This is a genomic window from Dactylosporangium sp. NPDC000244, assembly GCF_040300725.1.
Classification (GTDB): domain Bacteria; phylum Actinomycetota; class Actinomycetes; order Mycobacteriales; family Micromonosporaceae; genus Dactylosporangium.
Map to the genome: position 1 here is coordinate 57672 of NZ_JBEPEH010000014.1, position 206115 is coordinate 263786.

At 74.0% G+C, this 206115-nt stretch carries 174 protein-coding genes and 2 pseudogenes (1 of these 176 cut by a window edge); 68 read left to right on the forward strand and 108 right to left on the reverse strand.

What is annotated here, in order from left to right; genetic code table 11:
- The 4 genes in view from ABT369_RS20975 to ABT369_RS20990 are tightly spaced (at most 22 nt apart) and all read left to right on the forward strand, a layout consistent with a single transcriptional unit that may run on beyond the window.
- Window positions 1-275: the 3' end of an AMP-binding protein gene (locus ABT369_RS20975; protein ID WP_350614112.1), read on the forward strand. Its footprint begins 1474 nt before the window's first position; the window shows 275 of its 1749 coding nt (coding positions 1475-1749); its start codon lies beyond the left edge, outside the window; its stop codon occupies window positions 273-275.
- Window positions 272-1612 carry a condensation domain-containing protein gene (locus ABT369_RS20980; RefSeq protein ID WP_350614113.1) on the forward strand — a complete coding sequence of 447 codons (1341 nt, stop codon included), beginning with the start codon at window positions 272-274 and terminating at the stop codon, window positions 1610-1612. The genes ABT369_RS20975 and ABT369_RS20980 overlap by 4 nt, the downstream gene beginning before the upstream one ends.
- 22 nt (window positions 1613-1634) lie before the next feature.
- The gene (locus tag ABT369_RS20985; protein ID WP_350614114.1) at window positions 1635-2966 is read left to right on the forward strand and encodes a condensation domain-containing protein; all 1332 of its coding nucleotides are present in this window, start codon (window positions 1635-1637) and stop codon (window positions 2964-2966) included.
- The gene (locus tag ABT369_RS20990) at window positions 2960-4375 is read left to right on the forward strand and encodes an MFS transporter (protein ID WP_350614116.1); all 1416 of its coding nucleotides are present in this window, start codon (window positions 2960-2962) and stop codon (window positions 4373-4375) included. Before ABT369_RS20985 ends, ABT369_RS20990 begins: the two co-directional genes overlap by 7 nt.
- Window positions 4376-4639: 264 nt before the next feature.
- Here ABT369_RS20990 and ABT369_RS20995 read toward each other — a convergent pair.
- The 6 genes and pseudogenes from ABT369_RS20995 to ABT369_RS21020 form a co-directional block, all read right to left on the reverse strand.
- A pseudogene (locus ABT369_RS20995) lies at window positions 4640-6073 on the reverse strand (CocE/NonD family hydrolase); the annotation flags it as partial.
- A gap of 9 nt (window positions 6074-6082) precedes the next feature.
- On the reverse strand, window positions 6083-7084 hold the full coding sequence (locus ABT369_RS21000) for a LacI family DNA-binding transcriptional regulator (RefSeq protein WP_350614117.1): 1002 nt from the start codon (window positions 7082-7084) through the stop codon (window positions 6083-6085).
- Window positions 7077-7931, reverse strand: coding sequence for an ATP-binding cassette domain-containing protein (locus ABT369_RS21005; protein ID WP_350614118.1), 855 nt, complete (start codon window positions 7929-7931; stop codon window positions 7077-7079). Before ABT369_RS21005 ends, ABT369_RS21000 begins: the two co-directional genes overlap by 8 nt.
- Window positions 7928-9868 carry a dipeptide/oligopeptide/nickel ABC transporter permease/ATP-binding protein gene (locus ABT369_RS21010; RefSeq protein ID WP_350614119.1) on the reverse strand — a complete coding sequence of 647 codons (1941 nt, stop codon included), beginning with the start codon at window positions 9866-9868 and terminating at the stop codon, window positions 7928-7930. Before ABT369_RS21010 ends, ABT369_RS21005 begins: the two co-directional genes overlap by 4 nt.
- Window positions 9865-10815: an ABC transporter permease gene (locus tag ABT369_RS21015; RefSeq protein WP_350614120.1), complete on the reverse strand. Its 951-nt coding sequence runs from the start codon at window positions 10813-10815 to the stop codon at window positions 9865-9867. The genes ABT369_RS21010 and ABT369_RS21015 overlap by 4 nt, the downstream gene beginning before the upstream one ends.
- A gap of 24 nt (window positions 10816-10839) precedes the next feature.
- Window positions 10840-12387: an ABC transporter substrate-binding protein gene (locus tag ABT369_RS21020; protein WP_350614121.1), complete on the reverse strand. Its 1548-nt coding sequence runs from the start codon at window positions 12385-12387 to the stop codon at window positions 10840-10842.
- A 165-nt stretch (window positions 12388-12552) separates the two neighbouring features.
- Between ABT369_RS21020 and ABT369_RS21025 the strand changes: the two genes are divergently transcribed.
- The 3 genes from ABT369_RS21025 (at window position 12553) to ABT369_RS21035 (ending at window position 15853) form a co-directional block, all read left to right on the forward strand.
- Window positions 12553-14505, forward strand: a complete 1953-nt coding sequence (locus ABT369_RS21025) for a CocE/NonD family hydrolase (protein ID WP_350614122.1) — start codon at window positions 12553-12555, stop codon at window positions 14503-14505.
- A gap of 36 nt (window positions 14506-14541) precedes the next feature.
- On the forward strand, window positions 14542-15519 hold the full coding sequence (locus ABT369_RS21030; RefSeq protein ID WP_350614123.1) for an AraC family transcriptional regulator: 978 nt from the start codon (window positions 14542-14544) through the stop codon (window positions 15517-15519).
- 142 nt (window positions 15520-15661) lie between these two features.
- A complete protein-coding gene (locus ABT369_RS21035) occupies window positions 15662-15853 on the forward strand; it encodes a CsbD family protein (protein WP_350614125.1) in 192 nt (63 codons plus the stop codon).
- Between the two features lie 68 nt (window positions 15854-15921).
- Here the strand turns inward: ABT369_RS21035 and ABT369_RS21040 are convergent, their stop codons facing one another.
- From ABT369_RS21040 to ABT369_RS21095, 12 genes are all read right to left on the reverse strand, one after another.
- Window positions 15922-16719 carry a hypothetical protein gene (locus ABT369_RS21040; RefSeq protein WP_350614126.1) on the reverse strand — a complete coding sequence of 266 codons (798 nt, stop codon included), beginning with the start codon at window positions 16717-16719 and terminating at the stop codon, window positions 15922-15924.
- A 105-nt stretch (window positions 16720-16824) separates the two neighbouring features.
- Window positions 16825-17781, reverse strand: a complete 957-nt coding sequence (locus ABT369_RS21045; protein ID WP_502891802.1) for a formylglycine-generating enzyme family protein — start codon at window positions 17779-17781, stop codon at window positions 16825-16827.
- Window positions 17778-19250 (reverse strand): sulfatase family protein, encoded by a 1473-nt coding sequence (locus tag ABT369_RS21050; protein ID WP_350614128.1) that lies wholly within the window; start codon window positions 19248-19250, stop codon window positions 17778-17780. Before ABT369_RS21050 ends, ABT369_RS21045 begins: the two co-directional genes overlap by 4 nt.
- Complete coding sequence (locus tag ABT369_RS21055; RefSeq protein ID WP_350614129.1) at window positions 19247-20857, reverse strand: glycoside hydrolase family protein; 1611 nt, start codon at window positions 20855-20857, stop codon at window positions 19247-19249. The genes ABT369_RS21050 and ABT369_RS21055 overlap by 4 nt, the downstream gene beginning before the upstream one ends.
- Before the next feature lie 19 nt (window positions 20858-20876).
- Window positions 20877-22271: a sulfatase family protein gene (locus ABT369_RS21060; RefSeq protein ID WP_350614131.1), complete on the reverse strand. Its 1395-nt coding sequence runs from the start codon at window positions 22269-22271 to the stop codon at window positions 20877-20879.
- The gene (locus ABT369_RS21065) at window positions 22268-23155 is read right to left on the reverse strand and encodes a carbohydrate ABC transporter permease (protein WP_350614132.1); all 888 of its coding nucleotides are present in this window, start codon (window positions 23153-23155) and stop codon (window positions 22268-22270) included. Before ABT369_RS21065 ends, ABT369_RS21060 begins: the two co-directional genes overlap by 4 nt.
- The gene (locus ABT369_RS21070) at window positions 23152-24060 is read right to left on the reverse strand and encodes a carbohydrate ABC transporter permease (protein ID WP_350614133.1); all 909 of its coding nucleotides are present in this window, start codon (window positions 24058-24060) and stop codon (window positions 23152-23154) included. Before ABT369_RS21070 ends, ABT369_RS21065 begins: the two co-directional genes overlap by 4 nt.
- Entirely contained in the window at window positions 24057-25454 is a 1398-nt protein-coding gene (locus ABT369_RS21075) for an ABC transporter substrate-binding protein (RefSeq protein WP_350614135.1), read from the reverse strand. The genes ABT369_RS21070 and ABT369_RS21075 overlap by 4 nt, the downstream gene beginning before the upstream one ends.
- Window positions 25451-27451 (reverse strand): ADP-ribosylglycohydrolase family protein, encoded by a 2001-nt coding sequence (locus ABT369_RS21080; protein WP_350614137.1) that lies wholly within the window; start codon window positions 27449-27451, stop codon window positions 25451-25453. The genes ABT369_RS21075 and ABT369_RS21080 overlap by 4 nt, the downstream gene beginning before the upstream one ends.
- The gene (gene rbsD, locus ABT369_RS21085) at window positions 27451-27840 is read right to left on the reverse strand and encodes a D-ribose pyranase (RefSeq protein ID WP_350614139.1); all 390 of its coding nucleotides are present in this window, start codon (window positions 27838-27840) and stop codon (window positions 27451-27453) included. The genes ABT369_RS21080 and rbsD overlap by 1 nt, the downstream gene beginning before the upstream one ends.
- Complete coding sequence (locus tag ABT369_RS21090) at window positions 27840-28781, reverse strand: ribokinase (RefSeq protein WP_350614141.1); 942 nt, start codon at window positions 28779-28781, stop codon at window positions 27840-27842. The genes rbsD and ABT369_RS21090 overlap by 1 nt, the downstream gene beginning before the upstream one ends.
- A complete protein-coding gene (locus ABT369_RS21095) occupies window positions 28778-29863 on the reverse strand; it encodes a LacI family DNA-binding transcriptional regulator (protein WP_350614143.1) in 1086 nt (361 codons plus the stop codon). Before ABT369_RS21095 ends, ABT369_RS21090 begins: the two co-directional genes overlap by 4 nt.
- 261 nt (window positions 29864-30124) lie before the next feature.
- On the opposite strand from ABT369_RS21095, the gene ABT369_RS21100 reads away from it, so the two are divergent.
- Window positions 30125-30928 (forward strand): SDR family NAD(P)-dependent oxidoreductase, encoded by an 804-nt coding sequence (locus ABT369_RS21100; RefSeq protein ID WP_350614145.1) that lies wholly within the window; start codon window positions 30125-30127, stop codon window positions 30926-30928.
- Here ABT369_RS21100 and ABT369_RS21105 read toward each other — a convergent pair.
- From ABT369_RS21105 to ABT369_RS21130, 6 genes are all read right to left on the reverse strand, one after another.
- Window positions 30873-33824 carry an ATP-binding protein gene (locus ABT369_RS21105; RefSeq protein ID WP_350614147.1) on the reverse strand — a complete coding sequence of 984 codons (2952 nt, stop codon included), beginning with the start codon at window positions 33822-33824 and terminating at the stop codon, window positions 30873-30875. The two genes, ABT369_RS21100 and ABT369_RS21105, sit on opposite strands and share 56 nt — an antisense overlap.
- A 126-nt stretch (window positions 33825-33950) precedes the next feature.
- Window positions 33951-35159 carry a hypothetical protein gene (locus tag ABT369_RS21110; protein WP_350614148.1) on the reverse strand — a complete coding sequence of 403 codons (1209 nt, stop codon included), beginning with the start codon at window positions 35157-35159 and terminating at the stop codon, window positions 33951-33953.
- Complete coding sequence (locus ABT369_RS21115) at window positions 35156-35842, reverse strand: DUF998 domain-containing protein (protein ID WP_350614150.1); 687 nt, start codon at window positions 35840-35842, stop codon at window positions 35156-35158. Before ABT369_RS21115 ends, ABT369_RS21110 begins: the two co-directional genes overlap by 4 nt.
- Before the next feature lie 63 nt (window positions 35843-35905).
- Complete coding sequence (locus tag ABT369_RS21120; RefSeq protein ID WP_350614151.1) at window positions 35906-36145, reverse strand: DUF6289 family protein; 240 nt, start codon at window positions 36143-36145, stop codon at window positions 35906-35908.
- A gap of 73 nt (window positions 36146-36218) precedes the next feature.
- Window positions 36219-37445, reverse strand: a complete 1227-nt coding sequence (locus ABT369_RS21125; protein ID WP_350614152.1) for an ATP-grasp domain-containing protein — start codon at window positions 37443-37445, stop codon at window positions 36219-36221.
- Window positions 37442-38401 (reverse strand): glycosyltransferase family 2 protein, encoded by a 960-nt coding sequence (locus ABT369_RS21130; RefSeq protein WP_350614153.1) that lies wholly within the window; start codon window positions 38399-38401, stop codon window positions 37442-37444. The genes ABT369_RS21125 and ABT369_RS21130 overlap by 4 nt, the downstream gene beginning before the upstream one ends.
- Before the next feature lie 164 nt (window positions 38402-38565).
- On the opposite strand from ABT369_RS21130, the gene ABT369_RS21135 reads away from it, so the two are divergent.
- Together ABT369_RS21135 and ABT369_RS21140 are read left to right on the forward strand one after the other, a co-directional pair.
- Window positions 38566-40335, forward strand: a complete 1770-nt coding sequence (locus ABT369_RS21135; protein WP_350614154.1) for a carbamoyltransferase family protein — start codon at window positions 38566-38568, stop codon at window positions 40333-40335.
- On the forward strand, window positions 40332-41000 hold the full coding sequence (locus ABT369_RS21140; protein ID WP_350614156.1) for a hypothetical protein: 669 nt from the start codon (window positions 40332-40334) through the stop codon (window positions 40998-41000). Before ABT369_RS21135 ends, ABT369_RS21140 begins: the two co-directional genes overlap by 4 nt.
- Here the strand turns inward: ABT369_RS21140 and ABT369_RS21145 are convergent.
- Together ABT369_RS21145 and ABT369_RS21150 are read right to left on the reverse strand one after the other, a co-directional pair.
- Window positions 40963-42075 (reverse strand): UDP-galactopyranose mutase, encoded by a 1113-nt coding sequence (locus ABT369_RS21145; RefSeq protein WP_350614158.1) that lies wholly within the window; start codon window positions 42073-42075, stop codon window positions 40963-40965. The genes ABT369_RS21140 and ABT369_RS21145 overlap by 38 nt on opposite strands.
- A gap of 3 nt (window positions 42076-42078) precedes the next feature.
- On the reverse strand, window positions 42079-42579 hold the full coding sequence (locus tag ABT369_RS21150; protein ID WP_350614160.1) for a hypothetical protein: 501 nt from the start codon (window positions 42577-42579) through the stop codon (window positions 42079-42081).
- A 41-nt stretch (window positions 42580-42620) separates the two neighbouring features.
- On the opposite strand from ABT369_RS21150, the gene ABT369_RS21155 reads away from it, so the two are divergent.
- On the forward strand, window positions 42621-43640 hold the full coding sequence (locus tag ABT369_RS21155; protein WP_350614161.1) for a hypothetical protein: 1020 nt from the start codon (window positions 42621-42623) through the stop codon (window positions 43638-43640).
- Here the strand turns inward: ABT369_RS21155 and ABT369_RS21160 are convergent, their stop codons facing one another.
- Window positions 43641-44657, reverse strand: a complete 1017-nt coding sequence (locus ABT369_RS21160) for a hypothetical protein (protein WP_350614162.1) — start codon at window positions 44655-44657, stop codon at window positions 43641-43643. It abuts the gene before it with no gap.
- Between the two features lie 16 nt (window positions 44658-44673).
- Between ABT369_RS21160 and ABT369_RS21165 the strand changes: the two genes are divergently transcribed.
- The gene (locus ABT369_RS21165; protein WP_350614164.1) at window positions 44674-45858 is read left to right on the forward strand and encodes a hypothetical protein; all 1185 of its coding nucleotides are present in this window, start codon (window positions 44674-44676) and stop codon (window positions 45856-45858) included.
- 49 nt (window positions 45859-45907) lie between these two features.
- On the opposite strand, the gene ABT369_RS21170 is transcribed toward ABT369_RS21165, so the two are convergent.
- Complete coding sequence (locus ABT369_RS21170) at window positions 45908-47239, reverse strand: FAD-dependent oxidoreductase (protein ID WP_350614165.1); 1332 nt, start codon at window positions 47237-47239, stop codon at window positions 45908-45910.
- 184 nt (window positions 47240-47423) lie between these two features.
- Between ABT369_RS21170 and ABT369_RS21175 the strand changes: the two genes are divergently transcribed.
- From ABT369_RS21175 to ABT369_RS21185, 3 genes are read left to right on the forward strand one after another with little or no spacing between them, the layout of a single operon-like run.
- Window positions 47424-47897, forward strand: a complete 474-nt coding sequence (locus ABT369_RS21175) for a carboxymuconolactone decarboxylase family protein (protein ID WP_350614166.1) — start codon at window positions 47424-47426, stop codon at window positions 47895-47897.
- A gap of 30 nt (window positions 47898-47927) precedes the next feature.
- Window positions 47928-48731 (forward strand): IclR family transcriptional regulator, encoded by an 804-nt coding sequence (locus tag ABT369_RS21180; RefSeq protein ID WP_350614167.1) that lies wholly within the window; start codon window positions 47928-47930, stop codon window positions 48729-48731.
- Entirely contained in the window at window positions 48728-49537 is an 810-nt protein-coding gene (locus ABT369_RS21185) for an IclR family transcriptional regulator (RefSeq protein ID WP_350614169.1), read from the forward strand. Before ABT369_RS21180 ends, ABT369_RS21185 begins: the two co-directional genes overlap by 4 nt.
- A 23-nt stretch (window positions 49538-49560) precedes the next feature.
- Here the strand turns inward: ABT369_RS21185 and ABT369_RS21190 are convergent, their stop codons facing one another.
- The 14 genes from ABT369_RS21190 to ABT369_RS21255 form a co-directional block, all read right to left on the reverse strand.
- Window positions 49561-50343 carry an SDR family NAD(P)-dependent oxidoreductase gene (locus ABT369_RS21190; protein ID WP_350614171.1) on the reverse strand — a complete coding sequence of 261 codons (783 nt, stop codon included), beginning with the start codon at window positions 50341-50343 and terminating at the stop codon, window positions 49561-49563.
- A 12-nt stretch (window positions 50344-50355) separates the two neighbouring features.
- Complete coding sequence (locus tag ABT369_RS21195) at window positions 50356-51720, reverse strand: Rid family hydrolase (RefSeq protein WP_350614172.1); 1365 nt, start codon at window positions 51718-51720, stop codon at window positions 50356-50358.
- Window positions 51721-51745: 25 nt separating this feature from the next.
- Complete coding sequence (locus ABT369_RS21200; RefSeq protein WP_350614173.1) at window positions 51746-53158, reverse strand: amidohydrolase family protein; 1413 nt, start codon at window positions 53156-53158, stop codon at window positions 51746-51748.
- The gene (locus ABT369_RS21205; protein WP_350614174.1) at window positions 53158-53931 is read right to left on the reverse strand and encodes a VOC family protein; all 774 of its coding nucleotides are present in this window, start codon (window positions 53929-53931) and stop codon (window positions 53158-53160) included. The genes ABT369_RS21200 and ABT369_RS21205 overlap by 1 nt, the downstream gene beginning before the upstream one ends.
- On the reverse strand, window positions 53928-54593 hold the full coding sequence (locus ABT369_RS21210) for an alpha/beta hydrolase (protein ID WP_350614176.1): 666 nt from the start codon (window positions 54591-54593) through the stop codon (window positions 53928-53930). The genes ABT369_RS21205 and ABT369_RS21210 overlap by 4 nt, the downstream gene beginning before the upstream one ends.
- A gap of 2 nt (window positions 54594-54595) precedes the next feature.
- Window positions 54596-56188, reverse strand: a complete 1593-nt coding sequence (locus ABT369_RS21215; RefSeq protein ID WP_350614177.1) for an ABC transporter substrate-binding protein — start codon at window positions 56186-56188, stop codon at window positions 54596-54598.
- On the reverse strand, window positions 56188-57579 hold the full coding sequence (locus ABT369_RS21220; protein WP_350614179.1) for a class I adenylate-forming enzyme family protein: 1392 nt from the start codon (window positions 57577-57579) through the stop codon (window positions 56188-56190). Before ABT369_RS21220 ends, ABT369_RS21215 begins: the two co-directional genes overlap by 1 nt.
- Entirely contained in the window at window positions 57579-58928 is a 1350-nt protein-coding gene (locus ABT369_RS21225; RefSeq protein WP_350614181.1) for an amidohydrolase family protein, read from the reverse strand. The genes ABT369_RS21220 and ABT369_RS21225 overlap by 1 nt, the downstream gene beginning before the upstream one ends.
- 187 nt (window positions 58929-59115) lie before the next feature.
- A complete protein-coding gene (locus tag ABT369_RS21230) occupies window positions 59116-60090 on the reverse strand; it encodes an ABC transporter ATP-binding protein (RefSeq protein WP_350614182.1) in 975 nt (324 codons plus the stop codon).
- Window positions 60087-61046 (reverse strand): ABC transporter ATP-binding protein, encoded by a 960-nt coding sequence (locus ABT369_RS21235; protein ID WP_350614183.1) that lies wholly within the window; start codon window positions 61044-61046, stop codon window positions 60087-60089. The genes ABT369_RS21230 and ABT369_RS21235 overlap by 4 nt, the downstream gene beginning before the upstream one ends.
- Window positions 61043-61948 (reverse strand): ABC transporter permease, encoded by a 906-nt coding sequence (locus ABT369_RS21240; protein ID WP_350614184.1) that lies wholly within the window; start codon window positions 61946-61948, stop codon window positions 61043-61045. The genes ABT369_RS21235 and ABT369_RS21240 overlap by 4 nt, the downstream gene beginning before the upstream one ends.
- A gap of 17 nt (window positions 61949-61965) precedes the next feature.
- Window positions 61966-62886 carry an ABC transporter permease gene (locus tag ABT369_RS21245; protein WP_350614185.1) on the reverse strand — a complete coding sequence of 307 codons (921 nt, stop codon included), beginning with the start codon at window positions 62884-62886 and terminating at the stop codon, window positions 61966-61968.
- Window positions 62883-63170 (reverse strand): hypothetical protein, encoded by a 288-nt coding sequence (locus tag ABT369_RS21250; RefSeq protein WP_350614186.1) that lies wholly within the window; start codon window positions 63168-63170, stop codon window positions 62883-62885. The genes ABT369_RS21245 and ABT369_RS21250 overlap by 4 nt, the downstream gene beginning before the upstream one ends.
- A 2-nt stretch (window positions 63171-63172) precedes the next feature.
- Window positions 63173-64228: a class I SAM-dependent methyltransferase gene (locus ABT369_RS21255; RefSeq protein ID WP_350614188.1), complete on the reverse strand. Its 1056-nt coding sequence runs from the start codon at window positions 64226-64228 to the stop codon at window positions 63173-63175.
- A gap of 201 nt (window positions 64229-64429) precedes the next feature.
- Between ABT369_RS21255 and ABT369_RS21260 the strand changes: the two genes are divergently transcribed.
- On the forward strand, window positions 64430-65650 hold the full coding sequence (locus tag ABT369_RS21260) for an MFS transporter (protein WP_350614189.1): 1221 nt from the start codon (window positions 64430-64432) through the stop codon (window positions 65648-65650).
- 88 nt (window positions 65651-65738) lie between these two features.
- Window positions 65739-68156, forward strand: a complete 2418-nt coding sequence (locus ABT369_RS21265) for a transglycosylase domain-containing protein (RefSeq protein WP_350614191.1) — start codon at window positions 65739-65741, stop codon at window positions 68154-68156.
- A gap of 17 nt (window positions 68157-68173) precedes the next feature.
- Here ABT369_RS21265 and ABT369_RS21270 read toward each other — a convergent pair whose 3' ends face one another.
- On the reverse strand, window positions 68174-69229 hold the full coding sequence (locus tag ABT369_RS21270) for a DUF3616 domain-containing protein (protein WP_350614193.1): 1056 nt from the start codon (window positions 69227-69229) through the stop codon (window positions 68174-68176).
- 254 nt (window positions 69230-69483) lie between these two features.
- Between ABT369_RS21270 and ABT369_RS21275 the strand changes: the two genes are divergently transcribed.
- A complete protein-coding gene (locus ABT369_RS21275) occupies window positions 69484-71184 on the forward strand; it encodes a S8 family serine peptidase (protein WP_350614194.1) in 1701 nt (566 codons plus the stop codon).
- Here the strand turns inward: ABT369_RS21275 and ABT369_RS21280 are convergent.
- The 3 genes from ABT369_RS21280 to ABT369_RS21290 form a co-directional block, all read right to left on the reverse strand.
- On the reverse strand, window positions 71153-72025 hold the full coding sequence (locus tag ABT369_RS21280) for an ion transporter (protein WP_350614196.1): 873 nt from the start codon (window positions 72023-72025) through the stop codon (window positions 71153-71155). The genes ABT369_RS21275 and ABT369_RS21280 overlap by 32 nt on opposite strands.
- 11 nt (window positions 72026-72036) lie before the next feature.
- Window positions 72037-72963, reverse strand: a complete 927-nt coding sequence (locus ABT369_RS21285) for a cytochrome P450 family protein (protein ID WP_350614197.1) — start codon at window positions 72961-72963, stop codon at window positions 72037-72039.
- A gap of 107 nt (window positions 72964-73070) precedes the next feature.
- Entirely contained in the window at window positions 73071-77186 is a 4116-nt protein-coding gene (locus ABT369_RS21290) for a fibronectin type III domain-containing protein (protein ID WP_350614198.1), read from the reverse strand.
- Between the two features lie 80 nt (window positions 77187-77266).
- Between ABT369_RS21290 and ABT369_RS21295 the strand changes: the two genes are divergently transcribed.
- Genes ABT369_RS21295 through ABT369_RS21315 form a run of 5 tightly spaced genes read left to right on the forward strand, consistent with a single transcriptional unit; the run spans window position 77267 to window position 79649 of the window.
- Complete coding sequence (locus ABT369_RS21295) at window positions 77267-77617, forward strand: DUF6916 family protein (protein WP_350614199.1); 351 nt, start codon at window positions 77267-77269, stop codon at window positions 77615-77617.
- Complete coding sequence (locus ABT369_RS21300; protein ID WP_350614200.1) at window positions 77614-78090, forward strand: GNAT family N-acetyltransferase; 477 nt, start codon at window positions 77614-77616, stop codon at window positions 78088-78090. Before ABT369_RS21295 ends, ABT369_RS21300 begins: the two co-directional genes overlap by 4 nt.
- On the forward strand, window positions 78087-78605 hold the full coding sequence (locus tag ABT369_RS21305) for a phage tail protein (RefSeq protein WP_350614201.1): 519 nt from the start codon (window positions 78087-78089) through the stop codon (window positions 78603-78605). Before ABT369_RS21300 ends, ABT369_RS21305 begins: the two co-directional genes overlap by 4 nt.
- Before the next feature lie 9 nt (window positions 78606-78614).
- Window positions 78615-79106 carry a phage tail protein gene (locus tag ABT369_RS21310; protein WP_350614203.1) on the forward strand — a complete coding sequence of 164 codons (492 nt, stop codon included), beginning with the start codon at window positions 78615-78617 and terminating at the stop codon, window positions 79104-79106.
- A gap of 12 nt (window positions 79107-79118) precedes the next feature.
- On the forward strand, window positions 79119-79649 hold the full coding sequence (locus tag ABT369_RS21315) for a phage tail protein (protein WP_350614204.1): 531 nt from the start codon (window positions 79119-79121) through the stop codon (window positions 79647-79649).
- Window positions 79650-79662: 13 nt separating this feature from the next.
- Here the strand turns inward: ABT369_RS21315 and ABT369_RS21320 are convergent, their stop codons facing one another.
- From ABT369_RS21320 to ABT369_RS21355, 8 genes are read right to left on the reverse strand one after another with little or no spacing between them, the layout of a single operon-like run.
- Window positions 79663-80346, reverse strand: coding sequence for a GOLPH3/VPS74 family protein (locus ABT369_RS21320; protein WP_350614205.1), 684 nt, complete (start codon window positions 80344-80346; stop codon window positions 79663-79665).
- Window positions 80347-80378: 32 nt separating this feature from the next.
- Window positions 80379-81656 carry a sensor histidine kinase gene (locus ABT369_RS21325; protein WP_350614207.1) on the reverse strand — a complete coding sequence of 426 codons (1278 nt, stop codon included), beginning with the start codon at window positions 81654-81656 and terminating at the stop codon, window positions 80379-80381.
- Window positions 81653-82315: a response regulator transcription factor gene (locus tag ABT369_RS21330; RefSeq protein WP_350614208.1), complete on the reverse strand. Its 663-nt coding sequence runs from the start codon at window positions 82313-82315 to the stop codon at window positions 81653-81655. The genes ABT369_RS21325 and ABT369_RS21330 overlap by 4 nt, the downstream gene beginning before the upstream one ends.
- A gap of 27 nt (window positions 82316-82342) precedes the next feature.
- Window positions 82343-83614, reverse strand: a complete 1272-nt coding sequence (locus ABT369_RS21335) for a cation:proton antiporter (RefSeq protein WP_350614209.1) — start codon at window positions 83612-83614, stop codon at window positions 82343-82345.
- A complete protein-coding gene (locus tag ABT369_RS21340) occupies window positions 83611-84942 on the reverse strand; it encodes a cytochrome P450 (RefSeq protein ID WP_350614210.1) in 1332 nt (443 codons plus the stop codon). The genes ABT369_RS21335 and ABT369_RS21340 overlap by 4 nt, the downstream gene beginning before the upstream one ends.
- Window positions 84939-85964 (reverse strand): alpha-hydroxy acid oxidase, encoded by a 1026-nt coding sequence (locus tag ABT369_RS21345; protein ID WP_350614212.1) that lies wholly within the window; start codon window positions 85962-85964, stop codon window positions 84939-84941. The genes ABT369_RS21340 and ABT369_RS21345 overlap by 4 nt, the downstream gene beginning before the upstream one ends.
- On the reverse strand, window positions 85954-87489 hold the full coding sequence (locus tag ABT369_RS21350) for an NAD(P)-binding domain-containing protein (protein WP_350614213.1): 1536 nt from the start codon (window positions 87487-87489) through the stop codon (window positions 85954-85956). The genes ABT369_RS21345 and ABT369_RS21350 overlap by 11 nt, the downstream gene beginning before the upstream one ends.
- Window positions 87490-87494: 5 nt before the next feature.
- A complete protein-coding gene (locus ABT369_RS21355; RefSeq protein WP_350614214.1) occupies window positions 87495-88973 on the reverse strand; it encodes an aromatic amino acid ammonia-lyase in 1479 nt (492 codons plus the stop codon).
- A gap of 63 nt (window positions 88974-89036) precedes the next feature.
- Here ABT369_RS21355 and ABT369_RS21360 point away from each other — a divergent pair, with 63 nt between their 5' ends.
- The 3 genes from ABT369_RS21360 to ABT369_RS21370 all read left to right on the forward strand — a co-directional run bounded on the left by ABT369_RS21360 (window position 89037) and on the right by ABT369_RS21370 (window position 92265).
- The gene (locus tag ABT369_RS21360; RefSeq protein WP_350614216.1) at window positions 89037-90563 is read left to right on the forward strand and encodes an NAD(P)-binding domain-containing protein; all 1527 of its coding nucleotides are present in this window, start codon (window positions 89037-89039) and stop codon (window positions 90561-90563) included.
- Entirely contained in the window at window positions 90556-91929 is a 1374-nt protein-coding gene (locus tag ABT369_RS21365; protein WP_350614218.1) for a class I adenylate-forming enzyme family protein, read from the forward strand. Before ABT369_RS21360 ends, ABT369_RS21365 begins: the two co-directional genes overlap by 8 nt.
- Window positions 91930-92058: 129 nt before the next feature.
- Complete coding sequence (locus tag ABT369_RS21370) at window positions 92059-92265, forward strand: DUF7489 domain-containing protein (protein WP_350614220.1); 207 nt, start codon at window positions 92059-92061, stop codon at window positions 92263-92265.
- Between the two features lie 61 nt (window positions 92266-92326).
- Here ABT369_RS21370 and ABT369_RS21375 read toward each other — a convergent pair whose 3' ends face one another.
- Complete coding sequence (locus ABT369_RS21375; protein ID WP_350614222.1) at window positions 92327-93841, reverse strand: condensation domain-containing protein; 1515 nt, start codon at window positions 93839-93841, stop codon at window positions 92327-92329.
- Between the two features lie 175 nt (window positions 93842-94016).
- Between ABT369_RS21375 and ABT369_RS21380 the strand changes: the two genes are divergently transcribed.
- From ABT369_RS21380 to ABT369_RS21395, 4 genes are all read left to right on the forward strand, one after another.
- Window positions 94017-94724: a hypothetical protein gene (locus ABT369_RS21380; RefSeq protein WP_350614224.1), complete on the forward strand. Its 708-nt coding sequence runs from the start codon at window positions 94017-94019 to the stop codon at window positions 94722-94724.
- Between the two features lie 37 nt (window positions 94725-94761).
- Window positions 94762-95559 (forward strand): AIM24 family protein, encoded by a 798-nt coding sequence (locus ABT369_RS21385; RefSeq protein ID WP_350614226.1) that lies wholly within the window; start codon window positions 94762-94764, stop codon window positions 95557-95559.
- Window positions 95560-95566: 7 nt separating this feature from the next.
- The gene (locus ABT369_RS21390) at window positions 95567-96463 is read left to right on the forward strand and encodes an AIM24 family protein (RefSeq protein ID WP_350614228.1); all 897 of its coding nucleotides are present in this window, start codon (window positions 95567-95569) and stop codon (window positions 96461-96463) included.
- A gap of 75 nt (window positions 96464-96538) precedes the next feature.
- Entirely contained in the window at window positions 96539-97570 is a 1032-nt protein-coding gene (locus tag ABT369_RS21395; RefSeq protein WP_350614230.1) for an arabinan endo-1,5-alpha-L-arabinosidase, read from the forward strand.
- 25 nt (window positions 97571-97595) lie between these two features.
- Here the strand turns inward: ABT369_RS21395 and ABT369_RS21400 are convergent, their stop codons facing one another.
- Window positions 97596-98132 carry a GtrA family protein gene (locus ABT369_RS21400; RefSeq protein ID WP_350614231.1) on the reverse strand — a complete coding sequence of 179 codons (537 nt, stop codon included), beginning with the start codon at window positions 98130-98132 and terminating at the stop codon, window positions 97596-97598.
- A gap of 194 nt (window positions 98133-98326) precedes the next feature.
- Between ABT369_RS21400 and ABT369_RS21405 the strand changes: the two genes are divergently transcribed.
- Window positions 98327-98584 (forward strand): acyl-CoA-binding protein, encoded by a 258-nt coding sequence (locus tag ABT369_RS21405; protein ID WP_350614232.1) that lies wholly within the window; start codon window positions 98327-98329, stop codon window positions 98582-98584.
- Window positions 98585-98594: 10 nt separating this feature from the next.
- Here the strand turns inward: ABT369_RS21405 and ABT369_RS21410 are convergent, their stop codons facing one another.
- From ABT369_RS21410 to ABT369_RS21420, 3 genes are all read right to left on the reverse strand, one after another.
- On the reverse strand, window positions 98595-100202 hold the full coding sequence (locus ABT369_RS21410; RefSeq protein ID WP_350614234.1) for a thiamine pyrophosphate-binding protein: 1608 nt from the start codon (window positions 100200-100202) through the stop codon (window positions 98595-98597).
- Window position 100203: 1 nt separating this feature from the next.
- Entirely contained in the window at window positions 100204-100965 is a 762-nt protein-coding gene (locus tag ABT369_RS21415; RefSeq protein WP_350614235.1) for a cyclase family protein, read from the reverse strand.
- A gap of 296 nt (window positions 100966-101261) precedes the next feature.
- Window positions 101262-101963 carry a TioE family transcriptional regulator gene (locus ABT369_RS21420; RefSeq protein ID WP_350614236.1) on the reverse strand — a complete coding sequence of 234 codons (702 nt, stop codon included), beginning with the start codon at window positions 101961-101963 and terminating at the stop codon, window positions 101262-101264.
- A 65-nt stretch (window positions 101964-102028) separates the two neighbouring features.
- On the opposite strand from ABT369_RS21420, the gene ABT369_RS21425 reads away from it, so the two are divergent.
- From ABT369_RS21425 to ABT369_RS21450, 6 genes are all read left to right on the forward strand, one after another.
- On the forward strand, window positions 102029-102868 hold the full coding sequence (locus ABT369_RS21425; RefSeq protein ID WP_350614237.1) for an alpha/beta fold hydrolase: 840 nt from the start codon (window positions 102029-102031) through the stop codon (window positions 102866-102868).
- Window positions 102869-102877: 9 nt separating this feature from the next.
- Window positions 102878-105892: an FtsX-like permease family protein gene (locus ABT369_RS21430; RefSeq protein WP_350614238.1), complete on the forward strand. Its 3015-nt coding sequence runs from the start codon at window positions 102878-102880 to the stop codon at window positions 105890-105892.
- Window positions 105889-108852, forward strand: a complete 2964-nt coding sequence (locus tag ABT369_RS21435; protein ID WP_350614240.1) for a hypothetical protein — start codon at window positions 105889-105891, stop codon at window positions 108850-108852. The genes ABT369_RS21430 and ABT369_RS21435 overlap by 4 nt, the downstream gene beginning before the upstream one ends.
- Before the next feature lie 41 nt (window positions 108853-108893).
- On the forward strand, window positions 108894-109694 hold the full coding sequence (locus ABT369_RS21440; protein ID WP_350614241.1) for a S1 family peptidase: 801 nt from the start codon (window positions 108894-108896) through the stop codon (window positions 109692-109694).
- 55 nt (window positions 109695-109749) lie between these two features.
- On the forward strand, window positions 109750-111348 hold the full coding sequence (locus ABT369_RS21445) for a mucoidy inhibitor MuiA family protein (protein ID WP_350614242.1): 1599 nt from the start codon (window positions 109750-109752) through the stop codon (window positions 111346-111348).
- Between the two features lie 82 nt (window positions 111349-111430).
- Complete coding sequence (locus tag ABT369_RS21450) at window positions 111431-111979, forward strand: snapalysin family zinc-dependent metalloprotease (RefSeq protein ID WP_350614244.1); 549 nt, start codon at window positions 111431-111433, stop codon at window positions 111977-111979.
- Here the strand turns inward: ABT369_RS21450 and ABT369_RS21455 are convergent.
- The 5 genes from ABT369_RS21455 to ABT369_RS21475 are packed head-to-tail and all read right to left on the reverse strand — an operon-like array spanning window position 111967 to window position 119786.
- On the reverse strand, window positions 111967-114306 hold the full coding sequence (locus ABT369_RS21455; protein ID WP_350614245.1) for a glycosyl hydrolase family 95 catalytic domain-containing protein: 2340 nt from the start codon (window positions 114304-114306) through the stop codon (window positions 111967-111969). The genes ABT369_RS21450 and ABT369_RS21455 overlap by 13 nt on opposite strands.
- On the reverse strand, window positions 114303-116183 hold the full coding sequence (locus tag ABT369_RS21460) for a beta-galactosidase (protein WP_350614246.1): 1881 nt from the start codon (window positions 116181-116183) through the stop codon (window positions 114303-114305). The genes ABT369_RS21455 and ABT369_RS21460 overlap by 4 nt, the downstream gene beginning before the upstream one ends.
- Before the next feature lie 4 nt (window positions 116184-116187).
- Window positions 116188-117120: a carbohydrate ABC transporter permease gene (locus ABT369_RS21465; protein WP_350614247.1), complete on the reverse strand. Its 933-nt coding sequence runs from the start codon at window positions 117118-117120 to the stop codon at window positions 116188-116190.
- Window positions 117110-118096 carry an ABC transporter permease gene (locus tag ABT369_RS21470; RefSeq protein WP_350614249.1) on the reverse strand — a complete coding sequence of 329 codons (987 nt, stop codon included), beginning with the start codon at window positions 118094-118096 and terminating at the stop codon, window positions 117110-117112. The genes ABT369_RS21465 and ABT369_RS21470 overlap by 11 nt, the downstream gene beginning before the upstream one ends.
- Window positions 118097-118109: 13 nt before the next feature.
- Window positions 118110-119786 carry a type 2 periplasmic-binding domain-containing protein gene (locus tag ABT369_RS21475; protein ID WP_350614251.1) on the reverse strand — a complete coding sequence of 559 codons (1677 nt, stop codon included), beginning with the start codon at window positions 119784-119786 and terminating at the stop codon, window positions 118110-118112.
- A 294-nt stretch (window positions 119787-120080) separates the two neighbouring features.
- Between ABT369_RS21475 and ABT369_RS21480 the strand changes: the two genes are divergently transcribed.
- Window positions 120081-122405 carry a beta-glucosidase family protein gene (locus ABT369_RS21480; RefSeq protein WP_350614253.1) on the forward strand — a complete coding sequence of 775 codons (2325 nt, stop codon included), beginning with the start codon at window positions 120081-120083 and terminating at the stop codon, window positions 122403-122405.
- 7 nt (window positions 122406-122412) lie between these two features.
- Here ABT369_RS21480 and ABT369_RS21485 read toward each other — a convergent pair whose 3' ends face one another.
- Entirely contained in the window at window positions 122413-123357 is a 945-nt protein-coding gene (locus ABT369_RS21485) for a hypothetical protein (RefSeq protein WP_350614254.1), read from the reverse strand.
- A gap of 73 nt (window positions 123358-123430) precedes the next feature.
- Here ABT369_RS21485 and ABT369_RS21490 point away from each other — a divergent pair, with 73 nt between their 5' ends.
- Complete coding sequence (locus tag ABT369_RS21490; RefSeq protein WP_350614256.1) at window positions 123431-125212, forward strand: Hsp70 family protein; 1782 nt, start codon at window positions 123431-123433, stop codon at window positions 125210-125212.
- 297 nt (window positions 125213-125509) lie between these two features.
- Here ABT369_RS21490 and ABT369_RS21495 read toward each other — a convergent pair whose 3' ends face one another.
- The 3 genes from ABT369_RS21495 to ABT369_RS21505 form a co-directional block, all read right to left on the reverse strand.
- The gene (locus ABT369_RS21495; protein WP_350614257.1) at window positions 125510-126013 is read right to left on the reverse strand and encodes an NUDIX hydrolase; all 504 of its coding nucleotides are present in this window, start codon (window positions 126011-126013) and stop codon (window positions 125510-125512) included.
- A gap of 397 nt (window positions 126014-126410) precedes the next feature.
- Entirely contained in the window at window positions 126411-129203 is a 2793-nt protein-coding gene (locus ABT369_RS21500; RefSeq protein WP_350614259.1) for an AfsR/SARP family transcriptional regulator, read from the reverse strand.
- Between the two features lie 3 nt (window positions 129204-129206).
- Window positions 129207-129371: a hypothetical protein gene (locus tag ABT369_RS21505; protein WP_350614260.1), complete on the reverse strand. Its 165-nt coding sequence runs from the start codon at window positions 129369-129371 to the stop codon at window positions 129207-129209.
- Window positions 129372-129437: 66 nt separating this feature from the next.
- On the opposite strand from ABT369_RS21505, the gene ABT369_RS21510 reads away from it, so the two are divergent.
- From ABT369_RS21510 to ABT369_RS21520, 3 genes are all read left to right on the forward strand, one after another.
- Window positions 129438-129962 carry an AfsR/SARP family transcriptional regulator gene (locus ABT369_RS21510; RefSeq protein ID WP_350614261.1) on the forward strand — a complete coding sequence of 175 codons (525 nt, stop codon included), beginning with the start codon at window positions 129438-129440 and terminating at the stop codon, window positions 129960-129962.
- 180 nt (window positions 129963-130142) lie between these two features.
- A complete protein-coding gene (locus ABT369_RS21515; RefSeq protein WP_350614262.1) occupies window positions 130143-131549 on the forward strand; it encodes a cellulase family glycosylhydrolase in 1407 nt (468 codons plus the stop codon).
- 141 nt (window positions 131550-131690) lie between these two features.
- The gene (locus ABT369_RS21520; RefSeq protein ID WP_350614264.1) at window positions 131691-133208 is read left to right on the forward strand and encodes a family 43 glycosylhydrolase; all 1518 of its coding nucleotides are present in this window, start codon (window positions 131691-131693) and stop codon (window positions 133206-133208) included.
- A gap of 72 nt (window positions 133209-133280) precedes the next feature.
- Here the strand turns inward: ABT369_RS21520 and ABT369_RS21525 are convergent, their stop codons facing one another.
- Window positions 133281-133775, reverse strand: a complete 495-nt coding sequence (locus ABT369_RS21525) for a TlpA family protein disulfide reductase (RefSeq protein ID WP_350614265.1) — start codon at window positions 133773-133775, stop codon at window positions 133281-133283.
- A 94-nt stretch (window positions 133776-133869) separates the two neighbouring features.
- On the opposite strand from ABT369_RS21525, the gene ABT369_RS21530 reads away from it, so the two are divergent.
- A complete protein-coding gene (locus tag ABT369_RS21530) occupies window positions 133870-134583 on the forward strand; it encodes a GntR family transcriptional regulator (protein WP_350614267.1) in 714 nt (237 codons plus the stop codon).
- On the opposite strand, the gene ABT369_RS21535 is transcribed toward ABT369_RS21530, so the two are convergent.
- From ABT369_RS21535 to ABT369_RS21545, 3 genes are read right to left on the reverse strand one after another with little or no spacing between them, the layout of a single operon-like run.
- Window positions 134532-135314 carry an aspartate/glutamate racemase family protein gene (locus ABT369_RS21535; RefSeq protein WP_350614268.1) on the reverse strand — a complete coding sequence of 261 codons (783 nt, stop codon included), beginning with the start codon at window positions 135312-135314 and terminating at the stop codon, window positions 134532-134534. The two genes, ABT369_RS21530 and ABT369_RS21535, sit on opposite strands and share 52 nt — an antisense overlap.
- 2 nt (window positions 135315-135316) lie before the next feature.
- The gene (locus ABT369_RS21540; RefSeq protein ID WP_350614270.1) at window positions 135317-136813 is read right to left on the reverse strand and encodes an NCS1 family nucleobase:cation symporter-1; all 1497 of its coding nucleotides are present in this window, start codon (window positions 136811-136813) and stop codon (window positions 135317-135319) included.
- 53 nt (window positions 136814-136866) lie between these two features.
- Window positions 136867-137505: a TetR/AcrR family transcriptional regulator gene (locus tag ABT369_RS21545; protein WP_350614272.1), complete on the reverse strand. Its 639-nt coding sequence runs from the start codon at window positions 137503-137505 to the stop codon at window positions 136867-136869.
- Between the two features lie 122 nt (window positions 137506-137627).
- On the opposite strand from ABT369_RS21545, the gene ABT369_RS21550 reads away from it, so the two are divergent.
- Window positions 137628-138332, forward strand: coding sequence for a Crp/Fnr family transcriptional regulator (locus tag ABT369_RS21550; RefSeq protein ID WP_350614274.1), 705 nt, complete (start codon window positions 137628-137630; stop codon window positions 138330-138332).
- A 7-nt stretch (window positions 138333-138339) separates the two neighbouring features.
- Here the strand turns inward: ABT369_RS21550 and ABT369_RS21555 are convergent, their stop codons facing one another.
- Both ABT369_RS21555 and ABT369_RS21560 read right to left on the reverse strand, forming a co-directional pair.
- Window positions 138340-139530 carry an outer membrane protein assembly factor BamB family protein gene (locus ABT369_RS21555; protein WP_350614276.1) on the reverse strand — a complete coding sequence of 397 codons (1191 nt, stop codon included), beginning with the start codon at window positions 139528-139530 and terminating at the stop codon, window positions 138340-138342.
- A 236-nt stretch (window positions 139531-139766) separates the two neighbouring features.
- Window positions 139767-140444 (reverse strand): Crp/Fnr family transcriptional regulator, encoded by a 678-nt coding sequence (locus ABT369_RS21560; RefSeq protein ID WP_350614277.1) that lies wholly within the window; start codon window positions 140442-140444, stop codon window positions 139767-139769.
- A gap of 99 nt (window positions 140445-140543) precedes the next feature.
- Between ABT369_RS21560 and ABT369_RS21565 the strand changes: the two genes are divergently transcribed.
- Window positions 140544-140870 (forward strand): putative quinol monooxygenase, encoded by a 327-nt coding sequence (locus ABT369_RS21565; RefSeq protein ID WP_350614278.1) that lies wholly within the window; start codon window positions 140544-140546, stop codon window positions 140868-140870.
- A 7-nt stretch (window positions 140871-140877) separates the two neighbouring features.
- Here ABT369_RS21565 and ABT369_RS21570 read toward each other — a convergent pair whose 3' ends face one another.
- The gene (locus tag ABT369_RS21570) at window positions 140878-142617 is read right to left on the reverse strand and encodes an Hsp70 family protein (RefSeq protein ID WP_350614280.1); all 1740 of its coding nucleotides are present in this window, start codon (window positions 142615-142617) and stop codon (window positions 140878-140880) included.
- A gap of 201 nt (window positions 142618-142818) precedes the next feature.
- On the opposite strand from ABT369_RS21570, the gene ABT369_RS21575 reads away from it, so the two are divergent.
- Genes ABT369_RS21575 through ABT369_RS21595 form a run of 5 tightly spaced genes read left to right on the forward strand, consistent with a single transcriptional unit; the run spans window position 142819 to window position 149387 of the window.
- On the forward strand, window positions 142819-143649 hold the full coding sequence (locus ABT369_RS21575) for a hypothetical protein (protein ID WP_350614282.1): 831 nt from the start codon (window positions 142819-142821) through the stop codon (window positions 143647-143649).
- Window positions 143646-145016, forward strand: a complete 1371-nt coding sequence (locus ABT369_RS21580; protein WP_350614284.1) for a hypothetical protein — start codon at window positions 143646-143648, stop codon at window positions 145014-145016. The genes ABT369_RS21575 and ABT369_RS21580 overlap by 4 nt, the downstream gene beginning before the upstream one ends.
- The gene (locus ABT369_RS21585; RefSeq protein ID WP_350614285.1) at window positions 145016-145315 is read left to right on the forward strand and encodes a hypothetical protein; all 300 of its coding nucleotides are present in this window, start codon (window positions 145016-145018) and stop codon (window positions 145313-145315) included. Before ABT369_RS21580 ends, ABT369_RS21585 begins: the two co-directional genes overlap by 1 nt.
- A complete protein-coding gene (locus ABT369_RS21590; RefSeq protein ID WP_350614286.1) occupies window positions 145312-147201 on the forward strand; it encodes a hypothetical protein in 1890 nt (629 codons plus the stop codon). The genes ABT369_RS21585 and ABT369_RS21590 overlap by 4 nt, the downstream gene beginning before the upstream one ends.
- Window positions 147198-149387: a hypothetical protein gene (locus tag ABT369_RS21595; RefSeq protein WP_350614288.1), complete on the forward strand. Its 2190-nt coding sequence runs from the start codon at window positions 147198-147200 to the stop codon at window positions 149385-149387. Before ABT369_RS21590 ends, ABT369_RS21595 begins: the two co-directional genes overlap by 4 nt.
- 64 nt (window positions 149388-149451) lie before the next feature.
- Here ABT369_RS21595 and ABT369_RS21600 read toward each other — a convergent pair whose 3' ends face one another.
- From ABT369_RS21600 to ABT369_RS21615, 4 genes are all read right to left on the reverse strand, one after another.
- Complete coding sequence (locus tag ABT369_RS21600) at window positions 149452-150804, reverse strand: DUF4407 domain-containing protein (protein ID WP_350614290.1); 1353 nt, start codon at window positions 150802-150804, stop codon at window positions 149452-149454.
- A gap of 290 nt (window positions 150805-151094) precedes the next feature.
- A complete protein-coding gene (locus tag ABT369_RS21605) occupies window positions 151095-155843 on the reverse strand; it encodes a carbohydrate-binding protein (RefSeq protein WP_350614292.1) in 4749 nt (1582 codons plus the stop codon).
- Window positions 155840-156472, reverse strand: a complete 633-nt coding sequence (locus ABT369_RS21610; RefSeq protein WP_350614293.1) for a hypothetical protein — start codon at window positions 156470-156472, stop codon at window positions 155840-155842. The genes ABT369_RS21605 and ABT369_RS21610 overlap by 4 nt, the downstream gene beginning before the upstream one ends.
- 122 nt (window positions 156473-156594) lie before the next feature.
- Window positions 156595-157449: a PIG-L deacetylase family protein gene (locus ABT369_RS21615; protein ID WP_350614294.1), complete on the reverse strand. Its 855-nt coding sequence runs from the start codon at window positions 157447-157449 to the stop codon at window positions 156595-156597.
- 79 nt (window positions 157450-157528) lie between these two features.
- Between ABT369_RS21615 and ABT369_RS21620 the strand changes: the two genes are divergently transcribed.
- Both ABT369_RS21620 and ABT369_RS21625 read left to right on the forward strand, forming a co-directional pair.
- Window positions 157529-158785 carry a hypothetical protein gene (locus ABT369_RS21620; protein WP_350614297.1) on the forward strand — a complete coding sequence of 419 codons (1257 nt, stop codon included), beginning with the start codon at window positions 157529-157531 and terminating at the stop codon, window positions 158783-158785.
- A 28-nt stretch (window positions 158786-158813) separates the two neighbouring features.
- A complete protein-coding gene (locus ABT369_RS21625; protein WP_350614299.1) occupies window positions 158814-159302 on the forward strand; it encodes a DUF3995 domain-containing protein in 489 nt (162 codons plus the stop codon).
- Here ABT369_RS21625 and ABT369_RS21630 read toward each other — a convergent pair.
- The 3 genes from ABT369_RS21630 to ABT369_RS21640 are packed head-to-tail and all read right to left on the reverse strand — an operon-like array spanning window position 159299 to window position 162779.
- Window positions 159299-160375: an alanine racemase gene (locus ABT369_RS21630; protein ID WP_350614301.1), complete on the reverse strand. Its 1077-nt coding sequence runs from the start codon at window positions 160373-160375 to the stop codon at window positions 159299-159301. The two genes, ABT369_RS21625 and ABT369_RS21630, sit on opposite strands and share 4 nt — an antisense overlap.
- The gene (locus ABT369_RS21635; RefSeq protein ID WP_350614303.1) at window positions 160372-161208 is read right to left on the reverse strand and encodes an amidohydrolase family protein; all 837 of its coding nucleotides are present in this window, start codon (window positions 161206-161208) and stop codon (window positions 160372-160374) included. The genes ABT369_RS21630 and ABT369_RS21635 overlap by 4 nt, the downstream gene beginning before the upstream one ends.
- Complete coding sequence (locus ABT369_RS21640) at window positions 161205-162779, reverse strand: N-acyl-D-amino-acid deacylase family protein (RefSeq protein ID WP_350614304.1); 1575 nt, start codon at window positions 162777-162779, stop codon at window positions 161205-161207. Before ABT369_RS21640 ends, ABT369_RS21635 begins: the two co-directional genes overlap by 4 nt.
- A gap of 6 nt (window positions 162780-162785) precedes the next feature.
- Between ABT369_RS21640 and ABT369_RS21645 the strand changes: the two genes are divergently transcribed.
- Window positions 162786-163166, forward strand: a complete 381-nt coding sequence (locus ABT369_RS21645; RefSeq protein WP_350614306.1) for a RidA family protein — start codon at window positions 162786-162788, stop codon at window positions 163164-163166.
- Here the strand turns inward: ABT369_RS21645 and ABT369_RS21650 are convergent.
- The 9 genes from ABT369_RS21650 to ABT369_RS21690 all read right to left on the reverse strand — a co-directional run bounded on the left by ABT369_RS21650 (window position 163163) and on the right by ABT369_RS21690 (window position 172282).
- The gene (locus ABT369_RS21650; RefSeq protein WP_350614308.1) at window positions 163163-164026 is read right to left on the reverse strand and encodes an IclR family transcriptional regulator; all 864 of its coding nucleotides are present in this window, start codon (window positions 164024-164026) and stop codon (window positions 163163-163165) included. The two genes, ABT369_RS21645 and ABT369_RS21650, sit on opposite strands and share 4 nt — an antisense overlap.
- A gap of 19 nt (window positions 164027-164045) precedes the next feature.
- The gene (locus tag ABT369_RS21655) at window positions 164046-165035 is read right to left on the reverse strand and encodes an ABC transporter ATP-binding protein (protein WP_350614310.1); all 990 of its coding nucleotides are present in this window, start codon (window positions 165033-165035) and stop codon (window positions 164046-164048) included.
- Window positions 165032-166009, reverse strand: a complete 978-nt coding sequence (locus tag ABT369_RS21660) for an ABC transporter ATP-binding protein (protein ID WP_350614312.1) — start codon at window positions 166007-166009, stop codon at window positions 165032-165034. The genes ABT369_RS21655 and ABT369_RS21660 overlap by 4 nt, the downstream gene beginning before the upstream one ends.
- Window positions 166006-166878, reverse strand: coding sequence for an oligopeptide ABC transporter permease (gene opp4C, locus ABT369_RS21665; RefSeq protein ID WP_350614314.1), 873 nt, complete (start codon window positions 166876-166878; stop codon window positions 166006-166008). The genes ABT369_RS21660 and opp4C overlap by 4 nt, the downstream gene beginning before the upstream one ends.
- A complete protein-coding gene (locus ABT369_RS21670; protein ID WP_350614316.1) occupies window positions 166875-167834 on the reverse strand; it encodes an ABC transporter permease in 960 nt (319 codons plus the stop codon). The genes opp4C and ABT369_RS21670 overlap by 4 nt, the downstream gene beginning before the upstream one ends.
- A 68-nt stretch (window positions 167835-167902) precedes the next feature.
- Complete coding sequence (locus tag ABT369_RS21675; RefSeq protein ID WP_350614317.1) at window positions 167903-169498, reverse strand: ABC transporter substrate-binding protein; 1596 nt, start codon at window positions 169496-169498, stop codon at window positions 167903-167905.
- Window positions 169499-169549: 51 nt separating this feature from the next.
- Window positions 169550-170395: a fumarylacetoacetate hydrolase family protein gene (locus ABT369_RS21680; RefSeq protein ID WP_350614319.1), complete on the reverse strand. Its 846-nt coding sequence runs from the start codon at window positions 170393-170395 to the stop codon at window positions 169550-169552.
- Window positions 170382-171284 carry a Gfo/Idh/MocA family protein gene (locus ABT369_RS21685; protein ID WP_350614321.1) on the reverse strand — a complete coding sequence of 301 codons (903 nt, stop codon included), beginning with the start codon at window positions 171282-171284 and terminating at the stop codon, window positions 170382-170384. Before ABT369_RS21685 ends, ABT369_RS21680 begins: the two co-directional genes overlap by 14 nt.
- Window positions 171281-172282: a Gfo/Idh/MocA family protein gene (locus tag ABT369_RS21690; RefSeq protein ID WP_350614322.1), complete on the reverse strand. Its 1002-nt coding sequence runs from the start codon at window positions 172280-172282 to the stop codon at window positions 171281-171283. Before ABT369_RS21690 ends, ABT369_RS21685 begins: the two co-directional genes overlap by 4 nt.
- Window positions 172283-172497: 215 nt before the next feature.
- Here ABT369_RS21690 and ABT369_RS21695 point away from each other — a divergent pair, with 215 nt between their 5' ends.
- Genes ABT369_RS21695 through ABT369_RS21705 form a run of 3 tightly spaced genes read left to right on the forward strand, consistent with a single transcriptional unit; the run spans window position 172498 to window position 175654 of the window.
- On the forward strand, window positions 172498-173742 hold the full coding sequence (locus ABT369_RS21695; protein ID WP_350614324.1) for an aspartate aminotransferase family protein: 1245 nt from the start codon (window positions 172498-172500) through the stop codon (window positions 173740-173742).
- Window positions 173742-175043 carry a histidinol dehydrogenase gene (gene hisD / locus ABT369_RS21700; protein ID WP_350614326.1) on the forward strand — a complete coding sequence of 434 codons (1302 nt, stop codon included), beginning with the start codon at window positions 173742-173744 and terminating at the stop codon, window positions 175041-175043. Before ABT369_RS21695 ends, hisD begins: the two co-directional genes overlap by 1 nt.
- Window positions 175040-175654 carry an SGNH/GDSL hydrolase family protein gene (locus ABT369_RS21705; RefSeq protein ID WP_350614328.1) on the forward strand — a complete coding sequence of 205 codons (615 nt, stop codon included), beginning with the start codon at window positions 175040-175042 and terminating at the stop codon, window positions 175652-175654. The genes hisD and ABT369_RS21705 overlap by 4 nt, the downstream gene beginning before the upstream one ends.
- On the opposite strand, the gene ABT369_RS21710 is transcribed toward ABT369_RS21705, so the two are convergent.
- Together ABT369_RS21710 and ABT369_RS21715 are read right to left on the reverse strand one after the other, a co-directional pair.
- A complete protein-coding gene (locus tag ABT369_RS21710) occupies window positions 175638-176645 on the reverse strand; it encodes a zinc-dependent alcohol dehydrogenase (protein WP_350614329.1) in 1008 nt (335 codons plus the stop codon). The two genes, ABT369_RS21705 and ABT369_RS21710, sit on opposite strands and share 17 nt — an antisense overlap.
- Window positions 176633-177508 carry an SMP-30/gluconolactonase/LRE family protein gene (locus ABT369_RS21715; RefSeq protein WP_350614331.1) on the reverse strand — a complete coding sequence of 292 codons (876 nt, stop codon included), beginning with the start codon at window positions 177506-177508 and terminating at the stop codon, window positions 176633-176635. Before ABT369_RS21715 ends, ABT369_RS21710 begins: the two co-directional genes overlap by 13 nt.
- Window positions 177509-177530: 22 nt before the next feature.
- Here ABT369_RS21715 and ABT369_RS21720 point away from each other — a divergent pair, with 22 nt between their 5' ends.
- On the forward strand, window positions 177531-179237 hold the full coding sequence (locus ABT369_RS21720; protein ID WP_350614333.1) for an IlvD/Edd family dehydratase: 1707 nt from the start codon (window positions 177531-177533) through the stop codon (window positions 179235-179237).
- Between the two features lie 25 nt (window positions 179238-179262).
- On the opposite strand, the gene ABT369_RS21725 is transcribed toward ABT369_RS21720, so the two are convergent.
- Entirely contained in the window at window positions 179263-180516 is a 1254-nt protein-coding gene (locus ABT369_RS21725) for an ammonium transporter (RefSeq protein WP_350614334.1), read from the reverse strand.
- Between the two features lie 198 nt (window positions 180517-180714).
- Here ABT369_RS21725 and asnB point away from each other — a divergent pair, with 198 nt between their 5' ends.
- Window positions 180715-182580 (forward strand): asparagine synthase (glutamine-hydrolyzing), encoded by a 1866-nt coding sequence (asnB, locus tag ABT369_RS21730; protein WP_350614335.1) that lies wholly within the window; start codon window positions 180715-180717, stop codon window positions 182578-182580.
- Window positions 182581-182593: 13 nt separating this feature from the next.
- Here the strand turns inward: asnB and def are convergent, their stop codons facing one another.
- A complete protein-coding gene (def, locus tag ABT369_RS21735; protein WP_350614336.1) occupies window positions 182594-183142 on the reverse strand; it encodes a peptide deformylase in 549 nt (182 codons plus the stop codon).
- A 47-nt stretch (window positions 183143-183189) separates the two neighbouring features.
- Here def and ABT369_RS21740 point away from each other — a divergent pair, with 47 nt between their 5' ends.
- Window positions 183190-183660, forward strand: coding sequence for a winged helix-turn-helix domain-containing protein (locus ABT369_RS21740; RefSeq protein ID WP_350614337.1), 471 nt, complete (start codon window positions 183190-183192; stop codon window positions 183658-183660).
- Between the two features lie 2 nt (window positions 183661-183662).
- On the opposite strand, the gene ABT369_RS21745 is transcribed toward ABT369_RS21740, so the two are convergent.
- The 8 genes from ABT369_RS21745 to ABT369_RS21780 all read right to left on the reverse strand — a co-directional run bounded on the left by ABT369_RS21745 (window position 183663) and on the right by ABT369_RS21780 (window position 193660).
- A complete protein-coding gene (locus tag ABT369_RS21745) occupies window positions 183663-185075 on the reverse strand; it encodes an RICIN domain-containing protein (RefSeq protein ID WP_350614338.1) in 1413 nt (470 codons plus the stop codon).
- 125 nt (window positions 185076-185200) lie between these two features.
- Entirely contained in the window at window positions 185201-186397 is a 1197-nt protein-coding gene (locus ABT369_RS21750; RefSeq protein ID WP_350614375.1) for an MFS transporter, read from the reverse strand.
- A gap of 40 nt (window positions 186398-186437) precedes the next feature.
- Window positions 186438-187085, reverse strand: a complete 648-nt coding sequence (locus ABT369_RS21755) for a DUF4232 domain-containing protein (protein WP_350614340.1) — start codon at window positions 187083-187085, stop codon at window positions 186438-186440.
- A gap of 108 nt (window positions 187086-187193) precedes the next feature.
- Window positions 187194-188126: a dihydrodipicolinate synthase family protein gene (locus tag ABT369_RS21760; RefSeq protein WP_350614341.1), complete on the reverse strand. Its 933-nt coding sequence runs from the start codon at window positions 188124-188126 to the stop codon at window positions 187194-187196.
- On the reverse strand, window positions 188123-189154 hold the full coding sequence (locus ABT369_RS21765; protein ID WP_350614343.1) for an ABC transporter ATP-binding protein: 1032 nt from the start codon (window positions 189152-189154) through the stop codon (window positions 188123-188125). Before ABT369_RS21765 ends, ABT369_RS21760 begins: the two co-directional genes overlap by 4 nt.
- A complete protein-coding gene (locus tag ABT369_RS21770) occupies window positions 189151-191091 on the reverse strand; it encodes a dipeptide/oligopeptide/nickel ABC transporter permease/ATP-binding protein (RefSeq protein WP_350614344.1) in 1941 nt (646 codons plus the stop codon). The genes ABT369_RS21765 and ABT369_RS21770 overlap by 4 nt, the downstream gene beginning before the upstream one ends.
- Window positions 191091-192032 carry an ABC transporter permease gene (locus ABT369_RS21775; RefSeq protein WP_350614346.1) on the reverse strand — a complete coding sequence of 314 codons (942 nt, stop codon included), beginning with the start codon at window positions 192030-192032 and terminating at the stop codon, window positions 191091-191093. The genes ABT369_RS21770 and ABT369_RS21775 overlap by 1 nt, the downstream gene beginning before the upstream one ends.
- A gap of 8 nt (window positions 192033-192040) precedes the next feature.
- Complete coding sequence (locus ABT369_RS21780) at window positions 192041-193660, reverse strand: ABC transporter substrate-binding protein (protein ID WP_350614348.1); 1620 nt, start codon at window positions 193658-193660, stop codon at window positions 192041-192043.
- A gap of 144 nt (window positions 193661-193804) precedes the next feature.
- Here ABT369_RS21780 and ABT369_RS21785 point away from each other — a divergent pair, with 144 nt between their 5' ends.
- A complete protein-coding gene (locus ABT369_RS21785; RefSeq protein WP_350614350.1) occupies window positions 193805-194542 on the forward strand; it encodes a FadR/GntR family transcriptional regulator in 738 nt (245 codons plus the stop codon).
- Here the strand turns inward: ABT369_RS21785 and ABT369_RS21790 are convergent.
- A complete protein-coding gene (locus ABT369_RS21790; protein ID WP_350614352.1) occupies window positions 194527-195723 on the reverse strand; it encodes a sialidase family protein in 1197 nt (398 codons plus the stop codon). The genes ABT369_RS21785 and ABT369_RS21790 overlap by 16 nt on opposite strands.
- Before the next feature lie 175 nt (window positions 195724-195898).
- Here ABT369_RS21790 and ABT369_RS21795 point away from each other — a divergent pair, with 175 nt between their 5' ends.
- Window positions 195899-196555 carry a FadR/GntR family transcriptional regulator gene (locus ABT369_RS21795; RefSeq protein WP_350614354.1) on the forward strand — a complete coding sequence of 219 codons (657 nt, stop codon included), beginning with the start codon at window positions 195899-195901 and terminating at the stop codon, window positions 196553-196555.
- Here ABT369_RS21795 and ABT369_RS21800 read toward each other — a convergent pair.
- The 3 genes from ABT369_RS21800 to ABT369_RS21810 all read right to left on the reverse strand — a co-directional run bounded on the left by ABT369_RS21800 (window position 196552) and on the right by ABT369_RS21810 (window position 199069).
- The gene (locus tag ABT369_RS21800) at window positions 196552-197385 is read right to left on the reverse strand and encodes a pentapeptide repeat-containing protein (RefSeq protein ID WP_350614356.1); all 834 of its coding nucleotides are present in this window, start codon (window positions 197383-197385) and stop codon (window positions 196552-196554) included. The genes ABT369_RS21795 and ABT369_RS21800 overlap by 4 nt on opposite strands.
- Window positions 197386-197423: 38 nt before the next feature.
- Window positions 197424-198581, reverse strand: a complete 1158-nt coding sequence (locus tag ABT369_RS21805) for a glycoside hydrolase family 27 protein (RefSeq protein ID WP_350614358.1) — start codon at window positions 198579-198581, stop codon at window positions 197424-197426.
- A gap of 116 nt (window positions 198582-198697) precedes the next feature.
- Entirely contained in the window at window positions 198698-199069 is a 372-nt protein-coding gene (locus tag ABT369_RS21810; RefSeq protein ID WP_350614360.1) for a hypothetical protein, read from the reverse strand.
- A 257-nt stretch (window positions 199070-199326) separates the two neighbouring features.
- On the opposite strand from ABT369_RS21810, the gene ABT369_RS21815 reads away from it, so the two are divergent.
- Window positions 199327-200010 carry a TetR/AcrR family transcriptional regulator gene (locus ABT369_RS21815; RefSeq protein WP_350614362.1) on the forward strand — a complete coding sequence of 228 codons (684 nt, stop codon included), beginning with the start codon at window positions 199327-199329 and terminating at the stop codon, window positions 200008-200010.
- Between the two features lie 102 nt (window positions 200011-200112).
- Window positions 200113-201255 (forward strand): FAD-dependent oxidoreductase, encoded by a 1143-nt coding sequence (locus ABT369_RS21820; RefSeq protein ID WP_350614364.1) that lies wholly within the window; start codon window positions 200113-200115, stop codon window positions 201253-201255.
- Between the two features lie 151 nt (window positions 201256-201406).
- Here the strand turns inward: ABT369_RS21820 and ABT369_RS21825 are convergent, their stop codons facing one another.
- Window positions 201407-202327, reverse strand: a complete 921-nt coding sequence (locus ABT369_RS21825; RefSeq protein ID WP_350614365.1) for a DUF6807 domain-containing protein — start codon at window positions 202325-202327, stop codon at window positions 201407-201409.
- 121 nt (window positions 202328-202448) lie between these two features.
- Between ABT369_RS21825 and ABT369_RS21830 the strand changes: the two genes are divergently transcribed.
- The 5 genes and pseudogenes from ABT369_RS21830 to ABT369_RS21850 form a co-directional block, all read left to right on the forward strand.
- The gene (locus tag ABT369_RS21830; protein ID WP_350614366.1) at window positions 202449-203489 is read left to right on the forward strand and encodes a LacI family DNA-binding transcriptional regulator; all 1041 of its coding nucleotides are present in this window, start codon (window positions 202449-202451) and stop codon (window positions 203487-203489) included.
- 112 nt (window positions 203490-203601) lie between these two features.
- Window positions 203602-204228 carry a TetR/AcrR family transcriptional regulator gene (locus ABT369_RS21835; RefSeq protein WP_350614368.1) on the forward strand — a complete coding sequence of 209 codons (627 nt, stop codon included), beginning with the start codon at window positions 203602-203604 and terminating at the stop codon, window positions 204226-204228.
- 116 nt (window positions 204229-204344) lie between these two features.
- A complete protein-coding gene (locus tag ABT369_RS21840; protein WP_350614370.1) occupies window positions 204345-205034 on the forward strand; it encodes a nucleotidyltransferase domain-containing protein in 690 nt (229 codons plus the stop codon).
- A 36-nt stretch (window positions 205035-205070) separates the two neighbouring features.
- Window positions 205071-205661 (forward strand): TetR/AcrR family transcriptional regulator, encoded by a 591-nt coding sequence (locus tag ABT369_RS21845; protein WP_350614372.1) that lies wholly within the window; start codon window positions 205071-205073, stop codon window positions 205659-205661.
- A gap of 106 nt (window positions 205662-205767) precedes the next feature.
- Window positions 205768-206115: pseudogene (locus ABT369_RS21850) on the forward strand (hypothetical protein); the annotation flags it as partial.

Here is a 206115-nt window from a genome sequence, read left to right on the forward strand (position 1 = left end):
CCTACGAGCCGCCGAGCACGCCGACGGAGGTCCGCGCGGCCGAGCTGTGGTCGGTGGCGCTGGACGTCGGTCCGGTCTCCGCGGGCGACGACTTCCTGCAGCTCGGCGGCGCGTCGCTGGCGGCCATGGAGGTGGTCAGCGAGCTGTCGGAGGAGTTCGGGCGGCGGGTCACGGTCCGCGACCTGCTCGACAGCACGAGCCTGCGGGAGTTCGCCGCACGCGTCGACGCCGCCGCCCCGGCCGACGGCGACGAGCTGAGCGGGGTGCCCGCGTGAGCGCGGCGACGACCGGCGCGGTCGCCGGGCCGCCCGCGCCGGCTTCGGCGGTGAGTGCGCCGCTGTCGTACAGCCAGGAGTCCTTCCTGACCGCCGGCGAGTCCGCGGTGAACGTGCCGGCCGTCGTGGAGCTGCCCGGGCCGGCCCCGGCCGAGCGCGTGCGCTGGCTGCTCGACGAGCTGGCGGCGCGCCACGGCGCCCTGCGCACCGTGCTGACCCGCGGGGCCGGTTCCGGCTCGCCGGTCGAGCAGCGGGTCGCGGACGCGGCCCGGCTGGAGCTGACCCGCGAACGCCACGACGGCCGCGCGGGCGAGCTGCTGCCCGGCTGGCTGCTGGCCGGCTCGCAGCGGCCGTTCCGGCTCCTGGACGCTCCCCTGGCCCGCGCCGAGCTGCACGCGGCGGACGACCGGCACGTGCTGGTGCTGTGGCTGCACCATGCCATCAGCGACCTGAGCACGAGTCAGGTGCTCGCCGACGAGGCGGCCCGGCTGTGGCGGGGCGAGCGACTGCCCCGGCCGGTGACCCACATGGCCGACTACGCCCGGCAGGAGCGCGGCGTGCGGCCGACCGCGGCGCAGTGGCGCTACTGGGAGGCGGCCCTGGCCGGGTGCGACGACACGTTCGGCCTGCCGTACCCGGCCGGCCCGCACGCCGGCCACCTCGTCGAGCGCCCGGCGCTGCCCGTGCTGCCGGCCGACGTGGTCGCCGCGCTGCAGCGGCTCGCCGCGGGCGGGCGCACGACGATGACCGCGGTGCTCGCGGCGGCGGCCGTCGCCGCGCACCACGAGTCGGCGCGGGCCGAGCGGGTCGTGATCGGGCTGACCGTCGGCAACCGCGACCAGCCGCACCTGCGCCCGGTGGTCGGGTGCCTCGCCGACCAGCTGCCGCTGGTGGTCGGACTCGGGGGCGGCCCGACCTTCCGCGGCCTGGTCGGCCGGGTCCGGGAGGCGCTGCTGGACGCCTACGAGCACCGGCTGCCGCTGGGGTGCCTGGCCCCGCTGCTGCCGCGGCGGCAGGCACCGGTGTTCGCGGTGAACCTCAACTTCCTGCCGCCGGCCGCGCGGCCGGCCGGGGCCGCACCCGCGGCGCCCGGCGACGAACGGGCCGTGCCCTACGGCATGGTCAAGACCCGGCCCGACGGGTGGTGGCTGGGCGACGCGACCGTCGCCTACCGGCCGCGCATCGACGGCGGCCGGCTCACCGGCGAGGTGGAGGGCGACGGCGAGTTGCACGGCCCCGCGCGGGTGCGCCGGCTCGCCGAGCGGTTCAGCGGCGTGCTGCGGCGGGCCGCCCGGGAGCCGGACCTCGGCCTGGCCGCGCTCGTGGCCGGCTTGTGAGCACCGAAGGGAGATCCCGGTCATGACCCGGACACTGGCCGAACCGGCCCACCGTCCTGCCAGCTACTACCAGCGGGACTGGGTGCGCGCGTGCGCGGCGGGCCGCTCGTACTACAGCCTGCCGATCGCCTGGGACGTCGAGGGCCCGCTCGACGCCGAGGCGGTGCGCGTCACGCTCGCCGGCCTCACCGACCGGCACGCCGCGCTGCGCACCGGGTTCCGGATCCGACCCGGCGGCCCCGATCCCGACGTGGACCAGATCGTCATGCCGTCGCTCGAGGCCGACCTCACGGTGCTCGACCTCGCGGGCGCGGCCGATCCGGGCGCGAGCGCGGACGCGCACATCGTCGCGGAGTCGCAGCGGCCCCGGGTGCTGGACCGCCCGCCGCTGTGGCACGCCTCGCTGCTGCGGCTCGGCCCGGACCGCTTCGTGCTGGCGCTGTTCGTGCACCACCTCATCTTCGACGGCTGGTCGCACGGCGTCCTGCACGACGAGCTGGTCCGCTCCTGCCGGGCGGTGCTGCAGGGCCGGGCGGCGCGCCTGCCCCGCCTGGCCCTGCACCTGGGCGACCACACGGCGGCCGAGCGGGCGGCGCGCGACGCCGGCCACGAGCGGTGGTGGGGCGAGCGCCTGCGCGACCTGCCGGCGCTGGCCCCGCTGCCGCCCGTCGGCGGCCGGTTCATCTGCGCACCGATCGCGCCGCTGCCCGCCCCGGCCGCCGAGGCGCTGCGCCGCGCCGCGGCCGAGCACGGCGGGGGTCTCAGCACCGCGCTGCTGGCGACGCTGCTGCTGGCCCGCCGCGCGCACGCCGGCGACGACCAGGTCGTCGGCGTCACCCGCGCGGGCCGCGACCGGCCGGGCGCCCAGCGGGTCGTCGGCCCGCTGCTCGACCATCTCCCGGTGCGGGTCGACGTGTCGCGCTCCAGGGACTTCCCGGGGCTCGTCGCCGACGTGGCCCGCGCGTACCGGGAGGCGCTCGCCCACCAGCTGCCGCTCGGCCGGATCCGTGAGGTGGTCCCCGACGACCTGACCGCACGCCGGCAGCGCCTCTTCGACACGCGGTACAACTACCTGCCGGCGGCCGCGCCCCTGGCCGCGACGCTGAGCGCGCCGGACGGCCGGACGGTGCGCATCGCCGCCCGCCCGATCGACCCGCTGCGGTTGTCCCCCCGGCACACCGAGGACCACCCCGAGGTGCTGCCGCTGTCGTACAACCTGCGCCGCGACCCCGACGGGGCCCTCGGCGGCGACGTCTGCGGGCACGACGGGCTGTACCCGCCCGAGCGGCTGGCCGCGGTCGCCGGGGAGTTCGCGGCCGTCCTCGCCGAGGCCGCGGCGGCGCTGCGATGGTGACGGCACCGGCCCGGGCGGCGACGGCGGCGGCGCTGCCCGGCCGGCGGCGGGCCACCGTGCTCATCGCGTGCGTGGCGAACTTCGTCGTGCTCGCCGACGCGACGATCGTCAACGTCGCGCTGCCGGCCATGCGGCACGACCTGCGCATCGCCCCGGCGCAGCTGCCGTGGGTGGTCGACAGCTACACGCTGGTGTTCGGCGCCTGCCTGCTCCTCGGCGGGCTGGCCGCGGACCGGGCCGGGCCCCGGCTGCCGTTCGTCGCCGGCATGGCCGTCTTCACCGCGGGCTGCGTGCTGTGCGGCCTGGCGGGCGACGCCGGGGCGCTGTTCGCCGGCCGGGCGGTGCAGGGCGCCGGCGGGGCGCTGTTCAGCCCGGCCGCGCTCGCGCTGGCCATGGCGGCGGCCGGGACCGCGGCCGAGCGCGTGCGGGTGCTGGCGCTGTGGGGCGCGCTCGGCGCCGCCGCCGTGGCCGCCGGTCCGGTGCTCGGCGGGCTCGTCACCGCGTCCCTCGGCTGGGCCGCGCTGTTCTGGCTCCCGGGCCTGCTGTGCGGGGCGGCCGCGCTCGCCGCGCTGCGGCTGCCGGCGGGCGGCGGGGACGCGCACCCGGGACCGGCCGGCGGCGACCGGGCACCGGACCGCGCGGCGTTCCCGGCCCGGCGGGTGGCGGCCGCCTGCGCCGCGACGGCGCTGTCCTGCGGGGCGCTGGTGGGGGTGAGCTACGCCGCCACCCTGTGGCTGCAGGAGGTGCTGGGCTTCGGCGTGGTCACCGCCGGGCTGTTGCTGCTGCCGCTGAGCCTGGGCATCGTGGCCGGCTCGGCCGCCGCGCCCGCGCTGCTGCGGCGGTGCGCGCCGTGGCGGCTCGCGGTGGCCGGGTCGGTGGTCACGGCCGCGGGCATCGCGGCGCTGATCCCGATGACCGCGCGGTCGCCGGTGGCATGGCCGGTCGCGGCGCTCGCGCTGCTGGCGTTCGGCTTCGGCGCGCAGTCCGTGCCGGTGACGCTCGCCGCCACGGCCGTACCGCGCCGCGCCGGGCTCGCCACGGCCGGCTACCAGACAGCAGGCCAGCTCGGGGGCGGCGTGGGCCTCGCCGCGCTGGCCGCGCTCGCGGTCGCCGCCGGCGGGGCCGCGCCCGCCGGGGCCGGCACGATCCCTGGCTACCGGGCCCTGTTCGCCGGGGCCGCGCTGGCGGCCGTCGCCGCGGCGCTGCTCGGCGCCGGGATGCGGGAGTCGGCGGCGCCGCGCTCAGAAGTCCCAGCGGCGCCGGAGGATCTCGGCCCCGTCGACGGTGACGCGGGCCGTGGCGGTGCCGGCCTCGCGGGTCAGCCGCAGCCGGACCTCCGTGCGGACCCGCTCGCCGGTGGGCAGTACGACCGTCGTGTCGGCCGCGCCCTCGACCCGGGTCGCCGCTGAGGCGTCCCGATCGGCGGCGGCGCGGACCCGATTGGCCGCGTCCACCCGCACGCCCCCGCGCGGCAGCAGCGCGCTGGTCTCGTCGCCCAGCACGACCGTGACCCGCTCCTGGGCCGGTTCCCGGACGATCTGCCACTGCGGCCGGTGCGACAGCCACGGCGACCCGGCGCCCCGGCGCGCCGGGTCCGGGGCCGGCACCGTCGCCGGCTTGCCGGCCCCGGCGGGCGCCACGGGGATCGTGAGGCCGGCCCGGCCGACCCGCAGCGTCCCCCCGCCGGCGACCGGCCACAGCCGCGGGAAGGCGCTCTCGCTCACCGCCACGCGCAGCGCGTGGCCGGCCGGCAGCTCGTGACAGGCCGGGTCCAGGACGATCCGCACCGCCGAGCGCTCGGCCGGGACGTCGGCCAGGATCCCGCCGGTGATGAGCACCGAGCGGCCGGCCGGGTCCACGTCGGTCAGCTTGACCACGACCCGGCGCGCCGACGACCAGGTCAGGTCGAGCGTCACGACCGGCCGGCCGAGCAGCAGCAGCGGCTCGCGGACCGGCTCTGCGGTGACGGTGGCCGCGCGGGTGTCGTCGTCGTGCTGGTCGAGGGCCCGTTCGGCGCCGGCCGCGGGGATGCCCCACACGCCGCTGAGCGCGCCCACGGTGGCGTCGGGCGGGGCGCTCACGCCGTCGCCGGCCCGCAGCGGGATCGCCTCGGACGCCACGTCGCCCGGCGGCCAGGCGTCGAAGTCGTGCCAGCCGGCCTCGGCGCCGGGCAGGTGCAGTGTCACGGGCGGCTCCGAGTCGACGCCGTTCGCCTCGCCGGCCAGCCACCGCCGCCACCAGCGCAGCGCCAGCGCACACGTGTCCGCGGGGTGCTCCGGCGCGTCGTCGGGGATCGTGTGCGACCACGGCCCGACGAGGAGCTTGCGCGGGCCACCGAGCCGCTCGAAGGCGCGCAGCGAGCCGTCGCAGAACATGTCCCGCCATCCCGCCACGCACAGCACCGGCACGGTGATCGCCGCGGCGTCGACCACCCGCTCGCGCCACCGCGGGTCGCCGGCCGGGTGCCGGTACAGGTCGGCGAGGTAGGGCGGCGCGTCCTCGGCGCGCCGCCGCCAGCGCCGCTGCTCGTCGGCCGCGTGGAAGTCGCCGACCGGCGGCAGGACCTGGTTGTGCAGGGTGGCCAGGCCCCACATCGCCAGGGCGGTACAGCAGCCGGGTGCGCCCCCGGGGTGCACGAAGTCGCGCTCCGGGTCGAGCATGCCCAGCACGGACACCACCGCCCGCAGCGCCGGCGGCCGGCGGGCGGCCGTGCGCAGCGCGAGCAGGGCGCCGTAGGAGAAGCCCCACATGCCGACCGCGCCGGTGGACCACGGCTGCCCGGCGGCCCAGCGCACGAGGTCGACGCCGTCGTCGGCCTCGGCCGGGTCGAACGGCGGCCGGGCGAGGCCGTCGGAGGAGCCGAGCCCGAGCGGGTCGGCGAGCACGCAGGCGATGCCGGCCGCGGCGAACTCGTGCAGCACCGCCCGGACCCCGAGGCCGCCGAGCGCGTCCTTGCGGTACGGCAGCAGGCAGACCACCACCGGGGCCGGACCGGCGCCGCGGGGCAGGAACAGGTCCGCGGACAGCGTCACGCCCGGGGTCGCCGTGGGCACCCGGGCGTCGTGGCGGACCTCGACGTCGTACCGTTCGCCGTTCGCGGGTCCCATCGGCCCTCCTCAGCTGGAGTCGCGCACGACCAGGCGAAGGCCGAGCGTGATGTGCTGCACCGACGCCGACGGGTCCGCGATGCGCTCGGCGAGCAGCCGGGCACCGATCCGCCCGGACTCCTCGAACGGCTGGCTGACGGTCGTCAGGCCGGCCGCCTCGGCGACGCTGCCGTCGTCGAAGCCCGCCACGGCGAGGTCCTCGGGCACCCGCAGCCCCTGCCGGCGGGCCTCCAGCACCAGGCCCGCCGCGAGCAGGTCGTGGTGGGCGAAGACCGCGGTCGGCGCCGGGCGCAGGGCGAGCACCTCGCCCAGGGCCCGGCGGCTGCTCACGATGTCGTTGCCGGTCAGCACCGTCGGCACCGCGGCCGCGTCGATCCCGGCGCCGGCCAGCACGCCCAGGAACCCGCGGTTGCGCCGCTGCCCCTGGGAGAGGAACGCCTGGGACTCCTGCGGCTCCTGCAGGAAGGCGAACGACGTGTGGCCGCGCTGCAGCAGGTGGCGGGCCAGCATGGCGCCGCCCTCCTCGTCGTCGATGTTGACGGTGCTGAACTCCGGCCGGGCGCTGTCCACCAGGACCGTCGGCAGCCCCCGGGTGCCCAGGTGCTCGGCGAGCTCGTCGTCCAGCGGCAGGCCCATGATGAGCAGCCCGTCGAGGCGCCCGGTCACCGGCAGCGTGCGCAGCAGCGGCGACACGCTCGCCGCGGCCGACTCGTGGTCGTAGACCACGACGTCGCGGCTCGCGCCGTCGGACTCGGCCAGCACGCCCATGAGCCGGCGGCGGAACGAGTCGTAGGAGGTGAACGGGGCGAGCACGCCGATCCGCCCGACGCCGCGCCGGGCCTGGGACACCGCGACGCCCTTGGGCACGAACTGCAGCTCCTCGATCGCGCGCAGGACGCGCTCGCGCGTCTTGGCGTTCACCCGGCTCGGCCGGTTGATCGTCTGCGAGACCGTGGAGATGCTCACCTTGGCGTGGGCGGCCACGTCGTAGATGGTGACGGCGTCAGACACGGCTGGGCTCACCCGGCTCCCAGCCCTGGGGTCGGGCCAGGTGGCCGGCCGCCGCGCGGCGCCGTCGCTGCTCGACCGGGTCGGGCACGGGCGCCGCGGCGAGCAGCGCCCGCGTGTAGGGGTGCTGCGGCTGTTGCGTCACGCGCGCCGCCGGGCCGGTTTCCATCACCCGGCCACGGTAGAGCACGACCACCCGGTCGGCGGCGTGCCGGATCAGCGCCAGGTCGTGCGTGATGAACAGGTAGCCGATCCCGGACTCGCGCTGCAGGCCGCGCAGCAGGTTGAGCACCTGCGCCTGGACGGACAGGTCCAGGGCGCTGGTGGGCTCGTCGCACACGATGAGGCGCGGGCCGGCGACGAGCGCCCGCGCGACGGCGATGCGCTGGCGCTGGCCGCCGGAGAACTCGTCCGGGTAGCGCTCGGCGGCGTCCGCCGGCAGCCCGACCCGGCCCAGGACCTCGGCGACGCGCTCGCCGGCGCCCGCCGCGCCGCCGTGCGCGAGCAGCGGCTCGACCAGCGTCTGGCGGATGGTGCGGGACGGGTTGAGCGAGCCGTACGGGTCCTGGAAGATCGGCTGGATGGAGCGGGTCAGCTCGCGCCGGCGGCGCCGCCCGGCCGCCGTGATGTCCTCGCCGTCGAAGCGGACGCTGCCCCCGGTCGCGGGGACCAGTCCCAGCACCACGTTGCCGATCGTCGACTTGCCCGAGCCGCTCTCCCCGACCAGCGCGACCGTCTCGCCGGGCGCGACCGTCAGGCTCACGTCGCGCACCGCGTCCGGCGGCCGGCGCCGGCCCCGGCCGTAGTTCACGGTCAGCCCCCGCAGCTCCAGCAGCGCCTCGCCGTTCACAGCGCCGCCACCTCCTCCGCGCGGATGCAGCGGGTCACGCGGTCGCCGGACCCGCCCGTCAGCGGGATGGTCCCCGCGGCGCACTCGTCGGCCGCGAACCGGCACCGGGGGCGGAACCGGCAGCCCGGCGACCATCGCCCGGGCGACGGGACGGTCCCGGCGATGGTCGGCAGGTCCTGCCCGGCCACCGCGAGGTGCGGGTTGGCCTCGAGCAGGGCGCGCGTGTACGGGTGACGCGGATCGGCGTAGAGGTCCTCGACGCCGGCCTGCTCGACGACCTCGCCCGCGTAGACCACGACCGCGCGGTCGCAGATGTCGGCCAGCACGCCCCAGTCGTGCGTGACCAGGATGACGGCCATGCCGAGGCGGCGGCGCAGGTCGCGCAGCAGGTCGAGGATCTCGGCCTGGACGGTGACGTCCAGCGCGGTGGTGGGCTCGTCGGCGACGAGCAGCTCGGGCTTCCCGGCGAGCGCGAGGGCGATGGCGACCCGTTGCGCCATCCCGCCGGACAGCTCGTGCGGGTAGCGGCGCGCGACCCGCTCGGGGTCGGTGAGCCGGACGGTGCGCAGCAGCTCGACCGCCTCGCGGGCGGCCTGTCGCCGGCTCATCGGGGTGTGCCGGCGGATCACCTCGGCGACCTGGCCGCCGACGCGGAACGCGGGGTCCAGGCCGCTTCCCGGCTCCTGCGACACCAGCGCGATGCGCCGGCCCCGGACGCGGCCGAACCCGCGCTCGTCGAGCCGGGTCAGGTCGAGGACCGGCCCGGCGCCGGGGCGGAAGCGGGCGGCGCCCGCGGTCACCGCGCCGCCGGCCGGCAGCAGGCCGAGCAGGCTGCGCGCGATCATCGTCTTGCCCGAGCCGGACTCGCCGATGACGCCGACGCACTCCCCCGCCGCGACCGAGAAGCTCACGTCGCGCACGACCGTGACCGGGCCGCCGGGTGCGGAGAACTCGATCGTGAGCCCGTCCACCGACAGCAGCGGCGCCGGGCTCTCCGCCGGCTCCTCCGGGGCGGCCGGCGCGGTGTGCGGCCGCGCCGGGCGCGGCCGGGCCACCGGCTCGCGGTGCTCGGCGGTGACGTCGCGGACCGCGTCGCCGAAGACGCCGAGGGCCAGGACGGTCAGGGTGAGCATCGCGCCGGTGGGGACGGCCAGCCACAGGTCCTCGCCGGTGACCTGGGCCGCCTGCGCGATCATGTTGCCCCAGCTCGGGCCCTCGGTCTCGGGGGCACTGAGGCCGAGGAACGACAGCGCGCCCTGGACCAGCACGGCGGTCGCGGCGAACAGCGAGACCTGCACGAGGATCGGGCCGGCGAGGCGGGGCAGGACGTGGCGGACCATGATGCGCGCCTCGCCCAGGCCGGACAGGCGCGCGGCCCGCACGTACAGCTCCCGCTTGACGCTCATGGTGACCCCGCGGGCGACGCGCAGCAGCATCGGCGCCGAGATCACGCCCAGCACGACCATGGTGGCGGCCGTGTTGCCCGGGAAGACCGCGAGCACCATCAGCAGCATGACGATGCCCGGCAGCGCGAGCAGCAGGTCGGCCAGCCACGAGATCGCGCGGTCGGCCCAGCCGCCGAGATGCCCGGCCGTGACGCCGAGGGTCACGCCGAGCACGACGAACACCGCGACCGCCTCGACCACGCTGACGAGCGTGACCTGGGCGCCGTAGAGCAGCCGGCTGAGCACGTCGCGGCCCAGCCGGTCGGTGCCGAGCCAGTGCGCCGCGCCCGGCCCGGCCAGCGCCGCGGCCAGGTCCTGCCGCTCGGGGTCGGCCGGGGCCACCCACCGCACGCACACCGTGGCGGCGGTCAGGGCGAGCAGGAACGCCCCGGCGGCCAGCCCCGGGCCGGAGCGCCACAGCCGGCGCCAGCGCGAGCGCCGGGCGGGGCGCACGGACGGGGGCGCGTCGGTCGCGATCAGGGAGATGCTCATGCGGCACGCACCTTCGGGTCGAGCCAGCGGTACGCCAGGTCCACCAGCAGGTTCACGATGATCACGACGACGGTGAAGCAGAACGCCACCCCGGTGATGACCGGCAGGTTGTGGCCGCCGGTCGCGGTGACCGCCTGCTGGCCGAGGCCCGGCACGGAGAAGATGCCCTCGATGAGGACCGCGCCGCTGAGGAGGTTGACGAACAGCAGCCCCAGCATCGTGACCACCGGGATGGCGGCGTTGCGCAGCGCGTGCTTGTAGAGGATCGAGCGCAGCGGCAGGCCCCGGGCCCGCAGCATCGTGACGAACTCCTGGGACAGCACCGCCGCCATCGAGTCGCGGGTCTGCTTGGCGACGAAGGCGATCGACCCCGCCGAGAGCGTGAGCACCGGCAGCGCGATCGCGCGCAGCCAGCCCGCCGGGTCACGCCCCGGGTCGACGTAGCCGCCGGAGGGCAGCCAGGCCAGGCGCACGGCGAACAGCTCGACGACGAGCAGCGCCAGCCAGAAGCTCGGCACCGCGAGACCGGCCAGCGACACCGCGTCCAGCAGCCGGCCGGCCGGGCCGCGGCGCCGCGCCCCGGCGACGCCGAGCCAGGTGCCGGCGACGGCCGAGACGAGCACCGTGCCGACGATCACGGACAGGCTTGGCAGGAGCCGGTCGCCGACGATCTCGGCGACCGGCTGCCCGCTGAACAGGTCCCGGCCCAGGCTGCCGTGGAACAGCTCGCCGAGCCAGTGCCAGTACCGCACGTACAGCGGCTCGTCGATGCCGAGCAGCTCGCGGGTGCGGGCGTACTGCTCGGGGGTGTAGCTGCCCGACTGGCTGCTGAGGATGGACGTCGCCGCGTCCCCCGGCGCGAGCGACACGAGCACGAAGGACAGGGCGGTGACCACGAACAGCAGCGCCACCGACGAGGCGAGCCAGCGCAGCACGGCGCGGAGCATGGCGGGCCGACCTTTCTGCGCCGGCTAGGCCGCCGGCACGATCTCGTAGAGCGACAGCAGCGGCTCCTTCGGCGAGGTCGCGATCCCGCCGACCGTGTTGCGGGCGTAGTACGGCAGCCCGGTCATGACCACCGGCACGAACCACGCCTGGGTGGTCAGGTACGCCACGACGCCGCGGTCCGCCGCGGTCTTGGGGTCGCCGGTGCTGCTCGCCGCCTCGTCGTAGCGCGACTGCAGGGCCGGGTCGGCGTACTTCAGCGGATTGAACGCCGCGGAGGGCAGGAACAGCGACGGCCCCTCCATCCAGATCGGGATCTGGCCGAAGGCGGTCATGAACGCGGGGAACTTCCCGCCGAACGCGTCCGCCGCGTACTGGTTGGCGTTGGCGTAGTCGGTGATGCGCAGGTCGACCCCGATCTGCTTCCACTGCTGCGCCAGCGCCTGGGCCACCAGGTGCAGCTGCTGGTACTCGGGGGTGACGACGGCCAGCGTGAAGCCGCCGCCGTAGCCGGCCTCGGCGAGCAGGGCCTTGGCCTTGTCGAGCTGGTAGGGGTAGGCGGCGGCGAGGCTGTCGTCGTATCCGTAGCCGCCGGGGACGGTGACCTGGTGCGCGGGCTCCCCGACGCCGCCGAACAGCGCCTTGGCGATCGCGGCCCGGTCGGTGGCGAAGTTCAGCGCCTGCCGCACGCGCACGTCGCCGAGCGGCTTGGCGAGCGTCCCGCCGCGGTCGGCCAGCACCACGCCGTTCCACAGGAACAGCGAGGAGGCGACGGTGAGCCCGGCCTGCTTGGCGGCGGCGACGGTGGACGGGTCGCCGACGGCGACGTCGGCCTGGCCGGTCTTGAGCGCGTTGAGCACAGCCTGCGGGGTCGTGATGACCCGGATCACCACCTTGCGCCAGCGCACCGCCGGGGCGTTGTAGTAGTGCGGGTTCGGCACGTAGGTGTAGTGGTCACCGGCGACGGTCTGCTGGGGGTCGAGCATGTACGGCCCCGCGCCGACGGTCGTGGTGCCCAGCGCGCCCGGGTCGGCCAGCCCGCCGCTGCCGATGACCCCGCCGATGATGAAGTCCTGCGTGAGCATGACCGGGAAGTCGGGGTTCGGCGCCGGCGAGGTGATGGTGACCGTCGCGGGGTCGGTCGCGGTGAAGGTGCAGCCGGCCAGCAGCGGCGCCATCTGCCCGGCGGAGCTGACCACGTACTTGAGGTGGTCGACGACGTTCTGGGCGCTCAGCGGCGAGCCGTCGGAGAAGGTGACGCCGGGGCGCAGCTTGAGCACGAAGGTCTTGTTGCCCGTCCCCTCGTACGACCACGACTCGGCGAGGCCGGGCGTGAGCGTGCCGTCGGACTTGCGCACGATGAGCGGCTCGTAGGCCAGGTTCTCCAGCCAGCTGTTGTTCTGCGCGGTCTTCGCCGGGTCCAGGGTCTGCGGCGGCGAGGCGGTGACCACGGTCAGCGTGTTGCCGACGGTCTGGTTCGCCTCCGGTGTGGAGCCACAGCCGGAGACCGATAACGCGGCGATGAGCGACAGGGCGGGTATGGCCCGGTCGATGACTCTGCGGCACGTCCGCACGACTCCTCCTACGGGTAGCTGCGGGTTCGCGGGGCCTGTGAGTGGGGTGTTACACCGACGCAATGCCTAGGTAACAACGGCCGTCGATCAAGTGTCAAGACCTTTCTGCGAAGCACTTCGCATCGCTATGGTGGAGCTCCGGTCCCGCGAGCCTCGGAGGACGACGTGTTCCTTGATCGCGACGGCGCCACCTTCCGCACCCGGGTCCACCGCGACATCCGGATCCCCACCGCCGATCCCGCGGTGACGCTCTCGGGCGACCTCTACCGCCCGGTGACCGGCGAGGCCGTGCCCGGTCTGGTCACCGTGCAGCCCTACCGCAAGGACTTCCTCGCCGGCTCCTCCTACGCCGGACCGGCCCGGTGGTTCGCCGAGCGGGGCTACGCGAGCCTCGTCGTCGACCATCGCGGCACCGGCGCCTCCGACGGCCGGCGCCGGGCCGAGTTCGACCGCGGCGAGGGCGACGACGCGCTCGCGGCCATCGACTGGATCGCGGCCCAGCCCTGGTGCACCGGCGCGGTCGGGGCCTGGGGCGTGTCGTACGCGGCGAACACCACCCTGCGCGTGGCCAGCCTGCGCCCCGCGCACCTGCGGGCGGCCGTCGCCATCGCGCACGGCCTCGACGCCGCGCGCGACAGCATCCACCCCGACGGCGCCCGCGGCGACCTGCACGCCCTGGCCAACCGCGGCAGCGCCATGCTGCTGCAACAGCTGCTGCCGCCGCTGGCCGGCTACGCCGCCGCCGACGCGCAGCACCGCTGGCGGACCCGGCTGCGCACGCAGCGGCCGATGGTCCTGGACTACGCCCGGTCCCCGGCCGACGACCCGGTCTGGGCCGAGCGGGCGATCGACGGGAGCCGCATCGTGGTGCCGGTGCTGTGCGCCGGCGGCTGGCGCGACAGCTTCACCCACGCGGTCATCGACGCCTACGAGCGCATCCGCGGCCCGAAGCGGCTGGTCATGGGGCCGTGGGGTCATGTCATGCCGCAGGACTCGGCCCACCACCCGGTCGCCTTCCTCGAGCTCATGGCGCAGTGGTGGGACCACTGGCTGCGCGGCGTGCCCAACGACGTCATGGCGGCCCCGCCGGTCGTGCTGCACCTGGACGGCCCGCGGCCGCGCTGGCGCGGCTACGCCCAGTGGCCCCCGCCCGGACGCGGCACCGTGCTCGCCGCCGACGGCGACGCGCTCGTGCCGGCGACGCCGGACGCCCCGCGCCGGCCGCCCGGCCCGCACGTGCCGGACCCGAGCGTCGGCACGCTGCGCGGCCTCGCCGGCATGGGGCTGGGCGAGGCGTGCCCGCCGCAGGACCAGCACGACGACGACCTGCGCTCGCTCTGCGCGACCGGCGCCCCGATCGAAGCCGACCTGCTGCTGGCCGGGCGCCCGGAGGTGCTCGTCCGGTTCGCCCCGGACGAGCACGGCCGGATCGTGCCGCCGCCCCGGCTCGTCGGCCGCCTCTGCGGCGTCGACCCGAGCGGCCGCTCGACGCTGATCACCGCCGGCACCCTGCGGCCGGGCACCGCCGAGGCGGAGCAGACGATCCCGCTGCGCCCGGTGCACCACCGGGTGCCGGCCGGCACCCGGCTGCGCATCGCGCTCGGCACCGCCGACTTCCCGCGGCTCACGCCGCTGTGCGGCGAGGACGCCGTGCGCGTCGCCGGGCTGCGGCTGGTCCTGCCGGTCGGCGACGAGCACGCCGGCACGGACGTGGAGCTTCCGCCGGCGGACGCGACCGGCCGCCCCGCCGCCGCGGCGCCGAGCTGGCGGGTCGAGCGCGATCACACCCGCGGGGCGGCGACGGTGAGCGTCACGAGCGAGGTGCCGCACACGGTCAGCGCGGACGGGCACGTCTACCGCCTCACCAGCCGCCTGCGGGCGCACCTGCCGGGCGGCGCGCCGCAGGCCGTGGTGACCAGCGGCACCCAGACGGCGGAGGTGTGGCTGGAGACCGGCGAGCGGGTCTTCGCCAGCGCGTCGGTGCGGTGCACGCAGGACGCGCTGCGGGCCCACGGCGTCGTGCGCATCGGCGCGCTCACGCTCTTCGAGGCGACCTGGACGGCGGAGCTGACCCGCGAGGCGCGAAGGCCTTGTTCGTCAGCCGTAACCGTCAGGTAACCATGGGTATCGGTCCGCGTGCCACGCTCGGAGCCGATGTCCGAGTTGCCTCTGGACCGGCACGTCGTCGCCCGCGGCACCGACCGCGACGACGTGAACGACCAGTTCGCCCGCGAGCTGCCGGACCACCGCCTCGAAGACGGCCCCGGGGGCCTGCGGCTCGACGCCCGGCTGCACGCCGTGCGGCTGCCGCACGTCGTCGCGCTGTACCTGTCGTACGGCTGCGAGGTCCGCTGCTCCTATGACAGCACCGCCACGTCGGTGTGGATCCAGCTGCCGGTCTCGGGCAGCCTGCGGGTGCGGGTCAGCGGCACCGACCTGCTGTGCACCACCGCCCAGGCATCGGTGACCTCCGGGTCCGGGCGGGTGGCGATGGCGTGGAGCCGCGACTGCGCGGCGCTGGCCTTCCACATCCAGCGGCGCGCGCTGGAGGACGAGCTGGAGTCGCTCATCGACGGCCCGGTCGGCCCGCCGCTGCGCTTCGAGCCGGTGATGGACCTGGCCGGCGAGCGCGTGCGGTCCTGGTTCGCGATCGCCACGGCGTTCACCCGGGAGCTCAACGCCGGCGGCCTGCTCGAGCACCCCCGGCTGGTGCTGCACACCGAGCGGCTGCTGCTGCGCGGGCTGCTGCTGTCCCAGCCGCACAGCCACTCGGCGCTGCTGCGCGACGATCTGCCGGAGTCCACGCCGTGGCACGTGCGCACCGCCGTGCGGCTGCTGGAGGACCGGCCCGAACGCGACTTCAGCGCCGCCTCGCTGGCCCGGGACGTCGGGGTCAGCCCGCGCGCGCTGCAGGACGGCTTCCGCCAGCACCTCAACGCCTCCCCCATGCAGTATCTGCGCACCGCGCGGCTCAACCGGGTGCGCGCCGACCTGCTGGCCACCACGCCGGCGACCGCGACCGTCGCCGACGTCGCGCACCGCTGGGGGTTCACGCATCTCGGCCGGTTCGCGCAGTACTACCGCGCCCGCTACGGCGAGTCCCCGTCGGACACGCTGCGCGCCGCCGGCTGAACGCGCCACCCTGGCCGGTGGGTCTTCGGCGGGTGCGACGGCGCCGCCGCGGGTGTTTCGGGGCCGCCGGTGCGGGCATTCGGGTGAGCAACGGCGCCGGTGCGATCCGCATCGGCGTGAGCGACCGAGACGGGAGGGCTCGATGAGCTTCCAGGACAAGGTCCAGCACAAGGCCGAAGAGGCCAAGGGCGCCGCCAAGGACAAGGTCGGCGACATGACCGACGACGAGCGTCTGCAGGCTGAGGGCCGGTCCGAGCAGAGCTCCGCGAACGTGAAGCAGGCCGGGGACAAGGTCAAGGACGCGGCCGCGAAGGCCAAGGACGCCCTGAGCTGACCCGGCGCCAGCCGCGACAGGCGTTCGCGGGCAGCGCGGCGAGAAGCGGCCGCGCTGCCCGCGGGCGGTCAGCTCGGCACCGGTACCCGGACCTTGATGCAGTGCACCGGCGGGTTCAGGCCCCGCTGCGACCAGGTGCAGCCGTTGCCCCACGCCGTGCCGGTGACGTGGGTCTCCGGCAGGTTGTCGATGAGGTCGTAGTCCGAGCAGTGCGACAGGCTCGACGCCGGGGTGGCGGCGAGGATCGCGCCCGAGCCGCAGGCCGGCTCCAGCAGCGTCAGCCACGACCGGATCAGGCGCTGCCCCGCCGGGGTGTCGTCCCACCCGAAGTAGTCGAGGTGCACGCCGCCGATGGTGATCCAGGCGCCCCAGTCCTCGCCGTCGTAGCCGTCGTAGTACTTCCACCGGGCGCCGTTGCCCTCGGTGCGGATGAAGGCGTCCGTGTACGACGACGGCACGTCGATGACGTTGCAGTTGGTCTTGCTGTCGTGGGCGGTCGAGTCGCGGCACAGCACCGCGGTGACCGCCCCGGTCGAGGCCGGCAGCCCGCTGACCTGCACGGTGGTGCCGCTGCCGCACGACCAGTGCTCGGTCGTGGCCGCGGCGGTCCACTTCACGTAGGCGCACTTGCCGTCGGCGGCGGTGTCGGTGACGTTGAGGACGAAGGCGCGCGTGCCGACGGCGTCCCAGCCGTTGGCGACCAGCCGGGCGCCCGGCACGTCGAGCTTGACCTGGATGCTGGTGCCGCCGGTGTACTCCCACGAGCCGGACCAGCCGGCCCCGGAGACCGCGGCGAACGCGGGCTGGGGAACGATCACGGCCACCGCCACGACGGCGGCGGCGATGAGCACTCGAGTCGATCTCATAGCCGCCGAGTGTGCACAGCCGCACACGCGCGGTCGCGTGACTGTCGCCGTTGCGACGACCCGGGCCGCGACCGCGTGCGGCCGCGGCCCGGGTCAGGCGCCCGGTCAGGCGGCGCAGCGGAAGCCCACGTGGCCGGTGGCGCTGTCGGGGGTGGACGAGGTGCGGGCGGCCACCCGGTAGCGGTTGCAGTACGACTCGTGGCACAGGTACGAGCCGCCACGCATCACGCGGGCCGTGCCGTCGGGCGGGCCCGCCGGGTCGAGCCGGGTCGCGTCGGAGGGCTCGGCGTGCCAGGCCGGGCTGAACCAGTCGGCGCACCACTCCCAGACGTTGCCCGACGTGTTGAACAGGCCGAAGCCGTTCGGGCGGTAGGCGTCCACGGGCGCGGTGTCCAGGTAGCCGTCGGCCGCCGTGTTGCGGCGCGGGAACTCGCCCTGCCACGTGTTGCAGCGGTGCGTCCCGCGCGGCGTGAACTCGTCGCCCCACGGGAACCGGGCCTGCTCCAGTCCCCCGCGGGCCGCCTTCTCCCACTCGGCCTCGGTGGGCAGGCGCTTGCCGGCCCAGGCCGCGTAGCAGGCGGCGTCGGTCCACGACACGTGCACGACCGGGTGGTTGCGCCGCTCGCCGATGCCCGAGCCCGGGCCGGCCGGGTGGCGCCAGTCCGCCCCCTCGACCGGCAGCCACCACTGCGGCACCGCAGCCGACCGGCCGGCCAGCACCCGCTGCGCCGCCTCGCCCCGCACCAGCAGGTGGAACACGAAGCTCCAGCCGAAGCGCTCGGCCTCGGTCACGTAGCCGGTCGCCTTGACGAACCGGGCGAACTGCGCGTTGGTGACCGCCGCCGGGTCGATGTGGAACGCCGACACGCGCACCTCACGCACCGGGCCCTCCCCGTCGTCGGGGAACGCGTCCGGGTCGTCGCCGCCCATGAGGAACGGGCCCTCCGGGATCGCCACCATGCCCTTGAGCACCTCGGCGCGGGTGCGTTGCGGCACGGCGAACGGAATTTCGAGGGGTACGTCCGGAGCCCGGTCGTCGGCGGGCGGGTTGCAGCAGCTCACGCGGACAAACCTACGTCGAACGGCAACCCGCTTCCCGGGTCGCGGCAGATCTCGCGCAGCCGTGCGTAGAGCGCGGCGACGACGGCCGGGTGCTGGTCCCACAGGTTCGTGGTCTCGCGCGGGTCCTCGGCCACGTCGTAGAGCTGGCCCCGCGGGTGCGCGGCGTCCCACGGCGGGGCGGCGTGCGCCTTGCCGGTGCCGGTGGCGAACAGGTCGCTGATCGAGGGCTCGGAGAAGCCGCCGCCGGAGCCGGCCGAGAAGATCGCCTTCCACCGCCCGGCCCGCAGCGCGAACCGGCCGCCGAGGCTGTGGTGGACGATCGGGCGCTCGGGGTCGCCCGGCTCCGCGCCGGTGAGCACGGGCAGGATGTCGCGGCCGTCCTCGCACGCCACGGACCGCCCGGCGGCCGCGGCCGCGGTCGGCAGGACGTCGGTCAGGCAGATCGGGGCGTCCACGACCGAGCCCGCCGGGATGCGGCCGGGCCAGCGGGCGATGAACGGCTCCCGGTGCCCGCCGTCCCAGAGGTCGCCCTTCTGCCCGCGCCAGTCGCCGTTGGGCGCGTGCCGCGCGGGGTCGCCGTCGTCGGTGAAGTACGTGACGGCGCCGTTGTCGCTCGTGACGATGAACAGGGTGTCGTCGAGCCGGCCGGTGCGCTCCAGGGCGGCGCGCAGCTCGCCGACGGCCCAGTCGACCAGGCACACGCCGTCGGCGCGGTCGCCGAGGCCGGAGCGGCCGGCGATGAAGTCCGGCGGCACGTTGGGCCGGTGCGGGGCGCTGGGCGCGAGGTAGCACAGGAACGGGCCGGTCTGCTCCTCGACGAAGGCGACCGCCGCGCGGGTGAAGGCGACGTCGGCGTCCTGCTCCCGGAAGCCGTCGGCCTGCAGGCCGGGGCGCTGCTCGGTGAGGTACACCTCCTTCTCCTTCGACGGCACGCCGACCGTGCGGTCCTGGTCGATGAACGCGTAGGGCGGCATGTCGAGCGAGCCGGCGATGCCGAAGAAGCGGTCGAAGCCCAACGACGTGGGGCCCCCGGTGACCGGTGCGGTGTAGTCGATGTCCCGGCCGAAGTCGGTCTCGAGGTCGTCGTGCAGCGGTGCGCCGGGGGTGAACGCCGAGCGGACCGAGCCGTCGGTGTGCCGCCAGCCGAGGCCCAGATGCCACTTGCCGAAGGCGCCGCAGGTGTACCCCGCGTCGCCCAGCACGCTCGCCAGGGTGGGACGGTCGGGCTCGATGATGGCCGGCCCGTGCCCCATGAGCACGAAGTTCTTCAGCGGCCCGCGCCAGGCGTAGCGGCCGGTCATGAGCGCGTACCGGCTGGGGGTGCACACCGCCGAGGCGGAGTGGCAGTCGGTGGCGCGCACCCCCTCGGCGGCGAGCCGGTCGACGTTCGGGGTGGGGATCGCCGAGCCGTAGCAGCCCAGGTCCCCCCAGCCCATGTCGTCGGCCAGCACGACCACGACGTTGGTCATGTCCAGCAGCTCCCGTCGGTGCTCTTGACGATGCGGACCGCGTTGGTGGTGGCCGGGTCGACGGTGAACCGGCTCGCGTCGGCCTGGCAGGCGCCGTCGGTGAAGACGTTGACGAAGTTCACGTTGCGCGCCTTGTGGGTGCTGTCGATGCCCTGCACGATGCTCGGGTACTGGTAGTTCGTCTGGGCGTGGATGTTGCGGAAGATGAGCTGGTCGAGCTCGCCGTAGCCCAGCGCCGGGTCGTACCACTTGTTGTTGTCGACCGCGAGGTAGAACAGCCGCCAGTTGGCGTTCTCGACCCGGATGTTCTCGAACAGGTAGCGGCTCGGCGTCCCCGGCCCGGCGTGCAGGGCGCGGAAGATGCCGGACTTCTGGATCTGGTAGTGCTCGGCGTGGATGACGTCGTTGTCGTACACGTGGAAGTTGGTGGGGCTGTTCGCCAGGTTCCAGCTGATCATGAACGGTGCGCCGTTCTCCAGCTGCCAGACGGTGTTGTTGCGGGTCACCTGATCGCCCCAGAACAGCTTGATCGAGTCGTCGTTGGACTTGACGAAGTTGTTCTCCACGAGGGACTTGTTGCCGGCGACCATGCCGTCGGTGCTGTACCACCACGACATCGTCTTGACGTTCTCGATGGTGGTGTACTGCGCGAGCGCCCGGACGTTGAACCGGGGCGCGTTGACGAACGTGACGCCCTCGACGAGCAGGTTCTGCGAGGACTGGTCGGCGATGTCGATCATGCCGGGCTGGTTCTTGTTGAGCTCCTGGTCGCCGAGGTCCATGAACTTGCCGTCGAACACGCCGCGGCCCTTGATGGTGACGTTGCTGACCGGCCCGTTGGCGATGAACGCGCCCTTCACCCAGGCGCCGCCGGCGAGGTAGATCGTCGTGTTCGACGTGATGACGTTGCCGGAGCCGATGGTGTGCACGCCGGGGCCGAAGTAGAGCACGTTCGGGTCGCCGGTCGCGGGCGGCACGTCGTTCTCCGGCGGGTTGGCGAAGACCAGCATCGGGTGCAGGATCGGGTTGTGGATGTTCGGGGCGAACTCCACCGAGACGTTCTTCGGGTTGGACATGGTGAACGTGCACGTGTTGCCGGCGAACGAGGTGGCGATCGCCGCGGACTGGGGCCGGACCTGGCAGCCGGTCAGGCCGCTCTGCCCCACCGCGGTCACCCGCACCGTGACGGAGCCGGCGAAGGAGAAGCTCGTCCAGGAGGTGTCGGCCTCGCGGTTGGTGTCGGTCTTCGCGGCCGTCGTCTTGTAGACGAACGACGACTGGTTGTCGACGGTGGCGGTGTACCAGTTCGACGCGGCGACGCCGGCCGGTCCCGGGTAGAGGCTCAGCGCCGGCCCGGCGCCGGGGGTGATGTCGCCGTAGGGCAGGGTGGCGCGGTGCGCGGCCACGTCGTTCAGCGTCGCCGCGGTCGAGCTCGCGATGCTGCTCGCGATCGAGTCGACGGTGCTGATGGAGCCGTTGATGTTCGTGACGGTGCCGCCGAAGTCGTACTGCTTGCCGGTGTAGGGCGCGCCGTTGGCGGAGGCGGGGTCGGCGGCCAGCGCCACCAGGACGACGACGGCGAGGCCCGCGATGAAGGACTTTCGCATTGCAGCTCCCGAATCTGGCTCAGCCGAAGCGCAGCTGGTGCTCGGCGGTGGGATCCCAGGTGTTGAGCCCCGGCTGCCCGAACGCGGGCGCCAGGACGTAGTGGTCGAACGTCGACGCCAGCCGCTCGCGCAGCAGCGCGTGGTGGCGGGCCACCTCGCCGGCGGCGGCGGGGTCGTCGACGAGGTTGGTCAGCTCGTAGGGGTCGGCCTCGAGGTCGAAGAACTGCCAGGGCGTGCCGCCATGGGCGTCGCCGAGGACGGTGTACTTGTAGCGGCGGGTCCGCAGCCCCCGCCAGGTCTCGGCGTGGAACGGGATGTTCGGGCGCATCTCGGCGACGAACTCCAGCAGCACGCCGTCGCGGTCGAGCCGGTCGGCCTCGCCGCGGGCCAGGGGCGTGAGGTCCCGGCCGGGCTTCGGGTCGCGCGGGGTGATCCCGGCCAGCCCCAGCAGCGTCGGGAAGAGATCCTCGGTGCACGTCGGCTCGTCGAGCACCCGGCCCCCGCCGCCGACGTTGCCGATGATGAGCGGGGTGCCGATCGACTCCTCCCAGGGCCGCTGCTTGGCCAGCTCCCCGTGGCAGCCGAGCAGCTCGCCGTGGTCGGCGGTGAGCGCGATGACGGTGTCGTCGAGCCTCCCGGCCGCCCGCAGCGCCGCCACGAGCCGGCCGATGTTGTCGTCGAGGTTCTCGATCATCGCGTAGTAGACCCGCAGATCGGCCAGCAGGCCCTCGCCGTGCGGGCCGCGCTTCTTGTACTGCTTGTCCGGCTCGACGTTCTCCCGCAGGACGATGTCGCGGTCGCGCCAGCGCTCGAGGTACTCCGGCGGCGCGGTGAACAGCGGGTGCGGCGGCTCGACGGAGAGCACCGCGGCGAAGGGCCGGTCCCGCGGCGCCGTGGCGTATTCGGTGGCCATCGCGAAGAGGTCGTCGGTCTGGTAGCCGGGCAGCTTGCGCATGGTCGGGTCGTCGTGGGTGCAGTACCAGGTGTCGTACGGGTCGTTGGCGATGTCGAAGCCGGCGAAGTGCCCGAAGCGGCCCTGGAACGGGCGCGGGACCGGGATCCGGGACGCCTTGACGACGGTGTGCCCGGGGTAGTGGCCGAAGTTGCCGTACAGGTGCCACTTGCCGAACATCGCGGTGTCGTAGCCGTGGTCGTTGAACTCGTCGGCGAGGGTGCGCTCGGCCGGCGACATGCGCCACTCGATCGACGGGATGAAGCGGGTGTGGGCGTACTCCCCCGTCATCAGCGTGAAGCGGAACGGCACGCACACCGGGTAGGTCGACGACGCCTGGGTGAAGCGGGCACCGGACTCGGCGAGGGCGTCGATGTTGGGCGTGGAGACGTTGGGGTCGCCGTAGCAGCCGAGCGCCTGGCGGCGCAGCTGGTCGGCGATGACGAGGATGACGTTGGTCATTTGAGGCCGCCGGAGGTGAGGCCAGCGACGAATCGGCGCTGGAGCGTGATGAACAGCAGGAGCACCGGGACGAGCATGAACAGCGCGGCCGCGCTGGTGAGGCCCCAGTCGGTGGAGTTCTGGTCCTGGAAGGACAGGAAGCTGGTCGAGATCGGCCGCTTCGACGGGTCGTGCACGAACGTGATGGCCCAGAAGAACTCGTTCCAGGCCCACAGCCCGACGACGAGCGCCACGGTCATGAAGCCGGGCCAGGCCAGCGGCAGCATCACCTTGCGGGCGATCTGCACCTCGGAGGCGCCGTCGAGCCGGGCCGCCTCGACGAACTCCTTGGGCACCTTGACGAGGAACGAGCGCAGCATCAGGGTCGCGAACGGCGCGTCGGTCGCCCAGTAGATGACCATCAGGCCGAACAGGCTGTCGGTGAGGCGCAGGTCGGCCCAGAGCGAGAACAGCGGGACGACGAACAGCTGCACCGGCATGGTGCTGCCCAGGAACAGGTAGGCCAGCACCCCGCCGCCGCCGGGCACCTCGAGGTGGCTCAGCGCGTAGGCGCCCAGCCCGGCGATGACGCAGGTGCCGAGCATCGCCCCGAGCACCAGGATCGCGCTGTTGCGCATGGTGGTGCTGAAGTCGCCCTGCGACCAGGCGGTGGCGAAGTTGTCGAAGGTGATCGAGGTCGGCGGGGCCAGCGGGCTGGAACCGATCTCGGCGTTGTTCTTGAACGCGTTGAACACCATGATCACGAACGGGCCGACGGCGAACAGCGCCAGCACGGTGAGCACGAGGTAGGCCACCGGGTGGCGGCCGCCGCCCGAGGGCCGTTTGCGCGTGGCCTCGGCGGTCGGCGTGGACAGCTGCTGCGGTGGCGCGACGGTGGCCGTCACTCCTCCCACCCCTTCCGGCGCAGCCAGGCGTAGGCGGCCAGGACGAGGCCGGTGACCGCGGTCATCGACAGCCCGAGCGCGGCGGCGTACCCGGCCGAGTACTGGTTGAACGCCTGGTCGTACATGAGCGTGGAGACCACGTCGGAGGAGTTGGCCGGCCCGCCGTGGGTCATGATGAAGATGTAGTCGAACGCCTTGAGCGACCAGATGACCGTCATCAGCACGATGAACACGAGCGTCGGGCGGATGCCGGGCAGGGTCACCGACTTGAACTGCTGCCAGCGCCCGGCGCCGTCGAGCTTCGCCGCCTCGTAGAGCTGCACGTCGACGTTCTGCATCGCGGCGAAGAAGATGACCGCGAGGAAGCCCCACCAGTGCCAGTCGACGACGAAGTTGACCGCGTAGAGCGACGTCGCCGGGTCGCCGAGCCAGGCCTGGTCGAAGCCGAGCTGGGCGGCGATGCCGCTGTTGGGCGACAGCAGCATCTTCCAGATCGCCGCGTTGATGACGGAGGCGGTGACGTACGGGATGAAGAACAGCGTGCGGAACACCATCCGGAAGCGGCGCACCTGGTTGATGAGGTGCGCGCCGAGCATGCCCAGCGCCATCGGCACGCTGAGGAACAGCACGAACCAGATCGCGTTGTGCAGCAGGGCCTCGTGCACCGCCGGGTCGGTGAACGCCCGGGTGTAGTTGTCGAAGCCGATGAGGTTGGCCGAGCCGATGCCGGTCCAGTCGGTGAACGAGTAGTACACGGTGGCGATCGACGGTCCGAGCACGACGAGCACGTTGAGCACGAGCAGCGGGGCCAGGAACGCCCAGCCCACCAGCGCCCGCCGCCACACCGCCCGGCGCCGGGTCGGGCCCGGTGTGGCGGCGGGTGGTGTGGCGGTCAGCGTGGTCACTGCGACGTCCGCGGCATCAGCTGCGGGATGTTGCCCTGCTGCCGCTCCGCGGTGAAGGTCGTGGCCAGCTGCTTGCAGTACTCGGCCGCGGTGATCTTGCCGGTGAGCACCTGCTCCAGGCCCTCGTAGACGAAGACGTCGGACTTCGGCGGCCACCAGGTCCAGGTGACGTACCCGTAGTTGCCGCTGCCGACCGCCTTGTCGACCTCGGTGAGCACGCGGGCCGCGCGCGGGTCGGTCTTCTGCGGGATCTCGTCGGCCTTGAAGGCGATCGGGATGTTGTACGTGGCGGGCACGTCGGACATGCGCTGCAGGGCGGCGGTGCGGTCGCCGTAGTACCAGTTGAGGAACGCCGCCGCGGCGTCCTGGTTCTTGCTGGCCTGGTTGATGGCGAACGAGCCGCCGATGCCGATCGCGTAGCTGTCCGCCTTCGCGGTCGCCGACAGCGGCGGCATCGCCATCCAGTCCCACTCGTTGGTGTTGTTGCCGGCCTTGCCGAAGAACGCGCCGATGTTGCTCATGTACCACTCGCCCTGCGGGATGGTGGCGACCGTGCCCTTGCCCAGGCCGGCGCCCACCTCGGCGGCCGGCACCGAGAAGTACTTGCTGGCGCCGCCGCCGATCCAGCCCTTGTCGAAGTAGGACTTGAGCAGGCTGACCGTGTCGACGAAGACCGGGTCGGAGAACTGGGTCTTGCCGGTCAGGGCCTGGTAGACCGCGTCGCCGCCGGCGAAGTTGTTCCAGAACAAGGTCATCAGCCACTCGCCGGCCGCGGTCCAGTCGGTGTTGGACGAGCCGAACGGGATGATGCCCTGCCCCATCGCGTCGGCCGCGAACGCCTCGAGGTCGGCGCGGTTCTTCGGCTGGGTCCAGCCCTTCTGGGTGAAGAGGGTCTTGTTGAAGTACAGCAGCATGGTGTCGACCCGCATCGGCAGCGCGTAGAGCTTGCCGTCGGTGGTGAAGGCCTGCACCGCCCAGCCGGCGAGCTTGTCGTTCCAGCCCCACTGCTTGGCGTACGGGGTCAGGTCGGCCAGCAGGTGCGCCTTGCTCCAGGCGATCGTCTGGGTGGCGCTCGGGCCGCGCACGATGTCCGGGCCGGAGCGGGCCTGTAGCGCCGTCTGCACCTGCTGGCGCAGGTCCTGGCCCTTGTAGTAGGTCGTCTTGACGGTGATGTCGGGGTTGGCGGCGTGGAAGGCGCCGATCACCTTCTCGTCGAAGTACTTCTGGTTGGCGTCACCGGTGATGTCGATCCACAGGGAGACCTCGCCCTTGCCGCTGCCCTTGCCGGCGTCCGCGCCGCCCCCGCACGCGGACAGCAGGCTCGGGGCGGCGAGGCCGGCGCCGGCCAGACCGGCGGCGGACAGGAAACGGCGGCGGCTCAACGAAGTGGTCATGACGAAACCTCATTCGGGGGTGTAGGGGTGATCTCGACCCGTTGAGTGGCGGTGCGGCCCTCGGTGACCCGCAGGGCCACCCCTCCCGCGGGGAGCGAGCCGTCCTCGAGGTCGAACAGGGTGTCGCCGTCGACGCCGGCGCGGATGCGGGTGCCGGTGACGGTCAGGGTGAGGTGGTAGGTGGTGCCGTAGGTCCACGGGAACGGGCGCTCGGCGAGCACCGTGTCGCCGCACACCAGCCGGGCGGTGTCCGGCCCGGCCAGCTCGAGCGCGTAGAAGCGGCGCAGGCCCTGGACCCGGGCGGCGAGTCCGGCGGCGGCGGCCAGGTGCGGGGTGACGTCGGCGGTCACCGTGTAGTCGCGCCACTCGAGGGCCCCGGTGACGAGCATGCCGGTGCCGGTGTTCTGCACGATCCGGAACGGCTCCGGCCAGCGGGCGTCGAACCGGTCCAGCGCCGGCACCCAGGCCCGCCGCCACATGGTGCCGCCGTCGTCCGGCCGGGTCAGGGTGACGCCCGGCGCGCCGCTCCAGTCGAGGTCCCGCAGCGTCGCCGGGCCCTCGGTGCACAGCCCAACCGCGACGACCGGCCGGCCGCCGAGGTCCGGCACCGTCCACTCGGCCCGTCCGTCCACGAAGGACGGACCCTCGATCGTGCGTACCTCGTCGGCGCCGGTGTAGTACGACAGCACGAGCCGGGCCGGGCCGTCGCCGTGCGCGACGATTGTCTGTCCACTGTAGAGCGATGGGCTGGCGACGAGCGCATAGATCGGCATGTCGCGCGCCTCGGGCGGGATGAACGTCGGGGTGAGCACGGTCGCCGCGCCGGCGATGGCCAGCCCGTCGCCGTGGTTGACGACACCCGTGCGGCCGTCCTCGGCCCGGAAGCCGTGCACGGAGCCCGGCAGCGCGAAGCCGAACCGCGGCCCGGGGGGCGCCGGTGGTTCCCCGGCCCGGGCCCGGCCCAGGTCGGCCAGGGCGAGGGCCTCGCGGGCGGCGTCGGTGACGCAGCCGCCGCCGTCGGCCGCGGGCAGGTACATGCGGTCGGCGACCGGGCCGCGCCAGTCCTGCCGGGACAGCCCGGCCAGCCCGCCGAACACGCCGCAGATCGCCCCGACGTTGCCGGCGTTGGAGTCGGTGTCCCAGCCGGACGTGCAGACGACGGTCATCGCCCGGTCGAAGTCGCCGCCGCTGTGGGCCAGCGCGGCCACGACGATCGCGTGGTTGGGCACGACGTGGCAGTTGCCGCCGTAGCGGTGGTAGCCGTACTCGTCGTCGATGCGCTTGCGGGTGGCCTTCCAGTCCCCGTCGCGGGCCCAGCCGCGCACGTCGCGGTGGATCTGGGCGATCAGGCAGTCCGGCGGCACCAGCGCGATCGCGGTGTCCAGCAGCGCGTCCATGTCCGTGGCGGTGAACGCCCCGGCGACGAGCGCGGCGACCACCCGGGCCGCGTGGATCGCCTCGCCGTCGTGGCTCACCCGGGCCGCCCGCTCGGCCAGGTCCGCGGCCCCGGCGGGGTCGCCCGGACAGGTCAGGGCGAAGCCCTCGACGAAGATCTGCGCGCCGACCTGCTCGGCGACGACCAGCCCGTTGCGCGCGATCGAGCCGCTCTCCGGCGGCCGGATGCCGGCCCGCATGCGCAGGTAGGCGGTGTGCTCGGTGGAGTTGCCGAGGCCGCCCCACCACAGCACCGACGTGTCGGGCACGATCTGGTCGAGCCAGGTGTCGCCGACGTCGGCGCTGCTCGGGTCGGGCCCGGCGGCGCGCAGGGCCCGCGGGAAGACGAACGTGCCGCTGATGTCGTCGTCGGTGACCAGGAACAGGTGGTGCTTGAGGGCGACGTCGGCGCGGTCGTTGACGTAGTAGGTGATGTCGCCGAGCTCGGCCTGGATCTTGTCGAAGGTCCAGCCCTCGTACGGGCGCCCGAGGTAGACCGCGATGATCTTCCCCAGCACTCCGGCGTAGACGCGCTCGGCGTAGTCGGCAGGCAGAACGGTCATCAGAACGGCACCCCCGCGCGAAGGACGATGTTGGCGTACGGCGTGTCCTCGCCCGTGCGCACGACGGCGCGGGCGTGGGCGGTGCGGGCCTTGAGCTCCTCGTGACCGACGAGCTCCAGCGGCACGTCACCGAGGCCCTCCCGCACGGCGGCGGCGAGCTTCTCGTCGGTGAGCTCCTCGGCCATCGTGGCCGCCTCGACCACCAACTCCCCGAGGACCGGGCGCAGGACCGTGAGGAAGCCGGGCTCGCCGCGGCTGACGACCAGGTCGATGATCTCGACGCCGGCCGGCACCGGGAGCCCGGGGTCGGCCACGACGAGCAGGTCCCCGTGGCCCATCGCCGCGACGACGGCGAGCAGGCGCGGGTGCCAGAGTCCGGTACGGCGCATCAGGACCACCCCCCGGCCAGCGCCTCGACGGCCGCCCGGCCCGGCAGCGCGGCCTGGGCCCCGAGCCGGCCGGTGGCGAGGGCGCCCGCGGCCGCGCCGGTGCGCACCGCGTCGGTCAGGCCGCCGCCGCCCGCGAGCCGGGCCGCGAGCCCGCCGCAGAACGCGTCGCCGGCGCCGGTCGTGTCGACCACGTCGGCCGGGAACGCGGGCTGGTGCCAGTCGCCGGCGTCGTCGGCGGCGACGGCGCCGTCCGCGCCGAGCGTGATGACGCAGGCGTCGGGCCCCTGCTTGCGCAGCGCGGCGGCGACCGCGAGCCAGCCGGCCGGCTCGGCGGGGACCGGGCCGGCGGCCATCGCCACCGCCTCGGTCTCGTTGACCACGAGCACGTCCACGCGGCCGAGCAGGTCGGCCAGGTCCGGATCGTCGCCCTCCGGCGACGGCGCCGCGTTGAGCACGACCCGCGCCCCGGCCGCGCGGGCCGCTTCGGCCGCCGCGAGGCAGGTCGTCACCGGGATCTCCAGCTGCAGCAGCACCACGTCGCCCGGCTCGACCACCGCCGGCAGCTCCGCGAGGCCGGCGGCGGAGAAGCGGAAGTTGGCGCCGGAGGACACGACGATGGTGTTCTCGCCGTCGGCGGCGACGACGATCTGCGCGACGCCGGTGGTCGCGCCGTCCATCGTGGACAGATGGGCCAGCCCGACGCCCTCGGCGCCGAGCGCGGCGCGCAGCTGCGCCCCGAACGCGTCGGCGCCGACCGCGCCGAACAGCAGCGTCAGCACGCCCAGCCGGGCCGCGGCGACCGCCTGGTTGGCCCCCTTGCCCCCGGGCAGCAGCGCAGACTCGCTCGCCCGCCCCAGGATCGTCTCGCCGGGCTCCGGCAGCCGGTCCACCCGCGAGATGACGTCGACGTTGACGCTGCCGACGACGATGACCTTGTTCACCGCGCCCCTCCTTCCTGTTCCGGTGCCTGCTCGTGTGCCTGCTCGTGCTCGTCGGCGGCCTCGCCGCCCGGCGGGTCGGGGCACCCGCAGGAGCCCCGGGCCAGCAGCGTCACCGGCAGCACGGTCAGCTCCCCGGCGTCCGCGTCCCGCTCGGCGTCCATGGCGTCGAGCAGCCGGTCGACCACGACCCGCCCCATCCGCGCGAACGGCTGCGCCATCGTGGTGAGCGCCGGGGTCGTGTAGGCGGCCGCGGCGATGCCGTCGAAGGAGGCCACGGCCACGTCCTGCGGGCAGCGGATGCCCAGCTCCTGCAGGGCCCGCAGGACCCCGATGGCCTGCTCGTCGCTGGCCACGAACACGGCGTCGAAGGCCTGGCCCGCGAGCAGCTCCCGGGCGCCGAGGTAGCCGGCCCGGCGACCGAACGCGCCGTGCCAGACCGACATCTCGCTGGGCCGCACGCCGGCCTCGGCGAGCGCGTCGCGCCAGCCGTTGACCCGCTCGTTGGCCGGGACCACGTCCTGCGGCCCGGAGATGCAGGCGATGGCCCGGCGCCCGTGCTGGAGGAGGTGCTCGACGGCCTTGCGGGCGCCGGCCCGGTTGTCGGCGAGCACGGCCGGGGCCGCGGCGCCCGGGATGCGGCGGTCCAGGGTCACGAACGGCACGCCCGAGCGCAGCAGCTCGGGCAGGCACCCGGCCGGCCCGTGGGCCGGGACCAGGAACAGCCCGTCGACCTGCCGGGCCAGGAAGGTGCGCACGTAGGTGGTCTGGCGGTCGTCGTCCTCGGCCGCGTTGCCCAGCAGCAGCGTGTAGTTCTCGCGGAACGCGGCCTCCTCGATCGCGTGCGCGAGCTGCGCGAAGAAGGGGTTGGAGGTGTCGGGCACGACGAGCCCGAGCGTCATGGTGCGGTTGGTGCGCAGCGAGCGCGCGATCCCGTTGGGGCGGTAGCCGAGCTGCTCGATCGCGGCGAGCACCCGGGCCCTCGTCTCCGGCGAGACGCCCCGCGGCCCGCCGTTGAGCACGTAGCTCACGACGGCCGGCGAGGTACCGGCGAGTTTGGCGACATCAGCACGACGCGTGACCACGCATCCTCCAAGCAACCCGTGTTGCAGTTGATGTGATTGCGAGCATGTGACGAGCACGTTTACACGAGCAACACGTGTTGATTGGCCGTTACCCGATCGTGATCAATACCGTACGGTGCGCGCCAGCCCGGTCACACGACGTGACGGGGGTCACAGCAGCGGCGCCCCGGCGCCCCGTCGGCCGCGGCGATCTCCAACGAAGTTCCAGCCGATTCCCAACCCCGCGGCCATCGTGGGTCGGCACACGACGAAAGGGACTTCATGCGCACCATTTTTGTCACCGGCTCGGTCGACGGCATCGGCCTGCGAACCGCGGCCCAGCTCGTCGCCGAGGGTCATCGCGTGGTTCTGCACGCCCGCGACGAGGACCGCGCGGCGGTCGCCAAGGCGGCGCTGCCGGAGGCGGCCGGGATCGCGGTGGGCGACCTGAGCTCGCTCGAGGAGACCAAGGCGCTCGCCGGGTCGCTGGCCGCGTTCGGACGCTTCGACACCATCGTGCACAACGCCGGGATCGCCCGGCTGGACAGCCCGCAGCGGGAGCTGACCGGCGACGGGCTGGAGTCGACCTTCCAGGTCAACGTGCTCGCGCCGTACCTGCTGACGGCGCTGCTCGCCCAGCCGGAGCGGCTGCTGTTCGTGTCCTCGGCGATGGCCGCGGACGGCGTCGTCGACCTCGACGACCTGCAGGGCGAGCGGCGGCCGTGGAACGGGACCGAGGTGTACTCCACCTCCAAGCTGCTGGACCTGATGCTCGCCGTCGCCGTCGCCCGCCGCTGGCCCGGGACGCTGAGCAACGCGGTCGACCCCGGGTGGGTGCGGACCAAGATGGGCGGCGACGCGGCGCCGACGAGCCCGGACGACGCCGCGCGGGCCCAGGTGCGCCTGGCCGCCGGCACCGACCCCGACGTCCTGGTCAGCGGGCACTACTTCAGCGAGCGCGAGTGGCAGCCGTCCGCGGCCGTCCTGGACCCGGCGCTGCTGGAGAGCCTGCTCGCCCGCTGCGCCGACCTCACCGGTGTCCCACTGCCCGAGGCGTCCGTCCCGCCCGCGCATCCGGCACCGTGACCCCGGGCGAGATCACCCCGGCACCGAGCGCGCGCGGCTGATCCCCGAACGAGGAGTCTCCGAACGAGGAATCACCGAACGGGGGATCCGACCGGAGCCAGGCCATCGTCTGCTCCACCGAGCGATCGCGCCCGCGTGCCTCGGCCGCCGCGAACCGGCCCGGCGGGCTGCCCGGCGGAATCTCCGCGAGGTAGCCCGCCAGCTCGGCGTCCATCGCCTCGGCCTGGTATCCCGCGCGATCGCCCAGCGACCGTACCGTCGCGCGCAGCTCCACCGCGTCCTCGGCCCGGCCCGCGCGGGCCATGAGGTGCGCGTACATCGCCACGCTCACGAGCCACCCGGTCGTGTCCGCGCTGCGGTGGGCCTCCTCGAGCATCCGCCGGACCAGCACCGCGGCCGGGACGGGCCGGTCCAGCGACAGCTCGATCTTGCTCATCAGCCACAGCACGGACACCGTCGCCCAGCCGTGGCCGCACCGGTCGGCCTCGTGCAGGGCGGCGGCCAGCGTCGCCTTCGCCAGCGACGCGGGGCCGCACCGGCGCTGCGCCTCGCCGAGGCACATGAGCGCCTCCGCGGCCGTGGCCCGGTGCCCGACCGACCGGGCGAGGGCCAGGGCCTCGCCCGCGTGCCGCATCGCCACCGCCACGGTGCCGCCGCCGGCCTCGAAGTACGCGATCGTCGCGAGGACCTGCGCCCGGACCCCCAGGTCCTCGGTGGCGCCACCGTGCCGGGCGGCCATCGCCAGCGCCTCCGCGACCTGGTCGAGCGCCCCGCTGACGTAGCGCAGCAGCGCGAGGCCCATGGCCGCGCGGGCGAGCGGCGCGTGCCCGTGCAGCCGCGGATCGGCCCGGCGCAGCGCGAGCTCCAGATAGTGCCGGCCGTCGCCGGCGCGGCCCTGCCGGTACCAGAACCAGTAGAGCCCGCCGCCGATGCGCAGCACGGCCGCCGTGTCCCCGGCCGCGCTCGCCCTTCGCAGCGCCGCCCGCACGTTGTCGCTCTCGATGTGCAGCCGCCGCATCCACCGGGCGCTGCCGGGCCCGCGCAGCTCGTCGCCGGCGACGTCCGCCAGCTCGCCGACCCAGGCGGTGTGCCGGCTCCCCAGCACCTCACGGCGGCCGGCGGGCGTGCGGCGCAGCGCGTACTGCCGGATCGTCTCCAGCATCACGTAGCGCCGGTCGTCGCCGTCGACCACGGTCGCCACGGTCACCAGGGACTTCTCCACCAGGCTGGTCAGGTCGGCCAGGGTGTCGCCGCGCCCGGTGACCGCCCTGGCCGCGGACAACCCGAAGCCGCCCTCGAACACCGCCAGGGCCTGCAGCGACTCCCGCTCGGCGCCGTTGAGCAGGTCGTACCACGAGTCCATCAGGCCCAGCAGCGTGGTGTGCCGCGAGCTGGTGCGCTCCCCGGCCAGCAGCGCGAACCGGTCGTCGAGCCGCTCGAGGATCTGCCGCGGGGACAGGACGCGGCACTGCGCGGCGGCGAACTCGATGGCCAGCGGCATGCCGTCGAGGGCCGCGCAGAGGCGGGCGATCACCCGCCGCTCGTCCGGGCCCGGCGACCAGCCGCTCAGCACGGCGGCGGCCCGCGCGACGAACAGCGTGACCGCCTCGCCGTCGACGCCGCCGGACAGCGGCGGCACCTCGAACAGGTGCTCCCCGTCGACGCGCAGCGACTGGCGGCCGGTGGTCAGCACGCGCACGTTCGGGCACGCGCTGAGCAGCGCGGAGACGAGCGCACCGACCGCGTCGGCCAGGTGCTCGCAGTTGTCCAGGACGATCAGCATCGTGCGCGTGCGCAGCGCCGCGATCAGGGTGTCGAGGCCACCCGTGCCAGTGATGCGCAGCGCCGCGCAGAGCCGCCCGGCGAGCGCCGCGGGCTCGTGCAGGCCAGCCAGCTCGACGAACCACGGGCCGTCGGCGTCGCGGCGCGCGCCGGCCACCGCCAGCGCGAGCCTCGTCTTGCCCATGCCTCCCGCGCCGGTGAGAGTGACCAGGCGGTGCCGGCTCAGCATCTCGGACACCACCTGCCGTTCGCGGGCCCGCCCCACCAGCGCCGAGATCGAGTGCGGCAGGTTGCCCGGGCCCCCGGCGGCCTCGGCGCGCGGCGCCGGCGTGAGCGCCTGGTCCAGGATGTCGTGGTGCAGCCCGGCCAGCTCCGGCCCGGGCTCCACGCCGAGCTCGTCCATCAGGCGGTTCCGCGCCTCCCGCAGCGCCGCCAGTGCGTCCCCCTGCCGGCCCGCCCGGTACAGCGCCCGCGCCAGCAACGCCCAGCCCCGCTCCCGCAGCGGGTGCTCGGCCAGGAACGCCCGCAGCTGCGCGGCGGCCGTCTCGTGCGCGCCCGACTCGATCAGCGCGGCCAGGCGGTGTTCCGCGGCCCCGGTCCGCAGCTCCTGGAGCCGCTGCGACTCCGCGAGGGCGAACACGTGGTCGGCGCAGTCCGCGTACGCCGGCCCCCGCCAGAGGGCCAGCGCCTCGTCGAACCGGGCCAGCGCCGAGCGGGCGTCGCCGCCGGCCAGCAGGTCCCGGCCCCGGGTCACCGCCGCGGCGAACCGGTCGGCGTCGAGCGCGGCCAGCCCCAGCCGCAGCGCGTAGCCGGCCCCGTCGCGGACCAGCACCCGTCCGGGCTGCCGGGGCCGGCGGCCGGGCTCGAGGGCCCGGCGCAGGACGGACAGGTAGCCCTGCGCGGTGATCCGCGCGCTCGGCGGCGGTTCGTGCGGCCAGAGGCAGTCGACCAGCGCGTCGATCGACACGAACCGGCCGCCGGCGATGATCAGGCGGCACAGCAGCGTCCGCGGCGCCGGGCCGCCCGCGGCGACGGCCCGGCCGTCGTGGCGCACGACGGTCGGGCCGAGCACACCGAGCGTCAGGTCCGCCCGGGCATCGGGTGCAGCGGCCATGGTCACCTCACGTGCGGGTCTGGATCTTTCCGAGCCCGCCAGCGTCCCCGATGCACCGTTCGCCTGTCAGCCGCATGTATGACAGCTGCGGGCCCGGAAACGCCGGTGACCGCCCCGCGGCGCCGGTCAGCGCCACTCGACGAAGATCGCGCGGGCGCCCAAGGCGGACAGCTCGCCGGTGCGGTCCACCCGCTGCGGCGTCGCGCCCGGCCCGGTCGCGGTGATCCAGTACTCGCGCTCGGTCCCGGCCGCGCTGAGCAGCACGACCTGCCCGCCGTCCGGCGAGATCACCATGCCGGTGTTGCTCCGGTTGCCGGCGGGGAGGATGGGTTGCCTCGGCGTGCCGCCCGGGGCGTCGACGGCGACCGCCGCCAGGTTGTCGTCCAGGCCGACCGGGCACAGCAGCGTGTTGCCGTCGAGCCAGCCCACGGCGCCCGCGCAACCGTTGTCCGCGGCCTTCGGGGTGGCGGCGGTGAGCGCCGCGGTGCCGGCCGGCACCGCGAAGACGTCGTCGTCGTTGTTGTCCGCGGGCGCCCAGCCGCTGTAGCGCCGACCGTCGGGTGAGACCACGACGTTGTACGCGACCAGGGCGCGCACCGGCTCGCCGACCAGGAACAGCGGGAGGTCGGGCACCCCGCCGGCGCTGCGTTGCGTCAGCCGGTGGTCCCCGCCCGCCGACCGGCTGCCGACCTTCCACGCGCCGTCCGCGCGGTAGGTGAACCACACGTCCGCCCCGTCCGGGCTGAGGACCGCGCGCTGTTCGCGAGGCGTGGAGCCGAAGCCGGCGTCCGTCGCGGTGAGGTCGGTGAGCCGCCCGCCGCGCTCGACGTAACCGGCGTGCGCCGCGCCGCTGCCGCCGTCGCGGATGACCACGGCCATCTTCGTGAAGTTCCGGTCGAACAGGGACCGGATCAGCCGCACGGCCGCCGCGCCGCCCTCGCCGTCGCGCGTGCTGCGGCCCAGCGGTCCCCGCGGGTCGGGCGTGCACAGCGCGACCAGGCCCGAGCGGACCTTCGGGGCGGCGCCGGCCTGCTGCTCGGTGGCCAGGACACCGGCCGGGACCGGGAACTGCGCCGTCGACTCGTGCCGCCAGGTCTTCGGATCCCAGCCGTCCACCGACACCAGCCAGCCGTCGTTCGCGCCGGGCGAGCAGACCGCCGTGACCAGCAGGTCGCGGTCGCGGAACGCCGTCCCCGGCCCGTCGCCCGCCGCGGGTCCGCCGGCGTCCGATGAGCCACAGGCCGCCGGGGCGCCCGCCAGCAGCGCTGCGCTCAGGACCGCGAGGAGTCTCCTGGAGATGGGCATCCGGATCGCGTCCTCCATCTCGGAACTCATGCCGGCCGATGGAGCGCGGCGAGCAGCGATGCCCAGGCCAGGGCGAGCCCGATCGCGAGTGCGAACGCGACGTTGGCGGGGCGCGATCCCTGCAGGGTGAGCAGCAGGCTCCAGGTGACGAGGAAGGCCGCGCCGGTCACGCCGCCGCAGGCCGCAAGGGCGCTCCGGCCGGCCGCGGCGAACCGCCGGGCGAAGACGAAGCAGGCGGCGGCGAGCGCGAGAAAGGCGACCCCGGCGACGAGCAGGTGCGCGGCCGCGTGCCAGCTCATCGTGGCCGGCACGCCCCGCGCCGTGCCCGGCGGGAAGCCGTCGGCGGGATCGGCCCGCAACGCGGCGGCGCCGAGCATCCCGGCACCGAAGACGGCGATCAACCGGGGTCCCCACGTGCCGCCCGGGCCCGCCGCCCGCCCGAGGACCCGGTGCAGCCCGGCCGCACCCGCCACGAACAGCAGGCCGCTGACCGCGAAGTTCGCGATCTGGATCCATCCCTGGTCGCCGTTGCTCAGCATGCTCGCCGGGTGCCGGCTGATGTCGAACCCGTCCCTGGTGAGCGCCTGCAGGACGACCACGACGATGTAGAGCGGCCCGGCGAGCATGCCGCAGGTCAGGAGTGCCTTGGTTGATCCGGCGGTCGATCCGGCGGCCGCCACGGCCGCTCCGCCGGCGTTGTCGAACGTGCGCATGCCGGGACTATGTCAGCCTCGGCTTAATTAAGTCAAGGCTTATACATGCTCCGGCACCGCCGGTCAGCAGGGCGTGAAGAACACCTGCTGGATGCCCGAGGTCACCCCCCAGCTGCCCGCGGGCTGGCCGCAGCCGGTCCACGACTGCCCGATGACCTGGGTCTTCGCCGAGTCGGCGTAGTAGGCGAAGACGATGAGCAGGTCCCCGCCGGGTGGCGGCACCGGGATCGCGCTCGCGGGGGCCTGGGCGCCGGCGATGACGGCGCCGGTGACCACCAGGGCGAGCAGGGTACGGCGGAGCATGTCCTCTTCCCTTCGACGATGGGCTGTGCATCGGCTCGGCCGCGCGGACGGCGGGACCGTCCGCCCGGCGCGTTCAGGCGTCCGGCTCGATGTCGAAGCGCAGGGCCGACTCGGCGGCGGACAGGGACTCGGCCACGGCGGCGCGGCCGGGGCCGGAGGCGAGCAGGTAGCCCAGCTTGGCCCCGGCCCGGGTGTAGGGCACCACGGTGTCGCCCAGCGCCGCGGCCACGACCACGTCGGCGATCCCGGGCACCGCGCGCGCGGCCTCGATCCCGTCGACGCCGACGAGCTTGCCCTCCACCGGCGCGCCGAGCACCCGGAACGCGGCGTGACCGCGCGGCTCGGCGGACACCTCGACGCGCTCGCCGAGCGCCATGCGCACGTACACCTCGGTCGCGTCGACGCCGTAGGCGAGGCCGAGCAGCTCCGCGACGCCGTTGCCGCCGGTGCGCGCGCCCCACTCCCCCACCACGAGGCGGTCGTCGGGGGTGAGCAGCAGGTCGGCGTTGAGGGCGCCCCAGCGGTAGCCGAGCGCGGCGCACAGCTGGTCGAGCACCGGGCGGGCGCGCCCAGACAGGTCCTCAGCCAGGTCTCCGGCCAGATCCCCTGCGTGGTCGCCGCCCGGCATCCAGTGCTCGGTGGTGACGAAGTACGGCGGGTCGGTGAGCCGCCGCTCGGTGACCCCGGTCGCGGCGATCCGGCCGTCGACGACCACGGCCTCGGCGGTGAAGTGCCGGCCGGTCAGGAACTCCTCGACAATGACGACGTCGCGGCGGGAGAACGCGGCGGCCGCGGCGAGCGCGGGGCCGAGGCCGGCGGGCTCGGCGACGCGGGTGATGCCGCGGCTGCCGCTGGAGTCGGTGGGCTTCACCATCAGCGGCCACGGCACCGCGGCGTCGCGCAGGCCCTGGCGCGCCTGCCGGTGCCGGCCCTGCCACCAGCGCGGGCCGGGCAGGCCCAGGCCGTCGCAGACGGAGCGGAAGTAGCCCTTGTCGACCGAGGCGCGCACCGCCTCCTCCGACAGCCCGCACGGCAGGCCCAGCCGGGTGGCCAGGGCGTACTGCGACGGCAGGTTCACGTCGCTGGCCGGGGACACGACGCCGTCGACGCGCCGGCCGCGCAGGGCGGCCACGATCGCGGGGACGGCGAGGGTGCTCACGTTGAGCAGCTCGTCGGCGGCGGCGGCGCCGGGAGCGTCGGCCCGCGCGTCGGCGCAGATGGTGTGCACGCCGAGCGTCCGGGCCAGGCGGAGGGTGCCGAGCGCGCCGTCGGCGCCGCCCAGCACGAGCAGCGTCGTCATGAGGCGGCCGCCAGCCGGGCCGGGCGCTGGGCCGGGCCGGGCTCGAGCAGGTCGGCCGGGGCGATCGGGATGTTCGCCTCGCGCACCAGGAACAGCGGCGTGCGGGGCTGGCCGCGGCCGATGTGCACCAGGTAGCGACCCATCACGGCCAGGGCGGCGAGGGCGATGCCGGCGGCGAGGCAGAGCAGCACCGAGGCGGAGACGCCGGCGAGGGTCGCCGCGAGGCCGGCGAAGGCGAGCAGGGCGGCGAGCAGGCAGGCGGTGACCGCGGCGGCCATGGTCCGGTCGGAGTACGACACGAACAGCTCCACCGAGTGGCGGGCGAGGCCGCGCCAGCGGACCTTGGGCTCGCCCCGCAGCCGGGGCCGGTGCGCGGTCGGCACCGTCGTCCACGCGGCGGTCAGCCGGGGCACGGTGGCCAGGAAGTAGGGGGTGCCCAGGCGCAGGTCGACGATCCGGCGCGCGAGCGAGGCCCGCACGAGCCGGAACGTGGTGGCCCCGGCGGGCAGCTCGATGCCGAGCAGCCGGCGGGCGATGAGGTCGTGGACCTTCGAGGAGACGCGGCGCGACCAGCGGTCCTTGCGGTCCACCCGGATGCCGAAGACGGCGTCGTAGCCGGTGCGCGCGGTCTCGATGAGCCGGCGGCCCTCGGCCGGGGGGAATTGCAGATCGGCGTCGAGATGCAGGATCCAGTCGTTGCGGGCGTAGCGGTATCCGGCCGAGAACGCCGGTTCCACCCCGAAGTTGCGAGTAAAGGATAAATAGGACACGCGGCGATCCCGGGCGGCCAGGGATCGTATTCGATCCAGCGTCTCGTCGGTGCTCCCGTCGTCCACGAAGAGGATTTCGAGGTCATCGAATCCGGCCAATTCGGTCACGATCTCCTCGTAGACCGGGCCGATGTTCTCCTCCTCGTCAAGGCAGGGAACGACGACCGTCAGCGTAAATGGATGCACCTGTAGGCCTTCCATCGTCACGGGGGTTGCACCGATCGCAGCGATGACTGCTGTCAATATCAATACCATCGTCGGACTTCCGATCCAAACGATCGTTTGAAACGATTACGATCAATGATCAAGGCGTCCACCGACGACGGGACTCTTCAATGTATGTACTCGGGTTGAGCCAACATCACGACTCGGCCGCCGCTCTGCTGCTGAACGGACAGATCGTCGCGTTCAGCGAAGAGGAGCGATTCACCCGGATCAAGCACGACGGGGCGTTCCCGGCGGAGGCGGTCAAATGGTGCCTCGCCCACGCGGGCATCACCCTCGGCGAGGTCGACCACGTGGCGTACTTCTGGCAGGCCCCGCGCGAGGTCCTGCACGCCGGCACCCACTTCCTGCGGCACCTGCCGGCGACCCTGGCGGTGTTCCGCAACGACGGCGGCGACTACGCGGACCGGGCCCAGAGCATGCGCTCGACGCTGTCGGGCGGCGGTGCCCAGACGCACTCGGACGACTATCACGTCGGCGGGGCGCTGTTACTACACCTGCGCCGGTCCATGACGCTCGGGCGCATCCTGCGCGAGGCGGTGGGGTACAGCGGCAGAACGCACTTCAAGGTGCATCTCGTGGACCACCATCACGCCCACGCCGCCAGCGCGCTGCACCTGTCGCCGTGGACCGACGCGGCCCTGATCACCTGGGACGGCATCGGCAGCGACGGCACCTCCACGTTCCTCGGCGTCGCCGAGGGGGACCGGATCGTCGACGTGCGCCGGGTCAAGTTCCCCCACTCGCTGGGCGCGATGTACGCGTGCGTCACCGGCTGGCTCGGCTTCCACCCGGCCAAGGACGAGGGCAAGATCATGGGGCTGGCCGCCTACGGCAAGCCGACCTTCGTCGAGGACTTCCGCGAGCTGATCCGGCTCGAGGACGAGGGCCGCTACGCGCTGGACCTCAGCTGGTTCCGCCACCACGCGACCGGCAAGCACCGGGTCTCGCAGAAGTTCGTCGACCGCTTCGGGCAGCCGCGGCCGAAGACCCGCGACGCGGTGCCGCAGCACTACGCCGACATCGCCTACGCGCTGCAGAACACGCTGGAGGAGGCCGGGCTGCACGTGGCCCGCTGGCTGCAGGCGCACACCGGCCGCACCCGCCTGTGCACCGCGGGCGGGGTCGCGCTCAACAGCGTCATGAACGGCAAGATCCTGCTGGAGACCCCGTTCGAGGAGTTCTTCGCCCAGCCCGCCTCGGCCGACGACGGCTCCGCGCTCGGCGCCGCGATGATCGTCAGCAGCGAGCGGGGCGCGCCCCGGCACCGGGGCAACTACATCTTCCTCGGGCCCGAGTACACCGAGGCCGAAATGGAGAAGGCGCTCACCGAGGCCGGGCTGCCCTACACCCGCCCGGAGCGCATCACCCGCACGACCGCCGAGGCGGTCGCGGCGAGCAAGATCGTCGGCTGGTACCAGGGCCGCATCGAGGCGGGCCCGCGGGCGCTGGGCAACCGCTCGATCGTCGCGGACCCGCGCGGCTTCGACACCAAGGACCGGCTCAACGAGAAGGTGAAGCACCGCGAGCCGTTCCGCCCGTTCGCGCCGTCCTGCCTGGCCGAGCACGCGGGCGAGTACTTCGCCAGCGGCTACCCGAGCCCGGTGATGCTGCTGGTCTTCGACGTGCTCGAGCACCAACGCACGGTGGTGCCGGCGATCACCCACGAGGACGGGACCGCGCGCGTGCAGACGGTCTCGCGCGAGGACAACGCGCTGTACCACGAGATGATCACCGAGTTCCACGGGCTGACCGGCGTACCGATGGTGGTCAACACCTCGTTCAACGACAATGAGGAGCCGATCGTCTGCACCCCGGCCGACGCGGTCCGCTGCTACCTCAAGACCGGCATGGACGCCCTCGCGCTCGGCCCCTTCTGGACGGAGAAGTCGTGATCCGACGCTGGGGCTGGCTACTGGCGGGCGTCGCCGGCGGCGCGCTGACCCTGCTGCTCATGGTGGTGATGCCACCGGACCGGACCATCGACAACCCCGCGGAGTTCGTGCTGCGCCTCGCCCCGGTCGTGTTCGCGGTGCTCGCCATCGGCGGGTTCCCGCAGCGGCCGGGGATCGGGCTGGCCCTGCTCGCCATGATCGTGGTCGGCTACATGGGCGTGGTCGACACGCTCTACACGCTGCGGGTGCTCGGGCTGGCCGACGCGACCGACCAGTCGGCGGCGTTCCCGTCGTTCTACCAGATGGCGATCTTCGTCAACGCGTTCACGATCCTCGCGGTGCTGTTCGGCTACCGGCTCGGCGGCGCGCCGTCGGGCCGGGTGCTGCGGCTGGGCTTCGCGGCCACGCTGGTGCTCGTCTCCGGGCTCAACGACATCACGTTCTTCTACCTCTACGACTGGCCGGAGGGGCGCCCCGAGCGCTTCACGTGGGCCTCGCACATCACGGTCTTCACCGGCTCGCCGGCCTCGCCCGCGGGTGCGATCGCCTTCTGCGCCGTGCACCTGGTGCTGGCCGGGCTCGTCCTCGCCCTGCCGTGGCTGCGCACCCGGCTGCACCCCCGGCTGCCTAGTCGACCAGAGTCAGCAGCTTCCGCGCCACGTTGATGCCCTGGCGCATCGCCTGGTCCATGTCGATGTACGTGTAGGTGGCCAGCCGGCCGGCGAGGACCCGCGGCGGGCCGGGAAGCTGGGCGAGCAGCTTCTCGTACTTGCGGTGCAGGTCCCGGTTGGTCCCCTGCACGTCGTCGACCGGGTAGTGGCGGGCCGGGGCGTTGGGGTACTCGTAGCTGACCATCGTCCCCGGCTCCCGCTGCCCGCTCATCCACTTCGTCTCGATCGCGCGGGTGTGCGGGTGCTGCAGGCCGGGCGTGTTGAGCACCCCGGCCGGCAGCACGTGCTCGGCGTCGGGGAACCAGCGGTGCACGAAGCGGACCCCGCGCCAGGCCAGCGGGCCCAGCGCGTCGGCGAAGAACTCGTCGAGGGCGCAGGTGAGCACGACCGCGGCGGCCCCGGCGCACAGCTCGTCCCAGTCGGCGACGGTGACCGGCGTGCCCAGCGTCACCGGCACGCCGCGCAGCAGCCCGTCGACGAGCCGCCGGTAGCCGCCCTCGGGCCAGCCCTGGTGCGGGTCGCGGAACAGGTCGAGGTGGCCGTCCTCGCGCAGCTCGATGCGGCGGGGCGCCCAGACCGCGGCGAGCTCGCTGGGGTCGCAGCCCCACTGCTTGCGGGTGTACCCCTCGATGTACTCGCGGTACAGCGTCTCGCCCATGAGCTCGATGCACCACGCCTCGAGGTTGTCCCCGCCCGGGTGCTCGGGGCGCGCGGCCAGCTCCCGCTCGATCACCGGCCACTGCGGCAGCTCGCGCAGCTCGGACAGCTGCGGCGGCCAGCTCATGATGCGGCCGAAGACCTCGGTGCGCACGCGGTGGCGGTACGGCCGCATCGGCACCAGCGTGTTGACCAGCCGCCACACCTCCTCGTCGGCGGTGTGGAAGATGTGCGCCCCGGTGGGCTCGTAGAGGATGCCGGCCGCCGACGCGGTGCGCAGCTGCCCGCCCCAGTCCGGGTCGGCCTCGATGACCTCGACCGCCCGGCCGGCCCGGCGCAGCTCGTGGGCGACGGTCGCCCCGGCGAGGCCGGCCCCGACGATGCGCACGGGGCGCGTGGCTGTGATCGACACTGATCAGCCTCCAGACCAGACCTCGGCGTCGGCCAGGAACGCGTTCGCCGAGGTGGCCGCGACCTCGGTGCCGCCCAGGCGCAGGCGGCCGCTCTCGCACGGGATGTAGACGTTGGTGAGCCGCAGCCCGTTGCCCGGGAACGCCTCGACGCCGATCGCGCGCGGCTGCCCCGCCCCGGTGATCTCCAGCTCGACGTCGCCCGCGCCCGCGCGCAGCCCGGCGGCGTGGTCGAGCTCGAGACGGACCGGCGCCACGGTCACCGCCGGCTCGGGCCACGGCAGCCCGGCGACCTCCGGGAAGTGCCGCACGAACGCCTCGGCGAGCCAGCGGCCCAGGTCCGGGGACTCGGTCGCGATCCGGACCTCGCCGTCGTGCCACACCACGAGCGCCGTCCCCGCGCCCCGCACCGACCAGTCGACCCGCCACGCGGAGGCGAACGCGACGGTCCGCTCGCCCTCGTGGAGCGTGAGACCGGGGTTCGCCCCGAACAACAGCACCGACACGCCACGAGCATACAAGCCATCGATGCCCATAAGCTGTTGTCATGCAGGGGAACCTTGCCGTGCAGTTCGCCGACCCGGCCGCCGCCGACCCTCCGGCGGGCTGGGCCGAGCTGGTCCGCGACGCCCCGCTGCACCCGGTGTGGGACTGGTCGCTGGTGCGGGCCGTGGCCGCCGCGCGCCACGGGGCGACGGTCGCGGCGGTGGTGCGCGACGGGGACCGGACGGCCGCGCTCGTGCACGCCCGGCTCATCGGGCCGGGCGGGACGCTGGCCGACGTGGAGTGCCCGGGCTCGATGTCCCTGCCCGGCGTGGCGCTGCCCGGCGATCTCCCGCCCGGCCTCGCGCCCGGCCCGCACGAGCTGCTCGGCGCGGTGACGGCGGCGTTCGAGGCGGCGCTGGGGCGGCACCGGCGGCGGATACGCGCGGTGTCCTACCGGCAGGTCTACCCCGGCGCGCTGCCGGTGCTGGCGCGCGGCGTGGGGCTGGTGCGCCGCGGCGACGACGTGGCCGTGCTGCGCAACCGGTTCGGCAGCTACGAGGAGTACCTCGCGACGCTGCCCAGCAAGCGCCGGCGCGACCAGGGCCGGCTGGTGCGCCAGACCGACGGGGACCCCGGCGTGACCGTCCACTTCGGACCGGCGCCGGAGCGCTTCGACGCCGCCGCGTTCCACGCGCTCGCGGAGCAGACCGACCGGCGCAACCATCGCCGCCGGTTCCCGCCGCGGCGGCGCTGGTCGCTGGAGTTCCACGCCGCGCAGGCCGCGGTGCCGGGAGCGCGGCTGCTGCGCTACACCGCCGCGGACGGGCGGCTCGTGGGGGCCACCATCACCTTCGACCACCCGTCGGCGCCGCTGGCCGGGCCGTGGGCGGCGCTGGACCCGCACGAGGGCGGCCGGTCGGGGATCTGGTACGAGCACTTCGCCCGCTCGCTGCGCTGGGCCATCGAGTCGGGGCGCGGCGGGTACATCGCCGGCAAGGGGCTCATGGCGCAGAAGGCCGAGCTCGGCTTCGAGGCGGTGCCCCAGTTCACCGTGCTGCGCCGGCTCGCCGGGGCCGGGTGATCAACGCGGCCTGCGCAGGACGAGCCACTGGGGGACGATGTCGTAGCCCAGCTCGGCCTTGAGCTCCACCAGCCCCTTGCCGCCGATGACCCCGGCCCGCCCGGACTCGATGGCCCAGCGCAGGATGCGCGCGTGCTGGTCGAACCACAGGCCCCGCGGCCCGCCCTCGTGCGGGTCCAGAGCGCCCCAGGGACCCGCCAGCGGTACCGATGGATGATCGAAATTGATCCCCAGCCCGACGAGCTCCCCCGCGCGCTCGTAGCGGGCCGCCAGCACCCCCGGCACCGTGGCCATGGCCACCCGCAGCGGATGCGGCAGCCGCCGCGGCCGGGGCCACCGCCGGGTCTCGTGGCGGCCGCTGGTGGTGTCGGCGAGCGCGTTGAAGCGGTCGAGGTCGACGGGGCCGGTGAGCGGGCCGAACGAGGACTCCAGCCCGGGCTCGCGGGCCACGAGCTTGACCTGGCGGCGCTGGCTGGCCCGGCGCGACTGGCTCAGCCCGGCGAGGTAGCGCTCGTAGTCCTCGAAGGTGTTCGTGAACATGGTGACCGGCAGGCCGCGCCCCACCAGGCTCAGGCGCCCGGCCACGACGGGCAGCTCGCCGGCGAAGACCGAGCGGTACGCGACCGCGCGCACCCGCCGGTGCTCCTTGCGCAGCGCCGCCTCGAACGCGGCGAGGGCCGCGGCCAGCAGCGGCCCGTCGTCGGCCGCGCCGCCCGCCGGGTCGAGGACGCCGGGCAGGCCGCCGCGCAGCACCAGGCCGGGCATCGAGGACGAGCCCGGGCAGCCCACGTCGGCCAGCGTGCGGCCCGGGCCGGTCAGCCGGGCGTACACCAGGCCGGCCGTCTCGCCCCCGTCGCGCAGCAGCGCGGCCACGGCGGCGCCCCGGCGCGGGCCGGCGGCGGCGTGCACGACGGACCAGCGCCAGACCGGGTGCGCGGCGCCCTTGTCGACGAAGTCGTCCCAGCCGGGCGGTGGCTCGGCCTGGGCGGCATCGGCGAACTCCACTTCGAGTTCCATGCCCTTAAATATAGGGATGCGTGCGGGAACGGTGGCGCTCCTCGTGGCGGGGCGCGGCACGGCGCGGATCGCGCAGTGGGCGGCGGGCGTCGTGCTGCTGGCCGCCTGGGGCCCGGTCGCCTTCGCCGCCTACGCCGCCGCGACCGGGGTGATGAGCTGGCTCTTCGCCCTCTCGGGGGGCACCGAGCGGGCCGCGCTCGTGCTCGTCGGCGCCCCCGGGGGCCGGCGGCTGGAGCCGCTGTTCGTGTGGTTCGCGCTGGGCCCCTTCGCGGCCGCGCTGCTGGGCTGGTCGGCCCTGGCGCTGCTGGTCCCGGGCCACGCCGCGGTCACCTACGCCGCCGCGGCCGCGCTCTACACCGGTACCGGGACCGCCACCGTCCTCGTCGGGCTGTGGCGGCTGCGCGGCGCGGCGCACGCCGACGCCGCCGCGTTCGCCACGATCGGGGCCGGCTACGGCGTCGCGGTCGCCCTGGCGCTGCTGGCCGGGGCCGGCGTCGGGGTCATCCTCGGCGTCCTCACCGCGACCGCCGGGCTCGTCACCGCCGTGCTGCTCGCCGCGCTGTGGCGCACGGTGCCGGCGCGCCCGGCGGTGCCCCGGGCCGAGGCGCTCGCGGTGCTGCGGGCGGTGGGCCTGCTCGCGGCCGGCGAGGCGGTCGCGCTGGCCGGGGTCCCGGTGTTGTACGCCGAGCAGGCCGGACGCGTCCCGGCCCCGCAGATCAGCGCCTTCTACGTCGCGATGCTCGTCTCGGGCGCGGCCGGGGTGCTGTGGGGCTACCTGCTGCGGCTGTGGCAGCCGCGGCTCTCGGCCTGGCTGGACGCGCACCCGGGGCCGGCCGCCGCGCTGGTGCGCCGCGTGGCCCTCGGCGCCGCGCTGGCCGGGGCGGGCGTGACCGCGGCCGGCACCGCGGCGCTCGTCGCGTGGGGGCCGAGCGGGCCGCTGCTCGTCGCGGCCGTCGCCGCGGAGATCGCCGTCTACACCGCGGTCACCTGGGCCGGGTTCGTGGTCGAGAGCGGCGACGACCGCGCCCGGGCCCGCTCCACGCTCAGCGGCGTGGTGGCGCTCGCGGTGACCGGCGTGGCCGGCTGGTGGCTCGTCGCGGCCGGCGGGGCCACGGGGGCGGTGCTGGCGCTGGTCGCCGGGCTCGCCGTGCGCGGGCCGCTGCTGCGGGCCGGCGAGCGCTCGGCCCGGGCCGGCCGGTGACCGCCCCGACTTCGTCGGCAGGACGGCCACCGGAGTTCAGCCGGGCCCGTCAGGCCCCCGCGGTCGCGTGCCGGCCGGCCAGGTAGCCCAGCCCGAGCGCGCCGAGCAGGCCGTTGCCGGCCATGTAGCCGTCCGCGCCGGTGCCGCTGATGCCGGCCGCGGCGCCCCCGGCGGCGTAGAGGCCGGGGACGGGCACGCCGCCGCGCAGCACCCGGGCGTCGCCGTCGACGAGCAGGCCGCCCTGGGTGTGGAAGAGCGCGCCGGTGACCCGGACGAGGAAGTAGGGCGGGGAGATCGGCGGCTGCTCCCAGTGGGTGCGGCCGAACCGGTCGCCGGGGCCGGCCTCGGCCAGGGTCCGGGCGAGCGTCTCCGGCGCGCAGCCGATGACGGCGGCCGGGTCGTCGCTCCAGCGCACGCCGCCGGCGGCGTCGAGGTCGCGGTAGTCCTGGAACGGCAGGCAGGCCTCGTGGACCCGGCGGTCGCCGAGCATCCAGCCGATGGCGCCGGGCTGGGCCAGGACGCTGCGGGCGTACTCGGAGTAGCCGACGGTCTCGTCGCCGAAGCGCTCGCCGTGCGCGTTGACCATGATGCCGCCGTGCATGACGGCGGCCCAGGTCAGCAGGGTCGCGTGCGGCATCGCCCAGGAGCCGTGGCCCTGGTAGGCGTCGAGGTAGCCGGTGTCGAGGCCGAGCTCGCCGGCCAGCCGCAGCGCGTCGCCGCGGCAGCCCTCGCCGCCGGCGTAGACCCCGGCGGCGATCTCCGGGATGTACTGCTTGACGAGCTCGGCGTCGGCGCCGAAGCCGCCGGTGGCGAGCACGACCGCCCGCGCGGTGACGGTCTCGGTGGCGCCGCCGGGCCGGGTGAGCACGGCCGTCCACACACCGTCCTGTGTGGACAGCTCGGCCAGCCGGGCGGGGGCGACGATGTCGAGGCCGTCCAGGCCCGCGGCCGCGCGCAGCAGCCCGTCGAGCAGGTCGCGGCCGGCCCGGTTCGCGACGGTGTGGCAGCGGTACCGCGAGAAGCCCGGGTACTTGAAGTCGGTGACGAGCTCGAGCGGAATCCCGCACTCGCCGTCGAGCCACTCGACGAGCCCCGGCCCCACCCCGACGAGCGCCCGCGCGATGGTCTCGTCGGCGCGGCCCTTGGTCTTGCGGGCGATGTCGTGCAGGAACGTCCCGGCGTCGTCGGCGACCCCGGCGGCGGCCTGCCAGCGGGTGCCCGCGGCCGGGATCATCGCGGTGCTCATCGAGGTGTTGTTGCCGCGGGCGAAGTGCTCGAAGGCCTCGGCCACGACCACCGAGGCGCCGCGCTGGGCGGCGGCGAGGGCGGCGCTGAGGCCCGCTCCCCCGGCCCCGGCGACTAGGACGTCGACGTCGGTCATGTGCGCGCCTCCCGGGGGATGTTCCGATTTCGGGAACGGTGTTCCTGCAAGAACTCTAGGGGCGGGACGCGGCCCGGTCAATGCCTCTCACACCGTTCTTGACCTGCCAGAATCAGCGGCGGTACCGTTCTGCGGAACGAAATACCGATTATCGGTACGGGCTGGCGTGGCGGAGGTTCGGCGGTTGGAGTTCACACGGGTGGCGCGCACCGACCCGGACCCCGCGGTCCAGGACGCCTACGCCAAGGCCGAGGACCTCTTCGGGCACGTCAGCGACCTCTTCGCGATCCTCGGCAACGCCCCGGCCCTGCTGTCGGGCTGGATCGACCTGGTGCGCGCCCTGCGTGAGGGCCTCACCGTGTCGCCGGCCCTCTCCGAGCTCGTCATCATCCGCGTCGCCGAGCTGGTCGGCTCGCCCTACGTGGACACCGCCCACCGCCGCCTGGCCGCCGGCCTGGAGCCGCCGCCGGCACGGCTCGCCGCCGCGGCCCGCCGCCTCGCCGAGGACGTCGCCCGCGACGGGCACGCCGACGAGGAGGCGCTGCGGGTGCTGCGCGCGGAGCTCGGCGAGCGGCAGCTGACCGAGCTGCTGGTGGTGGCCGCGTTCTACTGCGGCGTCGCCCGGCTGGCCAATACCCTCGGACCCCGGAACCGATGAGCCCGCGGCCCGTAGGATCGGCGGTGCACGATGCTTGACTTCCGCGTGGATGAGGAGCCGGCCCGCATGCCGAAGATCGCCGAGCCGCGCGCCTCGGCCAGCACGGTCGACCGCGCGCTGGACGTGCTGCTGCTGTTCAGCAGCGTGCGCGCCACCACGCTCGGGGTCAGCGAGATCGCCCAGGAGCTGGGCATGTCGAAGCCGGCGGTGCACCGCGTGCTCACCAGCCTGCGCAGCCGCAACCTCGTCGAGCTCGACGAGGAGTCCCGCCGGTACTCGCTCGGGCTGCTGGCGGTCAGCATGGGCCTGCGCTACCAACGCGGCCTGGTCGCCGCCGACGCCGCCATCCCGGCGCTGCGCCCGCTCAGCGACGAGTGCCAGGAGACCACCACGCTGTCGGTGCGCTCCGGCGACCGGCGCTACTACGTCGAGCAGGTCACCCCGGACCGCCCGGTCGTGATGATGGTGCAGCTGGCCGTGCCGTTCCCGCTGCACGCGGGCGCGTCGTCGAAGGCGATCCTGGCGTTCCTGCCGGAGGCGCAGCGGGAGCGGTACCTCACCGGCCGCCTCGACCCGGTCACCCCGCAGACCCGCACCGACCCGCGGAGCCTGCGCCGCGAGCTGGAGCAGATCCGGGCGCAGGGCTACGCGCGCTCGTCCTCGGAGCGCCAGACCGGCGCGGCCGCCGTCGCCGCGCCCATCCGCAAGGGCGGCGAGGTCGTCGCCGCGATGAGCGTCTGCGGCCCCGAGGCGCGCTTCGACGCCGACGCGCACGCCGAGCGCCTGCTGGCCGCGGTCGCGCGCATCACCGCCGAGCTGGACGCGGCCGCATGAGCACGAGCGCCAACGGCATCGACCCGGCGGAGGCCCCGGCCGGCGACCTCGGCGGCACCGCGGCGACCGTCGAGCGCGCCCTCGACGTGCTGATCTGCTTCGTGCGCAGCGACGCGCCGGACCTCGGGGTGACCGAGCTGGCGGAGAAGCTGTCGCTGTCCAAGGCGGCCGTGCACCGGCTGCTGACCTCGCTGCGCGGCCGCGGCATGGTGGAGATCGACGAGGTGACGCACCGCTACCGGCTCGGCCCGACGGTGCTGACGCTGAGCCAGTCCTACCTGTCGCGGCTGGACGTGACCGCGCTCGCCGCGCCGGAGCTGCCATGGCTGTGCCGCGCCACGAACGAGACCGTGACGCTGTCCCGGCGCGCCGGGCTCACCCGCTACTACGTCGAGCAGGTGCTGCCCGACCGCGACGTGGTGCGCATGGTGAGCGTCGGCGTGCCGTTCCCGCTGCACATCGGGGCGAGCTCGAAGGCGTTCCTGGCCCACCTGACGGCGGCCGACGCCGAGACGGTCCTCGCGGGGCCGCTGGACGGACCCAGCGGCCGGCCGCCGCTGGACCCGGACGCGTTGCGCGCCGAGCTGGACCAGGTCCGCACACGCGGCTGGTCGCACTCGCAGAGCGAGCGCGACCTGGGCACGGCGTCGGTGGCCGCCCCGATCCTGGACTACCGGGGCGAGCCGCGCGCGGTGATGAGCGTGTGCGGCCCGGCGGACCGCTTCCGGCCGGAGGCGTGCGCCGCGGCCCTGCTCGAGGTGACGACCCGCCTCTCGCGCAAGATGGGCCACGGCGTCATCGCCTGAGGACGGAGCCCTCCGGCCGGCCGCTAGGGCAGCGTCCAGCCGCCGTCGACGAAGAGCGTCTGCCCGGTGATCATCTGGTTCTTCGGGCTGAGCAGGAACGCGAAGGGCAGCACCAGCTCCTCCGGCTCCAGCAGCCGGCCGGCCGGGATGCGGGCCACGATGCCCGCGCTGTTCTCCGGCACGCCGAGGTAGTCGCGGTTCTGGTCGGTCAGCGTCGCGGTCGGGCCGACCGCGTTGACCCGCACCCCGCGCGGCGCCCACTCCGCGCCCAGCGACCGGGCCAGCATCGACACCGCCGACTTGCTGGCCGAGTACGCCGCCCACTGCTCGAACGCCGAGGCCGAGAACGTCGAGCTGGTGAGCACGACGGACCCGCCCTCGGGCAGGCGCTCGGCGGCCAGCCGGGTGGTGAGGAAGACCCCGACGACGTTGACGTCGAGGGTCTTGCGGAAGTCCTCGGCGCTGAACGCGATCGACGGCTGCACGAAGGCGATGCCGGCGTTGGCGACGGCGCCGAGCAGCCGGCCGGTGACCGAGACCGCGGTGTCGAACGCGGCGGCCATCGCGGCCTCGTCGGTCACCTCGGCCTCGACCGGGTGGATGGACAGGCCCTCGGCCCCGGCCAGCGCGTCCAGTCGCTCCTTGTCGCGACCGACGGCCACGACGTGCATGCCCAGGCGGGCCAGGCCGGTGGCCAGCGCCGCGCCGATGCCGCGGGTGGCCCCGGTGACCAGGACGGTCTCGCCCGCGAGGCCGAGCGCGGCGCCGAGGGCCGGCGACTGCGCCGGATCCAGCGTGTTGATCATCTTGACACTCCCTTATGGACAGTGGACGACGAGGTCGACGGCGACGTCGCAGCCGGGCACCTCGTGCGACGACGGCGGGGCCTCGAAGAAGCCGGCCGCCGGCAGGCCGGACGAGAAGGCACCGGTCCACGCGCCGGCGAACGCCCCGAGGTCGGCCATGTCGGTGAGGTACACGTCGGCCTTGACGGTGTTCTCGATGCTGGTGCCGGCCGCCTCGCAGATGCGCTGGACGTTGTCCTGGATGCGGGCGACCTGGTCGGCGATGTGCCGGCGGGTGTGCGGGGCGCCGGCCTTCCAGCGCAGCGTGTCCGCCGACGGGCCGGTCGCCGTGCGGCCCAGCTGGGTCGAGAGGAACAGCAACGGGCCGGAGCGGATCGCCTGGGCCTCGTGGCCGAGCGGGGCGAGCGCGCCGGGGGCGTGCACGACCTCGCGCTCGCCGCCGTGCTCGGGCCGGGCGACGATGACGAAGATCTCGACGTTGCCGCCGTTGACGCCGCCGATGCCGGTGACCGGGACGATCGCCCGCGCGGGCGGGTGCTCGGGCCACTGCTTGGCGAAGACCTCGTCGACGGCGGGCATGTTGCGGATGCCGTGCGGGGTCAGGTACGTGACGACCTTGACGACGTTGTCCCACCGGGCGCCGCTGGCCTCCATGGTGATGCGGACCTGCCGCAGGGTCTCCTCGACCTCGGCGGCGACCTGGTTGCCGTACCAGATGTGGTGCGGCACCCGGGCGTTCGGGTGCAGGCCCGTCTCGAAGTCGGTGGCGATGAACCCGGCGCTGAACACCCACGGGCCGGACTCGACGCCGACGGAGTAGCCGCCGAGCGGGCTGTGCACGTCGTGGGCGTAGGCGCGCTTGGTGATCCCGCTGCCGGCGCGCAGCGCGACGAGCTGGACCTCGATCAGCTCCTCCGCGCTGACCAGCCGGTCCATCGGCATGAGGCAGCTGGCGGGGCGGTCGGCGAGCAGGAACTCGTCGCGGCTCTGGATGTAGGCGTGGGCCTGGTAGCGCCACTTCTCCCAGAACAGCTCGTAGGGGTCGCGCAGCGGCTCGTGGCGCTCGGTGAGCCCGTGATAGGTCGGGTGCCACTGGTTGATGGACACGCCCAGGTCCAGGCCCGAACCGGCCGCCTCCAGGGTCGTGGACAGCCGCCGGTACACCTCCCGCACCTGCAGTTTCACCGGATGCCCGCTGCTGTTGGGCAGCCCGGGCTCGACCCGGGCGGCCGGGGCGAGCGTGCCGGTGGTCCAGTCCACCGCCGACAGCGACGCGGTGAAGACGAACGGCCCGGCGGTGACGGCCGTGCTGCTGGGGTACCACTCCGGGAACTCGACGCCCGGCACCTCGACGACCTGACGGCCAGTGTCACTCATCTCGCACTCTCCTCACGAACTCGCGTCATGTCCAAAGCCCGCGGACGAACCGGCCGCAGCCGGTCTCCTCGAGCAGGTCCCGCTGCACCTTCGCGGCGTTCGCCACGGCCGTGCGGCGGTCGGCGCCGACCGGCTCGCCGTCGCGCAGCACGGTGCGGCCCCGCACCAGCACGCGGTGCATCGCCTCGGGCGACGGGCCGCCGGACCACACGAGGTTGGCCAGCAGCGCGGCGGGCGGCGACAGGGTGGTCTCGGCGGACAGGTCCACCACCAGGACGTCGGCGTCCTTGCCGGTCTCCAGCGAGCCGATCCGCTCGGCCATGCCCAGCGCGCGGGCGCCGCCGATGGTGGCCAGCTCGATCGCCCGCTCGGGGCTGCCGAAGAGCAGCTCGGCCCCGAAGACGCCCGGCCGGCGGACGCTGTCGCTGACCCGCTGGGCCATCAGGTAGCCGCGCATGCCCATCCACAGGTTCTGCCCGTAGGCCACGACGGGGCCGTCCAGGCCGAGCGAGGTGGTGACCCCGGCCTCGTCGTAGCGCCGCGAGTCGAACGTGACCATGCCGAGGATGAGCTCCATGTCCGGCACCAGCGACACCGACGCCCCGGCCGCGGCCAGCCGCTCGGCCTCGCCGTCGACCAGGCCCTGCGCGTGGATGGCGATCACGTGCGGGGCGAGCATGCCCTCGCTGTCGAGCCACTCGATCGAGCCGCCGCTCCAGCCGCGCCGCTCGGCGAGGTACCGCTTGTCCATGTAGGACGGTGCGTGGATGTCGAACTGCTCGCCGTGCGCGACGGTCCAGTCGTAGAGGGCGTGCAGGTCCTCCGGCGTGCAGTAGGTGATGCCGATGGAGCCGGCGGTGACGGAGACGGTGTCGCCGTTCCACTCGGCGGCGATCCGCTCCGTCTCGGCCAGGCCGGTCTCGACGTCCTCGCGCAGGTCCTCCGGCACGGTGGCCGGCTCGTTGATGGTCAGCCGGGCGGCGCGCACCCGGATTCCGGCCTCGGTGACCGCGCGCAGCACGCCGTCCATCGAGCGCTTGTGCCGGTGCGTGAAGTGGTCGTCGGCCGTGGTGGTGACGCCGCTGCGCAGCAGGTCGAGCACCGGCGGCAGGGCGGAGGCGTAGGAGCGCTCCTCGTCGCAGGCGCCGGTCATCGGGTAGTAGAAGCCGTGCAGCCGCTCCTCGAACGTGGTCCCCTCGGCCATCCCGCGGATGCAGCCCTGCACCAGGTGCGTGTGCGTGTTCACCAGGCCGGGCAGCACGAGGAAGCCGGGCCCGCCGAGGGTCTCGGCGGCGGTCCACGGCGCGGGGCCGGCGCCGACGTCGGCGATCCGGCCGTCGACGACGGCCACGTAGCCGTCGTCGATGACGCGCCGGTCGGGGTCGACCGTGACGATCCGGCCGAGGATGAGCGTGTCGCAGGTCCGGGGCGCGTCCATCAGGACTCCCCCTCGAACAGCCAGGCGTGGCCCTCGGGGTCGAGGAAGGCCCGGTAGCCGTCCGGGCCGTCGGCGAGCGTGCCGCCCGCGGCGGCCACCGCGTCCGGGTCGACGCCGCTCAGCAGGCCGAGCACCGCCTCGGCGGCCAGGTCGCGGGCCGGGTCCTGGGTGCGGCCCCGGAACGCGATCTGCAGGGTGACGATCTCGTCGACCGCCATCATGTAGCCGAAGCCCTCGGTGCCGCGCCGCTCCCGCCAGCCCAGGGCCGCGTAGAAGTCGCGGGCGGCCACGATGTCGGCGGCCTGGAAGATGACCCAGCCGATGCCGGTCACGGCCGGGGCCGGGCCGTCCAGCCGCGCGAGGGCGGCCAGGTCCTCCTCCCGGACGCTGTCGTCCATGCGCTGCTGCAGGCCGATCGGCTGGCCGGCCGGGTCGTGGAAGTACCCGAGCAGCGCGTGGCCCTTCATGTCGTACTCGAACGGCCGGTTGATCCAGGCCACCCCGGCGTCGTCGAGGCGCTTGACGGCCGCGTCGATGTCCCAGGTGCGCAGGATCGGGATGACGCCCTGGCGCTCCCAGCGGTCCTGGTACACGGGCAGGTCGGCGTCGCCGGGGGCGAGCAGCAGCGCGGTGTCCCAGCCGGTGTCCACGGCGACCCAGCCGGGGCGGGGGCCGTCGGTGATCTCGGCGTCGAGGTGCCGGCGGTAGAACTCGGCGTCGGCCGCGGGGTCGGCGACCCGCAGGACGGCCGCGGTGAGTGCGGGTGGTGTCAACGTTCCTCCAGGAGCAGGTGGGTCAGGGCCGCCGGCGCGTCGAGCATCGCGTCGTGCCCGGCGTCCAGGTCGAGCAGCGGCCAGCCGGCGGCCCGGACCCGGTCGAGATAGGGCCGGGGCGCCGGGTTGGCGGTGCACCGGATGTAGGTGACGGGCGCGGTGCTGGCGCCGCGCAGGCGCAGGGGCTGGGTGAGGCAGGCGAAGGGCTGGGGCCGCAGCCGCCGCTCGGCCCAGGCGCGGACCCGCGGATCGCGGATGCCGAGCCGCGGGGCGCCGGGGACCGGCAGCACCAGTACGCCGTCGCGCGCGACCGCGCGGGCCGCGAACTCGGCCCCGCGCGGGTGGACGTCCAGCGCCGACTCGCCGTCGAGCGCGACCGGCGCGTCCAGCAGCACCAGCCGGGCGACCGCGGCCCGGTCGGCCGCGCCGGTGGCGACGATGCCGCCGTAGCTGTGCCCGACGAGGGTCACCGGGGCGGCCGCGGCCCGCACGGCCGCGACCACCTCGGCGATGTGCCCGTCCAGATCCGCCTCGGGGTCCGCCTCGCCGGCCAGGGTCGGGGCGTGCACGGCGTGCCCGGCGGCGGTGAGGGCCGCCGCGACGGGCTGCCAGCACCAGCCGCCGTGGAACGCGCCGTGCACGAGCACGTACGTCCGGGGCATGCTCAGGCGGTCAGGTAGAGCTTGTCGAGGTACTGGTCGGTCTCCACCTCGGACTTGATCATCCCGGCGAGCTTCTTCGAGCCGGCGTCGATCCAGACGTCCTGGGTGAGGAACAGGAACGGCGCGTCGTCGTGCATGATCTGCGCCAGCTGCTTGGACAGCGCGCCGCGCTTGGCGTCGTCGAGCTCGGTGAGCGCCTGCTTGTAGAGCGCGTCGAACTCGGGGTTGCTGTAGTGCCGCGTGGCCGACGAGCCGATGAACCAGGCGAACGCGCCCAGCGGCTCGAGGTAGGGCCGGGTGAACAGGCCGTAGTGGAAGATGTCGGCGCGGGCCTTGCGGGCGTAGAACATGTCGGTCTGCAGGGTGGTGTCGGTCATCGCGGTGTACTGCACCTTGACGCCGACCTTGCCGAGCTGGTTCTGCACGTACTCGCCGATGAGCCGCCGCACGCTGCCCGGGCTCGCGAACGCGCTGGCCATGGTGATGGTGAAGCGGGTGCCGTCGGGCCCCTTCGGGTATCCGGCCGCGTCGAGCAGGCTCTCCGCCTTGGCCGCGTCGTACGGGTAGTCCTGCAGCGACTCGTCGTACCCGACCGCGCCCGGCGTGGCCAGTTGCCCGTTGCCGCCCTCGGTCTGGCCCTGCAGCACGTTCTTGATGAGCGTCTGCTTGTCGATGGCGTAGTTGAGCGCCTGGCGCACCTCCTTCTTGCCCATCGGGCCGCTCTTCGGGTTGCCGGAGTAGTCGATGGTGTCGAGGAACGCGCCGAGGTTGTTGCCGCCGGTGTACGTGACGACGTTGCCCCCGCCGCTCTTGATCGCCGCGAGCTGGGCCAGCGGCACCAGGTTGATGTACTGCACCTGCCCGGACGTGAACGCCGCGACCTGGGAGGCGGCGTCGGTCATCGACCGGATCGTCACCTTGGTGAGCGTGCCCTTGCGCCAGCCGTCGTCGAACTTCGTGAGCACCCACTGGGTCGTGTCGTGGCTGGCGAGCTTGTACGGCCCGGTGCCGATCGGCTTGTCGGCGAACGCGGCCGCCCGGGTCTTCTCGTCGGCGCCGAGGCCGGTGAAGTACTGCTCCGGCAGGATCGCGACGCGGGCGAGCTTCTTGAGGAACAGCGCGTCGGCCGACTTCATGGTGACCGTGACGGTGGACGCGTCGCCGGCCGTCACGTCGGCCATCGAGGTCATCAGCGACGCGGTGGCCAGGGTGCTGGTGGCCGCGCGCTTGAGGCTGAAGACCACGTCGGCCGACGTCATCGCGGCGCCGTTGTGGAACTTGGCGTCGGTGCGCAGGGTGATCTTCAGGCTGGTCGGGCTGACCTGCTCCCACGCGGTGGCGAGCATCGGCAGGATGGTCGCCTTGCCGGGGTCGAGGTCGAACAGCGCGTCGAAGATGTCGTAGCGGCGGGGGTTGCCGCCGAGCACGGCCATCGGGTCGAGGCTGGTGGGCAGGTTGCTGATGCCCATCGTCAGCTCCTGCACGGCCGCCTTCTCGCCGCTGCCGCCGGCCGGGTCGTCGCCGGTGCCGCAGGCCGCGAGGGTGGCCAGGGAGGCCAGGCCGAACAGGAAGCCGCGCCGGGAAACGTCTGCCATCAGAGGGTCCTTTCGGGGGTGGTGTGCAGCTGGGCGGCCGCCACGCGGTCGGTCTTGCCGGCCGGGGTCCGCGGAAGTCGTTCGACGTACCGGATCTGGTATGGGCAGGGCAGGACGGCGTCCAGCAGTTCGGCCGGTGAGGCGGCCGTCGTGCCGGGCGAGGGTTCGATGAGGACGGTCATGGCCGGGGTCAGCACCGCGTCGGCGACGCCGGGCAGCCCCCGCAGCCGCTCCTCGACGGTGACCGGCAGGATGGTCCGCCCGGCAACCTCGATGGCGTCGGCGGCCCGGCCGAAGACCTGCAGCGCGCCGTCCTCGGCCCAGGCGCCGACGTCGCCGGTGTCGAACCAGGACCCCTGCGCGCGGGCGGCGTGCAGGATTGGCGCCGCCGGGTCGGCGGCGAGCTCGTGGAGGTAGCCGGGCGCGACGGACTCGCCCCGCACCTCGATGCCGCCGCTCGCCGTGACCCGCACGTCGAGCGTCGGGGTGGGCGCGCCGACCCGGAACGGCTCGCCGAAGCGCGGCTGCCCGGAGCGGTCGACGGCGATGGAGCCGGCCTCGGAGGTGCCGTAGTTGAGCACCACCCCGGCGTGCGGGGCCAGGGCCCCGGCGAGCTCGTGCAGGAACCGCTGCTGCATGAGCTGTCCGGTGGCGACCGCGGTGCGCAGCCCGCGCCGCACGAGGGTCTCCGCGGCGCCTGCGGCGAGGACCGCCCGCCACTGGGGCGCCTGCAGCGGCAGGATGGTGACCCCGCCGGCGCCGATCTCGTCCAGGGCCTCGACGCTGAACGCGTCCATGAGCAGCAGGGTGCCGCCGAAGAGGAACATGGACCGGGCCGCGCCGGAGAGCACCGAGAGGTTGAACGGGCTGGCGACCACCCACCGGTCGGCCTCGCCGCAGCGGTAGGACCAGGAGCGGTGCCAGGCGTCGGCGACGTCGCAGCCGACGGTGCGCACGACCGCCTTCGGCACGCCGGTGCTGCCGGCCGTGAACTGGATGGCGCTGACGACGTCGGCGCCGCGCCCGCGGGCCCAGTCGGTGCCGTCCTCGGGCGCGGCCGCGAGGTCGGCGAACGTACCGTCGGCGATCACCTCGGTGATGCCCAGGGCGTCGGTGATCTCGGGCAGCCGCGGCTTGAGCGACAGGCTCAGCATCGCCGGTTGCAGGCCGGCGGCCTGCGCGGCCAGGTAGAGCTCCGCGCCGATCGTGCCGGAGTAGGTGGCGATCCCGACCCGCTCGCCGGGCCGGCGGCCGCGCGCCCGGAAGCCGGCCACGAGCGCGCTGACCCGGTCGGCCAGGGTGCGGTAGTCCGTGGTCCGTCCATCGTGGACGATCGCGGGGCGGTCGCCGCGGTGCCGGGCGTGGCGGGCGACGGCGTCGAGGAGGTCCATCACGACCACCGCTGCCACACGGCGGCGCAGGCGTCCTCGGCGGCCGCGCGGGCCGCGGCCCAGTCGACGCCGACGAGCTGCCGGTCGCGGACCCGGATCTCGCCGCCGACCATGACGAGGTCGACGTCGTGGCCGCTCGCGTAGTGCACGACCGAGGCGAGCGGGTCGAAGACCGGGGCGCTCTCGGGCGCGGCCAGCTCGACGGCGACCAGGTCGGCGGCGGCGCCGTCGGTGAGGTCGGCGCGCAGGCCCAGGGCGGGCGCCGGGCCGGTCACGGCCGCGTCGAGCATGGTCGCCGCGTCGGGCCAGTCGGTGCGCCCGACGGCGATCTTGGCCAGCATCGCGGCCATCCGCACCTCGGTGACGAGGTCGGTGGTGAACGCGTCGGTGCCGATCGCCATGCGCACCCCGGCCTCGGCGAAGCGGCCGAACGGCGGCAGGATCGCCTCCCGGACCTTGCGCACGGCGCAGTGCGCGACGACGGCGCCGGAGGCGGCCAGCCGGGGCAGGTCGGCGTCGGGCAGGTAGGTGCCGTGGGCGCAGATGAGCCGCTCGCCGAGCAGCCCGGCCTCGTCCAGCAGCTCGACCGGGGTGCGGTCGAACTTGCGGCGCACCTCGGCGAGCTCGCCCTCGGACTGGCACAGGTGGGTGGTGACCGGGCAGTCCAGCTCGGCGGCGAGCTTCGCCAGCCCGGCGAGCACCGCCGGCTCGACCGTGTGCGCGCTGGCCGGGCCGAGCAGCAGCCGGATGCGGCCGCCGGCGCGCCCGTCGTGCGCCGCGTGCAGGGCGCGGAAGGCGTCGAGCTCGGCGAGCTGCTCCCGCTCGGGGCTGAGGTCCTCGCGGCGCTGCCGGTCGCCGTCGAGCGTGCCGAGGCGGTGCGCGACGTTCATCGGCAGGGCGGGCCCGGCCCAGGTGCGCACGCCCACGTCCTCGGCGGCGTCGAGGTACCCCTCGATGTCGACCGACGAGGTGGAGACCACGGTCGTGGTGCCGGTGCGCAGCATGCCCAGCAGATCCCAGCGGACGATCGCGCGCAGCCCCTCGCGCAGCTCCGGCTGGTAGGCGAGCTGCCAGAGCCGGGTGAGCGGCACGTAGTACGGCGTGCCGGGGGCGAGCTTCAGGTCCTCGGCGATGCCGCGCGCGACCGGGCCGGCGCCGGCGTGCGTGTGCGCGTTGACCAGGCCGGGCAGCACCAGGTGACGGGGCAGTTCGACGCGCTCGGCGTCGATGCCGGCGTCGGTGGCGGCGGGCAGCGAGGTGACCGTGCCGCCGTCGACCAGCAGCGAGGTCCCGGTCTCGACCCGGCCGCCGCCGCGGTAGACCCAGCGGGGCCGAAGGAGCGTCCGCATGACACGCACCCCTGTTCCTTCTTCCGGAATAGCATTCCAATTCCGGAAGCATGGCAGTCGAACAGGGCATTTACAAGAGGCCGTGAATGCATTTTCGCACACACTCTGAGCTGCCCGGACATGCAAATATTGCGGACGGTTTCGAGAACCGCCCGCAATATTTGGAAACGCATTGGAAACGAAATTCTTAGGGCAATTTCAGGGAGCCCGGATAATGGCACGCGACGAGCTGGCCCGGCGCGGTCTCGACGACGGGCGGCTCGGCCGTGCGGCAGTCGTCGCGGGCCACCGGGCAGCGGGCGGCGAACCGGCAGCCGCGGCCGTCCCAGGCGTCGGCGGCCTCGCCGGCCAGCAGGATGGGCTCGCGCCGGCGCTCCCGCTCGGGGTCGGCGACGGGCACGGCGCTCAGCAGCGCCGTGGTGTAGGGGTGCCGCGGGCCGGTGAACGCGGTGCCGGTGTCCGCGGTCTCGACGATCCGGCCGCGGTACATCACCGCGACCCGGTTGCACAGGTACTCCACGATCCCGAGGTCGTGCGTGATGAACACGTAGGTCAGCGCGAACTCCTCGCGCAGCTCCTTGAGCAGGTTGACGATCTGGGCCTGCACCGAGACGTCCAGCGCCGACAGCGGCTCGTCGAGCACGAGCACCCGCGGGCGCAGCACCAGGGCGCGGGCGATGCCGACGCGCTGGCGCTGGCCGCCGGAGAGCTCGTTGGGGTACCGGTCGGCCAGCTCCGCCCGCAGCCCGCACGCGTCCATGAGCGCCAGCACCCGCCCGGCCCGCTCGCGCCGGTTGCCCATCCGGTGGTTGAGCAGCGGCTCCTCCAGGCTCTGGCCGATCGTGCGGCGCGGGTTGAGCGCCGAGTACGGGTCCTGGAAGACGAACTGGACGTGCCGGCGGAACGCCCGCCGCTCCCGCCCGCGCAGCGCGAGGGCGTTGCGGCCGGCGACGGTGACCTCGCCGGCGGTGGCCAGCTCGAGCTGGGCCAGCACCCGGCCCAGCGTCGACTTGCCGCTGCCGGACTCGCCGACCACGCCGAGCACGTCGCCCTCGAAGACGTCCAGGTCGACGCCGTCGACGGCGCGGGTCCCGCCGTAGTGCCGGGACACGGCCCGGGCGGTCGTGATCGGTCCCGTGATCGGCTCGGTGACCGCGGTCATGACGCCTCCTGCGCGCGCAGGCAGCGCCAGGAGCGCTCCCCCGCGCTCGACAGCGGCGGGTCCTCCTCGTGGCAGCGCGCCACGGCGACCGGGCAGCGCGGGTGGAACGCGCACCCCGCCGGCATCGCGCGCAGGTCCGGCGGGAGCCCGGGGATCGAGGTGAGCGGGCGGGAGCCGTGCCCGCGCCGGGGCACCGCGCCGAGCAGCGCCCGGGTGTAGGGGTGGCGCGGGTCGGCGAACAGCTCGGCGGTCGGGCCGGACTCGACGATCCGGCCGCCGTACATGACGACGGTGCGCTCGCACAGCCCGGCCACCACGCCGAGGTTGTGGGTGATCATCATGACCGCCATGCCGTGCCGGCGGTTGAGGTCCTTGACGAGCGCGAGGATCTGCGCCTCGATGGTGACGTCGAGGCCGGTGGTGGGCTCGTCGGCGATGAGCAGCGCGGGCCGGTTGGCCAGCGCCATGGCGATCATCGCGCGCTGGCGCATCCCGCCGGACAGCTCGTGCGGGAACTGCCGGGCGCGCCCGGCCGGGTCGACGATGCCGACCTCGCCGAGCAGCCGTACCGCCTCGGCGTGCGCCTCGGCCCGCCCGACCGGCCGGTGCTCGCGGATCGCCTCGACGATCTGGTCGCCGACGCGGTGGTACGGGTTCAGCGCCGTCATCGGGTCCTGGAAGATCATGCCGATCCGGCCGCCCCGCACCGCGCGCAGGCGCCGCTCGGGCAGCCCGGTCAGGTCGGTGCCCTCGAAGAGCACCTGCCCGCCGGTGATGCGCACGGGATGGTTGAGCAGCCGCAGCACCGACAGCGCCGAGAGGCTCTTGCCCGAGCCGGTCTCGCCCACGATGCCGACGATCTCCCCGGGCGCGATGTCGAGGTCGACGCCGCGCACCGGGGTGGTGTCGCGGATCCCGACCGTGAGGTCGCGGATGCTCAGCAGCGCCTGGGTCATCGGGCCTCCCGCGGGTTGAGCACCGAGCGCACGGCCGAGCCGAGCGTGTTGACGGCGAGCACGGTGATCACGACCATGACGCCGGGGACGACGGAGTACCACCACGAGGTGTTCAGGAACACCCGGCCGCCGGCCATCATCGCGCCCCAGTCCGCGGTCGGCGGCTGCACGCCGGCGCCGAGGAAGCTCAGGCCGCTCTCGACGAGCAGCACGGCCGAGAACGTGAACGTGCCCACGACGATGGTGGTCGACAGGACGTTGGGCAGGATGTGCCGCAGCACGATCATGAGGTCGGAGGCGCCGGCGCCGCGGGCGGCGAGCACGTAGTCGGCGGTCTTCACCCGCAGGACCTCGGCCCGCACCACCCGGGCGAACTGCACCCAGCCGAACAGCGCCAGCACCAGGAAGACGGTCGACAGGCTCGGGCCGCGGGCGGCGACCAGGGCCAGGGCCAGCACCAGGTAGGGGAAGCCCAGCTGCGCGTCGACGACCCACATGATGACCGGCCCGACGACGCGGGTGTAGAGCCCGGCGAGGAGCCCCAGCGCGGTGCCCACGACGCCGGTGAGCAGGGCCGCGGCGAAGGCCAGGCCCAGCGCGGTGCGGGAGCCGACGATCATCCGGCTGAGCAGGTCCCGGCCGAGCTCGTCGGTGCCGAGCGGGTAGGTCCAGGTGCCCCCGTCCCAGATCGGCTTGGCCAGGATGTTGGCGTAGTCCTGGTCCTCGGCGCCGTGCGGGGCGAGCGCCGGGCCGAAGACGGCCAGCACCGCGAGGCCGGCCAGCACGAGCAGCGACACGACGGCCGCGGGCCGGCGCAGCAGCTGCGCGGCCAGGGTCACCGGCACCGGCCGCGCGCGCAGCCGCACGACGGCGGCGGGGGCGTTGATCGGCACTGCCGTCATCGGAGCCCTCCTGTCTCTCAATGCACGCGCACGCGCGGGTCGATCCGCTCGTACGTCAGGTCGACGACGAAGTTGATCACCACGACGATGAGCGCGAAGATGAATGTGGTCGCCTCGACCAGCGGGTAGTCGCGGGCGGTGACCGCGTGCACCAGCAGCTGGCCGATGCCGGGCCAGGCGAAGATGGTCTCGATGAGCACCACCGCGCTGAGCATCTGGCCGAGGTCCAGGCCGGCCACGGTGACCAGCGAGGTGGCCACCGGGCGCAGCGCGTGCCGGCTCACCACACGGCCCCGGCCCAGCCCCTTCGCCCGCGCGGTGCGGGTGAAGTCCTCCCGCAGGCTCTCGGCGAGCCCCGCCCGGGTGAACTGCAGCAGCCGCGCGATCGGGTGCAGGGCCAGCGTCACGACCGGCAGCACCCAGCTCAGCGGGTCGGGCGTGCGGATCGAGGGCACCGCGCCGAGCGTGACCGCGAAGATGAACACGAGCACGATGGCGAACCAGAACACCGGCACCGCCTGGCCGAACAGCACGACGGTGTCGACGAACCGCTGGTAGACACGGTTGCGGGTCATGCCGGCCGCGATGCCCAGCGGGATGGCGACCAGCAGCGCGAACAGGAAGCTCACGGCGACGAGCTCGAGGCTGGCCGGCAGCTGCTTGAGGATCATCCCGAGGGCGTCCTGGCGGCTCTGGAACGACTCGCCGAAGTCGAAGCGCACCAGGTCGCCGAGGAAGGTGAGGTACTGCGCCCACAGTGGACGGTTGAGCCCGAGCTGCTCGCGGATCGCCTCGACCGCCTCGGGCGTGGCGTCCTGCCCGGCGATCGACGCCGCCGGGTCGCCGGACACCCGCAGGAGCACGAAGAGCAGCGTCATCACGCCGAAGAGCACCGCGATCAGGTGGGCCGCCCGCCGCAGCAGGAAGCGGCCGCTCACGGCGACTGCATGGCCGCGGCGGTGCGGGTGTCCTCGTCGAGGATCGCGCCGAACACGCGCCGGACGAATGCCGCGCGCTCGGCCGCGATACGCTCGCGGACCGCGCCGCCGGGGACCAGCTCGTCGATCTGCTCGGCGGTGAGCACGCCCCCGCGCACGAGCAGTTCCTCCAGCACGATCGAGCGGTCGCGGAGGATCCACACCTCCGAGGCGAGCTCGGTGATCATGCGGGCCAGGTCGTCGAGGCGCCGGGACTCGAGGTACGGGCCGGCTTCTGCGCTCATCTTCACGCCTCCAATGGCTTGCGGCCGCGGGTGATCCAGGGGTACAGGCCGGGGCCGAGGCCGTACGCCTCGACGTCGACGAAGCCGACCTTCTTGAACAGCCCGGGCAGATCGAGCTGCAGCGCGGCGCGCCAGAACGGCTCGCCCCGGTTCTCGGTCTCCCAGTCGAGCACGACGGCGCGGAACGCCGACTGCTTCTCGTAGGGCGCGACGTCGCCGAAGACGATGTCGCCGCCCGGCTCCAGCACGCGGTACATCTCCCGCAGGATGGCCTCGGTGGCGCGGGTGGGCGTCTCGTGGAACAGGATGTAGCCGGTGACGAGGTCCACCGAGGCGTCGGGCAGCCCGGTCCGCTCGGCCCGGGCCTGGATCAGCTCCCAGCGCAGGCCCAGGTCGCGGGCGGTGGCGTGGGCGTACTGCAGCCCGGTGCGCGAGAGCTCCACGCCGACGAGCTGGGCGTCCGGGTGCACCTTGGAGATGGCCACGGCGTAGCGGCCGGTGCCGATGCCGGGCTCGAGGATGCGCCGGTAGTCCCGGCGCGGGGCCTCCAGCGCCGTCAGGTACCGCTGGTCGTTGAGGTCCTCGCCGGTCTTGACGGCGCCGACCCCGCCGGGGGCGAGCACGTAGGCGTAGGCGATGTCGTGGGTGACGACGCCCATGAGGTCGTGGCCGTCCCAGCCGCCCGTGGTCAGGTGGAAGCCCTTGGTCCAGTAGTCGGGGATCTCGACGTCCGGGTCGAGCGTCAGGGTCCCGGGCGCGTCGTCGGCGGCCAGCCAGGCGCCGATCCGCCCGCGGGCCTGCTCGGCGGCGGGCAGGGCGCGCACGTAGATCTCCTCGGCCACCCAGCGGGTCAGCAGCCGGTCGAAGCGCCACTCGGAGCTGTCGGCGAGCGTGCCGTAGACCGAGGCGCGCCGCTCGGCGATGGACAGGGGCGGCTCGGGCACCGCCGCCTCGTACTGCTGCGCGGCGGCCGGCTGCAGCACCCCGCCGGCGAAGCCCTGCATCGACCCGAGGAACTCCATGCCCGCGCGTCCGCGCTGCCGCATCGGAACGTCCATCGAACCCTCCTGTTCCTTTATTCGGAATCCTGTTCCCAGGAAACTAGCGGAGAGTTGAGCTGCGGAAACCCACCCGATCCGTAAAAAGGAGGTGTCGTTCCCCCGGCACCCGAAACACGGCTGAAACATTTTCCGGCCGATCGCCGCGCCTGCTACGGTTCGGCTCGGAACGCCGTTCCGAGTAAGGGGAAGTACAGAACCATGCGTCGTGGGCTCATCGGGCTGCTGGCCGTGGCGTGCGGGCTCACCGCCGCCAATCTCTACTACGCGCAGCCGCTGCTGCCCGTGCTCGGCGACACCTTCGGCGTCGGCGACGTGACCGTCTCCACCATCGTCGTGGCCACCCAGATCGCCTACGCGATCGGCCTGTTCTTCCTCGGCCCGCTCGGCGACCGGGTGCAGGTGCGCACGCTGGTGACCGTCCTGCTGCTCGTGAGCGCGGCCGGGCTGACCGGCGCCGCCGCCGCACCCGCGTTCGGGGTGCTGCTGGCCGCGTCCGTGGTCGTCGGCGCGGTCTCGGTCGTCGCCCAGATCCTGGTGCCGTTCGCGGCCGGCCTGGCCACGGACGCCGACCGGGGCCGCGTCACCGGCACGGTGATGAGCGGCCTGCTGGCCGGCATCCTGCTGGCGCGGGCCTTCTCCGGCGTGGTGTCCGACGCCCTCGGCTGGCGCTGGGTCTACGCCCTGTCGGCCGCGTTCATGCTCGGCCTGGCGGCGGCCCTGCGCGCGATGCTGCCGGTGCGCGAGCCCTCGACGACGGCCGGCTACGGCCACCTGCTGCGCAGCACCCTGGCCCTGCCCCTGCGCCACCCCACCCTCCGCCGCCGCGGCCTGTTCCAGGCGGCCCTGTTCGGCTCGTTCACCGCGTTCTGGACGACGATGGGCTTCCTGCTGACCCGTGCCCCGTACCACCTCTCGGAGTTGCACGTCGGCCTGTTCTCGCTGCTGGGCGCGGGCGGCGCGCTCATCGCCCCGGCGGCGGGCCGCTGGAGCGACCGCGGCTGGTCCCGCCGCAGCACGGTCGTGGGCCTGCTCGTGGCCGGCGTCGCGTTCGCCGCCGCCGGCGCGGTCACCGCGCTGCCGGGCCGGATCGCCGGCGTCGTCGCGCTCGCGGTGGCCGCGCTGGTCATCGACGCGGCCGTGCAGACGCTGCTCATCACGAACCAGCAGGTGGTGTACCGGCTGGAGCCCTCGGCCCGGGCCCGCATCAACACCGTGTTCCTGGTGACGTTCTTCCTCGGCGGCGCGGCCGGTGCGCAGCTGAGCACCGTGGCCTGGCACCTGGGCGGATGGCCCGCGGTGGCCGGGTTCGGCGGGGCGCTGCCGCTGCTGGCGCTGGTCACGTACCTCGCGGGCGGCCTGCGCAAGGAGCGCGCGGAGGACGCGGCGCGCGCCGAGGCCCAGGTGCCGGTCGCCGCCTGAGGCCCAGCCCGTAGCGGTCCGTCGAGTCGACAGTCACCGATGATGACGGGGGTCGCCGGGATCGATGCCGGGCCGTACGCTCGGCCGCATGGAGCAGGACGCCAACGGTATGGGCGGGCCGGTATCCGGGCGGGCCCGCGTTCCCAGCGGCCCGCCGGCGGGGCGTGCCAGCGTGCCGGCCGGCCGCGCCGCGGTGAGTGCCTCGCCCGCGGTGAGTGCCTCGCCCGCGGTGAGTGGCTCGGCCGCGGCCCGGGCCGGGGCGCGGGCGAAGCGAAGACGCCGGCGCAACATCCTCATCGCCTCGATCGCCGCGTTCATCATGGTCGCCGGCATCGGCATGGTCTCGGGCACCTACTACTTCGACAAGGTCGCGCTGCCGGACGACATCGCGCTGGACCAGTCGACCACGATCTACTTCGCCGACGGCCAGACGCCGATGGGCAGCATCGGCGAGAACCGCACGTCGCTGGCGTTCAAGGACATCCCGCCCGACATGCAGCACGCGGTGGTCGCGGCCGAGGACAACACGTTCTACACGAACGACGGCGTGGACTACAAGGGCGTCGTGCGCGCCGCGTGGAACAACGTCTCCGGTGGTGACCGGCAGGGTGCCTCGACGATCAGCCAGCAGTACGCCCGCCGCTGGGCCGATCTCGAGGGCGTCACCTACGCGCGCAAGCTCCGCGAGGCGGTCATCGCGCTGAAGCTCAACCAGCAGTACAGCAAAGACGAGATCATGACGATGTACCTCAACGTCGTCTACTTCGGCCGCGGCGCCTACGGCGTGGAGGCCGCCGCCCAGGCCTACTTCGCCAAGCCCGCGAAGGACCTGAAGACGAACGAGGCCATGCTCCTGGCGGGGCTGATCAAGAACCCCGAGGGCAACAGCGGCAAGGGATCGCCGTTCGACCCCAACATCGACAAGGCGCAGTCGCAGAAGCGGTTCGAGTACGTCCGCGACCAGATGATCGAGCTCAAGTTCGTGCCCGCGGCCGAGGCCGAGACCCGGATGAAGTTCCCGGACAACGTCATCACGCCGGCGCAGGCGCGGGAGCGGGCGGTCGCCCGGCAGAACCTCGGCAAGCCCGAGGGCCTGATCATCCACCACGTGCTCGGCGAGGTCGCGGCGCTGACCGACCCGCGCACCGGCCAGCCGATCTACGAGGACACCGACGCGGACGGCAAGAAGAACTTCGACAAGATCCGCAACGGCGGCCTGAAGATCGTGACCACGATCGACAAGGACATCCAGCAGATCGCGGTGAGCAAGGCCAGCCGCGCCAAGGGCTCCAACATGGAGAAGCAGCCGCCGAACCTGCAGGCCGCGCTCGTGGCGGTCGAGCCCGGCAACGGCGGCGTGAAGGCCTACTACGGCGGCGACGACGGCAACGGCTGCGACTACGCGAGCTACTACGTGGACCCGGTCCTCGGCACCGGCGGCCAGAGCTGCGGCGGCGGGCACCCGCCGGGCTCGACGTTCAAGGTCTACACGCTCGCGTCCGCGCTCATGGCCGGCTACTCGATCGACTCGATGTGGAACGGGGTGCCGCAGGACTTCCCCGGGCGCACCGCGGCCAAGCACAACCAGGTCAAGAATGCGACCGAGGGCGTCGAACCGGAGTGCAAGTCCGGCTCCGGCAAGTGGTGCACCCTGGAGGAGGTCACGGTCCAGTCGCTGAACGTGCCCTTCTACGCGATCACGCTGGAGCTCACGCCGGCCCGGGTGATCGACACGGCCCGCGCGGCCGGGGTCCGCAACATGTGGGCGACGGTGCAGGGCCAGGACCTGCCGCAGCGCATCGACCTGGAAAAGCTCAAGGGGGCCGACGTGGCCCCGAGGTACTTCCAGGAGGAGGTGGGCTTCGGGCAGTACCCGATCACCGTCCTCGACCACGCGGGCGGCCTGGCGACCTTCGCGGCCCGCGGCAACGCCTTCAAGACCCACTTCCTCAAGGAGGTGTGGACCGGCGACCGCAAGACCTACGGCGAGGTGCTCAAGGGCACCCGCATCCCCGGCTTCTCCGAGCAGATGGCCGACGACATGGCCAAGGTGCTCATGGGCGTGCCGCAGCACTACGGGCTGAAGTCCCCGCACGGCTACCAGCTCGCCGCCAAGACCGGCACCTGGCAGCTGGGCAACACCACCTCGAACGCGCACGCGTGGATGGGCGGGTTCGTGCCCTACGACCCCGGCCGCAAGGCGCCGGGGCTGGCCGCCGCGGTCTGGGTCGGCAACAAGGACAAGGAGGTCGCCATCAAGGACCGCAACGGCAACAACATCATCGGCGGCAAGCTGCCCGGCCCGATCTGGGCCGACTTCATGGACACGGCCCTGACCAAGGTCAACATGCCGAAGATCAAGTTCCCGCGGGCGCCGATCACCGGCAACAAGGACGTCGGCACCGGGGTGTCGCCGCAGCCGAGCGTGCCCGGCTTCCCGGGCTGGCCCGGACCGGGCGACCCGGGCCAGACCCCGACCCGGCCGGGGCCGACCCGCCGCCGCTGACCCACCCCGCGCGGGCCCTACAGCTTCACCAGGTCCGCGAGCACGGCTCCGTCGCCGGGCAGGCGCGACGGGGCCGGGCTGTCGTACACCACGAGCAGCCGCCGGCGCTCCGGCGGCCCCACGAGCGTGATGCCCTCGGCGTGGTCGTCGCCCTCGCCGTAGGGCAGGTCGAGTTCGCGCCGGACCGCGTCGCCGCGCACCACCTGCGGGGTGGCGGCGCGGGCGGCGTGGTGCCAGCGGTACAGGCGCACCGGGCCGTCCAGGTCCATCGACGGGCCCGCGAGCAGCAGCAGGTCGTCGCCGTCCGGGCACATGTCGCGGATGCCGAGGCCACCGAGGGCGAGCACGTGCTTGCGGTAGCGCCGGCCGTCCTCGAAGGGACGCAGGCACAGCCGCTGGGGGGCGTCGGGCCCGGCGTAGGGCCGCAGCTCCAGCACGATCGCCCAGCCGCGCAGCACGGGGCCGCGCAGGCCCAGGTACACCCGCTCGCCGTGCACCGCGATGCCCTCGATGTCCAGCCCGTTGTCCTTGCCGGGGATGGGCAGGAACGGCGCGAGGTGCGGGTCGTCGCGCAGCAGGTCGCGCAGGTTGTCCTCGCCGCTGAGGATCGCCGCGTGCTGCCGGCCCGCCTCGGTGTCCACCCACGGCACCGGCTCGCCGCCGGCGATCGGCAGCCGCACCAGGATCTGCCGGTTGTCCTGGCCCTCGACCCGGGCGAGCCGCTTGAGCGGCTTGGCGCCGTCGTGGTGGGCCTTGATCTGCTTGCGGCGCAGGCTGTGCGAGCCGACGGCCCACAGGAACGGCCCCGAGCGCGCCAGACCCTCGATGTCGGCCTCCTCGTCGGCGTCGGCACCGGGCAGCGGCACGAGGTCGGCGAGGCGGTAGCTGGTCTCGTCGGTGTAGCGTCCGGGCTCGAGGGGGTCGTCGGCCACGAGCCGCTCGATCGTGGCGGTCTCGTCGCCGGCGACCCAGAGCACCGGCCCGTCGGCGCGCACGGCTGAGAGGTTGGTGTGCGTGGTCGCGGCGCGGGAGCGCTCGCCGAGGTACAACCGCACGGTTCGTTCGACTGTCACCCACGCATCGTGACATCGCCGCGACATCGGGATGATCACGTAGGGCGGATCCCCTAGCGCAGCAGGTCGGCGATGCGTTCGAGGCCCTGGCGCGGGCGGCGGAAGTACGTCGCCCGGCTCAGGTGCGGGCGGTGCGCCACCAGGTCGTGGCCGCCGTCATTCACCCTCGCATTCGCGGAATCGGGCAGCGAGGGTTCCGTCGGCGGGTGGGTCTCCGGTTCCATGGTCCCCATTCCCTCGACCAGGGAGGTTATGTGGGATACAGAAGGAAGCTCACCGGCGCCGCGGTGCTCACCGCGACGCTGACGCTGACGGCGGCGGGCCTGGTGCCGGCCCCCGCCAACGCCGAGGCCGGGGCCACGACCGAGTACACGGTCGTGGCCGCGGACAACGTCTCCACGGCCGACGCCACCGCCGCCATCGTCAAGGCCGGCGGCAAGGTGACCGGCGGCACCAGCGACGTGGGGATGTTCACGGTCCTCGCGCCGCAGAACGGCTTCGTCGAGAAGGCCGCGAACGCGGCCGCGCTCGTCGGGGCGACGCGCAAGACCGTGATCGGCCACGCTCCGAAGAAGGAGCAGGCGGGCGACGTCGAGCGCGAGGCCCAGCAGGCGGCCGCGAAGCGGGGCGGCGGCAACAAGCCGGCCACGGCCGGGATGGACCCGCTGGACGACAAGCTGTGGGGCCTCACGACCGTCCGGTCGGACAAGGCGCGGAAGGTCAACGCGGGCGACAAGCGCGTGACCGTCGGCATCCTCGACACCGGCGTGGACGCGTCCAACCCCGACATCGCCCCGAACTTCAACTGGGCGCTGTCGAAGAACTTCGCGAAGGACATGCCCGACATCGACGGGCCGTGCGAGGTCGCGAGCTGCCTCGACCCGGTCGGCACCGACGACGGCGGCCACGGCACGCACGTCGCCGGCACGATCGGCGCGGCGGCCAACGGCATCGGCGTCTCCGGTGTCGCGCCGAACGTGTCGCTGGTCGAGCTCAAGGGCGGCCAGGACTCCGGGTACTTCTTCCTGGAGCCGGTCGTCAACGCGCTCGTGCACGCGGCCAACAACGGCATCGACGTGGTGAACATGTCGTTCTACGTCGACCCGTGGGCGTACAACTGCGTCGCCAACCCGGCCGACTCCCCGGCCGCGCAGGCGGAGCAGCGCACGATCATCAAGGCGATGTTCCGAGCCCTCACCTACGCGCACACCAAGGGCGTGACCCTGATCAGCGCGCTGGGCAACAACCACGAGGACAAGGGCAAGCCGCGCACGGACATCTCCAGCCCGGACTACCCCGCGGACACGGCCTACGACCGGCCGATCCAGAACAGCTCGTGCTGGGACCTGCCGACGGAGGGCCCCTTCGTCATCAGCGTGTCCTCGCTCGGTCCGTCGCTGAACAAGGCCGACTACTCCGACTACGGGGTGGAGCGGACCGCCGTCTCGGCACCGGGCGGCTACTTCCGTGACGGCCTGGGCACCGACACCTATCGGACCGTGGGCAACGAGATCCTGTCCACGTACCCGAAGAAGGTGCTGCAGGAGGAGGGCTCGGTCGACGCGGACGGCAACGTCCTGCCCGAGTTCGCCGACTCCGTCTTCAAGCAGTGCAACGCGGCCGGGCAGTGCGGGTACTACACCTACCTGCAGGGCACCTCGATGGCCTCGCCGCACGCCGCCGGCGTCGCGGCGCTGATCGTCAGCGCGCACGGCAGCAAGCAGGGCCGTAACGGCTTCGGCCTGGAGCCCTGGAAGGTGGAGTACCTGCTGCTCAGCACGGCCTCGGAGCACGCGTGCCCCGAGCCGCGCACGGTGTCGTACGTCAACGTCGGCCGCTCGGCCGAGTTCGACGCGACCTGCGAGGGCAGCAAGCAGTTCAACGGTTTCTACGGTCACGGCATCGTCGACGCCTACGCCGCGGTCACCGCCCACGCCTGGTGGGAGCACCACTAAGCACTGGAGCCGGGGCCGTCTCCTCGCGGGGCGGCTCCGGCGACCGGTACTCGCGCTCGAGGTCCTCCAGGGCCGCGCGCAGGACCGCCAGCCGCTCCTCGATGCCCTTGTTCACCGGGGGCGGCGGCTGCTTCTCCGACTCGTGCGCCTCCTGCAGCGCGTTGAGGACCACGCCGACGAGCAGGTTGGTGAGCAGGTACGACGCGGTGATCATGTACGACAGGTAGTACAGGACTCCCCACTCGGTGACCTCGCGCCCGGCCCGCAGCGTGTCGGTGATGCCGTCCAGGGACAGCAGCAGGAACAGTGACAGCATGGCCTGCCCGACGGTGCCGTACTGCTCCGGGTACGCGGTGCCGAAGAGCATCCAGCCGACCATGGCGTAGCCGTAGAGCACGAGCAGCGTGATGAGCAGGAAGCTGCCCAGCCCCGGCAGGCTCCGGCGGATGCCGACGAGGATCACCCGCAGGCTCGGGAAGAGCCGGAACGCGCGCACGATCCGGGCCAGGCGCAGCAGCCGCAGCAGCGTCACGTTCTCGCGCACGCCCGGGATCAGCGGCGCGATGATGATCGCGAGGTCGAACAGGTTCCACCCGTCGCGCGCGAAGCCCCTCACGTTCGCGGCGAAGCGGATCAGCAGCTCGACCGAGAAGCAGCCGAGGAAGACGTACTCCAGCGCGTGAAACGCCGGTCCGGCCTCCTCGACGAAGCCGTGGTAGGTCTCCAGGCCCAGCGTGGCCGCATTGAGCACGATCACGACGAACGACGCGGCGTTGAACCACGGCGCGGCGACGAGCCCGCGGCACACGGCCGCGACCCGCACCGCCGGACTGTTTTCCACGGGGCGGCAGCCTACACAGTGCCGGTGCCGCCCGAGTCCGTGCCCTCCGCACGGCGGGCCCGCACGCCGCGGGGCCCGTGCGTGCGCAGGCCCGAGCGCCACTCGACGGCCTGCTCGGGGATCTGCACCCGGCCGTCCAGCACCGTCAGGGCCTCGCGGATCAGGGCCGCGGCGATCGGCTCGCCCGGGCAGCGGTGCGGGCCGTAGCCGAACGCGACGTGCGGGCCGCCCTCCCGGCCGGCGGCGGCCAGCGACAGCAGGACCGTCTGGCCCGCCTCGATCGTGGCGTCCGCGAGCCGGATGTCCTCGGTGGCGAAGCGGCGAAACGTCGTCGTCTGCGGCGTGTGGCGGCGCAGGGCCTCGTCCGCCGCCCACTGCCATCTGCGGAAGTCCCCGTGCTCGGCGGCCACGAGGGCGCTGCTCGCGACGGCGTCCACGCAGATCTCGTACCACACGAAGAGCAGGTAGAAGAGCATCGCCGTGGACTCGCCCGGCCCCATGCCGGGCAGGGGCGGCAGCGCCTCGACGATCGCCGCCATCGCGGGCAGGGTGTCGCGGGCCCGCACGGTTGCCGAGTCCGGGCCCACGACCCGGTTCGCCCAGGCCGTGTACGCCTCGCGCTGGGCTCGCGGCAGGCCCAGCCAGTCCGCCGTGGACGCGGCGACGTACGGGCCGGCGAAGTCCTGGACCAGGTCGAAGCGCTCCCCCGCGGCCAGGAGCGCCTGCTCGGCCGCCCGGCGGAACCGCAGCCGCGCGCGGTGCGCGGCCGCGCGGTCCATCAGCGGGGTCACCAGGCGCCGCAGCCGGCGGTGGTCGTCCGGCTCGGCGCTGATGATGTTCTCCCGGAACGCCGGCGGCAGGTCGTAGCCGCGATAGTCGGCGCCCGCCGCGTGGCGGGGGCAGGGCGACAGCCGCGGGTCGGCCAGCGCGGCGACCACGTCGCGGCGGCGGCGCAGCAGCCAGGCCGGGCCGTCGTCGGTGGCGATGCGCGCGGGGCCGCCGGGTCTGCGAATGTCGATGGCCCACCGTATACCCGGTCGCGGCCTCAGCGCCGGGCGAGCAGCCGCACGGTCGCGCCGGTCAGGACCAGGCCGAGCCCGGTCAGCAGCATCAGGCCCAGCGCGACGCCGGTCACCGGCAGCGTGCCCGTCGCCGGGCCCGGTGTCGTGACCGGGGTCGTGACGGCCGCGGGCTGGACGGTCAGCGCCAGCTTCAGGGTGTGCGCGGCGCCGTCCGGGCCGGTGCCCAGGGCCACGAAGGCGTGCTCCCCCGCGGGCAGGTCCGCCGGTACCGTCACCGGGACCGAGAAGTCGCCGTTCGCGTCCGCGGTCACCGTGGTCAGGACCGTCGGGCTGGAGTACACCGTCACCGTGACGGTCGAGTAGGGGGCGAAGCCCCGCCCCGTGACGACGATGCGCTTGCCGGGCGGGACGGTGCCGGTCGGGCCCTGGTCCGTCACCAGCGTCAGCGGGGTGTCGGGCACGGTCGCGGGCGGGGTGGGGGTCGTCGGCGCGACCGCCGCCGAGGGCGGGCTCGCGGCCGAGTCGCCGCCGTGCGCGCCCTTGGCCACGACCGTGACGGTGTACGACTTGCCGCCCTCGGCCCCGAGCACGCAGCTCGTGTCCGTGGCGCTGCTCGTCTCGCACGTGGCCGGGCCCGGCGTGGCGGTGGCGATGTAGCCGGCGATGCCCGAGCCGGGGGTGCCCGCCGTCCACGAGACGGTGATCGAGGCGACGCCCGCCACCGCGGTCACGCCCGCCGGGGCGCCCGGGGCCACGCCCGGTGTCGTCGTCGCCGGGGCGCTGGGCGCGGAGTCGCCGGCCGGGGAGTGCGCGACCACGGTGATCGTGTACCGGGTGCCGTTGGTGAGGCCGGTGATCGAGCACGTGGCCGCCGTCGCGTCGCAGCTCGCGCCGCCGGGCTGGGCGGTGGCCGTGTAGCCCGTGATGCCCGCGGCCGAGGCCGGCGGGCTCCACGTGATCACGGCCCCGCGGTCGGCCGGGGCCGCGCTCTGGATCGCCGGCGGGGTCGCGGCGGCCAGGGCGGTGATCGGGCTCGACGCGGAGGATCGGGTGCCCTCGACGCCACCGCGAAGCGCGGAGACCGAGAAGGTGTACTCCACCCCGGCGCTCAGCCCCGGGACCGTGCACGGCGACGCGGCACAGTCCACCGTGGACCCGCCGGAGACGTGCACCCGGTAGCCGTCGACGGTCCCGCCCGGCCCGGTCCAGGTCACCGAGACGGTGCCGGAGCCGTTGACGGTGACCGGGCCGATCGCCGGGGCGCCCGGCGCCGCCACGGCGACGGTCGCGGCCGAGGCCGCGGACGCGACGCCGCCGCCGGCCTGGTTGCGGGCGCTCACCCGGAAGCGGTACGACGACCCCGCGGTCAGGCCCGGGACGGTGCACGACAACCCGGCGGGGGCGGCGCAGTCCCCGGTGGACACCGCGGCGAACGCGCCGCCGTCCTCGGACAGCTCGACGCCGTAGCCGGTCACCGGCGGGGCGGGCGCGGTCCACGTCAGGTGCAGGGCCCGGTCGCCGCTCACCGTCGCGACCGGCGTGCCCGGGGCGCCCGGCACGGCGACGGCGACCATGGCGGCCGACGGCGCCGAGGCGCTGCCGAATCCGGCGTCGTTGCGGCCGGTGACCCGGAAGCGGTAGGAGACGCCCGCGGTCAGGCCCGGGATCGAGCACGACGCGGTGGCGGGCGCGGCGCAGTCCCCGGTGGACACCGTGCTGTAGGCGCCGCCGCCGGCCGAGACCTCGACCCGGTAGGAGGTGACCGGCGCCGCGGGCGCGGTCCACGTCAGGTCCAGCACCGCGTCGCCGCCCACGACCGCGCTCGGCGGGCCGGGGGCCGCGGGCGGGTCGAGCGCCGTGACCGTGGACGACGGCGCCGAGCGGGCGCCCTCGACCCCCGCGCGCAGCGCCGAGACGGTGAACGTGTACTGCGAGCCCACGGTCAGCCCGGAGACGGTGCACGGGGAGGCGGAGCAGTCCACTGTGGACCCGTCGGACGCGTGCACGCGGTACGAGTCGGCGCCGCCGGGCGGGGCGGTCCACGCCACCGACACCGTGCCCGGACCCGTGACCGTCGCGGCGCCGATGGTGGGCGCGTCCGGCGCGGCCACGGCGGTGACGGCGGCCGACGGCGCCGACGCCGGGCCGGCGCCGGCGGCGTTGCCGGCCGAGACCCGGAAGCGGTAGGAGCCGCCGCCGGTGAGGCCCGAGACCGTGCACGACGTCGTCGCGGGCGCGGCGCAGTCCCCGGTGGCGACCGCCGTGAACGCGCCGCCGTCCCCGGACACCTCGACCTGGTAGCCGGTGACCGGCGGGGCGGGGGCGGTCCACGTCAGGCTCATCGAGCGGTCCCCGGCCACGGCCGCGGAGGGCGCCCCGGGCGCGGCCGGCACGTCGAGCGCGGTCACCGGGCCGGACGCCGACGACCTGGGGCCCTCGAGCCCGGCGGCGAAGGCGGAGACGGCGAAGGTGTACTGCGACCCCGGCGTCAGCCCCGCAACGGCGCACGGCGACGCGGGACAGTCCACGGTGGAGCCGTCGGACGCGTACACCCGGTAGGAGTCGGCGCCGCCGGGCGGCGCGGTCCACGTCACCGAGACGACGCCCGGGCCGGTGACCGTCCCGCCCACCGCGGTCGGGGCGCCCGGCGGCGTGCGGACCGCGACCGCGCCGGACTGCGCCTGGCCGTCCACGGTGGCCTGCACCGAGCCGGCGCCGCTGGCCGTGCCGGTGAACGTGGCCGTGGCGGTGCCCGTGCCGGACTGGATCGCGGCCTGCTGGGCCGAGAGCGTCCCGCCCGTCGCGGACCAGGTCACCGCGGCCCCGGTGAGCGCGCCGAGCTGGCCGGCGGGCACGCTCGCCGCCGCCGAGTCGGTGAGGAAGCCCGCCGTCGCCGTCGACGTGGCGCCGGTAAGGATCGACGCCGGCACCACCGCGACGCCCAGCTGCAGCATGGGTGTCGCGGTCAGCGTGCCCGCCGCGTTGACCACGGCGTCGCAGCCCGCGCCGCCGCCGGCCCCGGCGTTGCAGCCCCACCAGTCGCGCGTCGCGGTGAGCGTGCCGCCCGCGTGGTACAGGCCGGGCGTGTTGCCCGTGATCCGGCTGTAGGTGACGCTCGCGCTCCCGGCCACGTACAGCGCGCCGCCGAGGCCCTGGGCGCCGCCGGTGCCGGACGCGGTGTTGGCGGTGAAGACGGTGCGGGTGAACGCCGGGGTGCCCGACTGGACGTAGACCGCTCCCCCGCGGGCGTCGGCGCCGCTGCCGGTGCCGGTGGCGCTGTTGCCGTCGAACGTCGTGTCGGTGACGGTCATCGAGCCGCCCGCGACGTCGGCGCGCACGGCCAGCGCGGCACCGCCGCTGGGGGTCGCGCCCGGGCCGGACGCGCTGGTGTTCGCCATCGTGTTGGCGCGGAAGGTGCTGCCGTCGATCGTGAGGGTGTCGGTGGCGTGCTGGGCGGAGAAGTACACGCCGCCGCCGGGGCTGCTGCCGGAGGTGTTGCCGCTGAACGTGCAGTTCGACACCGAGAGGCTGCCGCCGGCCATGGCGACGCCGCCGCCGGGCGCGTTCGTGCGGCTCGCCGACACGTCGTTGACGTTGCCGGTGACGCGGCAGTCGGAGAGGGTCAGCGAGTCGGGGGTGGCCGCGGCGGGCGCGCCCGCGAGGATGCCGCCGCCGCCCACGCCGTCGGTCCCGCGGCCGTTGCGGATCGTGAGACCGGACAGCGTGACGTCGACGGCGCCGGCCTCGCCCGGGTCGAGGTTGAACACGCGGTCGGCCGCGCCGCCGTCCACCACGGTCGATCCGGCTCCGGCGCCGGTCACGGTCAGCTGTACCGGGCCCGCGCCGCCGGCGACGACGAGGGCGCCGAGGCTCAGGGTGTAGGTGCCGGCGGGGACCGCGACGGTGCCCGTGCCGGCGTTGCGGGCCCGGCAGACCGCCTCGCGCAGCGACAGCTGGCCGTCGGCGCCGGTGCCGGTCGTGATTGCCGGATTCGCGCAGGCGCCGAGGTCGTCGGCGTCCTGCGTGGTCGTCACGCTGTGCGTGGCGGCATAGGCCGGACGGGCGAACGCGATGCCGGCGACGGCGGCGAGCAGGACCGCGACACCGGCCCGGCTCAGCTGCTCCACCCTGGTCCTCATGGTCAAGAATCTAGCCGATTCGGCCACTTGCGGTGTTAGTCTGCGCACGCTAGGTAGTTGAATTCCTGTGGGGGTGTGCGATGGTGTCCCGCCGAGAGACGCTCATGGCCGGAGCCGGTGCGGTCGCCGGGATCGCGCTCGTGGCCCGGGCGACGGTGCCGCCGCTGAGCCGCTCCCGGTTCGCGCCGCTGGCCGGGGCCGCGTTCGAGCTCGAGGCGCTCGACGGCTCGGGCGCGCGGCACGCCGTGACGCTCGCGAGCGTGCCCGGGACCGAGCGGTCCTTCGCGCTGCGCTTCGCCACGGGTGCCGCCGTGGGCGACGGGCTGTATCGGGTACACCATCCGGATCTGGCGCCCGTGGACCTCTTCGTCGCGCCCGTCGGCCCCGGCCCGGGCCTGCTCGAGGCGGTCGTCAACCGCGAGGCCGCATGAGCCCGGTCGCGGTGCGGCCGGCCACGGACGCGGACGCCCCGTTCCTGCTCGGGGTCTACGCGGCGAGCCGGGCCGAGGAGGTCGCCGCGTTCGGCTGGGACCCCGCGCAGACCGCCGCGTTCCTGGCCATGCAGTTCGACGCGCAGCGCCGGCACTTCCGCTCGGCCTGGCCCCGGGCCGTCGACGGCGTCGTCGAGGCCGCCGGGGAGCCGGTCGGGCGGCTGTACGTCGACCGGGGCCCGGCGGCGTTCACCGTGCTCGACGTCGCGCTGCTGGCCGGCGCGCGGGGCACCGGCATCGGCACGGCGCTGCTGCGCGGGCTGCAGGCCGAGGCGGCCGCGCTCGACCGGCCGATCGAGCTGCGGGTGGTGCCCGAGAACCCGGCCCGGCGGCTGTACGAGCGCCTCGGCTTCCGCCCCGGCGCCCGCAACGCCGGAGACGGGCCGCGACTCGCGCTGCGGTGGGCCGCATGAGCGACATGTTCGTGGGCGAGATCCGCATGTTCGCGGGCGGCTACGCCCCCAGTGGCTGGCTGGAGTGCGCCGGGCAGCTGCTCGCCATCGCCGACTACGAGCTGCTGTTCAACCTCATCGGGACCACCTTCGGCGGCGACGGGCAGACCACGTTCGCGCTGCCCGACCTGCGCGGGCGCGCCCCGATCCACCAGGGCACCGGGCCGGGGCTCAGCCCGCGCGTCCCCGGCCAGGCCGGCGGGGCGGAGGCGGTCACGCTCACCGTCGCCAACCTGCCTGCGCACGGTCACCAGCCGGTCGCGGCCTCCGCGAGCGGCACTACCGACAGCCCCGCGGGCGCGGTCTGGGCCACCATGCCCGACACGCCCTACGCGGCCGCCCCGGCGAGCCGGGTGCCGATGCACGGCGCCGCGCTCACGACCGCCGGCGGCGGGCAGCCGCACGAGAACCGCGCGCCGTACCTGACGATCCGGTACATCATCGCGCTCAACGGCATCTACCCGTCACCGACCTAGGAGCGCCGCATGACCGAGCAGTTCCTCGGCGAGATCCGCCTCTGCTCCTTCCCCTTCGCGCCGAAGAACTGGGCGCTGTGCAACGGGCAGCTGCTGACGATCGCGCAGAACCCCGCGCTGTTCTCGCTGCTGGGCACCGCCTACGGCGGCAACGGCACGAGCACCTTCGCCCTGCCGGACCTGCGCGGCCGCCGGGCCGTGCACACCGGGCAGTCCTTCACGCTCGGCTCGGCCGGCGGCGTGGAGACGGTCACGCTGGCGTCCGCGCAGATGCCGGTGCACGCGCACGTCCCGCAGGCCGCCGCGACGGGCACCGGCAACGCGCCCACGAGCAACGTGTGGGCGCCGCTGCCGGGCGGCTACGCGCCGGCCGCGGACTCGGCCCTGGACACCGCGTGCGTGGCGCAGGCCGGTGGCGGCTCGGCCCACGAGAACATGCCGCCCTTCCTGACCCTGAACTTCGTGATCGCGCTGACGGGCCTCTTCCCGTCCCGGCCCTGAGGCTGCGTTTCGATGTCGGACCCTTTCCTCGGCGAGATCCGCATGTGGGCGGGCAGCTTCGCGCCGGTCGGCTGGGCGCTGTGCAGCGGCCAGCTCGTGCCGATCTCCCAGAACCCCGCGCTGTTCTCGCTGCTCGGCGTCGCCTACGGCGGCAACGGCACGACGACGTTCGCGCTGCCGGACCTGCAGGGCGCGACGCCGATCTCGCTCGGGCAGGGCCCGGGGCTGTCCCAGTACGACCTGGGCGACACCGGCGGCACCACGACCGTGACCCTGGCCTCGAGCGAGCTGCCCCAGCACACCCACACGGCCCAGGCGGCGGCGGTGCGCGGCGACCGCAACAGCCCGGCCGGGGCGACCTGGGCGCAGGCGTACCTGGGCCGCGTGCTGGACCGCAGCTACGCGACGGCCCCGGACGGCACGGCGATGGCGGCGGGGGCGCTGACGCCGGCGGGCGGCGGGCAGCCGCACGAGAACCTGCCGCCGTACCTCACCCTGACGTTCATCATCGCGCTGCAGGGCATCTTCCCGCCGCGCCCGTGAGCGACCGGGGCGGTCAGCCCTTGGCGGTGCCCAGGGCGGTCTGGATGGCCTTGACGAGGACCGCGACCACCAGGGCGACCGACGGGCGGATCGAGGACTCCTCCATGCTCACCGTCCCGGTGAAGCCGGCGTGGTCGGAGATCTTCTCCAGCTGCGCGTGCGCCGCCCGCACGTCCTCGCCGGTCAGGCCCAGGGCCGGCTCCATGCGCACGGCCGCGACCAGGGTCGCCAGGGCCGCGGTGCGCTCGTCGGGCTGGTCGTCGCCGATCAGGGCGAGGCTCAGCCGGTCGCGCACGTCGGCCTCGACCGAGGGGTCGATCGTCGGGTACCGATGCAGGTGGATGTAACCGTCAGCGGTCGTCTCGTCGACGTCGCAGATGATGTTGCGGGCGCACAGGTCGCTCAGCACGCGGTCGCGCAGGCCGTGGCGGAGCCGCTGCAGCCAGGAGGCCGGGGAGTGCGGGGTGTCGGCCGCGACGCGGGTCAGGACCTCGTCGGCGATCGCCTCGCCCGTCGGCGCGGGGTTGGTCACCGCCAGGGTGCCGCCGACGTATGCGATCCGGCCCGCCAGCGCCAGCTCGACCAGCACGGCGGCGGCCATGCCCAGGTCGAGGCCGATGGTCGAACCGGTCGCCCGGCCCGACTCGTCGTCGTAGGCGAGCAGGAGTAATTCCTCGGCCAACGCTACTGAACCCATGCCTCGGGACGTTAGCGCGTGCCCGCCAGGGGTCAAGCCCCCGGCGCGCGACCCGCGGGAGCCGGGTCACCGCGACGACGCCAGCGAGGCCGGGCGATCCGGCGACCCAGCGTAGGCATCGGCAGACGCACCGTGAAGGAGGCCCCGTGGCCGGGGACGCTGGACGCCGTGATGGTGCCGCCGTGGCCGGTCACGACCTCGCGGAGCAGGGCCAGGCCGAGGCCGTGGCGGCGCTCCCCCGCCCCGGGGCCGCGGTGGAACCGGTCGAAGATGCGCTCGGCGTCGGCCGGGTCGAAGCCCGCGCCGGTGTCCCGGACGGTCACCTCGGCGAGGTTCCCGTGACCGCCGGCGCGACGGACGGTCACCGCGATGCGGCCGCCGGGCGGCAGGTGGGCGAGGGCGTTGGCCAGCAGCTCGCTCAGCACCCGGCGCAGGGCGGACTCGATGCCGGAGACGAGCAGCGGGCCGCCGGGGGTCGTGACGGTGATGCTCTGGCCGCGCTCGGCGGCCAGGTCCGACTCGGCCGCGACCGCATCGGTCGCGAGGGCGGCGAGGTCGACCGGCTCCACGGCGGGCAGGCCGTCCGGGGCCGCGGCGAGGCGGGCCGACAGCAGCAGCTCGTCGACGATCTCCCCGAGGCGGCGGGTCGAGGCCACCAGCCGCACGAGGTCGCGGGAGGCGGAGCCGCGGCGGGCCAGCAGCTGGGCGCGGGTGTGGACCTGGGCGATCGGGGTGCGCAGCTCGTGGCTGGCGTCGGCGACGAACCGGCGCTGCCGGGCCAGGGCGTCGACCAGCGGGGCGACCGCGTGCCGGCCGACGAGCACGCCGGTGAGGACCGCGGCCAGCAGGCCGGCCAGGGCCGCCAGGGTGAACGCGAACAGCAGGTGCCGGCGGTCGGAGAGCTGGAAGCGGGCGTCGAAGGCGACCTGCACGACGCGGTCGCCGCGGCGCTCGGTGTGCACGTAGTAGCTGGTGCCGTCGCGGGTCAGGCGGGAGTCGCGGGGATGGCCGGTCGCGGCGGCCAGCTCGGCGTCGGCGCGCACCGGCAGGCCGGGCGGGGGCGGGGTGTTGGCGCCGAGGAAGGCGCCGTGCTCGTACCAGAAGACCCAGCTGCAGGCGGGCGGGCCGGGGACGGTGCCGTTGGCCGCGCCCCAGGCGAGCTCCCGCCGGATCTGGGCCTCCTGGCCGCGGACCAGCACGAGGTAGGAGATCCCGCCCGCCAGGGCCAGCAGCGCGGTGATCGCCAGCCCGACCCCGAGGCCGAGGCGCAGCCGCGCGCGGCGGACGAGGACCTCCTCCGCGTCGTTCACAGCGTGCCCAGGCGGTATCCGAGCCCGTGTACTGTGCGGACCACCGGGCGGCCGAGCTTGCGGCGCAGGTAGTAGACGTAGGTGTCGACGATCGACGCGGCCGCGGCCTCGTCGAAGACCAGCCGCCGCAGCTCCGCGCGCGAGTGCACGGCCCGCGCCCGCGACGCCAGCACGCGCAGCAGCTCGAACTCGCGCGCGGAAAGGGCGACCCGGGTGCCGTCGGACAGCACGGCGTCGCGGGCCACGAGGTCGAGCCGCCCACCGCCGACCCGCAGCGACCCGGCCGGCGCCGGCGTGCGCCGGACCAGGGCGCGGATGCGCGCGCTGAGCTCGTCGAGGTCGAACGGCTTGACCAGGTAGTCGTCGGCGCCCGCGTCGAGGCCGGCGACCCGGTCGCCGACGGTGCCGAGCGCCGTGAGCATGAGCGCGCGGGCCGGCACCGAGCGGGAGCGCAGCCGGGCGACCAGGTCGAGCCCGTCGAGCGCGGGCAGCAGCCGGTCGATGACCATGACGTCGTAGGGCCGGGTGAGGCCTAAGTGGAGCCCGCGCTGGCCGTCGTGCGCCCGGTCGACGACGTAGCCCTCGCCGACCAGCGTCTCGGTCACCATCTCACTGAGCTCCTCGTCGTCCTCGACGACCAGGAGCCGCGGGGGTTCCACGGCACGCACACCATGACAATCTCACCCTCAAGGGGCGACCGGGGAGTGATGGTTGTCTCTTTCCGGAAGGCTTGCGGAAACCGTGGACCGGCGATCGATCCAGGTCAGCAGCGGTGTGGTCATGATCGTGGTGACGAGGGCGACGAGCACCAGGACGGTGAACAGCGACGGGCCGACGATGCCGGCCTCCAGTCCCACGTTGAGCGCGATGAGCTGCATCAGCCCGCGGGCGTTCATGAGCGCGCCGATGCGCAGCGCCACCGCGCCGGGCTCGCCCCGCAGCCGGGCCGCCGCCCAGCAGGCGCCGAACTTGCCGGCGACGGCGAGCACCACGCAGGCGACCGCGAACAGCAGCACCGAGGGGTCGCCGAGCAGCCCGAACTCGGTCCGCAGGCCGGAGAAGGTGAAGAACAGGGGCAGGAAGACGACGGAGGCGATCGGGGTGAGCGTCTCGACGACCTTGTCGGCGTGTGCGGTGTGCGGCATGACCACGCCGGCCGCGAAGGCGCCGAAGACGGCGTAGAGGCCGATCACGTCGGTGTACCAGGCCACGAGGAACAGCAGCGCGACCGTGCCCAGCAGCCGCCCCCGCTCGCCGAGGCGGTCGCCGGCCATCAGGGCGGTGCCGGCGCGCCGTCCGCCGAGCCACAGCGCCAGCGCGAAGACGGCCGCGCCGCCGCCGGTGACGATCACCGGGCCGGGCTCGCCCGAGGCGGCGGCGAGCACGACCGCCAGCATGATCCACGCCGCCATGTCGTCCAGCGCCCCGCTGGCCAGGGCGAGCGAGCCGTGCCGGGTGCCGGCCAGCCCCCGCTCGGTGATGATCCGGGCGAGCATCGGGAACGCGGTGATGGCCAGCGCGACGCCGACGAAGGCGGCCGTGACGCCCAGCGGCGTGCCCGCCTTGCGCACCGGGGCGAGCCCGTCGGTGAGCACGACCAGCAGCACGCCGAGCACGAGCGGCGCGGTCACCCCGGCCACCGAGACCGCGGCGGCCGTCCCGGCGACGCGCGTGATGCGATGGCCGGTGAAGGCGTACCCGGCCTGGAACATGAACAGCACGAGGCCGACCTGGCCCACGACGTACAGCACCGGCAGCAGCGGCGCCGGGAACAGCCGGTGCTCCACGCCCGGCAGCAGCAGGCCGAGCAGCGACGGGCCCAGCAGGACCCCGGCGAGCATCTCGCTGACCACGGCCGGCTGCCCGGCCTTGCCCAGCAGCCAGGCCACGCCCTTGCAGAAGACCAGGATCGCCGCCACGGCCAGGAAGAAGGCGGGTGCGAGCTCGGTGGGCGTCACGGGCGGGCCTCCTCGAAGTAGGTGCTGCAGAGCCGCTGACGACGGGCGTCGAGGACCATGTACGTCCCGCAGGCCAGCTGCGTCAGCGCGCGCCCCGCCCCCGCCCAGCGGTCGCGGAACGCCTGCGCGGCGAGCCGGAGCCGGCCCGGGGCGCGGACCCCGGCGGGCGTGAGGTAGGCGGGTCCGCGGCTCGGCAGCGAGCGCGTGTGCGCCGCGGCCGAGGTGAGGATGTAGCGGCGCAGCACCTCGCGGGTGGCGGCGCGCAGCATCACGGGGGCGGCGCCGCGGGCCGGGCAGGCGCGGTTGGCCACGACGCCGTAGGGGATGTAGTGCGCGTCCTGCTTCGTCACCCGCAGCCACCGGTCGGGGTCGAAGGCGTCGTCGGCGGCCGGCCCGGTGCGCTGGAAGGCGAGGTAGTTGAACAGCAGCACGGAGCCGGCGGGCAGCGTGACCCGCTCGTCGACGACGATCGGCGCGGAGGTGATGCGGTGCGCGATGCCGAACAGCGGGTGCACGCGCAGGGTCTCGTCCACAGCCCGGTCGAGCTCGGCGTCGTCGCCGGGGTCCGGGGCCCGGTGCGGGTGCCGGGCGATGCTGAGCAGCACGTGCGCCATCGCCTCGGACATCTGCACGACGGCGGTGTTGAAGAACGCGCCCTGCAGGTACCACGCCGTCTCCCGCGCGCTGAACCCGCCGGGCAGCACGACCGGGCAGGTGCCGTCCTCGACGCGGCCGAGCAGGTAGCTGGTGAGCCGGTCGCGGCGGCCGAGGTGGCGCAGGGAGGTGCCCTTGAGCGCGGTCACGACGTCGTCGGCGTTGGCCACGATGAGCTCCCGGGCCGCGGGCGGGCAGGGCTCGCCGAAGACCAGCTCGTAGTACACCTCGGCCCAGACCGGCATCATGAGGTCCCGCAGGCGCACGTGGGCGGTGCGGCCGGGCGGCAGCGCGTCGAGCCGGCGCCGGGTGGCCGCCGTGGCCAGCTCGTCGCAGCGCGCGTGCGGCACCGCGAGGACCCGGCGGGTGGTGCGGGCGACCTCCCGGTAGCGCTCCCCCGGCTCCAGGTGCTCCTGGTGCATCTGCGGGCCGGGCGCCAGCCAGTACCAGAACAGGTCGGAGAGGCCGGCGCCGCGGCTGCGCCCGTCCGCGGCCGGGTCGGCGTAGACGCGCTCGAAGTGCTCGGCGCCGACCAGCGGCCCCGGCACCGGGATGCCCTCCTCGCCGTTGACCCGCCGGAAGATCCACTCGCGGACGGCGACGACGGCCGCCGGCAGCCACCGGGGCACCGTCCACAGCGCGCCGGCGAGGACGGCGAGCAGGACCCAGCTCATCGGACGGCCACCAGGTCCGGCGTGCAGCCGGCCGGGGTGCGCGCGCCCACGAGCGCGAGGGCCCGGTCGAGGTCGTCGACGAGCAGGGCGAGCACCTGCCGGACACCCTCGGCCCCGCCGGCCGCGAGCCCCCACAGCACCGGCCGCCCGACGAGCACCGCGTCGGCCCCGAGCGCGAGCGCGGCCACCACGTCGGCCCCGCGCCGGACCCCGCCGTCGACGAGCACCGGCAGCCGCCCCCCGACGGCCTCGGCGACCGCCGGCAGCGCGTCGATGGCGGCGATCGCCCCGTCGAGCTGGCGGCCGCCGTGGTTGGACACCAGGAGCCCGCGGACGCCGTGCTCGACGGCGAGCTCGGCGTCGGCCGGGTGCAGGACGCCCTTGAGCAGGATCGGCAGCCCGGTGATCCCGCGCAGCCAGGCGATGCCCTCCCAGCCGAGCCCCGCGTCCATGGCGATGTCCCGCACCGCGCCGGTCTCGTCGCGCATGTTCTCGCAGGCCAGCCCGGGCGGCAGGTCGTGGAAGCGGTTGCGCTGGTCGCGCTCGCGCCGGCCGAACACGGGCGAGTCCACGGTCACCACGAGGGCCCGGCAGCCGGCCGCCTCGACGCGGCGCACGAGCGCGGCGGTGAACCCGCGGTCCGGCTGGAGGTACAGCTGAAACCACCACGGTCCCCCGGCCGCGGCGATCGCCTCGACGGGCGTGGTGGCGGCCATGCTGACGACCAGCACCGTGCCGGCGTCGGCGGTCCCGCGGGCGGTGGCGACCTCGCCGTCGGGGTGGGCCAGGCGGTGGAACGCGGTCGGGGCGACGAGGACCGGCGCGGCCAGCTCGGTGCCGAACAGGGTGGTGCGCAGGTCCCGCGGGCCGGTCGCACGCAGGACGCGCGGCAGGAGCCGGACGCGGTCGAACGCGCCGGTGTTGGCGCGCATGGTCCGCTCGTCCCCGGCGCCGCCCTCGAAGTAGTCCCAGTGCGCGGGTTCGAGCCGCTCCCGTGCCCGGGCCCTCAGGTCAGCGAACATCGAGCTGCCGGGCGACGAACTCCGCGAGGGGCCGCACGTGGACCTCCGGCCGGTCCCACCGGTTCTCGAGGTTCTCGGCGAGGTGGTGCACGGCCACGACCTCGCCGCCGCGCAGCACCCGCACGACCGGGTGCAGGTAGGCGGCGTCGTGCGCCTGCCCGGCGGTGTCCTGCGCGACGCGGCGCACGCTGATGTCGAACGGGTCGACCTTGTCGTGGTCGGGGCCGTACTCGAGCGTCGTGAGCAGCGCCAGCGGCGGGTCGCCGAGGCCGCCGTCGCGCACGTAGTCGACCGGGACCTCCTCGAGGTACGACACCTGCCCGTCCTCGACCGTCACGACGTCGGCGAGGAACCCGAACTGCTGCCACAGCGCGGAGGTCCGGTTGACCCGCCCGATGATCGCGTCGGCGATCGCCTCCGGGCCGGCCTTCAGCGGCGTCGCCGGCCACGGGGTGTCGTGGTGGCGCGCCTCCAGGATCCGGTGCAGGGCCCGCACCCCGTAGCGGAAGCCGTGGATGAACCCGTTGGTCCCCCGCTTGAAGTCGCGCTGCTGGGTGACGGTCCCGGCGAAGTAGAGCCCGGGCACGTTGACCGACTCGAACGCGGAGGTCTGCTCCGGGAAGCGGTCCCTGATGGTCAGGTGCGGCCGGGCCGACTCGTCGAAGATCGAGGCGTCGAAGCGGAAGCCGGTGCACGCGAGCACCCGGTCGTAGCGCAGCTCCTTCACCACCTCGTCGGCGCGGGAGAAGCTGAACGTGACCTTGTAGCCGTCCCCGTCCCGCTCGATGCGGCGCACGTGGCCGTCGAGGACCGCGTTGGCGGACTTGAGCTGGTAGGTGTCGAGGAAGTTGTTGTTGACCGCGCGCAGGTGCCCGACGTAGTGGGTGCGCCAGGCCAGGTGCACCGAGCTCGGGCCGGCCACGTGGATGACGGTGGTGGTCTCCATGAGCGCGTCGGCGGTCTCGAACGCGGAGTTGCCCTTGCCGATCACGAGCACCCGCTGGCCGGTGAAGCCGTCCGGGTCGACCGGCATGTCCGCGTAGTGCTCGGCCAGCTCGTAGCCCTCGATCGGCGGCTCGTAGGACCTGGACATCCCGGTGGCGACGACGACGTGGCGGGCCGCGATGCCGTCGACGTCGAAGAGGCCGTCGGCGAAGGCGACGCGCGAGACCCGGGTGTCGTAGCGGACCCGCAGGTCCAGGCGCGCGGCGAAGTCCGCCAGATACCGCAGGTAGTCGTCGGCCTGGGGGAAGTACCGCGGCGTGTAGCGGGTGAAGAGCAGCGAGGGGTCGTCGCTCAGCAGCGAGTTCCAGTCGAGGCGCAGGTTCAGCTCGGGGTCGTCGGTGCCGGTGCGCGGCTTGTTGATCGAGATCAGCTGCCGGTGCCGCGGGAACCGGGCGAAGAACGCGCCCGGCCGCCCGGCGCCCTCCAGCACCAGGTAGTCGCGGCGGCCCTCGGCCTGCAGCAGCGCGGCGAGCTGCAGCCCGGCCGGGCCGGCCCCGATGATCAGGTAGTCCAGCGTCACGACGGTCACCTTTCGAGCTCTTCGACGGCGTCGGCGGCCCGCCGCACGTCGTCCTCCAACGGCCGGTCCGGGTCGATCGGGGGCACCGCGGCCACGAGGGCGTCGAGCACCGCGGCGTTGCCGGGCGCGGTCGGGGGCCGGGCGCCGACGTACGCGGCCTGCCGCAGCCCGAGCGCGAGCGACCCGACGATGAGCCGCAGCAGCCGGGCCTGGTCGAGGGCCCGCAGCGCGGCCTGGTTGCCCAGCGGGATCACGTCCTGGTTGTGCAGGTTGGTCGGCAGGCTCTGCATGCTGGCGGGCATGGCGTCGCGGCGGATCTCGGCGATGAGCGCGGTCGAGGCGAGCTGGACGCCCTGCAGGCCGTGCTGCCGGCCGGGCCCGGCCGCGAGCATCGGCGGCAGGCCGGTGTTGCGGGCCGGGTCCACGAGCAGGTCGAGCTGGCGCTCGGCGAGGTTGCCGACCTGGGCCACGACCATCGAGAGCACGTCCGCGGCGAACGCGGCCGGCTGGCCGAAGAAGTTGCCGCCGTGCACCACGGCGTCGTCGTCCGGGAAGAACAGCGGGTTGTCGCTGATCCCGCCGAGGTCGGCGGCGACGACGCCGTCGGCGTAGGCGAGCGCGTCCTCGGCCGCGCCGAGCAGCTGCGGGGAGCAGCGCAGGCTGTAGGGCTCCTGCAGCGGGCGCTTCCCCGAGGGGGTCTGGCCCGCGGCGAACCCGCGCATCGCCGCGCCGACGGCGATCGCGCCCGGGTGGCCGTAGGAGCGCAGCAGCCGCTCGTCGAGGAACTGCGGGTCGCTGCCGAGCAGGTCGGCGAGCAGGCAGGTGAGCCGCTGCACGGCCCGGTGCGCGGCGCGGGTGCGCACGAGCGCGAGGGCGGTCGCGGCGGTGGTGAGCGACGTGCCGTTGACGAGCGCGAGGGCGTCGCGGCCGTCGAGCGGCAGCGGCTCCAGGCCGGCCCGGCGCAGCGCCTCGGCGGCCGGCATGCGCTCCCGGCCGGCGTAGGCGTGGCCGCGGCCACGCAGGGCCTGGGCGGCGGCTCCGAGCGGGATCAGGTCGCCGCTCGCGCCGACCGAGCCGTAGCGGGGCATCGCCGGCGCGAACGCCGAGCCCAGCATCGCGGCCAGGGCGTCGATGACGTGCGGGGAGACCCCGGACGCGCCGCGCGCGAGGGACCACGCCCGCACCAGCATCGTGGCCCGGGCGACGTGCGGGTCGATGTCGGGGCCGTGCCCGGCGCCGAGGTGGGCGAGGGTGTTGTCGGCCTGGTCGCGCAGGTCGGCGCGGCCCGCGTAGCCCACGAGCGCGCCGAAGCCGGTGGTGGCGCCGTAGACCGCGCGGTCGTCGCCGAGCACCTTGGACAGGAAGGCGCGGCCGGCCGCCACCCGGTCCCGCACCGCCGCCCCGGCCGTGACCCGGATCGGGTCGCGGGCGGCGAGCAGGTCCGCGATCCGCAGCGGCGCCGCGAGGTCAACCTCAGCCGTCATGGGAGGCGACGCTAGAGCCCGATTCTCAGAGCGCTCTGAAATCGGCTCGTTACGGTGCGCCGCATGACGCTGGACTACCTCATCATCGGAGCCGGCCCGGCCGGGCTGCAGCTGGCCGCCCTGCTGGAGCGCGACGGCCGCGACTACCTGGTGCTCGAGGCCGGGACGGCGCCGGGGACGTTCTTCGCCACCTATCCGCGGCACCGCACGCTGATCTCGATCAACAAGGTGTGGACGGGCTCCGAGGACCCCGAGTTCAACCTCCGCGCCGACTGGAACTCGCTGCTCAGCGACGACCCGTCCCTGCTGTTCAAGCACTACAGCCGCCGGTACTTCCCGCAGGCCGACGACTTCGTCCGCTACCTGGCCGACTTCGCGTCCCGCCTGAAGCTGCGGGTCCGCTACGGCACCCGGGTCTCGCGCGTCGCCTTCGCCGACGGCCTGTTCGACGTCGACGGCATCGCGGCCCGCCGGGTCGTCGTCGCCACCGGAGTCTCCGAGCTGTACGTGCCGCCGATCCCCGGGGCCGAGCTCGCCGAGCGCTACGACACCGTCAGCGTGCGCCCCGGCGACTTCACCAACCAGCGGGTCCTCATCATCGGCAAGGGCAACTCGGCCTTCGAGACCGCCGACGCCCTGCTCGAGACGGCGGCCGTCATCCACGTCGCCGGCCCGCACTCGGTCCGGCTCGCCTGGCAGACGCACTACGTCGGGCATCTGCGCGCGGTCAACAACAACTTCCTCGACACGTACCAGCTCAAGAGCCAGAACGCGGTGCTGGACGGCACCGTCGAGCGCATCGAGCGCCGCCCCGGGGGCGGGTTGCGGATCGACCTGCGCTACGCGCGCACCGTCGAGCAGCCGCGGCGGCTGGAGTACGACCGGATCATCCTCGCCACCGGGTTCCGCTTCGACGCCTCGATCTTCGACGACTCGGCCCGGCCGCGGCTCGTCATCGACGACCGCTTCCCGGAGCAGACGAGCGCGTTCGAGTCGGTCAACGTGCCCGGGCTCTACTTCGCCGGCACCCTGACCCAGCAGCGCGACTTCAAGCGCTCGACCAACGGGTTCATCCACGGCTTCCGCTACGGCGTGCGGGCCCTGCACCGCATCCTCGGCGCCCGCCACCACGACACACCGTGGCCGTCGTCGCGGGTCGAGGCCTCGCCCGACGGGATCGCGGAGGCCATCATCGCCCGCGTCAACCGCACGTCGGCGCTGTGGCAGCAGTTCGCGGTGCTCGCCGACGTGGTGCTCGCCGACGGCTCGTACCTCGAGGAGGTGCCCGTCGCCTTCCTGCGCGACGGCGGCCTGGGCCCGGACGTGTTCGCGTTCGTGACGACGCTGGAGTACGGCCCCGACCACGACACCGTCGACCCGTTCGACATCACGGTGCCCCGCATCGCCGAGAACGACGCGGCCGCCGCGCACGACGCCAGCTACCTGCATCCCGTGGTGCGCGCGTACCGCGGCGCCGAGGTCGTCGCCGAGCACCATCTCGCCGAGAACCTGGAGAACCACTGGAACCTGCCGGCGGTACACCGGGAGCCCCTGTCGCTGTTCGTCAAGGGTGTCCTCGCCGATGCCTGACGGGGACACCTGCGAGGACACCTGGCCGCAGCCGGTCCTCGATCTGCTCGCGACCGGCGACGACCGGCCCGTGTTCGAGGACGGCCCGTCGGTCGTGACGGCCGCCGCGATGGCCGGTCTCGTCCGGCGGGTCGCGGCCGGGCTGCGGTCCTGCGGGGCCGGGCCCGCCACGCCGGTGGTCCTGACGACGGGGGTGAGCGCCGCCGCCTTCGCCGCGACCCTGGCCGCGTTCGCCGTCGGGGCCACGGTGTCGGGGCGGTCCTTCGTGGACGGCGAGCTCGTGGTGGACGACGCCCGGCTCGCGTCGTGGCTGGCACGGCCGGATGACGGCGGGCCGCTCGTCGCCGCCGGCCGGCCCGCGGACACCGCCCGGCTCATCTGGACCAGCGGCAGCACCGGCCGGCCGAAGGGCTGCGCGCAGACGTACGCGGCGATGAGCGCGGCCTGGGCGCCGTTCCCGGACCGGTGGCCGCCGGCGGTCGCCGAGCTCGCCTCGCGGCTGGGGCGCTACCTGGTGTTCGGGTCGCTCGCCTCGCAGGTGATGCTGGAGTACGGCATCCTGACCCTCGCCGCCGGCGGGACCCTGGTCGCGGCCCGGCCGCCCGGCTTCCCGGACATGATCGCGCGGCACCGGGCCACCGGGAGCGTCATCACCGTGGGCAAGCTGCACCAGCTCGTGCGCGCCCAGCGCTCGTCGCCGGCCGACCTGTCGTCGCTGCGCGCGCTCATGGTGTCGGGCTCGCCGCTGGAGCCGGCGCGGCTCGCCGAGGCCCTGAACGTGCTCGGGCCGGTGGTCTTCCACGGGTACGGGCAGACCGAGACCGGCATGATCGCCATGGCCACGCCGTCGGAGATGCTGGCCGACCCGGCCGTGCTCGCCAGCGTCGGCCGCCCGCCGCCCGGGCACGACCTGTCGATCCGCGACGGCGAGCTGTACGTGCGCACGCCCGCGCAGGCCTCCTCCTACTGGGGCGACCCCGCCGAGACCGCCGACGTGTTCCGGGACGGGTGGGTGCGGACCCGGGACCTGGCCACCGTCGACGATCGCGGCTACCTGCACCTGTCGGGCCGCGCCCGGGACGTCGTGATCGTCAACGCGGAGCTGGTCTACGCCGGGCCGATCGAACGCGTGCTCGGCTCGGACCCGTCCGTGGCCGAGGCCTACGTCGTCGCCCGGCCCTCGTTCGAGACCGGCGAGGCGGTGCACGCGTTCGTCGTGCCCGCGCGCGGCCGCACGCCGGACCTCGCGCGCCTGCGCTCGCTGGTGGCGGCCGCGCTCGGCGAGGCGGCCGTGCCGGGGGCGATCGAGGTGATCGCGGAGGTGCCCCTGGCCCCGAGCGGCAAGCCGGACAAGCGCGCCCTCTGACGCCGGCGGCCCGGGTCCGGGCCGTCAATACCGTACAAATCGCCCAATTCCGGCTCATCCAGAAGTCGTAGGCGCAAGACCCGACTCGTGTTGGAGGCGCCGATCCGCGTGTTTTCGTACGGTTGGTACATGACCAAGAGCGAAGGCAACTGGAGCGGAATCGTCGCCAAGAAGTCGCGGGCGCTGCTCGACGGCTCGAACCTCTACCGGCGCCTCGAGGTGCGGCTCGACGACGGCACGAGCCTGGACGTCAAGGTGGACCGGGACCTGTGGAAGGAGCTCGAGGTGGGCGACCGCCTCGTGCAGCGCGAGGGCGAGCAGCCCCGCCGTGGCTGAGCGCCTGCTGCACTACCGCCGGCACACGTCCCCGGGCTGAGCGCCGGGCGCCTCGGCGGCGTCAGGCCCGCGTGAACCGCGGCACCATCGCCGCGTGCCGCCCCGGCAGCAGCTCCAGGCACCGCCGATGCGCCTCCTCGGGCGACATCGACGACACCACCGCCGTCAGCCCGGGGCCGTCGACGCGCGCCACCCGCGGCCCGAGCGCGTCGTCCACGAGCCGCTGCACCTCGGCGAGGTCGACCCAGCAGCCGTCGACCAGCTGCCAGCCCGGCGGCCGGTCCAGCGGCGCCATCGCCAGGGCCGCGGCGATCTCCGGCGCGTCCAGGTCCCGCCCGGCCGCGGCCAGCAGGAGGCGCTCCAGGGCCAGCAGCAGCTCCTGCGCCTCGGCCGGGCTCACGCGGCCGGTGTCGCCGGTCCAGACGCGGGCCACCATCAGGTCGTCGGCCCGGCCGAGGTCGAAGCGCAGCAGGATGTTCGTCGGCGGCATCTCCACCCAGAGCAGATCGGTCGGGGGCGGCTCGGCGGCGACCGCCGGGACGTCGAAGCCCCGGGTGTCCACGATGACGCTGTTGAACATGGGCTCGAAGCTGGGCGCCACGCCCCGGGCGGCCATCCGGGTGCGAGTGCCCTCGTCCTGGCGGTACACGTGATAGGCCCCGTGCACGCCCGCCTGCAGCACGGCGCCGAACGCGCGGCGGACCAGCTCGTCGAAGCCCGCCCCCGCGGTGTCCACGGCCACGAACGTCGCCTGGGCCAGCGTGCCGACGAAGTCGCGCAGGCCGGACTCGAAGCGGTTGGCCGAGAGCATCACGAAACGGCAGATGTCGTACGCGCTGCGCCGTGACAGCAGCGCACACCACGCGGCCAGCACGATCGTCGGGCGGCTCACGCGCGTCCGGGCGGCGATCCGGTCGAGGGCCCGGGCCGCCGCGGCCGAGGACATGCCGCACGCGCCCGACCCGCCGGCGGCCGCGACCCGCGGGCGCGCGTAGAGGTGCGCCGGCGCCGCCTCCACGTGCCGGAACCAGTGCCGTAGCGCCTGCTCCTGGCGCCGCCGCCGGGCCGGGGACCGCTCGGCCTCGGCCCGGTCGAGCGGCTGCAGCTCCACGTCGGGCAGCGCGACGCCCCGCAGCAGGTCGCCGAACTCCCGCTCCAGCACCATGAGCGCCTGGAAGTCCACGGCGATGTGCGAGTAGGCGGCGGCCAACTCCGTCACGAAGCCCCCGGACACGGTGGCCGCGAAGCGCACCGGCTCGTCGGCGGACACCCCGCCGGGAGCCGCGGACGGTCCCACGGTCAGCGGGACCGTGCCGGTCGCCCGGACCTCCTGGGCGCCGGGGTCGGCCAGGACATACCGGCTGCGCAGCCCCTCGTGCCGGCCGACGAGTGCGCCGAGCGCCGCCACGACCGCGTCGAGCGTCGTGCCGGGCGGGACCGGCAGATGCTGATGGAGTTGGGCCGCCGGCGCGTCCGGGGCGTCCGCGAGCCACTTGGCCACATTGAGCTGACCGACGGTGAGCGGTCCGGAGACGGAGCGCTGTCCGCGGAACCCCACGGGGATCACCTGCACCATGGGTGCCGATGGTGCGCATCACATCGAGAGATCACCATCGACCGGCCGGACCACCCGTTTTTCGAAAACCCGACAAACCGCGGGCTTTGGTCCTGGTTGCGGCCGATTCGGCGGTACCGCGGCACGGTGGATCTCGGGTAGTGTGCGCGAGGCATTCGGCGAGAGGACGAGGACCATGACGCAGAACGGGATGCGACAGTACGACGACCGCATGGCGGGCCCCGGCGTCATGCAGCAGCCGGGTGAGGTGCCCCCGGGCATGGCCGGCGACCAGGCCAAGGCGCTCGCGGTGCTCACCATGGCGCAGCGCACCGCCGAGGAGCACATCAACACGGCGATCACCGAGGCCGAGCAGATCCGGGCCGAGGCACACGCCAACGCCAACGCGATCGTCAACGACGCCCAGGCTCAGGCCGGCGCCCTGCGCGAGGAGGCCGAGAAGATCCTCGGCCGGGCCCGCAGCGCCGCCGAGAAGATCGCCCGCGAGGCCGAGGCGTATGCGGCCGACACCGAGCGCAACGCCGGCGAGGGGCTCGCCGACGCCCAGGCCCGCGCCGAGGACATCGTGCGCGAGGCCCAGGACAACGCCTACGACATCAAGCAGCGCGCCGAGCAGATCTACGAGGACGTCGTCGGCAGCCTCACCGCGAAGCGGCAGGCGCTCCAGCAGCAGATCGAGGCGCTGGAGCGCTTCGACCAGGAGTACCGCTCCCGCCTCACCGGTTTCATGCAGCAGCAGATGCGCGCCCTGTGGGTCGGGCAGCCGCAGGTCGCCGCGGCGCAGCAGCAGGAGTTCCAGGAGAGCGCGGCGGTCGCGGGCGAGCTGCTGCCGGCCCAGCGCGGCGCGCACGAGGACGAGCGGGACCCGCAACCCGCCGAGTGAGGCGAATTCTCAGCTTTGACCGGCTAGCTTGCGCCGCGTGGAGCGGATCGAGTGCCAATGGTGCCGGCTGCAGAACGCGCCCGGGGCCACATCCTGCATGACGTGCGGCGCGCCGCTCGACGTCGCGAACCTGGTGAGCGACTCGGGCTGGCGCGAGGCGCCCCGGCTGCGCGACATGACCGAGTTCCGCTTCTCCAACTCCGTCGCGCAGGTCGAGGGCGAGCTCGTCCCCGTCATCGACATGGCGCTCGCGCCCGGTGACGCGGTGTACTTCGAGCACCACGTCCTGCTGTGGAAGGACGAGCAGACCCCGGTCACCGCGATGCCGACGGGCGGGGGCATGCGCCGCGTGTTCGGCGGCATGCCCTTCGTGCTGACCCTCGCGCACGGGCCCGGCCGCGTCGCGTTCTCCCGCGACTCCCCCGGCGAGCTGGTCGTGCTGCCGCTGCACCCGGGCATGGAGCTCGACGTGCGCGGGCACGCGTTCCTGCTCGCCACGCACACCGTCGGCTACGACTTCATCCGCATCCAGGGCCTGGCCAACGTGCTGCACGGCGGCAACGGGATGTACCTCGACCGGTTCGTCACGCAGTCCGCGCCCGGGCTGCTGGTGCTGCACGGCTACGGCAACGTCTTCGAGCGGTTCCTGCGCCCCGGCGAGAAGATCCTCGTCGAGCCGGGCGGGTTCCTCTACAAGGACGCCTCCGTCGGCATGCAGGCGGTGCAGATGCCGGTGAAGACCGGACTCATGCGCCGCGGCATGTACCTGGCGGAGATGACCGGCCCGGGCCGGGTGGGCATCCAGTCGATGTACGTCCACCACCACGCGGAGTGAGGGCGCGATGAGCACGGGTGTCCCCGAGGGCTGGACCGTCTGCCGCTTCTGCCGCATGGCCCACCCGCCCGCCGGGCCGTCGTGCCCGAGCTGCGGCGCGGCGCTGGACGTGCGCCAGATCAAGACCCGCTCCGGCTGGATCGAGCAGCCGCCGATCAAGGACATGGCCCGCATCCAGTTCGGCCAGTCCCGCGTGCAGATCGAGGGCAAGTACGTCCCCGTCGCCGACTTCACCCTCTCCGGCCAGGAGTGGATCTACTTCTCGCACCACGCGCTGCTGTGGACCGAGCCGGGCGTGCAGCTGGGTAACACCTCGCTCGCCGGCGGCTGGAACCGGATGCTCGCCGGGCTGCCGCTGATCATGGTGGAGGCCCGGGGCGCGGGCCGGCTGGCGCTGTCCGGCGACTCCCCGGGCGAGCTGATCGCGCTGCCGCTGATCCCGGGCCGGCACGTGTGGACCCGCGAGCACCGGTTCCTCACCGCGACCGGGAACATCACCTACACCTGGCAGCCGACCGGCATCTGGTACGACACGGGCACCGGCGACGACCGCGAGACGCACTATCCGCTGGGGCAGTACGGCGACCTGTTCTCCGCCCAGCAGGGCCCGGGGCTGCTCCTGCTGCACTCGCCGGGCAACACGTTCCTGCGCGACCTCGCGCCGGGCGAGACGATCCTCGTGCAGCCGGGGGCGCTGCTGTACCGGGACGTGTCGGTCCAGGCGCACCTGCACCTGGAGTATCCGCGCGGCACCCAGCGCGTCTCGTGGCGCTCGTCGTTCAGCCAGCGCAACATCTGGCTGCGGCTGATCGGCCCCGGGCGGGTCGCGGTCTCCTCGGTGTTCCATCACACCAGCTCGGAGAGCATCACGCGCAACTCCGCGGCGACCGTCCAGCGCTGGTAAGTTTCAGGAGAACTTGACAAGTATCGATGCCTGAGACTCGAATGTGTGAGCGCTCACATCCGAGGAGATACCGCCATGTCCCTGCTGAAGTCCCGGCGCCTGTGGTTCACCGCGGCCGTCTCGGCCACCCTGGTCGCGGGCGCGATCGGCGCCACGAGCTCGGGCGCCGCCACCGCCCCGGCGGCCGCCCTGGCCGCCGCCCCCACCAGTCCCCCGGCCTCGTACCCGAACCCGGGCGTCGTCACCGGTAACACCGGCGCGCACGACCCCTCGGCGGTGAAGACGCCCGCGGGCGGCTACATCGTGGCGTACACCGGCGCCAACATCCAGCTCAAGACCTCCACCGACCGCACCGCCTGGCGCAACGCCGGGGCCGCGTTCCCCGCCGGCGCCTCGTGGACCCTGCCCTACACCGGCGGCAGCAACCAGCTGTGGGCGCCGGACATCTCGTACCACAACGGCACCTACTACATGTACTACGCGGCCTCGACGTTCGGCTCGAACCACTCGGGCATCTTCCTGGCCACGAGCGGCACCGGCGCGTCGGGCTCGTGGACGAACAAGGGCCTGGTCATCGAGACGACGACGTCGAGCAGCTACAACGCGATCGACCCGAACCTGGAGGTGGACGCGTCCGGCGCCTGGTGGCTGTCGTTCGGCTCGTTCTGGACCGGCATCAAGCTCATCCAGCTCAACCCGTCCACCGGGCTGCGGGCCGACACCACGGTCCGCTCGATCGCCCAGCGCACCGGCTCGTCGACGGCCATCGAGGCGCCGTACATCTTCCGCCACGGCGGCTACTACTACCTGTGGGTCTCGTTCGACCTGTGCTGCCGCGGCGCCTCGAGCACCTACCGCGTCATGGTGGGCCGCTCGGCGAGCATCACCGGGCCGTACACCGACCGCAACGGCACCGCGATGACCTCGGGCGGCGGGACACAGGTGCTGGCGACCCACGGCGCCATCCACGGCCCGGGCCACCAGGCGGTGCTCGCCGACAACGACGGCGAGGTGCTGTTCTACCACTACTACAGCAACAGCGGCGCGTCCTACCTGGGCATCAACCTCATCGGCTACGACTCGGCGGGCTGGCCCTTCGTGTACTGACGCTCGATGCGCTCCCGCGGGGCGGTCATCGCGCCGCGGGAGGCGGACCCGGGACAGCGCCCGCGGCCGTGGCCGCCACCGGCTCGGCGCCGGCCGCGTCCCCCGCCGCGGCGGCGGGCTTGTCGCGGAAGACCCACCAGCGCGAGAGCGTGTACGTGAAGATCGCGACCACGCCCGCGGCGAGCAGGCGCGACAGGCGGACGTCGAGGCCCAGCGCGTACAGGCCCGAGGAGACGCCGACAGTGATGCAGTAGTCGCCGACGGCCACGATGGCGAAGCGCACCACCTGCCCGCCGACCGGCGCGTGGGAGCGGAAGTTCACCGTGCGGTTGAGCACGAAGTTGAGCGCGAACGCGGCCAGGTAGGCGATCGACACCGCGACCGGGATCGGCAGGTGCGTGGTGTGGCGCAGCGTCATGAGGATCGCGAGGTCCACGGAGAAGGTGAACGCGCCGAGCATCGCGAAGCCCGCGAGCTGGCGCGGGAGCACCTTGCGCAGCCGCGGCGGCAGGCGGTCGACCCACCCGGTCAGCATGTCGCCGGCGCGCTGCGCTGCGGTCATGGGCCGTATCCTGCCCTACGCGCGTGAAGCCCGGGCGGAGACCCCGCGAACACTGCCGGCCGCCGCCGTCGGCTACGCGACTCCCGCGGACGAGGCTCCCGGACGAGGCTCCCGGACGAGGGTCGCGGGTGACCGGCGGGACGCGCGATTCGAGGCGTGAGCGACGGCGGCGTTCAGGGGATAGGGTCGGACGCATGTCGGTGAGCGAGGACTTCCAGCAGGCCCAGATCGACGTGAAGAAGCTCGGCGCCCGGCCCGGCAACGATGTGTTGCTGAAGCTGTACGCGCTGTACAAGCAGGGCACCCACGGCGACGCGAGCGGCGGCCGGCCCGGGATGTTCGACCTCACGGGCCGGGCCAAGTTCGACGCGTGGAAGTCGGTTGCCGGGACGGACCAGGAAGAGGCGCAGCGGCAGTACGTCGAGCTCGTCCGCCGGCTCCAGGGCCTCTGACGCGCGCGGCTCAGTGGCCGCGGAAGGCCTCCTCCAGCCACCAGGAACCGCGCGACGCCGTCACCTTGGCGTCGATCAGCAGGGGGCGGTCGCGGGGGCCTTCCAGCCACGCGTGGACCGGGGCCAGGTCGGCCGCGGAGCGCACCACGACGCCGTCGCAGCCGTAGCCCCGCGCGATGGCCGCCAGGTCGGTGTCCGGGAACGTCACCGTCTCCAGCGGGTGGCCGTGCGGGCCGAAGTGGTGGACCTCGGCGCCGTACGCCGCGTCGTCGTACACCACGATCACCATCGGCAGGCCGAGCCGTACGACGGTCTCCAGCTCCGAGATGCCCATCAGGAAGCCGCCGTCGCCCAGGGCCGCGACCGGGAGCCGGTCGGGGCGGGCCACGGCGGCGCCGATCGCGGTCGCCAGGCCCAGGCCGATCGACTGGAACGCCTGGGTGAAGCAGAAGCCGGCGGCGTCGGGCACGGCGAGGTACATCGACGGGTAGCCCATGAAGTTGCCCGAGTCCACGCTGACCGTGCGCGCCGCGGGAAGCAGGTCGTCCAGGGCGATCGACAGGGTTCGGGGGTCGATGCGGCCGTCGGCGGACAGGTCCTGGAACGGCTCGTCCCGCCAGCGCACGCTCGGCAGCGGCCGTGTGCGGTAGCCGGTCGAGGCCGGCACCGCGGCGAGCACCGCCGTGGCCGTGGCGGCCGCGTCGCCCAGGACGCCCAGGCCGGTGTGCAGCGCGTCCGGGTCGACGTCGACCTGCGCCACCGCCGCCCCGGGGCCGATCAGCCGCCCGTGCCGCGTGGTCCACATGTTCAGCGAGCAGCCCCACGCCACGACCGCGTCGGCGCCGGCGATGCGCTCGGCCGCGGCGGGTGAGGCGAAACCGCCGGCCACGTCGAGGTACCACGGGTCGCCGTTGAACAGGCCCTTGGCGACCGCCGAGGTGGCCAGCAGCGCCCCGCACCGCTCGGCCAGGGCCGCGATCGCCGCCGCGGCACCGGGATCGCGGGCGCCGCGGCCGGCGATGAAGACCGGGCGCCGGGCGGCGGCGAGAAGATCCGCCAGGGCGCGCACGGCTTCCGGATCCGGCAGGTGTACCGGCGGCAGGACCGCTGCCGCCGCTGCGACATCCGCGGTCTCTGCGGCCTGCACGTCCAGCGGCAGGCCCACGAGCACCGTGCGGCGCTCGATCCGGGCCCGGCGGGCCGCCCGCAGCACGTCGGCGACCGCGCTCGCCGGGGTCGCCGCGCGCTCGAACGCGGCGCCGATCCCCGCCGCGAGCGCGGCCTGGTCGAGGCGGAAGTTCGAGCGGGCGCCGGCCGCGCCCGTGTCCGCCGCGAGCACCACGAGCGGGGTGCGGCTCTTGGCCGCCTCGGCGATGCCGGTCAGCGCGTTGGTCACGCCCGGGCCCTGGTGCAGGCTCAGCACGCCGAGCCGGCCCGAGGTGCGGGCGTAGGCGTCGGCCATGACCGCCGCGCCGCCCTCGTGCCGCGCGGCGACGAACCGGGCGCCCGCCGCCACGAGGGCGTTGGTCAGGTGGAAGTTGCCGCTGCCGACCACCCCGAAGGCGCACTCGACCCCGGTGGCGGCCAGGGCCCGGCCGATCGCCTCGGCGACGAGCACGTCAGCGCTCGACCAGGGCGAGCACCCGCGCCGGGCTGCCGGAGCCGCGCACGATCGGCAGCGGGCCGGCGACCACCACGGCGCCCCGGGCCGGCAGGCGGTCCAGGTTGCGCAGCTGCGTCAGCCCGTACTTCCCCGCCCCGAGCAGGAACGAGTGGCACGGGAACGGCGGGTCGAAGGAGTGCGCGGCGCCCGCGTCCGTGCCGACCGTCTCGACGCCCATGCCGATGATCGGGGTCTCCTCGGCCAGCCACTTCGCGCACGCCGGGGAGACGCCGGGGGTGTTGCCCGCGTTGAGGTAGGCGGCGTCGTCGTCGCCCCGCGCGTCCCAGCCGGTGCGGTAGAGCAGCCAGCCCCCGTCGGGCAGCGGCCCGTGCTCGGCGGTCCAGGCCCGCACGTCCTCGATCTCCAGCAGGTAGCCGGGGTCGGCCGCGGCTTGCTCGGCCCGGTCGATGACGACGGCCGGGGCGAACAGCTTGCGCGCGGGCACCTGGGCCACGTCCTCGCCGTCGCGGCCCGTCACCCAGTGGATCGGCGCGTCGAAGTGGGTGCCGGTGTGCTCGCCGGAGCGGAAGTTGTTCCAGTACCAGGCCGGGCCGCGGTCGTCGTACTTGCTGATCTCCTCGAACTCGAAGCGCCAGGTGTTGCCGAACGGCTCGGGCAGCTGCAGGATCGGCGTGTCGTTGCTCAGCGGGGCGGTGAGGTCCACGACCTCGATCGAACCGGCCGCGACGGCCTCCACCAGATCGTTCAAGAGCGACATGCCGCGACCGTAATTGCCGCGCCCGAGCCGTCGCAAGGGTTCCCACACCCCGGCTCACCCGCGACCGGCCGCCAATCGGGATCATGTTCGTGTGCCTGGACGCCTACCGGTCGGAGAAGGTCGTCGTGGTGGACCTCCAACCGGCGCCGTGACGGGTGCGGGACGGAAAACGCATCCGTTATGACAAACGTGTGACTGTCGGCCGTGCGGCTGGCGCGAACCCAGCGGCGCAGCTAACATGATCGATGAGTCCGGCGTCTTCCCCCGTGGATGCCGGACTCCTTTATTGCTCGGCTTCATTGCTCCGCCAGGTCGCGCAGGTAGTCGTCCAGCCGACCGGCCGCCGTCAGCATCGCCCGCGCGCGGGCCGAGTGGCGGGAGCGCCACGTTTCCAGCGTCGAGGCCAGGGCCTGCGGGCCGCCGGCCGCGCGCACCTGGCGGACCACGGCCGCGATGTGGGCCAGCAGGTAGCCGCCGCGGCGCAGCAGGTGGGCCAGCTCCGCGTCGCGGACGTCGGCGGGGCCGTACACGCGCTGACGGGTGGCCCGGTCCCGCTCCGGGGCCAGAATCCCGGCCCGCTCCCACTTGCGCAGCGTCGCCGGCTTCACCCCGAGCCGATGGGACAGGGCGCCGATCGGCAGGGGCTGCTCGGCCGGGGGCGGCAGCGGTGCGGCCAGGACCCGGGCCGCCGACTCCACGCCGTCCAGGGTTTCGCGGTCCCGGAGCAGCTGGGCGTGGCTCGCGTCCAGGCGGCGCAGGGCACCGTCCACGTCGCCGGCGCCGACGGCGCGCATCACGTCCCCGGCGACCGCGTGGCCGTGCGCGGGGACCAGGGCCAGGAAGGCGCGCAGGGCGGCCGCGTGCACGTGGGTGTACCGCCGATAGCCCGAAACCGTCCGCGAAGCCGGCGGCAGCACGCCGTCGCGCTCGTAGTTGCGCACCGACTGGGCCGAGATCCCGTGCTCCCGGGCCAGGTCGACCGGCCTTTGAGGCTTCACCAGGCAAACTCCAGGCAATATGCGGCCGAAGTCTCACAGGGAGGTTCAGCGATACGGTAAAGGTCATGCTAGTGCGACTCCACGACGGCTCCACCATCGAAGCCGAGGTCCACGGCACCGGCCCCACGGTGCTGCTCCCCGTCAACCCGAGGCCGGTCGAGGGCCCGAAGGCCGACGAGCTGCGCCAATGGGGTGCCGACCCGGCGCTCGGGCGCCGCCTCGTCGACGGGCTGGCCGCCACCTTCAGGGTCGTCGCCTTCGACTACGAGGGCCACGTGCTCGCCGAGCCGAAGCCGGACACGCTCACCCCCGACAACATCTGCGCCGACATCCTCGCCGTGGCCGACGCCGCCGGTGCGGAGCGGTTCGCCTGGTACGGGTACAGCTGGACCGCCGTCAGCGGCCTCCAGCTCGCCGCGCGCACGGACCGGCTCACGGCCCTGGCGATGGGCGGCTGGCCGCCCCTGGGCGCCCCGTATGCGGCCATGCTGCGGGTCACCACGGCCACGCACGCGATGGCCGTGAACCCGCCGGCCGCGCGCGAACAGACCGGCGACGCGTGGGCCGACGCCGAGCTCACCATGTCGGAGCCCGGGACGCGGCAGTTCATGACGCTGTACCAGGGCCTGCGGGACTTCGACGAGCGCGCCGCCCTGGCGAAGGTGACCTGCCCGCGGCTGTGCGTCGTCGGCGGGGCGGACCGCATCACCTACGACGAGCGCTGGGGCGGCGTCACCGTCGACCTCGCGGCGCCGGTCGCGGCCCATCGCACCGAGCTCGAGTCCACGGGCTGGGAGGTCCACGTCCTCGACGGGCTCGACCACATGGGCGCCATGCAGGCGGACACGGTCCTGCCGATCCTGGCGCCGTTCTTCGGGAGAGCGCTCTCTGACGAAAACCGGTAGTCTCGCGCGATGCTGCGTCTGGTGTTCGGCGCCCTGCGGCGCAGGGGTGCGCAGAGCCTCGCCGTGTTCGCGCTCGCCGCACTGTTCGTCGCCGTCGCCGCCGCCGGGCCGCTGTTCGACGCCGCGGCCGCCGCGCGCACCACCGCCGCCGACCTCGCCGGGACCACCGCGGCCGACCGGCTGCTGTCGGTGCGCCGGCCCGTGGCGAGCGGCTCCGACCCGGCGGCCGCGCTCGCGGACTTCCGGCGCGCGGCCGAGGCGGTGCTGCCCCCGCCCGGCGGGCCGGTCGCGCTCGGGCTGACCCAGACGCTCATCGCGCGCGTCGACGGCCTCGGGAAGATGGTGCCGCTGGCGTACCGCGACAACGCCTGCGACCACATGCGCATCGAGGGCGCCTGCCCGGCCGCGCCCGGCGAGGCCGTCGTGAGCCGCGCCGCCGCCAAGGCGCTCGGCCGGCCGGTCGGCGGCGAGATCGAGCTGCGCACCCAGCAGACCGGCGCCGGCACCCCGCTGACGGTGCGGATCGTGGGGCTGTACGACCGCGCCGACCCCGGCGGCGGCTGGTGGGCCGACCCCTCCTTCGCGCCCGGGCGCATCGCCGCCGGCGAGGAGACCGTCGACCCCGTGTTCCTGCCGATCGGCGCGTTCACCGGCATGCTCGCCGCGCCCACCGCCGTCTACACCGTGCCGGCCCCGCAGACGCTGCTCGAGGACGGCTTCGACGCGACCGCGTACGCGCTCAAGTCGGCCGGGTTCGACTTCACCGCCCCGCCGGACGCGCTGGTGGCCCAGATCTCCGGCGACCGGGCGGCGACCCGGCGCGGGGTGCTCGCCGGCTGGGTGCAGGCCCTCGTGCTGTGCGCGCTCGCGCTCGGGATCGTCGGGCGGTACACCGCGCAGGACCGCCGCCCCGACTACGCCCTGCTGCAGCTGCGCGGGGCCACCCGCGCCCGCACCGTGCGGCTCACGGTGTGGCAGCAGCTGCTGCCGATGCTCGCCGCCCTGCCCGCCGGGCTCGCGCTGGGCTGGGCCTCGGCCCGGCTGGCCGCGGGCGCGCCGGCCCCGGTGCGCGCGTTCGCCCCGGCCGGGATCGCCGCCGCCGTCGCCCTCGCCGCCGGGCTCGCCCTGCTCGTGCTCGCCGACCTGCCGCTGCTGCGCACCCCGGTGGCCGAGCTGCTGCGCCGCGCCCCGGCGCCCGGGCGGCGCGGGGCCGCCCTGTTCGATCTCCTGCTCGTGGCCGGGGCCGTCGCGGCGCTGTTCCAGGTGCGCTCGCAGGAGCCGGCGGCCGTACCGTCCGGGCTCGCCGTGATCGCCCCGGTGCTGCTGACCCTGGCCGCCGCGACCCTCCTCGCCCGGCTGGTCACCGCGCTCGCGGGGCGGGCCGGGCGCGCGGTGCTGCGGGCCGGGCGGGTGCCGGCGGCGCTCGCCGCGCTGCAGTACCACCGCCGCCCCGGCATCGACCGCATCTTCGCGCTCGTGGCCGTCGCCGTGGCGCTGCTCGGGCTCGCGGGCGGGGACCTGCTCGCCGGGCGCGACGCGCGCGCCGACCGCACCGCGGTGGAGCTGGGGGCCGAGCGCGTGCTGACGGTGCGGGCGGCCAGCCAGGCGACGCTGCTGCGGGCGGTACGGCTGGCGGATCCCGGCGGCCGGGACGCCATGGCGGTCGCGCTCGACGACACCACCGACCCGCCCGTGCTCGCCGTGGACGCGTCCCGCCTCGCGGCCGTCACCCGCGGCGCCGGCGCCCTGCCCGCCGAGACCGCCGCGGCGCTGGCCCCGGGCCGGGCCGGCGAGCTGCCCCCGGTCGAGGGCACCGGCCTCACCCTGGCCGCGCGCAACGACTCCCCCGGCCCGCTGCGACTGACCGTGCAGCTGGCCAACACCGGCACCGGCGCGGCCGTGAGCGTGACCCTCGGGCCGTTCGCCCCCGGCGAGCACGAGGCGAGCGCGCCGCTGGCCGGCTGCGGGGCGCCCGGCTGCCGGATCGTCGCGCTGGCGCTGGCCGGGCCGGGCGACCAGGACGGCAAGCCGGCAGCGCCCGCGGCCTCCTCGGCGCTGACGGTACGGTCGCTGCGCCAGAACGACGCGAGCGCGCCCGTGCTCGACGCGGACCGGCTCGGCGACCCGCGGCGGTGGCGCGCCGTGCTCACCGGGCCCGGCATCGTGGTGGCCCCGTCCGACGGCGCGCTGACGCTGCGCATGCCGCCCCCGCCCGAGGAGGGCACCTCGCAGTCGCGGCCGGACACGCGCGCGTACGTCGTCGACGGCGCGCTGCCGATCCCGGCCGTGCTCGCCGGGGACGCGCCCCGCGGCTGGGCCTCGGCCGAGCCCACCGTGTCGCCGTTCGGCTCGCCCGCGCAGCCGCTGCGCATCGCCGCCCGGCGGCCGGTGCTGCCCGTGCTCGGCGGGGCCGGGCTCGTGCTCGACCTCGACGCCGTGCAGCGCGCACTGCCCGGCCCGGCGAGCACCGGCACGCTGCAGGTGTGGCTGGCCGCGGGCGTCACCCCGGCCCGGGCGGCCGCGATCGCCGACCGGCTCGCCGCGGCCGGGGTCGAGGTCGTCGGCTCCGAGACCGCGGCCCAGCACCGGGCCCGCCTGGCCGAGCAGGGCACCGCGTTCGCGGGCCGGTTCCGGCTGCTGTCCGCGGTCGCCGGGCTGCTGCTGGCCGCCGTCGCCGCCGCGGCCGCGGTGTCGGTCGAGCGCCGGGTGCGCGCGGCCGAGGTGCGGGCCATGCGGGTGCAGGGCGTGCCGGCGCGGGCCACGGTCACGGCCGGGGCCGGCGGGCAGGCCGCGCTGCTCGTGCTCGGCACGCTCGGCGGCCTGGTCGCGGCCGCGTTCGCCGGGTGGGCGATCGACGCGCCGGTGGCCGCGTTCGTCGACGACTGGCATCTCACCGCGCCGCCGCCCGCCCTGCGCCCCGGCGCGCTGGGCCTCGCCGGGCTCGCCGCCCTGGCCGTGCTCGCCGTCGCCTCCGGGCCTGCGCTGCTGACCCGCCCCGGCGGGCGGAAGGGCGCCGGCCGATGATCTCCCTCATCCTCGCGATGCTGCGCACCCGCCGCGGCCAGGCGGTCGCGCTGCTGCTGCTCACCGTGCTCGGGGTCGGCGCGACCGTGGCCGTGCCCGCCTACCTCGCCGCCGTCGACGTGGCCGTGGCCCGGGGCGAGGTCGCCGCGGCCGGGCCCGGCGAGCGCGCGATCACCGTCACCTCCGACGCCGACGTGCGCGGCACCGCGCAGAGCATCGACTTCGACAGCGTCGCCGGGGCGCTGCTGGACCAGCCCGGGTTCACGCACGTGTACGCGGTGCAGTACCCGGTCATCGGCCTGGAGACCGGCGGCGACGGCAGCTCGCACATGGTCTTCCGGCAGGACGCGTGCGCGCACCTGGAGATGGTGTCGGGGCGCTGCCTCGTGGGCGCGGGCGAGATCGTGCTCGGCGAGCAGACCGCGAAGCGGCTCGAGCTCGAGGCGGGGTCGCACCTCACCCTGTGGTACGCCCGGATCGTGTCGAACTCGCTCACCGGCGTGGCCGTCTTCGAGCCGGACGGGCCGGCGAGCGAGGTCGTCGTCGCCGGCGTCTACCGGCCGGTCTCGCCGTCGGAGCAGTACTGGGGCAGCCACGAGTACTTCGCTGCCGACGCCACCGGCCGCGCCGCCGAGCCCGTCTTCACCAACGTGGCCACCGTCGAGCGGCTCCAGCCGCGCCTGGCCGAGGTCTCCCTCGACGCGACCGCCGACCCGGGCGTGTTCGACGCGATCGGGCCGCTGCGGGACCGCGTCGAGCAGCTGCGGCAGCGGGTCAAGGCGGTCGGCGGCGACTACCGGGTCACCACCGGCCTGCCGGGGCTGATCGACCGGGTGCAGCAGAGCCGCGACCTGGCCCGCCGCAGCGTGCCCGCCGGGGCCGTGCCGCTGCTCCTGCTCGCCTATCTGGCGCTGTACCTCGCCGTCGACTACGGCTCCGAGGGCCGCCGCCCGGAGCTCGCCGTCGTCGCGCTGCGCGGCACCCGCTGGTGGCAGCGGCTCCTGCTCGCCATCGGGGAGCCCGTCGCCGCCATCCTCGCCGGGGCCGTCGCCGGGCTCGTCGCCGGTCGCCTCGTCGTGGCCGCGCTCGTGGGCTGGCGGCTGCCGGGCGTCGCGTTCTCCCTCGACCTGACCGACCCGGGCGGCGCCGGCCTCGCCGCGCTGACCGCCCTGGGCGCTATCGCCGTCGCGGTCGTGGCCCAGCGCCGCCACCTCGCCGGCCCCGTCGTCGACCTGCTGCGCAGGGTCCGGGCCCGCACCTCCCTGGGGTGGCGCTCCGCCGTCGTCGTGGCGGTGCTCGCCGGCGCCGCGCTCGTGCAGCTGTTCACCACCGGGGGCCGCCTCGACGGCGTCGGGCTGCTGGCACCGGCGCTGTGCATCGCCGCGCTCGCGGTCGCCTGCGCGCGGCTGCTCGCCCCGGCCGCCCGGGCGCTGGGCCGCTCGGCGCTGCGCCGGGGCCGGCTCGGGCTCGCGCTCGCCGCGCTGCAGGCCGGCCGGCGCCCCGCGGCGCAGCGGATGCTGCTGCTGCTCATCACGGCGGTGGCGGTGCTCGGCTACGCCGTGAGCGCCACCGACGTCGCCGCGCAGGACCGGGACCTGGCCGCCCGCATCGGCACCGGGGCCACGCGGGTGCTCGAGGTCGGGCCGGCGACCCGCCAGCAGCTCCTGCACGCGGTGCGCCAGGCCGACCCGGGCGGGCGCTGGGCGATGGCCGTCGCGCAGCTGCCGCCCGGGGCGCCCGGCGAGCCGGCCAAGCTGGCCGTGGACGCCGCGCGGGTGCCCGCCGTGGTGCCGTGGCTGCCGCAGTACGGCGACGTCGACCCGGCCCGCGTCCCCGCCCTGCTGCACCCGCCGGCCCGGGAGCCGGTGGTCATGGACGGCAAGCTCGTGCGCTTCGACGTGGACGTGACCAGCCAGGGCGACGAGCCGGTGCGGGTCAAGGCGGTGCTGGAGTCGGTGACCGGGCGCGGGTCGGCCGTGCTCGACCTGGGGACGGTGGCCTCGGGGCCGTACACCCTCAGCCGCGCCGACGCCGTGTGCACCGACGGCTGCCGGCTGGCCGCGCTGCGGCTCAGTTCCGACCGCATCGGCGGGGCCGCGATCAACGCGACCCTGACCCTGCGCGGGCTGTCCGCGGCGACCGCGGACCTGGCCGACGCCGACCATTGGCGGGCCACCGGTGGCACCCTCACCGCCACCGGGGAGGGGCTGCGCTTCACGGTCAGCGGGGTGCTGACCGACGGGGCGTGGTTCCAGCCGGCCGATGCGCCCTACCCGCTGCCGACGTTGGCGACGGTACCGCTCCCCCCGCGCCTCGCCGGCATCGACGGCCGCCCGACGGACGTGCGCCCCGCGGGCCGCGCCGAGGCCCTCCCGCGCGTGGGCTCGTTCGGCGCGCTGGTCGACCTCGAGTACGCCGACCGCGTCTCCTCCGACGGCGGCGGCGCCCTCGAGCCGGAGGTGTGGCTGTCCGCCGCGGCGCCGCCCGACGCGCTGGACCGCCTGGCCCGCCAGGGCCTCATCGTCACCCGCGAGCGCAGCGCCGACTCGGTCCGCGCCCGCCTCGACGGCGAGGGCCCGGCCCTGGCCCTGTGGTTCCACCTGCTCACCGGCGCGCTGGCGGTCCTGCTGGCCGCGGGCGGCATCACGATGATCACCGCCGTGGACCGCTCGGCCCGCGCGGCCGACCACGACGCGCTGCGCACGCAGGGCCTGAGCCGCGCGGCGCTGCGGCGGGCGGCGCTGTGGACGTATCCGGCGCTGGTGCTCGCCGCGGGCCTGCTCGGCCTCGCCGCGTCCCTGGCCGTGTGGCGCCTGACGGGCTGGTCGCTGCCGGTGTTCGGCGCGGCGGCCGAGCTGCCGTCGCTGCCCCTGCCGCACTGGCCGGCCACCCTGGCGCTGCCGCTGACCTGGCTGGCGAGCACGGCCCTGCTGTCACTCGTAGCGGCCCGGCGCTCGTGACGGTAGGCTGATACATCGACGTTGATAACTGGGGGTTCGCCGTGCGCACTCTGGTTCTGCTGGCCGTGCTCGTGTTCGCCTCCGCCGCGGACGCCTCGCCCGGCGTGACGGCCTTCTCGCACACGCCCGGGACGGCGTGGTGGCACGACACCGCGGGCCGGTTGGTGGTGAGCGCCGACTCCACGGTGACGGCGGTCGACGCCCTGACCCGGGCGGTCTCGCGCTCGGGCGGCACCGTGGTGCGCGAGCCGGGCGTGCTGCGCCGGCACATCGCGGGCGGCGACCCCTTCTACGGCGCGACCGGCGGCCGCTGCACCGTCGGCTTCAACGCACGCTCGCTGCCGGACTACTACGTCCTGGCCTCGGCGCACTGCGTGGGCGCCGTGGGGTCGACGGTCTACACGAACGCGGCGCGCACGGTCGTCCTCGGCACCGTGGCGACCAAGAACACGATGTACGACTATGCGCTGGTGCGGTACACGAACACGACGCTGACGCACCCGAGCGCCGTGCACCTGCCCGGCGGCGCGCTCACGCCCATCGCGAGCTTCGCCCCCGGCTACGTGGGCCAGGCGGTGACCCGGGTCGGCGCCACGACGGGCCAGCGCACGGGCACGATCACCGCGCTGAACGCGACCGTGAACTACGCGGACGGCATCGTGTACGGCCTGATCCGCACCTCGGTCTGCAGCGAGCCGGGCGACAGCGGCGGACCGCTGTTCGCGGGCACGCAGGGCATCGGGATGGCCTCGGGCGGCAGCGGCAACTGCACGAGTGGCGGCGTCACGTACTTCGCGTCGGCCTCCCGGGCCGCGAGCGCCTACGGCGTCACCGCCTACTGACCCTTCCGCGAGGTTCGCCGGGCCCGGGTGGAGTGCATGCGTTACCGTGCGCTGCGTGCAGAACTCGATCGACGCCGCCATCGTCGCGGTGACCGTGTACCCCTCGCAGGCCCGCGTCACGCGCCGGGGCCGGACCACGCTCGAGGCCGGCGACCAGGTCGTCGAGGTCGGGCCGCTGCCGCTGCGCCTCGACGCCGACTCGATCCGGGTCAGCGGGCGCGGGCCCGCGACCGTGCTCGGCGTCGACCTCGTGCTGCGCCGCCGGGACAAGCCGTCCGACACGACCGTCGCCGCGGTGACCGAGGAGCGGCGCCGCCTGGCCGCGGAGTCCGACGAGATCGAGGACGCCGAGACGGTCCTGCGCCAGCGCCAGGCCTTCCTGATCGCCCTCGGCGAGCGGGCCACCGGCGCCTACGCCCGGGCCCTGGCCGGCGGGGACGCGGCGGCCGAGTCGGTGACCGCGTTCTCGGCGACCATGGGCGGCGAGCTGGCCTCGGTGCTGGCCGGCATCCGCGACCTGCAGCGCCGCCGCACCGAGGTGAGCGACCGGATCGCGGCGCTGGACCGGCAGCTGCGCGACCTGGACGGCAAGCGGGAGCCGGACGTGCACTACGCCTCGATCGCCCTCGCCGTCTCCGAGCCCGGCGCCGTCGAGCTCGACGTGTCCTACCAGGTGTCGGGGGCCGGGTGGCGCTCGACGTACGACGTGCGCCTCACCGGCGACACCCTCCAGCTGAGCTGGTTCGGGCTGGTCGAGCAGAGCACCGGCGAGGACTGGCCGGAGTGCGAGCTCGCCCTGTCGACCGCCCGTACCTCGGGCACGGCCACGATTCCCGACCCGTCGCCGTGGTACCTCGACCCGCTCCTGCCGCCGCCACCGCCCCCGGTCTACGCGTCGCGCTCCTACGGCGGGGCGCCCGGTGGCCCGCCGCCCGCCCCGATGGCCGCCATGCCCAAGGCCCAGCCGGCGATGCTGGAGGCGGCGCTGGACCTGGCCGCCCCGATGGAGCTGGGCCAGGCGCGGGCCGAGGAGGGCGCGACCGCGGCCACCTACCGCCCCGCGCGCCCCGTCGCCGTGCCCGCCGACGGCACCACCGCCCGCGCCGCGATCTCGGTGCTGGACCTGGCCGCGCGGCTCGACTACGTCACGGCGCCGGCGGGCTCCACCGACGTACACCTGCGGGCCGTGGCGACCAACTCGTCCGGCCACACGTTCCCGCCCGGCCCGGCGGCGATCTTCCACGAGGCCGACTTCGTCAGCCGGACCGCGCTGCAGACGTGGGCGCCCGGCGAGGAGCTCGAGCTGGCGCTTGGCCTCGACGACCGGGTGCGGGTCGAGCGCGAGCTCACGAAGCGGACCTCGACGAAGGCGACGCTGGGCTCGAGCCGCCGGCGCGAGGTCGAGTACCGCACCACGATCGCGAACTACACCGGCCGCGAGATCCGCCTGACCGTGCTCGATCAGCTGCCGGTGAGCCGCCACGACGGCATCACCGTGCGCGAGACCGCGGTCGAGCCGGCCCCGGCCGAACGCACCGAGCTGGGCGTGCTCACCTGGCGCGCGGTGCTGCCGGAGGGTCAGCAGTACGTCCTGAGGCTCGGCTACCGCGTCGAGACCGGCAAGGGCATCGAGCTGTCCGGCTGGCGCGAGTAATGGTATGAGCCCTTTGACATGTATCGATAGATGTCCATAAGTCTATAGCGTGGATCGGGTCCCGCTCACAAGGAGGTACCCGATGCTCAGACGCAGGCTCGCCGCCGCGCTGCTGGCCCTGGCCGCCCTCGCCGGCGTCCAGCTGGTGACCGGCGGCCCGGCGTTCGCCGCCACCCGCACCCTGTACTACGACTCCAGCACCGCCCAGGAGTTCGTCTCGGTCGTCGACCAGGCCGCGAGCCTGTGGAACACGAAGGTGACGAACGTGCGCCTGGTGAAGGCCGCGGCCGGGCAGACCCCGAACATCCGGGTCTACGCGGACAACGGCTGGCCGCGCACGTACACGACGTCATTGGGCAACGGCCGCTGGTACATGGGCCGCGAGGCGGTGAACGACGGCTACTACAAGCTGCGCATCGCCACGCACGAGTTCGGCCACATCCTGGGCCTGCCGGACAACCGCACGGGCCTGTGCGGCGACCTGATGTCGGGCAGCAGCGCGCCGGTGTCCTGCACCAACGCGAACCCGAGCACGGCCGAGGCCGCGCAGGTCCAGCGCAACTTCGCGGCGGGCCTCGCAGCGGGCATGGTCCCGGCGACCGGCGGCGCCGAGGTCGTCTACATCGGCTGATCGACCGGCCGGCGCCGCAGCCGGTACTCGGCGCCCTCGCGGGCCGGCCAGCACAGGCGGGTCCGCCCCGCGGGCGCGCCGCCGACCTCCACCGCCCCCGCCGGGGCGTCGGTGAACCCCTCCAGCTCGACGGTCAGCGGACCGTTGGCCCCGGCGACGATCGCGGCCTCGAGCAGTGCCCCGCCCGCCCAGGTCACCGACGCCGTGTGGCCGCCGCGGCAGCGGATGCCGCGCACCGAGCCCGACGGCCACGACGGCGGCAACGCGGGCAGCAGTGACACGGCGCCGTCGTGGCTCTGGACCAGCAGCTCGGTCAGGCCCGCGACCACGCCCAGGTTGCCGTCGACCTGGAAGATCCGGCCGCTCGGCCGGCCCGCGTCCGGGTGCAGGGTCAGCAGCGAGGCCGAGCAGAGCTCGTCCAGCAGCGCGGCGATCGTGGACTCGGCCAGGGGAGCGTCGCGCAGGCGGGCGGCCAGGCACAGGATCCAGGCGCGGCTCCAGCCGGTGTGGCCGGAGCCGGACGCGAGGCGGGCCCGCAGCGCCGTGCGGGCCGCGGCGAAGTCGGCCGGCGTGCCCGTCTCGGTGATGCGGGTGCCCGGGTAGAGGCCGTACAGGTGGGACAGGTGGCGATGGCCGGGCTCGCGCGGGGGGCGCTCGTCGTACCACTCCAGCAGCGCCCCGTCCGCGCCGGTGCCGACCGCGCGCAGGGTCGCGAGCGCCGTGGCCGCCTCGCGCGCCAGGGCCGCATCGGCCGGGACGGGCCAGCGGGCCGACAGCGCCGTGAACCGGGTCAGCACCTCCCGCGCGAGCTCCTGGTCGAGCGTGCAGCCCCAAGAGGTGGCGGCAGCTCCATCGGTACCGAATGCGAAATGGTGCTCCGGAGACGTCGACGGGCTGACGACCAGCGCGCCGCGGCCGTCGTCGACCAGCATGTCGAGCGTGAAGCGGACGGCGGCCCGCAGGATCGGCAGGGCCACCGCGCGGCCGAAGTCGCGCCCGGCGCCGAAGGCGAGGTGGTCCCAGGCGTGCGCGGACAGCCACGCCAGGGCCGACGGCCAGTTCGCCCACTGCGGGTCGCCCGGCACCGGCGCGGTGAACCGCCACAGGTCGGTGTTGTGGTGCGCGGCCGCGCCGCGGGCGCCGTAGTGCCGGGACGCGGTGCGCTCGCCCGCCACGGCCAGGTCGCGGGTCAGCGCCAGCAGCGGCTCGTGCAGCTCGGGCAGGCCGGTGGTCTCGGCCGCCCAGTAGTTCATCTGCGCGTTGATGTTCATCGTCCAGTTGCTGCTCCAGCCGGGGCGCACGTCGGCGTTCCAGATGCCCTGCAGGTTCGCGGGCTGGGTGCCGGGGCGGGAGCTCGCGACGAGCAGGTAGCGGCCGAGGTGGAACAGCCGCTCCGCGCGGGCGGCCCCGGGCGAGGCGGACAGGTCCAGGTCGGCGCGGGCGAACAGCCGCCGGTGATCCTCGGCGTGCCGGGCCCGCAACTGCTCGGGCGGCACGGCGAGCGCGCGGGCCAGGCGGGCCACGGCCGCGGCGGCGAGCGCGTCGAGGTCGGCGCCGGGCCGGCGGTCCGGGCCGCGGAACCCGGTCACCGCGGCGAGCAGCAGCCGGGCCCCGTCGCCGTGGCGGCGGACGGCGGCGGCGACCGCGAAGCCCATGCCGGCCGCGACCGAGCCGGCCGCGTCGGGCCGGTCGCCCGCGTACACCACCGGGTGCTCGTGGTCCGCGACGTAGCTGGGCACGACGTGGGCGGGGGCGCGGCCGGTCCACACGAGACAGTCGGGGTCGGCCACGCGGACCGCGCCGATGCCCGGGTGCGGGGTGTGCAGCCGCGGCGCGATCGCCCGGGGCCCGGCGCCGGGGCCGGTCGCGGTGAGCACGAGCACGCCGTCGGGGGCGGACGCGAACGCGGTGAGCCGGACCGGGCCGGAGGCGCTGACGTACTCGGTCACCGCCTCCGCCCCGGCGAGGTCGAGGCAGCGGCGGTACCCCGCGACCGCGCGATGGTCGCCGTAGCGCCACTCGAGCCGGCCCAGCGGCTGGTAGGACTCGGTCCAGCCGGTCCCCTGCAGCGCGCGGGCCAGCTCCTCGGCCCGCGCGTGGTCCCCGGCGGCGATGGCCCGCCGCAGCTCGGGCAGGACCCCGGACCTATCGGGTCCACTGTGGACGGCAAGCGGACCGCCCGACCAGAGCGTGTCGGCGTTCAGGTCGGCCGACTCGACGCCCGGGCGGCCGAAGAGCATCGCGCCCAGGCTGCCGTTGCCGATCGGGAACCCGTCCTCGAACTGCGCGGCCGGGGCGTCCAGGGCGATGGTGTACCGGTCGCTCATGCCCCGGCCCGAATCTGCACCCGGCCGGAGCCGTGGTCGAGCAGGAACACGAGGTTCCCGCGGCGCACGGCCTCGACCCCGGCCGGCAGGCCGTCCAGCACCGGGCGCACCCCGGCCTCGGCGCAGACCCGGGCGAGCAGCCGCGCGAGCGCGCCCGGCTCCGGGACGGTGGCGAGGTACCAGGCCCGGCCGTTGCGGAACACCAGGGGCCGCCCGTCGAGCGGGCCGCCCCGGGCGGACGCGATCACCTCCGCCGCGGTGGGTTCGGCCCACTCCGCCCAGGTGGACGCGGTGAAGTCGCCGACCGCGATGGGCGCGTCGAGGGGCCAGTGCTCCTCGACGCGCACGCCCACGACGTCCATGAGCAGGCCGGGCCACCCGCCGAGGTGGACCCGCTCGTCGGCGTCGGCGATGCCGCTGAACGGCCCGAGCACGAACGTCCCGCCGCCGTCCACATAGGACCGGATGGCATCGGCGACCGGCTCCGTCACCTGGTACAGGTTCGGCGCCAGCACGAGCTTGTAGCGGGACAGGTCCGCGTCCGGGCGGGCGAAGTCGCAGGTGATGTTGGCCCGCCACAGCGGGGCGTAGTACTCGGTGAGGCGGTCCACGTAGCGGAACCCGGCGTGCGGCTGGTGCGGCAGCTCGGCCGCGCGCCAGGACTCCCAGTCGAGCAGGATCGCCACCTCGGCCTCGACGTCCGAGCCGAGCAGACCCTCCGCGCCGGACAGCTCCCCCAGCGCGGCACCGAGGGCGCAGGCCTCGCGGAAGACCCGCGAGTCCGGCCCGGCGTGCGGCAGCAGCGCGCCGTGGGCCCGCTCGAGCCCCTGCCGGGAGGCGCGCCACTGGAAGTGCAGCACCCCGTCGGCGCCGCGGGCCACCGCCTGCAGCGACCACAGCCGGTTGAGGCCGGGCCGCTTGGGCGTTGCGATCTCCCGCCAGCTCGCGGCGCCCGGCGACTGCTCCATGAGCAGCCAGGGGCCGCCGCCGAGGGAGCGCATCACGTCCTTGGACATCGCGCCGCGCAGGGCGGCGTCGGGGTCGTTCGGGTCCGGGTAGGTGTCGAGGGAGACGAAGTCCTCCTCGGCGGCCCAGCGCCAGCCGTCGACGGGGCGGTAGAAGTCCATGAAGTTCGTCGTGACCGGCACGGCCGGGTTGCGGGACCGCACGGCGTCGCGCTCGGCGGTGTAGCACTCCAGCAGCAGGTCGGAGCCGAAGCGCTGATAGTCCAGGTCCTGCGTGGGATTGCCGATGTACTGCACGGTGAGCGGCGGCGTCACCTCGTCCCAGGACGAGTACCGCTGCGCCCACACGGCGGTGCCCCAGGCGGCGTTGAGCGCGTCGAGGCTGCCGTAGCGGGCCCGCAGCCAGCCGCGGAACCGCTCCGCGCAGTGGCCGCAGTGGCAGGTGGTGCCGTACTCGTTGCCGATGTGCCACAGCCGCAGGGCCGGATGCCCGGCGTAGCGGTCCGCGAGCGCCTCGGTGACGGCGAGCGCGGCCCGGCGGTACTCGGGCGCGCTCGGGCAGTAGTGGTTGCGGGAGCCGTAGTGCCGGCGCACCCCGTCCGGCCCCTGCGGCAGCGTGTCCGGGTGCCGGTGGCCCAGCCACGGCGGCGGCGACGCGGTCGGGGTCGCCAGCGCCACCCCGATCCCGCCGTCGTGCAGCAGCCCGAGCACGGTGTCGAGCCAGCCGAACTCGAGGCGGCCCGGCTCCGGCTCCAGGGCCGCCCACGCGAACACGCCGACGGTCGCCAGGTTCACCCCGGCCTCCCGCATCAGCCGCACGTCCTGCGGCCACACCTCCGGCGGCCACTGCTCGGGGTTGTAGTCCCCGCCGAACAGCAGCCGGCCGCGGGTCGCGTCGCCCAGCGCAGGCATCGGCTCAGCCCTTGATCGCGCCGACCAGCATGCCCTTGGTGAAGTGCCGCTGGACCAACGGGTAGACGAGCAGGATCGGGATGAGGGTCAGGGTGACCACCGCCATCTGCAGCGAGAGGGTCGCGATCTGCTGGTGCCCCGCGTACTGCCCGGTGCCGGTCGTCCCCGAGCCGGGCATGTTGGAGCCCTGCAGCGTGTACATGTACATAATCATCTGGAGCGGCCACTTGCCGTTGTCGGGCAGGTAGAGCAGCGCGTTGAAGAACGAGTTCCAGTAGCCCACGGCGTAGAAGAGGGTGATGACGGCCAGCACCGCGCGCGAGGTCGGCAGCACCACCGACCACAGGATGCGCCACTCCCCCGCGCCGTCCATCCGGGCGGCGTCGAGCAGCTCCGGGGCTGTGCTGCTGAAGAAGCCGCGCATCACGAGGATGTTGAACACCGAGACGGCCGCCGGCAGGATCATCGTCCAGTACTGCCCGTAGCCGCCCAGCGCCGTGACCACGAGGAACGTCGGGATCAGGCCGCCGCTGAAGAACATGGTGACGACCAGGAACAGCAGGATGAACCGGTGGCCGAACGAGCCGTGCCGGGACAGCCCGTAGGCGCACAGCACCGTCACCGCCATCGACAGGGCGGTGCCGATGACGGTGATCGCCAGGCTCACCAGCAGCGAGTGCGTGACGAGCTGGTTGGTGAAGATCTGGCGGTACGCCTCCAGGGTCAGCTCCCCGGGGACGGTCACCAGCCCGCCGGCCTCGTTGATCGCGGCCTGCGTCGAGAGGCTGGTGAGCACGATCGTCCACAGCGGCAGCAGGATGAGCACGCAGACGACCACGAGGGTCAGGCCCTTGACGCCCTGGCCGACCGGGCCGGTGCGCTCCTCCCAGGCGGGGCCGTGGTGCTTGCGACGGGTGCGTGTGATGTCAACGGTCATCTCTGCGGTACAACCCATCCTCGCCGAAGGCGTGCGCGAGCTTGTTCGCGGCGAGCACCAGCACGAGGGAGAGGATCCCCTTGAACAGGCCGGCGGCCGCGCCGTAGCTGAAGTTGTTGTTGACGACGCCGTAGTAGTAGGCGAACGTGTCGAGCACCTCGGAGGCGTCCCGGCCGACGGCCTGGCGCTGGATGAGCATCTGCTCGAAGCCGACGGTCAGCGCGTTGCCCAGCCGCAGCACGAGCATGAGCACGATGACGCTGCGCATGCCCGGCAGCGTGATGTGCCACATGCGCCGCCACTTGCCGGCCCCGTCGGCGGCCGCCGCCTCGTACAGGCTCTGGTCGATGGCGGCCAGCGCGGCGAGGAAGACGATGATGCCCCAGCCGGCCTCCTTCCACACGGCCTGGGCGGTGACGAGGTACTTGAAGGCGTCCGCGTTGGTCATGATGTCCCAGGTCTCCCAGCCGTGCCGGCGCAGGAGGGTGTTGAGCGCGCCGGCGCCGCCGAGCATCTCCTGGAACACGGTGACGACCAGCACCCAGGAGAAGAAGTGCGGCAGGTACACCACCGACTGCACGAACGAGCGGACCCGGGCGTTCACGACCTCGTTGAACAGCAGGGCGAGCGCGATCGGGACCGGGAAGTACAGCACCAGCTGCACGGCGCTGATGACCAGGGTGTTCTCGAGCGCGTGCCAGAAGATCGAGTCGGTGAGGAGGCGCTCGAAGTTGGCGGTGCCGACCCACTCGCTGTACCAGAACCCGCTGTAGATGTCGTAGTCCTGGAACGCGGTGACCAGGCCGACCATCGGCGCGTAGGCGAACACGGCGAGCAGCACGACCGCCGGGACCGTCATGAGCAGCAGCGAGCGGTCACGGCGCAGGCGGATGCGCCAGAGCCGGGGTCGGGGCGCGGCGGCGCCGCCGGCCTGGTCGGCCGGCGGCGCCGTCTTCGCGGGAGTCGTCGCGGTCACCGGACGTCCGTGCTCACTTGCCGGTGCCGTACTTCTCGCGGATGCCGTCGTAGAACTTGCGCAGGTCGTCGCCGCCCTGCTTGCGCCAGTTGTCGACGGCGTCGGTCCACGCCGAGATCGGCTTGCGGCCGAGCTTCACGTCGACGATCGTGTCGATCATCGGCTGGCCGAGCGACGCGAACCGGGTCGGCTCGGAGACGTTCATGCCGTAGAACAGCGGCTTGTAGACGTGCTTGACCATCTCCGCCTGCCAGGCCGCGTAGTCCTTGACGACCTGGGTGGCGCCGGACTGCACGGTGACGGCCGAGGCCGGGCAGGCCAGGAACTGGTAGGTCGTCGCGATCTCCTTGCTGCCCTGCTCGGTCAGCAGCGGGTTGTTGTCCTTCATGTTGAAATCGGTGCCGGGGGCGCCGAAGTTCACCGTGAGCCACTCGGCCGAGCCGTAGGGCGCGGCCAGATAGTTGGCGACGTTGAGCAGCTCCTTGATCTGGGTGTCGCTGAGCTTCTTGTTCAGGTAGCTGAACATCCCGGCGCCGTTGCCCAGCTCGATCTTCGGGTCGGTGCCCTTGGCGCTGAACAGCTTGAACGCCTGCCGGTTGTAGTTCGGGTCGGCCGCGGAGCCGGACTTCTGGTCGTCGCCGGCCCAGGCTCCGGTGCCGTCCGCGCAGATCGCGACCTTGCCCGACCAGAAGCGCTGCTTGGCGTTCTGGCTGTTGTTGGCGACCGCGTCCGGGTGCATGTAGCCGGCCTTGACCATCTTGGCGTGCCAGTTCAGCGCCTCGACGATGCCCTCGGACTCGTACCGGTGCTGCAGCTTGCCCGCGGAGTCCAGCTTCCACGGGTAGCTGCCGCTGCCGAACTCGAAGAGCTGGTTGATGTAGGCCGCGTCGTTGCCGAAGAGGTCGTCGAACGCCCACACGCCGGCCTGGGCGTTGGTGAGCTGCTTACCGAGGGCCTCGAGGTCGGCCAGGCTCTTGACGTCGGGCGAGGCGCCGGCCTTGTCGAAGAGGTCCTTGCGGTAGAAGTAGCAGCCGGCGACGACCGCGTTGGAGGAGTAGATCGGCAGGCCGTAGAGCTTGCCGTTCCAGACCCCGGAGATCCAGGCGTTGGGCGACAGCGCGGCGAGGTTCGGGTACTGCTTGATCTTGTCCCCGGCAAGGTAGGGCGTCAGGTCGGCGAACTTGGCCCCGACCGCGTCGCCGAAGCTCAGCTTGGGGGTGTTCCAGCTCGGGATGTTGATCCAGTCCGGCAGCTTGTCCGAGGCGAACAGCGGCGGCAGCAGGTCGCCGTAGGTGTTGCCGTCGGCGGGCTGCATCTTGAGCGTGGCGCCGAGGGCCTTGTTGACGGTGTCGTAGTACACGTTGCCGCTCGAGGGCGGGATGGAGCCCCACAGCGGGGTCATCGCCGTGTACGACCCGCCCGAGCCGACGGCCCCGGTGACCGACTTCGGCGGGCTGGCCGGGTAGCTCAGGAAGGCCGGGTCGGTCGTGGCGCCGTTGGCCCCGTTGACGACCGGGATGTCGGGCTTGACCGAGCTGCCGGGCACGTAGGAGGGCAGCGCCTTGCTCAGGTCGTCCTGGCTGGTGGTGCCCTCCTTCTTGTCCTTCGGGCTGCCGCAGGCATCCAGTAACGGGGTCGCGGCGATGATGGCGACGGAGGCGAGCAGGCCGCGCCGGCTCAGGCTTGCCATGGGTGGACCACCCTTCGGGGATGGGAGAGTGCACGGGGACGGTGGGCGCTCCGAAGTTTCGAAAGGGGTGTCGAAGCGCTTCGAGGCACAGACCCTAGGACATCGATGGATGCCCGACAAGGACATCGAGGACGCTCATCGCCGACCTGGTGCAATACGGCATCCACCGCGTGAAAGGTTCACGCCGCCTTGACAGGAATCGGGCGTTTCCCCATCATCGAAGCGCTTCGAACCAACCGATGGCGGCCGCGGACGTCTCCGCCGACAAGGCCTGTGTAATTGAGGGGGGATCGCGTGCTCGAGAAGCTCACCGTGGCCGAGAAGATCGCGATGCTGCACCAGTCACAGCCGGCCGTGCCCCGGCTCGGGCTGGCCGCGTTCCACACCGGCTGCGAGGCGCTGCACGGCGCGGCCTGGCTGGGCCGGGCGACCGTCTTCCCGCAGGCCGTCGGGCTCGGCGCGACCTGGGACCGGGCGCTGCTGACCGCCGTGGGCGAGGCGGCCGCGACCGAGGTCCGGGCCTACCGCCACGACCCGCCCGAGGGCACCGAGCCGGCCTCGCTCAACGTCTGGTCGCCGGTGGTCAACCCGCTGCGCGACCCGCGCTGGGGCCGCAACGAGGAGGGCTACAGCGAGGACCCGCTCGCGACGGCCGAGCTGGCGATCGCCTACTGCACCGGCCTGCGCGGCCGCCACCCCGACGTGTGGCGCACGGCGCCCGTGCTCAAGCACTTCCTCGCCTACAACGTCGAGACCGGGCGCGACGTCGTGGACGTGATCGTGCCGGAGCGGGTGTTGTACGAGTACGAGCTCCCGGTCTTCCTGGAACCGCTGCGAGCCGGGGTGGTGGCCGGGGTCATGCCCGCCTACAACCTCGTCAACGGCGTGCCGAACCACGTGCACCCGCTGCTGGGCCGGGCATTGCGCGCGGCCAGGCCCGACGTGGTCATCTGCTCCGACGCCCAGGCGCCCTCGAACCTCGTGACGAGCGAGCGGTACTTCGCCACGCACGCGGAGTCGCACGCGGCCGCCCTGCGCGCGGGCGTGGACAGCTACACCGACAACGGCCCGGACCCGGCCCCGACGATCGAGCGCTTCACCGAGGCGCTGGCCCTGGGGCTCATCACCGAGGCCGACATCGACGCGGCCGTGGGCCGGGTCCTGGCCCTACGGGCGAGCACCGGGGAGTTCGACCCGGCGCGGGACCCGTACTCGGGCATCCGCCGCGACGTGATCGCATGCGACGCGCACAACCGGCTCGCGGCCCGGGCCGCGCGCTCGGCGATGGTGCTGCTGCGCAACGAGGGCGGGGCGCTGCCGCTGCGCGATGCGCGCGTCGCCGTGATCGGGCCGCTCGGCGGGCGCGTGCTGCGGGACTGGTACAGCGGCACCCTGCCCTACGCCGTGACCATCGAGGGCGCCCTGCGCGACCGGCTCGGCGCGGACCGGGTCATCGCGGCCGAGGGCGTGGACCTGGTCCGGCTCGTCGCCGCCGACGGCCGGCACGTGCACGCCGCCCCGGACGGGTCACTGTCGCTGGCCGAGGGGCCCGGGGCCGTCTTCGCGCACCAGGACTGGGGCACCAGCGTGCAGTGCCCGTCGCCGGTGCACACCCTGCGCTGCCTGGATCACGGCTACCTGACGGCCGGCGACGACGGGGTGCTGTCGGTGACCGCCGGGACGCCGGACGGCTGGGTGGTGCGCGAGCTGTGGGAACTGGGTTCCTCGCTGCGCAACAACGCTTCCGGCCGGTACGTCTCGGCGTCCCTGATCGCCGACGCCGACGCGCCGGGCTTCGAGCTGCGGCTGGAGCGGGTCGCGGACGGGCTGGCCGAGGCGGTCGCCGCGGCCCGCGCCGCCGACCGGGCGATCGTGGTGCTCGGCAACGACCCGCACATCAACGGCCGCGAGACCGTCGACCGCGACGGGCTGGCCCTGCCCGCGGACCAGGAGGCGCTGCTGCGCGCGGTGGTGGCCGCGAACCCGGACACCGTGCTGGTGCTCGTGTCGAGCTACCCGTACGCGATCGATTGGGCCGCGGCGAACGTGCCCGCGATCCTGTGGACCGCGCACGGCGGGCAGGAGCAGGGCAACGCGGTCGCCGACACCCTGCTCGGCGCGAACAACCCGGGCGGCCGCCTGCCGCAGACCTGGTACGGCGCGGGCACCGAACTCCCGGCGCCGCTGGACTACGACGTCATCGGGTCGGGGTGGACGTACCAGTACCACCGCGGCACGCCCCTGTTCCCGTTCGGCCACGGCCTGTCGTACACGAGCTTCGGCTACGGCCCGCTGACGGTCTTGCGTGAGGACGACGCGTGGGTGGCCGCCGTGACGGTCACCAACACCGGCGACCTCCCCGGCGACGAGGTCGTGCAGGTGTACGCCACCCCGCACGACTGGCCGGTGCAGGCCCCCGCCCGCCGCCTGGTGGCCTTCGAGCGCATCTCCCTGGACCCGGGCGAGACGAGCGAGATGCGCCTGCCGATCCCGGCTTGGGTGTTGTCGTACTGGCACGAGGGCCGCCTCAACGGCCCGACCGGCGCCGTCACCTTCACCGTGTCCATGTCCATGTCCATGTCCATGTCCACGTCCACCTCCACCACGACCGTGCGATAAAGGTTGGTCAGTCCAGACCCAGCAGACGCTCCACGTCCTCGTCCTCCACGCCCTCGACGTCGACGACGTCGGCCAGCGACAGCGCCAGGTGCGCGAACGCCGGGGCCAACCCGGCCAGCTCCGCCAGCGGGTCGTCGTCGAACTCGTCCGCCTCGATCCGCAGCCCCGGCAGGACCAGCTCCTCCAGCTGCGGCAGGATCGCCGCCCCCGCGAGCGTGCGCAGGATGCCGAGGTCCCCGGCGTCGAACTCGCAGAGCCCCAGGTCGAGCGAGCGCAGGCCCGGCAGGCCGGCCGGGTCGAGCTCCTCGAGCTGCTCGACCGGGCACGCCGTGCCGAACACATCGGAGCGGATCTCCAGCTCCAGCGACTCCAGTGCGGGCGCCCAGGCCGGGAACACGCTGCCGTCGGCGAACAGCGCCCCGCGCAGCCGCAGGTGCCGCAGGGAGCCGCCGCCGACACCGTCGAACAGCAGGCCGCCCTCGGCGGTCAGGTCCAGCAGCGCCGGCAACGCCGCCCACATCCCGGCACTCCCCTCGTCGGCGAATCCCTCGTGCAGCCGCTCCAGCGGGTCGATCCGGCCGCCGGTCGAGGTGCGGCTGTGCTCGTAGAGGTGCGTGAAGTCGTGGCCGAAGTAGAGGCTGGTGAGCTGCTCGCGGCGGTGCGCGGCCAGCGCCCGCGCGGCGCGGTGCGCGCTGTGGTGGAAGTCGGTGAGGTGCAGCTCCAGCCGGCGCAGCCCGGCCGAGACCGGATCGCTCAGCAGCGCGCCGATCAGCGCGGCCTCCCACCGTTCCGGATCGCCCGAGTCGCCCGAACCGGCACCGAGCGCGGCGACGAGGTCGCCACGGGCGGCGGCGGTGTCCGGCGCCGGCCGGAACACGGCCTCGTCGAGCCGGTCGCCGGACCACGTGAGCCGCCAGGAACCATCGGCCCGCAGACCGTCCAGATCGATCATCGCGGCAGCATAGCCGTGGGTGCGATCGGCGAGCGAGCCGTGCAACGTCGGAACCGTCCCGTAGATTGACCCGGTGCCTCCCACAGGTCAGCGTCTCGGCATCGACTTCGGCACGTCGTCGACGGTGGCGGTGCTGTCCTGGCCGGACGGGCGGATCAAGCCGCTGCTCTTCGACGGCACGCCGCTGCTGCCGTCGGCGGTCCACGCCGGATCGGCGGCGGGGCACCCGGTGCGGCTGCTCGTCGGCGGCGACGCGGTGCACGCCGCCGCCGCGGAGCCCGAGCGCTACGAGCCGCACCCGAAGCGGCGCATCGACGAGGAGACCCTGCTGCTCGGCGACACCGAGGTGCCGCTGATCGACTGCGTCGCCGCGATCCTGGATCGGGTCGCGGCGGAGGCGCGTCGAGTGGTGGGGGGCGAGCCGGCCGGCACCGTGGTGACGTGCCCCGCCGGCTGGGGACCGCACCGGCGGCGCACCCTGGCCGCCGCGGCACACGCGGCCGGACTGCCGGACGTGCGGATGGTCCCGGAACCGGTCGCCGCCGCCGCGTACTTCGTCGACGTCGTCGAGGGCGCGGTGCCGGACGGCGCACCGATCGTCGTCTACGACTTCGGCGCCGGCACCTTCGACGCCAGCGTGGTCCGGCGCCGGGCCGACGGCTTCGACGTCCTCGCCACCAAGGGCCTGGACGACACGGGCGGGCTGGACATCGACGCGGCGATCGTGGCGCACTTCGGCACGGTGTACGCCGCAAGCCGCCCCGAGCTGTGGCAGCGGCTCACCGCGCCGCGGACCGCGGCGGACCGGCGCGCCGCCCGCCAGCTGTGGGACCACGTCCGGGGCGCGAAGGAGCGCCTGTCGCGGCTGAGCACGACGGTCGTGCACCTGCCGCTGCTGGAGCTCGACGCTCCGCTGGGCCGCGAACAGCTGGACCGGCTGGCGCGCAGCGTCGTCGACCGCACCCTCGACGCCACCCGGGCGGCCCTGCGCGACGCGGGTGTCGGGCCGGCCGAGCTGGCGGCCGTGTTCCTGGTCGGCGGGTCGAGCCGGCTCCCGCTCGCCGCGACCGCGCTGCACCGCGGGCTCGGCGTGGCGCCCACCGTCAACGAACAGCCGGAACTCGTCGTCGCCGAAGGCAGCCTGTGCGTGCCGCGCGACGAGACAACCGACGAGGCCGCGGCGCCGGTTCCCCCGCCCCCGTCGCCTCGCACCGCCACTCCAGAGCCCGCCGCGCCCGGAGCCGGACCGGCGACGGCCCCGACCGCTTCGCCGCGTGCGCGGGCCCGCACCGCGCTCCTGGCGCTGGCACTGCTGGCGGTCGGCGGCGGCCTCTGGGCTTGGCTCGATCCTTCGTGGCGTTCGCCCGGGGCGTCACCCGGCCCGAGCGGATCCGCCGCGGTCGCGTCCGGCCCGGCATCCAGCGGCAACCCGCCGGCCGCGGCGGCCGGTTCACCGTCGGCGTCCGTCACCCCGCCGTGCGCCGACAGCGACCTCAACCTGATGGCCGCCCCGCAGCAGCAATCCGTGGCCCGCGGTGCCCCCCTGACCCTCCTGCACATGGTCGCGAACCTGTCGACCCGCGACTGCATCCGGGATCTCGGCGACGCCTACCGGGAGGTCTACCTCCAGGCCGGCGCCGTCAAGGTGTACTCGTCGGTCGCCTGCGCCCCGCAGAACGGCGGCGAACCGACCGTGCTGAAGCGGTCGGAGCAGGTGGAGCACCATATCGTCTGGGACGGCAAGGCGACCTCGGCCGGCTGCGACGATCGGAAACCACCGCCGGCCGGGACGTATCAGCTGTTCGCGCGGCTCGGCACGAAGCTGTCCACGCCCGTCACCGTCCAGATCACCTGACGCAGCCCATCGCGACGAGCGACGACGCCCGCGTTGGCCGCCACAGCGTCTGCCGGGTCCGGTCATGCGGCCCCAGCGCAGCGACAGCGATCATCGAACTCGTGTGACCGCCACCGGCCAGGGCTGTGATCCCGACACATCCGCTCATCCGCAGGATGCTCGGCAGGTGGCGGCAGCGGTCATGCGTCGCACGGCTGCCCAGGCGTGCGGCGGCCTGGTGGAGTCAGCCGAGGATCCGCTCGCAGCACACATTCGCCTCGGCCGTACAGATCCGCTCTGACGGGGCGGCGTCCGCCGTCAAAGACCGAGTGTGACCGGGACGGCGGGTATCCCGGACGTGAGCAAGCCGGTCAGCGGCGTGGCGAGGTCACGGGGCGAGAACAAGTCAGGTCCGGTGTAGCTGGTGATTTCCGAGAGCTGCCACCAACGAAATGCGGCGAGGTGTTCAGCAGCGAGTTGGTCGGCGGTGAACTCGCCCCGAGGCTCGAAGTGATCGGTGCGGATCAGAAAGTAGTCGTTGACGATGCCGTCGAAGCCGGGCGCATGATCTGCGGCAACGACTACTTGATGCCAGACGTGCGGCGGATCGACGGCGGCGACCAAGCCGGTTTCCTCGCGCAGCTCACGGCGCAGCGCGGACAGCCCGTCCTCACCTGGTTCCACCCCGCCACCTGGAGCAGCCCAGACGGCCGGTGCCCCGTTCGGGACCGCCGGGTGAGACAGGACGAATCGGCATAGCAGGACCCGGTCATCCGCATCGAGGATGATCGCGCGGGCAGAGTGCCGGAGGTTCAACGACATGACGGACTCCTGCTTCGCTACCGGGGCCAAACCTACACAACGTCACGACTTGGGGATCACCCAGCTTGCTGCTTTGCCGATGATCACGCACCCGATTTTCGGTCCCAGATCGAGCGCCGTCCGAGTATTTTGGCCGACTCCGGAAGTGCTGTTCATCGACGGTCTCGGCCGTCGCCACGCCGGAGAAGGCGATCGTTCGGGTGCCGATCCCGGGGGTGGCCGTCGTCGGCGAAGCCGACGTGGACGTCTGTCACGCAGGCCACGTCGACCCGGCTCCCTCGCGCGCGTGCGAGCCGGTGCTCTGGCGGCGCGCAGCGCTCGCCAGTGGCTGCGCAGCAGCCATGGGGGGTGCGGGGTGGGAACCCCCGGCCGCGCCGAAGGCGCAGCAAACACCGCTTCACGGGCGGCGGGGCGTCGCCTCGGCCAGGGCCGCGAGCTGGTTGCGCACCGACTCGGCCTCGCGCGCGCCCAGGCCGGTGAAGATGCTCAGCGCCTCCCGGTAGTCCTGGCGCGCCCGCTCGCGGTCGCCGGCCGCGCGATGCGTGTCCGCGCGGTGGGTCAGCACCAGCGCCACGTAGAAGCGCTCGCCCGTGTCGGCCAGGCGGTCCAGGGCGCGGCCGAAGCACTCGATCGCGTGGGCGTGCTCGCCCAGGTGGTGGTGGGCCACGCCCAGGGTGTCGTAGACGCCGGCCAGCTCGCCCGGCTCGCCCGCCTCGGTGAAGAGGTCCAGGGCACGGCCGCACGTGGTGATCGCCTCGGCGTAGCGGCCGGTCATGGTCTGCAGGGACGCCACGCCGCCCAGGGATCTGGCCTCGCCGACGACGTTGCCCGCGGCGCGGTACAGCTCGCAGGCCCGCGAGGTGTGGGTCATCGCCTCCTCGTAGCGGCCCGCGCCCTCCAGCAGCTCGCCGAGCGTCCCGGTCGCGTGGGCCAGGCCGTTGGCGTCGCCGAGGTCGCGGTAGAGCTCGACCGCATCGCGCAGGTGGGCCGTGGCCTCGTCGTGCCGGTGCAGGCGGCCGAGCGTGCGGCCCTGGCTGCGCAGGATGCGCGCCTCGACGGCGCGGTCACCGGTGCGCCGCACGGCGTCGAGGCCGGTCGCGAGCACGGCGAGCTTCTCCGGCCAGCGGCCGGTGCGCTCCAGGTACACCACGCAGCTGCAGGCGAGCTGCCACGCGCGCGAGGGGTGGTCGGCGCCGGCCCGCTCGACGGCGGCGAGCAGCACCGCGCGCTCGGCGTCGAACCAGGCCAGGGCCCGCGCCCGGTCCTCGACGGGGTCGGGCGTGACCGCGGGGGCGGGCGGGTCGATCGGGGTCGGGGTCTGGTTCGCGTCCAGCAGGAGGGTCGCCGGGTACGCGGTGTGCACGAGGTGATCGAGCAGCCGGGCCAGGGCCGCGTCCCGGTCGGCCGGGGCATCCGTCTCCTCGGCGAGCTCGAGGGCGTAGGCGCGGATCAGGTCGTGGGCGCCGTAGCGGCCCGGGCCGGCCTCGGTGAGCAGGCTCGCGGCGCACAGGCGGCGCAGGGCGGTGCCGGCCTCGCCGGGCTCGACGCCGGCCAGGCTGGCCGCGGCGTTGGCCGTGACCTCCGGGCCGGGGTGGACCGACAGCAGGCGGAACAGGCGGGCGGTCTCGTCGTCCAGCACGCGGTACGACCAGGAGAAGACGGTCCTCGGGTCGGTCGCGGCGTCGACGCCCGCGAAGCCGTCCAGGGTGCGGCGGGCCCGGGTGAGCTCGCCGGCGACCGCGGCCAGGGACGGCGTCGAGGTCACGGCGGCGCGGGCGGCCACGACGCTCAGGGCGAGCGGCAGGCCGCCGCAGCGGGCGATGACGTCGGCGACGGCGGCCGGGTCCGCGGCCACCCGCCAGTGCCCGAGGCGGCGCTCCAGCAGGTCGGCCGCCTCGATCGTGTCGAACAGGCCGAGCATGAGCGGCCGGGCCCCGGCGGCGGCCAGGCCGGCGAGGGGGTCGCGGCTGGTCACGACGGCCAGGCAGAACGCGCCGCCGGGCAGCAGGGGCCGGACCTGGGCCGCGTCGCAGGCGTTGTCGAGCACGACGAGCACCCGGCGGGCCGCGACCAGGCTGCGGTAGAGGCTCTCCCGCTCGGCCGGGTCGGACGGGATGTCGCGGGGCCGGACGCCGAGCGCGGTCAGCAGCAGGCTCAGCGCGGCGGCGGGCTCGACGGGGGCGCGGACCGGGTCGAAGCCGTGCAGGTTGACGTACAGCTGCCCGTCCGGAAATCGCTCGGCGACCGCGTGCGCCCAGTGCACGGCGAGCGTGGTCTTGCCGATGCCGCCCGGCCCGCTGATGGTGGCGACGGGCACGTCCCGGTCGGGGTCGCCGGTCGGCAGCAGCTCGTCGAGGCGGGCCAGCCACTCGGTGCGGCCGGTGAACCCGGCGACCCGGGCGGGCAGCTGCCGGGGCACGACCGCGCCGGGCCCCGGCGGGACGGGGACGGCCGCGGCCGGGGGCGGATCGTTGCGCAGCACCGCGAGGTGCAGGTCGCGCAGCTGCGGGCCGGGGTCGAGGCCGAGCTCGTCGGCGAGCACCTGGCGCACGGACTCGAACACCTCGGCCGCCTCGGCCCCGCGGCCGACCCCGACCAGGGCCCGCATCAGCTGGCCGCGGAACGTCTCGCGCAGGGGGTACTGCCCGGTCAGCGCCCGCAGCTCGGCGATCACGCCCTCGTGCCGGCCGCGGCCGAGCTCGACCTCGAAGCGCTGCTCGAGCGCCTGCAGCCGCAGCTCCTCCAGCCCGGTGGCGTCGGCGGCAAGGGCCGGCACCGACTCGAGCCCGGTCAGTGCGGGGCCGCGCCACAGGGCCAGGGCCGCCTCGAGGGCCTGCCGGGCGCGGTCGGGCTCGGCCGTGGCGGTGCGGGCGATCGCGAGCAGCGACCGGAACCGGGCGGCGTCGAGCTCGTCCGGTTCCAGCCGCAGCACGTAGCCCTCCGGGCGGCGGCCGATGCGGTCGCCGCCCAGCGCCTTGCGCAGGTGGTGCACGTACACCCTGACGTTGGCATCCGCCCGGGCGGGCGGCGTGGTCCCCCAGAGGGACTCGACGAGGACCTCGGCCGAGACCGGGCGCCCCGCGTGGCAGGCGAGCACCGCGAGCAGGATCCGCGGCTTACCGCCGGGCAGCTCGACGGGTGTGCCGTCGTCGTCGATGACCTCCAGCGGCCCGAGCAGGCCGATCCGCACCGGTCAGGGCGTCGGGGTCGCAGTGGGTGACGGCGGCGCCACCGGGCACTTGTCCTGCCATTCACCGGCGTTGGTGTAGCAGCCCTGCTTGTTGATCGCGTGCGCCGCCGTGGCTCCGCCGAGCACGACGACCCCGGCGGTCAGTAACGCCAGCACCAGCCTTCGCATGTAGCCCCCCAACAGGTCATCGACGCGATCTGGGGCGACGAGCCGCCGGACACGGCCCCGGACCTGGTGCGGACGTACGTGTCGGCGCTGCGCCGCTCGATCGGGCACCCGGCCGCCGCGTGCATCGTCGCCCGCCCGACCGGCTACCTGGTGCGGGTGGAGCGCGGCGCGCTGGACCTGCACCAGTTCGAGCGGCTGACCGAGCAGGCGCGGCTGGCCGCGGCCGGCGGCGACCACGAGCGCGCGACGCGGCTGCTCGGCGACGCGCTGGCGCGCTGGCGCGGCCCGGCGCTGGCCGGGCTGGACTCGCCGCTGTTGCGCGCGGCGGCGGCCCGGCTCGAGCGGCTGCGGCTGCTGGCGACCGAGCGGCGCTTCGAGTCCGCGAGCCATCTCGGCGACCCGGCCTGGATGGTGCCGGAGCTGACCGCGTTCGCCGCCGAGCATCCGCGGCGCGAGGGGCCGCGAGCGCTGCTCATGCAGGTCCTGGTCCGCCTGGGCCGCCCGGCCGACGCGCTGCGCGTCTCTCAGCAGGGGCACGCGCTGGGCGAGCCGGGTCCCCGCATGCGCGCGATGCACCAGCGAATCAGCTGATGCCCGCCTGCGCGTCGGCGGCCGGGTTCACCGTGTATGAGGCCATGACGTGCGCATACCCCGCCGGGCGCCCGGCAAGCCTGTATCTTTCACCGCCCCCGGGCCGCCGAGCGCTGGTCCGGCAACAGCTCGAAGCGCTTCGATTGAGTTTCGAAAAGGCGGGGCGTACTCAGGTACGTCATGAAGAGACGACTCACGATCTTCGGCGCCGCGCTGGTCGCGGTCGCCGCCTCGTTCGTGGTGTACGCCCAGGAGGCGTCCGCCGCCGTCGGCCTCCACGTGAGCGGGCGCAACATCGTGGAGGCCAACGGCCAGCAGTTCATCATGCGCGGGGTCAACCACCCGCACGTCTGGTACACCGGCAACACCCAGGCGTTCGCGGACGTCAAGGCCCTCGGCGCCAACACGGTGCGGGTGGTGCTCGGCTCCGGCAAGCGGTGGGGTCCCTCCAACGACGTCGCGAACGTCATCTCGCTGTGCAAGGCGAACAAGCTCATCTGTGTGCTGGAGGTGCACGACACCACCGGCTACGGCGAGGACGGCGCCGCGGCCACGCTCGACGAGGCCGTGAACTACTGGATCAGCCAGAAGGCCAACCTGGTCGGCCAGGAGAGCTACATCTCCATCAACATCGGCAACGAGCCGATCGGCAACAACAACCCGCAGCAGTGGACGGCCGCCACCGTCGCCGCGATCCAGAAGATGCGCAGCAACGGCTTCCAGCACCTGCTCATGGTCGACGCTCCGAACTGGGGCCAGGACTGGCAGAACGTGATGCGCGACAACGCCCAAACGGTGCTCGACGCGGACACGCAGAAGAACACCGTGCTGTCGATCCACATGTACGCCGTGTACGCCAACGCGCAGACCATCATCGACTACCTCGACCGGTTCCAGAACAACAACTGGCCGCTGGTGATCGGTGAGTTCGGCTGGCAGTTCCAGTCCGGCGAGGTCGACCACGAGACGCTGCTGGCCCAGGCCGACGCCCGCGGGCTCGGGTACATCGGCTGGTCCTGGAGCGGCAACACCGACCCGATCCTCGACATGGCCACGAGCTTCAACCCGAACCAGCTGACCACCTGGGGCCAGCGCATCTTCAACGGCGCGCACGGCATCAAGGCCACCGCCAAGCAGGCCTCGGTCTACGGCGGGACCACGAGCCCGTCGCCCAGCCGCTCGTCGGCCAGCCCGTCGGTAAGCCCGTCGGCGTCGCGCAGCGCCTCCACCAGCCCGTCCGCCTCGCGCAGCGCGTCGGCCAGCCCGTCGCAGTCGCAGGGCGGCACGAAGGCCTGCACCGCGGCGTACTCCGTCGTCGGCAGCTGGCCGGGCGGCTTCCAGGGCCAGGTGACGGTCACCGCGGGCGGCCAGTCCATCGCCGGCTGGACGGTCAAGTGGACGTACGCCAACGGCCAGGCCGTGACCAGCTTCTGGAGCGCGAACATCACCAGCAGCGGCGCGAACGTGACCGCGACGAACGTCGACTACAACGGCACCGTGGGCGCCGGGCAGAGCACGTCGTTCGGGTTCCTCGGTTCGTACGCGGGCACCAACTCGGTGCCGACGCTCACCTGCACCGCACGGTAAGAACCGCACGGTAAGACACGGATGATGGGGGCCGAAAACATTTCGGTCCCCATCACAATTTGTCACAACATTGACCTGCATGAGTTCGACGGGTGACCATCTCCGAAAGGGTTTTCGGTTCCCACCCCGAGGACGTGAGAGATGAGTCGATTCGCCCGTCCGCCACGGGCCGCCGCGGCCTTGCTCGCCGCCGTGCTGCTGCCCCTCGTCGCGCTCGAGGCCTCCCCGGCGTCCGCCGCGCCGGTGACGTTCACCAGCACCATCACGCTGCAAGCCGGCGGCGCCTGCGCCGAGGTGCCCGGCGGCGCCTCGACCGCCGCGCTGCAACTGCAGGACGCGGCCTGCAACGGCTCGACGCGCCAGAACTACACGTTCACGCCGGTGGCGGGGACGACGGACCAGTACACCGTCGGCACGCTGACCGCCGGCTCGTGCGTCGACATCACCGGGCAGTCCACCGCGGAAAACGCGGCCGTGATCCAGTACCCCTGCAACGGCCAGAACAACCAGCGCTTCCGGCTGCAGGCGGTCACGATCTCCGGCACCACCAACACCTTCAACCTCGCCGGCGTGCAGTCCGGCAAGTGCGTCGCGCCGAGCGCGGACAGCAGCACGGCGGGCGCGAAGCTGGTGCAGCTGCCGTGCACGAGCGCCACGACGCGCGTCTGGCGGCTGGCCGGGTACAACCCGGGCACCGGCGGCGGCACCGGGGGCACCTTCACCAACCCGCTCGACCCGCAGGGGCCGGACCCGTGGCTGCAGTACTACAATGGCTATTACTACCTCGCGGCGACGACCTGGAACCGCACCATCACCATGCGCAAGTCGGCGACGCTGGGCGGCCTGGCCACCGCGCCCGAGACCGTCATCTTCAACCTGACGCGCTCCAACGGCGCGGGCACCATGTGGGCGCCCGAGTTCCATCTGCTCAACGGTCCCAACGGGCAGCGGTGGTACCTGTACTACGTGGCCGGCGTCGAGCCCTACAACCTCGGCACGCAGCGCATCCACGTGCTGGAGAGCGCCGGGCTGGACCCGATGGGCCCGTACACGTTCAAGGCCGACATGCTCGACCCGACCCAGGACAACACCTGGGAGCTGGACCCGACGATCCTGCAGCTCAACGGCCAGCTGTACCTGCTGGGCACGTACTACAACGGCTCGCAGCCCATGTTCATCCGCCCGCTGTCGAACCCCTGGACCGCCAGCGGCACCCGGCGGCTGCTCTCCACGCCGACGTACAGCTGGGAGACGGTCGGCGGCGCGGTGAACGAGGCCCCGGAGGTCATCCAGCACGGCGGCAAGACCTACATCGTCTTCTCCGCCAGCCACTGTTCCACGCCCGACTACAAGCTGGGGATGCTCACCTGGAACGGCGGTGACCCGCTCAGCTCCTCGTCGTGGGTGAAGACCTCCACGCCGGTGTTCCAGCGCTCCAACGCCAACGGCGTCTACGGACCCGGGCACAACGGGTTCTTCAAGTCGCCCGACGGCACCGAGGACTGGATGGTGTACCACGCCAACACCTCCGCCTCCGGCGGCTGCGACATGAACCGCAGCACCCGGGCGCAGAAGATCACCTGGAACAGCGACGGTACCCCGAACCTGGGCGTCCCGGCCGCGCTGAGCACGCCGCTGGCCGTGCCCGCCGGCGAATAGTCGTCACTCCCGTACCCCCAGAAACCGGCCCGGCATCCCCTCCCTTCCCTGGGGGTGCCGGGCCGGCCTTTTTCACGCGGGAACGGGCACCTGCACGCCGGTCGACTCGATGACGCCCGCGCGCACGAGCACGAAGGCCGGGAAGCCCTGCACCCCGAAGGCGCTCGCGACCGGGCCGTCCGGGTCCTCGACGACCACGGGGGTGTCGCCCAGCCCGGCCAGCATCGGCTCGACGCCGCCACCGTCGCGGACCACGACCGCGAAGGCCGCACCGGAGTGCCGGGCCGCGGCCTCGCGGAAGTCGCCGAGCCGCTCGTGGCAGGCCGGGCAGGTGGTCGAGAAGAACCCGACCAGCGCCCGGCTCCCGAGGGACACCTCGCTACCGTCCACTGTGGACGACGTGAAGTCGCCGACGCGCGTGCCCGCGGGCGCCGTGAGCATGGGCGGCCCGGCATCCGGACGGCCCTCGAAGGCGCGCAGACGGCGGATCACGCCCAGCACGAGCACCAGGTTGAACACGGTGAGCACGGCGAGCAGCAGGACGGCGACGAGCAGGACGGTGGTCATGGCGGGCAGCCTGATCGATGCGTGTCGCGGCGTCAACATCCGCGAAATCCGCCGATAACGGGGCCGCCGTACCCTCGCCCGCGGGAGGTGAGCCATGCCCGGTCCCCGCAGGCGCTCGGTCCTGGTCGCGCGGCTCGCCGGGCGGCCCGCCGGTCACGCACCCGGCGCGGTCCTCGAGGACCTGCGCAGCTGCATTCTCGACGGCGACGTCCCGCCCGGCTCGGCGATCCCGGTCGACGCGGTGGCGGCCGCGTTCGGGGTGTCGCGCATCCCGGTGCGGGAGGCCCTGATGACGCTCATCGGCGAGGGGCTCGTCGACCATCGGCCGAATCTCGGGTACCGGGTCGCGAAACTTACCGCCGCCGAATTCGCCGAGATCTATCTTGTCCGCGAGGCCCTCGAGACCGCGGCGCTGCGCGTGGCGGTGGCCTTCGTGCGCGGGGAGGACGACGAGCGGGCGGCCGCGGCGCACACGGCCCTCGAGGCGGCCGTGCGCGCCGGGGACGGGCGGGCGTACCACCGCGAGAGCCGCGGCTTCCACCTCGCCCTGATCCGCCCGTGCCGGATGCGGCGGCTGCTGCACATGCTGGGCACGGCCTGGAACATGACCGAGCCGCTACAGCCCATGACGCACCTCGGCCCGGCCGACCGCGAGCTGCTGCACCGCGACCACGCCGCGATGCTGGCCGCGTTCACCGCCCGCGACGCCGACGCGCTCATCGCGGCCTGCGCCGGGCACCACGGGCGGCTGCAGTCCTACATCGCGCGGCTGCCCCGCGACACCGGGCTCTTCGCCGACCCGCTCTGAATCGTCATCCCGAAGCCGGCCAGCGCGCCGGTGTAGGGCTTGGGTAGTGGCGGGGCGTACTCGTTGCGCGCCGAGGTGCGCAGGCCCAGGGTCACCAGCGACTGCACGAGCAGCGTGGCGGCGCCGACCCCGTCCACGACCGGCACGCCCAGCCGCGCCGAGACGGCCTCGCACAGCCCGGCCATCCCCGCGCAGCCGAGCACGATCACGTCGGAGCCGTCCTCCTCCAGCGCCAGGCCGCCCAGCGCGGCGACCCGGTCGGCCAGGTGCGGGTCGGCGTCGAGCTCCAGCACCGGGATGTCGCACGCGTGCACCCCGCGGCAGGCGCCGGGGGCGGTGTAGCGGTGCGCCAGCTCCCACGCCCGGCCCCGGGTGCGCTCCAGCGTGGTGACGACGCTGAAGCCGCGGCCGAGCAGGGCCGCGGCGTGCATGGCGGCCTCGGCGATCCCGACGACCGGGCCGCGGGCCAGCTCGCGGGCGGCGTCCAGGCCCGGGTCGCCGAAGCAGGCCACGACGTAGCCGTCCACATCGGACGCCTCGCCGTCGGCGACCGCGGCGAGCAGGCCGGGCACGCTCAGCGCCTCGTCGTAGTGGCTCTCGACGGAGGCCGGTCCCGTCGCGGAGGTGACGGCCTCGACGAGCACGCCCGGGCCCGCCACGGCCCGGGCGCTCGCCCCGATCAGCGCGGTCATCGCCGCGGTGGTGTTCGGGTTGACCACGCGGATGCGCATCGCTACGCGGCCTTCCTCGCGAGTCCCAGGTAGACCAGCAGGCCCAGCGCCATGCCGATGAACCAGCTGTACTGCGCCGTCGTGTGCATCCCCGGCCCGCCCGACCACAGCACGGGCACGACCGCGACCACGGCCCCGGCCGCGGTGGCGATGAGCGCGGGCGGGTTGTAGCCCTTGCGGTACCAGTACTTCCCGTCCGGGCTCATGGTGAACATCGCGTCGACGTCCACCTTCTGCCGGCGCACGAGGTAGTAGTCGGCGATGAGGACCCCGAACAGCGGCCCGATCGCCGCACCCAGGATCTCCAGCGTGTAGTGGATGACGTCCGGGTTGTTGTAGAGGTTCCACGGCGTGATGAGCACCGAGCCGACCGCGGCGATCATCCCGCCGGCCCGCCAGCTGATGCGCTGCGGGCTGACGTTGGAGAAGTCGAACGCGGGCGAGATGAAGTTCGCGACGATGTTGATGCCGATGGTGGCGATCGTGAACGTGAGCGCGCCGAGGACGATCGCGAACGTCGAGTCGATCCGCGCGACCGTCTGCACGGGGTCGGTGATGAGCTCGCCGAAGATGGGGATCGTCAGCGACGAGGTGACGACGACGAGGATCGAGAAGGCGAGGAAGTTGACCGGCAGGCCGAGCAGGTTGCCGGTCCGGACCGAGCCGAACGACTTGCCGTAGCGCGAGAAGTCGCCGAAGTTCAGCATGGGGCCGGAGAAGTACGACACCACGAGCGCGATCGCGCCGAGCATCACGGGCACCGCGTCGAGGCCGTGGTACCGCACCTCGCCGAGGCTCAGGTCGATGGCGCCCCAGCCGGCCTTGTAGATGAGGTAGCCCGCGAGCACCGCCATGACCACGTACACGGCCGGGCCGCAGAAGTCGATGAACCGGCGGATCGTCTCCATGCCGGTCCAGAACACCGCGGCCTGCAGCACCCACAGCAGCGCGTACGAGCACCAGCCCAGCAGCGGCAGGCCGAACAGGCCCCACCTGTCGACGTCGGCGTACGGGGCCAGGCCCGGCCAGAGCTTGAGCACGACCACGTCGAGCGCGGCGGAGGCCAGGTAGGTCTGGATGCCGTACCACGCCACGGCGATCGAGCCGCGGATGATCGCGGGCACGTTGGCGCCGAGCACGCCGAACGCCACGCGGTTGATCACGGGGTACGGCACCCCGGTGGCCTGGCTCGGCTTGGCGACGAGGTTGCAGAAGAAGTACACGATGCCGATGCCGACCACGAGGGCCACCAGCACCTGCCAGCTGGACAGGCCCAGGGCGAAGAGGGAGCCCGCGGTGACGTAGCCGCCGACGCTGTGCACGTCGGACATCCAGAACGCGAAGATGTTGTACGCGCCCCACGTCTGCCTGCGCAGGGGCGCGAGGTCCTCGTTGGTGAGCCGCGGGTCGTACCCGGGCTTGATCTCCCCGCCGCCGACGGGCATGCCCGCGGCCTCGACGAGATCCTGATGCTGCGGGGTTTCCAGCGTGTCGGCCATGCACTCACGCTAGGAACGGCCTGTTTCCGCGACATGTTCGCAGATATATATTGTTATCGCTTCAGCGCCTGACGCACGGCGGTCACGACCTGCTCGGGGTCCCTCGTGTCGCGCAGGACGATCACCATCGACCCGTCGCCGGAGTCGCCGGCGAAGAGCTGGACCACCCGGGCCATCGCCGCCTCGAGCTCGGCCGCGGGATCGGCCGCCTCCCGCCGCAGCCAGCGGCGCAGCACGTGGTTGTGGGCGGAGACGACGGCGGCCGCCATGAGCTCGGCGCGCAGCGCGTCGGCCGGCGCCGGGCCCATCCAGCCCGCGATGAACTCGCGGAAGAGCCGCTGGTACCGCGCCACGCTCGCGATCTCCCGGTCGCGCAGGGCGGCCACGCGGCTCGTGATCGCATACCGCCGCCGCGCCCGGTCCGCCTCCTCGACGTAGCTGAGCAGCACCAGCCGCACCGCCTCGGTCACCGCGAGGATCGCCGTGTCGGCGCTGGACGTGGCCAGCCGCTCCCGCACCGCGGCGATGAGCCGGTCGTGGTCCGGGAAGATCACATCCTCCTTGGACCGGTAGTGCCGGAACAGCGTCGTGCGCCCGACGCCCGCCCGGTCGGCGATGTCGTCCGCGGTCGTCTGCTCGTAGCCGCGCTCGTCGAACAGGTCGAGCGCCGCGTCTACGAGCCGCTGCTTCACGGGAGCTGCAGTTCCGGTCACCATGCCATCCTCGCGTATCTCCAGATCAGCCTGTTGCCCAGCCATGGTGGCATGCCGTACCGTCAGAACGGTACTCGGTACCGCCGCCCGGGGAGGACGACATGAGCATCACGCTGACCGCGCCAAGTCCGCTTGCCACCGCATTGTTCGAGTCCCTCGACCCGGTGGCCGCCGAGGACCTGGTCGCCGAGTTCGAGACGGTGACCGCGGGCCGGCGCACGGTGCTGTTCCGCGAGTCCGAGGCCGGCGACAGCCTGTACGTGCTGCTGTCGGGCAAGGTGAAGCTCTCCCGCCGCTCCTCCGACGGCCGCGAGGGCCTGCTCGCCCTGATCGGCCCCGGCCAGCCCTTCGGCGAGGTCGAGCTGCTGGACGGCGGCCCGCGCACGACGACCGCGACCGTGGTGGCCGACGCCCGGCTGGCGCGGCTGTCGAAGACGGCACTGTACCGCTGGATGGCCCAGCACCCCGAGGTCGCCGAACAGCTCCTGCGCGTGGTCGCGCGGCGCATCCGCGGCAACCGGGCGACGGTCCACGACCGCCTCTTCAGCGACGTGCCGGGCCGCGTGGCGGGCCAGCTGATTCAGCTCGCGCACCAGTTCGGGGTCGCGGAGGGCGGCGCGACGCGGGTCGTGCACGATCTCACCCAGACGGAGCTGGCGCAGTTCGTGGGGGCGTCGCGGGAGTCGGTGAACAAGGTGCTGGCGCAGTACGCCTCGCGCGGCTGGGTCCGCCTGGAGAACAAGTGCATCGTGATCCTGGAGGACGCTCCGCTCGCCCTGCGGGCCCAGCACAAGCGCCGCCGCTGAGCCGGGTTCACGGCAGCCGCCACACCGCCAGCACCCCGTCGGCCAGGCACGCGAGCATGCCGCGGTCCCACTGGCACTCGGGCCGGCCGTCCCAGCTCGCCGACCGGCCGAACACGGTGACCCGCCCGCCGAGCGGATCGGCCAGGCCGAGCACCGCCGCGCGATCGCCGGTGGACTTCCACAGCACGAGCCCGCGGCCGGGCACGGTCCCGGCGAAATGCCACCCGGCCAGTTCCCGGGCGGCGCGGCCGGTGCGGGCGTCGAGCGCCACGACGGGCGCCGCGGCGTCACCGCCCGGCCGCCCCGGCCTGACGAGCAGGACGGCGCCGTCCCCGCCCAGCACTTGGTTGTAGCCGTCGGCGTGCCAGCGCCGTGCGCCGGTCCGCGCGTCGAGGGCCGTCAGTCCGGAGTCGTCGCCGAGGCAGTAGAGGCCGGGGGCGCAGGCGAAGAGGTCCGCTCCCCAGGGGCTCGGGCGCTCGGCCTGCCAGTGCCACAGCAGCCGGCCCGTGCCGCGGTCGTAGACGTCCGTGCCCCGCGCGCCGGCCTTGGCGATCAGCACCTGCTCGGTCACGGCCGGGTCGCCCGTCCGGAACGACGAGATCGCCCCGGAGAAGTCCAGCCGGTGCTCCGCGACGACCCGGCCGGTGCCGAGGTCGCGGATCTGCAGCACGCCCGCCGGGCTCAGCTGCGACATGTATGCCGGGCCGGTATGGCCACCGCCGGTCAGCCGGAAGTCGGCGATCGAGCCCACCGGCACGCGGACCTCCCACACCGTTGCGCCCGTCCACTCGTCCAGCGCGAGGTAGCGCCGGCCGCGCTGCTCCGGCTCGGGGTTCGCCGGGTCCTCGCCGGCGGGACGGACCTCGACCGCCCCGGTCTCCCCGGCGGCGCCGGCCACGTCCTCGGCGAGGATCCGCCCGCCGGCCTGCCCGAAATAGGCGATCTGCCCGCGCTGCCACAGCTGCGCGCCGGTGGCCGCGTCCAGCACGGTGAGCGCGTCGGCCGAGCCGGAGCGCCCATCGGTCTGCAGCGCCATGACGTCGTCGGTGAGGAACGTCAGGTGCTGGTCGACGTCGAGCGTCCTCGACCAGAGCCGGGCGCCGTCGCGCAGGCTCCGGACCTCGACCTGGGTGCCCGCGCCGACGGGCTGGAACCGCCCGACGACGAGCCGGCCACCGCCGGTCTGGGCGTTGAGCACCCGGAAGCCGTCGACGGTGAAGAGGGGCTCGATGCCCGCGCGGCACCGCGGCCACCAGCGTCCCCGCGGCGAGCAGCACGACCGCGGCGAACGCGGCCCACCGCCGCCGAGCCCGCACCGACGGCGGGGGCGGGGCCTCCGGAGGCTCCCACGGGATGCTCGGATCGAGCTCGATCACCGCGTCCGGCACGGAACTCTTCCCTCGCAATCGGGCGACAGCGGCCGAGGGCAGCGGGTCAGACGCGGGCGCGGCGGGCCAGGCGCTCCGGGTCGGCGATGACGACGCTCTTGCCCTCCAGGCGGATCCAGCCGCGGGAGCTGAAGTCCGCCAGGGCCTTGTTGACCGTCTCGCGGGACGCGCCCACCAGCTGGGCCAGCTCCTCCTGGGTGAGGTCGTGGGTGACCCGCAGGACGCCGCCGTCGCGGACGCCGAAGGGGCCCGCCAGCTGCAGCAGCTTCTTCGCCACCCGGCCCGGCACGTCGGTGAAGATGAGGTCGGCGAGCGCGTCGTTGGTGCGGCGCAGGCGGCGGGCCAGCACGCGCAGCAGTTGCTCGGCGATCTCCGGGCGGCGGACCAGCCAGGAGCGCAGGGAGGCCTTGGTCAGGCGGGAGGCGCGCGAGTCGACGACGGCTGTGGCGGTCGCGGTGCGCGGGCCGGGGTCGAACAGCGCAAGCTCGCCGACCATGTCGCCGGGGCCCATGATCGCGAGCAGGTTCTGCCGCCCGTCGTGCGCCCGCCGACCGAGCTTGATCTTGCCCTGCAGCACGATGTACAGGCTGTCGCCGGGCTCGCCCTCGTTGAACAGGACGTCGCCGCGGCGCACGTCGACGTGGTCGAGGCCGCGCGCCAGCTCCTCCGCGGCGTCCGCGTCGATGCCCTGCATGATCCCGCTGCGGGCGAGTGCCTCGTCCATCGACCGTCCTCCCCCACCGGCAATGCGCCCATTCTGGCACGCTTCACCACTCGCGACTTCCCGCGACGCGGCAGAATCCTTGGCAGGAAAGGAGCACTCATGATCTTCATCACCGCGAAGTTCCGCGTCCTGCCGGAGCACGCCGCGAGCTGGCCCGAGATCGCCGGGGCGTTCACGGCGGCGACCCGGGCCGAGCCGGGCTGCCTCTGGTTCGACTGGTCCCGCAGCCTCGACGACCCGAACGAGTACGTGCTGGTCGAGGCGTTCCGCGACGGCGAGGCCGGCGGCGCGCACGTGAGCTCGGAGCACTTCAAGGAGGCGCAGCGCACGCTGCCGCAGTACCTCCAGGAGACCCCGCGCATCGTGAGCACCACGGTCGACCAGGACGACTGGTCCGAGCTGGGCGAACTCGCCGTGCGGCGCTGAGCGCGCCTCAGCCCGGCTGCACGATGGACCGGTCGATGAGCTCGATGAGCTCGGCCCAGTCCTCGAGCAGCCGGGCCCGGTCGACGCGGGCCAGCTTGCGCCGGGCGGCCCGGGCCGTCGGCTCGTCGCGGTGCCGGCGCAGGATGTCGTCGACCTGGTCGATGGTGGTGTACTCGCCGACGAGGTCGTCCACGTCCGGCAGGTCGAGGAAGATCCCCAGCTGGGCGGCCAGGTCGCGGCAGCGGCACACGTAGGCGGGCAGCCAGCCCTCCGGCGGCCCGCTGAGGTGCTCGGGCAGCAGGTCGAGGTCGAAGCTCAGCTCGTCGGCGCCGTCGTTGCGCACGCGCGAGCCGGGAGTGGCCAGCAGCGCGTCCTCGCCGGCATGCGCGACGGCGTACCGGGCCAGGGCGTTGCCGTCGGAGAACACCAGCAGCCGGCCGTCGGCGTCGGCCGGGAAGACGTGCTCCATGACCCCGTAGTCGGCGTGGAGCTGGCCCCGCAGCGTGACGCCGGTGTACGAGGGCGTGCTGAGCGTGATCAGCTCCACGATCGTGATGACGGCGCCCGGCATCGGCGCGGGGGCCGGATAGGCCGGCCCGGTCCAGGCGGGTGGCGGCGGGGGTGAGACCGCCGGCCGGGTCCAGGCGGGCGGCGGGGGTGAGACCGCCGACCAGGCAGGCATGGCCGCCGGCGCCGGGGCGCCGATGAGCAGCGGGTCGATGCTCCCCGCCGCCACCACGAGCTCGGGCTGGTCGGTGATCGTCGGCGGGACCTGCAACGCCCGGTGCAGCATCGCCGCCACCAGCGGCATCCGGCTCGCGCCGCCGACCAGGACCACGCCGGCCAGCGGGCGCAGCGGGACCGGGCAGCCGGCCAGGGTCGCGGTGATCGCGTTCAGGGTGCGCTGGATGAGCGGCGCCGCGAGCGCCTCGACCTCCGCGCGGGTGAGGATCTGGTCGGTCTCCAGCAGGGGCAGGAACAGCGTCGTCGTCGCGACCCGCGACAGCATCTCCTTCGCGGTGCGCACGTCGTCCCAGAGCTGCCGCCGCGCGGCCCGGTCGGCGACGGAGACCGGGTTGTCCAGCCGCGCCCACAGCTGCGGCGTCCCGCACCGCGAGCGCAGCAGCTCCACGATCGCGGCGTCGACGTCCTGGCCGCCGGTGTCGTCGAGGCCGCCGGCGCAGAGGACCTCCAGGGGCGCGCCGGGGGTGTACCGCACCACGGCCACGTCGGACGTGCCCGCGCCGAGGTCGTAGACGAGCAGGTCGGCCGGGCCGGTAGCGTGCCGCCGGAGATGGAAGGCGGCCGCGGCGACCGGCTCGGGCACCAGCCGCACCGGCGACAACCCGGTCGTGGCCGCGGCCCGCTGCAGCACCGCCCGGCGGTTGGGGCCCCACGACGCCGGGTGGCACACGGTCAGCCCCGCGAGCGGCGCCCCGGCGACCCGGTGCGCCTCGGCCGCGGCCCGCCGCAGCAGCGCGCCGAGCAGCGCCTCGACCGGCACCTCGGCGCCGAGGAAGACCGCCCCCTCGTCGATGCGGCGCTTCGGGTTGCCCTCGAAGCGCTCGGGCCGGGCGCGGGCGGAGTGGATCGCGTCGCGCCCGACGAGCAGCGAACCGGCCTCGTCGGCGAAGACGGCGGACGGCAGCAGCGGCGCCCCGTCGAAGAGCACCGGCTCCGTCGCGCCGTCGTCCCGCCGCAGGAACGCCACCGTGCTCGACGTTCCGAGATCGACCCCGAGCTCCATCGCGTCCCCCTCGCCCCGGCTGTTCGCTCCTCGAAGTTATCGGTGTCACGCAAGAGTGCATTGAGACAGCGAAATACTTCATTCGGAATGGCACCCGCCGTTTTCCGGACGCACCCGCCGATCCGGTTTCCGGGCGACCTGAACGGCGAATGCGGGCCGCGTGGCCCCTGCCCTACGGTGAAACGAGCCCGGTGATCGCGCATGCGATTGCCGGGCACCATCGTCGTCGCGGTTGCCGCACCCTCGCCGGAGGCCAACGTGGGCGGGACCGAGCCGGGCCGGAACGTTTCCGGGGCTGTCCTCGATTCGATCGTGCTGCTCGCCCTCGAGCGATCGCTCGGCGCCTATTGTGCCGAGGCCCGCAACCACCGGGACGCGCACACCCTGCTCATCCGGGCCGTGGTCGTCACCATGCGGCCGCCGGCCGAGCCGGGCCTGTTGCAGCGACTGGCCGGGCGGATCGTGCGCGAGAACCTGCCCGGCGCCCGGGTCCGGGTGCACATCGACCGCCAGGACAACGTGGCCGCGCCCGGCTACCGCATCACGCTGCACCCGCCGCTGCCGGAGCCGGGCACCGGCCCGCCCGGCACCGCGACGATGCCCGAGTCGAGCGGCCCGGAGACGGCCCCCTGCCGGCCGGAGCCGGCGCCGGTCGTGACCACGGCGGCCGCCCTCACCCTCGTGTACGGCGACTGGCGCTGGCGGTATCTGCTGCCCGAAACCGACCAGTGGCTGCCGTTCGGCCGGGGACTGGGCGTCACCACGGGCACGATCGTGCGCATTCCCGACTTCGCCGCGGTGGTGCCGCGCGGACGCCTGCTCCTGATCCGCCACCACGCCGGCGTCACCCGGTTGCATCGCTGCAACGAGCGGCGCAACTACCTGGTGCGTGTCGACGGTCGCGCCCTGCCACCCGGGCACTCCCTGCCGGTCGGCACCAGCGGCCGGATCACCTACGGCCTGTCGGCCGCCCGCACCGGAGCCGGGCAGAGCGAGGTCGGCTACAAGCTGTTGACCACGGAGGTTCGATGACGCTGCAGGAGCCGGATCTCGTCGTCAGGCTCAAGGGCTCCGGCTGGCACGCCGAGCTGGTGGTGGACCCGCCGGTCTCCGCCGAGTCGCGCACGGTGCAGTTCAACGTGCCCGACCCCGGCTCGCCGGACGGAGTGCGCCTGATCAGCACCGGGGTGCGCTACACGGAGGCGCACAGCCGCCAGGCCTCGCACTGGCAGCGCTGGCACGTCAAGATCTACCGCTGCGCCGACCGCACCGACACCGAGGCGCTGCGCTACTACCTGCGCCAGCAGGCCTCGGACGTGCAGGGTGCCAATGCCGACCTGCCGGGCGAGGAGGACCGCGCCCCGATCGAGCCGCCGTGGGCGGTCGTGCCCGTGCACATCGTCAACACCGACGGCAGCACGGAGATCCTCGACGGGACGGTCCAGACCGAGCTGGAGCTGGCGCCCGAGGACCTCCTGCGGCAGGTGCGGGGGGTGTACCCGAGCTGGTTCGGCGACGACGTGCCGAGCCCGGACCTGTACCTGCTCGCCGTGTCCCCGTGGATGAAGCAGCTGAACTGGGCGCCGTTCCTGGCGCGGCCGGCCGTCCAGCAGCTCAGCGACTTCATCGGCATGGGCTCCGGCCTCGACGCGCTGCACCGGCGCGGGATGGTGCACTGCGACATCAAGCCGGACAACGTGTGCCGGTACAGCACCGCGAACTCCTCCGGTTTCGTGCTCATCGACATCGACGCGGCCACCCGGCTGAACCCTCCGCCGGCCCAGCTGCGGCTCACCCCGGTCTGGGCGTACGGCCGCGTGCGGCACGGCCAGCGCAGCGCCCAGGTGCTGCGTGCCCACGACCGGTTCGGCTTCGCCCTGGTGGTGCTGTGCACGCTGGCCGGCCGCGAATGGGTCGAGAAGACGCTGCTCACCGATCTCGGCGGTGGGCGGCGGGCGGCCGACGAGCGCGACGAGGTCCGCTCGGCGCTGCGCCGCCGCTGGCAGAACACCGCCGAGCTGCGGTGGGACCCGCTCATCGAGGCGGCGGTGGAGCCCTTCGGCCGCGAGATCGAGCATCCGGACTGGTCGGCGTTGCAGTGGGTGAACCGGCTCATCGACGCCGAGCGCGCCTGCGTCGTGCGCCGGACCGGGCCGATCGAGCCGCCGAGGACGCAGCGCTCGGAGGCGATGCGGCGGGAGCTGGACGGCATCCGCCACAGCGCGCTGGCGCTGCCCGGCCCGCTGCCCGCCCGGGTCCGCCACGGCTACGAGACCGTGCGCCGGCGGGCCTGGGAGCTGGCGGTGCTCAGGGCGCTGCTGGCCGGCGTGGCCTGCGGGGCCGCGGTCTTCGGCGTCGTGCTGGTGCTGGTCGTGATCGTATTCGGAATGGGCGGCTGATGGAGCTGGCAGGATTGCGTTTCCCGGGACGAGAGCACCTGCGTCGCCGGGTCGAGCAGGCGGTCGGACCGGATTCGGAGCTGACGAGCCTCGGCCACAAGTTCGGCGACTGGCTGCACGCCGGTCCCGCCGCGCCGCCGGCCACGGTGGAGGCCGTCGAGGCGCGTCTCGCCGGCTACCTGGAGGCGGCCGCGACGGCCGGCCGGGAATGGGGCACCCGGGTCGGCCTGCTGGCCGGGCTGGCCCTGCTCGGCGTGTTCTCCGTGCTGGCGCTGCTGTCCTGGGCGGTGTTCGGATGATCGCCCGCCTGCAGGACCTGTACGCGCGCGTGTGGCCGCCACGGCCGCGCCGGCCCGTGCCGCCCTCGAACGGCGGCTCGGGCTCGGGCGGCAACGGCGCCGGGACCGGCCGCGGCGGTGGCGGCGACCATCAGCTGCTGCGCCGCTTCGGCCGCACCTGCCCGGCGTGCGGGGCGGCCCTCGGCGCGGCCCCGGTCATGACCGACAACGGCCGGTTCGCGTTCCCGCCCTGCTTCCGGCTCGAGGTCGGGCCCATGGCCACCCAGTCGCGGCGCTTCCCCTGGCGGCTGTCGGTCGTCGGCCACGACTTCCCGATGCCGTGCTCCACCGATCCGCGGTTCAACGACCTGGACATCGACTACGTGTACCTGCTGTGCGGTGGCGGGCACATCTTCCCCGACTCGGCGCCGGTGCTCGATCGGCCGGGCGTGAACGCCACGGAGCACCACGTCGACGAGTACAACATGATCGCCGCGATCGGGGCGCCGGCCAGCGGCAAGACCTACCTGCTCCTGCGCACGATGCACCAGAACCTCGACAACCCGCACAACTTCCTGCCGGCCCAGGACGACGGGCGCATCCGCGAATACCAGCTCAGCCCGCTGGAGCAGATCCCGATGCGCAGCCGCTCCTCGATGTACGCCCAGACCCTGGCCGTCGGCGACGCCATCGAGCCGACGATGATGGACCGCTGGGGCCGGCCCGAGGGCATCCTCAAGGAGCAGCTGCCGGAGGTGCTCGACGCGATCCAGGACGTGATCCGCCGGACCGTCGTGGACGGTCAGCGGCGGGCCGCCGAGTGGGGCAAGGGCTTCCGGCAGCCGCTGGTCATGCGCACCCAGTGCCGCACCCGGCGCACCTGGACCGGCCTGGCCGACCTGCCCGGCGAGATGTTCGACCCGGACGACGGCTCGCCCCGGGAGCGGGTGAAGCTGCGCGACTACGACGCGCTGGTCTGGGTGATCGACCCGCTCGTCTCGGCCTCCATGGACCGTTTCGCGGAGGACAGCCTGGCCGAGGAGAGCGCGTACACCGATGTCCTCGACGGCAGCCTGCGCCCCGGCACCACGCACGCCGTGGGGCAGGCCGTGGTCAGGAGCCGCCGCGACCACGTGCAGACCGAGATCGGCCGCCGCCTCACCCTGCTCGACGGAGAGGTCGTCGCCGACCCCGGCGCCGGCGTCCAGCTGCTCGTCGCCATCACGAAGAGCGACCTGCTGCACGCGGTCCTGCGCAAGAAGGACCTCGACCACCTCGGCCAGCCCGGCGAGGTGCTGCGCGGCGTCGCCGGCTACCTCGCCGTGCTGACCCGTTCCCATCTCGACGGGGCCGTGCACGTCGACCAGGCGGCCGGGTCGCTGTTGCAGTACCTGCAGGCCGGCGTCGCCGTCGACGAACGGGTCCGCGAGGCCCGCTGCCGGCAGGTCGCGGAGGGCCTGATCCGCTACTACTCCGAGCCCGGCAACTTCTGGAACCTCGCCCACGAGGGGCGCGAGGACCACATCGACATCCCCGACGGCGACGACCCGGCCTGCAACCCGTACACCATCCTCGTCCCCTCCATCGGCGGGCATCTCGACCGCGCCCAGCGCCGCGACGCCATCGGCCACATCCAGCTGCGCGACGTCGTCATGTCGGCCCTCGGCTGCGGCATCACCTACGGCCTCGGCCACGAGTGGACCTTCTACAAACTCCTCCGCGAGCCCTGGCTCCGCCTCCGGTTCTTCCTCTGCTCACCCCTCGGCACCGTTCCGCGCGCCTTCGACGACGCCGGCAACCCCCGCCTGCGCCCACTCGAGTCCACCGCCACCTTCCCCCGGCTCCAGGACCGCTCGGCGGCGCTGAGCCAGCTGTTGCTGGCCACCCTCGGAAAGGCACAGGCATGACAGCGAACCTCATCGCGTGGGCCGACGTCGAGGGCCGGGGCTTCGCCCCGATACGGGCCTCGGACACGGCCTCGTCCGCGGCTCCGGAGTTCTGGGCGGTCGCCGAGCGACTGATCGACGACGCGGTCGTCCAGCCGGCGGTCCGTTCCACGCTGGACCATCCGGTGTACAGCCTCCGGGTCGTCACCGTCCCCCGCCACGGGCGGTACTGGTGCTTCGCCGAGCAGGGCCGCGGCGGCCACTTCGGGGTGGCCGGCACCTGCCGGTTCAAGTTCGAGCCGTTCGCCGTCGGCGCGCAGCAGGCATGGTCGGAGGGCATCGCCGCGGTCGGCGGCAAGGAGCCGCTCGCGGCCGGTCATGCCGACGAGGCAGGCGTCCGCCACGCGCTGAACGGCCTGCTCTTCGGCCAGCCGCTGCTGCGCCTTCCCGGCACCCCGGCCGAGGCCGCGATCACGATCTACGCGGTCCTGGGCGTCCTGCCCAGGGCCGTCGCGGCCGAGTACACCTGGTCGACCTGCCCGCTGCAGGAGCCGCGCCCGAACCTGGTCACGGCGGACCTGCCCGCCGACTTCCGGACCGGATCACCGCTGGACCGGGTCATCGACCGGACTCGCTGGTCGGTCCCGCCCGGCGCCGACGCCGTCGCGCGCCGGCTCGGCACGCAGGCCCATCGCTCGGCGTTCGAGCTGCTCGTGGGCCGGGCGGTCCGCCTGCACCACGACCCCGACCTGCTCGAGGCCCCGGCGGAGACCGTCGAGGGGCTGGTCGAGCACACCGCCACCAACATCGCCTTCCCGACCCCCGAGACCGTGCCGGACCTGCTGCGCGACCGCGAGGGTCGCCGGCGCCTGGCCGACTTCCCGCACGAGGTCACCAAGTGGGCCGAGGGCAGCCCGGAGGCGGCTCGCCGCGCCCTGGTCAAGCTCGAAGAGCCCGGCCTGCGCCAGGCGATCCTGCTGCCGCTCTTCGACGCGCTGCTCGAGCGGCCCGGGGACGCCGGCGCCGCGAGCCTGGTCCACGAGGCCGAGCCCGACCCCGAGCACCTGGCCGACACCATCCGGGAGCGCAAGCGCACCGGGCTGTGGACGGCACCGGACTCCTGGCTGGACACGCTGGGTGTGTCGCCCTGGAAGCACCACGACCTCTTCACCGATCCCTCGCCGCACCTCGTGGCCGAGCTCGCCGGCCCGGGCTTCACCCCGCGGGCCCGGGAGGTGCTCCTGGCCCGCGGCCCGAGGTTCGCCCGGCACGTGCTCACGCAGATGCCGAAGGTCGGCCCGGCCGCGGCCGCCGGCCTGGTCGCCACCGCCGCCGAACGACCGGCCGAGGGCGCCGCGCTCGACCCCGGCGACCTGTTCCGGCTCGGCTCCGTGCTCATCGCCCGCGCCGACAGCAAGCCGGCGGAGCGGTGGCTGCTGGACTTCGACGCCGCCGTCAGCGCCCACCAGCCGCCGCGACCGGCGGTCCGGCAGGTGCTGTACGGCGCGGTCAACGACATGCTGAAGCGTGGCGGGCCGCGCGACCCGCACCTGGCGGAACTGATCCACCGGTCCGCGATGCGCTCCGCCCACAACAGCGAACCGATGCCCCCGATGGTGAAGCGGCTGCTCGAGCCGCCGCGGACGACGGTTCCCGCGCACCGGGAACCCGACCCGCAGACCGGCGCGGGGCACCCGGAAACGGGTCCGCGGCGCGGGGGTCGCGTGGCGCTGGATCGGCGTGAGAAAGTCCTGTGGGGCATCACGGCCGGCGCGGCGGCGGTGCTGGCCGGCGTGGTGATCTGGGCGGGCACGCAGAGCGGCGAGCAGCCGGGCGGGCAGTCCGCGAGCGGGGCGCCGGTCGTGACCGGCACGAGCCCGTCGAGCCGGTTCAGGCCCGGCGAGCCCGCGGCCGCCGACACGATCAAGGTCTCGTGGGACGGCACGCAGAAGGCCACCGACAAGGTGCTCGGCGAGCTGCACACGCTGCTGGAGAAGCTGCCGCAGCGGCGGGTCGTCTACGTGATGCTCAGCCCCGCCGGACCCGACCCGCAGGCCGCCGCCCAGAACGCCCTCGCGCTGCAGTCCATGCTGCAGCAGGCCCAGCTGGCGGAGTTCGCCGACGCGCGGTACGTCGTCGCCGCGCCCACCACGGCGGCCGACCAGAAGAGCTCGATCGAGCTGACGCTCATCACCGAGGCGCAGTGAGCGCAGGGCACGAAAGATCGGCCCCCGTCCGGCAGGGCGGGGGCCGATCTGGTCCGGGGGCAGGTCAGCGGGGCTGGTACGACCAGCCGCGCGTCGTGCCGCCGTCGCCCGTGGTGTCGGGGTCGTCGTCGCCGTCGGGGTCGGCGAAGCCGTGCTCCGGGGCCGGCCACGGCGACGTGGAGACCGGCGCGGTGCGCTGGCGGACCCGGCCGTTGCGCGACGGTTTGCCGTCCGCGCCGACGTGCATGGTGTCGTGCAGGGTCGTGCGTAGCTGCTCCCGCGCCTCGCGGGCCGCCTCGCGCCGGAGTCTTCGCTCGTCGGCGGCGCCGCGGATGCTGTCGGTGACGATCTCCGAGGCGACCTCCCCGTAGGCGTCCTCCGCCTTCTGGACCGTCTCGACGCGGCGCTTGTGCCGCACGCGCGACATCAGCTCCTGCTCGCGCGACTGGCGCGCCTCGGCGCGCTCGTAGGCGTTGCCGTGCGAGACCAGCTTCAGCCCGATCGCCGCGCAGTCCAGCGCGATGAGCAGCAGCGCGGTGCCGAGATAGAACACGCCGACGCCGAGGAAGTCCGAGACGATGAGGTGCCACATCGCGGCCGTGCGCGCGCCGAAGCCCGAGTTCGCCTTGATCACCTGGAGGTTCTCGTCCTGGGCCTTGGCGATCAAGCCGTCCAGCTCGCGCTTGCGAGCGGCCCGGGAGTCGCGGCCGGCCTGCTGTTGCTGGCGCAGCGCGGCCGCCTCGTCGTCGAGCTGCTTGGCCTCGTCGCGCAGCTGGTTGGAGCGCTTCACGAGCGAGTCGCAGTACCCGCCCGCCGGGCAGCCGCTCTTGTGGGTGACGCCGTCGCCCTCGGAGTCGGCCAGGGCCTGCTTGTAGATGTCGGCCGCCTCGGAGCGCTTGTCCGTCGCCGACTTCGTCAGCTTGTTCACCGCGTCGTCGTCGGCGGTGTTCTGCGTGTCGATCCGGGCCTTCTCGTCCTCGTAGCCCTTGATCGCGCCCGCCGAGCGGGCCTGCTCCGCGGCGACGTTCTGCTTGTCGTTGAGGTAGTTGTCGATCTCGCCCTTGTACCGGTCCAGCATGAGCGGCTCGGTGATGACGACCGCGACGAGCAGCGCCAGCACGAACCGGCCCAGGTAGAGGCCGACCGTGCGCCGCTTGACCAGCCGGCTGGGGTCCTCGTTCTCCAGATCGTCGAAGTTCGTGGCGACCCGGCCCACCACCGCGCGGTCGTAGGCGATGACGGCGAGCGCGATCATCGGCCCGACGAGCCACCGCCACCACGGGTGGGTGTAGTTCGCGCTGGTGTCGATGAATACCGCGCCGCCCACCGTCGCATACGCGAAATAGAGGAGAATGAACACGCCGATCGCGGAGTACAGCACCCGGTCCGAGTGCGACCGGACATTGTCCGGATTCACATTCGCAACACGTAAGAGAAATCGGCCACGGGGGCGCGCAACGGCATCGTCGGGCACGGCTGGACACCGGATTTCGAAGAGGCGATGGGAATGCCTCGATGGTACGGGCGGCCGGCGTTTCGGCGCGTTCTGCGAACGGTCGGCTCTGGCCGTCCGTTTCACCGTGCCCATCGCACGATCCAGCACCCGGCAATGACCGCAGGTATGGGTCGTTCCGGCAATCGCGGGGTCCGGGACGCCGCAAGCCGGCCGGGCGCTGGGCCCGACCGGCTTGCGAATCCGGGTGCTGCCTAGGCGATCGCCTTCCAGGGGCCGTTCGGGTCGCCCGGGGCCTGGTTGCGGGTCCACCAGGCGGCGCGGTACCGCTTGCCCTGGTACACCACCACATCCCCCGAGTTGAAGATGCGCGTGGCGGTCCAGAGCGCCGCCCCGTCCTCGGTCGTCGCGAGCTCCTGCCAGGGCCCGTTGGGGTCGCCCGGCTTCTGGTTCTGGGTCCACCAGGAGGCCGTGAAGACGCGGCCGTCGTACGAGATCCGGTCGCCGCTCACGTAGACCTTGCTCGCGGCCCAGGCTGGGGGCGCGTTCACGGTGACCGTGACGGTGGCCTGCGCGACGTCGAAGGCGTCGGTGGCCGAGAGGGTGGCCAGCAGCGTGTGCGGGCCGGGCGCGAGCCCCGGCGGCAGCTTGAAGGTCACCGCGTTGCCGCTCAGCGCCGCGCTCCCCCGGACCTTGTCACCCTCGCGGAGCTCGACGGTGCCGGCGACCGGCAGGCCCTCGGCGTCCGCCTTGACCGTGACGGTCGCGGCCGTGCCCCAGTCCACCGGGGCCGTGGCCGCGGACAGGCTCACGTGCCCGCGGGCGGTGCGGAACACGGCGGGCTGGGCCACCGCCACGCCGCCGTCGGCGCTGCTCGCGGAGACCAGCCAGGCGTACGACGTCGCCGGGGCCAGACCGGTCCAGCTCGCCGTGGCCGTGCCGCCCGCCGTCACCCGGTCGGTGCCGATCGTGCCCGCGGGCACGTAGGCGGCGAGCGAGTCCGTGCTGAAGGACGTCTTGCGGCTCGTGAGGTCGACCGGCAGGGTCAGGTTGTCCTCCGCGCCGTTGTAGCGGGGCTTCGTCTGGCTGCCGTCCTGGCGGATGTCGTACTCGGTCGCCCCGTAGTTGTTCAGGAACGGGGAGTACGTGTCGATGTGCATCTCCGCCCGCTTGACGTCGAACTGCAGCAGGCGCAGGAAGCTCGCGCCGAACTGCAGCCGGTCGCTCGCCTTGTGGTCGGTCACCCCGTCGCCGTTGACGTCGATGTTGCCGGCCGCGTCGACGAGCGACGGCCACAGCTCCCCGGCCGGGACCGTGTAGAACTGGTAGTCCGCGAGCAGCTCGACGACGTCGTGGGCGACGGTGACCCCGACGCCGGTCTTGAGGTTGGTGCCGACGCCGTGCTCGTGGCCGGCGAGGACCAGGAAGACGTTCGGGTTCGCCTCGACGACCTGCTTGTACAGCGGCGAGCCGTCCGGCGCCGAGAAGTCCGCGCCGCGCCCGTCGGGGTTGCTCGACGGCTTGAGGTAGTCGTGCGAGAGCAGGATGCCGTTGCGGTCCTTGTACCGCTTGAAGATCGAGTCGGCCCACTTGGCCTCCTGCGGCGTGACCCCGTAGGACAGCCCGACGGCGACGAAGTCGAGCCCGCCCGCCGAGAACAGCACGTAGTTGTTCTGGTTGTCCTTGCCGGGCACGCCGTTCTGCTCGTCCCAGGCGTGGTACTCGGTCCCGGCCGGCCAGGACTTCGCCACCTGGTAGTAGCGGGAGGCGCTGAACGTCCGGCTGAACCGGGAGTCGGGGCCGGTCTCGGCGCCGAGCTGGTCGTCGTGGTTGCCGGCGATGACCTGGTTGACCACGCCGTGGTCGTCGAGGATCCCCTGGTAGCCGGACGCGAGGGCCAGCTCCTTGTCGACCTGCTCGTTGAGGCCGGGGCGCAGCAGCGAGCCGTCGGCCTTCTTCGCGAGCGGGTCGTAGTAGTCGTTCTCGATGACGTCGCCGGTGTGCGCGGTGTAGGCGATCTTGCGCCCGGCCGCGTTGTCGGCGATCCACTGGGTCGTGTCGCGGTAGGCGGCGGCCCAGATCGCCTGCTCCTCGGCGGTCTCGACGTCGGAGGCCTCGGCCTTGCCGTTCCAGTTGTCGTAGGTGCCGCCGGCGGCGCCCTCGGTCAGGTACTGGGTGTCGGTGAAGTGCGCGAGGGCGAAGTCGTAGCTGCCCGGGTCCTCGAAGTGGTCCTTGTCCTGCTGGGCGGTGGCGTCGCGGGGCGAGAGGTCGTCGGCGAAGGGGTCCTCGCCGGTGACCATCACGTGCACGGTCCCGCCGTCGCGGTACCCGTCGCCGAGCTGCGCCGTCAGCACGGTGCTGTGCTCGGTCTGCCCGCGGGCGCTCGTGAGCACGACCCACCGCTTCGCGGCCGGGTCCCACACCCGCAGCGCCACGACCCGCTCGGGGTCGATCGTGCCTTCCCAGCGCAGCGTCGGATCGGCGGCCGAGCCGATGCCGATGTCGTACCGCTGGAAGACCACGTCCCGCGACGAGGGCGTGGCGAGCGAGCGCCCGTCGAGCGGCCGCAGCGAGCCCACGTCGACGGTCGTGTCGTGGGCGACGTCGAGCGCGGTCGGCACGGCGGTCGCGGTGCCCTGGTAGCCGCCGGTCGGCAGCACCATGTCGGCCTTCGTGAACGTGGCGGTCAGCGCCACCCCGGCCGCGCCCGGCACCTTCGCCGACAGGTTCGCGCTCGGGTGGTTGGTGCCGGTGACGCTCGCGGTGAGCTCGGTGGGCACGTCGGGGATGTTGGCGCTGGTGAAGTGGATCTCGCGGGTCGCGGCGTTGCCGAGCGTGTCGGCGGCCGCGACCGCGATGGTGTGCGCGCCCGCGGCCAGGCCCCGGCCGATCGGGTCGCCCTGGTTGACCGCCTTGCCGTCGAGCGTGATGACCGGCTTGCCCGCGACGCCGGTCGCGTCGGTGACGCCGACCTCGAGCGCGACCGTGGAGGTGAGCCGCTGGCCCTCGGCCGGGACGCTCTGGGAGATCTGCGGGGCGGTGTTGTCGACGGTGAAGCCGCGCGTCGAGGTCTTGTCGGCGACGACGGCGGTGATGGTGTGCCGGCCGTCGTCGACCTTCGTGGTGTCGAGGTCGGCGCGGCGGCCCGCGGCCGGAGCCCCGGCGATGTCGAACAGGATCGTCTTGTCCAGGGTGGCGTTGAACGAGCTGCCGCAGGTGCCGTCGCCGACGTACACGGTGACCGGCCGGCCCGCGGCGTAGCTGGCGGAGCCGATGGTCACGGTGTTCCCGGCGATCATCTTCGTCAGCTGCGTTGCGGTGCCGGTCGCCGGGGCGAGGGCGAAGTCGCGCAGCGTGAAGTCGTCGTAGTTGTCGCAGCCGCCCGCCTTCGCGCTGCCGTGGTCGCTGCCGGCGACGAACTCGACGACGTTGACGCCGGGCACCAGCCACTCGTTCGGGAAGGCGAGGTCGGCGATCTCCTTCTCCCAGATGCCGAGGTCGAGCGGGATGCCGTTGATGAGCACCTTGTTGTCGAAGCCGCTGTCGGCGCCGTTGCCGCCGACGAAGACCCGCAGGTGCGCGTCGCCCGCGGCGGCCAGGGTGTCGACGGTCCGCGTGGTGGGCGCGCCGGAGACGCCGAAGTGGAACTCGGCCTCCTTGTTGACGCCGCAGGTCCCGTCGCCCAGGGCGAGGGAGGCGTCGGTCGTCACGGCGCTGGTGTCGCCCGTCCACAGGTACGTCGGGCCGTTCGTCACCGCGCCGGCGGTGCCGAGGGCCAGCAGCGCCGAGGTGCGCGTGATCCGGAAGTCGTCGTGGTTGGCGCAGGTGGCCCCGTTCGACGTGCCGTTGTAGTCGCCGGTCTTGATCCGGATCACGTTGTCGCCGTTGCGCAGGAAGCGGTTCGGGAACTTCAGCGCCACCGTCTCCTGGCCGGCGACGCCGTAGTCCCCGCCGAGGTCGACGCGGTTGCCGTTGACGAGCAGGTAGTTGTGGTACTTGGCCTCGACCGAGTTGCCGGCCTCGACGGTCAGCCCGAGGGTGGCCGTGCCGGCGGCCAGGGTCTCGGCGTTCTCGGCGGCGTTGCCGTCGACGGCGAGGGAGCTCACGGTGCCGGAGCCGCCCGCGGGCAGCGCGGCGATCACCGGGCGGGTGCCGCGCACGAGCGCGCCGTCGGCCGGGGTGATCTTCGGCGCGCCGGCCGGGGCGTTGTTCACCGCGACCGCGACCCGGGCGGTGGCGCCGGACTTCGTGGTGGCGGCGACGGTGTGCTCGCCGTTGGCGAGGGAGCGGGTGTCGAGGTCGGCGCCGAGGCCGGCGGTCCCGCCCGGGGTGCCGGACACGACGAACGTCAGGTCCTGGGTGAGCAGGTGGGGGCTGCTGCCGCAGGTACCGTCGCCGAAACTGTAGCTGAAGGAGTTCTGCTCGCCGTCGGCCACGACGCCGATGAGGCTGAGGCTCAGGCTGCTCAGCGGGAAGTCGTCGTAGTTGGGGCAGCGCAGGCCCTCGCCGTCCGGCAGCGTCTGGACCCCGACGGCGGCGGCGTTGGTGGTGTCGACCCAGTTCGCGCCGGCGTGCACGGTGATGGTGTTCGCGCCCGGATGCAGCCAGGCGCCGGGGAAGTCGAGGGAGCCGTTGCGCCCGCCCGGGATGTCGGGGAAGTAGACCCGGTCGGCCTCGGCGGTGTGCTCGTTCACCGTGATGTAGTTGTGGTACCTGGCCTCGGTACCGTTGCCGCCCATGTCGAAGGCGAAGTGCGCGGTGCCGGCCGTCGGCTGCGCGGCCACCGGGGATCCGTCGACCGTCAGCGCCGCGACCGAGTCGTTCTCGATCGTCGGCTCCGCCTCGACCCGCACGGTGCCCTCGAGCGTCTGCCCGTCACGCAGGTTCAGCAGCGGCGCGCCCGTCGAGGGGGCGGTCTCGGCCTCGGCCGCGGCCGGTCCGATCGCGACGATCGCCCCGCCGACCAGGGCGACGGCGAGCAGCCGCCGCAAGTGGTGCCTCATCTTGCTCCTTTGCGGATTTTGCGGATGACGAGGGCGGCGGCCAGCAGCGCGCCGACGACGAGACCGATCTGCAGCGCGGCGCTGCGGCCCAGGTGCTGCTCCGGCGCCGGCCCGAGCGGCCAGTCGTGGGAGTCCGCGCCCTGGCGGTAGACGGTGCGCTCGCCGGCCGGGCCGGTGGCCAGCGTCTGGTACGCCGGGTTGAGGTCGGTGAGCGTGCGCACCGCGACCGTGGCGGTGCCGACCGGGCCGGGGCAGGTGAAGTCGATCGCCACGCCGCCGCGCGCCAGGTCGGCGGGCGGTTGCACGGCGCCCGGGCACGCCTTCCCGCCGCCGGTCACGGTGATCTGCCGCAGCAGGTAGGCGGCGAAGCGGTCGGAAGGCCCGATCGCGGCGGCGTCGCTGTCGCGGTAGAACACCGCGCCGTCGAGCATCACGCGGTCCTTGGGCAGCAGGCCGAGGGAGACGCCGAGGAGCACGAGGTCGTCGAGGCCGCCGACCTTCCAGCGCACGTGGACGACCTCGGGCCGGGCCGGGTCGGCGTCGATCGCGACCGTCTGCGGGTCGCCGAAGGGGTGCGCGGCGGCCGGCCCGGGCAGGGCGAACAGGGCCGCGGCGAGTCCAGCCGTCACGGCCCCGACGAGACGGCGTCCGTGCGGCACAGCCCGGGATCTTGCCGGTCCCGCGCTAGCAGCAGTCGACGCCGACGTGAACGGTGATGATCAGGAATGCGGATGATCAGAATCGCGGATCATCAGGAATGCGGTGGCAGCGGGTACTCCTCCCGCAGGCTGATGCGGCTGTACTCCACGTGCCGCACGAGGGGGTCGGCCGCCCGGGCCGCGTCGGTGAGCGGCAGCGTCGCGTGGGTCTCGTTGTAGAGCCGGTAGAAGCCCTCGGCGAAGTTGACACCCGCGGCCCGCCCGGCCTCGCCGTTGGCCGACTCGATGAGCTTGCGGGCGAACAGGCCCGAGTACCCCTGGCTGTCGAAGCAGTCCATCGCCGCGACCTTCCGCCCGACGACGGGCGTGATGTCCACGAACACGTCGTTGCGCATCCCGAACAGGCTCAGCCCGTCGGTCGGGAACACCGGCAGGGAGGTGAGGAAGACCTGCTTGACGTGGTACTCCGCCTGCCCGTCGAGGTTGCGCAGGTAGGCCCCGGCGCGCCCGAGCGCGGCCAGGACCGTCGTGGTGGCCACGGTGTGCGTGTTGGCCGCCATGACCGGGTTCTGCGGGTAGTCGCAGATGATGACGTCGGGGCGCTCGGCCGCGATGTGCTCCGCGACCGTCTCGACGAGCGACTCGTGCAGCCCGGCCTCGCGGTCGTCGCGGTCGAGGGTGACGAGCCGCGAGATGCCGACGATTTCGGCCGCCCGCTCCAGCTCGCCCTTCTTGAACGCGACGATCTCGTCCAGGCCGGCGCCGGCGATGGCCGCGTCGGGATGGTCCTTGCGCCACTCCTGCGCGTACCGGTTGGCGTGGATGCGCCCGCCGTGGGTGAGGATGAGCGCGACGATCTCGTCGCCGGCGTCGGCGTGGCGGGCCAGCGTCCCGCCGCAGTTGGTGATGGTGTCCGCGGGGTGCGCGTAGACGGTCATGACCTTCATGGCGACAGCCCATGTGAAATGCCGTTCCATGTCAAGCAGGGCCCGCGATGTTCGGCCCGCCCGGATAGGGTGGGCGATCATGAGTGACCTCGTTGCGGCATCCGAACAACTCGACGCCGGCGACCTGAACGGCGCGATCCGCACGTTGCTGACCGCCGCGGCCGACGCGCCGACCGTCGAGCTGGCGGCGCTGCTGGCCCGCGCCGGGCGCCTGGCCGGCTTCGACGACCTGGCCGAGGCGGCCGACGCCGTGGTTGCCGATCCCCGCGACGCCGGGCGGCTGTTCCAGCTGGGCTGGGCCTGCGTCGAGCGCGGCATCTCCCGGATCGCCATCCCCCTGCTGGAGGCATCCCTCGACGCGGCACCGGGCGACCGCCGGATCGTGACCGAGCTGACCGCCGCCTACGAGGACGCCTACCGCTACGGCGACGCCGTCGCCGTCCTCGAGGCGAACGACGCCGGCCTGGAGGACTGGCCGGAGCGCTACCTGCTCGCCTTCTACAGCATCATGTCCGGCGACCTGGACCGGGCCCGCCGGACCGCCGCGCGCCTCGCCCCGCCGCCGCCGGACTGGGTGCACGCCCGCGGGCGCCTGTCCGGCATGCTCGAACGCGCCGCGACCGTGCCGGGCCCGCTCGACCAGCAGGCGCTGCGCCCCTGGCACTACGTCCTCAACGGCGGCGTCCTGCTGCACCTCTCCCCGTACGGCTTCGACGAGCCGATGCGCGGCCGCTACGCGTACCTGCACGACAGCCCGGCCGCCCTGCGCCGCACGATCGAACGCCTCCGCGTGGTGCTCGACGCCACCGGCCCGTCCGCGTCGAGCGTCAGCCTGCTGCCCGACCGGGGCAGCTCGATCTTCGGCCTGGCGCTGGCCTCCGCCCTGGGCCTGCCCGCCCAGCCGTACGCCCCGGGCCGCCGCGACACGATCATCGCCGCCTACGACCTCGCCGATCCCGCCGTGCCCCTGCCGGCGCTGGCCGAGCGCGCGCCGGGCGCGCTGCTCGTGGAGCACGCGACGTCGTGGACGGACCCGGGCCCGGTCGCGCCGGACGCCAGCGGGCTGCTGTACCAGTCGCTGGTGCCCCCGTGGAGCGAGCACACGCGCTTCTCGCCCGGCGGCGAGCCGGAGCCGGTCCCCGCGGACGACCGCCCCGCCGAGGCGCTGGCCGCCGACGTCCTGCGGACCGCGCCCGACGAGGACGAGGTGGCCCCGGGCGACACCCCGGCGGAGCTCGCGGCCTTCGCCGCCGCGCTCACGGCGGGGTGGCCGCTCACCGGCCGCCGCGACCGCCTGTGGTCCCCGGGCCCGGTGCCGAGCGCCCGCTTCCTCTGAACCCGTGCGGCGCTTCTACCATCGGGCCATGCCGGACACGCCCGCGCAAGCCCGTCTCCTCCTGGGAGCCGCGGCCGCGGGCCTCATCCATGCCGGGTTCAGCCTCTACTGGGCGCTCGGCGGTCGCCGGCTGCTGCCGACGGTCGGCCAGTGGGCGGTGACCGCCGCGCGGGAGGCGCCGGTCACCGCCGGCCTGGTGCTGGTCGCCGTCGCCGCGGTGAAATGCGTGGTCGTGGCCGTTCCCCTGCTGGCCGCCAGCCGGCCGCTCCCCCGCCCGGGCGCGTGGCGAGCGTTCGCGTGGCTGGCCGCCGTCGTGCTCACCGGATACGGGGCGTTGAACTCCATCGTGGCCTGGCTCGTGCTGGGTGGTGCGCTGCGACCGGAGGGCGGCTTCGACCGGCAGGCGATGATCGGCCACGCCTACCTGTGGGATCCGCTGTTTCTCGTGTGGGGTCTGCTCCTCGGAGCCGGCCTGCTCGCCGGTGGCCGTGGCCGGCGGGGGCGGGCGAGGGTCTAGTACCGGGCGGAGATGTCCCAGCGGGCCTCGACGGCGTCGCCGCGGACGGCGTACAGGTGGCTCCACATGTTCGTGGTGCCGCAGGCGTGGTTCGGCACGATCCGCACCAGGTCGCCGACCGCGAGGCGCCCGCCGGGGTCGAGCAGGAAGCCGTGCTCCTCGTTGGCGTCGGCGAACGTGACGTCCGGGGTGCCGACGAGGCCGACCGAGCCGGCCGCGGCGATCGTGTCGGAGCTCATCGCCTTGATCCCGGCGTCGATGATCGGGCGGCCCGCGCGCTGGACCGACACCACGCGGGCGAGGACCGTCAGCGCGCAGTCCTCGAGGGTGCAGGAGCCGAGGCGGATCTGGTTGGCGTCGTAGTACACGTAGGTGCCGGGCCGGCCCTCGGTCACGCCGGGCGCGAACGGGGCCGAGGTGGCGCCGGGGGTGCTGCCGACCGAGACCACGTCGATCGCGTGCCCGCCGGCCCGCAGCCCGTCGGCGAGCCGGGCCAGCAGCGCGCCCGCGGTGCGCCCGGCGGCCTCCAGCGACGGCCGGTCCGGCATGGCGGCGAGGTGCCCCTCGTGGGTGAGCAGCCCGCGCAGCCGCAACCCGGGCAGGGCCGCGAGCGAGGCGGCGGTGGCCGGGACGTGCTCGGGGTCGACGCCGAGGCGGGCGTGGCCGGTGTTCACCTCCAGCACGAACGGCACCTCGACGCCGGCGGCGGCCGCGGCGGCCGACAGCGGCGCGGCGGCCTCCGGCGAGTCCAGCGCGACGGTGAGCCCGCCCCGGCGCGCCGCCTCGACGACGAAGGCGACCTTGGGCGGGCCGACCGGGGCGTGCGCCCACAGCAGGTCGGGCACGCCCGCGGCCTGCAGCCACGCCACCTCGGCCGGGGTCGAGCACGTCATGCCCAGGGCGCCCGCGCCGAGCTGGCGGAGGACGACCTCGAGGCACTTGGAGGTCTTGGCGTGCGGGCGCAGGCCCACGCCGGCCCCGGAGAACGCGGCCGCCATCCGGGCGATGTTGCGCTCCAGCCGGTCGAGGTCGACGAGCAGCGCCGGCGTCGGCAGCTCCGCGACGCGGGTCATCCGGCCAGCCCCAGGGCCGCACGCGGGTCGCCGTCGATGAGCCACTCGACCGTCGCCGGCTCGATGGGCGGCAGGCCGCCCGGGCGCATCCGCGCCAGCCGGTGCAGCCCGTCCTTGGCCTCGGACGGTGTCCACATCGGATAGTCGGAGCCGAACAGCAGCTTCGGTACGACCCCCCACTCCTGCGCCCGCACCAGCGCCATGAACCCGTCGAGGGGCCGGGCCCACGAGGCCGAGACGTCCCCGAACACGTTGCGGTTCTTGCGCAGCACGACGATCGTCTCGCGCTGCCACGGGTGCCCGAGGTGCGCGATGATCTGGACCAGCGAGGGGTGCCGGCGGGCGACGTCGTCGACGAGGAGCGGGTCGGACAGCTCCAGGCGCCCCTCGGGGCTGGGCGTGGTGCCCATGTGCCACAGCACGATGAGCCCGGCCTCGGTCGCGGCCCGGAAGAACGGGTCGTGGGCCTCGTCGCGGGCGTCGAAGTGGGCCAGCACCGGGTAGAGCTTGACCCCGCGCAGGCCCCGGGCGATGCCGTCGGCGAGCTGGTCCATGACGTCCGGGTCGGACAGGTCCAGGGCCATGAAGCCGATGGTGTTCGTGCTCGTCCGGGCGACGAAGTCCTGGACGAACTCGTTCGGGGTGAGCACCCCGGCGCGGGTGGCCCGCATGCCGAAGACGAACGCGAGGTCGACGCCGGCCGCGGCCATCGCCTCGTCGTACTGCTCGGGCGTGCGGTCCGCGTACTCGTGACCGTAGACGGGCTGCCAGTTGCGGTGCCACTCGCAGCCCCAGTGCTCGGAGAGGTGGCAGTGGGTGTGGACGTCGATCATCGCGTGGTTCCTCTCGTGCGGTGCAGGACCCGCCCCGCCCGCCGGCGCGTGTGCGTGCCGTGCTCGACGGTCGGCGCGCCGCCCACGAGCACCAGGTCGATGCCGGTGGCCAGCTGGTGCGGCGCGGTGAAGGTGGCGGTGTCGGCGATGGTGCGCGGGTCGAAGACGACGACGTCGGCGGGGGCGCCGGGGCGCAGCACGCCGAGGTCGGGCAGGCCGATGCGGCGGGCCGGTTCGGAGGTGCAGCGGCGCACCGCGTCGGGCAGGTCGGTGGCGTAGCGGCTGAGGTACCGCGGAAAACACCCGTAGCTGCGCGGGTGCGGAACCCCGGCGCCGGTGACGCCGCCCGGGTCCAGGGCCAGCCCGTCGGACGCGACCACGGCCGCGGGGTGCGACAGGACCGTGCGCAGGTCGTCCTCGCTGCGCCCGCCGGCGGTCATCATGGCGCCCGCGCCGAGCTCGGCGAGCAGGTCGAGGGTCGCGTCGGCGCCGCCGAGGTCGGCCAGGGTGCGCCCGACGGCCGGGTCGGCGTCGCCGCGGCTGGTCCAGCTGACGGTCAGCTCGTCCCAGCCGGTGGGCCGGTCGACCCAGGCCTCCTTGATCCGGGCCCGCACCCCGGGGTCGCGCAGGCGGGGCGCCCAGGCGGCGGCCCCACCCTCCAGCGCCCAGGCCGGCAGCAGCTGGGACAGGGGCGCGTTGCCGTGCACGTACGGGTAGATGTCGACGCCGATCTCGCAGCCGTCGGCGTTGGCGGCGTCGACGAGGTCGAGGGCGCCGCGGACCGCGCCCCAGTTGCGGCGCCCGACCGCGGCCAGGTGCGAGATCTGGGTGCGGGCCCCGGTGGCCCGGGCGACCCGCACCGCCTGGGCCACGGAGTCCAGGAGCCCGTCGTCGTAGCTGCGCACGTGCCAGGTGAAGACGGCACCGGCCCCGGCGACGACCCGGGCGAGGGCGACGAGCTCCTCCTCGCGGGCGTAGGTCAGCGGCGGGTACACCAGCCCGGTCGACAGCCCCAGGGCGCCCTCGCCGAGCGCGTCGGCGAGCAGCCCGCACATGCGGTCCAGCTCAGCCGGGGTGGCGGGGCGGTCGTCGAAGCCGCACACGGAGGCGTGCAGCGGGACGTGCCCGACGAGCGCGGCCACGTTCACCGACGGGCGGGCGGCGCGCACGGCGGCGAGGTACCCGGGCAGGTCCCGCCACGGCCAGCCGATCGCCGGGTCGAGGTCGAGGTAGCTCACCGCCTGCCGGATGCCCTCGACGTCGGCGCCGGGCGGCAGCGGGGCCACCCCGAGCCCGCAGTTGCCGACGACCTCGGTGGTGACGCCCTGGTGCACCTTGCTGCGTGCCTCCGGGCCGGACAGCAGCGTCAGGTCGGAGTGGGTGTGCAGGTCCACGAAGCCCGGGCAGACGATCCGCCCGGTGGCGTCGAAGACCCGTCCGTCCGCGACAAGCCCCGGCTCGATGGCCGCGATCACGCCGTCGCGGATCAGGACATCGGCGGTGATCCCGGGCGCGCCGGTGCCGTCCAGCACCGTGCCACCCTGGAGCAGCAACGTGGAATGTGGTTCCATGCTTTCATGATCGAGCGATTCCATCCCGACTCCTTCGCCCCCGCCGCCGTTCCGCTGTCACACGCCACGAAGGCGGGCGACTTCGTGTTCGTCTCCGGCCAGGTCGCCACGACCGCCGACGGCTCCATCTACCTCGGCGACTTCGAGACCGAGGTGAACCAGACCCTCGACAACGTCGAGACGGTGCTCGCCGCGGCCGGGGCCCGGGTCGACCAGATCGTCAAGGTCGGCGCGTTCCTGTCCAACGCGACCCTGTTCGGCCCGTTCAACGAGATCTACGCCCGCCGCTTCGGCGCCGCCCCGCCCGCCCGCAGCACGGTGGTCGTCGCGTTCGGCCGCGGCGACGTGCGGGTCGAGGTGGAGTGCATCGCGTACGTCGGCCACTAGGGTTTCCCGGCCGGGCGGAGTGAGCGGTGCACGATGCGCAGGGCCGCGGTGAAGTCGGGGTCGTCGGCCATCGCCTTGGCGACCTCGTCCAGCGCGGCGACGTACTCCTGCTGCTTCGGCGCCGTGAACTCCCCCGCCGGGCCCGAGACGCTGACCGCGGCCAGCAGGTCCTGCCCGACGCGCACGCCGACCGCCACGCACCGCAGGCCGGCGCTGCGCTCGTTGTCGTCGAGGGCGTAGCCGCGCCGGGCGATCCGCTTGAGATCCTTGCGCAGCTCGGCGTGGGTGGTGACGGTGTTCTCGGCGAACGCGGGGAAGGGCTCGGCGGGCAGCAGCGCGGCGACGTCGGCCTCCGGCAGCTCCGACAGCAGCATCTTGCCCAGGCCGGTGCAGTACGTGTGGTCGCGGGCGCCCAGGGCGCTGGTGAACCGCAGCGGGCGGTCCGGCTCGGCGACGCAGATGTGCAGCACCTGGTCGCCGTCGAGCACCCCGAGGTTCGCGGTCTGCCCGGTGCGCAGCGCCACCGGGCGCAGGTAGGCCTCGGCGACCACGGTCAGGTCGAGCGAGGAGACGTACGCGCTGGCGAGCCGCTGCACCTTGTGCCCGAGGCGGTACGAGGGCCGCTCGTCGACCCTGACCACGTACTCCATCTCCGCCAGGACCGCCAGGAGCCGCACGAGCGTGCTCTTGGGCAGGGCGGTGCTCTCGCTGAGGTCGTTGACGGTCAGCGGCTCCGGCTCGGCGGCGAGCATCTCCAGCAGCGCGAGGCCGCGGGCCAGCGCGTTGGCGTGGTAGTTCGCCGACGCCGGCCTGGTGTCGTCGACGGGCACCGGGCGGGCGGTGCGAGAGGTTCGGGCCATGACGGCCTCCTTGCAGCGGCTACGAAGTGGTGGGCAGTTCGGGGAAGTGGCAGGCGCTCGGATGGCCGGCCCCGATGCGATCGATCAGGGTGGGTGTCTCCTGCGCACAGACATCCTGGGCCTTCCAGCAGCGGGTGCGAAATCGGCAACCCGACGGCGGGTCGGCCGGGCTCGGCACGTCCCCGGTGAGCGTGATGCGGTCCCGCTCGTCCCGCCCCACCGGCGAGGGCACCGGGATCGCGGACAGCAGCGCCTGCGTGTACGGGTGGGTGGGGCGGGTGAAGATGTCCGCCCGGGTGCCCGTCTCCACGATGCCGCCCAGGTACATCACCGCGACCCGGTGCGAGATGTGCCGGACGACGGACAGGTTGTGGGAGATGAACAGGTACGCCAGGCCGAGCCGGTCCTGCAGGTCCCGCAGCTGGTTGATGACCTGCGCCTGCACCGAGACGTCCAGCGCGCTCACCGGCTCGTCGAGCACGAGCAGCCTCGGGTTGAGCGCGAGCGCCCGGGCCAGCCCGACGCGCTGGCGCTGGCCGCCGGAGAACTCGTGGGCGTAGCGGCGGGCGTGCTCGGGGCGCAGGCCGACGAGCCGGAGCAGCTCGGCGACCCGCTCGGCGCCGCCCTCGGCGTAGCAGCCCTGCACCCGCAGCGGCTCGGCGACGATCTCGTGCACGGTCATGCGGGGGGACAGGGAGGCGTACGGGTCCTGGAACATGATCTGGATGTCGCGCCGCTTCGCCCGCAGCTGCGACTGGGGCAGCCGCGCCAGGTCGGCGCCCTCGAACAGGATCCGCCCGGCGGTCGGCTCGAGCAGGCGCACCAGTAGCCGGCCGGTGGTGGACTTGCCGCAGCCGGACTCGCCGACCAGCGACAGCGTCTCCCCCGCGGCCAGCTCCAGGTCGACGCCGTCGACGGCCCGGACCGCCCCGGCCTGGCGGCGCAGCACGCCCTTGCGGATCGGGAAGTGCTTCGCGAGTCCTTCCACCTTCAGCAGTGGCTGCGTCATGCGAGCTCCTCGTGGAAGTGGCAGGCGCTGCGCCGGCCGTCGCCGAGGTCCAGCAGCGCCGGGCGCTCGGTGCGGCAGATGTCCCGCGCCAGGGGGCAGCGCGGATGGAACGGGCAGCCGGGCGGGGGCGAGGCCATGTTCGGCGGGTTGCCCGGGATCGGGTCGAGCCGGTCCGTCTCCGTGTCCATGCGCGGGAGGCTGGCCAGCAGGCCGAGGGTGTACGGGTGGCGGGGCTTGCCGAAGAGCGCGTGCACCTCGGCGGTCTCGACGACCCGGCCGGCGTACATGACGACCACCCGGTCCGCGAGCTCGGCCACCACGCCGAGGTCGTGGGTGATGAGGATGGTGGCGGCGCCGGTCTCCCGCTGGGCCTTGCGCAGCAGCTGCAGCACCTGGGCCTGGATGGTCACGTCGAGGGCCGTGGTCGGCTCGTCGGCGATGATGAGGTCCGGGTCGTTGGCGATGGCCATCGCGATCATCGCGCGCTGGCGCATGCCGCCGGAGAACTCGTGCGGGTACTGCCGCGCGCGATGGGCCGCGTCCGGGACGCCGACGAGCGCGAGCAGCTCCACCGCGCGGGCCCGGGCCGCTTTTCTGTCCCGCCGGTCCTGGTGCAGCAGCACGGTCTCGGCGATCTGGTCGCCGATGCTGAGCACCGGGTTCAGCGCGGTCATCGGGTCCTGGAAGATCATGCCGACCGGGCCGCCGCGGATCGCCCGCAGCTGCCGCGGCGACAGCCCGCGCAGGTCCTGGCCGCGGAAGGCGAGCGTGCCCGCGCTGACCCGGGCCGCCGGCTCGCGCAGCAGGCGCAGCACCGACATCGCGGTCACCGTCTTGCCGGAGCCGGACTCGCCGACCACCGCGACGATCTCGCCCTCGTGCACCTCGAGGTCGACCCCGTCGACGGCGTGCACGACCGCGTCGTCGGTGTGGAAGTCGACGCTGAGGTTCTCGATCCGCAGCAGCACGGTCATGACTGCCTCGGATCCACGGCGTCGCGCAGGCCGTCGCCGATGAAGTTGACGGCGAGCACGGTCAGCGCGACCGCGACGCCCGGGGAGAGCCACAGCCACGGCTCGGTGCGGATGACGGTGAGGCTCTGCGCGTCGGTGAGCATGTTGCCCCAGCTGGCCGACGGCGGCTGTACGCCCAGGCCGAGGAAGGACAGCGTCGCCTCCAGCGCGATCGCCTGGGCGACGGCGAGGGTCGCGGCCACGCTGACCGGGGGCAGCGCGGCGGGGATGATGTGCCGGCGCAGCAGCCACATCGGGCCGGCGCCGGTGGCCCGGGAGGCCAGGACGTACTCCTGCTCGCGCAGCGACAGCGTCACCCCGCGCACGATCCGGCCGCAGACCGGCCACTGGAACAGGCCGATCGCGATGACCATGGTGACCACGCTCGGGCCGAGGATGCCGGCGACGACCACGATGACGACCAGCGACGGGAACGACATGAACACGTCGGCGATGCGCATGACGAGCCCGTCGACCCAGCCGCCGAGCAGCCCGGCGATGCCGCCGAGCACGGTGCCGAGGACCACGGCGAGGGCGGCCGAGGCGATGCCCACGCCGAGCGAGACGCGCCCGGCGAAGACCAGCCGGCTGAACACGTCGCGGCCGGTGGAGTCGGTGCCGAGCCAGTGCTCGCCCGACGGCGCCGCCCGCGCGGCGAGCAGGTCGATCTGGTTGGGGTCGTGCCCGGACAGCGGCCGGGCGAAGATCGCCGCCAGCACCACGAGGAACAGGAACACGAGGCCGGCCAGGGCCACCGGGTGCCGGCGGAAGCGCCGCAGTGCGCCGCGGCGCGGGACTGCCTCGTCGAGGACCTCCACCTGGATCGTCATCGCAGCCTCACCCTCGGGTCGACGAGCGTGTAGAGGACGTCGGCGAGCAGGTTCGACAGCAGCACGAGGATGGCGATCAGCAGGGCGAAGCCGATGATGACCGAGTAGTCGTGCTGGTTGACCGAGCTCACCGCGAGCTGGCCCATGCCGGGCCAGGCGAAGACCTGCTCGATGACGACCGCGCCCGCGAGCAGCTGGGGCACGTTGGACGCCACGACGGTCAGCAGCGGGATGAGCGAGTTGCGGAAGGCGTGGCGCAGGACCACGCGGCGCGGGGGTGCGCCCTTGGCCTCCGCGGTGCGCACGTAGTCCGCCTGCAGCTCGGTGATCATGGAGCTGCGGACGTACCGCATGAAGGGCCCCGAGTTCCCGAAGCCCAGGATGAGCGCGGGCAGCACGAGGTGGCGGATCGTGTCCAGCAGGCTCGGCGCGGTCGGGTCCGAGATGCCAGACGACGGCAGCCACTGCAGCTTCAGCGTGAAGAAGTAGATGGCGATCAGCGCGACGAAGAACACCGGGATCGACACGGAGCCGAGGCTGACCACGGTCGCGGAGTAGTCGACGACCGAGTTGCGCCGGCGGGCCGCGGCGATGCCGAGCGGGATGGCGACCAGCAGCGAGATGACGAGCGCGACGCCCATCAGCTCGATCGTGGGGCCGATGCGCTCGCCGAGCACCTCGGTGACGGCGCGCCCGTTGAGCAGCGAGTAGCCCAGGTCGCCGTGCAGGGCGCCCAAGAGCCAGTGCCAGTACTGCACGACCACCGACTGGTCCAGGCCGAGCTCGTGGCGCTTCTGCGCGATGAAGTCGGCGCTGCCGGAGTTGAGCTGGTCCGCGGGGACCTGCATGGCGATCGGGTCGCCGGGGGTCTTGTGCACCAGGCCGAAGATCGCGACGGTGATCAGGAAGAAGACCAGCACGTTCACCAGCAGCCGGCGGACGAGGTATGCGCCCAAACTCGCTCACACTCCCTTACTCGTGAGGTGGCCGGGCGGGCGCGCGTGCCCCCGCCCGGCCACGGCCGTCAGCCGGTGATGCTCCAGCTCGCCGGGTCCCAGAAGTTCGCGTCCTGCGAGCCGGGGGCCCGGAAGCCCTGGACCTTCTTGCTCACGCCCCACAGGCCATAGGGGTTGTACAGCCACATGAGGTCGGCCTGCGCGTTCTCCTCGCTCGCGGCCTGGTCGTAGAGGGCCTTGCGCGCGCCGGCGTCCACGGTCTGGTTCGCCTGCGTCATCAGCCCGTCGAGCTTCTGGTCGCAGAAGAAGTTGATGTTGCCACCGGCAGGATACTGCTGCGCGCACGCGGTGATGACGTTGATCGACGAGGAGTCCACGGCGTAGTTGCCGCCGCCGTAGAGCGTCATGTCGTAGGACTTGTCCTTGTAGGTGCCGGCGATCTGGGCCGCCTGGATGTTCACCAGGTTCACCTTGACCCCGACAGCCGCCAGCTCGCTCTGCACGATGGTCGCGGTGGCGTCGCGGTCGCGCTGGCCGTGCACCCACTGCAGGTTCACCGTGCGGTTCGGGTCCCAGCCGGCCTCGGCGAGCAGCTGCTTGGCCTTCTCGACGTTCTTGGCGTAGTCGTTGAGGCCGGACGGCTCGTTGGCCTTGGCGAAGTTGGACAGCCGCACCTCGCCCTTGCCCATGAGGACCGTCTTGACGATCTGCTGGCGGTCCACGGCGTAGAGCAATGCCTGGCGGACGCGGGCGTCCTGGAAGTAGGGCTTGGACTGGTTGAGCGCGATGCGCACGAAGCCGGCGCCGGGCTTCTCCTGCGTGGTGACCCCGCCGAAGCCGGCGACGGTGGCCGCGTCGGTCGGCGAGAAGGAGGCGATGTCGATGCCGCCGTTGCCGAGCTGAGCGGTGGCGACGTCGGACGTCATCGGCTTGAGGTAGACGTCCTTGATCTTCGCCGGGTTGCGGTAGTTCGGGTTCGCGGTGACGTGGACGTACTGGTTCGTCTTGTACTCGACGAAGGTGTAGGGGCCCATGCCGACCGTCGGCTTGCGGAAGAACTCGTTCTTGGCCACGGCGTCGGGGGCGTCCTTGCCGAGGATGTGCTCGGGCAGGATCCACGGGTTGCCGATGACGGCCATCAGCCCGAAGTTGGCCGCGGCGGCCTTGATGACGAACGTGTTGTCGTCGGGCGCCGAGAAGCCCGAGATCGCCGGGCTCTTGCCGGAGGTGAAGTCGGCGACGCCGGCGACGCCGCTGTAGCTGCCCGCGGTGGCGCTGGTCGACTTCGGGTTGGCCAGCAGGTTGTAGGTGAAGAGCACGTCCTTGGAGGTGAAGGGCTGCCCGTCGCTCCACTTGAGGCCCTTGCGCAGGTGGAACGTGAAGGTGGTCGCGTCGGGCGACACGTCGTAGCTCTCGGCCAGGCGCGGCTGGAGCTTGTAGTCCGGGTCGACGGCGAGCAGGCCCTCGTAGACGAAGGACATCACCTGCGAGTCGGCGCCGTTGAGCGGGGCCAGGGGGCTGAAGACGCCGGCCGGCTCCTGGTAGAGGTACACGTTGAGCGACGACTTGCCCGGTGTGGAGGTCGTGTCCGGCTTCGGGCCGGTGCAGGCGGCGACGGCGAGCAACGCCACCGCGGCGGCACCGGCAAGGAACACCCGTTTCATGGGCACCTCTTTGTATCGGGGGGTTGGCACGTGCGAGGGTTGGGCGCGGCCTCAGGCCACCGTGTTGCGCAGTGTTCCCAGCGGGCCGAGGTCGACGGTCATCTCGTCGCCGGCCGTGAGGTATTCACCGGTGGCGGCCCCGACGCCGGAGGGGGTGCCGGTGAGGATGACGTCACCGGGTTCCAGGGTCATCAGCCGCGACGCGTGGGCGATCAGCTCGGCCACCGTGAAGATCATGTCCTTGGTCGAGCCGTGCTGCTTCGTGACGCCGTTGACGTCGAGGCGCACCGGGATCGCCTGGGGGTCGCCGGTCGCGCCGGCGCTGAGCAGCCACGGGCCGAGCGGGGCGAAGCCGTCGCACCACTTGCCGGCGAGCCAGTCGAAGAACCAGACGGCCTTGTCGTCGGTGTCGCGCTCGAAGCCGTAGTCCATGCTGCGCGCGGACACGTCGTTGGAGGCCATGTAGCCGGCCACGTAGTCGAGGGCCTGCTCGGCCGTCACGTTGCGGGCGGTCCGGCCGATCACCACCGCCAGCTCGGCCTCCCAGTCGATCTCGTGGCTCACGTCCGGCAGCGGGATGACCGCGCCGGGGCCGACGATCGAGGTGGGGGGCTTGAGGAACAGCCGCGGCGACAGCCGGCTCTTGTCCAGGGGCTCGCCGCCGGTCTCGGTGACGTGGTCCTGGTAGTTGGCCGCGGCGGCCAGGAGCTTCCCGGGGCGCTGGAGCGGCGCCAGGAGCCGGACGTCGCGCAGCGCGACGCTCGCACCATCCACTGTGGACATGCCGTCGGCGATGAACGCCAGCAGGTCGCCGTCGCCGAGCTCGGCGATCGTCTCGTCGTCCACCAGGCGGCCGTGGCGGACCGCTCCGTCGCGCTCGTAGCTAACGAATCGCATCGAGTTGCACTCCCCGGCCCTCGTTGATGGACTGTTGCGCCGCCTCGACGATCCGCTGCGCGCGGACCGCGTCGCGCGGGCCCAGCTCGGCCCGGCCCGTGCGGATGCCCGCCGCGAACACGTCGAGCAGCGTGTCGACGGTGCCGGGCCCGATCCACGCCCGGGTCGCTTCCCGTGCGGTGCGAACCTCCAGCGCCGGGCGCGTGGCGTCGATGACGAGCACGCCGTGGGAGCCGCTGACGCGGTAGCGGTGCAGGAGCAGGCCCGCGGGGGCGATGCCGTGCACCTGCGGCACCCGGCCCACCACGATGGTGCTGGTCACGCCGTGCTCGTGGTCGAGCTGGAGGGTATTGAGCTGGAGGGTGCCGAGCGGGCCGCCCGTCGCGCGGACCTTCGTCACCGCGAGGCCGAGCAGGTCGCAGACGATGTCGATGGGGTACAGCCCGAGGTTGAGCAGCTCCCCGCCGGCCCCCGAGTCACCGGCGAAGTCGCCGCCGGCCACGATGAAGTCGCACTGGACGTTCCACGGCAGCCCGACCCGGCCGGCCCGGATCGCGGCCTTCGCCGAGCGCAGGGCGCCGCCCAGCCGTTGATGATGGGCCGGGACGACCACGACGTTGTGCTCCTCGGCCAGCGTGGCCAGGCGCTCGCACTCGGCGGCCGTGGCGGCCAGGGGCTTGTCGGCCAGCACGTGGCGGCCGGCCCGGATCTCGCGCTCGATGGCCGCGGCCCGCTCCGGCAGCGGCAGCGCCACACTGACGGCGTCGGCCTCCTCGTCGTCGCCGACGACGGTGAACCCGGGGTGCCGCTCGAACGCGGGACGGTACATGTCGCGCTGGTGGTTCTGGGTCCCGATCCCGGCCTCGCCGAGCAGCCGCACGCGGATCATGCGAGCACCTCGTCGAGGGTCACGCGCTCGCCGGTGGCGATGGACCGCTCCGCGGCGACGCCCATGGCGACCGCGAGCACCGCGTCCTCCACGGGCATGAGCGGCGCCGCGCCCCCGATGCTGTCGAGCCAGGCCCGCAGCTGCAGCGCGAATCCATTGCCCCCGGCGGCCGGCACGAGGGCCGGGCCGTTCTCGGCGTAGAGCACCGCGGCCTCGCCGTCCCAGTCCTGCCGGACGGCACCCCCCGTGCCCGCGACGAACAGCTCGCGCTGGTTGAACGAGCCCGGCCGGTGCGCCCGGCTCATCTCGCACACCGCGGTGGCCCCGTTCGCGTAGTCCACCACCATCTCCAGGTAGTCGTAGATGCCCAGGTCCGCGGCGGTCTGCTTGTGGCCGCGGGCGCTCACGGCGACCGGCCGGGCGTCCAGCCACCAGGTCGCCAGGTCGAGCAGGTGCACGCCGTTGTGCAGGGCGTGCCCGCCGGACCTGGCCGGGTCGGCGACCCAGGCGCTCCAGTCGGGCCAGATCCAGCCGCCCAGGATGGCCAGGCGCACCAGGAACGGCTCGCCGATCCCGGCCACCGCCGCCTTGACCGCGCGGCCGTAGTCGTAGGCGCGGTGCGTGTGGGCGGCCGCGAGGACCAGGCCTTTTCCGGCGAACGCGGCCTGCAGTGCCCGCGCGTCTGCCACCGTGGTGGTCAGGGGCTTCTCGATGAGCAGGTGTTTGCCGGCGCCGGCGACCGCGGCACCGATCTCGGCGTGCGTGAAGTTGGGCGTGCACACGATCGCCGCGTCGATGTCCGGCCAGGCCAGCGCCTGGGCCAGGTCGCTCGCGTGCGGGATGCCGCCCTGCGAGCGGGCGAACGCGGCGGCGCGGCCGGGGTCGACGTCGACGATCCCGGCGATGCGGGCGCCCGGCGTCACGGCCACGGCGGCGCTGTGCGCGTCGGCGATGAACCCGGCGCCGACCAGCAGGATGCCGATCCCGTCACTCGCCACCAGACCTCCCGGCGGTTCGTTTGGAACGTGGTTTCATGTCGCACCATCGTGGGTCGGCCGCGAAGTGCTGTCAAGGTCCACTCGTCAAACATGGAACGTCTTGCCATGTTGTCGCGCGGTGCTCTAGCGTCCCCGGCATGCCCTCTGCACAACGACGGGACTCCCCACTCGGACAAGCGATCGCGGAGCGGGCGGCCCGAGTCATCCCCGGCGGCGTGAACTCCTCGACCCGCTACATCGGCGAGCCGTACTCCTTCGCCGCCGCCGACGGCGCCTACGTGACCGACGCCGACGGCCGGCGCTACCTCGACTACCACGCCGCCTTCGGCGCGATCCTCCTCGGCCACAACCACTCGGTCGTCAACGACGCCGTCCGGGCCGCCCTCGGCGGCGTCGACCTCACCGGGCTCGGCGTGACCGAGGGCGAGGTCGAGCTCGCGGAGCGGATCGTCGAGATCATCCCGTCCGCCGAGTCGATGATCGCGACGATGAGCGGCTCGGAGGCGACCGCCCAGGCGATCCGCCTGTCCCGGGCGGTCACCGAGCGCGACCTCATCATCAAGTTCCAGGGCGGCTTCCACGGCTGGACCGACGCCGTCGCCCGCAACGTCATCTCGGCCCCGGACAAGGCCTACGGCCGCGACCCGCTCTCGCGCGGCATCCTGGACCAGAACATCGACGCCACGCTCATCGCCGAGTTCAACGACCTCGACTCCGTCGCCGGGCTCTTCGACGCCCACCCCGGGCGCATCGCCGCGGTCATCCTCGAGCCGATCCCGCACAACGTCGGCGCGCTGCTGCCCACCCAGCAGTTCGTCGAGGGCCTGCGCACGCTGACCCGCGACCGGGGCGCCCTGCTCATCTTCGACGAGGTGATCACCGGCTTCCGGCACGCGCTCGGCGGCTACCAGCAGGTCGTCGGGGTCACCCCGGACGTGACGACGTTCGGCAAGGGCATGGCCAACGGCTTCCCGATCGGCGGCGTCGCCGGCCGCCGGGACCTCATGGAGCGCTTCAACGGCCGCGGCGGCGACGTGCTCATGGCGGGCACGTTCAACGGCAACCCGGCCGCCTGCGCCGCCGCCCTGGCCACCATCGGCTACCTGCGCGACAACCCGGACTTCTACACCCGCACCCACGCGCTGGGCGCCCGGATGCGCGACGGTCTCGCCGCCATCGTCGCCGAGTTCGGCATCGAGGCCACGGTGGCGGGCTTCGGCGGGGTGTTCGCGCTGTACTTCGCCAAGGCCCCGATCCTCGGGTACCGCGATCTCATGCGCAACAACGACGCCGCCTACGTCGCCTTCCACCGCGGCATGACCGAGCGCGGGTTCCTCATGCTGCCGATGGCCCTCAAGCGCAACCACGTGAGCGGTTCGCACACGGCGCAGGAAATCGACCTGACCCTCGAGGCCGCCCGCGAGGTCCTCGCCTCCCTGCGCCCGCTGCTGGAGGCCTGATGATCCTCAAGGGCCCCTCCGGTCTCGCGAAGCAGGCGCCGGACGTCGCCGAGACCGTCGCCACGGTCATCGCCGACGTGCAGGCGCGCGGCGACGAGGCCGTGCGGGAGTACTCCGAGAAGTTCGACCACTGGTCCCCGCCCAGCTTCCGGCTCGCCCCGGAGGAGATCGAGCGGATCGTGGCCGGCGTCGACGCGCAGGTCCTCGACGACATCCGCACCGTGCAGCGCAACGTCGGCGACTTCGCCCGCCGGCAGCTCGAGTCGCTGCGGGACTTCGAGGTCGAGACCATGCCCGGGGTGTACCTCGGGCAGCGCTCCATCCCCGTGTCCGCGGCGGGCGCCTACGTCCCCGGCGGCCGCTACCCGCTCGTCGCCTCCGCGCACATGACGGTCGTGACGGCCAAGGTGGCGGGCGTGCCCCGGGTGGCCGCGTGCACCCCGCCGATCCGCGGCGAGATCCCGGCGGCGACGGTCGCCGCGATGCACCTGGCCGGCGCCGACGAGATCTACCTGCTCGGCGGCGTGCAGGCGGTCGCGGCGCTGGCCGTGGGCACGCCGTCGATCGCGAAGGTGGACCTGCTGGCCGGGCCGGGCAACGCCTACGTCGCCGAGGCCAAGCGGCAGCTCTTCGGCCGCGTCGGCATCGACCTCTTCGCCGGCCCGACCGAGATCCTCATCGTCGCCGACGACACCGCCGACCCGTTCATCGTCGCCGTCGACATGCTCAGCCAGGCCGAGCACGGGCCGGACTCCCCCGCCATCCTGGTCTGCTCGTCGGAGCGGGTCGCCCGCGAGGCCCTGGCCCACGTCGAGGCGCTGCTGCCGGGCCTGGCGACGAACGACTACGCCGGCCCCGCGTGGCGCGACCACGGGCAGGTCATCGTGACCGGCACGACCGACGAGGCCTTCGCGGTGGCCGACGGGTTCGCGGCCGAGCACGTGCAGGTCCTCACCGCCGAGCCGCGCCGCGCCCTGACGCTCATGCACGACTACGGCGCGCTCTTCCTCGGCGAGGCCACCTGCGTCTCCTACGGCGACAAGGTCATCGGCACCAACCACACCCTGCCGACGCGGGGCGCGGCGCGGTACACCGGCGGCCTGTGGGTCGGCAAATACCTCAAGACGGTGACGTACCAGGAGGTGCTTTCACCGGATTCGAGCGCCGAACTGGGCCGTCTGTGCGGCCGCGCGGCCCGCGTCGAGCTGTTCGAGGGCCACGCGCGCTCGGGCGACGTGCGTGCGGCGAAGTACGCCGGCGATCCCCTGCCCTGGGCCCCACCCGGTATCTTCTCCGCATGATCTTCGACGACGGCCAGCGGGTCCTGTTCATCGGCGACAGCATCACCGACTGCGGGCGGACCGGCCCGCTGGCCCCCTACGGCGACGGCTACGTCAACCTGCTCCGCGCCCTGGTCACCGCCCGCCACCCCGGGACCGGCCTGACCTGGCTGAACCGGGGCGTCTCGGGCGACACCGTCCGGCACCTGCGGGCCCGCTGGGCGCGCGACGCGGTGGCCGAGCGCCCGGACTGGCTGTCCGTGATGATCGGCATCAACGACGTGTGGCGCGCCTTCGGCGACCGCCCGCACGAGGCCGTGCCGATCGACGAGTACGAGTCGACCCTGCGCGGCCTGCTCTCCGAGCTGGACTGCCGGCTCATCGTCGGCACGCCCTACTTCATCGAGCCGGACCCGACTGACGCGCAGCGCGCCCAGAGCGACCGCTACGCGGCCGTGGCCCGGCGCATCGCCGCCGACTTCGGCGCGCTGCTGGTGGACACGCAGGCCATGTTCGACGGGCTGCTCGAGCACCGCGGCGCCGAGGCGTGGGCCCCGGACCGGGTGCACCCAGGCCTGGAGGGTCACACGGCCCTGGCCCTGGCCTTCCTCGACGTCATCGAGTCGAAGTAGGGTCGACGAGCAGCTTCGGGCCCGGCCCGGCCGTCGCGGGACGGCGGCCGGCCAGGGCCTCGGCCACCGCGTCGAGGGCGATGGTCGCGCCGACGAGCGGGCGCGGGTCGACGGAGCCGTCCGCGAAGGCGGCGATCGCGCCCGGCAGCCCGGCCGAGGCGCCCAGGATGCCGACGACCGTCACGTCCTTGAGCGCGATCTCCCGCGTGTCCACGGTGCTCGGCACGCCCGACAGCCCGATGTAGACGATCCGGCGGCCCGGCTCGACCAGGTCCAGGGCGAGGCTCGGGGCGCCCGGGTCGTTCGTGGCGTCGATGACCGCGTCCCACGTCCGGTCGGTCGTCCGGTGGCTGTCGAATCCGAGGGAGCGGGCCAGGGCGATCTGATGGGGCTCGCGGCCCAGCAGGTGGACCTCGACGCCCCGGGCGCGCGCGAACAACGCCGCCAGCAGGCCGATCGTGCCGGTGCCGAGGACCAGCAGGCGCTCGCCGGGCCGCAGCCGCGCCGCTTCGACGCTGCGCAGGGCGTTGCCGCCCGGCTCGACCAGGGCGCCGAGGGTGGCGTCCAGCGACCCGGGCAGCCGGTGCAGGGTGTGCGCCGGGACGGTCAGGCGCTCGGCCAGGGCCCCGGGGACGGCGCCGCGGATGCCGACCTCGTCGCGGTCCGCGCACACATGGTGGCGGCCCGAGCGGCAGCGCGTACATTGTCCGCAGCCGATCATCGTGTCGCCCGTGACGCGGGCGCCCAGCCATCCCGGGTCGGTGCCGGGGCCGAGCGCCGTCACGGTGCCGCACCACTCGTGGCCGGGGCGCACCGGGTACGTCGTGATCCCGGTCTGCAGATAGCTCAGCTCGCCGGTGAAGAGCTCGACGTCGGTGCCGCAGATCCCGGCCCGCTCCACGTCGACGAGCACCTGGCCGGGGCCGGGCACCGGGTCGGGGACCGTGCGGACCTCGGCCGCGCGCGGGCCGGTGAGGACTAGCGCGCGCACGCCGGCGGCACCCACATCGGCGTCGGCAGGCCCCGCGCTCCCACGGACGCGGTGAACAGGCGGCCCGCGTCCGGGAACTCCGCCCGGCGCTCCCGCGGCATGCCCCGCGCCGCGGTGGTGATCACGAGGACGTCGCCCGCGAAGGCGACGCTCGACGCGTTCGGCGCGGGGACCGCCACCACGGCGAGCAGCGCGCCCGCCGGGGAGCGGCACTCGACCCGGGCGCCGCCCCAGACCGCGATCCACAGGTTGCCGTCCGCGTCCACGCACATGCCGTCGGGGTGCCCGTCCGCGATCGTGAGCAGGTCGCGGCGCTCCCCCACGGCGCCGGTGGCCACGTCGTAGTCGCGCACGTGCACGACCCCGGGCAGCGTGTCGACGCTGTAGAACAGCTCGCCCGACGGGCTCCAGGCCAGCCCGTTGGACAGGTCGAGATCGGCGTCGAGCACCGTCACGCCCGTGTCGTCGAGCCGCACCAGGACCTCCTCGCCGCGACGGTCGTCCTGGGCCAGGCTGCCGACGAGGAAGCGGCCCGCCGGGTCCACGGCTCCGTCGTTCAGCCGGCTGTCGCGCTCCTCGGGCAGCACCCGGGCGACCGTCGAGCGGGTGCCGTCCAGGGCGACGGCGGTCAGGGTGTGCCGCTCGGCGACGAGCAGCGAGCCGTCCCCGGCCACGGCGACCGCCCCGACGGTGTCGTCGAAGGTCCAGGAGCGCCCGGTCCGCACGCCGTCCTCGAGGAAGCCCTCGTGCACGGTGTTGGCCAGGATGTCGACCCACAGCAGCCGGGAGCGGGCCGCGTCCCACACGGGCCCCTCGCCGAGCGCATAGGAATCCGCCGAAGCCGGGGTGGCGCTGAACTCCATCTCCGGATAGTAGCCTCGGAGGATGCCCGCACGACGCAGCGCGCAGTGGTACGCCGGCGACGACCGCAACGCCTACATCCACCGCGCCTGGATGCGCCGCGGCCTGCCCGGCGACGCGTTCGACGGCCGCCCGCACATCGCGATCGCCAACACCGCCAGCGACCTGACCCCCTGCAACGCGCACCTGGACGAGGTCGCCCGCAGCGTGGCCAACGGCGTCTACGAGGCCGGGGGCATCCCGCTCGACCTGCCAGTGATGTCCCTCGGCGAGACGCAGGTCCGGCCGACGGCGATGCTGTGGCGCAACCTGGCCGCGATGGCGACCGAGGAGATGCTGCGGGCCAACCCGATCGACGGCGTGGTGCTGCTCGGCGGCTGCGACAAGACCATCCCGGCGCTGCTCATGGCGGCGTGCTCGGTCGACCTGCCGGCGGTGGTGGTGCCGGGCGGGCCGATGCTCACGGGCACGTTCCGCGGGGTACCGCTGGGCTGCGGCACCGACGTGTGGAAGCTGTCGGAGGAGGTGCGGGCCGGCACGCTGTCCGAGCGCGCGTTCCTGGACTCCGAGTCGTCGATGATCCGCAGCCGGGGCCACTGCAACACGATGGGCACGGCCTCGACGATGGGGCTGCTCGCCGAGGTCCTCGGCATGACGCTGCCCGGCATCGCCGGCATCCCGGCCGCCGACAGCCGCCTGCTCGCCGCCGCCCACGCGACCGGCGTCCTCGCCGTCGAACTGGTGGACCGGGAGCGCCGGCCGAGCACCGTGCTGACCAAGGCGTCCTTCGAGAACGCGATCGTCGCCCTGGCCGCCCTGGGCGGGTCCACCAACGCCGTCGTGCACCTGCTCGCCATCGCCGGCCGCGCGGGCGTCGAGCTCACCCTGGACGACTTCGACCGGGTCGGCGCGGCGGTACCGCTGCTGGTGGACCTGCAACCGGCGGGCCGTTTCCTCATGGAGGACCTGCACCGGGCGGGCGGCCTGCACGCCGTGCTCGCCGAGGTGTCCGACCTGCTCGACCCGGCGGCGCTGACGGTGACCGGCCGGCCCCTGCTCGCGGCGCTGACCGAGGCGGCGATCTGGGACCGCGAGGTGATCCGCCCGCGCGCGCAGCCGCTGCGCCCGGCCGCCGGCATCGCCGTCCTGCGGGGCAACCTCGCCCCCGGCGGCGCCGTGATCAAGCCGGCCGCCGCCTCCCCGCACCTGCTGCGCCACCGCGGCCCGGCGGTCGTGTTCGACTCGGTCGAGGACCTGCACGCCCGCCTCGACGACCCCGGCCTGGACGTCACCGCCGACTCGGTGATCGTGCTGCGCGGCTGCGGGCCGAAGGGCTACCCGGGCATGCCGGAGGTCTCGAACACCCCGATCCCGGCGAAGCTGCTGGCCCTGGGCGTGCGGGACATGGTGCGGGTGTGCGACGGGCGGATGAGCGGCACGGCGTACGGCACCGTCGTGCTGCACGTCGCCCCCGAGGCGGCCGCGGGCGGCCCCCTGGCCCTGGTCCGCACCGGCGACATGATCGTCCTGGACGTCGAGGCGCGCACGCTGCACTGCGAGGCCGACCTCGACGCGCGGGAGCCGTCACCGCAGTTCCTGGCCGCCCTGGCCCAGCCGCGGCGGGGCTGGGAGCGCCTGTACGTCGACACCGTGCTCCAGGCCGACACCGGCGCGGACCTGGACTTCCTGGCCGGCGCGAGCGGCGACCGGGTCGCCCGCGAGTCCCACTGAACCCCGCGGCGCGGCCCGGCGCCGGCTATCGCATGTGGCCCGTCAGTCCCGTGGCGTGCATCTCGTACGCGCTCTCGGCGTGCGTCACCAGGTCCAGCCCCGCGTGCTCGTCCTCGGCCGCGACCCGGAAGCCGACCAGCCGGTCGACGCCCTTGGCCACGAGCCACGTCACGCCGAACGCGTACACGGCCACGACGAGCACCGCGAGCGCCTGGCGCCCCAGCAGGTCCACCCCGCCGCCGTAGAACAGCCCGTTCGGGCCGCCGGTGACCGCCGCGGTCGCCAGCAGCCCGATGAGCAGCGTGCCGATGAGCCCGCCGACGCCGTGCACGCCGGCCACGTCGAGCGAGTCGTCGTAGCCGAGGCGGTACTTGAGCCCGACCGCGTAGGCGCAGGCGACCCCGGCGACCGCGCCGATGGCGAGCGCCCCGAACGGGTTCACCGACCCGCACGACGGGGTGATCGCGACGAGCCCGGCCACCGCGCCCGAGGCCGCGCCGAGCGTGGTCGGGTGCCCGTCGCGGAACCGCTCGACGAGCAGCCAGCCGCAGACCGCGGCCGCCCCGGCGACCTGGGTGTTGAGAAACGCCATCGAGGCCGCCCCGCCCGCGGTCAGCGCGGAGCCGGCGTTGAAGCCGAACCAGCCGAACCACAGCAGCCCGGCGCCGAGCACCACGAGGGGCAGGCTGTGCGGGCGCATCGGGTCGGACCGGAAGCCCAGCCGCGGGCCGAGCACCAGGGCGAGCGCGAGGCCGGAGGCGCCCGAGTTCACCTCGACCACCGTGCCGCCGGCCAGGTCGAGGATGTGCAGGTGGGTGGCGATCCAGCCACCGCCGAAGACCCAGTGTGCGATGGGCACGTAGACGACGAGCACCCACACGGCCACGAAGCCGATCCAGGCGCCGAACCGGGCCCGGTCGGCGATGGCGCCGGAGAGCAGGGCCGCGGTGATGACGGCGAACATGAGCTGGAAGGAAGCGAAGGCGGGGGTCGGTACCGTGCCCGTGAGGTCGTGCATCCCGACGCCCGCCATCCCGGCGTGGCGCAGCGAGCCGATCAGCCCGCCGACGTCCGGGCCGAACGCGAGGGAGTAGCCGGCCAGCACCCACACGACGGTGACGACGGCCAGGCAGGCGAAGGACATCATGAGCATGTTCAGCGCGCTCTTCACCCGCACCATCCCGCCGTAGAACAGCGCCAGGCCCGGCACCATGAGCAGCACCAGGGCGGCGCTGACCAGCAGCCAGGCGGTGTCACCCGCGCTGAACCCCTCCGGCATGTGTCCCCCTCGATCTTCGACGGCCGCGTCAGCGTGCCCGGCGAGCGTTTCGCTGGGAACTCGCACAAGTTTCCGAGGTGTTACCTATGTCGCAGATCAGTTACGTGCTCGTCATGCGGGAAGGGGGAAGGATGGCCACCGATAGACGCTCCGCACCCCTGCAAGCACGGAGCGTGATCATTGGGGAGGTGCAAGGCAATGTGTGGAATCGTCGGCTGGGTCGCCCTGGGTGCCCCCGAAGGCCGTGATCTGCGCCGCGAGACGGCCGCCGTGCGGGCCATGACCGGCACGATGGCGCTGCGCGGCCCCGACGCCGAGGGCCTGTGGGTGCGCGAGCACATCGCGTTCGGCCACCGCCGGCTCGCCGTCATCGACCTCGTCAGCGGCGACCAGCCGATGACCGTCGAGCACGACGGCCGGGAGCTCGCCGCGATCACCTACAGCGGTGAGCTCTACAACTACCGCGAGCTGCGCGAGGAGCTGCGCGGGCGCGGCCACGCGTTCAAGACCGACAGCGACACCGAGGTGGTGCTGCGGGCCTACGTCGAGTGGGGCGAGGACTTCGTCGACCGCCTCAACGGCATGTACGCGTTCGGCATCTGGGACGCCCGCCGGGAGCACCTGCTGCTGGTGCGCGACCGGATGGGCGTCAAGCCGCTGTACTACTACACCGGCATCGCCGGCTCCGTGCTCTTCGCGTCCGAGCCCAAGGCCGTCTTCGCGCACCCGCAGGCCGAGGCGGTCGTGGACATCGAGGGCCTGCGCGAGCTGCTCGCGTTCATCAAGACCCCCGGCCACGCGATCTACCGCGACCTGCACGAGGTCGTGCCCGGCGAGATCCTGCGGGTCGACGCGGACGGGCTGCACCGCCGGCAGTACTGGCGGCCGTCCTACGCCGAGCACACCGACTCGCTCGACACCACCATCCGCACCGTGCGGGGCCTGCTCGACGACATCGTGGCCCGCCAGACGATCGCCGACGTGCCGCTGTGCGCGCTGCTGTCCGGCGGGCTGGACTCCTCGGCGACCACCGCGCTCGCGCAGGGGGCGCTCGCGGCGCGGGGCGAGGGCCCGCTGCGCTCGTTCGCCGTCGACTTCGTCGGGCAGACCGAGCACTTCAAGCCCGACCCGATGCGGGCGACCCCGGACGCGCCGTTCGTGCACGACGTGGTCAAGCACGTGAACGTCGACCACGAGGACATCGTGCTCGACGCGGCCACGCTCATGGACCCGCTCAGCCGCAACGCCGTCGTCGCCGCGATGGACCAGCCGACCTTCGGCGGGGACATCTACACGTCGCTGTACCTGCTGTTCCGGGCCGTGCGCGAGCACTCCACGGTGGCGCTGTCGGGCGAGGCGGCCGACGAGGTGTTCGGCGGCTACGCCTGGTTCCACCAGCCGGCCGTGATCCAGTCCGAGACGTTCCCGTGGCTGGCGGTCTTCAGCCTGGCCAACCCGGGCGCGGACGCGTCCAGCGGCGCCCTCGACCAGGGCCTGCACGAGGCGCTGCGGCTGACCGAGTATCGCGAGGCCGCCTACCGCACCGCGCTCGCCGAGGTCGACCACGGCGACGACCCCGACCCGCACAACCGGCGCATGCGCGAGATCTCCTACCTGCACCTGACCCGGTTCGTGCAGATCCTGCTGGACCGCAAGGACCGCATGAGCATGGCGCACGGGCTCGAGGTGCGGGTGCCGTTCTGCGACCACCGGCTGGTGCAGTACGTCTACAACACCCCGTGGTCGATGAAGACCTTCGACGGCCGCGAGAAGAGCCTGCTGCGCGCCGCGACCGCGGACGTGCTCCCGGCGTCGGTCGTGGCCCGGGTCAAGAGCCCGTACCCGTCCACCCAGGACGAGCGCTACGAGCGGGCCCTGCGCGAGGCGGCCACCGTGGTCGCCGCCGACTCACCCGCGTCCGCCCTGCTCGACCGGGCCAAGGTCGGCGAGCTGGTCGCGTCGCCCTACGAGCACGACGGCTTCGGCCTGGCCCGCCGCCAGATCGAGCAGATCCTGGCCCTGGACACCTGGCTGCGGCACAGCCCGGCGCGCCTGGAGCTCTAGCGGATCCGGAGCTCTAGCGGATCCGGCCGAACAGCGGGTGCGGGCTCACCTTCACGCGGGGCGAGCCCGGCCCGAACCAGGGCGCCTCGCGGATCCCGCGCATCGCGTCGCGGCGCCGCCCGGCGTCCATCCGGTCGATGAACAGCACCCCGTCCAGGTGGTCGGTCTCGTGCTGCAGGCAGCGGGCCAGCTCGCCGGCGCCGACCACCTGGACGGGGTCGCCGCGGTCCGAGAAGCCCTTGGCCACGACGTGCTGCCGGCGCACGGTGTCGAAGTAGAGCCCGGGCATCGACAGGCAGCCCTCGGGCCCGTCCTGCTCCTGCTCGTCGGGGAAGTCGAGCACCGGGTTCACCAGGTGCCCGCGCACCCCGTCGACGTGGAACACGAACGCCCGCAGCGCGACGCCGATCTGGTTGGCGGCCAGGCCCGAGCCGCGCTCGGACTCCAGGGTGTCGAAGAGGTCGCGGACCAGCCGGCGCAGCTCCGCGTCGAACGTCGTGACCTGCTCGGTCGCGGTGGTCAGCACCGGGTCGCCGAAGATCCGCACCGGAACCACGCTCATGCTCGACTCCTTTGCATTGTGCTTTGCAAACGAGCATACTTTGCAAGGTGATCGACCGACAGGCCCATCCGGTGCGCACCGCCCTGGTCACCCTGCTGCGCGAGCGCGGGACGCTCACGTCCACCGAGGCCGCGCGGGAGCTGGGCGGCAGCTCCGGGCTCTACTCGTTTCACCTGCGGCAGCTGGCCCGCTACGGCGTGGTCGAGGAGGTGCCCGCCGAGGGCCGCGCGAAGCCCTGGCGGCTCGTCGGCGAGGCCCCTCCTTTGCAAAGCACGCTCAACCGCGGTCTCGAGGACGAGAGCTACCAGCACTGGCTCGCCGTGCGCGACCGAGCCCCCGCGCGCTGGCGCCGCGACCAGGCCTTCAGCGAGGTCGTGTACCTGACGCCGGAGGAGCTGACCGAGCTCGGCAACGCGGTGCGGGCGCTCATCGCGGGGTACAGCGGCCGTCCGGCGCACAACCGCGGACCCGTCGCGGCCGTCGCGCGGTTCTTCCCCCTCGTGGAGCCCGCGGACTGAACTCAGGCCACCACGCGGCGGGTCCACTGCTGGTTGGTGCCGCCGTTGCACGTCCACTGCAGGCCGGCCGCCCCGTCGGCGGTCGAGCCGTCGGCGATGTCGAGGCACTTGCCGCTGTGCCGCGCGACGATCCGCACGTAGCCGGAGCCGGCGCTCTGCACCTGCCACTGCTGGTTGGCGCCGCCGCCGCAGGTCCACTGCAGCACGGTCGCCCCGTCGGCGGTCGAGGCGCCGCTGACGTCGAGGCACTTGCCGCTGTGCCGCGCGACGAGCCGCACGTAGCCGGTGCCGAGATCCTGCACCGTGAAGCGCTGGTTCAGCCCGGTTCCGCAGGTGTACTGCAACGTGCGCGCGCCGTCCGCGGCCGAGCCCGAGCTCACGTCGAGGCACTTCCCGCTGTGCCGCGCGACGAGCTGCTCCGCGGGCCCGGCCGTCGCGGACACGGTTCCGGCGGCCGCGTCGATGCTCAGCTGCGGCGCCCACGCGAGACCGAGGCCGGTGCTGCTCGGGAACGACAGCGGCAGCCAGACGTACTGCGAGTCGTTCACCGCTCCGCCCCACGCGCCCGCCCACCGGTCGCCGAGGTAGAGGTACGCGCTGCCGACCTGCAGCACATAGGCCGTCTGCGAGCCGAATGCCGTGTTGTCGCCGACGGTGCGCAGGGCGCTCCAGGTGCCGGTGACGCTCGTGGCGGTGCCGTACTGCTGCTGGTTCGGGGCCCAGCCGGTGGCGGCCGACGTCAGCAGGAAGTACACCCCATTGCGCTTGAACATCGCGGGCGCCTCGCGCGACGAGCCCGGCCACAGGCGCTGGACCCGGGCGCTGACCGCGAGGTAGTCGCTCGTGAGGCGGTAGACGTGCAGGTCGGCGTTCTCGTTCGCGGCCGAGATCATGTAGGCGGTGCCGTCGTCGTCGCGGAAGAGCGTGATGTCGCGGCTCATGTAGTCCAGCGGGCGGAAGCTGCCGCGGTACGTGTACGCCCCGTCCACCGTGGACGACGTGGCGACCGCGGCGCGGGCCTCGCCGTAGTCGGTGCCGTTCTCCTTGTGCATCCACATGACGAACTGGCCGGTCGAGCTGTTGTAGATCACCTTGGGCCGCTCGATCTTCGCCGACCCCAGCTCGGCGGCGGAGGACTGGGTCAGCGCGTGGTTGCGGAACTCCCAGGTGCGCAGGTCGGTGGAGCGGTAGACGTCGACGGAGCGGAAGGTGTCGTCGGCGTTGCGGTCCTCGCCGAACCAGTAGTAGTACGAGCCGGCCTTGACGACCCCTCCCCCGTGCGCGTGCAGGAGGTTGCCCGCGGTGTCGCGCAGCTGCACTCCACTTTGGACGGTGACGGCCGCTGCGTGGGCCGGCGCGGCGGCGACGAGGACGGTGGCGGCGGCGATCAGCAGCGCGAGCAGTCCTCGTGACATGGCGGTGTCCTTCATGCACCCATGGCAGCGTCCGCCGCGACGGGCACACCAGGAACCGAACAGAACCGTTCAGACTCGAACCGTTCCGTTCCCCGGCCCGCCGCGCTCAGCGGGTGCCGGCGGGGTCACGACTCCGACGGGAGCAGCTCGGGCGACGGGGAGACCGCGCGCGCGAGCATCAGCCGCCACAGGGCGAGCTGCACGACCGACAGCCCGAGCGCGTACGGCATCAGCGTCCAGATCCCGACATGCTGGGCGAGCCAGCCGGTCAGCCACGGCAGGGCGGCCCCGCCGAGCAGCGACACCCCGTTCATGACGCCGATCGCGGTCGCCATCAGCCGCGGCGGCACCAGCTGCGGCGTGACCGCCATCGCGGTCGGGAACAGGGGGCCGAGGAAGAACCCGAGCAGCACGAGGCCGGCGGTGGCCAGCGATGCCGTCGGCAGCGCCCACAGCGCCGCGGCCACGGCCGTCACGCCCGCGAGGCAGGCGGTGGCCATCCCGGCCGCGCTCATCCCGGCCCGGGTCGCGATCGGGCTGATGAGGAACCGGCCGAGGGTGAGGCCGAGCCAGTAGCCGCTGACCGTGTACCCCGCGATCACCCCGGACTCGCCGTGCACGCGCATCAGGAAGCTGTACGCCCACGTGCCGACGCCGATCTCCAGCCCGACGTACACGGCCAGGAACGCCGACCCGAGCACCACCGCGGGGCTGCGCAGCGTGTCGCGCAGCACGCCGGTGGGGCGCGGCGCGGCGGCGCGCTCCGCGGCCGGGGCCCGGCGCGGGTACGCCACCAGGAACCCCGCCGCCAGCGGCGCGCACAGCAGGCCGAGCACCAGCCACACGGCGGTCCAGGACAGGTACTGCAGCAACCAGGCGGCCAGCAGGGGCCCCAGGAACGCGCCCACCCCGAAGAACGCGTGCAGCCGGTTGAGCAGCGTGGTCGAGTTCGGCAGCTCGGCGAGGAAGACGTTGAGGATCGACTCGAGGACCCCGGTGCCGTAGCCGACGAGCAGCTGGACGGCGACGAGGACCGCGAACGGGGGCCGCACGGCGGTCGCGACCGCCCCGAGGGCGTAGACGGCGATGCCCGCGGCCAGGGCCATCCGCACGTGGAGGCGGTGCAGCAGCGCCCCCGCGGTCGCCCCGGCCGCCATGTACCCGGCCGAGCTGGTGAAGAACGTGAGGCCGATCGTGGCCTCGTCGACGCCGTAGTCGCGCATCTGGGACACGATGAGCACCCCGCCGACGCCGGCGTTGAGGCCGACGAGCACGAACGTGGCGTACGAGAGCAGGACCGGCGCCCAGCCCGGGCGGCGCATGAGGTTCACCGCCGCATGGTACGGGCGCCGCCCGGCTGCGCTACTGCGATGTGCCCGCGACCACGGGGCCGACGTGGGCCAGGCCGACGCCGTCGGCCGAGCACACGGTCTGCGGGGCGGGCACGAAGTCCGCGGCGGTCTCGTCGGGCAGGTACACCCGGTAGCCGCGCACCTGCACGGGCTTGCACTCGTCGCCGAAGTTCCCGGTCTGCGGGCTGCCGACCTGCGCGTGCGCGGCCTTGCCGGGGGCCAGCTCGACCCGCTTGGGCGAGACGGCCGTGTCCCGCTCGGCGGGCTTGTTGACCTGCTGGCCGCTGTCCCCGGTGACCCAGGAGACGCCGGGGAACCCGTAGACCGTGCACGTCCGCGACGACGTGTTGGTCAGGACGATCCAGGTGTACTGGCTGCCGGCCGCGCCGCCGCCCGGGGCGTCCTGGACGGCGAGCCTGACCTCGCCGTGGTGGCAGCGGCCGGAATCCCCGCCACCGCCGCTGCCGCCGGTCGGGCTCGCCCCGCCCGACGGCTCGGACGCGCCGCTCACCGGCGGCGCGTCCGAGGGTGCCTGGCTCCCGGGCAGTGCCGATCCACCGGGCGCGGCCGAGCCATCGCCGTCCGAGCCGCAGCCCGCGGCGGAGCCGAGCAGCAGCGCGAACGGTGCGATCGCGAGCAGCGCTCTGGTACGCGTCATCATGTGCACCTCCCAGTGTCGTTACCCCATGTGGCAAGTCGCAACCACCGGGCCCGTCGGGGTGCACACTGGAATCACGGTTCACATCAAACGCGCCTCGCCTGGGGACTAGCGCAGTTCCGCGGCGGCGAGGAACGTGCCGACCGCGGCGATCTCGGACTCGTCGAGCGGGATCTGCGGCACCGCGGTCGTCGGGTGGGCGATGACGCCGAGCAGGTGCAGGGCCGCCTTGAACGCGCCGAGGGCCGAGGAGCCGTGGCCCATCCGGGCGCGGCCGACCGCCACGAGGTCGAACAGCCGCACGAGCCGCTCCTGCTCGCGGCGCGCGGCCGGCCAGTCACCGGCGCGGGCGGCGGCGTAGAGGCGCGTGTAGCCGTGCGGGTCGACGTTGCCGAGGCCGGGCACCACGCCGTCGGCGCCCATCCACAGGGCCGAGTCCACGGTCAGCTCCGAGCCCGTCAGCACCGCGAAGTCCGCGGCGCCGGGCCGGTCGCGGCGGCCGAGCAGCACGTTGCGCAGGCCGCCCTCGTCGCCGCTGGAGTCCTTCAGGCCGGCGAGGACCCCGTCCGCGGCCAGGCCGAGCAGCAGGTCGCCGGGGAGCTTCGAGTGCACCGAGACCGGCAGGTCGTAGGCGTACAGCGGCAGGCCCGTCCGGGCGGCGATCGTGCGGAAGTGCAGCTCGATCTCGGCGGGGTGGGTGCGGGTGTAGAAGGGCGCCGTGGCGACGAGGCCGTCGACGCCCGCCGCGACCGCGGTCGCCGCGTGGTCGAGCACCCGCAGCGTGGTCATGTCGATGACCCCGGCGAGCACCGGCACCTGGCCGGCGACGTGCCCGACGACGGTGTCGAGCACGACCCGCCGGTGGGTGTCGGGCAGGAACGCGACCTCGGAGGTCGAGCCGAGGACGAAGAGGCCGTCGACGCCCCCGGCCAGGAGGTGGTCGATGAGCCGGACGAGCGACGCCGTGTCGACCTCGAAGTCCGGCGTCAGCGGGGTGCACACCGGCGGGATGACGCCGGACAGTGCGGTGGCGGTGCTCATGCGCGCTCCTGGGCTTGGCTGATCAGTTCACGGTCGGTGGCGCCCGCGGGCACCGGGTGGTAGCAGCGGAACCGGTGCCCGCCGGCGTCCGTGGCAGCGTCCGGGTCCGAGTCCGTCGGAGCCGGCATCCCGGCGGCGCACACGTCGTCGGCCTTCCAGCAGCGGGTGCGGAAGGGGCAGCCGCTCGGCGGGCGGGTCGCGGACGGCACCGGGCCGGCGAGCGGGATCGGGTCGATCGGGTGCAGCAGGCCGGGCGTGGCCGAGAACAGCGCCCGGGTGTAGGGGTGGCGGGCGCCGGCCGGAACCGCGCCGGCGGCGGCCTCCTCGACGATGCGGCCGAGGTACATGGTGACGACCCGGTCGCTCATGCGCCGCACGGTCTGGATGTCGTGCGAGACGAAGACGAGGGCCAGGTTCAGCCGCTCCTTGAGGTCCAGCAGGAGGTTGAGGATCTGGGCGCGCACGGACACGTCCAGCGCGCTCGTCGGCTCGTCGGCGATGAGCAGGTCCGGGCCCAGCGCGAGCGCGCGGGCGATCGCCACCCGCTGCCGCTGCCCGCCGGAGAGCTGCCCGGGCAGCACGTCGAGCGCGCCGGCGGGCAGGCCGACGAGGCCGAGCAGTTCCCGGACCCGCTCGTCCCGCTCGCGGGGCGTGCCGCGGCGGTGGACGTCGAGCGGGTCGCGCAGGATGCGGCGCACGGGCAGGCGCCGGTTCAGCGCCGTGGACGGGTCCTGGAACACCATGCCGGTGCTGGCCCCGACCATCGTGCGGCGCCGGGACGCCGGCAGCGCCCACAGGTCCTCGCCGCGGAAGCGGACGGTGCCGGCGGTCGGGCGCTGCAGGCCGACGAGGACCCGGGCGAGCGTCGACTTGCCGCAGCCGGACTCGCCGACGACCCCGACGGTCTCCCCCGCCCCGACGGTCAGGTCGGCGCCGGTGAGCGCGTAGACCCTGTCCCGGCGCAGCGGGCCGCCGGTGCGGGCCTTGTGCACCACGTGCACGTCCCGCAGATCCAGCAGATCGCTCATCGTGTCACCTCGGCGAGATCGAGGGCGGGGTGGTGGCAGGCGACCGCGTGCGCGCCGCCGGCCAGCGGGGGCGGGGTGCTGCGGCAGACGTCCGTGGCCATCGGGCACCGGTCGGCGAAGCGGCACCCGGCCGGGAAGCCGGCCGGCGAGGGCACGACGCCGCGGATCTGGGTGAGGCGCTGCGCCCCCGACTCCAGCGACAGCACGGAGCCGAGCAGGCCCCGGGTGTAGTGGTGGGCGGGCGCGCCGATGAGCGAGGCGGTGACCCCGGTCTCGACGATCTGGCCGCCGTACATCACCACGATCCGATCGGTCACGTCGCAGACGAGCGCGAGGTCGTGGGAGACGAGCACGAGCGCGAAGCCGAGCTCGGCCCGCAGCCGCAGCAGCAGCTCGATCACCTGCGCCTGCACGGTCACGTCGAGCGCGGTCGTCGGCTCGTCGGCGACGATGAGCTTCGGGTCGCGGGACAGGGCCATGGCGATGAGCACCCGCTGGCGCTGGCCGCCGGAGAGCTCGTGCGGGTACGCCGAGAGCGTCCGCGCCGGGTCGAGCCCGACGAGCTCGAGCAGCTCGGTGGCGCTGCGCCGGCCGCCCCGCTTGACGAGTTGCTTCAGCTGGGCCCGGATGGTCATCGCGGGGTTGAGCGAGGACAGCGCGTCCTGGTAGATCATCGCCATGTCGTGCCCGAGCAGCCGCCGCCGATCCCTTGTGGACAGTGTGAGCAGATCTCGCCCGGCGAAGGTGATCCGGCCGCGGACGCGGGCGCCCCGCGGCTGCAGGCCCATGACCGTGAGCGCGGTGAGCGACTTGCCGCAGCCGGACTCGCCGACCAGGCCGAGCACCTCGCCGGGGCGGACCGCGAAGGAGATGCCCGCGACGATGTCCACGTCGTCGTGCCGGCCGGGGAAGCCGATCGCGAGGTCCTCGACGCGCAGGACGGGCTCGCCGGTGGGCAGCGGCCGGGCCCGGGCACGCAGCCGCGCGGCGGCCTCGGCCAGGCCGGGCAGCTCGGTGAGCTCGCCGGAGCCGGGCCGCGCCGTCTCCAGCGCGTCCACGCCGCCCGACGAGGACGAAGGACGGGCGGCCGGGGCGGCCCACGCGTCCGAGACCCCCTCGGCGAGGATGTTCAGGGCCAGCACGGTGACGAGGATGAGCAGGCCCGGGAAGACCGTCGCCCACCAGCCGCCGAGCAGCACCATGGTGCGCCCGTCGGCGATGACCGAGCCCCAGGACGGGTTCGGCGGGCGGACCCCGGCGCCGATGAACGACAGCGACGCCTCGAACACGATCGCGTCGGCGACCATGACGGTGCAGAAGACGAGCACCGGGGCCGCGCAGTTGACGGCCACGTGCCGCAGCAGGATGTGCGGGGTGCGGGCGCCGATGGTGCGCTCCGCGGCGACGTAGTCCTCCTCGTACTGGGCGAGCACGTTGGCGCGCACGACCCGGGCCACGGAGGGCATGTAGAGAAACGCGATGGCGAGCACGAGCACGCCGATGCCGCCGCCGAAGACGGCCACGAGCACCGCCGCGAGCGCGATGCCGGGGAAGGCCATGACGACGTCGAGGACGCGCATGATCGTCTCGTCGGCGCCGCGGCGGGAGGTGGCCGCCACGGCGCCGATGAGCGCGCCCGCGACGAGGGCGAGCGCGGTGGCCCCGAGGCCGATGACGAGCGACCAGCGGGCGCCGTACATCAGCCGGCTGAGAATGTCCCGGTTGCTGCTGTCCAGGCCCATCGGGTGCGCGCCGGAGGGGCCGCCGCCGACGGCCTCCTGCACGAAGGGGGAGTGCGGCGCGAGCACCGGGGCCAGCAGCGCGGCGAGCGCCACGACGGCGACCACGGCGATCGCGATCCAGGACGAGGCCCGCAGGCGGCGCGGGCGCACCCGCATCCCCGGGCGGGCGAGCTTGGCGGAGAGTCCGGCGCGCATCAGGCAGCGCTCCTGAGTCGGGGGTTGACGAGGAGGTACAGCACGTCGACGACGAGGTTCACGACCACGAACCCGACGGCGATGGTGAGCACGACGCCCTGCACCACGGCCGGGTCGCCGTCGCGGACCGCGTTGATCATCAGCTGGCCCATGCCGGGCAGCGAGTAGATCTGCTCGATGACGACGGCGCCGCCGAGCAGGTAGCCGACCCGCAGCCCGAGCACGGTGAGCGGGTTGATGAGCGCGTTGCGCAGCACGTTGCGCCCGACGACCACGACCGGCGGCAGGCCGCTGCCGATCGCGGTGCGCACGTAGTCCTTGTCGAGCTCCTCGACCATCGAGGTGCGGATGATGCGGGTCAGCTGCGCGGCGACGGGCAGCGACAGCGACAGCGCCGGCAGCGTCATCGAGCGCAGCCAGCCGGAGAAGGAGTCGGCCGGGTTGATGTAGCCGCCGGTCGGGAACCAGCCGCGGTCGACCGCGAGGTACTGGATCATCAGCAGCGCCAGCCAGAACGCCGGCGCGGCCACCCCGACCAGCGAGACGAGCCGGATCGCCTGGTCCGGCCAGCGGTCGCGGAAGATCGCCGCGGTGACGCCGAACAGCAGCGCGAGCACGACCGCGACGAGCAGGCCGAGCGCGGTCAGCTGCAGGGTGAGCGGCAGCGCGGTGGTGACCGAGTCGAGCACCGGCGCCTTGGTCAGCACGCTGGTGCCCATGTCGCCGTGCAGCAGGTCACCGACGAAGCGCACGTAACGCACCGGAAGCGGGTCCAGCAGCCCGTTCTCGACCTGGAACTGGTGGATCTGCTCCGGCGTCGGGTTGGCGCCCTGGAAGTACGCGTACTCCGGCTTGCTGTCGGAGAAGCGCATGACGACGAAGACGAACGCGATCACGCCCAGCAGCAGGGGTACCAGGATCAGCAGCCGCCGGACCAGCATCCGGGCGATCATGTGCGCTTGGCCTGCAGGAGGTTGATGCCCGGGTAGCCCTGGGCGCGGACCCCGGTGAGCTTGTGCGAGTCCCACGCGGTCATAAGTTCGGTGTGCACGACCGGATAGAGCACCGCCTGCTCGGCGATGGTGTCGAGGTACTGCTGGGTGAGGTCCAGCTTCTTCTTGGCGTCGGGCTCGGCGGTGGCCGCGTCCATCTTCGCGAAGAGGTCCTTGGCGGCCGCGGTGCTGTCCCACTTGGTGTACTTCATCCACGTGCCGCCGGACGTGTAGTTGTACCGCATGATCAGGTCGGCGTCGAGGCCGAACTGGTTGGGGTTGGAGGCGGCCGCCACGACCTGGTAGCTCTGCGACTGGTCCATCTTGGTGAACAGGGCGCTGGTGTCCTGCGGCTGCAGCGTGGTCTTGATGCCCACGGCCTCCCAGGAGTTCGCGATCGTCGGGAGGCAGTCGCTGATCCAGCTGACGTTGACGGCCATGAGCGAGATGGTCAGGCCGGTGACCCCGGCGTCGGCGAGCAGCTGCTTGGCCTTGTCGGGGTTGTACTCGTACACCGTGGAGGCCCGGCGGTAGGAGGGGTTCTCCGGGTTCAGGAAGCTCGTCGACGCGGTCCCGTGGCCCTTGAGCGCCACGTCGATCATCTTCTTGGTGTCGATGGCGTAGAACAGCGCCTGGCGCACCCGCACGTCGTCGAACGGCTTCTGCGTCGTGTTGAACATCAGGAACATGTGGTTCATGCCCTTGCCGCCCTCGACCTGCAGGCCGCCCTTGGTGAGCTGGTCGATGTTCGCGTACGGCACGTTGTCAGCGATCTGGGCCTCGGCCGCGCCGCCGGAGATCTTCGCGACCCGGGCGGAGGCGTCGACGATGCTGAGCCAGTTCATCTTCTTGACCGTGGCCGGGCGGGGCCCGTTGTAGCCGGCGTAGGCCTCGAACGTGGTGTTGGACTTCGGCTGGTGCGAGGTCTGCTTGTACGGCCCCGAACCGACCGCCTTGCCGCCCTTGGCCGCGTCCCAGCCGCCGGCCTGGCCGAAGACGTGCTTCGGCATGATCTTGGCGATCGTGAGGCGCTGGACGGCGTCGGGGAACGGGAACTTGAAGACGAGCTCGACCGTGCGGTCGTCGGTCTTGCGCACGGTGTCGAGCCAGGCCCGGAAGAACGAGCCGATGAGCACGTTGGCCTTCGGGTCGAGCACGCGCTCGAAGGTGAACAGCACGTCGTCGGCGGTGACGGGCTGGTCGTCGTGCCACTTGGCCCCGTCGCGCAGGGTGAACTTCCAGGTCGTCGCGTTGACGTCGGCCGGCAGGGCGGTGGCCAGGGCCGGGTAGGGCTGGCGGGTGACCGGGTCGGTGTCGAGCAGGCCCTCGTAGATGTGGACGTTGGCGGCCATCGAGAACGCCGACGCCGTCATGGTCGGGTCCCAGCTCTGGTCGTTGCCGTAGCCGATGACGGCGGTGATGAGGTCCTTGTCCCCGCCGCTGCCGGAGGAGCCGGTCGAGGCCGGGCCGCCGCACGCGGCCAGCGAGGAGCTGATGGTGGCGGCGGCGCCGAGGGCGCCGGAATACCGCAGGAAGTCGCGGCGGCTGAACACGTGCCGTGAAGCCGGGGTGTGCACGGTGCCTCCTATGTGATCGGAATTGCGGAACATTGGACGTCCCACATCCCATGTCCTGTCGTAGTGTGGAGGCTAGGACCGTCTCTACACATCGGTCAAGTGGGGTCGTAGGATGTCCCACCAACGTCAACCCCGGGGAGCGGCATGACCACCGCGCGCAGCGATCGATTGGGCAACCGGCGGCGCAGCCGGGCGCACGAGGTGCAGGACGAGGTCAAGGAGCTCATCGTCCGCCGCGGGCTGTCGGCCGGCGATTCCCTGCCGACCGAGTCGGAGCTCGTCGAGGAGCTCGGCGTCGGGCGCAACGCGGTGCGCGAGGCGCTCAAGGCGCTGCAGGCCGTCGGCATCGTCGACATCCGGCACGGCTTCGGCATGTTCGTCGGGCGCATGTCCCTCAACGGGCTCGTCGACGAGCTCGCCTTCCACGGCCGGATCACCGCCGGCGACCGGCCGAGCCACCTGGGGCACCTGATCGAGATCCGCGAGGCGCTCGAGAGCGGGCTGGTGCAGCTGCTCATCGACGGCCCGGCGGCGCGCGAGTGCGGGCCGGTGGACGAGGTCCTGGCCGCCATGGAGGCCGAGGCCGAGGCGGGCATGGTGTCGCCGGAGACCGACAAGCTCTTCCACGACGTGCTCTACCGCCCGCTGGACAACCCGCTGGTCGGGCAGCTGCTCGGGGCGTTCTGGGACGTGTACCACCAGCTGCACGACGACCTCGGCGAGCCGGACGAGCCGCCGCACGACGTGGCGCGCGTGCACCGCGACATCCGCGACGCCGTCGCCGCCGGGGACAAGGCCGCGGCGGCGACGGCGATGCGGGCGCACTTCGCGGGCGTGCGGGGCCGCCTCGCCCGGCTGCGGCAGGCTCAGCCCAGCGACTGAGTCGCGACCCGCCGCAAGGCGATGGTCTCGTTCGCGCCGAGGTCGCCGGTCTCGTACAGCACCCCGAGCGTCGCGTCGTCGAGCTGGACGAGGTCGCTGTACGCCGCGGGCAGGCCCGACAGCGCCAGCGCCGGCGTGAACGTGGCGCCCCCGTCGCGGCTGACCCGCAGCGTCATGACCGCCCGGGCGGCCGGGTCGGCAGGGCCGGAGTAGACCAGCGCCGCATTGCGCCCGGTCACCTGCAGCACGCTGCCCTGCACGACCGGCCCGGTGATCGTCCCCTGTGGACGGTAAAAGGCCGGGCTCAGGCTCTGCCCGCCGTCGAGGCTCACGGCGTCGAGCCGGTTGCCGGGCGCGGTGCCGTTCTGGTCGCGGGCGTTGAAGTACAGCCGCCCGTCCGGCAGCTCCGCCGCGCTGGACTCGTTGGCGTTCACGACGCCGTCGTAGGTGCCGTCGACGAACCCGATGCGCCAGGTCGCGCCGTTGTCGTCGCTGATGAGGTCGTGCGCGCCGTAGTACTTGGCCTCGGTGCCGGCGTCGGTCGACCCGGCGGGCGGGGCGGCGGAGTGGTTGGCCGGGACCACGAGCCGGTCCTTGTGCGCGCCCTTGGTGAGGCGGACGGCGTGGCCGGGGCCGGTGGCGTACCAGCGCCAGTCCGGCCGCTTCGCCGTCGCCGTGAGCTCGGCCGGGGCGCTCCAGGTGGCGCCGTCGTCGTCGCTGTGCTGGACGAAGACGCGGCGGCTCTGCTCGGCCGTCACCTCGCCGCGCATGATGGCGGCCTCGGTGGCGGTGCCGGCGTTGTACGTCGAGAGCAGCACCACCCGCCCGGACGCGGTCACCACCGGCGCGGGGTTGCCGGAGGTGTTGGCGCCGCTGTCGTACACCACCTGCAGCGGGCCCCACGTGCACCCGCCGTCGGTGGAGCGCTTGAGCACCAGGTCGATGTCGCCGGCGTCGGACAGGCCGCCCTTGCGCCCCTCGGCGAAGGCGAGGATCGCGCCCGAGCGGGCCTTGACGACGGCGGGGATGCGGAAGGCGGAGTAGCCCTCGGTGTTGGCGCGGTACGGCACGGAGCCGTCGCACCCGGGTCGCGCGCGCTGCGGCTCGGCGGCGGCCGGCGCGGAGCCGAGCAGGGCGAGCAGTCCGAGGCCGGTGGCGGTCAGGATGAGCGGTCGTTTCATGCGTACACCTCTCGGGGACGAGGTGGGACGTAGGACGTCCTCTGTCTCGCTCCGGACCCTAGAAGCCCGCAGCATCGACCGTCAAGAGTGTCGGGAGCGTTACATCACCCGAACGCCGCTACCGTTCCGACTCCGGACGTGGGATGTTCTGCGGATGGCCAGACGAGGAGCTACGGTGCAGGACCGCATCGTCGAGCTCATCCACGACCGCGAGCTGCCGCCGGGCGCGCCGATGCCGACCGAGCCGCAGCTCATGGACCTGCTCGGGGCGAGCCGCAACAGCGTGCGGGAGGCGGTGCGGGCCCTGCAGGCGCTCGGGATCGTGGAGATCCGCCACGGCTTCGGCACCTTCGTCGGCCGCGCCTCGCTGGACGTCCTCGCCCCGTCGCTGACCTTCCGGGTGCGCACCGGCCCCGGCGGCGTGCGGGCCTTGCACGACCTGGTCGAGGTGCGCGAGCTGCTGGAGACCGGGCTCATCGGCTCCGTCGCCGGCACCGTCAGCGAGGCCCGCTTCGCCGCGCTCGACGCCCTGGTCAGCGGGATGGCCCACGACGCCGCGGCGGACCGGGCGTTCCACGCGCTGCTCTACGAGGGCTGCGGCAACGAGCTCGTGCTGCAGCTCATCGGGATGTTCTGGGACGTGTACCACGAGGTCCAGGGCCTGCTCGCGCCGCCCGAGGACCGCATCGCGCAGACGGTGGCCAACCACCGGCGGATCGTGGACGCGCTGCGGGACCGCGACCCGGAGGCGGCCCGGGAGGCGATGCGCCTGCACTTCCGGGACGTGAAGCAGCGCATCATCCAGGCCGAGGCCCGGGCCGCGGCGACCTAAGCCCCGTCCCGGGCCGGGATCACGACGCCGGCGGCCACCGGGTCGAAGCCGTCGGGCCAGCGGGTGCCCCCGTCCGCGACGGCGCCGTCCAGCCGGACCGCGGCGAGGTCGGTGCCGCGCAGGTCGGCGCCCTCGAGGATGCTGTCGCGCAGGTCGGTGCCGGCCAGCCGGGCCCGCTGCAACGCGGCGTGGCCGAGGTTCGCGCCGCGCAGGACCGCCCCGTTCATGCGCGCGTATCGCAGGTCGCACCGCGGCAGGCTCAGCCGCTCGGCGCCACCGGGTCCATGCAGCCGGACGAGCACGTCGACGGCGGCCTGCACGTCGTTGGCCCGCGACGCCAGGGTGGGCAGCTCCGTCAGGGGCATGTCGGCGGGCGGCTGGCCGGGGCGGCCCGGCGGCCATGGCGAGTGCCCGCGCACGTAGGCGCGCAGGATCTCGATGATGGCGTCGCGGTCCGGCGGGGACTGCCCGGCGATCTGCTCGAGGGCGTAGACGCCGCCGATGCGCACGTCCAGGGAGTCGTGGCCCAGGTGCTCGACAGCGCGCGAGTACCGCTCGGTGGTCTGCGCGCTGCGGCTCAGCCGCAGCTCCTCCTCGTTGATGCGCAGCCGGTGCCAGGTGGCGTAGGCGCCCAGGGCGAGGATCACCGCCCCCAGCGCCTGCAGCATGACGGTCCGGGCGTTGTTGATGGCCGTGAGCCGCTCGTTCGCGCCGACGGAGGTGCGGCCCAGGTCGTGGTCGACCACGAAGGGCGGCAGGAGCAGCACCGCGGCGAGGCCCGCCGCCGCGGACACGAGCACGATCAGCACCACCAGCACGGGTCGTCGCACACCATCATGGTCACCGATGCGGTCAAGCGGTCGCGACGCTACTTGGCTCCCGCCCTCCCCACCCGGAACATCGCCACCCCGTGCGCGGGCACCCGGGCCGCCACCTCCGTGCTCGCCGTGCTCGCCGCGCCCGTCCACAGCTCGCGCACCGCGGTCGCGCCCGGGACCGTCCACGACATCGCCGCGTCCGTGCCGGTCTCGTTGAACAGCAGCACCGCCACGTCCCCGTTCGCGAGGTTCTTCACCAGCACGTCGAGGCCGGCGCGGGACGAGACCAGCGTCGCCGGGCGGCCGAGCGGGTCCTGGTCGACGGCGATGACGGCCGGGTTGGTGAGGTCGGCGAGCGTTCCGGCCGAGGCGGTGGTGAGGTCGGCGCCGGTGATGAGCGGCGCGGCCAGCATCGCCCACAGGCTCAGCTCCGCGCGGTCCTCGGTGCGGGTCATGCCGTTGCCGACCTCGAGCATGTCGGGGTCGTTCCAGCCGCCCGGGCCCGCGTAGCCGGAGAGCCCGACGGTGGCGTGGAAGACGTCGAGGAGGCTGTCGAAGGTGGGCCGGATGTCCAGGGTGGTCCGCCACAGGTTGCCGTAGCCGCTCCCCCACGCCCAGACGCGCTCGGCGCCCCAGTTGCAGATGCTGTAGACGATGGGCCGGCCGGTCGCCGCGAGGGCGTCGCGCATCGCGCCGTACCGCTGCCGGGCCGGCACCCCGTTCGCGTTGCAGGTGTCGTACTTGAGGTAGTCGACGCCCCAGGCCGCGAACTGCCGCGCGTCGCGCTGCTCGTGCCCGAGGCTGCCGGGCAGGCCGCCGCAGGTCTGCGTGCCGGCGTCCGCGTAGATGCCGAGCTTCAGCCCGAGCCCGTGCACGTAGTCGGCGAGGGCCTTGATGCCGTGCGGGAACCGGGCCGGGTCGGCCTGGAGGTTGCCGCCGGCGTCGCGGGTCTCGGCCATCCAGGCGTCGTCGATGTTGACGTACTCGTATCCGGCGTCGCGCAGCCCCGCGGAGACCATCCGCTCGGCGGTGCGCCGGACGAGGTCCTCGGTGACGCCGAGGCCGAACGCGTTGTAGTCGTTCCAGCCCATCGGCGGGGTGCGGGCCAGCCCGTTGTCCCACCGCGGCACGGACCCGGCCGATCCGCCGGCCAGTGCCCCGAGCAGGAGCACGAGCACGAGCGCGCACGCCCGCCGTACCGTCGCCATGCCCCGACCGTAGCGGCGCTTCCTGGCAGCGGGCTCACAATCCGCCGGGGCTCAGGCGATGTACGCCGAGACGTCCGCACCCGCTTCCTGGCAGCGGGCTCACAATCCGCTGGGGGTCAGGCGATGTAGGCCCCGAGGTCCGCGCTCGCCAGGGCCTCCCGGCCGCGGCGGGTGAGCGCGATCGACTCGGCGGTGTAGTCCTCGCCGGTCCAGCGCCACAGCACGAGCCGGTTGTGTTCGAGCACCTGCAGCGCCTCGAGCAGGATCTCGCGCGCTTCCTCGGCGCTGGGCCCGCTGCGCAGCATGCGGATCGCCACCTCGGGGACCTTGCGCGCGATGGTCGCCTGCACCTCAAGAAGGTTCAGCACCGGCCGGGCCTGCGCGCGCTTGTGCCCGAAGCCGAGCCAGAGCACGGCCGCGGCGACTTCGCGCAGGTCGGCCGCGCGTAATGCGGGCAGGGAGCTGACGCAGTCGAGGCTCGGCGGCATGGCGACAGGGTAGAGCGCCGGCGCACGCTACGGTGCCCCGGCGAATTCGTGGGAGGCCCACCGCCCGATGACCGCCGACCCGGGACGGACCGCGACCGGCCGCATACCGGCCCTGCCCCGCCCGCGACGATCGCCCCCGCCCCGCCCTGCTCTGCCCGCGACGATCGGCACTCAACGGGCGGCGACCGGCGGGCGGCAGCGGACGGCAGCGGGCGGCGGGCTTGGCACCGACGAACGCGTTCGTTACGATCGTGTTCATGAGCCCTCGCCGAGTCCCGGTCAGCCGGCGCGACCGCCCCGCCAAGCCGCCCCTGAGCCGGGCCGGCGTCGTGTCGATGGCGCTGCACATCATGCGCGAGGAGGGCCTCGAACGCGTCACCATGCGCCGGCTGGCGGCGGAGCTGGACACGGGACCGGCCTCGCTCTACGTCTACCTGCACAACACCGCCGAACTGCACGGCGCGCTCCTCGACGAGCTGCTGTTCGGGCTGGCCCTGCCGCTGCCCGGCACCGAGTGGCGCGACGGGGCCGTCGAGCTGCTGTCGGCCTACACCGCGATCCTGCACGGCCAGCCCAGCCTCGCCCGCTCCGTGCTCACCCTGCGGCCGTCCGGACCCAACTACCTGCGGCTGGTCGACGAGCTGCTGGGGCTGCTGCTGGCCGGCGGCGTCCCGGTCCGCCAAGCCGCCTGGGGCGTCGACCTGCTGCTCCAGCTGGCCACGGCGACCGCCGCCGAGCAGGGCACCCGGGACGAGTCGGCCGAGGCCGACGGCGAGGTGAGCCTGCAGACCCAGTCGGTGCGGGAGGCGCCCGAAGACGCCTACCCGAACCTGGGCCGCACGCGCGACGAGCTGTTCTCCGGCACCGTCGAGCAGCGCCAGCGGTGGGCCTTCGAGGCCCTCCTGAACGGCATCGCCGGCGCGCCCACGCCCGGCCACTGATCCGACGCCCGGGTTCTCCGGGCATCGGCGTGCGCTCGTAAAACGCATTCGTCACGAACGCGTTCGTCACATTCAAGCGGGATCCACGGAAGGAGCGGCGCGATGGAGCAGCTGCGGATCGGCATCGTCGGCGGGGGGCTCGGCGGGCTCACGCTCGCCCGGGTGCTCCACGTACACGGGATCGAGGCCACCGTCTACGAGCGCGACGCCTCGGCCGGCGCGCGCACGCAAGGGGGGATGCTCGACATCCACGACTACAACGGGCAGGTCGCGCTGCGGAAGACCGGGCTGTTCGAGGAGTTCCGGCGGATCATCCACCCCGGCGGGGAGGCCATGCGCATCCTCGACCGGCACGCCGCCGTGCGGGTCGAGGAGGCCGACGACGGGCACGGCGGGCGGCCCGAGGTCGATCGCGGGCAGCTGCGGAGCATGCTCATCGGCTCGCTGCCCGAGGGCACCATCCGGTGGGGCGGCGCCGTCACCTCGGTCGCGGCGATCGGGGACGGGCGGCACGAGCTGACGCTCGGGGACGGCGGCACCGAGACCACCGATCTGCTCGTGGGCGCCGACGGGGCCTGGTCGCGGATCCGGCCGCTGGTCACCGACGCGCGGCCGGCCTACGCGGGGGTCACCTTCTTCGAGGTCGACCTGCTCGATGCCGACTCGCGGCATCCCGGCGCCGCCGAGGTCGTCGGGGCCGGGATGCTGTTCGCGCTCGGGCCGGGCAAGGGGTTCCTCGCGCACCGGGAGACCGACGGCAGCCTGCACGTCTACGTCGCGCTGCGCGTGCCCGAGGACTGGGCCGCGACGGCCGGCTTCGGCGGCAGCGGCGACCCTCGCACGCTCCTCGTCTCGCAGTTCGACGGGTGGTCGCCGCGGCTCCGGGCGCTCATCACGGACGCCGACGGTCCGGTCGTGCCCCGGGCGATCAACGTGCTGCCCGCCGGGCTGCGGTGGGACCGGGTGCCGGGCGTGACGCTGCTCGGCGACGCCGCCCACCTCATGTCGCCGTTCGCCGGCGAGGGGGCCAACCTCGCGATGTTCGACGGCGCGGCGCTCGGCAAGGCGATCGTGGCGCACCCGGGCGACCCGGAGGGGGCGCTGGCGGCGTACGAGGCCGAGCTCTTCCCGCGCAGCGCGGACGCGGCCCGGGAGGCCGCGGCGAACCTGGAGATCTGCTTCCGCGACGACGCGCCGCAGAGCCTCATCGACCAGTTCGCCGCGTACGCCGCCGCCGGGCAGTGACGCGTACGCTGCCGCCGGGCAGTGACGCGTACGCTGCCGCCGGGCAGTGACGCGTACGCTGCCGCCGGGCAGTGACGCGTACGCTGCCGCCGGGCAGTGACCGGACGGCGGGTGTGGTGAGCCCCGGCACCACACCCGCCGCGTCTACGGGTCAGGCCCGGGCCAGGGCCGCGCACTCGTCCTCGCCGAGCTCGCCGTCGGCGAAGACGATGCCGTACCGCAGCCGCAGCCGCGCCCCGGCCTCCAGCCGCACCGGCGCGTCCGCGAACGGGGCCGGGCCCACCACCGCGTAGGCGGCGCTGCGCACGAACCACGCCGACGGGTGCCCGGCGTTGGCCGGGTCGTCGGCGAACAGCACCGTCGAGGCGCCGCCGTCGCCGTCGTGCCGCCCGGTGAACGCGAGCCACGGCGCCCGGACGCCGTTGAGGTCGTCGCCGCCGGCCGCGTCCGGGGTGCGCACCCTGCCCCCGGTGAAGCTGCGCGGCCCGCGCCAGCACAGCCCGCCGTAGCCGGCCCCGGCGCGGCCCTCCGTCTGCGGGCTGCCGATGCCGACCGCGTCCGGGCCGGCGTTGCGCAGGACGGTGTCGAGCTCGAGGCGCCAGGCCGCGCGGTGCGGCAGGACCGTGACCGTCAGCCCGCGGCGCTCGGTGAACGCCTCCCGCCCGTCCTGGGCCAGCCAGCGCAGCCGCTGGACCGCGCGCAGGGTCCGGTCGCCGGCGTCGAGCGCCTCGAAGCACTCGTGCCGCTGGGTGCCGTTGTTGGGCAGCTGGACGTAGGCGCCGTGGTCGCGGCGGAAGGTCGGGCCGCCCCAGAAGTTGTCCGGCCCCGCGTTCGGCAGCGCCAGCGACAGGCCCTTGTGCCAGACGTGGTCGTGCGGGCGGTACAGGCTCACGAGCCGGCCGCCGAGGGTGCGGATCGGATGCAGGTAGGGCCGCGGCGACTCCATCTGGGGCCCGCGGACGCGGTAGACGTACCGGAACAACTCACGGCCGCGCCAGGTGACCCGCAGCGAGGCGTCCTGCCACAGCGCGAAGGCGAGGCCCGCGGTCACGGTCCCGGGTACGGTGCTCATGCGGCCCCCTCCGGCGCCATCGCGTTTCGAAACATTCATACATTTACCGGAAACGTTTCCACACCGTACGGTCGCCGGCAACGCTCGTCAATGCCGTCCGGGCGCGGCCTATCATGCGGGCATGACCGAGACGAATCCCGAGCCCAGGGGCGGGCGGCGGCCACGGGGCGCGGTGACCGTGGCCGCGATCGCGCGGCTGGCCGGGGTGTCGCCGCCGACGGTCTCGAAAGTTCTGAACGGTCGCTCCGGCATCGCGGTCGACACCCGCGAGCGCGTCGAGGCGCTGCTGCGCGAGCACGGGTACCGGCGCACCGACGCGACCAGCGCGCTGCCGATCGTCGAGGTCGCCTTCTCCGGCCTGGAGAGCCACCTCGCGGTCGAGATCATGCGCGGGGTCGAGGAGGTCGTGCGCGACCGCGGCCTGACCGTCGGCTTCACCGACCTGCAGGGGCGCGCCCCGCGGGCCGGGCGCCGCACCGCCGACCTGCTGCTGGCGCGCCGCCCGACCGGCGTGATCGCGGTGCACTCGGCCTATCGCGGGCAGTACTACCAGCAGCTCACGGCCAGCGGCGTGCCCCTCGTGGTGCTCGACCCGACCGGCGAGCCGGTGCACGACACCCCGTCGGTGGGCACCACGAACTGGTCCGGCGGGATCGCCGCGGCCCGGCACCTGCTCGACCTCGGGCACCGGCGCATCGCCCTCATCACCGGGCCGGCGCAGTTCATGTGCTCCCGGGCGCGGCTGGAGGCCGCGCGGGCCGCGCTGGAGACGGCGGGCGTGGCGCTGGACCCCGGGCTGGTGCGCAGCGGGCGCTTCGCGTTCGAGGACGGCGCCGCGCTCGGCGCCGAGCTGCTGGCCCGGCGGGACCGCCCGACGGCGATCCTGTGCGGCAACGACCTGCAGGCGCTCGGGGTGTACGACGCGGCCCGCCGCGCGCGGCTGCGGGTGCCCGAGGATCTCAGCGTCGTCGGCTTCGACGACCTGGAGGTGGCGCGCTGGTGCGGGCCGCCGCTGACCACCGTGCGCCAGCCGTTCGCGGGCATGGGGCGGGCCGCGGCCGAGATGGTGCTGCGGCTCGCGGCCGGGCAGCCGGTCGAGCCGTCGCGGGTCGAGCTCGCCACGTCGCTCGTGCTGCGGGAGAGCACCGCGCCGCCGGCGTGAAACTTCCACGGAAACGTTGCCACGACTTACCGAAAACTCCGATGGATTACCCCGGGCGAGCTTCGGGTACGGTGTCCGAATTCGGGTGGGGGCGGCGACGTGGAGGTGGCGGGTGGCCGAACGGCCGTCCGGGCGCGGCGAGACCTACGGCGGGCAGAGCCGGGAGGAGCGGGCCGCGGACCGGCGGGAGCGGCTCGTGGCGGCGGCGGTGCAGCTGTTCGCGGGCCGGGACTACGACGATGTGACCGTCGCCGATGTGTGCACCCTCGCCAAGGTCTCGAAGCGGTACTTCTACGACCACTTCGCCGACCGCGACGCGCTCGTGCTCACCCTGCACCGCGAGGTCAACGGCTGGCTGCTGACCGAGGTCGCGGCCGCGGCGCCCCACCGCGCGGACGGCCTCTACGCGGCGCTGCGCCCGATGCTGGCCGCGCTGGTGCGGCTGCTGGCCGAGCACCCCGAGCGCGCCCGGATCGTCTACATCAACGCACCCCGGATGGAGCTGCGCCGGCGCGGGGTGCTGCGCGAGGAGGCGGAGCTCTTCGGCCGGGTGCTCGCGCCCCTGGCGCCGAAACTGCGCGCGGACACGGTGCGCTACGAGCGCACGGTCCTGGCGCTGATCGCCGGCATCAGCGAGGTGCTGATCGACTGGGTCTGGCACGACATGCGCGACCCCGCCGAGCCGCTCGTCGACCACCTGACCGGCCTGTGCGTGGCGCTGCTCGGGCACCAGCCGTAATTCGGGCGACAGCGGGCCGCCGTGCGGCGAGCATCGATGCCGTGGATACCGATGCCGTGGATACCGATGCCGTGGATACCGTTGCCGTGGATACCGTTGCCGTGGATACCGTTGCCGTGGATGACGCCAACCTGCTGCAGGGCATCGTCGGGTCGACCGCCTACGGGCTCGCCGGGCCGGACTCCGACGTCGACCGGCTCGGCCTGTTCGCCGCGCCGACGATCCGGCTGCTCGGGCTGCACACGCCGGCCGAGAGCCGCGTGAGCAAGGCGCCCGACGTGACCCGGCACGAGGCCGCGAAGTACTGCCGCCTCGCACTCGGCGGCAACCCGACGGTGTCCGAGCTCATGTGGCTGCCCGCGGAGCTCTACGAGGTGCGCACGGAACTCGGCGACGAACTCATCGGCATCCGCACCGCGTTCCTGTCGGCCAAGCGCATCCGCGATGCCTACCTCGGGTACGCCACCCAGCAGTTCCGCCGCCTGGAGCACCGCGGCGACGGCACGTTCAGCTCCGACACCGCCCGCCGCACCGCGAAGCACGCCCGGCACCTGCTGCGCCTGTGCTGGCAGGGCCGGCACCTGTACCGCACCGGCGAGCTGCTGATCCGCCTGGAGGACCCGCGGCCGTTCCGCGACTTCGGCGAGCGCGTCGCCGCGGGCGACATCGACCTGGCCCGGCGCACCCTGGCCGAGTACGAGGCCGGCTTCGACGCGATCCGCTCCCCGCTGCCCGACCAGCCCGACGAGGAGGTCGTCGAGCGGTGGCTCCTGCGCGTCCGGCGCGCCCACTACGACGTACGCTGAGCCGGCCGCGCTGCTGGTAGCGGGTACCGTATCCGGATGACCGCGCCCCCGAACCGACGCCGGGACGCCGCCAAGACGCGCGCGCTGCTGCTCGACGCCGCGCGGGCGCGGTTCGCGCGGGACGGGTACCGGACCACGACGCTGCGGGACATCGCCGAGGACGCGGGCGTCAATGTGGCGCTCATCGCGCGGTACTTCGTGTCGAAGGAAGGGCTGTTCGAGGCCTGCCTGACCGCGGCGGTCGACGAGCTGCGGCGCGAGACGGGGGACGTGCCGCTGCGGGAGGTACACCTGGTGATCGCCGACCAGGCCGCGCGGATCGGGCCCGAGGGCGCGCCCGGCCAGCTGGCGCTGCTGCTGCGCTCCTCCGGCGACGAGCGCGCCGACGAGATCCGCCGCGGCGTCCTGCGCACCTCCGCCGAGCGGCTCGCGGCCGCCGCGGGGCGGGAACCCGGCGACGAGGAGGTGCTGCTGCGCGCCCAGATGGTCCTCGCCGCCTCGCTCGGCATCGTGCTGCTGCGCTCGGTCGGCGCGATGGAGCCGCTGCAGTCCGCGGATCGCGACGCCCTGGCCGGCCCGCTGCGCGACCTGATCGCCGCGATGCTGCCCATGGGTCCCGGTCACTGAGGGGCCGTTGGTCCCGCCGGGTCGGTCGCTTCGGCACCGGTGCCCGAGCCTCGTTCTTGCGACGCTGTTGGTGTCAAAGAGAGAGCGCGGCAGGAGGCCGAGAGCCATGAGCACCTCGCACATCAACCACACCGCAGCCAGCCACCTCGAGCGGGTCGAGGCCCCCGGGAGCATGCTGACCAAGGCGGCGGCCCGCGGCCTGGCGGTGCTGCGGTACGCGACCGGCTTCGTCTTCCTCTGGGCGTTCGCCGACAAGCTCCTCGGCCTCGGCTACTCGACCCCGTCGGCCAAGGCCTGGATCAACGGCGGCAGCCCCACCAAGGGCTTCCTCGCCAACGTCGACGCCGGCCCCCTGCAAGGCTTCTTCCACACCATCGCCGGCACCTGGTACGCCAACTGGGGCTTCATGCTCGGCCTGCTCGGCATCGGCCTCGCCCTCACCGCCGGCATCGGC

Coding starts and splice junctions, on each gene's coding strand:
- ABT369_RS21505 (WP_350614260.1), bottom strand. CDS start 129,371: ATGCGAAGGCTGGTGCTGGCGTTACTGACCGCCGGGGTCGTCGTGCTC.
- ABT369_RS21615 (WP_350614294.1), bottom strand. CDS start 157,449: ATGAAGGTCATGACCGTCTACGCGCACCCCGCGGACACCATCACCAAC.
- ABT369_RS21655 (WP_350614310.1), bottom strand. CDS start 165,035: ATGACGCAGCCACTGCTGAAGGTGGAAGGACTCGCGAAGCACTTCCCG.
- ABT369_RS21645 (WP_350614306.1), top strand. CDS start 162,786: ATGATCGAGCGATTCCATCCCGACTCCTTCGCCCCCGCCGCCGTTCCG.
- ABT369_RS21720 (WP_350614333.1), top strand. CDS start 177,531: ATGCCCGCACGACGCAGCGCGCAGTGGTACGCCGGCGACGACCGCAAC.
- ABT369_RS21725 (WP_350614334.1), bottom strand. CDS start 180,516: ATGCCGGAGGGGTTCAGCGCGGGTGACACCGCCTGGCTGCTGGTCAGC.
- ABT369_RS21460 (WP_350614246.1), bottom strand. CDS start 116,183: ATGCCTGCGCTGGGCGACGCGACCCGCGGCCGGCTGCTGTTCGGCGGG.
- ABT369_RS21775 (WP_350614346.1), bottom strand. CDS start 192,032: ATGCTGGTCCGGCGGCTGCTGATCCTGGTACCCCTGCTGCTGGGCGTG.
- ABT369_RS21515 (WP_350614262.1), top strand. CDS start 130,143: ATGAAGAGACGACTCACGATCTTCGGCGCCGCGCTGGTCGCGGTCGCC.
- ABT369_RS21215 (WP_350614177.1), bottom strand. CDS start 56,188: ATGGCAGACGTTTCCCGGCGCGGCTTCCTGTTCGGCCTGGCCTCCCTG.
- ABT369_RS21530 (WP_350614267.1), top strand. CDS start 133,870: ATGCCCGGTCCCCGCAGGCGCTCGGTCCTGGTCGCGCGGCTCGCCGGG.
- ABT369_RS21315 (WP_350614204.1), top strand. CDS start 79,119: ATGTCGGACCCTTTCCTCGGCGAGATCCGCATGTGGGCGGGCAGCTTC.
- ABT369_RS21380 (WP_350614224.1), top strand. CDS start 94,017: ATGACGCAGAACGGGATGCGACAGTACGACGACCGCATGGCGGGCCCC.
- ABT369_RS21185 (WP_350614169.1), top strand. CDS start 48,728: ATGAGCACGAGCGCCAACGGCATCGACCCGGCGGAGGCCCCGGCCGGC.
- ABT369_RS21640 (WP_350614304.1), bottom strand. CDS start 162,779: ATGGAACCACATTCCACGTTGCTGCTCCAGGGTGGCACGGTGCTGGAC.
- ABT369_RS21535 (WP_350614268.1), bottom strand. CDS start 135,314: ATGCGCATCCGCGTGGTCAACCCGAACACCACCGCGGCGATGACCGCG.
- ABT369_RS21705 (WP_350614328.1), top strand. CDS start 175,040: ATGATCTTCGACGACGGCCAGCGGGTCCTGTTCATCGGCGACAGCATC.
- ABT369_RS21295 (WP_350614199.1), top strand. CDS start 77,267: ATGGTGTCCCGCCGAGAGACGCTCATGGCCGGAGCCGGTGCGGTCGCC.
- ABT369_RS21635 (WP_350614303.1), bottom strand. CDS start 161,208: ATGATCGACGTCCACACCCACTGCCACCTCTCCGAGCACTGGGGCTGC.
- def (WP_350614336.1), bottom strand. CDS start 183,142: ATGAGCGTGGTTCCGGTGCGGATCTTCGGCGACCCGGTGCTGACCACC.
- ABT369_RS21590 (WP_350614286.1), top strand. CDS start 145,312: ATGATCGCCCGCCTGCAGGACCTGTACGCGCGCGTGTGGCCGCCACGG.
- ABT369_RS21340 (WP_350614210.1), bottom strand. CDS start 84,942: ATGAGCTGGGTCCTGCTCGCCGTCCTCGCCGGCGCGCTGTGGACGGTG.
- ABT369_RS21550 (WP_350614274.1), top strand. CDS start 137,628: ATGAGCATCACGCTGACCGCGCCAAGTCCGCTTGCCACCGCATTGTTC.
- ABT369_RS21580 (WP_350614284.1), top strand. CDS start 143,646: ATGACGCTGCAGGAGCCGGATCTCGTCGTCAGGCTCAAGGGCTCCGGC.
- ABT369_RS21830 (WP_350614366.1), top strand. CDS start 202,449: ATGACCGAGACGAATCCCGAGCCCAGGGGCGGGCGGCGGCCACGGGGC.
- opp4C (WP_350614314.1), bottom strand. CDS start 166,878: ATGACGATCCAGGTGGAGGTCCTCGACGAGGCAGTCCCGCGCCGCGGC.
- ABT369_RS21765 (WP_350614343.1), bottom strand. CDS start 189,154: ATGAGCGATCTGCTGGATCTGCGGGACGTGCACGTGGTGCACAAGGCC.
- ABT369_RS21300 (WP_350614200.1), top strand. CDS start 77,614: ATGAGCCCGGTCGCGGTGCGGCCGGCCACGGACGCGGACGCCCCGTTC.
- ABT369_RS21405 (WP_350614232.1), top strand. CDS start 98,327: ATGTCGGTGAGCGAGGACTTCCAGCAGGCCCAGATCGACGTGAAGAAG.
- ABT369_RS21785 (WP_350614350.1), top strand. CDS start 193,805: ATGACCACCGCGCGCAGCGATCGATTGGGCAACCGGCGGCGCAGCCGG.
- ABT369_RS21310 (WP_350614203.1), top strand. CDS start 78,615: ATGACCGAGCAGTTCCTCGGCGAGATCCGCCTCTGCTCCTTCCCCTTC.
- ABT369_RS21015 (WP_350614120.1), bottom strand. CDS start 10,815: ATGCTCCGCGCCGTGCTGCGCTGGCTCGCCTCGTCGGTGGCGCTGCTG.
- ABT369_RS21115 (WP_350614150.1), bottom strand. CDS start 35,842: ATGCGCACGTTCGACAACGCCGGCGGAGCGGCCGTGGCGGCCGCCGGA.
- ABT369_RS21575 (WP_350614282.1), top strand. CDS start 142,819: ATGCGATTGCCGGGCACCATCGTCGTCGCGGTTGCCGCACCCTCGCCG.
- ABT369_RS21100 (WP_350614145.1), top strand. CDS start 30,125: ATGCGCACCATTTTTGTCACCGGCTCGGTCGACGGCATCGGCCTGCGA.
- ABT369_RS21390 (WP_350614228.1), top strand. CDS start 95,567: ATGAGCACGGGTGTCCCCGAGGGCTGGACCGTCTGCCGCTTCTGCCGC.
- ABT369_RS21060 (WP_350614131.1), bottom strand. CDS start 22,271: ATGACCAACGTCATCCTCGTCATCGCCGACCAGCTGCGCCGCCAGGCG.
- ABT369_RS21605 (WP_350614292.1), bottom strand. CDS start 155,843: ATGAGGCACCACTTGCGGCGGCTGCTCGCCGTCGCCCTGGTCGGCGGG.
- ABT369_RS20985 (WP_350614114.1), top strand. CDS start 1,635: ATGACCCGGACACTGGCCGAACCGGCCCACCGTCCTGCCAGCTACTAC.
- ABT369_RS21450 (WP_350614244.1), top strand. CDS start 111,431: ATGCTCAGACGCAGGCTCGCCGCCGCGCTGCTGGCCCTGGCCGCCCTC.
- ABT369_RS21010 (WP_350614119.1), bottom strand. CDS start 9,868: ATGAGCATCTCCCTGATCGCGACCGACGCGCCCCCGTCCGTGCGCCCC.
- ABT369_RS21750 (WP_350614375.1), bottom strand. CDS start 186,397: ATGCGCCGCCCGGGCTGGGCGCCGGTCCTGCTCTCGTACGCCACGTTC.
- ABT369_RS21355 (WP_350614214.1), bottom strand. CDS start 88,973: ATGACGGCTGAGGTTGACCTCGCGGCGCCGCTGCGGATCGCGGACCTG.
- ABT369_RS21365 (WP_350614218.1), top strand. CDS start 90,556: ATGCCTGACGGGGACACCTGCGAGGACACCTGGCCGCAGCCGGTCCTC.
- ABT369_RS21525 (WP_350614265.1), bottom strand. CDS start 133,775: ATGACCACCGTCCTGCTCGTCGCCGTCCTGCTGCTCGCCGTGCTCACC.
- ABT369_RS21560 (WP_350614277.1), bottom strand. CDS start 140,444: ATGGACGAGGCACTCGCCCGCAGCGGGATCATGCAGGGCATCGACGCG.
- ABT369_RS21200 (WP_350614173.1), bottom strand. CDS start 53,158: ATGGACGCGCCCCGGACCTGCGACACGCTCATCCTCGGCCGGATCGTC.
- ABT369_RS21585 (WP_350614285.1), top strand. CDS start 145,016: ATGGAGCTGGCAGGATTGCGTTTCCCGGGACGAGAGCACCTGCGTCGC.
- ABT369_RS21415 (WP_350614235.1), bottom strand. CDS start 100,965: ATGTCGCTCTTGAACGATCTGGTGGAGGCCGTCGCGGCCGGTTCGATC.
- ABT369_RS21370 (WP_350614220.1), top strand. CDS start 92,059: ATGACCAAGAGCGAAGGCAACTGGAGCGGAATCGTCGCCAAGAAGTCG.
- ABT369_RS21035 (WP_350614125.1), top strand. CDS start 15,662: ATGAGCTTCCAGGACAAGGTCCAGCACAAGGCCGAAGAGGCCAAGGGC.
- ABT369_RS21260 (WP_350614189.1), top strand. CDS start 64,430: ATGCGTCGTGGGCTCATCGGGCTGCTGGCCGTGGCGTGCGGGCTCACC.
- ABT369_RS21715 (WP_350614331.1), bottom strand. CDS start 177,508: ATGGAGTTCAGCGCCACCCCGGCTTCGGCGGATTCCTATGCGCTCGGC.
- ABT369_RS21745 (WP_350614338.1), bottom strand. CDS start 185,075: ATGTCACGAGGACTGCTCGCGCTGCTGATCGCCGCCGCCACCGTCCTC.
- ABT369_RS21520 (WP_350614264.1), top strand. CDS start 131,691: ATGAGTCGATTCGCCCGTCCGCCACGGGCCGCCGCGGCCTTGCTCGCC.
- ABT369_RS21400 (WP_350614231.1), bottom strand. CDS start 98,132: ATGACCGCAGCGCAGCGCGCCGGCGACATGCTGACCGGGTGGGTCGAC.
- ABT369_RS21105 (WP_350614147.1), bottom strand. CDS start 33,824: ATGGCCGCTGCACCCGATGCCCGGGCGGACCTGACGCTCGGTGTGCTC.
- ABT369_RS21180 (WP_350614167.1), top strand. CDS start 47,928: ATGCTTGACTTCCGCGTGGATGAGGAGCCGGCCCGCATGCCGAAGATC.
- ABT369_RS21755 (WP_350614340.1), bottom strand. CDS start 187,085: ATGACGCGTACCAGAGCGCTGCTCGCGATCGCACCGTTCGCGCTGCTG.
- asnB (WP_350614335.1), top strand. CDS start 180,715: ATGTGTGGAATCGTCGGCTGGGTCGCCCTGGGTGCCCCCGAAGGCCGT.
- ABT369_RS21120 (WP_350614151.1), bottom strand. CDS start 36,145: ATGCTCCGCCGTACCCTGCTCGCCCTGGTGGTCACCGGCGCCGTCATC.
- ABT369_RS21630 (WP_350614301.1), bottom strand. CDS start 160,375: ATGACCCGCGTCGCGGAGCTGCCGACGCCGGCGCTGCTCGTCGACCTC.
- ABT369_RS21770 (WP_350614344.1), bottom strand. CDS start 191,091: ATGCGCGCCGGACTCTCCGCCAAGCTCGCCCGCCCGGGGATGCGGGTG.
- ABT369_RS21465 (WP_350614247.1), bottom strand. CDS start 117,120: ATGACCGTTGACATCACACGCACCCGTCGCAAGCACCACGGCCCCGCC.
- ABT369_RS21165 (WP_350614164.1), top strand. CDS start 44,674: ATGCGTGCGGGAACGGTGGCGCTCCTCGTGGCGGGGCGCGGCACGGCG.
- ABT369_RS21685 (WP_350614321.1), bottom strand. CDS start 171,284: ATGATCCGCGTGCGGCTGCTCGGCGAGGCCGGGATCGGGACCCAGAAC.
- ABT369_RS21650 (WP_350614308.1), bottom strand. CDS start 164,026: ATGGCCCGAACCTCTCGCACCGCCCGCCCGGTGCCCGTCGACGACACC.
- ABT369_RS21680 (WP_350614319.1), bottom strand. CDS start 170,395: ATGCGATTCGTTAGCTACGAGCGCGACGGAGCGGTCCGCCACGGCCGC.
- ABT369_RS21155 (WP_350614161.1), top strand. CDS start 42,621: ATGCAGGGGAACCTTGCCGTGCAGTTCGCCGACCCGGCCGCCGCCGAC.
- ABT369_RS21430 (WP_350614238.1), top strand. CDS start 102,878: ATGCTGCGTCTGGTGTTCGGCGCCCTGCGGCGCAGGGGTGCGCAGAGC.
- ABT369_RS21620 (WP_350614297.1), top strand. CDS start 157,529: ATGAGTGACCTCGTTGCGGCATCCGAACAACTCGACGCCGGCGACCTG.
- rbsD (WP_350614139.1), bottom strand. CDS start 27,840: ATGCGCCGTACCGGACTCTGGCACCCGCGCCTGCTCGCCGTCGTCGCG.
- ABT369_RS21265 (WP_350614191.1), top strand. CDS start 65,739: ATGGAGCAGGACGCCAACGGTATGGGCGGGCCGGTATCCGGGCGGGCC.
- ABT369_RS21195 (WP_350614172.1), bottom strand. CDS start 51,720: ATGAGTGACACTGGCCGTCAGGTCGTCGAGGTGCCGGGCGTCGAGTTC.
- ABT369_RS21345 (WP_350614212.1), bottom strand. CDS start 85,964: ATGTTCGCTGACCTGAGGGCCCGGGCACGGGAGCGGCTCGAACCCGCG.
- ABT369_RS21125 (WP_350614152.1), bottom strand. CDS start 37,445: ATGACGACGCTGCTCGTGCTGGGCGGCGCCGACGGCGCGCTCGGCACC.
- ABT369_RS21455 (WP_350614245.1), bottom strand. CDS start 114,306: ATGAGCGACCGGTACACCATCGCCCTGGACGCCCCGGCCGCGCAGTTC.
- ABT369_RS21240 (WP_350614184.1), bottom strand. CDS start 61,948: ATGACGGCAGTGCCGATCAACGCCCCCGCCGCCGTCGTGCGGCTGCGC.
- ABT369_RS21190 (WP_350614171.1), bottom strand. CDS start 50,343: ATGATCAACACGCTGGATCCGGCGCAGTCGCCGGCCCTCGGCGCCGCG.
- ABT369_RS21160 (WP_350614162.1), bottom strand. CDS start 44,657: ATGGAACTCGAAGTGGAGTTCGCCGATGCCGCCCAGGCCGAGCCACCG.
- ABT369_RS21210 (WP_350614176.1), bottom strand. CDS start 54,593: ATGCCCCGGACGTACGTGCTCGTGCACGGCGCGTTCCACGGCGGCTGG.
- ABT369_RS21230 (WP_350614182.1), bottom strand. CDS start 60,090: ATGACCGCGGTCACCGAGCCGATCACGGGACCGATCACGACCGCCCGG.
- ABT369_RS21845 (WP_350614372.1), top strand. CDS start 205,071: ATGACCGCGCCCCCGAACCGACGCCGGGACGCCGCCAAGACGCGCGCG.
- ABT369_RS21080 (WP_350614137.1), bottom strand. CDS start 27,451: ATGACCGTTCTGCCTGCCGACTACGCCGAGCGCGTCTACGCCGGAGTG.
- ABT369_RS21320 (WP_350614205.1), bottom strand. CDS start 80,346: ATGGGTTCAGTAGCGTTGGCCGAGGAATTACTCCTGCTCGCCTACGAC.
- ABT369_RS21495 (WP_350614257.1), bottom strand. CDS start 126,013: ATGTCGTTGAACCTCCGGCACTCTGCCCGCGCGATCATCCTCGATGCG.
- ABT369_RS20990 (WP_350614116.1), top strand. CDS start 2,960: ATGGTGACGGCACCGGCCCGGGCGGCGACGGCGGCGGCGCTGCCCGGC.
- ABT369_RS21360 (WP_350614216.1), top strand. CDS start 89,037: ATGACGCTGGACTACCTCATCATCGGAGCCGGCCCGGCCGGGCTGCAG.
- ABT369_RS21055 (WP_350614129.1), bottom strand. CDS start 20,857: ATGCGAAAGTCCTTCATCGCGGGCCTCGCCGTCGTCGTCCTGGTGGCG.
- ABT369_RS21485 (WP_350614254.1), bottom strand. CDS start 123,357: ATGATCGATCTGGACGGTCTGCGGGCCGATGGTTCCTGGCGGCTCACG.
- ABT369_RS21570 (WP_350614280.1), bottom strand. CDS start 142,617: ATGGAGCTCGGGGTCGATCTCGGAACGTCGAGCACGGTGGCGTTCCTG.
- ABT369_RS21825 (WP_350614365.1), bottom strand. CDS start 202,327: ATGAGCACCGTACCCGGGACCGTGACCGCGGGCCTCGCCTTCGCGCTG.
- ABT369_RS21220 (WP_350614179.1), bottom strand. CDS start 57,579: ATGGACCTCCTCGACGCCGTCGCCCGCCACGCCCGGCACCGCGGCGAC.
- ABT369_RS21565 (WP_350614278.1), top strand. CDS start 140,544: ATGATCTTCATCACCGCGAAGTTCCGCGTCCTGCCGGAGCACGCCGCG.
- hisD (WP_350614326.1), top strand. CDS start 173,742: ATGATCCTCAAGGGCCCCTCCGGTCTCGCGAAGCAGGCGCCGGACGTC.
- ABT369_RS21675 (WP_350614317.1), bottom strand. CDS start 169,498: ATGAAACGGGTGTTCCTTGCCGGTGCCGCCGCGGTGGCGTTGCTCGCC.
- ABT369_RS21540 (WP_350614270.1), bottom strand. CDS start 136,813: ATGGCCGACACGCTGGAAACCCCGCAGCATCAGGATCTCGTCGAGGCC.
- ABT369_RS21625 (WP_350614299.1), top strand. CDS start 158,814: ATGCCGGACACGCCCGCGCAAGCCCGTCTCCTCCTGGGAGCCGCGGCC.
- ABT369_RS21820 (WP_350614364.1), top strand. CDS start 200,113: ATGGAGCAGCTGCGGATCGGCATCGTCGGCGGGGGGCTCGGCGGGCTC.
- ABT369_RS21225 (WP_350614181.1), bottom strand. CDS start 58,928: ATGCGGACGCTCCTTCGGCCCCGCTGGGTCTACCGCGGCGGCGGCCGG.
- ABT369_RS21290 (WP_350614198.1), bottom strand. CDS start 77,186: ATGAGGACCAGGGTGGAGCAGCTGAGCCGGGCCGGTGTCGCGGTCCTG.
- ABT369_RS21110 (WP_350614148.1), bottom strand. CDS start 35,159: ATGAGTTCCGAGATGGAGGACGCGATCCGGATGCCCATCTCCAGGAGA.
- ABT369_RS21660 (WP_350614312.1), bottom strand. CDS start 166,009: ATGACCGTGCTGCTGCGGATCGAGAACCTCAGCGTCGACTTCCACACC.
- ABT369_RS21305 (WP_350614201.1), top strand. CDS start 78,087: ATGAGCGACATGTTCGTGGGCGAGATCCGCATGTTCGCGGGCGGCTAC.
- ABT369_RS21425 (WP_350614237.1), top strand. CDS start 102,029: ATGCTAGTGCGACTCCACGACGGCTCCACCATCGAAGCCGAGGTCCAC.
- ABT369_RS21475 (WP_350614251.1), bottom strand. CDS start 119,786: ATGGCAAGCCTGAGCCGGCGCGGCCTGCTCGCCTCCGTCGCCATCATC.
- ABT369_RS21250 (WP_350614186.1), bottom strand. CDS start 63,170: ATGAGCGCAGAAGCCGGCCCGTACCTCGAGTCCCGGCGCCTCGACGAC.
- ABT369_RS21810 (WP_350614360.1), bottom strand. CDS start 199,069: ATGCCGCCGAGCCTCGACTGCGTCAGCTCCCTGCCCGCATTACGCGCG.
- ABT369_RS21030 (WP_350614123.1), top strand. CDS start 14,542: ATGTCCGAGTTGCCTCTGGACCGGCACGTCGTCGCCCGCGGCACCGAC.
- ABT369_RS21255 (WP_350614188.1), bottom strand. CDS start 64,228: ATGGACGTTCCGATGCGGCAGCGCGGACGCGCGGGCATGGAGTTCCTC.
- ABT369_RS21760 (WP_350614341.1), bottom strand. CDS start 188,126: ATGAGCACCGCCACCGCACTGTCCGGCGTCATCCCGCCGGTGTGCACC.
- ABT369_RS21050 (WP_350614128.1), bottom strand. CDS start 19,250: ATGACCAACGTCGTGGTCGTGCTGGCCGACGACATGGGCTGGGGGGAC.
- ABT369_RS21815 (WP_350614362.1), top strand. CDS start 199,327: ATGAGCCCTCGCCGAGTCCCGGTCAGCCGGCGCGACCGCCCCGCCAAG.
- ABT369_RS21595 (WP_350614288.1), top strand. CDS start 147,198: ATGACAGCGAACCTCATCGCGTGGGCCGACGTCGAGGGCCGGGGCTTC.
- ABT369_RS21075 (WP_350614135.1), bottom strand. CDS start 25,454: ATGACCACTTCGTTGAGCCGCCGCCGTTTCCTGTCCGCCGCCGGTCTG.
- ABT369_RS21375 (WP_350614222.1), bottom strand. CDS start 93,841: ATGGTGCAGGTGATCCCCGTGGGGTTCCGCGGACAGCGCTCCGTCTCC.
- ABT369_RS21235 (WP_350614183.1), bottom strand. CDS start 61,046: ATGACCCAGGCGCTGCTGAGCATCCGCGACCTCACGGTCGGGATCCGC.
- ABT369_RS21435 (WP_350614240.1), top strand. CDS start 105,889: ATGATCTCCCTCATCCTCGCGATGCTGCGCACCCGCCGCGGCCAGGCG.
- ABT369_RS21790 (WP_350614352.1), bottom strand. CDS start 195,723: ATGAAACGACCGCTCATCCTGACCGCCACCGGCCTCGGACTGCTCGCC.
- ABT369_RS21395 (WP_350614230.1), top strand. CDS start 96,539: ATGTCCCTGCTGAAGTCCCGGCGCCTGTGGTTCACCGCGGCCGTCTCG.
- ABT369_RS21805 (WP_350614358.1), bottom strand. CDS start 198,581: ATGGCGACGGTACGGCGGGCGTGCGCGCTCGTGCTCGTGCTCCTGCTC.
- ABT369_RS21170 (WP_350614165.1), bottom strand. CDS start 47,239: ATGACCGACGTCGACGTCCTAGTCGCCGGGGCCGGGGGAGCGGGCCTC.
- ABT369_RS21040 (WP_350614126.1), bottom strand. CDS start 16,719: ATGAGATCGACTCGAGTGCTCATCGCCGCCGCCGTCGTGGCGGTGGCC.